Origin of the sequence: Roseibium sp. MMSF_3247 (assembly GCF_030733765.1) — a bacterium.
Taxonomy (GTDB): domain Bacteria; phylum Pseudomonadota; class Alphaproteobacteria; order Rhizobiales; family Stappiaceae; genus Roseibium.
Genome location: NZ_JASHII010000001.1, coordinates 632716 through 863401, shown reverse-complemented (window position 1 = coordinate 863401; position 230686 = coordinate 632716). Strand labels below are relative to the sequence as shown.

Below are 230686 nucleotides of genomic sequence, written 5' to 3'. Positions count from 1 at the left end.
GCCGCTGCCTGTGTGTCGCCGCAGCCTCCATCGTTGCCAAAGTTCTGCGAGATCGCATGATGGTCGCCTTAGAAACCGAGTTTCCCGGCTACGGCTTTGCCCAGCACAAGGGATACGGCGTTCCAGCACACCAAGCGGCCTTGGATACCCTGGGGCCAACGTCGCACCACCGGATGAGCTTCAAGCCCGTCCGGCTGGCCGCCAGAGTTCCCGGATAGGGTTTGTCAACCGTCCCAGAGATCTGTTTTAGGGTAAAACTGAGACCACGCGAACCAAAACGCCTCATGGCTGCCGAGATCCGCTCCGTCCTCGCCAACGGCCCGGATACCACCGGCATCCAGTTCCAGACGAACGTTCTCAACGCGGATCTCTGTCCCCTGCTTGAGTACGGCAAAGGCCTTGCTGCGCTGAAAGGCGACCGGCTGTCCAGACGCCGTGACTATCCCGATGATGTCCTCATGCACGGGCAGCCGGGGATCGACATCGCCGATCGGGAAGATAGGTCCATTCGCATCCCGGCCATTGCGGAAATCGAAGTCCCGGCCAAGCGCAAGCGCTTCCACCAATACGGTTGTTTCCGGATGCGCCTTCTTCCACGTACCCCAATCGGTCGTCACGACGCTGACCTGTTTTAGCTTCAGGTTCTTCTCCGCAAGCGGGCCAGTCACCGCGGTACCGAGGAACGTATCGAAGACCGAGTAGGTATTGACGTCATACATCACCTTGTTGGACCGAATGAGCAGCCCGGAGGTTCTCAGAACCGGCCGCTCAATTCCGTCTGGCAGCTCATCCGTCAGATAGGCCTGCGCAGCGCCACATAAAGTGCAGTAGGGAATTCCCAGCGTCCGGCCGCCAAGGGTATCATTCACCATCTCGCGCACTTCCATGATCCGTCTCGGATAGGCGCGGTAGTCACCGTTCACGCCGATCCCGAAAACGATATCGCTGTCCTTAAGCCAGGTTGCGTCTTCCGCACTGCTGACCTCCGGATTATCCACGGCCGGAATGCAGTTGCACTGATTGTCGGTCTGGTCATACGGGCGGTCATCGATCAGGACCCCGCCCCAGGACACCATCCGCCAATCAATATCGCCCTCGACAAAGATCCGGTCCCAGCCAGGTACGATCGTTGTGAAGATCTCACGCTTGGAGGCAAGGTAATCGGGAGGTGCCGGAATATCCCAGGCCATGAGATGATCGCTCACCACGCCCCAACTGTTGCGCAGCGGGATCTGTTTGCCCAACAGTTCGGACGCGGCTTCGCTCAAGGCCTGGTTCAGCTGAGGGCCGGTTGCAAACCGCATCAAATCACTGATGATCCAGACCAGGCGCGGATCTTTGGATGCAGCGACCTCGGCTAGCGCCAGGCTTTGGTCCCGTCCCCAACCCGCATGGGTCACCGGGTCTACAAGCGCCATTTTCACGGCCCGTTTCAGATCTTCGGACAGCGGGCCATCCGGTATCGCGGGAGGGGTGCCGAATTTTTCAATCACGTAGTCTGGAAGGGGCGCGCGCTCCTGGGCTTGGGCAAATCCGCTGCCAACAAGTGACAACAACGGTATAAGCGCTGCGATAAGGAGATGTGCGAAAACTCGATGAGACGACTTCATGGCGGCGCCTTTCTTGAAAACCTCAATGAACCCGGCCTTCTGGACCGCGGTGGCATTGCATGACCGGCGCCTTGCTTGGTATCACCATTAGTGAATTGCCCTAGGCGGCGTATCGTTCTGAGCATGGCTTGAGTGGCCAATCTTATCGAATCACGACGCATCAGAAATTTTTGAGATCACAATCCGGCGAGAGGGAAATGGACGTCGAAATCACAGTCGCAGACAAAAGCGATGCGCAACAAATCCTCGAACTTCAGAAAATCGCCTTTCACAAAGAAGCAGCGCTAAACGGTGATATGCAGATCGCCCCTATGGTTGAGGCCCTCGCCGACACAGAGTCGGCTTTCACCACGCACGTTTTTCTCATCGCCCGGCAGGGATCTGACATCATCGGGTCGGTCCGGGTTCGCGCTGAGGACGACACATGTCATATCGGCCGACTGTTTGTGGCACCCAAACATCAAGGACGGGGGATCGGCCGGCAGCTATTCATCGCAGCGGAAGAGAAGTTTCCCTCTGCACACTCCTACCGGCTGATTACCGGCAAGCTGAGCTCCGGCAACATCCGGCTATATGAAAGCCTTGGCTATCAGGTGACCGGCGAGATGATGGAAAACGGCCGGACACCGTTGGTGGTCATGGAGAAAGGCCGGTCCTAGCAACCTCTTTGCGATAGGTCAGCCAGCAAGCTCAAACACCCCTGCCGCCCCTGCGAAGGTAGGGGCTCAGAAGCCACATCTGCCCACAAGGGAAACAAACCGCACCGGCTCAGATTACCGGATCCCTGCCTTCGCAGGGATGGCGAACAAAAACGCGGATAGAGTTTCATTCGCAGGCGGTAGACAAAGAAAAAAGCGGCCCGGTGAGGCCGCTTTTCAGAACTGGTTCCGGATTGTGCTGAAGACTAGTTCAGCTGGTCCTTCACCTGAGTGATGCTCTTGGCGAGAATGTCGTCTGCCACTTTGTCCTTGACCTTGGCGGAGAGAATTTCCTCAGCGGCCGCGACAGCGATGTCAGCAGCCTTGGCACGGACTTCGGCGATTGCCTGGGTCTTGGCCTGAGCGATTTTCTCTTCCGCTGCCTTGGAACGGCGAGCGATCATCTCTTCCAGTGCCTGGTTCGTCTCAACGGTCAGGCGCTCGGCTTCTGCGTTGGCTTCCGCAACGATTGCTTCGGCTTCGCTTTCAGCTTCGTGACGCTTGCGCTGATATTCCGACAGAAGTTCCTGGGCTTCTTCACGCATCTTACGTGCTTCTTCCAGTTCCTTCTTGATGTCGTCAGCGCGCTTGTCCAGCGCCCCGCCGATCATGCCCGGCACCTTGAGGTAGGCAATCAGGACGAAGAAGAGAACGAGACCGACCAGGGCCCAAAATGATGCGTCCATGACGGTCTCCTCAGTTCATCGCCGACTTGAGCGCTTTGGTCAGATCGGTTTTTGTCGGAGCCTTGCCCATCAGCTGCTCAACGAGCGCAGACGTGGTGTCTCCGGCAATGTCACCAATCTGGGACAGCGCTTCGGTCTTGATACCGGCGATATGAGCTTCAGCTGCTTTCAGCTTCTCGGCAATATCCGCTTCGGCTTTTTCCCGGCGGGCTTCCTGATCCGCCTTCAACTTGGCGCGGGTATCGCTTGCGATCCCGTGTGCCTTGTTGCGCGCTTCAGCAAGTGCCTGTTCGTAAGCCGCGATCGCCGCGTCGGTTTCATCTTTGAGGCGGTTGGCCTCGCCGAGATCACCGGCAATGCGGTCCTTGCGGTCTTCCAGGATGCCTGCAATCCGAGGCACAGCGACGTTCTTCATGATCCAGTAGAAAAAGCCAAAAGTGATGGCCAGCCACAGGAGCTGCGAAGAATAGGTCGTTGCGTCGAACGGCGGGAAGCCGGCACCGTGCTCTTCAGCCGGAATTCCGAGTTCCGTATTATGTTCGGCGTTGCCTGCCATATCCTATCTCCAAAATCCGGTTGGGCGGCGCAGACGCCGCCCCCGGAGTCGCGTCAAAACTCTCTGAAACGAAAGAGAATTAGACAGCGAAGAGCAGGAGAAGAGCGATGAGCAGGGAGAAGATGCCCAGAGCTTCGGTAACGGCGAAGCCGAAAACCAGACGACCGAACTGGCCATCAGCTGCAGTCGGGTTGCGCAGAGCGCCGTTCAGGTAGTTACCGAAGATGGTGCCGAGTGCGATCGCTGCACCACCCATGCCGAGGCATGCGATACCAGCGCCGATGTATTTTGCTGCTTCTGCTTCCATGACACGTGCTCCTAAGTAGTGTTTTGCAGATTTCAGATTTCTTCAGGCAGCGGCCCGGGTTGGGCCGCCGCATGAGACGTTTCGCTTAGTGTGACGGATGAAGGGCGTCGTTGAGGTACATGCAGGTCAAGACCGTGAAGACGTAGGCCTGCAGGAACGAGACGAGGAACTCCAGCGCGGTGATCGCGACTGTCATACTCAGCGGAAGGATTGCGCCGACGATGCCCACGCCGCCAGCGGCGCTCATGGACACGATAAACCCGGCGAAAACTTTAAGGGTGATGTGACCGGCCAGCATGTTCGCGAACAGACGGACGGACAGACTGATCGGACGCGAGAGGAAGGAAACGACCTCGATCGGTGCAACGATCAAAAGCAACACCGGCGGAACGCCTGATGGTGCAAACAGGTGGAAGAACTTGGTTCCGTGCTTCATGATACCGTAGATCGTGACAGTAAGAAACACGAGCATCGCAAGCGCAAACGTCACGATGATGTGGCTGGTTACCGTGAAGAAGTACGGGAACATCCCGAAGAGGTTTGCCACAAGGACGAACATGAAGAGCGAGAACACAAGCGGGAAGAACCGCATTCCTTCCGTACCCGCCGAGCTTCGCAGCATGCCTGCAACAAACTCATAAGCCATTTCCGAGACCGACTGCACGCGGCTCGGCACAAGGCCGCGGCCGGACGTGGAGAAGATCAGGAAGGCAGAAGCTGCTGCTACGGTCGCAACCATAAACAGCGAAGAGTTGGTGAAAGAGAAATCCATTCCGCCGACTTCAATCGGAAACAGGGTCTGGATTTTGAACTGCGAGATCGGATCGTTCGCCACCGGTCAGCCTTCTTCGCTCAAATCATTTCTATTCGTGGGTGCGCGAGGCGCCCAGATGCACAACTTCAGTAGGACCCGCCGTCGTCAGAACTCTCGCGTTTGTACCGTTGACCTGGCTCGGCGATACGCCCTGCAGCCCTCATCACGTTCAAAACGCCCGCCGCGAAACCAATCAGCAGGAACACGATCAACCCAAAGGGCTTTGTCCCAAACCATTGGTCAACGAACCATCCCAAACCGCCTCCAACAACCACACCGGAAATGAACTCCGAAGAGAGTTTCATTGCCTGCGCGTAGCCGGAATTGTCGCTTTTCTTGGCCGCGCGCTCAGCTTCTTCAGCTTTGCGCTGGCCGTCCAGCTTCCGGTTCAGACGGTCCCGCCGTTCCGACAGATCCGCCTCGGAGGCACCCTTGTCCAGATCATCTGTATTGCCGTTTTGCGAAGAGCCACTCATGTCGTTCCCCGCCCCCGTCAAGCCGTGAGACCCAGCCTTTGGACACCCCCTCAAGCCGCGCGCACCATAGTCGGGGGCCATTGCCCTGTCAAGAACACTAAGATTTCCGCTATTTATCTGATTTATAACACAAATTCGCCCTTCTTCACATTTTCCATGACCTAAGTCTTATGGGAAACTTACGAAGGAGCGCGGTTCGGCTGAAAATTAGGCACTTTCGCGGAATCGTTCAGCAGTCTCCAAATCCACCGAAACAAGCTGCGAGACACCTCGTTCCGCCATCGTGACACCGAACAAACGGTTCATGCGGGCCATGGTGATCGGGTTGTGGGTAATCACCACAAAGCGGGTATCTGTGTTACGCGCCATCTCATCCAGAAGATCGCAATAGCGCTCCACATTGGCATCATCGAGCGGTGCGTCGACCTCATCAAGCACGCAAATCGGCGCTGGATTTGTCAAAAAAACTGCGAAAATCAATGACATGGCGGTGAGCGCCTGTTCACCGCCCGACAGCAAGGTCATGGTCTGCGGCTTCTTGCCAGGAGGCCGCGCAATGATCTCAAGCCCGGCATCCAGCGGGTCGTCCGAATCGACCAGCTGCAATTCTGCCGTGCCGCCGCCGAAGAGGTGGGTGAACAACCTTTGGAAGTGACCATTGACCACTTCGAAGGAAGCGAGCAAGCGCTCCCGCGCCTCGCGGTTCAGATTTGAGATCCCCGTCCGCAAGCGACGAATTGCCTCAATCAAATCGTCCCGCTCAGACGTCAGAGTGGTCTTTTGCTCATCCATTTCGCGCAATTCTTCTTCTGCGCGCAGGTTGACCCCGCCCAAACGTTCGCGTTCGGCCTTGAGCCGGTCCAGCTTCTTCTCCATCGCCTCCGGATCCGGCAATGGCGCGCCTTCCTTCAGGCCGGCGATTTCCGGTAGGGCGACCACCGGCACTTCAAGATCCTCATCGATCCGCCGCTCAAGGGTCTCTTTCCGCTCCCGTGCCGCGTCGAGACGCTCCTCAGCGCGAATCTTTTGCTCGCGCGCGCCAGCCAAGCCTTCCATGGCCAGCTTTGCGGCCCGGTCGACATCGGCCAGATCAAGCTCGGCCTGGCTGAGCTGGTCGTCCTTTTCCTTCTTGGCGTCTTCGGCTTTTGCGATCGCAGAAAACAGCTCCCGGCGTTTGATCTCGATGTCTTCGGGCGCCTCGATCAGCTCAGCCCGCTCTTCTTCCGCCTCATCGCGACGTTCGCTCAAAACCGTAATTTGCTGTGTCGCATTGGCCGCGCGGGACTTCCAGCTGTCATATTCCCGGGCGATCGCCTCCAGGCGCCGGTCGCGCACCTGTTGTTCCCGGGAGAGACCTTCCGAGACCGCCCGCGCTTCTGCAAGTGCTGTCCGCGCAGAGGAAACATCCGTTTGCAGATCCCGAATTTGGTCGGCGTAGCCGGTTGCCTCGGCAGCTGCTTCCAACTGCTCCTGCGCTTCTTCCAAGTAGGCCCGCGCTTCTTCTGCTTCTTCACCCAGACGCTGCGCCCGGTCTTCCGCAGCCGCCTTCTGGGAAGCCAGCTGCGCAATGGACCGCTCAGCAGCGGCCAAGGCTTCGCGCGCCGCGGTGACCTGCCGCTGTCCGTCGCGAACCTTGCCGCGAGCGGTTTGTTCCAATTCCACCGATTGCCGGACCCGGTTCGCAGCGGCTTCCTGATCCAGCTGGTGACGTTCGACGGCCTGACGCGCGGTCTCGATTTCGTCACCCAGTTCGGCCAGGCGATTCTTCTGCGCCAACCGTTGTGCTGCCGGTGTTGGCGCATTGGCAGCGACAACAAAACCATCCCAACGCCAGAGGTCCCCTTCCCGGCTCACCAAGCGCTGACCAGGTTTCAGATCAGATCGCAGGCGTGAACCGTCTTCCTGGGACACCAAACCGATCTGAGACAATCGGCGGTGGAGTTCTTTGGGTGCGGTAACCACATCCAGCAGCGGTTTGGCACCTCGAGGTAGAGCCGGATCGCCGTCCGTTCCGAGCGCACTGCCCCACCGGACCGCGGCGGCCTTATCAAGAGAGGCATCCAGATCTTCGCCGAGCGCTGCGCCCAGCGCTGTCTCGTACCCGGTCTCAACCGTGATCTGCTCAACAACCGGCGTGTGATCCTCCTCGCTGTGCACATTCAACACCTGCTCAAGCGTCCGGGCCTCTGTCTGAAGGCCTTGCAACAAAGCCTTGGCATCGCTCAACGGCGATCGGGCGGCCTGTTCCTGATCCCGTGCCGTTGCGGTGGCAGCTTCTGCTTCTTCGACGGCCGCTTCAGCCTCGGCGAGTTCTTCGCTCGCAAGTTCTAGCGTTTCCCGGTGCTCCGCCACACCATCTTGTTCATCCATGCGCGCGATGAGGGCACCAAGTGCGGTTTGAGCTTCCTGCGCCTGTGACATCAGCCGGTCCGCCCGCTGGCGGCTTTCGGCTACGGCGCGTTCCAGCTGCTGGCGTTCCGCCGTTGCCCGCGCTTCGGCGGCCGTCAGCTCGGAGAGCATTGCCTCCTTGCCGCGCACGATGTCTTCGGCCTCGGCCACCTTTTCCCGGGCCGCTTCGGTGCGGTCCTGCACCATCTCGTTTTCTTCCAGAAGTTCGGCGCGCTCTTCTGCCAAGCGTTCCAGAACTTCGTCGTTTTCCGAGACCATGGACTGTTCGCGGCGGATATCCTCGGCCAGCTGTACCAAGCGGCGCTCCAGATCCTGCAAGCGTTCCTTGATGCGCCGCTCTTCGGCATCCAAATCATTGCGGGCGATAACGAGCCGCTGAAGCGCGGCTCCGGCTTTGGCTGCGTCCTCCCGAAGCTCAGGCAACTTGTGCGCGGCGATTGCCTGAATGCGCGCACTTTCCGCCTGCAGGCCGGTCGCCTCGTTGACTTGGCTTTGCGCCTCAGTGAACTGTTTTTCTGCTGAGTTCAGGGCATCCCGGGCTTCTGTCCACCGGATATAAAGAATGGCAGCTTCGGCACCGCGGATCTCCGACGACAGATTGCGGTAGCGCGAAGCCTGACGCGATTGGCGTTTCAGATTGTCGAGCTGGCTGTCGATCTGCACCAGCACGTCTTCCAAGCGTTCAAGGTTCTGTTCGGCCCCGCGCAGGCGGATTTCCGCTTCATGGCGCCGTGAATGCAGACCGGAAATTCCAGCGGCTTCTTCCAGGATCTTGCGGCGCGATGTCGGTTTTGCGGCAATAAGCTCGCCAATCTGCCCCTGCCGGACCATTGCGGGTGAGCGCGCACCCGTGGAAGCGTCCGCAAACAGGAGCTGGACATCGCGGGCCCGCACATCCTTGGCGTTGATCTTGTAATTGGAGCCCTGTTCCCGCTCAATGCGGCGGCTGACTTCCAGAAGGTCGGCATCGTTAAAGGCGGTCGGAGCCGTGCGATCGTTGTTTTCCAAAAACAGCGTCACTTCCGCCGTGTTGCGGGCCGGACGATTGAGGCTTCCGGAAAAGATCACGTCATCCATGCCGGACGCGCGCATGTTCTTATAAGAGTTCTCGCCCATCACCCATCGGAGGGCTTCCACGAGATTGGACTTGCCACAGCCGTTGGGACCGACAACACCGGTCAAGCCGTTGCCGATGATGAATTCCATCGGCTCGACGAAGGATTTGAACCCGGCAATGCGGAGCTTTGAAAACCTCATCGGCGCCCGCACCTCTCCGGTCCGGACGCCGACAAAATCATATCAGATTGCAGGTGCAGGCGCGTGGCCCGCAGCTCTGCTGCAGGATCAGAGGTTTTCCTCGATGATCTTGCCCATCTCTTCAATCGAAAGCGCCCCCGAGTGCTTTTCGCCGTTGATGAAGAATGTTGGCGTCGAGTTCACCCCAAACTCGTTCGCCCCGCGCTCACGCACAGCGTTTACTGCGTCAAGCAAACCCTGGTTTGTCAAGCATTCCTCAAAGGACTCCTGTGTAAAGCCGATCTGTTTGGAAAAGTCGAGCAGGGATTGGTACGGGTTGTCGGTGAACGCCCAGGCGCGCTGTTCTTCGAACATGATGTCCACAATGTCGAAATATTTTTCCTGCGGCGCGCAGCGGGCCAGCATGAAGGCGGCCGAGGCAACCGGGTCGAGCGGAAACTCCCGGAAAATAAAGCGGACCTTGCCAGTCTCGATGTAGTCTTTCTTCAGATCCGGCCAAGTGCGCTTGTGGAAATTGGCGCAGTGTCCACAGGTCATGGACGCATATTCGATGATCGTGACCGGTGCGGCCTCATCGCCCAGGATTTTGTCCCCCAGCGGACCCGGCTTCAGGAGCTCGTCTTCGTCGACCGACTGAGCCCATGCGGGCGCAGCAGATGCGAGCCCGAGCGCGGCCGTGGTCAAAGCGGTGGTTTTGAGAAACTGTCTGCGGGTCTGTGTCACGAAGATCGTCCTGTCACAAATTGATGTCCTGCACCTTCCGGCGCCATTGCTGTTCCATGTGCCCTTTCAGGCCCTCAACGTCAACACAGCTTGGCAAATGTGGCACCAGCGTGGACATATTGGCAGGCAAAGTCACAGTGTTGTTATTGCTGCGTGAAGGCTAGAAGCGATTAGGCGGCCGTGCCGGCGTTCCGGGCGATGACTTGCGCGCCCAGCTTCTTCAAGGCTTCCCGGAGACGATCGTTTTCGACCGTCTCGAGTTTCGCATCGAGCTGCTGCTCTTCCGACCGGGTCAATGGCCGCAGCGCCTTGCGCGTGCTGGAGCGTTTCACGGCGACCGGCTTTTGCTGGATCTTGATGCGGCCAATGGCGGCCCAGCCATAAAAGGTGTTGATCCGCTCAATCACCTGCGGACTGTCGTGAGACAGCATCAGCGCAGTGGGGCCATCTGTATGGACCACGAGAGTTGCAGGTTGCGGCGGGCGTTCCGGGTCACTCAGCTCCGGTTGCCGCGGCCAAATAAGCCGGTCCGGCTGGACGCGGGTGCCATAGCGCTCGCCGACGATATCGGCCCACGACGCAATGATATCGATGGAGGCGAAGCCGCGTTTCTTGCAGGCAGGGGTCATCGCCTTGCCGACCAAATCGGCCAGCAGTTTTGCACCCTTTCGATTTGCCTTCGACGCGGTTATGGCCTACCTCCTGACGCCTGCCCGGACCTTTTTGCGCGGCGCGCAGACGCGCTTTTCGAAGTCTGTTGTGTTCCAGTAGAATAAGACAAAATGAAGACGATTACTTTAACACACGTTTTGGCGCTGGCTTATCACCGCAATTGTCCCCAAGCTATCCAGACGCAAATCACCGTTGATCCGCAGCATCTTGGCGCATACCGGCGTGCAGCAAACCATGGCTGAAACCCACCCATCACCAAGTCTTCTATCATCAAGTCTACTGGAGTGGTACGACCGGCATGCGCGCACTCTGCCCTGGCGGGTGAGCCCGGAAAACCGGCGTCTTGGCGAAGTGCCGGATCCCTACCGTATCTGGCTGTCGGAAGTCATGCTGCAGCAAACCACAGTTGCTGCCGTGAAGAGCTATTTCGAAACCTTCACCAGCACCTGGCCGACCGTCAAGGATCTGGCCGCAGCAGATGAAGAAGACGTCATGAAAGCCTGGGCGGGGCTGGGCTATTATTCCAGGGCGCGGAACTTGAAAAAATGCGCTGACCTCGTTGCCAGCGAGTATGACGGCCGATTTCCGGACACGGAAGACGATCTCTTGAAGCTGCCGGGCATCGGCCCTTATACGGCCGCGGCCATTGCCACGATTGCCTTCGACCGCCATGCAGCCGTTGTTGATGGCAACGTCGAACGTGTCCTGTCGCGCCTGAAACTGATCGAGACGCCCCTGCCCGAGGCCAAGCCGGAAATCAAAGCTGTCATGGCGGACCTGACACCGGACGCCCGGCCGGGAGACTTTGCGCAAGCTGTCATGGATCTCGGCGCGACCATCTGCACACCGAAAAAACCCGCCTGTGCCCTGTGTCCCTGGCGGGAAGAGTGCGAAGGCCACCGCGCGGGGCTTGCGGATACCCTGCCGCGGAAAGCCCCCAAGACGAAAAAACCGACCCGGCACGGTGCGGCCTTCGTCGCCGTTGACGCAACAAGCGGTGCCGTGTTCTTGCGCCGCCGTCCGCCGGAGGGGCTGCTTGGCGGGATGACCGAAGTGCCTGGTTCTGTCTGGTCGGAAGACTTCGACACCGACAACAGCCTCTCCCATGCGCCCTTTGCCGCGGACTGGCAGAAGCGCGTTGGCGAGGTCAAACACACGTTCACCCATTTTCATTTGAAGCTAACCGTCTTCAGGACAGCGGTGTCCGGCAAGGATCAGCTTGGCAAAGACTCCGGATGGTGGTCCGCTCCAGACACGCTTTCCGAGGAAGCCCTGCCGACAGTCATGCGGAAGGTTTTGTCAGCGGCGCTGGACTGAACCTGTCACGCGTCCCGGGCGCACGCGACGCTCCAATGCAGCGATCAGATCACGTCTTTTCTTGGAAAAGTCAGGAAAGACTTTTTCCTCATCCGTTTACTCACCCCTCCCGTAAGTGTTCACGTTGCAAGCAAAGACTGCATCCAAGTTTAAACCCTCGGAACATCATTTCCGGGAACGCTGATCTTTGGCTTGAACCTAAGCAAGGGAGTCATCTACATGAAATTGATCCAGAAACTCGCAGTTGCTCTACTTCTCGTTCTGCCGTTTTCCGCTGCGAAAGCTGCCGAGAAAGACATTGTTGACACTGCTGTCGGCGCAGGCACCTTCAACACACTGGTTGCCGCTGTTCAGGCCGCTGACCTGGTCGACACCTTGAAAGGCGATGGTCCCTTCACTGTTTTCGCTCCGACCGACGAAGCCTTCGCGAAACTGCCGGCTGGCACTGTAGAAGACCTGCTGAAGCCGGAAAACAAGGACAAGCTCGTCGCTGTTCTGACCTACCACGTGGTCCCGGGCAAAGTGATGTCTTCCGATATCGCAGGCAAGAAAGCTGATGTTGCCTCTGTTCAGGGCGACACAATTGCAGTTGACGCAACAGACGGCGTGAAAGTCGACGAAGCAAACGTTGTCACCGCCGACATTGAAACAAGCAACGGCGTCATCCACGTGATCGACAGCGTGATCCTGCCGGCCTCCTAATACCACCGGCGTCTTACCCCTCCTCTGGTAAGTCAACAGGCGCAGCTTTACCGGCTGCGCCTTTTGCTTTTTTGCGGCAGGCTGTTCCAGCGCCTTGCAATCAACCGATTTTGGGCAGTGCGTCAGATACTTCTCCCTACATTCAAAAGCTCGCAAATTTCTGAAAAAAAACATGATTTAGACACTGGACACCTAGTGTAGAATAATTCTAAAGTACAGAAAATTTCGGCTACAAGGAGTGACGGCCATGAAAGGGAATGAAAAGGTTATTGCCTGTTTGAACGAGGCTCTGTTCCTGGAGCTTGGCGCGATCAACCAGTACTGGCTGCATTACCGCATGCTGGCCGATTGGGGTTACGCGAAACTGGCGAAAAAGGAACGCGAGGAATCCATCGAAGAGATGGAACATGCGGACAAGCTGGTTGACCGGATCATCTTCCTGGAAGGCCTGCCGAACATGCAAAAGGTCGCGCCGCTGCGCATCGGCCAGGACATCAAAGAAGTTCTGGAAGCAGATCTTGCCGGTGAATACGACGCCCGGACCGCCTACTCCAAATCACGCGAAGTCTGCCGGGAAGAAGGCGATTACGTCTCCATGGCGATTTTCGAAGAACTTCTGAAGGACGAGGAAGGCCACATCGACTTCCTCGAAACCCAGCTTGAGCTTCTGGAGAAAATCGGCGTTGAGCGCTACGGCATGCTGAACGCAGCCTCTGCGGACGAAGCCGAGTAAGGATACCGTCAGCCCAAATTTTGGAACGCGGCTCTGTTCGGGGCCGCGTTTTTGTTGGCTCCACACGGTATAGCGAGCAATTCTTATTTACTAAATTATAAGTTGCATAACGTTACGGCATCGTGAGACACTCCCTCCACCGAGACTGCCTGGAGGTGAAGTCATGCATCAGCAATTCCGCAATATCGTCATATTGAAAAGTGCACTGGTCATCGGCGCATTGTTTTCGACCGCAGCGTCGGCGCAGAACTGCGATGCGATCTGCACAGATGGTGAAACCTGTATCTCCGCGGCGGTCTATCCATATGTCCCGGACATGGGCGCGTTCACGTCCGCCATCTGTTCGGCGTGGCAGTCAGCGGGGCAAACGGAGAAGCTCTATCTGATTGCAGATGAGAATGTCTGGGACGGCGGGTACGATTCCAATCCGGTCTATACCAATGGCAGCGGCAAACAGACGCCGATCGACGTCTTTGTCTATGACGCAATGTATCTGGAATACTGGAAGACCCAAACAACCCAGATCCCGGCGGCGCAAATTAGCAATCCGACAGACTTCGTGCCTTACGCCGACACAGCCTTGAAGCTTCCCAACAACGACATGTACGCCCTGCCCATGCTGGGCTGTACGAACATCATGTTCTACCGGAACGGCGATTCAGGCATGGCGGGTGTGACCACCTTTTCGGACTTTGAGACCGTCAATTCGGCCGGGATCTATATCAGCCCCGTCCCCTTCGGCATGTCGGGCGCCATGATGAACATGTCCGGCAAGACGACCATCGGCGTCAATTACATGGTCAAGGGGTATCTCGACACCGGCAACTGGCCATCCATGACCCAGTTGGATCCCTCGATTGTCCAATCTCTTGCAGGCATTGCGGAGACCGCTAGCTATTACAACGCCTTGACCGGAGCCGTACCACCGCTGCAGGGCGTTGAGGACCAGTATGTCCGGGCCGGATATTTCAGTGAAGGCTATGGGCGGACGTCCATCGGTTTTTCTGAAAGCATGTCACAGATGTCGAATGCCACCCGGCAGAACCTGAAACTCCGTGCGTTTCCCTGGACCGACAACACCAACTCCCCGAACATGTTTTACGCAGATGTTGCTGGCGTGAACAGCAACTCACCGTTACTCGCCAACAACGGAACGCTGCCGTTCGTGCTTGCGAACATCATGACCGAACAAGCGACAATGCAGAATGCCATCGCGCCTTCTGGCGGGCAGCTGTCCTATCTCTTCCCCGCACGGACCAGTGTGCTCAATGCCTTGAGCTCGGTTGATCCGCTTTACCAGCAAATGTCCGACATCCTGAATGCCAAGACAACGGAACTGGTCAGCATGCCGACGACTGACCGGACTGCTTTTCACAGTTTCGGCGGATCCGTTCAAACGGCTGTCCTAGGCGACTTCAGCGGCCATTGCGATCTGGAGAGCACCGATTTTCCGGGCGACAACTCGCAGGCTCCGTCCATCTGCACCCCGTTGTGTCAATCGGCAGGCGGCTGGATCGGCTCCTGGACCAACCAATCTCCTCCTGCCTGGCCAGGATATTCGGCCTGCGGCTGCAACACCTGCGTCCAGGCATCGCCCCTACCACAGAAGGTCCAGGGCGAAGAAGCAACAACCATGGTTCAGTCCGGACCTGCGTTGAAGCGCTACATGCGCAACTAATATCGCGGGCCCTGGTCGTCAGAATACCGGCAACAAATAGGCCCCGGACTTAATCCGGGGCCTTTGCTTGGTGACAAAGTCAAATTCTCCTCTGGCGTCATGTTCGGACTTGTTCCGAACATCCAAAACTAATTGAAGAAAAATGGATCCTCGGCACGAGGCCGAGGATGACTGCTGAGAGGAATGGGTCCGTTTAGCTTCCGGCTTTCGTAAACACCGGTTCAGTGGACAACCTACTGAAACGCGGTTTCCGCAAAGCTTCTGAGTTTCCGCGAATGCAGGCGGTCGGCAGGCATCTGACGCATCTTCTCCAGTGACCGAATGCCGATCTCCAGATGCTGAGCGACCTGGCGCTTGTAGAAGTCGGTCGCCATGCCCGGCAGCTTCAGTTCGCCATGAAGCGGTTTGTCGGAGATGCATAAAAGCGTTCCATAGGGCACGCGGAAGCGGAAGCCGTTGGCTGCGATCGTCGCCGATTCCATATCAAGCGCGATGGCCCGCGACTGCGAGAAGCGTTTGACCAGCTCCGGCTGATCCCAAAGTTCCCAATTCCGGTTGTCGAGCGACACGACCGTGCCGGTCCGCATCACCCGCTTCAGTTCATATCCGTCATATCCGGTGATTTCGGCAACCGCGTCTTCAAGTGCAACCTGCACTTCTGCAAGCGGCGGAATCGGCACCCAAATCGGCAGATCTTGATTGAGAACATTGTCATCGCGCACATAACCATGCGCAAGGACATAGTCCCCGAGGGTCTGGCTGTTGCGCAAGCCCGCGCAGTGCCCGAGCATGAGCCAGACATGCGGACGCAGGACTGCCACATGGTCGGTGATCGTCTTCGCGTTGGACGGCCCGACGCCGATATTGACCATTGTAATGCCGCTGCCGTCGGCTCGTTTCAGGTGATAGGCCGGCATTTGCGGAAGCTTTGCCGGTTCTGTACCGCTGCAAGGGGCCGTGTCGCCGGCCTTTGTCAGCAAATTGCCCGGCCCAACGAAGGCCTCATAACCGCTGTCCGGATCCGCCAGATAGTCCTGAGACATGCGGCAAAATTCATCGATGTAGAACTGATAGTTCGTGAAGAGCACGTAGTTCTGAAAATGCTCCGCCGCTGTGGCCGTATAGTGCTGCAAACGGTGGAGGGAATAATCGACCCTGGGTGCCGTGAAAGAGGCCAGCGGCATTTCGCCATCGGCCGGTTCATACGTTCCGTTGGCGATGGAATCATCCATCACGGTCAGGTCCGGCAGATCAAAGACATCTGCCAGCGGCCGCTCGAGGCTCGCCGCGGCGGCACCGCCTTCCACGTGCGTTCCGTCATAAAAAGCGAAATGCAAAGGGATCGGCATATCGCTATCGCCAACCAGAACCGGCACCTCGTGGTTCTTCATGAGAAGCGCCAGCTGTGTCTCCAGATAATGGCGGAACAGGTCCGGCCGGGTGATGGTCGCAACATGGCGCCCCGGCCCGGAGACAAAACCGTAGGACAAGCGGCTGTCATGGCGGATATGGCTGTCGGTGACGATCTGCACCTGCGGATAAAAGGCCCGCACCCGATGTTCCGGCTCTTCCCCGTCGAGAAGCGCCTGGAAGTGCTTCCTCAAGAAGGCCGTGTTCGCCTCAAAAATTTCAATCAACCGCGCGACGGCTTCCTTGGGATCGCTGAAAACCTGCAAAGGGTGCGAGGGCGCAAGGCGGGTTGGCCGGGCCGGTTGTTGAAAGGCTCTGTGGATCGAGTTGGTCATGTGATCATCCTTATTTTTGTTATCCTTGAACAGTCTCGCCAGATGCGCGCGCGGTCAATAGGTGCAGCTTCAGATAATGAATATTTTTGCACACGAAGAAATTATTTTCGCACACACCAGGGCATCCTTCCCTGTGATAGGGATATCCCCTTATCTGGTTGAATTTAGAAACTTGCCGGGACGGATTTATGAAATCCTTTGAAGACATCGAAGCGTTGGCAATCGAGAAAAAAGGCGGCGCAGCTCAGCTCTCCGCCCTGTTGGCCGAACACAATGGTCCGAAGACACCAGAAGAGCTGGAGACGATCGAGGATGACCGCTGGCTGTCCATGTTCACCAAAACGATCTTTCAGGCCGGATTTTCATGGAAAGTGATTGAGAAGAAGTGGCCGGGTTTCGAAGAAGCCTTCGAAGGTTTTGATACGGCCCGCCTCGCCTTCCTGCCGGATGAGGCTTTTGAGGCGCTTCTCAACAACAAGGCCATCGTGCGCAATGCCATGAAGATCAAGTCCGTCCAGGCTAATGCGATATTCCTCCGGGATCTGGCCGAAGCCCACGGCAGTGCTTCGAAGTTCTTTGCCCGGTATCCTGTCGAGGATCAAATCGGCCTGATGGATATTTTAAAGAAGCGCGGCAGCCGGCTTGGTGGCAACTCCGGTCAGTATGCGCTTCGCTTCATGGGAAAGGAGACATTCATCCTCTCCCGGGACGTGGTTAACGCTCTAATCCGTGAAAATGTCATTGGGAATGAGTCCATGTCGAAAAAAAATCTGATTGCAATTCAGGAAGCCTTTAACCATTGGCGATCAACTTCCGGTCGTTCTCTCAATGAAATCAGCAGAATTCTGGCGTTTTCGGTCGGCTGAGCCCATTAACTTCTCATTTAGGTTTTACCATTGTAAACAAAGCATTGATTCAACGGTAATTTTTGTTCTGACGGCTTAACGCCTGATTTACCAAAAGCGGTAACCATGACACTCGAAATTGCGTGAGGTATTGCGTCGCAATGAGAGTACTGCGTACCGGGGTGTCCCCTGTGGCACCCCATCCAACATCTTCTGAGGAAGCTGATGCTTCCTGGCTGAACACGATCCTGAAGGGCGACTGCGTGGCCGCCCTTGAGAAGCTGCCGTCCCGGTCTGTCGACCTGGTGTTTGCGGATCCGCCCTACAATCTTCAACTGGGCGGCGACCTGCACCGGCCGGATCAGTCCAAGGTGGACGCCTGCGACGATCACTGGGATCAGTTCGAGAGCTTTGAGGCCTACGACGCCTTCACCCGCGCCTGGCTGCTGGCCGCGCGCCGGGTGATGAAGCCGGACGGCTCGCTCTATGTGATCGGCTCCTATCACAACATCTTCCGGGTGGGTGCGATCCTTCAGGATCTCGGCTTCTGGATCATGAACGACATCGTCTGGCTGAAGTCGAACCCGATGCCGAACTTTCGCGGCAAGCGGTTCACCAATGCCCACGAGACCATGATCTGGGCGACCAAATCCAAGGACGCCAAACCGACCTTCAATTACGATGCGCTGAAGACCTTCAACGAAGATCTGCAGATGCGCTCCGACTGGCATTTGCCGCTGTGCACCGGTTCGGAACGGCTGAAGGGCAAGGATGGTCAGAAAGTGCATCCGACCCAGAAACCGGAAGCCCTGCTCTACCGGGTGCTGACCGCCTCGTCCAAACCGGGCGACCTTGTGCTCGATCCGTTCTTCGGCACAGGCACCACCGGTGCTGTCGCACGCAAACTTGGCCGCAACTATGTCGGTGTGGAGCGCGAGCAGGATTACATCGATGCGGCAACAGCCCGGATCGCGGCAATCCAGCCGGGTGACGAAAAAGCGCTTGAGATGCAGCAAGGCAAGCGTGCCCAAAAGCGCATCCCGTTCGGTACGCTTTTGGAAAACGGCATGCTGGAGCCGGGCGCCGAGTTGACCTGTTCCAAGGGCAAGCATCTGGCGATCGTCCGGGCAGACGGTTCCTTGAAATCCGGCGACCACACCGGTTCGATCCACAAGGTGGGCGCGTTGGTGCAGGGCCAGGAGGCCTGCAACGGCTGGACCTTCTGGCATACCAAAGAAGGTTCGAAGAAATCGCCAATCGACGAACTTCGCAAGGAAATCAGATCCCGGCTGCAGGCCAATTAGAGCTGTAGCCGGCATGAGCTAACAAGCAGGAAGAAAAGACCTTCGCGTTCCCCGCGAGATCTTCCCTTGGCCCCGCCTCCCGAAAGGGACGGCGGGGTTTTTCTTCTGCCTGGCAAACGCCTATACACATAGGCGGACACCGAGTGGGATGTTGCAATGTTTCAGAACTGGCAAATCAGAACACTGCATGCGATTGCCTGGATCTCGCTGGCCTCAGCCATCGTTGGGCTGTTTATCGGCTTGCTTCGCGCAGGTGAGCAAAGCCTGATCACGGATGTGAGTGTTGGCATGCTCACCGGTGTCCTGATCGGCTTCAGTTGTTCCTGCTCAGAGTTTTTTGTTTTTTCCAACTCCCGCCTGCGAATGGCCCGGCAGATGCCGCTTTGGCAGCTCCTGCTTCTTCGAACAATTGTTTGGTGCGTCTGCATTTTGGCCGGGATGAGCTTGCCCAATTGGCTCTTCGGCCAACCGTGGCAGCACCTCGATGCGCAATTCATTGAGAATTTTGCGATTTCCGCGGCAATCGCCTTTGCGTTTTCCAGCGGCATTGAAATCTCCCGCCTATTGGGGACGGAAGCCACCACTGCACTTATCACCGGCCGGTATGCCCGCCCAAGACTTGAAAACCGTGTGGTGCTGTTTGCCGATCTTGTTGGGTCAACCGCACTTGCAGAACGCCTTGGAGAACTTCAGTTCCATGCGTTTTTAAGCGATGTCGCGCAGGATTTTGCAGACCCGATTTACAAGACCGGCGGCGATGTTCATCGCTATATCGGCGATGCTGTGATTGTGACCTGGCCACTTGAAAAGGGTGTGAAGAATGGTGCCAGTCTCAACTGCGCGCTTGGCATGCATCGCATCCTGGATCGCCGGGCGTCGTTTTACAGGACGAGATACGATACGGAACCGCGCATTCGCATTGCCATCCATTGCGGCCAGGTGGCGGCCGGTGAAATCGGCGATTGGAAAAAAGAAATCGCCCTGCTCGGCGACACCATGAACACCACCGCCCGGATCGAAAGCGCTGCCCGCGATCTGGGCGAACAGATCGTTTTATCGGACGATCTCGTCAAAAGACTTCCAGATATCCTCAGGACGCCAATACGCGTTCTGCCTGCTTATGAAGCGGCCGGAAAACAGGACAAGCTGACGCTTTGGGCTGTGGATCCACACGGCTAGATGACAAGCTTCGGATAGTCGGGACCACTCATTTGCCGAGCTTCGGTTTAACCCCCGCAACCTCAAGCAGGAAGTCGGACGGCGAATAGACCCTGGGTCTTCACTCCCGTTCGCGCGGGGAGACAGTTTGCAGACTTGAATATTTTGCAGTGCCGGACCTGATCCGGGACCAAACCTCAATCGGTTGGTCCCGGCTCGGAGACCGGGACAGCAGAGATAGACTTAGATCACCAGCACAAAACCCGCCGCGAGGTCTCCCTCCGGCATTTTGGCGATCAGAATACCGTTCGAAACGAACGGGACGGCAGGCGCGCCGGACTTGCCGGGGCGAAGAGTAAAGAGTGGGTTAGATTGGCAAGGCATCACGCCTGCCCGAAGGCTGTTCCCGGCCAGCAATCTTGTCTTTCCCGGACAAACACCAGGCCCTGGCAGCGCCCGATGATCCTTATGAAAATCTTCCGGTCTGACCTGCCCCCGTCTGGAACCCGGCGGCAGTCCGATAACCAGCTGACTGCTGACGGCGCGTTTCTTGATCCGTTACCTCAAAAAAGCGCCCAACCTCCGGTTCCTGCCACCTCGAACGGACGGTCCGGCCTCGGCCCCGTGGGACAGGAACGGGAGGAAGTATACGGCTGGTTTGCAGAGCGTGGATAAGTTTTCTGCTTCGTGTGACGCTGCGGCTTCTTCGGTTTTCATGCAGGATCAAAGGTTCACGAGATCCAAACGACATCGGAAACTGGAGGCCCGTTAACCTCATTGTCAGGTTTAACTATCTGTAAACCTTATCTTACGCTACACCCGCATTGATTGCAGATGTGGAGTTTTTTCATGCAAACGTGGGCCGGCCTCACAAGACTGTTAATTTTTGTTTCTATTTCGCTTTTTGGCTTCGCAGCTTGGGGTTTGACCCTGTTGGAACCTGACAGGCAGGTTTACCTGGAAACGTTCGATACAACCGAGCTTGAGACCGTTCTGGAGGGCCAAATTATGAGCCCCGGCCGGCACAGTCCATGGTCAATATCGGTGGATGGCGCAAACCTTGTTTGGCGGAACACATCCAAGAAAACCAACTCCCAACACCAGAGCATCGATTGGGTCCGCTTCGAGGATAACAAAGAAATTACGCGTTTGAATGAAGCCTCCCTTTCGGTCACAGTCCTGCCGCGACGGTTCAACAGTGGCGGAGCAGGCATCGTTGCCGGAACCTATCGCCAACGTCAGAATTGGCGGTTCAACATCGACAATGAAGGCGGCTATCATGTGTTGAGGCTATCCGGCCGGGGTTTCGCCCGTGTTTATAAAGGCGAACACCCAGCGATTAAGCCAAACACGCCAAATGTGATTGCCTTTGAGCGGCAAGGAGAGGAATTTGTTTTCTTCGTCAACGAGCAGGAAATCATCCGCTTGCCGACCAACGCCCGCAGATCAGACCCGCATTGGATCGGACTGACCGCCTTTGGCATCGGAACTTACAAGTTCGCAGAGATGACCATCACGCAATAGGCCGATGCTCACGCAGGCTCCAGCGCACGCACCAGGTTTGCGTCCGCCTCCGCTTCTGACGGATAGTATCCGCTGCGGATTTTCAGTTTGTGCCCGACACGGACGATGCCTTCCAGGGCCGGGATCAGCTCCTGGCCAATCTCGGTCAACTCGTATTCAACGGATGGCGGCGATGTCGGGCGGACATGGCGGACAATCACGTCCCTGTCCTCCAGCTCCTTCAGCCGGGCCGACAGGACCTTCGCCGACACCGGCGGTATGTCGGCTCGAAGCTCGCTGAACCGCCGGGGCCCTGCCCTCAAACACCAAATGACGTTCGGGGCCCACGCCCCGGCGATCACCTGCATGCACTCCGTCAACAGGCATGGTGCAGGGGGTGTTGGGCTTTGATTCTTTCGCATTTTCAGTGCCATAGCGAGATCTCCAACCAGCGAACCGCGTGCAAAGAGGTTTCTGCGCGGTAACTTCATAATAGGAGTTACCATCAGTTACCATATTGTCAACAGAAACCAAGGTGAGCATCTTCCGGTCATCGGAACCAGAAGGAGCCACCCGATGAAACTCTTTTACAAATCAGGCGCCTGCTCCATGGCAGCGCACATTCTCCTCAACGAGGCAGACGTTCCCTACACGCTTGAAAAGGTGGATACAGATGCCGGCACGACGGAAAGCGGTGCGGCCTACGCGCAGATCAATCCAAGGGGCTACGTTCCAGCTTTAAAGCTGGAGGACGGAGCAATCCTGACCGAAAACGTCGCCATCCTAACCTGGCTGTCCGAACAGTTTCCTCAGCTTGGGCCCCAGGGTGCAACCTCCGCACTTCAGAAATACCGGATGCTGGAGGCCCTCAGTTTTTTGACATCGGAGTTGCACAAGGCGTTCAGCCCGTACTTCTCAGGCAAAACTTTCACGGCAGAGGAAAGTGCTCGCAATCTTGCGGTCTTGAAGAGGAAGATTTCCCAGTTCGAAGGCATGCTCTCGGATGACAGCGGGTATCTTCTCGGTGACACCTTCACTGTTGCCGATGCCTATGCCTTCGTCATCTTGAACTGGGCGAGCTTCATCGGAGTTGCGCTGACCGAATGGCCACGCACGACAGACTATGTGAACCGGATCAAGGCCCGGCCCGCCACGCAGCGAACGCTGCAGGAAGAAGGGCTGGCCTCATGAGCACCGTCCTCAATGAACTTCAGGCGGTGATCGCGGATTACTTCGAAGCGCTGTACCTCTGCGACACGGACCTTTTGGAGAAGGTGTTTCATCCCAAGGCGGTGTATGCGACCGCCGATGAAACGCCGCTGCTTCACCGGACCATGGATGCTTATGTTCCGGTGGTTGCCGCACGCCAATCCCCGGCCTCGCGCGGGGAAGTGCGCACAGACGCAATTGACGAAATCCAACTTGCTGGGGCCAACACAGCCTTTGCCCGTGTTCGCTGCTCAATCGGGGACAACGACTTCGTCGATTTTCTGACCTTCGTGCGTGATGGTGGGCGCTGGCAGATCATGGCGAAGATTTTTCAGATCATCCCACGACAATCCGGGAGCGTTTAAAGATGCCTTATGTCCATATTCAAGTGACGGATGAAGGCGTCAGCAAGCACCAAAAAGCCGAGCTGATCAAAGGCGCAACCGATCTGCTTGTCGATGTTCTGAACAAGGAGCCCGCCACGACGTTTGTCGTCATCGAGGAGGTCCCCCTCGAGAACTGGGGTAACGCTGGTGTGCCAGTAACCGAGTTCAGGGCCAAACGAACTGGATCCTAGCGCCATCCGAAACCACCCCTTGGGCTCCAGTAACAACTGGAGCCCAAGGTTTTTGTCTATCCAAATGATTCCTGCGGTCCGGCAATCGAGTTCAGAAAATCCCGCCGAAGTTCTTTATCTGTCGAGAACTCACCAAGCATCCTGCGGGTCATCATCGAAACGCCTGGTTTTTTGATCCCGCGGGTGGTCATACACATGTGGGCGGCTTCCATTACGACAGCAACGCCGCGTGGTTTCAGAGCCGTGTTGATGGCATCCGCGATCTGAGCCGTCAGCGTTTCCTGGATCTGCAGGCGCTTGGCAAAGACTTCCACGACGCGCGCCAACTTGCTGATGCCGACGACACGCCCGGCCGGAAGATAAGCGATATGCACCTTGCCGATGATCGGCACAATGTGGTGTTCGCAGTGGGATTCGAACCGCATGTTTTTCAGAACAATCAGGTCATCATAGCCGTCTGTTTCTTCAAAGGTGCGCTGAAGCATTTCGACTGGGTCAGTCTGATACCCTTCGAAAAACTCTTCATAGGCCCGCACAACCCGGGCTGGCGTATCGACCAGACCTTCCCGGTCCGGATCATCCCCTGCCCACTCGATCATCACACGGACCGCCGCTTCGGCATCCTCACGTTTTGGCCGGCGGTGCGCGCTGTTGCTTTTGTGGTGCGTGTTTGCCGACGATGCACCTTCAATGGCTTCAACCAATGACATTCTTTACTCCAGATCGAAAACCTCACATTGGTAATGTTATAACTTTACTTATTGTAATTGAAAGACACCTGATTGATCCGCACGTTCGTTATGTGCCTGAGATTTTCAGAAAATCGCAGCCGCTCGCCGTTTCTTCAGAAAATCAACGCGTTCAAAATGTTGTGCCGACAAGTTGACGGGGAAAAATTGTAATCTGCGGTGATGGCGGGTCACCCATCCTGCTGTGACCCGCCAAACTTAAGTTATTCAAACCCAATCAACGCTTTGCGGCGTTTGCCGACGGACAGCGACAGCCGGTCGTTGGCCCCAAGGTCGCCGGAGGAGATGCGGCGGCGGGCATCGTCGACCACACGGTTGTTAAGCCGCACACCGCCGCCTTCCACCAGGCGCCGCGCTTCGCCGTTGGAGGCGGCAAAGCCGCTTGCCACCACAAGCTCCAGAAGGCCGACCCCTTCAGCCAAGACGGACAGGGCCATTGTGTGGGTCGGCTCCGTCAACTCGGCATCTCCTGAGAACAAGGCATCGCCCTGCTCCAGAGCCACTCGTGCTTCTTCCGGGCCATGAACGATAGCGGTGACTTGCGTTGCAAGGATCTTCTTGGCCTCGTTCAACTCCGCACCCTGCAACTCCGACAAACGCTCCACTTCGCGCATCGGCAGTTCGGTGAAGAGACGCAGGAACTTGCCGACATCGGCGTCCGCCGTGTTGCGCCAGAATTGCCAGAAGCCGAACGGCGACAGATGCTCCGGATGCAGCCAGACAGCGCCCGATGCGGTCTTACCCATCTTGGATCCGTTAGCCGTCGTCAGAAGCGGGACGGTCAGCCCGTGCAGCTTGCGCCCGTCGCGGCGGCCAAGCTCGACACCGTTGACGATGTTGCCCCACTGATCTGAGCCGCCGACCTGGAGAACGCAGTCGTGGCGCTTGGCGAGTTCCAGGAAATCCACGGCCTGCAGCATCATGTAGCAAAACTCCAGGATCGTCAGCGGCATCTGGGCATCGAGCCGCGACTTGACGCTGTCGAAGGTCATCATCCGGTTGACGGTGAATTGAGAGCCATAATCGCGCAGGAACTCAAGGAAGCGGAACTCGTTCAGCCATTCCGCGTTGTCGACCAGCAGCGCCCCTTCCGGACCGTCCATATCGACGAGACGTTCCACCGAGCGGCGGATGGTCGCCATGTTGGCCGCGATCTGGCGTTCCTCCAGAAGCGGTCGTGCGTCCTTACGGAAACTCGGATCTCCGACCTGGCTGGTGCCCCCGCCCAGAACCACGATCGGGCGGTGCCCCAGTCTCTGCAGCCAGCGCAAGGTCATCAAGGGCATCAAGTGACCGACATGAAGGCTGGCCGCCGTTGCATCAAATCCGGCGTAAGCGGTGATTGGACCGTCGTTGAGGCGCTTGTCGAGAGCTTCCAGATCGGTGGACTGATGCACGAGCCCGCGCTCCAGAAGCACGGCAAGAGCTTCCGATTTGAGCTTTGTCGCCGGTTTTCCGGCTTCGATCATGTGTTTGGTCATTTTCGGCTTCCTGGGTCTTTTGGGGAGTTCCCGCCAGGGGCCGGTATCTTGAAAACCAAAAAGCCGCCTGACGCGGCGGCTTTTTTAGGTTTGATTTGTCAGAGCAAGATCCTACGCAGCCGCCGGTATGTCGGTGACGTAATAAAAATACACGAAGGATGCGCTCAACTTGATCATGGCAGTTTAGATGCGCGAGCTTTGAGGCAATGTCAAGCGGCTTGTTCGGCGTCTCTGATAACCTGCGCGCCAAGTGCTTCGAGTTCCTTCTTGAAAGTCCCCCACTTTTCCGGCGTGACGGTCATGGTGGCTGGTTCAATGATTTCAACGGAATAGCCGCGATTGAGCGCACCCTTGGCCGTGAATTGAACGCACTGGCAGGCATCAAGACCGGTCAGACGCAAATGGCCGACCTTCCGGTCCGCGAGATAGACATCCAGCTCCGGATTAGAGAACGCATCTCCGATCGGCTTTTCAAAAACCGGCGCACTGCCTGTCTTCAGATCCTCGTCGAATGCCAGCCCCTTGCGGCCCGGTGTGCCAATGCCGCCCATCAAAAGCTTCATGGCCAGAATGGCCGGCCAGTGGCGAAACACCTGTTTGATTAAGATGACCTCATGACCGGCTGCATGCGCTGCCTCGATTTCCCGGTTGATGCGGTCAATGCCGCGGGTCCGCGCGTCTTCCGAATAAGGTTTCGGACTAATGCGCGTGAAGTCTTCCTGAACATCAATCACCAGCAAGGCTGTGTTCGGGCGCGCCGCCCGGTCGATCGGTTTTCCCATGGTCGCCTTGCTTGAAATCCAGACAACCCAGAAAAAATAGCCCGCGGCCCATAGGACCAAGGCACCCAGACCACTCACGGCTAAAGTCAAAAAAGACATATCGAACTCCTAAATGCACTCACTCCAGGCCGCGTGGGCGGTCGGGGTCGTCTTCAAATTCTGCAAAGTGATCGAGCATGGCGCACAGAACCCGTTGGGCTGCCTGAACCTCTTCTTTGGAAAAATGCGCACTGACGGCATCGATCTCATCGTTTTCCTTTGAGCGGATCTCGCCGAAAACATCTTGGCCGCGCCCTGTCAGTGCAAAAAGAGGCGAACGCTTGTGGGCAGGGTTGGAGCGCCGTTCCAATAGCCCGAGCTGCTCCAGCTCGTTGACCATCAGCTGGATTTGCTGCCGGGCCAGAAACAAGGACCGGCCAATATCCGGAACAGACAACGCCCCTGCCTCTTCCAGCACCTCCATGACAGCCCGCATGCCGACCGATACGCCGGTGCCGTCCAGCTTTGACTCAACAGCCCGCGCCAATCGCCGGTACACCGGCCGGATCAACCGGATCACCTCATAGAGTTCATCAGAGTTCTGATGCCGTGCTTTTATCATGACAATATTTTTGTCATATTGACATATTTATTGTCAATATTTTCTTCGCTTGACTCAAAACGGGCGCCCGGATTTTTGTCCGGGCGCCCGCTAAAAAAGCTTTCTTTGTTTTCCCCTTAAAACCCGATGACCAGCTCCGCGAGGGTGATGAAGAGCGGGATGCTCAGGATTGCCACCGGTGTCCCAAGCCCGGTCGAAGTCCCGATGTAAGCCGACGGATTGGCTTCCGGCAGGGCCGCCCGCATGGTCGGCGGACCGGAGATGTCAGAGCTGGAGGCCGCCATGATCGAGAGCAGTACGACGCCGCCGGCAGAGAACCCTGTAAAATGGTGGGCAACAAGACCCATTCCGAAGCCCAGCAAGCCGTGCAGCAGAGGCGCTGTCAGACCGTAGATCAGATAGGCATGAGCAACCTTCTTGAGCTCCGACAACCGGGCCCATGCTTCCATACCCATGACAAGCATCAAGATGGACAGAAGCCCCCGGAAAAGCGGCTCATAAAAGCTTTCATAGACTGCCTCCGGCCGGGCCAGCAGGCCAATGCCAATGCCAAGCAGCAGGGCAGAGATGGCCGGGCTCTTGATCGTATCAACAATGATTCCCTTGGCGAGCTGGCCGTCAAAACCACCGCCAAACCCGAAGCCACCACCGCCGGAAGACATGGTTGCCGTGCCGTCAGACTGGACAGTGCCGGCGGCCCGCCGCTCGGCGCTCATCCGCGCCAGGAAAATTGCAGTCACCAGCGCCGCGACATCCATGAACGGGTAAAGGGCTCCGATGAAGCCTTCATAGTAGATGCCTTCGCTGTCGAGCATCGCCATGCCAGCGGCAAGCGTTGAGGCCGAGACCGCGCCGAACAAACCAGCCGTTGCCATAGCGTCGGCATTAGAAACGCCCCGCCACATTGCGAGGATCTTGCCGCCAAAGATAACAATCACGACGCCTAAGAGCGCGGCACAGATCGCCGGAACCGCGAGCGACATGGCATCCGCGGAGCGGACAGAAATCCCGGCACCCAGACCGACCTTCAACAACAGCAGCAAAACAACGAACTTGTAGACCGGCTCCGGCACTTCCAGCTTGCTGCCCATTGCGGCAATCAGCATGCCGCCCATCAAAAACGCCAGCGTCGGCTTTTGAAATTGCGCTGCAAGCGTCGTGATTACTTCAAAGAAAATGTCCATTCCGGCCTCGGTTGTCGTCAAAAAGCGTCGTCCGGGGGCTTATGACGCAGTTCAAAGAGAATAAAAAATATATGTTTTATTATTTTTCGTTCTATTTAATAGAACTATTGATGGTTTGAGCGAGCTGGAAACCGATGGACAACCTCAACTACCACCACTTGCGCTACTTCCGGGAAGTGGCGCATGAGGGCAACCTCACCCGGACTGCGGAGCGGGTGAACCTGTCGCAATCCGCGCTCTCCACTCAAATCCGTCAACTTGAGGCCCGGCTCGGCCATGATCTTTTCGAGCGGTCCGGGCGTCAGCTTGTCTTGACCGAAGTTGGACGGATTGTGCTCGATCATGCCGACCGGATCTTCGGGACTGGAGAAGAACTGATCGCAACCCTGCAGCGATCCAGTCAGTCGGCCCCGCCCTTGCGGGTCGGGGCCCAATCGACCCTTTCGCGGAACTTTCAGATCCGCTTTTTAAAGCCGCTGCTGTCCAGTGGAGAAGTTGACTTCACCCTGCGGTCCGGCAGCGCCTCAGTCCTGCTGGAGGCGCTGGAATCGCTCGCCCTGGACATCGTCCTGACCACAGATCCGCCGGACAGCTCCCTGTCTGGAGACTTTACGGCACACCGGCTGGCTGAACAGAAGGTCACCATTCACGGAACGCCGGAGCGGATTGCCGGAAAGACGCTGCATCAGCTCCTGAGCGACGAGCCCTTGATTGTTCCCGATGAAAGTTCGATCCGGACAGGTTTCGACAGCCTGGTGGCCCGGCTTGGCATCACCCCGCGCATCGTAGCGGATGTTGACGACATGGCCATGGTCCGGCTGCTCGCCCGGGCTGATGTCGGCATCGCCATTGCCCCGCCGGTCGTCATGGCCGACGAGATTGCTGCCGGTCTCCTGCAAAGTGCCCCTTTTGATTTGCAGATCTTTGAAGCGTTTTACGCGGTGACCGTAACACGGTCGTTTCCGCATCCAATCTTGCGGGAGTTGCTGACAGGTCAAATGGACTGAACCGGGGACCTGTCAGTGGCTCTTCAGATAACAGCCTCGATCAGGAACGGACCCTTGGTGTTTGATGCGGTTTTCAGCGCTTCAGCCAAGCCTTCCTCACTGTCGACCCGCACGCCTGGCACCCCATGGCCGGCGGCCAGTGCCACCCAGTCAAGCAACGGGTTTTCAATATCGAACATCGCACTGGCGTTGCGTCCGGGCTTCGGCGCGCCTTGCGCTTCCAGTTCGAAATGCAGGATCTGATAGCCCCGGTTGGCGACAATCACGACCGAGATGTCCAATTCTTCCCGGGCCGCGGTCCACAGGCTCTGGACCTGATACATGGCGGACCCGTCACCGGAGACCGCAAACACCGGACGGTCGGGGCAGGCGACTGCCGCACCCAGCGCATTTGGTAGACATTGACCAATCGACCCACCGGTGTTGTTGATCCGGTCATGGGCGGCAGCGGCGTTGACGAACGGCCAAATCCCGGCGCCGGCCGTCACGGCCTCATTGACCATAATGGCCCCTTCCGGGATGGCGTTGGCAAGACCGCGGCCAATCCCTTCGGCGGTCAGCGCACCCGGTTCAATGTCCGGGACGTGGCGTTCGATCCGCGCGATCGTCTCGCTGCCGTCAACACCCGCAGCTTCCGCCAACGTCTCAAGGGTCCAGAGCACATCCCAGTCGCCATAACAGAGCCGGTCCAGCGCGCACCCCGCCGGCTCCGGCGTGGACGGCTTGCCGGGATAGGCAAAGAAGTTCACAGGAGGATCTTCACCAACCAAAACAATCCGTGTCTGCCCGGCAAGGAACTCGGCGGTGAGATCGGCATTGTACGGCAAGCTCTCAAAGGCAACGGCGCCCTCGCCCAGTGCAATGCGCGGCGCAAAAAACGGCGCCAGCAACCGGCAGCCTGTTCTGGCAGCAATCTTGCCGGCCAGTTCCGCCCCCTCTCCGTAAAGTCCGGGGCCGCTCACCAAAAGAGCCGCGCCGGGTTCGCTCAAGGCTTTGGCCGCTGCCACAACGCGATCCTTGTCCGGCCGGTGTTTTTGAGCCGGAGGTTGGGCTTTGGCCGGGCCAGTTTGACTGTCTCCCCACGCACAATCCGCCTGCAGGATTACGGTCGCGATCTCGCCGCCGCGCGCAACCCGGATGGCCTCAGCTCCAGCGCTTGCCACCATGGTGCTGTCGGTCGCCCTGCGCACCCAATGGGAAACGGATCCGGCCACCCCGTCCAGATCGGCCTGCAGCGGCGCATCATGCTTGAGATGATAACCGGCGTGATCACCAACAATGTTGACGATGCCGGAGTGGCCTTTGCGGGCGTTGTGCAGATTGGCCCAGCCATTGCCGAAGCCAGGCCCAAGATGAAGCAGCGACCCGGCAACGTTGCCGCTCATCCGGGCATAACCGTCGGCAGCACCTGTAACCCCGCCTTCAAAAAGGCAGAGGATACAGCGCATGTCGGGATGGGTGTCGAGGGCTGCCACGAAGTGCATTTCGGACGTGCCCGGATTTGCAAAGCACACCGACACATCGGACGCCAGCATCGTCTTCACCAGCGCTTCTGCACCGTTCATGGAAAGCCCCCTCTTGAATTCTCAAAGTAATTTGAAAGACATGAATGTTCCTACCCATATCGGGCAATGCGTTCTCCGGGCAATCAAAAAATCCCCTTAGACGCATTCACTACGGAGCAAACTGTTTCATCACTCAGATTTCCAACACTGCACACGAGCTGCCGTGGTCTCAGACAGACAGTGCCGCGTGCGTTCGCGCGGTTTTTGTTTGACACAATTGAGGAAACGGTATCCATCGGAGCGCTCCATTCGGGACAGCGGATGCTCGTTCCCGATCGAACTGGAATTGGCAGAGGAACGTGGTGTGACATACAGCCTTGGGGTCGATACGGGCGGAACCTATACCGACGCGGTCATCCTGCGCGGCGAAGAAGAGGTCATTGCCACCGCCAAGGCGCTCACCACCCGGCACGACCTTGCTGTTGGTATTGGAGAGGCCGTCCGATCGGTGCTGGTGCAGGCGAAAATCGACCCTGCCGAGATTGAGCTCGCGTCCCTGTCCACCACCCTGGCCACCAATGCACTGGTCGAGGACCAGGGCGCGCGGGTGGCGCTCATCGCAATCGGATTTGACGCCAAGGATCTTGAGCAAGCCGGTTTGAGCGCGGCCTTGAAGGATGATTCAGTGCTGCTTTTGCGCGGCGGTCACAACCATGCAGGCTCCGAGGCGGCCCCTCTCGATGAAGAGGCGCTCGCGACATTTCTGAAAGATCTTGATCCAGGCGTGACGGCGCTTGCCGTTGCTGCGCGTTTTGCCACCCGAAACCCCGCGCATGAAAACGCGGCTGCCCAAAAAATAGCAGAGATCGCGGGCCGTCCTGTGACGATGTCGCACACGCTGTCCGCCAAGCTCAACGGACCAAAACGGGCGCTCACCGCGCTCCTCAATGCTCGCCTGATCGGCATGATCGACCGCCTGATTGGCCGGGCCCAGGATGCTCTTGTTCAGTTGGGCATCCATGCCCCACTGATGGTGGTGCGCGGCGATGGTGCCTTGATGTCGGCGGCCGACGCCCGAGCCCGGCCGATCGAAACGATCCTCAGCGGACCCGCAGCCTCGGTTGTCGGGGCCCATTGGCTGACCGGAGTTGATACGGCGCTGGTGTCCGACATCGGCGGAACCACGACGGACATTGCCCTGATCCGCAAAGGACGGCCGGCGATCGATCCTGATGGCGCCCAGGTGGGATCGTTCCGCACGATGGTTGAAGCCGTCGCCATGCGCACAATCGGCCTTGGCGGCGACAGCCAGGTCCATTTTCTCGACACGGGCCTGACCGGCGGCCTCCACCTTGGCCCGAAGCGCGTACTCCCCGTCTCCCTGATTGCTCATCTTGCTCCAGAGAAAGTGGTGCCGGTTCTGGAACAACAGGAACGTTCGGACTTCCCGGCCGAAGATGACGGCAGGTTTGTCCGGTGTGTCGGCGGTGTAATGGCCGAACAGGACCTGAACGCCCGTGAGAGCGAGCTGATGGAGCGTATTGGGGATGACATTCATCCTGTTTCTTCCATCGTTCGAAACCGCATGGAAAATGCCACGCTTGGACGCCTGATCGATCGCGGCATGGTACATGTGTCCGGGGTAACTCCCTCAGACGCTGCCCACGTTCTCGGTCTTCTCGATGTCTGGGATTCGAAGGCTGCGCGCCTTGCGCTTAAGAAGCTTGCGCGGCGGCGGCGCGGCGATGGCAAGGTGCTTGCGCCCAGCGCGAACGCCATGGCGCAGATGATCATTGATCAGCTGACGCAGCAAACCGTGGATGCGCTGCTCGAAGTGGCCTTTAGAGAGGAAGGCGGCCGGTTTCAGGACAACCCGCGCACCCTTGCACGCCATGAATTGTTGCAGGCTGGACTTTCCGGCCATGCCGGTTTCATCGATCTGCAAGCGCGGTTGAACGTGGAGGTGGTCGGCCTCGGCGCTTCGGCTCCGACTTACTATCCGGAAGTTGGCAGGCGCTTACGGTGCCCGATGCTCTTGTCCCAGCATGCCGGGGTGGCCAACGCCATCGGCGCCGTCGTTGGACGCATAACCCTGCGCCGCAGCGGCACTGTCACATCACCGGCCGACGGGCGCTACAGAGTGCATTTGGAGAGCGGACCGGAAGATTTTTCAGAAACCGGAGTCGCTCTTGACCGGCTGGAAACCGTTCTTCGCGCAGAGGCCGAAAAGGCTGCCAAGGACGCCGGTGCCGTCGGCATCCAGGTCTCAGCGAAGCGCGACGTGCGCTCGGTCGAGATCGAATCCCGGCCGATGTTCATTGAGGCTGAGATTGTCGTTGAAGCCAGCGGCCGGCCGCGCGTTGCCGTTTAACGCCTGGCAAAAAGAAAACGGGGCGGACCTGACGCCCGCCCCACTTATCATTTTTATTCCGCAGCTTCCGGCGTAACCTGTGCTGGTTCCGGCTCGGTCCATTTCAGGATCGGCTTGCGGGCGGCGCCCGTTTCGTCCAGGCGGCGGCGCGGGGCGAGATATGGCGCCCCGGAGAAGCGCTGTGTCTCTCCGCGTTTGGCGCTCATGACCAGATCCCGCATGGTGGCAACGAACAGGTCAAGCGAGGCGCGGCTTTCCGATTCCGTCGGCTCGATCAACATCGCGCCATGCACCACAAGCGGGAAGTACATGGTCATCGGGTGGTAGCCCTCATCGATCATCGCCTTGGCGAAATCAAGCGTGGTGACGCCTGTGTCCTTCAGGAAACTGTCGTCAAACAGAACCTCGTGCATGCACGGACGCTCGCCGAACGGCAGGCTCATCAGATCCTGCAAGCCGACCCGGACATAGTTGGCGTTGAGGACCGCATCTTCAGAGGCCTGGCGCAAGCCGTCCGAGCCGTGGCTCATCATGTAGCTTAGCGCGCGCACATACATGCCCATCTGGCCCTGGAACGCCGTCATGCGGCCAAAAGGCTGTTCGCCGTCTTTCGTGGCAGCTTCCGTTTCAACCAGCTCCAAGCCATCGTCCGTCTTGCGGATGAACGGCAACGGGGCAAACGGAGCCAGCTTGTCCGACAGGACCACCGGGCCGGAGCCCGGACCACCGCCACCATGCGGCGTCGAGAAGGTCTTGTGCAGGTTGATGTGCATGGCATCAACGCCAAGGTCTCCCGGACGAGCCTTGCCGACGATGGCGTTGAAGTTCGCGCCGTCACAATAGAAGAACCCGCCGGCCTCGTGGATACGGTCAGCGATTTCCTTAATGTCCCGCTCGAACAGCCCGCAGGTGTTCGGGTTGGTCAGCATGATGCCAGCGATGTTGCCGGTGTGCTCCGCGATCGTGGTCTTGAGAGCCTCCAGATCGACTGTCCCATCGTCCTTGGCATCAATGGAGACAACCTTGTAACCGAGCAAAGCGGCGGTTGCCGGATTGGTGCCGTGAGCACTTTCGGGAACCAATACGATTTCCGGGCTCCGGCCGGCCGCAGTGTGCGCCGCCTTGATCGCCATCATGCCGCAAAGCTCACCATGGGCCCCGGCTTTCGGGCTCATGGCAACCGCATGGGTGCCGGTGGAGACCATCAGCCAGTGGGCCAGCTCGTCAATCAGCTCAATCGCACCCGGGACGGATGACACCGGCTGCAGCGGGTGCACATCGGCAAAGCCCGGCAGGCGGGCCATTTTCTCGTTGAGGCGCGGGTTGTGCTTCATGGTGCACGAGCCAAGCGGATAAAGCCCGCTGTCGATCGCGTAGTTGTTGCGCGACAAGCGCACATAGTGGCGCATCGCCTCAGGTTCTGCGAGACCCGGCAGCCCGATCTCGGCTCGGCGGGCGTGACCGCCAAGCTCAAAATCAGGCCGATCGCCTTCGTCGAGATCAACACCGCAGTTTTCTAGAGAGCCCACCTCAAAGATCAACGGCTCTTCCATGTCGAGGCCGCGGTTGCCAGTAAATGTTTTCGGGCGGAAGCTCTCGCCCGCATCTCCTGCTGCCGTCGGGCGTCCTTGCGTGTTCATGCTCATGCCAGCACCTCCTTCAGCGCATCGGCAAAGGCCGCGCGGTCTTCATCCGTGTTGACTTCGGTGGAGGCCACCACCAGCAGATTTTCCAGATCCGCCTTGCCCGGCTCCAGGCGGGAGACCGGCAGGCCGGCGAGAATGCCTTTAGCTGCCAATGCCTCAACAACACCATCGGCTGCTTTCGGCAGGCGAAGGGTGAATTCGTTGAAGTAAGCCGAATTCAGCACGTCCACACCCGGTACGGCACCAAGCTGTTTCTTCAGCTTCACCGCGTTGCCGTGGTTGATCCGCGCCAACTGGGTCAGACCCTTTTGGCCGAGCAGCGACATGTGGATTGTGAAAGCCAGGCAGCAGAGACCGGAGTTGGTGCAGATGTTGGACGTCGCCTTGTCACGGCGAATGTGCTGTTCGCGGGTGGAGAGCGTCAGAACGAAACCGCGCTTGCCTTCCGCATCAACAGTTTCACCACAGAGGCGCCCCGGCATCTGCCGGACGTATTTCTGGCGGGTCGCAAAGAGACCGACATACGGGCCGCCGTAGTTCAGGCCATTGCCGATGGACTGGCCTTCGCCAACCACAATGTCCGCGCCCTGCGTCCCAGGAGGTTCAATGAGGCCGAGCGACACCACTTCGGTAAAGACGGCGATCAACAGCGCCTTGTGCTGGTGTGCCTTTTCCGCGATCGGTTTCAGGTCGATCAGCTGGCCATAGAAAGACGGTGACTGGACCACCACACAGGAGGTCTCGTCGTCGATCTGGGACAGAATGTCTTCCGTGCCCATTGGGTCGGCCGGCAGGCTGACGACCCGATCGCCCGCCATGTTCGACAGGCCCTCGACCACTTCCCGGTATTGCGGATGCAGACCGCCGGACAGGACCGCCTTGTTCTTCTTGGTGACCCGGTGGGCCATCAGAACAGCCTCGCCGGTGCCGGTGGAACCGTCATACATGGAGGCATTGGCAACATCCATGGCGGTCAGTTTGGCAACCTGGGTCTGAAATTCAAACAGGTACTGCAAGGTGCCTTGAGTGATTTCCGGCTGATACGGTGTGTAGGACGTTAGGAACTCCGAGCGCTGGATCAGATGATCCACGGTCGCCGGAACGTGGTGCTTGTAGGCGCCCGCACCAACAAAAAACGGCACGGATCCAGCCGAGGTGTTTTTCGCGGCCATCGCGGACAGCTTGCGCTCGACTTCCATTTCGCTGGCGCGTTTCGGCAGATCCAGAAGACTTTTGAACCGAACATCCTCTGGAATGTCGGTAAAGAGGTCATCAATCGAATTGACGCCGATGCGCGCGAGCATATCGCCGCGATCAGTGTCGGTAAGTGGTAAATAGCGCATTGTCTGCGGCTCCAGATTTACGGTGCGACCGTGCGGACCGGTTCCGGGTCCACCACGATCTCACATTTGACCGAGTTTGCGATGAAGCAGACGTCATGGGCCTTTTCGTGCAGATCCGTGATCCAGCTGGGATCCGGATCGCTGTCGGCGACCAACACGATTTCGGGCTTGAGGACCACCTTGGTAATGGCCATCTTGCCGCGGGCAATCCGGCTCATCTCGCCTTTTGCGCTGTCGCGGTAGCTGGCAACGACGTAACCGGCGCGCCGGGCAAGATCCAGAAACGACATCATGTGACACGACGAGATCGCTGCAACGAGCGCCTCTTCCGGGTCAACGGCTGCTTCAATCGAATAAGGCTGAGGCACAACGGTCGGCGAGGAGCTAGCCGGGATCTTCAGACCACCGTCAAACTGCCATATGTGGCCGCGCGAATATTTATTGGCCGCGTAATCCCCGTCACACGCCCATTCGACCACCGCCGTGTAGTAATGCCCCGCCATGGATCAAAGGGTCTCGATGTAGGCCTTGTAGGCCGTTTCATCCATCAGGTCGGAGAGCTGGCCTTCATTGCCAACGCTCATCTTGATGAACCAGGCTGCGCCTTCCGGATCTTCGTTGACCTTGGCGGGCTCATCAGCCAGCACGTCATTCGCTGCGGTGACCTCGCCGTCGATCGGCGCGTAGACTTCACTGGCAGCTTTCACAGATTCCACAACCGCGGCTTCATCGCCTTGGGACAGGGCCTTGCCGGTTTCCGGCAGTTCCACGTAGACAACATCGCCGAGCTGTTCCTGCGCATAGGCCGTGATGCCGATGGTGGCGGTGCCGCCCTCGACGGAGATCCACTCGTGATCTTTTGAGTAATAAGTCGTCATGTTTTGCGTCCGTTCTCTGGAAAAAAGTCAGGCTTTTGGTTTTCGGTAATAGCGGTTTGGCACGAAAGGCATGGCTGAGACCGTGGCCGGCAAACGGCGGTTGCGGACGATCAGCTCCAGCTGTGTTCCCTCGCTTGCGTGTTCGGCGGGGACATAGCCCATGGCAATCGGCGCGCCGACAGTCGGAGCAAAACCGCCGGAGGTCAGAATGCCTATGACATCCCCACCAGGCAGAGCGATTTCCGCGCCCTCACGTGCCGGGGCTTTACCGTCCAGCCGCAGGCCGACGCGAATGCGGTCTGTTCCCTCGGCCAATTCTTTTTGGATGCGGTCCGCAGCCGGGAACCCGCCTTCTTCGCGGCGCCGCTTTTGCATGCAAAAGGTGATGTTGCCTTCAACCGGCGACGTGGTTTCGTCGATGTCGTGGCCATAAAGGCAAAGTCCGGCTTCCAGACGGAGGCTGTCGCGGGCCCCAAGGCCGATCGCTTCGACCCGGTCATCCGCCAAAAGCGCGCGGGCAATAGCCTCGGCTGCTCCTGCAGGCACCGACATCTCAACACCGTCTTCGCCGGTGTATCCGGCGCGCGCGATGTGGCACGCAATGCCATCAAATTCCATGGGAGCTGCGGACATGAAACCGAGTTCGGCAGCAGCCGGTGCATGGGCTGCAACCGCCGCAACAGCTTCCGGGCCCTGCACTGCGATCAAAGCGCGGTCATCGACCACTTCGAGTTTGACCGTTTCCGGCAGCTTGGCCCGCAGGTGCGCGTAGTCGACATCCTTGCGCGCGGCATTGACCACCAGCAAGAGACGGCCATCATCGTTCGGATCGAGCGGACGGGTGACCATCAAATCGTCTATGATGCCGCCGTCTTCGTTCAACAGGACCGTGTAGCGCTGACGGCCATACCCAAGTTCAACGAAGTTGGACGGTGTCAGGGCTTCCAGTGCTTTGGCGGTGGTCTCGTGATCCGGGCCGATAAGCACCGCCTGGCCCATGTGGGACACATCAAACAAACCCGCTTTCGCGCGTGTGTGCTGGTGTTCACCCATGATGCCGAGCTTGTATTGAACGGGCATGGAGTAGCCGGCGAACGGCACCATTTTGCCGCCCAGCTCGATATGAAGGTCGTGAAGAGGCGTTTGTTTCAGATCTTCGTCTGCAACGGTTTCCGCCATGAACGGTCCTCGCGTTAGGGGTTGCGCAGTCCCGAACCTCGCCGCGAACGGTCTCGATTCGTCTGCACCCCCTCTGTCCGAGTACCTGAGAGATTTCCCAGCCAAACCAAACCGGCCTGGTGGTTACTCCTTCGGTGAGCAGTCCGCGCATGTGTTGGCGCAGATCACTGCTTTCCAGAGCGTTGAAGCCTCTGCGGTCCTTTTGCCTGAGAGTTTCCGGGGCGGTTGCTCCTTCGGCGCCAGGATCTTCTCACCTGGCCTCTCCCGCAGTGGCATTTCGTGCCAGAGACACGATCATCAGGGAACGACCCCAATTTCGCCGCGATTGTGAGTGGCCGACACCACCTTGTCAATATGCGGCAATCAAACTGTTCAATCGCGAAAGCCAGATGCCAATAGGGATGGCCCTAAGACCCCTGGCTTAGCGCCGACGCCCTTCGTCAAAACCAAACTGGATTTTGCTGCCCTGGTTCATCGGAATGACGAATTTCTCATCCACATAGGTCCATTGTTGCCCGCGGCCACCGGCTTCGATGGAAACCGGGATCTGGATCACTTCAGAAACCAGCGGTTTTTGATCCGCATCGGAAGACGCTGGGATCGTGACACGCAGCGGCAGAACAACATCGCCACCTCTCCACGCCGGTCCGGGTGTCACGTCACCTGTGAACCCGAGCTTCAAACGGCGCTGGCCGTCGGCTTCTTGGGAACAGCTGACCGCCGAATCTTCCACCAGAGCCTGGTAGATCAGGCCGTCGCGTTCCCCGTCCTTGCCCCTTACAAACTCACGGATCAGGTGGGAATTTGTTTTCATCTGCAGCGGCGGACACGGCACTGGCGGCGCAAATGTCTCGCGGGAGACTTGGACCGGTTCCGCACCGCCCGAAATCACGTTCTCCGCGATATCTCCGGTTGCGCCGCATCCTGTCAGAAAAGCGGCACATAATGCGACCGAAACCGCGGTCTTGCTGTTGACATGAGACAGTGCTTGGAACGCCTTGAACATCGTGGACCTGTTGAAAACTATGTATTTGGCGCAGCTTCATAGCAGTTGACCGGCCACTTGGCGAGATGGCGGTGGGTATTTGTTGACCCTGCCCCTATATCAGAAAGCACGCCAACCGGGTTGACAGAACAGCGTCACAAGCCCTTATTGCGCCAAAGCAGGCTTTTAAATGAGCACCATGACACAGACCGCGACAAACAAACCCTCTCTGGAGATCAAACTGTGCGCCCCGCGCGGGTTTTGCGCAGGTGTTGACCGGGCAATTCAGATTGTCGAACTGGCCCTTCAGAAATATGGCCAGCCCGTTTATGTTCGCCATGAGATCGTGCACAACAAATATGTCGTGGACGGGTTGAAAGCCAAAGGCGCGGTCTTTGTTGAAGAACTGGATGAGATCCCGGCGGAGCACGCCGAACGCCCCGTGATCTTTTCTGCTCACGGCGTGCCGAAATCCGTGCCTGCCGATGCCCAGCAACGCAACATGTTTTACCTGGACGCGACCTGTCCGCTGGTTTCCAAAGTGCACAAGGAAGCGGAGATCCATTTCCGGCGTGAGCGCGACATTCTCCTGATTGGCCACGCCGGGCACCCGGAAGTGATCGGCACGATGGGACAGCTCCCGGAAGGCACGGTCACCCTGATCGAGACCGAGGACGACGCACGGCGGTTTGAACGCGAAAGCAGCGACCGTCCCCTCGCCTACATCACGCAGACCACGTTGTCCGTTGATGATACCGCAGGGATTGTCTCCGTCCTTCAGGACCGGTTTCCGGACATCGTCGCCCCGCACAAGGAAGACATCTGCTACGCCACCACCAATCGCCAGGAAGCGGTGAAACATGTGGCCCCGGGCGTTGAGGCCATGATTGTGGTAGGCGCGCCCAATTCATCAAACTCGCAAAGACTGCGGGAAGTCGCCGAGCGGGAAGGCTGCCGGGTTGCGGTCCTTTTACAACGGGCTGATGAGATCAACTGGGCAGATTTTGAGGGCGTTACCAGCCTTGGCTTGACAGCCGGAGCCTCTGCGCCTGAAACACTGGTTGAAGAGATCATTAGCGCGTTTGACGCGCGTTTCGACGTCACGGTCGAGATCGTGCGGACGGCCGAAGAGACCATCGCCTTCAACCTGCCGCGCGAGTTGCGGGATATGCCCGCCCAAACTGAAAAAGCCACCGGATAACAAGAATGGCCGTTTATACGGAAGTCAGCGATGAAGAGCTGAACGCCTTCATCGCACAGTATGATGTCGGGCAGCTTCTGTCCTACAAGGGCATCGCTGAAGGCGTTGAAAACAGCAACTATCTCGTTCAGACTGACACGGCCTATTTCATCCTCACCCTCTATGAAAAGCGGGTGAACCCTGACGACCTGCCTTTCTTTTTGAAACTCAAGGAACACTTGGCCGGCAAGGGCCTCTCCTGCCCCACTCCGGTCGCCTCGCGAGACGGAGAGCTGCTCGGCACACTTGCTGGACGGCCCGCAGCCCTCGTCACATTTCTTCAAGGCATGTCGGTCAAGCGGCCGCGTCCGGAACATTGCGAGGAACTCGGCAAGGCCATGGCTGCCATGCACTTGGCAGGGGCCGATTATGAACTGACCCGCAAGAATGCACTGGACCTGAACGGTTGGCGGCCGCTGTTTGAACAAAGCCAAGACCGCTGTGACACCGTCCATCCGGGACTGGGCGCAGAGATCACCACCGAGCTGGACTTCCTTGAGAAGAACTGGCCGAAGGATCTCCCAGCCGGCGTTATCCATGCCGATCTGTTCACGGACAACGTGTTCTTCCTGAACGACCGCCTGTCCGGCCTTATCGACTTTTATTTCGCGTGCAATGACGCCCTCGCCTACGACATCGCCATCTGCCTCAACGCATGGTGTTTTGAGCAGGATCTGGCGTTCAATGTCACCAAGGCCAAAGCCATGCTCAAAGGATACACATCCGTGCGTCCGCTAACGGCTGCCGAGTTTGACGCATTGCCCGTGCTTTGCCGCGGAGCTGCGCTGCGCTTCCTGCTGACACGTCTTTATGATTGGCTGAGTGTTCCTGAAGGCGCGCTTGTCACCCCGAAGGACCCGATGGAATACCTGAAAAAACTGCGGTTCCACCAAACCGTCGACAGCGCCAACGCATACGGGCTTGAAGGATGAGCCAGGAAAATCGCGTGACGATCTACACGGATGGTGCCTGCTCCGGAAATCCCGGCCCAGGCGGCTGGGGTGTTATCATGCGCTTCGGCGAACATGAGCGTGAACTGAATGGTGGCGAGGCCGAGACCACCAACAACCGCATGGAACTGACAGCGGCGATCGAAGCGCTGAACGCCCTAAAACGCCCCTGTGCCGTCGATCTTTATACCGACAGCACATATGTGCGCAGCGGTATCAGCGAGTGGATGTACGGCTGGAAGCGGAAGAACTGGAAGACGGCCGCGAACAAGCCCGTCAAGAATGCGGATTTGTGGCAGGCTTTGGACGCAGCCCGCGAACGCCATGATGTCACCTGGCACTGGGTCAAAGGCCATGCGGGCCACCCGGACAACGAGCGCGCAGACGAATTGGCGCGCGGCGGTATGGAACCGTTCAAGAAAAACAGTTAAGCACTCAGCGTCGCTGCCAAAGAGCAAGGATTTCGGGTGATCGATTCGCTGCAGACCGCTCCGGTTTTATCCGGAGTTGAGGCCCCGGAGACGGCTGGCCTCGTGCTTATCATGGCCAACCCGACATCGGGCGGCTACAACAGCCAAAAATTGCAGGATGTCAAAGGCCTTCTCGAAGCTGGCGGCTGCCGGGTTGATCTGCGTTTGACAACCCATGCCGGTGAGATCGGCGAGGTGTGTGCCGCGCCGGGGTTGGCTGCGGAGACGCTGATCATTGCCGGTGGCGACGGATCGGTCAACGAAGCCCTCACGGGGCTGCAGCACAAAAAACGCGTCCCCAACCTGGCGATCATCCCCTTTGGGACCGCGAACGTTCTGGCACTCGAGCTTGGCCTGCCAAAAGGCGCTATAGAGATTGCCCGGATGATCCTGAACAAGCGCACCAAACCGCTGCACTATGGTCTGGCCAATGATCGTCCGTTTGTTCTGATGGCATCGGCCGGATTTGATGCCGAAGTCGTCCACGCGGTCCCGCTGGACCTGAAGCGGCGCTTGAAGAAATTTGCCTATGTGATCACCGCGATCCGGATCGGACTGACACGCAAGGCGACGCCGCTGACAATCTCCCTAGATGGCGCTGCGCCGGTTGACGGGCGCTTTGCCGTTGCCAGCAATGCCCGGCATTACGGCGGCCCGTTTGTCATCTGCCCAGGCGGTGCGACAGATCCTGGTTTGCATATCCTGATATTGGAACGCGACGACCCCTGGTCCTCGATCCGTTACAGCATCGCGTTGATGCTGGGCCGGATCTCCAAAGCCAAGGGCGCAACTGTTCAAGCCTTTCAGAAGGCGGTTATTTCCAGTCCGGGACCGGTCGCCGCGCAAGTGGATGGTGATCCGTTCGCGGTCACGCCACTGCACATTCAGGCCGCGGCAAATTCGGTTCCGATTCTTGTTCCCTAACGGCTGAGGCTGTTTATGCCGAAGCGGCTTCTGCCATCGGCATTTTCCGCAGCATCTTGGTCGCCTCCGCAGCTGATACGGCCTCGCCGAAATAGAACCCTTGTGCGTATTGGCAGCCAAGTTGGAACAGCTCCAGCGCGTCGTTTTCGCTCTCCGCGCCCTCGGCGACCACAGACATGCCGAGGTCGTGACCCATGGCGACGATCGTGCGCAACAGCACCGGACGCGCGGCAGACCCATCGGGTTTGACGAAGGCCTGATCAATCTTGATCGTGTCGAACGGGAACCGCTGCAGATAGGACAGCGATGAATGGCCCGTACCAAAATCGTCCAGGGACAAGCCGGCACCCAGGCTGCGCAACCGCTCCAGAACCTTTGCCGAATACTCCGGGTTGGACATGACGAGCGATTCCGTCAGCTCCAGCTTCAGCGTCCCGACCTCCAGCGAGTTCCGGGACAGGATCGCCTTCACATCATTGATCAGGTCCTGCTTCAAAAGCTGCCGGGATGACAGGTTCACGGACGCAAACAAAGGCCGCGGCATCGGAAATTCGCGCTGCCAGAACGCCAGCTGACTGGCGCCCTTGTCGAGCATGTACATGCCAAGATCGTTGATCAGACCCGATTGCTCGGCAATTGGAATAAACTCGGCTGGTGAAATCTTGCCGCGCTTCGGATGGTTCCAGCGCGCCAGCACCTCAAATCCGGCAATCGCCTGGTCTTCCAGTCGAATGATCGGTTGGAAGAAGACACCAAGCGTCTCCTTTTTAATGGCTTCGCGCAGGTCTGCTTCCAGGTCGACAATGTTCTTGCCGAGGGGACGCAGGATCGGCCGGTATACTTCCTGGCGGTCACCCCCAAGGCGCTTGGCGTGATTCAAAGCGATTTCGGCGTTGGTCAGCATGTCCTCAACCGCCTGCTTGCCGCCTTCAAAGAAGGAAATGCCAACAGAGCAGGTCAGGAAGATTTCGCGGTCGCTGAATGTGATGGGCGCGCGCACGGCCTTGCGCAACGCATCGGCCAAGGCAACGATCCGGTCCGGCTCATTCTCTGACAGGAGCACAAGTCCGTACTGGTCGCTGGACAAGCGTCCCAACGTGTCCTGCTGGCCGATGAGGCGGCCCAACCGCCGTGCGACGGTCAACAAAATGCTGTCGCCGGCGGACAGGCCAATGCTGTCATTGACCTGCTTGAAGCGGTCCAGATTGATGACAAGCACGGTCGGCTTGGTTGTCTCTTCCGCCTGAGCCCGCACCACGCTGGTGTGCAAACGGTCAACGAACAATTCCCGGTTTGGAAGGCCAGTCAGATTGTCGTGGACCGCATCGTGCAACAGGCGTTCTTCGGCGGTACGCTCTTCGGTGACATCGAGCATCGTGCCGACGCAGCGGATGACTTCGCCATCGGCGCCCACTATTGGCCGGGCGCGCAGGCGGAACCACCGGAAGTGACCGTCCTCAGAGCGCAGACGAAATGTCTGCTGGATCTTGCCGCGCCGCTGATCAATCACCGCGTCGAGCGTTGCCCGGAACCTGTCCCTGTCTTGCGGATGCAAGATCTCCAGCCAATCCCGCGCAGGCCCTTCCAAGGTGCCGTGCTTGAGATTCAAGAGATCTTCGACTTCGTTGCCCGTATAGATCTTGTCACGGTCGATGTCCCAATCCCAGATGATGTCTCCAGCACCGGTGAGTGCCAGCGCCTTGCGCTCCACATCAGAGATGAGCCCTTGGGCGATTGCGCCACCAGCAAAAGCATGCTGCATCACCGTGAAACCGATCAGCAGAACAATCAGAACCAGTCCACCACCCAGCGCCGGCTGGACGATGTCGTTCGACAGACGGCCTGTCACCGTCATGGCCGCACCAATCAGCCAGGCAATCAGCAAACACCAGGTCGGGATCAACAGGATCGCCCGATCATAGTGTTGATACGCCAGCACAGCGATTGTGACGAACCCCAGGATGCCGATGATACCCAGAGACAGACGGGCAATACCGGCTGCAATTGACGGGTCCCAAACCGCAACACCAAGCAGCCCCAATAGAAGGATCAGGGTCGTCAGTGCCAGATGGGAATAGTGAATGTTCCAGCGGTTCAGGTTCAAATAGGCATAGAGAAAGATGATCAGGCTGGCGGCCAGCATGACTTCCGCAGAGGCCCGGGCCAGCTGGCTACTACCGCCTTCCAGCTTGAAGACCATGCCCCAGAAGCCGAAATCAATACAGAGATAAGCGAGGACCGACCATGCCAAAGCCGCCGTCGCCGGGAACATGACTGTGCCCTTGACCACGAACAAGATCGTCAGGAAGAGGGCGAGCAGGCCCGAGATGCCAAGAATGATGCCGCGATACAACGAATAGGCGTTGACCGTTTCCTTGTAGACATCCGGTTCCCAAACCCGGATTTCCGGCAAATTCGGCGTTGTCAGTTCAGCCACGAAGGTGACGACAGAACCAGGGTCCAAAGTGACCAGGAAGACATCGGCTTCGAGGCTTTTCTGGCGAGACGGCGCGATCCCCTGGCTCGGGGTAATGCTGGCAATCCGTGAGGATCCGAGATCCGGCCAGAACAGATCGGACCCCACAAACTTGTAGTTCGGGGCAACGATCAGGCGGTCGACCTGTTCATCACTGGTGTTGGCAAGTGCGAAGACAGCCCAGTTGGTGTTTTCCCCGCTGCGCGATGGGACTTCGATCCGCCGAACAATTCCGTCCGCACCCGGCGCGGTTGACACCTGCAAACGGGTTCCGGCGTCCCTGTGCATGTCAATCGCGTTGGTGATGTCCAGCGCCTCAATATCCAAGGGCACCGAAATCGGCTCGAGCGCACGGGCGGCCTGCGGCGCAACGATAAGCATCATTGCGGCAGCCACTAAAATGGCGCTTCGGATCAGATTGAAAATATGGACCGGCACAGAAATCGACATGGGGCGAAGAACTACCGGTTTGGAGCACATGTCACAAGAAGTCTTTCAAAATTCCTTCGACGAGCGGCGACACCGCATCCGGACGCGCCGCGTGGTCTTCCGCTAAACAGGAGAGCAAAAGATGGTCCTGCCAAGTTCCGTTTATTAACAGATAGTTACGCGCATATCCTTCCCGGTTGAACCCCGCCTTTTCCAAAAGACGGATGGACGGTGTGTTGGTTGGAATGCAGGCAGCCTCAATACGATGAAGGTTCAGAACGTCGAAACAAAACGGCAAGAACATGGCGACAGCCGCCGACATGTGCCCTTTGCCCGCGTGACGCTCCCCCATCCAGTAGCCAAGCGTTGCCGACTGGCTGACCCCGCGCCGGATGTTGCTGAGCGTCAGTCCACCCAGCAAGTCGTCATTGCGCGCGTTGAAAAGGAGGAATGTCAGGCTGCGCCCTTCCTTGCGATCGCGCGCATAGCGGCGCAGGCGGCGCCGGAAACCGGATTTGGACAGATCATCAGACGGCCACAACGGTTCCCAAGGCGTCAAAAAGGCCCGGCTATCGCTGCGAAGCAAGCACCAGGCCTTGAAGTCGCTCATGATCGGGGGGCGCAGATAATGCGCGCCGGCTTCTATAAGAAGCTCGGCGTCGGGAGGTGGACCTGGGCGAAGGAGAGACATGCCGGTCCTCGCCCTATTACATTGATGCAGCCTGCCGGACCGGCGCCTGCTGAAGCCGCGCCGCCAGCTCATCGGCAGTCATGATGCCGTTGATCGGACCGATTGCCGTCAGTGTCGGCGTTGTGCCAACGAAGGTGTTGTAAGCTGCCTCGCGAATGTCTGCTGCGGTGACAGCCTCAATCTTGGCCGAGATCTCATCTGGCGCCAGAACCCGGCCATGCACCAGGATCTGGCGGGCTATCTGACCGGCCCGGGCCGCCGGGCTCTCCAGAGCCATCATCAAACCGGCACGGATCTGCGCCCGGGAGCGCGCGACTTCGTCCTCGGTGATCGTATGGGCGGCAGACACCAGCTCATCTGCAATCATCGGCATCAGGGCGCCGAGATCCTCGTGACTCGTTGCGGCGTGAATACCGAACAGCCCCGTGTCGGAAAACGCCCAGTGGAAGCTGTAAATCGCGTAGCACAGGCCATGCTTTTCACGAATTTCCTGGAACAAGCGCGACGACATGCCCCCGCCCAGCACGGACGCCAGAATCTGGATGGCGTAGTAGTCTTTGGCCTTGTACGGGCGGCCCTCAAAGCCGATCAGGACCTGCGCTTCCATCAGGTCCTTGTTGAGCAGCTTCTCACCACCTGAATAGCGGGCATCAGGATCCGGGGCGGCCGGTTCGCTGTTGATGGCGCCAAACTTTTGGCGCGCGAGTGAAACAAGCTCATCATGGTCCACCGCGCCGGCAGCCGACAGCACCATGTCCGGTGCCCGGTAGCGGCTTGTCAAATAGTCGTTGAGACTGTCGCGGCCGAAGCCTTGCACGGTTTCCGGTGTGCCCAGGATCGGACGGCCAATTGCCTGTTCCGGCCAAGCTGTCGCCTGGAACAAATCAAATGCCTGGTCTTCAGGAGCATCGTTGGATGCACCGATCTCCTGCAGGATCACGTGTTGCTCGCGCACGAGCTCTTCGGCCTCAAAGGTCGAGTTCTGCAGAATGTCCGCCAATATATCGACGGCAAGCGGAAGGTCTTCCGCCAGGATCCGCGCATAGTAGTTTGTGTGTTCAATGCTCGTAGACGCGTTCAGTTCGCCGCCAACAGCCTCGATTTCTTCCGCAATTCCGCGTGCCGACCGGCTCTTCGTTCCCTTGAACGCCATGTGTTCAAGAAGATGCGTAATGCCGTTTTGATCCGCGTTTTCCGCTCGTGATCCGGTGCGGACCCACACACCAAGTGCTGCCGTCTTCAGGTGCGGCATTTGGTCGGTGACGACGGTTAGGCCATTTTCGAGAACTGTTGTTTCTACTTTCATTCAGTTACACCCCTGCCCCCACGGCACGGGCGTGTTTTTCAATATATTGTTCGACCGCGCCCTGCTCGGCCGCCAGAACCTGCTGGCGCTCCTCGGCAAACATCATGTCTTTCAGATTTTCCGGAAGATCCGGACGGACACCGCTTGCTGCTTCGACAGCATCCGGGAACTTGGCCGGATGGGCGGTGCCCAAGACAACCATCGGCGTTTCACCGCTCGAGTGCGCTTTGGCAACATGCACGCCGATTGCCGTGTGTGGATCAAGCAGATAACCCGCCTCTTCCCAGAGTTCAGCAATGGTTGCCGAGGTTGCCTCTTCATCACACCGGCCGGCGGCGAAATGCTGACGCATCTCAGCGAGAGGCCCGTCTTCGATCGTAAAGCTGCCGGACTGGTTCAGCTGGTTCATCATCCGGCGTACTACATCACCATCTCGTCCGTGCACCTCTGAGAGCAGACGCTCAAAGTTGGACGACACCTGGATGTCCATCGACGGAGAAATCGTCGGGTGAACACCCTTTTTCTCATACCGGCCGGTTTCAAGCGTGCGGGCCAGGATGTCGTTGACGTTGGTTGCCACCACCAGCTTGTCGACCGGCAGGCCCATTTTCATGGCCGCATAACCGGCGAAGATGTCCCCGAAGTTGCCGGTCGGAACGGTGAAGGACACTTTACGATGCGGTGCGCCCAGTGCGGCACCAGCCACGAAGTAGTAGACGATCTGAGCCAAAATGCGCGCCCAGTTGATGGAGTTGACCCCGGACAGGGCCACGCGGTCGCGGAAATTGAAATGGTTGAACATGCCTTTGACGATCGCCTGGCAATCATCAAAGTTGCCGGTCAAGGCCAAGGCGTGCACGTTCGCTTCAGTCGGCGTTGTCATCTGACGGCGTTGAACATTTGAAACCCGGCCATCCGGGAAAAGGATGAAAATGTCCGTCCGATCCCGGCCGCGGAAGGCTTCGATGGCCGCCCCGCCGGTGTCACCCGAGGTTGCCCCGACGATGGTTGCGCGCAAGCCCCGCTGCGTCAGCACGTAATCCATCATCCGGCCAAGCAGCTGCATGGCGACATCCTTGAACGCCAAGGTCGGACCATGGAAAAGCTCAAGGATAAATGTGTTGGAGCCCGTCTGAACCAAGGGCGTGACCGCCGGGTGCCGGAACCCGGAATAGGATTCCGCGATCATCGACTTCAGGTCCGCATCCGGGATGGCCCCGTCAACAAACGGGCTAATCACCGCAAACGCGACATCCTCATAGGATTTTCCAGCGAAAGAAGCGATGGTCTCAGCATCGAACTGCGGCCATGTTTCTGGAAGATAAAGACCGCCATCGCGGGCAAGTCCCTGGAGCAAAACGTCCGAAAACTCCAATACAGGTGCATCACCGCGCGTACTGCTGTATTTCACCGCGTCACTTCCTCTAGTGTTTCCAGCCGGGTTAGAGGCATTAGAGCCCTTCACCGACCGTAAGCCTCAACCCTACCCGAATTTTGTCAACTTTGGAACAAAGCAAGCCAGTCTAGCGACTTACGCGCCATCCTAATCGGACGCAAGCCACAGGTCGGTAAAAAGTGTCCGATTTCCGGCAATCCTGCTGACCGGTGACGCCTCAGGCGTGTCCGGCGTCTGAAAACAACATGGCTGGATCAATCCCGAGACTGCCGAGGGCCCGGTGCCATTTTTGTTCCGAATTCGCATCAAACAGGATGTCCCGATCCGCCGGGGCAGTTAGCCACCCATTTGACTGGATTTCATTTTCCAGCTGACCGGGGGCCCAGCCAGCATAACCAAGCGCCAACATCGCCTGCCGCGGCCCGGTGCCTTCGGCCAAGGCTCTCAAAATCTCCAGCGTCGCTGTCAGGCAGATCCCGTTGTCGATCGCAAGGGTCGATTGATTGAGTTGAAAATCATCGCTGTGCAGGACGAAGCCTCGCTCAACCTCAACCGGTCCGCCCTTATGGACGCTCATGCCCCGCACCTGAGGTGGCAAGCGGATCGCATCGTCGTCATTCACGATGTCCAGTTGGATCAGCAACTCTTCAAGAGACAGATGTTTTGCCACTTGATTGACGATCAGGCCCATTGCGCCTTGTTCGGAGTGAGAGCACACATAGATGACCGAATGCTCGAAGCGGCTGTCCGCCATGCTGGGCATAGCGATCAGGAATTGACCCTCCAGGGTGTCTGCTGCTCCGATTTCGGACATACGCACCTCGTTACTGTTCAACGCCCACCGCCTTCATTCCTCAGCATAGCCCCAATAGGACTTCATGTTAATGACTGATTGAGTCGCATGCTCACAATCGCGTCACGAGGATATGACCATTCGAGCGTTGTGCGATGCTGACGCGCCTTCTGCTTTGGTGTAGCTGTAAGTCCATGAAATCAGCTTTCGCACTCATCCTTTTTCTGGCAATCACACTCCCAACCGCAGCTTTTGCTGCGGCCAGTGAATGGGTCACCGTCAAAGGTGGTGCTGTTCGACTGATCACGGCGGGACCACCTGAAAACGGCACTTACTGGGCGGGACTGGAGTTTCAACTGGAACCAGGCTGGCACACCTATTGGCGCTATCCGGGCGAAGCTGGCATACCGCCGCAAATCACCTGGACGAACACGTCCAACATACAGGACAAAGAAGTTCTCTACCCGGTTCCGGAGCGATACAGTGATGGGTTCTCAGACTCCATCGTCTACCACGACGGCATTATCCTGCCGCTAAAGATCTCGCCGGAAGATACCTCCAAGCCTGCGCAGATTTCGCTGGAGCTGTTTTTTGGCGTTTGCAAGGACATTTGCGTGCCGGGCGAAGCCACTTTGTCCCTTCAACTTGACCCGGATGCCCGCCCGGACAGCCTTTCAGCAAAACTGATCAAACGCGATTTACAGGCCGTCCCCGGCATCGCCCCAACTGGCGGACTGAATATTGTCTCTGTCACGCTTGTTGAAAGCGATGGAAAGCGTTTGAGAATTGAAGCTGAAACCGGATCAGTGGGCACTCTGGATCTGTTTGCGGCGGGGCCTGAAGGCTCTTACATCGCTCTGCCGAAACTGGCCGAAGGTGAAACAGGTAATCCCGTTTGGCACTTGTCGACAAAGGGCCTGAAAACAACCGCTTCCGATACGAGCCTGCGCTTGGTTTTGTCCGACGGCGAAAACGCGCTGGAACACCTCGCACCGATCCAACCGGATTGGTTGAACTAACTTCTTTCGCAAAGATTTCTCGGCTCTCCCTCGACGGTCTGCTCTGGAAGCCCTATCTCTCCAGCGGGCTGCGGAATAAATGGCAGCGGTTTTTTAACAAGGGGATTTAGACATGACACTCAAGGTGGGCGACAAGCTGCCGGATGCAACATTCAAGACCATGACTTCCGATGGTCCTGGTGAAATTTCAACAGCAGACCTGACGTCCGGCAAAACAGTTGTCCTGTTTGGTGTTCCAGGTGCCTTCACGCCGACGTGCCACATGAACCACCTGCCCGGCTTTGTCGAGCATGCCGATACACTGAAATCCAAAGGTGTCGACGCGATCGCTGTCGTTTCCGTCAACGACGTGTTTGTCATGGACGCGTGGCAGAAAGCCTCCAATGCCAATGCGATCACTTTTCTCGCTGACACCGGGGCAGAGTTTGTCGAAGCAGCCGGTCTCGGCCTTGGCCCGGCACCGATCTTTGGGCACCTGCGGTCTCAACGGTTTGCTCTGATTGCAAAAGACGGTGAAGTCAGCTTCATCGCCGTCGAAGACAGCCCGGGCGATGCGACCAAGACTGGCGCCGCAGCAATCCTGGAAGCGCTTTAATCCACGTTCGCTAAATGCTCCTGCTTACGCGGCCACAATACGGCGGCCGCGTAAGCCAGGAAAACCCCAATGAGGGTTGCTGCAAGACCAAACCATGTCAGCGCATATCCCAGATGATCGTTCTTGAAACGCACAAGGGTCTCACCGGCCTGAGGTAAACCACCGTCCGGCGTATGCACGGCTTCCAGGTCGATGCTGTAGGGCGCAAGGTTTCCGCTGACGTTCATTGCTTCCGCCATGGCATCTGTGTCGCGGGCAAACCAGAGTTTTGCATTCAGGTCCGGCGCCGGCGTGGTCCAGACAGGCGTCTCACTCAGTCGCAATAGTCCAACCAGCGTCAGGTCTCCTGGTGGCGGAGTGAGAGCTTCGCGCTTGATATCGTCCGGAACGCCATCGGGCAAAAAACCCCGGTTGATCAAGACCCTCCATCCCTCTGCCGTTTCGAATGGACTGTAGACGAGTTCGCCCGGCCCGCCATACGTGCCGACCGGATCGGTGAGCGAAATGTAATAGAAAACGTTTTGGTCCAGGAAACGGCCCGTGACCGAGACCCGGCGGTAATCGTCCTCATCACCGAGCCCCTCCCAATCGGCTATGCCGGGCGCGGCCACCGGGGCCGATTTCAAACCGGTTTCAACTTGTTCTATCAGCGTTTCTTTTTCCGCCAACCGCCGAACTTGCCAGAAACCAAGATTCAACAGGATCGCCAATCCAATCAAAGCAGCAACGGCAGGAATGATGAGTTTACGGGCGCGGCCCATTGGCAAGTTTCTTTCTTACAACTGGTCAGTTTGATCGCCGTCGTTGTCCAGACGGCCTTCTTCCGCCTTATGCCGGTATTGCACGGCAATCATCAAGCCTTTTAAGGGGCGCAAAATGCCACCCGCAAGAACTACGGTCAGGGGCAGCCAAAGGATCAGATGGAGCCAAACGGGAGGTTGGAATGACAATTCAACAAAGAGCACCAGGCCGACGACAATGAACCCGACAATCATGATGACAAAGACGGCTGGCCCGTCCCCGCTGTCGGCAAAACTGTAATCGAGCCCGCAGGTGGAGCACGACCCTTTCACGCTCAAGAACCCGTCGAACAATTTTCCCTGGCCGCAGCGCGGGCATGCGCCTGATAGTCCGGCGGTGACCGGGTTGACCGGTGGGAAATGTGCCTTGTCTTCCATCATTTGGCTCCGGGGCCGGATTTGAAAAACGCCCGGTCGGATGATCCGCCGGGCGCTTGTTTTTCTAGTGTTCGTTGAGAACGTCTTCCGGCTTATTCGCCCCAGATGTAGATGGCGACAAACAGGAACAGCCAGACAACGTCAACGAAATGCCAGTACCAGGCTGCTGCTTCGAAACCGAAGTGCTGCTCTTTAGTGAAGTGGCCAGCAAGGGCACGGAACAGGCAAACCGCGAGGAAGATAGTTCCTACGACGACGTGGAAGCCATGGAAGCCCGTCGCCATGTAGAACGTTGCGCCGTAGATGTTGCCGCTGAACCCAAAGGCTGCGTGGGTGTACTCGTAGATCTGGCAGATGGTGAAGAGAACACCGAGCAGAACGGTCAGCGTCAGACCCCACTTCAGGCCTTCACGGTCATCGTGCAGCAGCGCATGGTGTGCCCAGGTAACGGTGGTGCCGGACGCAAGCAGGATCAGCGTGTTGAGCAGCGGCAAGTGCCACGGATCAAAGGTTTCGATGCCTTCCGGTGGCCAGACACCGCCCGTTGCTTCAGCGCGCGCAAAGTTGATTGCTTCGCCAGCAAACAGGGCCGCATCGAAGTAGGCCCAGAACCAGGCAACAAAGAACATCACTTCAGACGCAATGAACAGTATCATGCCGTAACGCAAGTGCAGCGACACAACTCGCGTATGATGGCCTTCATGCGCTTCCTTGATGGTGTCACGCCACCATGCGAACATCACATAAAGAACAATCAGCAAGCCAACTGCGAACAACATCCACTTTGCAGCGGACAACTCCAGGCCAAAGAGTTCGAAGGAGTTGCCGGAGGCGTAGCGCATCCAGGCAATCGAGCCGAGTGCGAGAATGAAAGCGCCAACGGACGCCATAAACGGCCACGGACTGGGTTCGACCAGGTGGTAATCGTGGTTCTTGGTATGTGCACCAGCCATTGGCAAGCTCCCCAAACACATTCTGTACGGGCGCAAAGCGCCAGTTTCTTACAAGTTCGTTTCAGCCGCAGGCGAATCTGCCCGCGCCGCAACAGGTTGTTCCGGTTGTTCTACCGGGAAGAAGGTATAGGACAAAGTGATTTCCTTCACATGCTCAAGCATGGGATCCTTGTCCATCTCCGGGTCGACAAAAAAGACGACCGGCATTTCGACTGACTCGCCAGGGTCCAGCGCCTGCTCGGTGAAGCAGAAACAGTCCAGTTTATTGAAGTAGACGCCCGCCGACGTCGGTGTGACGTTAAACGTGGACGTGCCAACGGTCCGCCCATCGCTGACATTTGCCGCAATGTACGGCAACTGCGCGGTTTCGCCCATTTTCAGGGTAACTGAGCGTTGGGCAGGTTTGAAGTCCCAGGGAAGCGCGTGATTGACGTTGCCGTCAAATCGAACAGTGATCACGCGATCGATCACCATTTCGCTTTCCTGTTCCGCAACCTGTGTCGTGCCGCCGAAGCCGGTGACCCGGCAGAAAAGATCATAAAGCGGGACGGCTGCGTAGGCAGCAGCGATCATAAAACTGAACATACCCAGGCAAGCAAACGCGACCTTGCGATTGCTGCGGGACAGGTTGTTCTGATCGTTGACTTCGGTCATCTTACCTCTCGTTACAACGGACGGTTCATGATGTCAGGCCCCAGCTTAACAATCGTCACCAGGTAGAACAGCAAGACAAGAGCAGCCAGCACAACCGCGATCGCGATCGATCGGGAGCGGCGCTTCTTTTTCTGCTCGTCGGTGAGAACAATTCCCTGTTCGTTGTTGTCCATATCCGTCAAATCCCCGCTACCAGGCTTTCGCCGAGAAGAAGTGCAAACAGCATGAACAGATAAAAGATCGAGAACTTGAAGAGACGAAGGCAGGCTTTGCGCGCAACGTCGCCTTCCCGCTTGCGCCAGATGTCGGCAGCCATCGCAACGAAGGCCAATCCAAGAAGACCGGACGCAACACCGTAAAACAGGCTGGCATAACCCATGAAGTATGGTGCCACGCCAATCGGTGCGAGCAGGATGGAGTAAATCAGAATCTGGTGGCGGGTGTTGGTTTCACCGGCGACCACCGGCAGCATGGGAACACCGGCCGTTTCGTAGTCACCTTTTTTGAACAGCGCCAAAGCCCAAAAGTGCGGCGGGGTCCACATGAAGATGATCAGGAAGAGAACGAAGCTTTCCAAGCTGACGCCACCTGTCACGGATGCCCAACCCACCATCGGAGGGAATGCACCAGCCGCACCGCCGATAACAATGTTCTGCGGTGTCGAGCGCTTCAGCCACATCGTGTATATGACAACGTAGAATGCGATCGTGAATGCCAGGAATGCGCCGGCGAACCAATTCACCAGCAGTCCGAGCGTTAGGACGGAGCCGATCGACAGTGTGATGCCGAATGCGAACGCTTCTTCTGGTGTGATCTTTCCTGCCGGGATCGGCCGTTTTGCGGTGCGCGACATCACTTCGTCGATGTCCGCGTCATACCACATGTTCAAGGCACCGGATGCGCCTGCGCCAATGGCAATGCAGAGGATCGCCACGGCGCCGAGGACAGGATGAATGGAGCCTGGTGCCAGCATCATGCCGACAAAAGCGGTGAAGATCACCAAAGACATCACGCGCGGTTTCAGGAGCGCCACGTAGTCGCTCACTGACCCTTCGCCACCGTTCCAAACGGTGCTGCTTTGATCCATCAAATCCTGGCGCTCTGCGAGCGACATGGGCGCGTCCCTTAATTCTTTATCTTCTGCCGGATTGGGTGCCCAACTCAGGGCCCGGTTCCGGACAGGTTGTTTTCAAGAGCGCACCGCGCCGGTGTCCGGCGCGGTGCGTAAGTTCAGAGCGGAAGGGCAGACCTTCCGGCCGCGGAATTACTTGATCCGCGGCAGGGTCTCGAACTGGTGGAACGGTGGCGGAGAAGACAGGGTCCACTCCAGGGTCGTTGCACCTTCACCCCACGGGCTGTTGCCGGCAACGCGCTTCTTGGAGAAGGCTTCCACGATACCGTAAATGAACACCAGCACAGCAAAGGCCGAGATATACGATCCGATGGAGGATACGAAGTTCCAGCCAGCCAGCGCATCCGGGTAGTCGGCATAGCGGCGCGGCATGCCGTTCAAGCCCAGGAAGTGCTGCGGGAAGAAGATCAGGTTCACGCCAATGAAGGTGATCCAGAAGTGAGCCTTCCCGATCGTCTCGTTGTACATGTAACCGAACATCTTCGGGAACCAGTAGTACCAGGCCGCAAAGATCGCGAACACGGCGCCCAGCGACAGAACGTAGTGGAAGTGAGCCACAACGTAGTAGGTGTCGTGGAACGCACGGTCGAGACCAGCGTTCGCCAGCTGCACGCCTGTCACACCACCGACGGTGAACAGGAAGATGAAGCCGATTGCCCAGACCATCGGGGTTTTGAACTCGATGGAACCGCCCCACATTGTCGCAATCCAGGAGAAGATCTTAACCCCGGTCGGAACCGCGATCACCATGGTCGCTGCTACGAAGTACGCCTGCGTCTCAACGGACATGCCGACGGTGTACATGTGGTGGGCCCACACGATGAAGCCGACAACACCGATCGCAACCATGGCGTAGGCCATGCCCAGGTAACCGAAAATCGGCTTACGGGAGAACGTGGAAATGATGTGGCTGATGATGCCGAAGCCCGGCAAGATCAGGATGTACACTTCCGGGTGGCCGAAGAACCAGAACAAGTGCTGGAACAGAACCGGGTCACCGCCGCCTGCAGCATCGAAGAACGTGGTGCCGAAGTTACGGTCGGTCAGAAGCATGGTGATGGCACCCGCCAGAACCGGCAGGGACAGCAACAGCAAGAAGGCTGTGATCAGAACGGACCAAGCAAACAGCGGCATCTTGTGCAGGGTCATGCCCGGCGCGCGCATGTTGAAGATGGTCGTGATAAAGTTGATCGCACCCAGGATCGAAGAGGCACCTGCGATGTGCAGTGACAGGATCGCGAGATCCATTGCCGGGCCCGGCTGACCGGATGTGGACAGCGGCGGATAGATCGTCCAACCACCACCAACACCGTTGGCTCCCGGAGGACCTTCAACGAAGAGCGAGAGGATCAGCAGAAGGAAAGCCGGCGGAAGCAGCCAGAAGGAGATGTTGTTCATCCGCGGGAACGCCATGTCCGGTGCACCGATCATGATCGGCACGAAGTAGTTAGCATACCCACCAATCATGGCCGGCATGACCATGAAGAAGATCATGATCAGACCGTGAGACGTGGTGAACACGTTGAAGGTATGAGCATTTGCAAAGATCTGCATGCCCGGCTCTTGCAATTCCATCCGGATACCGACGGACAGAGCGCCGCCGATAATCCCAGCGAAAATCGCAAAGTACAAATACATCAGGCCGATGTCTTTGTGGTTGGTCGAATAGACCCAGCGGCGCCATCCGTAAGGATGGTCATGTGCCGCATGTGCTTCGGTCGCAGCCATTTTGGGCTCCCTCTTTAGTCGTTTTCAGCGGCGCTGCGTGTCAAATCGCGCGCAATCGCCAAATTGGCTCGCCGCCGCGTTATTTCGCGGCGACGGAAATTTCGTCCAGGTCGCCCTGTGCGGCGAGTTTCTTGGCTTCCGCGATGGAGGCCATAAGCTGCTCGTTGGCAACGTCCAGGTCGTCTTGCGCTGCAGACGCCCACTGCTGGAACTGATCCGCAGAGACCACACGGACTGCGATCGGCATGAAGGCATGGTCCTTGCCGCAAAGCTCGGAACACTGACCGTAGTAGACGCCTTCTTCGCGGGCATGGAACCAGGTCTCGTTCAAGCGGCCCGGGATCGCGTCGATTTTGACGCCCCATGTCGGCATTGCGAATGCGTGGATGACATCTTCAGAGGTGACCTGAAGGCGCACAGTCGTGTCAACAGGGATAACCAGATCGTAGTCGACTGCGAGCAAGCGCGGCACTTCGTCGATGGACACGCCGCGCGCATCTGCGACGGCCTGACGGTCTGCGTCCTGGACCATGATCGAGTCGAAATAGAGCTCGCCCATGTTTTCGTCGGTGTACTCGTATCCCCAGTACCACTGATAACCGATCGCCTTGACCGTCATGTCGTATTCCGGGATTTCCAGCTGCTTGTACAGCAGACGGAAAGATGGGATCGCGATGATGACGAGGATCAGGATCGGCACAACGGTCCAGACGATCTCGATCGTCGTGTTGTGCGACGTGCGCGACGGTACCGGATTGTTTTTGGCGCTGAACTTCACGACGCAGTAGATCAGCAGCGCCAGAACAAACAGCGTGATGACCGTGATGATGATGAGAGTGAAGTTGTTGAACCAGGTGATGTCGTCCATCACATCGCTGGTTGAAGCCTGAAACCCGAGCTGCCAGTTGTTGAACCCAGGCTCTGCTGCCAATGCCGTTGTTGAAACACCGGCGAATGCGGTCGCCATCGTGACCAAATTCATGAGACGCTTGAAGACTGCCTTCACGTCCGCGCTCCCTTCCCTCAGCCGCCCAGATGGCGGCGCATGCAAATTTCCGGACCCTGCCCGGTCGAATACCTAAGTGCCGCAGTAATAGGCTTGCCGGAACTCCGCAAGCTTAAACTGCCGGTTCCAGACCCGGCCGTCCTTCTAAAGGATTGCCGGATATAACCACATCCACGGTTAAAGAGCGATGCTACCAATCGGCTAGGGCGGCGATCTGCCGCATCTTTTCATCGGCCCCTTTTGGCCGCACAAAAACCACAAGACGCCGTGCGCTGCAACGAAATTTGCGCGATTTCACAAGTAGCTCGGATTTTTTTCCAATTGAGAGAGATCAAGGACAGGCGGATTTTCGACAAAAAAACCGGCTATCCAAGAGCTTTGCACCGGCGGTGACTGGAATCGTCCGCATTCATGCGGCAATGTCTGGCCGGAAAACACTCCTGATTCGCTGCGGTCAGCACATTTTAAAACGTGCGCTGTGCGGATCTGACCACGAACGACTGGAGGAATTCTTGTCGACCCAGTTGCCGCAGCAGCGCCGTAGCCGCTCGCTTCTCTCCACCCTGCCGAAACTGGCGGCCGCCGCCGCGATCGGCCTGACCGCATTTGCGCACAGCCTGCAACCGGCGAGCGCCCAAGGCGAAATCCGCGCCAATCATGGCGATTGGCAAATGCGCTGTGACACGCCCCCAGGCGCCGCCAGTGAGCAATGTGCGCTGATCCAGAACGTGACCGCTGCCGATCGTGAGAACGTTGGTTTGTCGGTCATCATTTTGCGGACGGCCGACAAGCAGGCCCGCATCTTGCGGGTTTTGGCACCGCTCGGCGTGTTGCTCCCCTCCGGCCTCGGCCTGAAGGTTGACGGCAACGACATCGGACGGGCGGGTTTCGTCCGCTGCTTGCCGAACGGCTGTATTGCGGAAGTGATTCTGGAAGACGAGCTGCTGAACCAACTAAAGTCCGGTTCCCAAGCAACCTTCATTATTTTCCAGACACCCGAAGAAGGGATCGGTATTCCGATCTCCTTGAACGGGTTCTCTGCAGGCTTTGACGCCCTGCCCTAATGCAGACTTGATCTGTGATCGAAAAGGCGCCCTCATCAGGCGCCTTTTTTATTCTGCAGCAGCGTCCGGGTTGGTCGCCTCGGCCGCCTTGCGCGGGGTCACCCGGTGCAGTTTGTCCGAACCGGCATACATGCCACCAGACAATTGCTCAGCCAGGCGCTGTTCATCGCGATACCGCACGTCTTCCTCAATCTGATCAATCCGATCGAGCGGCGTTCCCAGAGCCTCCAGTGCAGCCCTACCAAACACCACACTCGATTCGAACGTTTCACGGATCTGGAAGTCGACGCCCTGTTTGGTGAGGTCCATGGCATGCGCCCGATCCGTCGCGCGGCAGAAGATGAGCGCTTTGGGGAAATCCTCGCGGATCATCTCGATCGACTGCGCCATTACCTTGTCGTTTTCAATGCACATGGCGACAAGCGCCGCATCGCCAGCGCCTGCTGCCTCCAGGACATCTGCGCGCGTAGCATCGCCATAATAGACCCTGTAGCCTAGCTTCCGGGCGTAGGCGATCCGGTCCGGCCGGTTGTCGATCGCGGTGATCTCAAGGCCTTCCGAGGTAAGGATTTGCGCAACGACCATGCCGAACCGGCCGAAACCGACGACAAGTACCGTTGGCGTTGCCTCATCGAATGTTTCAATGGACGGGTTTTCAACACCGCGCGCTTTGGCGCGCGTGGCCAGAACATCCAACCCCAGACAGGCCACCGGGGTTAAAAGCATTGTCAGAATGACAATCGCATTCAACAGATTGGCGGTCTCATAGTCGAAGATCGAATTCACAACGGCCGCGGTGAAAAGGACAAACGCAAATTCACCGCCCTGCGGCAGGGTCACGGCGATCCGCATGGCATCGGAGTTGCCGGATCCGGTCCCCCGTGACAGCCCCCACAAGAAAAGCCCCTTAACCACCATGACCACGCACACTCCGCCCGCGATGTAGGCCCAATTTGCCATAACGAGTGAGAAGTCGAGCGACATACCGACGGCCACGAAGAAAAGGCCCATAAGGAGCGATCGGAAGGGTTCGATATCGGCTTCCAGTGTGTGACGGAAACTCGATTCAGCAAGAAGCACGCCGGCCAAAAACGCGCCCAGCGCCATCGACAGGCCGACTGTGTGCATGATCCCGGCGCTGCCGAGCGCGACCAACAGGGCCGCGGACAGCATGACCTCGCGGGCTCGCGTCGCGGCGAGCAGCAAGAAGACCGGTGAAATCAGGTATCGCCCGGTCAGAATCACCGCTGCCACCGCAGACAAAACGAGCAGCACTTCCTGTACAATTTCCACCGTCGTTGACGGGCCCTCTCCGGGTGCCAAAATAGCAACCATGGCCAAGAGCGGGACGATGGCAATGTCCTGCAACAGCAAGATGCCAAAAGCTCGCTGACCATATTCTGATGAAAGCTGCCCGCGCTCCTGCAAGATCTGCAGAGCAAAGGCCGTTGAGGACAGCGCCAAGCCGAAGCCCGCGACGAGGGCCGCTGATTGGCCCATGCCGGCGAGTTGCGCAAAGCCGAAGAGGCAGACGCCGGTCAACATCACCTGCGCCGTGCCGAGGCCGAAAATGTCACGCTTCATGCGCCAGAGTTTTTGGGGATCCAGTTCAAGGCCAATGACAAACAACAGCAGGACGACGCCAAGCTCGGCAACGTGCAGCACGTCCTCGCCAGAGCCCAAGAGCTGAAGACCATGCGGCCCGATTGCAGCGCCGGCCGCCAGATAGCCCACCACCGAACCGAGGCCGAGACGCTTCGCGATCGGCACCGCCACAACGGTCGCCGACAGAAATATTATCGCTTCAGCAAATAAGGGAGGCGCACTTTCTGCAGCCATGCTCTCTCCGGCCCCCGGCCTGGTGTTTCATCTTACCCAATTAAACGGCGGAAATCTCGAAAGATTCCTAAACATGTTAGCGATTTGTCAGAAAGAAACATTGAGATAGGCCAATGCAGACAGCGTCTAAAGCAATACCGTGCCGCCAAGAAATCATCCGACCATTTCCTGCTCGCAGACTAGCGGTCAGGTGAGCGGGCTCATGACACCCTTCTGGTAGGCCGGACGTTCGGTCAGTCGTTTGTACCAGGCCGCAAGATACGGCTGATCGGGGCGCTCAAAATCCATATTGAACCAGGCAAAAGCAAGGCTTCCAAGCGGGATATCGCCGACCCCGCACGCGTGACCGGACAAATAAGGCTGGTCTTTCAACAGTGTATCGACAACGGCGAACTGAGCGGAACAATGCTCGATACCATGCGTGATGGCTGCTTTGTCCCTGTCTTCCGGAGCCGTTCGGACCAGATTCCAGAAGAGATCTCTGAACGGCATCCCGAACGAAAACGTGGTCCAATCCATCCACTGATCCGCCAGCGCCCATTCCCTCGGATCTTCTGAGAGGAACGGCGCAGTGCCATAGGTTTTTGCCAGATAGCGGCAGATCGCGTTGGATTCAAAAATGGTGAACTCCCCGTCTTGCAGGCAGGGAATCCGGCCATTCGGATTCAGCGCGCGATAGTCAGGCGTATCGACAACGCCAAAGGCCCCACCGGCATCGATCTGCTCGTAGTCCAGGCCGAGTTCCTCCAGACACCACAGAACCTTGCGCACATTGGACGAGTTGATCCGTCCCCAGACGATTATGTCTGACGCCATTTCGCTATCACCCTAAATCGAAAACGGCCGGCAGAGCTGCCAGCACAGGAGAGGGTTTGTTGCTACTGCGATGCGCCGGCGATTGCAAAACAAAAAGGGCCTTCAGTGCTTTACTGAAGACCCGTCTTAAGTTGTTCAGATCGAAGTTATCGATGCTTAAACCGCAGTGCCACCCACTGTCATGGCATTGATGCGCATGGAGGGCTGGCCGACACCGACCGGAACGCCCTGCCCCTGCTTGCCACACGTGCCCATGCCAGGGTCAAGCTCCATGTCATTGCCAATCATCTCGACGCGTGTCAGGGCATCCGGACCGTTGCCGATCAGCATGGCACCCTTGACCGGCGCGCCAACCTTGCCGTTTTCGACCTTGTAGGCCTCCGTGCAGGAGAAAACGAACTTTCCGGACGTGATGTCGACCTGACCGCCGCCGAAGGCGACCGCGTATATTCCGTCCTTTACGGAAGCGAGAATTTCTTCCGGATCCTTGTCACCGTTCATCATGACCGTATTGGTCATACGCGGCATCGGGATGTGGGCGTAGGACTGTCTGCGGCCGTTGCCGGTCGGCTCCATTCCCATCAATCGGGCATTCTGGCGGTCCTGCATGTAACCGGTCAGGATACCGTCCTCGATGAGCGTCGTCCGGGCAGCTGGCGTGCCTTCATCATCGACCGACAGGGATCCGCGGCGATCCGGGATCGTTCCGTCATCGACAATCGTCACGCCAGGTGACGCCACCCGCTCACCCATCAGGCCCGCAAAGGCCGAGGTTTTCTTGCGGTTGAAGTCGCCTTCCAAGCCGTGACCTACGGCTTCGTGCAGTAAAATGCCCGGCCAGCCTGGTCCAAGGACAACATCCATCTCACCTGCAGGTGCCGGAATGGCGTCAAGGTTGACCAGCGCCTGGCGCAACGCTTCGTCGACACCGCCCTGCCAATTCTCTGTTGTGATGAACCGCTCGAACCCTTCCCGGCCGCCGCACCCGTAAGAGCCGCTTTCCTGGCGGTCATCATTGCCCGCAACGACGGAAATGCTGAGGCGCACCATCGGGCGGACATCCCGCACAAGATGCCCGTCAGCACGCAGGATCTCGACCACTTGCCATGACCCGGCAAGCGATGCGGAAACCTGACGCACACGCGGGTCCTTTGCCCGTGCATAGGCATCGATCTCCTGAAGAAGCTTGACCTTGTCTTCAAAGCTTGGGCCGCCCAATGGATTGGCGTCGGTGTAGAGCGACAGATTGGTGCGCGCCGGAGCAGCGGCGTAGGTCCCGGAGTAGCCTTTCGACACAGCACTCACCGCATCGGCCGCGCGTTTCAACGCCGCCTCAGAGATGTCCCCTGCATGGGCATACCCGGCCGCTTCTCCAGCCACCGCCCGCAAACCGAAGCCTTGCGCCGTGTCGTAGTTGGCGCCTTTCAGCCGGCCGTTGTCAAAAACGAGGCCTTCGGTCTGGCGGTATTCAACAAACAGCTCGCCATCATCGGCATTGGCAAGCGCTTCCTTGGTGATGCGTCTGGCTGTTTCCAAACCCAGGCCGGATGTTTCAATCAGATCAGAACTGGACAGAGCCATCAGAGTTTCCTTGTTGATCCAGTGCCGCTGCCAGATACCAGACAGAGCTGAAAACCGGGCGGCATGTATGTCTTCTTGACAACAACATAGGGATTTGGCGGGGCAAATCACCCCAAAAGCGCAGAAATCCACTTGGCATCATTTTAATATGAATATAACACTCATATTTAAGTGCGGACGATTTCCTCCCGCCGATCCAGCTGGGCATCTTCCGAAGACCCAAGCCAGACCTCCAAAATCCTGAAAAATCGACTGCGGCCTCCCCGCAGCAAAGAGGCTTGCGCCATGACTGATAAGACCGGACGGCGGCTGCCGTCCAGCTTAATTGCATTCAACTCCTTTGCCGCAGCCCGTGGAGATGGCTTGCATCCGCGGCTTGCCGAGGCCTTGGCCAAGACCGGGCCTGTCTCTGGTCCACCCCTTTCATCTGAAACTGCCGCTAACGTGGTCCGCGTCTGTTTATTAAAAATCCAAGCACCTGATCGGAAGACAGGATCTGAAAGGTCATGAACGGCGTTTTGATCGCCCTTCACCTGGTCGCGTGTCAGCCTAATCTGTTGATCTGCGAGGACCTGTCCGCCTCCCGAGAGTATTGGGAGGATATGGACGCCTGTCAGATGGCCCGTGAACCGGAAATGGACCGGGCCCGGGACGATCTTCCAGACGAGACCGTTGTCATGTCTAGGTGCCGTTACACGATCGCGCCGGATGCCCGCACAGCGCCAATTTTCTAGGTGACATCGCCTTTGCAAACCGGACCGGACTTGCCGAACCCGCCCAATGTGCCATAAAGAGGCCCATGAGGACGCTAAACGTCCGGAACAAAAGCATCAGGCCACCATGAACCGCTACGAAAATCCGCGCATCCCGAGCGAAGCCCGCATCCGGTATCTCGATGGAGATTATCAGGTTGAGACTCCGGGAACCTTCGTGCGCTGCGCCGTGACGGGCACCGCGATCCCACTGGATGAGCTGAAATACTGGTCGGTCGAACTGCAAGAGCCCTATGTCGATGCCCACGCGTCTATGAAACGCTACCTGGAAACGCAGGGTAAGAACTAAACCGTTTTGTCTGTTTAGGACCTGAAAGCGCGGTTTCTCAGGCAGTCCTTGATCAGGGACACCAGCCGGTCTTCCTCCGGGATCTCCATTTGCACATCAAGAACTTCCGCCTTGGCAGCGAGCCAATGGAAGATTTCGCCGCGCTGTGTGGTGATGCGCGCCATGTCCTTGGCCGTGGTAACGAGTTGCAGCCCGTTCCGATCGGACTCCGTCAACAGTTCCCGGGCATCTGCTTCGCTGAAATCATGGTGATCGGCAAACTCCCGTGTCCTTGCCAACTTGTGACCAAGATCGGTGAGGGTCTTAAAGAATTTCTGGGGCCGGCCGATGCCGGCAAAGGCCAGGAGATCTTGGCCTGAGAGAGCGTGGTTTTCTTCCGGAACGATATATGCATGCAGGAAAGGCAATCCGCGCCGGCCCGCCAAATGGACAGCGTCCGAAGCCCGCTCCCCCTCTCCGACAAGAATCAAACAGTCGGCCTTGACGATTTGTTTTTCCGCCGGCGCACGCAGCGGTCCGGCGGGAAAACACAGACCATTGCCAAAGCCGGTCGCGCAGTCCACCAGGACCAAGCTGAGATCCTTGTGCAAAGACGGGTTCTGGAAACCATCGTCCATTAGGATCATGTCGACCGGCTGCTTTTCCAGCAATTCAGCTCCGGCCGGACGGTCGGCAGAAATCACTGTTGGCCCGGCTTGAGCCAACATCAGCGCTTCGTCGCCAACGTCCGCCGCAGTGTGTTGTGCCGGGTCAACAAGCACAGGCCCTTTGAGACGCCCGCCATAGCCGCGCAACAAAAAGCCGGGCGTGTGCCCTTCCTTGAGCAATCGGTCTGCCAAGCGGAGCGCAAAAGGAGTCTTGCCGGTTCCACCGGTCACAAAATTACCGATGCAAATAACCGGCAACGCGCTTCTTGCTTTTGAATGCTGCACCATCCGGCGGCCAGCGATGAGGCCGTAGATCCAGCCAAAAGGGGCGAGCGCGAGCGCAGCCGCGCTGCGATTGGGTGTCCACCAGAAATCAGGCGCCTTGCCCATCGCCCCTCTCCATGGTGTCGGCCCGAGATGGTTCTGACAGCATGGGCTTCAGCAAGTCAGCTGTCCGTGTCAAGGCGCCGCGTCCCTTGATGACCAGGTTCATCGCCTGGTCGACCTGCTCCTTGCGGTTATCAGGGTGCTCCATGAGGCCGGCAACTTCCGAGGCAAGCTGAGCGGGCTCCTCAACCTTTAGAGCTGCGCCTTGTTCCCAGAGGTCCTTATAAACGGCTCTGGCATTGGCGACTTTCGGCCCTGTAACCAGAGCCGACCCCAAAAGCACGGCCTCGACGGGATTGTGTCCACCGGCGTCGTTGAACGACCCTCCGAGAAAAGTCACCGGGGCCAAGCGGTAGAACAACCCCATTTCGCCGAGCGTGTCACCTAAATAGACCACGGTTTCGGCGGTCACCGGATCGCCGCAGCTCCGCCGGGCCATCTCGTGGCCACGTTCACTGACAAGTGCTGCCACATCATCTGCGCGGGCCGGGTGGCGGGGAACAAGGAGCAAAAGCAGGTCCGGATGTTCTTCAAGAAGACGTGCATGCGCCTTCAGCGCTATTTCATCTTCGCCCGGATGCGTCAGGGCCGCCATCCAGACCGGGCGATCGCCGATTTGATCGGCAAGGCGACGGCGGTCTTCTTCATCAGCAGCTGGTTCTGCAGCATCGAACTTCAAATTGCCCGGCATTTCGACGTGCCGGCATCCGAGCTTCAAGAACCGATCCTTGTCTGCATCGCTTTGCGCCAAAACCAGATCGAGACACTTGAAGATGTAGCCAGAAGTTTTCGGGGCTTTCATCCAGTTGCGCGACGAGCTCTCCGACATCCGTCCATTCAGAAGTGCAAACGGGATACCGCGTTGATGCACCTCGTCGAACATGCAGGGCCAAATCTCGGATTCCACCACCATGGCCAGATCGGGCCGCCAATGATCCAAAAAGTTCGAAACGCATCCCGGAGTGTCATACGGCGTGAACTGATGAATACACGCTTCCGGCAACCGCTTTTCGGCGAGTTCAGCAGCCGTGACCGTAACACTGGTCAAAAGCACCGAGTGGCCGTCGCGTGCAAGCTCTTCAATCAGCGGCAAGACAGACATCGTTTCGCCGACGCTGGCAGCGTGGATCCAAACAAGAGATCCCTTTGGCCGCGGCACTCCAGGAACACCGAAGCGCTCCCCCTTACGGCTTTCGATTTCTTTGCCGTTTGCAGCGCGGCGGCGGAACAAAAGATGCAGAAGTGGTGTCAATGCCCGTCCAAGGGCCCGGTAAAGCGTCAGAGCGATGGGGCGACGCTCAGCCATTCGGCCTTCCGACAAGCTCGTAAACGCGGCGCGTTGCAGTGTTGAGGCCGTCTTCCACTTTCTGGCGGTAGGCTTCCAAACCTTCATCATCCGTGTCGGACGGCACCCAGATCAGGTCACCGCCAACGATTCCGCCGCGGCCAAAAGGCAAGTTGACACTCGCCTTGTCCCAGCTGTTCAGCTCGATGCTGCGGCTCGTGGCCACTGCGACCGGCAAGATCGGACGACCGGAGTGTTTCGCGAGCTGCACAATCCCGGCACCGGAGTGCCGTGCGGGCCCTTTCGGAACATCGGCGGTCATCGCGATGGAATATCCGTCCTTCAACGCCCTTACCGCCTCGATAAACCCGCGCATGCCACCACGCTTCTTGATTTGGTGCGCAGTCCGCCCGCCAGAGGCCCGGATCAATCCCATGCCCAGCTTCCGGGCGGCAATTGCATTGATCTCGCCGTCCGCGGATTTGGAGATCATCACCTTGGCCGGCCAATGCGATGGTTTGGCGAACGGCACCATGAAGTGCTGTCCGTGCCACATGGCCACTATCACGGGCAGGTCCTTGTCCGTGTCTTCATGGATTGTCACAGGTTCGATCGTAAACCGGTTCGTGTAATGAACCAGCTTCAAATATCCAGCGAGCAGGGAGCCGATTGCCGAAAGAACAAGCGGATGTCGGCCGATGCGTTTTAGCATTTTTCTTTTTGCCCAAGTATGGAGCGGCGCCGTCAGCTGGCCGTGTCGGGGTCCAGCAACCGGTGCATATGTACAATGAAGTAGCGCATGTGCGCATTGTCGACGGTGGCCTGCGCCTTGGCTTTCCAAGCCGTGTAAGCCTCCGCATAGTTCGGATAGATCCCGACGATGTCCAGTTCATCCAGATCGCGGAATGTCAGACCGTCGGGACTTTCCAGTTCGCCGCCGAAGACCAGATGCAGGAGTTGTTTCGGTGCTTCTGTATCGCTCATGAACAGTCCTTGTTTGCCTGTATCCTCGAAGCTTTAAGCAATCAACTTTCCCAGAACGTTGCGAACCGGCCCGCTCAGTTGCACAGGGGCTGCAACAAGTGCGGGATGGCGCGTCTTCGCGCGGTTGTAAAGCAGTTGCTCACCCGACAGATCGGTCAGAGTTCCGCCAGCTTCCTGCACCAAAAGATCGGCGGCTGCAAGATCCCAATCGCTTGGCCCACCACGCGCGGCCCCGACATCCACCCGGCCACACGCCACCATTGCGAGCCGGTAAGCCAGAGATCGCAACACATCCGTTGCCTCAAAACCGGCCGCCTGAACGTCTTTGTTGGCGGCAATCGAATAGGGCCCGGTTAACAGGGCTCCTGCTGTTTCGGTTCTGTTCGAGACCGTGATCTCATCCTTGTTCAAGGACGCCCCACCGCCTTTTGCCGCAAGAAACATTTCCTTTCGTCTTGGACAATAGACCGCGCCCGCTACAGGCCGCCCCTTGTCGACAACTGCAACGGATACAGTCCACTCGTCACCGCCCGCCAGGAAGGCGCGGGTTCCATCAATCGGATCCACGATGAACACGCGGTCATGTTGCAGCCGGATCGGATCGTCAGCGGTTTCTTCCGACAGCCAGCCGTAGTCCGGCCGGGCCGCGCGCAAGCTGTCGCCGAGAAAACGATCCACGGCAATGTCAGCCTCCGAGACAGGAGACTTGTTGCCCTTGAACCAGGTTTCCGGATCGCGGCCGAAAAAGGTCAGCGCCAGCTCACCGGCCTCAAGCGCCGCATCTTCCAAAAGCTTCAGGTCTGCGTCAAAGGCAGCAGCATCAATTCCCGGCAAGGGCCATTCCTTCAATCATGATTGAAGGGGCCGCAGCTGCATAGCGGTTGTCCAGATCACTGCCGGGCACCATCCGCTTGAACATGTCCCTCAAATTGCCTGCGATCGTGATTTCGCTGACGGGTCTGACGATCTTGCCGTTTTCGAACCAGAATCCGGCAGCTCCGCGTGAATAGTCTCCGGTTAGGCCGTTTACCCCGTGACCGATCAGATCCGTCACAAGAAGGCCGTCGCCAGCGTCTGCCATCAGCTCTTCCAGAGACTTTTCTCCCGGCATCAAGGTCACGTTCGTGGAGCCCGGAGACGTGCCACTGCCTGCGCGCCGGGCGCGGCCGTTCGGTGTCAACCCGAGCTCTCGTGCCGAGGCCCCATCCAAATACCAGTGTTGCAAGACACCATCTTCAACCATATTCAGAACGCTCGCCTCGGTTCCCTCACCGTCGAACGGGCGGGTTGCCGCGCCGCGGCGCTTGAACGGATCATCAACAACCGTCAGGCCGGGAGCCAAAACCGCCTCTCCCATCTGATCCATCAGAAAGCTGGTCTTCCGCGCAACCGATGCGCCATTTATCGCACCGACCAGGTGTCCAAGGATGCTGGGGGCCGCCCGCGCTTCATAAACCACGTTGGTGGTGCGCGTGGAAAGCTTGTCCGGGTTGAGCCTGCGCACAGCCCGCTCCCCGGCTCGGCGGCCGATATCCACGGGTGCGTCGAGATCTTCAAAGAATGTCCGGCTGTCAAAATCGTAGTCCCGCTCCATCGCGGTGCCATCACCGGCCACGGCCGTCATGGACATGCCGAAACGAGAAGAAAGATATGACCCCTGAAATCCATGGCTGGTGGCCATCACCACACCGGCAAGTCGCCAGGATGCCGATGCACCACCGGATTTGCTGACCCCCTCCACGCTGAGGCCCGCAGCTTCTGCTTCGAGCGCTATGTTGGTGAGTTCGTCGGCTGACAGTTGTTTGCTGTCCAAGAGTTCCAGCTCCGGCAGCTGCTTGACCAGCAAATCCGGATCAGCAAGGCCCGCAAACGGGTCTTCCGGCGCCACCTTGGCCATGGCGACAGCGCGTTCCGCAAGATCTGACGGATTGTCCAACTGATTGGCCGACACAGCTGCACTGCGTTTTCCAACAAAAACCCGCAGCGTGACGTCATCCCCCTCGGCACGTTCGGTCTCTTCGACCTTGCCGTCCCGGACTTCAACGCCCAGAGAGACACCAGTGACTGCAATGGCGTCGCAGGCATCTGCGCCTGCATTGCGGGCTGCAGCAACCAAACGTTCGGCTCGGGATTGGAGTTCAGTTTGATCAATCAATTCGGACATTCATACCGCCTTAGTGTTGGCATACCGCCTTATGTTGGGCTGTTGTTTACGCTCCGGACGATAGAGCCGCAACCGTTGGAGGATAACTAATGGTGTGCGGCGGAACGAAAACCGATTTGCATGGAAATTGGGGCTGCATGCTGCTCTTGCCAAGCCATTATGCTCAACAGAGTGTTAGCGGGCTCGTTACACTCCAGTAACCCTCTTTAAAATCACAGTTTTTTAACCGTGTCTCTTAAGCAGATCACGACTCTTCGGTGTGTAGAGTAACTTCATCAAGAGGCCAAAAGGCCCGGTGGAGAAGTCACAGTGAAGCGTCAAACAGAACAACAGATGACACAAGCGGCCGGGATCGGCACCGAGCAGGTGCTGCATCCCGGTTGCCTCCCAATCCAGTTCCAGCAACGCCTGGAAGCCCGGCCAGGAACAACCTCCCTTCCGGCCGATATCTTTCTTGATCGCGAAAAAGCAATCATCAAGCGCCGTGTTGGCGGTCTGCCAGTCACAATCGTTGTTCCGATGCATGGTTTTGACGGCGTGATGGTGCGCATTGTTCCAGGCGCTACGCCTGGAGAAATCCTCGCCAGTTTGATCCTGAAGCATCCCGACAGTGCGCTGTCGATTACACTGGTGGAAACACATTCATCCGACGAGCTGGCAACGCATTGGAGCCGCTGGGCACAAGTCTTGTCGTTGCCCATGCTGGTGTGTGATCTCGGTGGTGCCGTCAAACCGATTGAAGCTTTTCAGGCCAACCCGGCTGCTGCCCCAGCACCACGCCGGAAACTGCGTCTCCTGACCGGCCGCCGCCCGCGCTTCTTGAACCGGCGGCAAACAGGATCACTTGGCAAAGTGTCTGCGAGTTACGCTCACGAACGCGAGATCATCGCGCGGGACTGACTCTACGCCTTTCGATTTCCCGTCAGGCGAACATCCCTGAAATCAAAGCATCTGCCGTGAAGCCGATAAACAGGATCCAGCCGTAGATCTTGTTGGATCGGAACAGCTGGAGACACTGATCCCCGTCATCAATATCGATAATGACGATCTGCCAGCCAAGATGGATCGCGCCCAGAAGAATGCCAAGGAAAGCAGCCGGTCCGGCATCGGCCAAGGCTGCAGCAAGGGCAAACAGTAGGGACGCCAAAGCATAAAGCACGATCAGTGCAAGCCGGGTGCGATCGCCGAACAAACGAGCGGTCGACTTCACACCAACCAAGGCGTCATCTTCCTTATCCTGATGAGCATAGATCGTGTCGTAGCCGATGGTCCAGCATATCCCGCCGATGTAGAGCAGGATTGGCGCCAAGGACAGCTCTCCAAAAACCGCAGCCCACCCCATCAACGCGCCCCAGGAAAACGCGAACCCCAGGAACAGCTGCGGCCAGTTCGTGATCCGTTTCATGAACGGATAAATCGCGACCGGGATCAGCGATGCGATGCCCAGCGCAATCGAGAAGCTGTTGAATTGCACGAGGACCAGCAGACCGACCAGCGCCTGGACCACTAGAAATATCTTTGCCTGATGTTTGCTCACCTGCCCGGCAGGGATCGGCCGGGAGCGCGTCCGCTCCACCTGGGCATCAATATCAACGTCCACAATGTCATTGTAGGTGCATCCAGCACCGCGCATTGCAACGGCACCGATCAGGAACAAGAGCATGTGCCAGGGATTCGGCCAGCTGTTGCCCGCCGCGATTGCCGCAAGCGCTGCGGACCACCAGCAAGGCCAAAGCAACAGCCACCAGCCGATCGGTCTTTCCCAGCGGGCCAGACGGGCGTAAGGGCGCAAACCTGCAGGCAGGCGGGTATCGACCCAATGCTGCTTCACCGCATCTGCAACCGGGCCGGTATCCCGGGTGGAAAAGAACATGGTGTGGTCCCTGATTGACGTTTCGCGCGTTAAAAATCCCGCCGAGTCCGCGTTTGATTCCCCGCAGCTTTACCGGCTGCGCAAATGAAAATCACCCCCAAGCGGCAATTCACACAGTAAAGCTCTGGAGATCCATTCGCGAGAGGCATAACTGACGCAGTCCGCCCCGCAAGACCAATTTGGAGCGACCTTCAGCAAGTTTCGTCACTTTCCTGATCGGAATACCGAATGAGAGCGGTTCGGGAAAACCCTTCGATTTCGTACACGGCTGCGAGCGGATCATCTTCCTTTACATAGGCGACCACCACGTCCGGACCGAAGTTTTCCAAGTCGCCAATGATTGCCCGGAGAACCCGCTGGGCAAGCCCCTGCCCTTCATAGGCTTTCAGCAACTGGAGCTCCTCCAGTACCGCAAGCTGACCTCCCCACGAAACAGATTGCTGAAACGACACGCTGGCATATCCCGCTGGGACACCACGCATATCAATCAGGTAGATGCGACCGGCCGATGCATCGACAAGAAACCGGCTGATGGCATTTTCATACTGCTTGTTGAAAGTGCGGCCCGTCTCTTCCCGGCATGTCCGGACAATGCCGAGTATGTCCCGCCGGTTGACCGGAGACCCCAACACGACCTGCCATGCGCGGCTCATGTCCTCTCCTGTAGGCTGATGGTCGTCTTGTCGGGCAACGGTACACCTCCGGCCCAATTGCGGCACCGGCGCCGGCATGTTAGACCGCGCCTCACTTGCGGAAGCGGCCCTGCCGGCCCCGACATCCGCTCCCCTTCTTGTTGATGCATGTGAGATTGGCATTTCATGAAAGTTCTCCTGATCGGATCCGGTGGCCGCGAGCACTCCCTTGCCTGGGCCTTGGCGAAATCCCCGAAGCTCACAAAGCTTTATGCGGCCCCCGGGAATGCCGGTATTGCCGCACATGCAGAGCTCACCGATCTGGACGTTTCAGACCATGCAGCCGTGATCACCTTTTGCCGCGACAAGCAGATCGAGTTTGTTGTCGTCGGCCCGGAGGCGCCACTCGTCGCCGGGTTGGTGGATGATCTGGACGCGGCGGGCATTAAGGCTTTCGGTCCAAGCAAGGCCGCTGCGCAGCTCGAGGGCTCCAAGGCCTTTACAAAAGCTGTCTGCGATGAAGCGAATATCCCGACGGCCAGCTATGGCCGGTTTGACAACGCTGCGGATGCCCTGGATTACGTGCGCACAAAAGGCGCGCCCATCGTCATCAAGGCGGACGGCCTGGCAGCCGGCAAAGGTGTCGTGGTCGCCATGACACTTGCGGATGCGGAAGCAGCCGTCACAGATTGTTTTGAAGGTTCTTTCGGTGCGGCTGGTTCTGAGGTCGTGATAGAAGAGTTCCTGGAAGGCGAAGAGGCGAGCTTCTTTGTTCTGTCAGACGGCATCAACGCGCTGCCTCTCGCGACGGCACAGGATCACAAACGCGCCTTTGACGGCGACGAAGGTCCGAACACGGGTGGCATGGGCGCCTACTCTCCGGCTCCGGTTCTCACCGATGCTCTGGTTGCAGAGGTCATGCGTTCCATCATCGAACCGACAATCGAAACGTTGTCCAAACGTGGAACGCCGTTCAAGGGCGTTCTCTACGCGGGCCTGATGATCACATCGGACGGCCCCAAACTGATCGAATACAACACGCGCTTTGGCGATCCGGAGTGCCAGGTGCTGATGATGCGGCTGAAAAGCGATCTTCTAGACCTGATGATCGCGAGCGCGGACGGTACACTCGATCAATCCCAAGCCGACTGGCACGATGATGTTGCATTGACCGTTGTTATGGCTGCCAAGGGGTATCCGGGCGCTTATGAAAAGGGCACGGAGATCAAAGGACTGAATGCTATCTCGGCAGATGAAGCCGAAGTCTTTCACGCCGGAACAAAGTCCGATGGCGACAAGATCCTTGCAAATGGCGGCCGCGTTTTGAACGTCACGGCGCTTGGTATATCGGTGAAGGACGCACAGGAAGCTGCCTACAAGGCCGTGTCGAAAATCGATTGGCCAGAAGGTTTTTGCCGGTCCGATATCGGCTGGCGCGCTGTTGCGCGTGAGAACTGAATTAGCCCAATAGACCGATAGCCATAAACGTCTCAGATAAATAGGCTCCTCCCGACGACTCATGTTGGGAGGATACTGTGGGCGACACACTGCCAGACCTGTTTCCAGGTTTCGAAAGCCATTTCGTCGAAACTGCGCAAGGGCCGATTTTCTGCCGGAGGGGCGGCGATGGCCCGCCGCTCTTGCTGGTGCACGGCTATCCGCAGTCACATGTCATCTGGCACAAGATCGCTACGGACCTTGCCAAGTCCTTCACGCTCGTGATGCCGGATCTTCCAGGATACGGGCAGTCCGTCATCCCGCCCTTGAGTGACGATCATGCCGCCTACTCCAAGCGGACGATGGCGCAGACCATGGCCGAGGTTATGGCACATCTTGGCCACGACCAGTTTGGGGCGGTTGGGCATGATCGGGGTGGGCGTGTGGTGTATCGTATGGCGCTCGACATGCCCGATCGGCTTTCTGGCGCTGCGGTTCTCGATATCCTGCCGACCTTTGACTACTGGAACCATCTTGACCGCACCTTCGCACTGAAGATTTATCATTGGGCGTTTTTGGCTCAACCGGCGCCCTTTCCTGAAAACATGATTGCCGCCGACCCAATCCCGTTTCTGGAGCACAAGCTCGCAAGCTGGAGCGCGGCAAAGGACCTGTCGCCCTTCTCTGAGGGTGCGCTTCAGCACACACGCGCTTGGTTTTCAGATCCGGCGCGCATCGCGGCGAGCTGCGAGGACTACCGGGCCGGGGCGCATATCGATTACGATCATGATGCAGAGGACCGTCGTACAAATAAAAGCATCTCCCAACCGTTTCTTGCGTTGTGGGGCGAACAGGGGATTGCGGCCAGTATCGAAGATCCGCTGGCAACCTGGCAGACATGGTGTCCTCACGCCAAAGGTAGGGCAATTATAGGCGGACATTTCCTGCCGGAAGAGTCACCAAAAGAAATCGCACAGGAGATACTCGAATTCTTTTCCCTGTAGAAAATACCAAAGTATAAAAAATCAAATTCCAGCTTCAACCAAACTTGCTGAGCTCAAATGCGCATGGTGTTAAGCTGTTAAAATGCAGTGCTTTTCAGTGAAAGTCCTTAATTTTCTTAACACTCTTATTCAATGCAATTTAACGAATACCCGCTATCGATAATTATGGCAGGGACTCTTCCTATCTTATTGGCGCCATCTGGGCTGCCGGAATTTAAGGATAGTGCCTGACGAGGTGCGGGGGGCAACCGTACGCAACGGTTGAAGGTTTGGCGTGGTTGAGCGGAGTATGCGGGACACCGAAGTGAAACGGTCCGGATATCATTTTCTCGATACTGTGGAATCCCGGTTGGATCACATCGCCGCTCAATGGAGCGACGATGGCGCTCGGATTGAACGCCCGCTTAAAGCTGTCTTTATTGGATTTCTGGCGCTCATCGTTTGCATTCTAACGCTCCAGAACATCGTCACTGAAGTCTCGCGACTGCAAGTTCCATTCGATCGAGTGCAGTCAGCTTCCAAAAAGCTGGTCCATCAGGAACAGCAGCGCAATGCCCAGGCTCTTGCAACGCTCACAGACCGTTTGACGTCCGATGACAATCTGACCTCGGCGATGGTCAAGAATGATCCCGCATCTGTCGCGCTTTATGCAGAGCGTGCTTTTGAGACCTTCAACGGCAAAGAGGGGCCTTACCGGTTGGCAGTTTATGGACCTGATCATTCGGTTCTGTACCAAAAAGGTCCTACGGCAGCCGCTTTGAAGACCTCGCCTGACATGACCGGAGACGACAATCATGCAAGTGCGCCGCGTGTCTCCAACAGCCTCGAATACGATCAGGCTGGAACCATTGTGGTTCGCAGCACAGAACCTTTGGTGTATGAGGGTCGGCTGCTCGGCTATCTGGATTTAAGTTCCAGTATCGAAACACATCTGATGCATTTGAGTTCTGCCGTTAACGGCAAGATTCTCAAAACCGGCGGGCCGGTAACCGCTGCGTCCACAGCCGGTTCCAACGAGCAGAACCCACAAGCAGCATCAGCCGCTGTTCCACTGTTGTTCAAGGAAGATGACACGGTTCTCATGACCGAGGGTCTGTCTCTTCCATTGGTGAATGCTGCGCCGGGCTCGAAAATCATGCTGCAGCGGGACGTTACAGCTGCTGCAAACGCCTTTTTCAAAACCACCCTCGTCGTGCTGCTTGTCTCCTTGGGCTTCGCGATCCTTGCCTGGGTTGTCATGCAGCGCCTCTTGGCCCGGCTTCAACGCCGAATTGGCCGCACATGGTCCAGCCTGGAAGAAGCGGTCAGTTCCAACACCAAGGAACTGGAACGCAGCCGTGCCCAGCTTCTTGAGGCTCAAGCGATTGCCTCAATCGGCAGCTGGGAGTGCGATCTCAGCACAAAAGAGATCTCTGCCTCGGAAGAGTTTTTCCGGATTACCGGGATTTCGCCCACAACAGCGTCTGGCAATCTGCTGGAGCAATTGATCGAGCGCGTGCCTGCAACCGATTTGCCCCGGGTCAAGTCAGTCATTCATCACGCGCTCGCGCAATGCCAGCCTTTTGATCTGGAGCATTCGATCTTGAGAGCTGATGGTTCGCTTGCGCGGATCCACACCAAAGGGCGTGTCTTCAAAGGAGAAAATGGCCGGAGCGTCCGGGGTATCGGCACTGTCCACGACATTACGGAACGGTCCAACACGGAACGCCAGAACACGCTGATGGCAAAGATCCTCGAGACGTCGCTTAACGAGATCTATGTCCTCAACGCCGATACCTACCAAGTTGAATACGCAAACGCCTGCGCGATTACGAACCTCGGCTACACGCTGACCGAGCTGCAAAATCTGACGCTCTGGGACATCAATCAGGAGTTCAGCCGCTCTACCATTGCTGAAAAACTCGTTCCGTTGGCTGAAGGTACAGAGGCCAATATCACGGGCGAGGCCCAACAGCGCCGGAAAGATGGAACGGATTATCCGGTCGATTTCCAGATCCAGATGGTGCGCGACCAGGGCCGTAATCGCATCGTCGCCATGGCGAACGACATTTCGGAGCGGGTTCAGCGCGAATCTGAAACCCGGGACGCGAAGGAACGCGCTGAGCGGCTTGCCTATTTTGATCCTCTGACGAAACTCTCGAACCGCGCCGGTTGTCAGCGCGATGCCGGAAAGCGGTTCGCCAAAACCAAAAAGCCGGCATTCCTCATCCATGTGGATATGGACAATTTCAAACGGGTCAATGACACGCTTGGGCATCTGGCCGGTGATTATTGCCTTGCAGAAACCGGACGCCGCCTGCGCGAAGTCAGCCGCGGGCTCGGGACGCCCTACCGTTGGGGCGGCGATGAGTTTGTTATTCTGGCCAATTCCTCAGACTCCGATCCGAACGAATTGTGTGAGCGCGCACGCCGGCTGATGCGGGCCCCGATGGAGTTTAACGGCACAACCTTCTGGCCGACCGTCAGCATGGGGATTGCCCTGTGCCCGGACCATGGCACGAACTTTGAAACACTTCTGGTGAATGCGGACCTTGCGCTTTACCGCTCCAAACACAGCGGCAAGGACCGGTTTACGTTCTATTCATCCGACCTGCAGTCCGTGAACGACAAGGAAGCGGAACTTGAACGCGAGCTGCACATGGCAGCGCAACGCGACGAGTTCTTCCTGGTCTTCCAGCCACAGGTCAACATGCGCACTCACAAGGTCGTCGGCGTCGAAGCCCTTGTCCGCTGGCAGCATCCAGAGCGCGGCGTCGTTTCGCCAGGGGAATTCCTGCCCGTCGTTGAAAAGACGGGTTTTGCCGCCGTTCTTGGAGAAATTGTTCTCGACAAGGCGTTCGCGGCAGCCAAGTCCTGGCAGGATGCGGGACTGGATTTCGGCCGGATTTCGGTAAACGTTTCTCCGGCGCACCTATCCTCCGGCATGCTGTTCGATCAATTCAAAACCGCTATGGAGCGGCATGATCTGGCACCAGAACGGATCACAGCCGAAGTCTTGGAATCGGTGTTCCTAGACGACCACAAATCAGGTCACCTGTCGACACTCAAGGACCTTTACGAGATGGGCGTGCATGTGGAGCTGGATGATTTCGGCACAGGCTATGCCTCGCTTACCCATGTGGTCGATCTCCCGATCAACGGTTTGAAAATTGACCGCTCATTTACCCAGCAGCTGCTCGAAGATGACCGCAAGGAAATCCTGATCAACCAGCTGATCCATCTGGCCCGCTCGCTCAACATCTCGGTTGTTTGCGAAGGTGTTGAGACAGAAGAGCAATATGACCGCCTGCGCATGATGGGTGACTTTGCGGTCCAGGGCTTCCTCATTGCAAAGCCCCTGCGTTTTGAAGACGCCACTAACTGGATGTCGGAAACCGCGGAAGACCTCTATTTCGTGTTTTAGGACCTGCCCATCACACCGTCACACTGCTGACGTTATGATCAGGCAACGAGTGGCCAAAGGGCCGTTTGGCAACACGACGTTCCCGACACTCGCCGAATAATCAACAGAGGCATCGGGCCACATGCTGCAAAACGCGTCGTATCCCAAGATCGGCCTGGCCCTTGGCGGCGGCGGAGCAAGGGGCCTTGCCCACATTCCCGTTCTTGAGGCATTTGACGATTTGGGGATCAGACCCCACAAAATCGCCGGAACGTCTATCGGTGCGATCTTTGGGGCAGGCTATGCTGCCGGGCACAGCGGTGAGGACCTGCGCGCCATCGCTCTGGATTTGTTTGCCGACGGCAATAAAGTCCTATCGCGCTTTTGGAAACTTGGCCCCAAACGCATCCGGGACCTCTTCCGTGCCGGGCCGGTTCAATTCGACCCCGTCGGTGTGCTGGACGCCTTTGTCGCCGAGCATCTGCCACCCCGATTTGAAGACCTCGATGTCCCCTTACGAATCTTGGCAACCGATTATTTCGGCTGCACTGAGGTCGATTTCGAAACCGGCCCGCTGCTGCCCGCTATTGCAGCCTCTATTTCGATTCCAGCCGTTTTCCGTCCCGTCCGGCATCAGGGAAGATTTCTGATCGACGGGGGTGTTGTAAATCCGTTGCCCTTCGACGGCTTGCGGGAAGAGTGCGATTTTGTGGTCGCGGTTGACGTTGTCGGCGCCCCGGTTCCGCGTTCAAATCCGGCTGACATCAGTATGCTGGACTCGATTTTCGGATCTTCGCAAATCTTGATGCAGACAATCACGGCACAAAAACTCAAACTGGATCAACCGGATATCCTGATCCGCCCGCAGCATGACAATACCCGCGTACTCGATTTTCTGAAAGCAGGAGCAATTCTGGAAAAGTCCGAAACCTTACGTGGTGTGACACGGGCCAAGCTGACAGAACTGCTAAATACAACAAGCGATTCAATCAAATAATCTCAAATACTATTCAAGCAATTTCCCTCGCTTAATTTACCGACTGTGGATACTTAAGACTCAATTAACTGAATTTCGCGATCCTTCTCTATGAACCGAGGAGTAGAGCAATGCCGATGGCAAAGGGATCCGCAGATTTAGAGACATGCCCCGTCCCGGATGACATCCTGAAGAAACTTCTGGATTCTGCCCTGAACGCGACGGCTGAGATCACTGGCCAATGGCCAGCTGCACAACGCGCAGCAATGGCAGTTTACTGCTACCGGCGCGCCCATTTGCGCAGTCTGGGCCTTCAACTTGCCGCCCAATGCGAACAATCCGACTTGGTCCGCGAAGCCGGAACAGCCGGCGAAATGATCTATCTGCAATCCAAAACTGCCGGTGCGGCCACCGACGATCTGAAAACACGGCCCCGCGGGACGAGACCGCCGGTCAGCCTTCACATCGTTTGATTGAGTTCCCGGGGCGGGTCCTTCCTCCCACCTGCCCCCACCTGGCAACCGTCCAACAGGCCGGTTGCCTTTTCTTTGGGCAAATGATTGTCCAACCGATCAAATTCCTCGCGATCACCCATAATTCCTTGCCGGTCTTGCCTGAAAGCCTAGTATTATTTGGGTGACACTCGCGAGTGGGGATCGTTCAGCATGTGGCAGTCCATCCATTGCATCCGACCAGCTACCTGGTTTCGTCGACGCTTTGAAAGCAATGCGGCGTTCCTTCTCACCTTCTTTTCGGCAATTCTCTTTGCTGGCCCTGCTCTGGCGATCTGCCAGGTCGTCGCCGATGCTCCGTACAAACCGTTGCGGCCGGGCGAAGTCCGGGTGTGGAACGCCAATCTGGAGCCAGATCAAGTCAGCATTCGCTACATCGGGCATTCTACCTTCGAGCTGGAAACTCCCCAAGGGATCCGCATCGCAACCGACTACAACGACATTTACCGTCCGTTTCTTCCGCCGACGATCGCCACGATGAACGGAGCCCACAGCACCCACTATTCGCTGAACCCTGACCCGAACATCGAACATCTGCTCTATGGCTGGAACCGGAACGGCGGCCCGATGGATCATGATATCTTTGTTGGCGATGTTCGCGTTCGAAATATCCAAACCAACATTCGTGGCTGGGATGGGGAGAGCCGCCGGCTCGGCAACTCAATCTTTATCTTTGAAGCCGCCGATTTGTGCCTCGCCCACTTGGGGCATTTGCATCACCGGCTGACGGAAAACGATTTGCTGCGCCTTGGGCAGATTGATGTCGTTTTCGCCGCCATTGACAACTCTTCGACCCTTAGGCTCGACAGCCTTATGGACGTGCTGGCTGCCATCAGTCCATCGATGATCATTCCGATGCATTTTCATTTCGCTGGGGCCCTTCCGGCATTCATGGGCCGGGCAACGGAACAGGGCTACCGGATCGTCCGTGCGGAGACTTCAAGTGTGACCGTGAGCCGTAGCACCCTGCCAGCGGAAAAAACGGTCTACATCATGATGCCAGGCGGAGCATAGATCAGGACGCGATTACTCCTGGTCAAACCGCAAAAACAGAACCTGACTGTCACCGGCCTTGCGCCGGTCGAGTTCAGTGAACCCTTCCGGGACTTCAACATCCGCAGAGCTCCGCTCCTCAAGAATGCAGATCGCGCCTGGATTCAGCCATCCGCCTGTCGCAGCAGAAACGAGTGCCCGCTCTCCCAGTCCCTTGTCATAAGGCGGGTCAGCGAAAACCAAATCGAAGGGTTCAATCGTTCCCGGCTCGCCGAGCTTTGTCGCATCCCGCCGGAATATCTTGGCCGCGCCATTGAGCCCGAGGCTTTCCATGTTGCGGCGGATGACACCACGTGGTTCAGCAGCTTCTTCGATAAAGGTACAGTGCCGCGCACCGCGGCTTATGGCCTCAAAACCGAGCGCTCCGGTGCCGGCAAAAAGGTCGAGGACCCGGCATCCATCAATCTCAAACTCAAGCCCATGCACGAGGATATTGAAAACAGTTTCGCGTAACCGGTCGCTGGTCGGCCGCGTGGCATTTGACTTGGGCGCTGCCAATGCAGCGCCCTTGAACCGTCCGGCAACTATTCTCACGAACGGCCACCGCCGCGCGGCGGACGGCCACCGCGATCCGGACGGCCGCCACGGTCTGGGCGGCCATTGCGGCCTGACCGGTCGCCCCGATCCGGGCGGTCACCTCGGCCTGCGCGATCCCGCCCTTCTGACCGCCCACCTTGATCTGAGCGGTTGCCGCGCTCTGGCCGGTCGCCGCGGAACGGACGGTCTTCGCGAGGTCCGCCCTTCCGATCACCTTTGTCGCGGTTTGTGCGACGCTCCTGCTGTTTGTCCTCAACGAGACCTTCATCTCCCCAAATCCGGCGTTGCGGCAGGGTCGGACGCTCTTCGTTGTAATCCTTGCGGAACCGCGGTTCGGACGTCATGCGGAACTTTGACCGCGGTGAGACTTTCTCCCGGCGCGGCCCTTCGTTTCTTCGCTTGCCCTGTTTTGGGCCACCGTCGTCGCTCCGCGAGGCTTTCTTTCGATCTGTCGCCGACTTGCCTTCACGGGCCGTCAGCCATTTGCCCTGGCCTTTTTCCGAGGATCCATCCCGGCCACCGCCACGCGGACCGGACCTTTTCTTGTCCTCTTCCTGCTTCGGCATATGGAAAATGGGCGCATCGAAGTCGGCGCCTGCCTCTTCCGCCAAGGCATCTCCCAGCTGGTCGCGAAGAACACGGCCGCGAATTTCCCGCACATCGCCCTCGGCCAGATCCATGAGCTGGAATGGACCATAGGATAGGCGGATCAGCCGGTTGACCGACATCCCCAGATGTTCAAGGACACGTTTGACTTCGCGGTTCTTGCCCTCTCGCAGACCAACCGTCATCCAGACATTGCCGCCCTGTTCCTTGTCCAGTGTCGCCTCGATCGCGCCATAGAGCACGCCGTCAATCGGCACACCGTCATTCAAGGTATCGAGTTCGGCCTGTGTAATCTTGCCAAAGGCGCGCACGCGGTAGCGGCGCAGCCAACCGGTTGCCGGCAGTTCCAGGACCCGGGCAAGACCACCATCATTGGTCAGCAGCAACAAGCCTTCGGTATTGATGTCGAGACGCCCAACGGTCAAGACCCGCGGAAGATCATCCGGCAGGCGGTCGAACACGGTCGGCCGGCCTTCCGGATCTTTGTTGGTCGTCACCAGGCCGCGCGGCTTGTGGTAGAGCCACAGCCGTGTCCGTTCGCGCATCGGCAGAGGTTCGCCGTCCACCAGAACCTTGTCCTTGCCGGTGACCGTGACTGCTGGCGTGGTCAATACCTTGCCATTGACCTCGACCCGGCCGTTCATGACCCAGGTCTCCGCCTCCCGGCGGGAGCACAAGCCGGCACGGGCCATGACCTTGGCGATGCGTTCGCCGCTGTCGGTGTCAGGAATGGTCACGCGCGGTGCGTCACCCGCCTCGCCGGCTTTGGGAGCGGATTTGCGCGGCGCCGGCTTGCGCGGACCGCGGTTGTCTGCTGCGCGTTTGGGTCGGTTCCGGCCGTTGTCCGGGCCAGACCGTTTCGGAGGGAATTTCTTTGTCGTCATAGGCGCGTCATAGCAGAGCAGAACGCGTTCGGGAATCGCTTGTTTTCACCATTTCAAAGTAATCGTACCCGAAGACGGTATCCGGAACCCAAATTCTCCTACTTTTGCAGCTGACGGATGCCCCGTACCGCCTTAAAACGGCGGATATGGAAAAGACGGCATGACCTCTCAAGACAACAACTTTACCGAAAAGACCTTCATGGATATCGCCCTGGAGGAAGCTGCGGCGGCTGCGGAACGCGGTGAAGTCCCCGTGGGTGCCGTTCTGGTGCGCAACGGGGAGATCTTGGCCCGGGACGGCAACCGGACCCTGGAACTGAGCGATCCGACCGCACATGCCGAAGTCCTGGTTATCCGCGCGGCCTGCGCCGCGCTACATTCCCAGCGGCTTCCGGAGTGCGATCTCTATGTAACGCTGGAGCCATGCGCCATGTGCGCCGGCGCCATTTCCTTTGCCCGGATCCGCCGACTTTATTATGGTGCCGGAGACGAAAAGGGCGGCGCTGTCGACCACGGAACCCGCTTTTTCTGCCAGCCTATTTGCCACCATGCCCCTGAGACATATGCCGGGATAGGAGAACGCCAATCGGCAGCTCTCTTAAAGAGATTTTTCCAAGGCCGACGCTGACCAAACTCTGTTGCGCAATTGCAACGAAGCACAGGTGAATTCACGAACACCCTGACTACGCTGAAAACTGTCATGCAAGACACGCTATGGTAACGGCTCGCGAACCATTAAACTGTCGAGACATCGCGTCATGATCAGATCTGCCATCCTTGGAGCGAGCATGCTGATGCTCGCCGGCCCCGCATTTGCCGCCGACCTTCCCGTCGCACCAGAACCGATAGACTACCTGCGGATTTGTGATGCCTACGGCAACCAGTTCTTTTACCTGCCGGGCACGGAAACCTGCCTGCGTGTTGGAGGCCGCGTTCGTATTGAAGCCCGGCTGAACAATTATGGCAGCGGACCGAACAATTGGTCAGACAAGGCGGCAACAGGAACAACGTTCCGGGCCCGCGGCTACAGCTATCTGGATTCGCGCACCGCAACGGAATACGGGTTGCTGCGTACCTACAACGCCGTCTTCGTGACAAACGACAACGACAGCAGCTCCAATTCCTTGGAGCTGGAGTACAGCTTCATCCAGTTCGGCGGGTTCACCTTTGGCCGGGCTCAATCGTTCTGGGACTTCTGGACAGGTTATTCTTTCGGCGCCCGGGTCACCTCCTACTCCGATACCAAATCGAACGTTGCTGCCTATACCCGTGCATTCGGCAACGGAGTGTCCGCCAGCCTTTCAATTGAAAGTCCGGTATCCCGCCGGGTGGAACTGATTTCTCCGAACGCCAACGGGTATGGCGGCTTTAAGATCCCAGACGCTGTCGCCAATATCCGCATCGATCAGGCCTGGGGTTCCGCGCAAATCATGGGCGCATTACACCAAGTCTATTTCGTCGACACGGCATCAAAATCTGCTCTGGGCTGGGCTGTCGGAGCCGGCGCGGAGATCAAGGTTCCTTTCCTTGGTGACCGGGACAAAGTTGTTCTCCAAGTGGGCTATTCTGACGGCGCAAGCCGTTTCCCACTCGACAGCTGGAACGGCCGGATCACCGACGCCATCAATGTTGGCGGGTCCACCAAGACAACAAAAACATGGAACATAGCCGGTGGCTGGCGTCACGCCGTAACCGACACGGTCACGGCCAATCTGGAAGGTGGTTACCACACGGTCGATGCCGCCTTGGACAGTTACGATTTCAATCAATGGACAGTGACCGGAAATCTCGTGTGGTCACCGGTTTCCAGTCTGGATATTGGCGCTGAAATGCAATACCGGAACGTCGATTTCGATAGAGCGTCCGGGCTTTCCGATACGGATGAAATCTACACAACGCTTCGGGTTCAGAAGACGTTTTGAGCCGCGGGGAAGACCTCAAGCAGCACCGCGCACTGCGTGACGCACACGGATATTCCTGATCACGGTTCGATTTTGGTTTTCGCCCAAACTCAACAGGCGCGCGTTTCAACCTTTGCGGTGCAATAAGCGTCTTGGACCGCGTCCCAGAGACCGTTGCCCCAAAGACCGCTGTGGCTGACGCCTTCAACGATCTTGAGTGTCTTCGGTTCCGGAGCCAGCTCGTACAAGCGTTCTCCGTGCGCCACAGGGATCACCCGGTCATCCGTTCCATGCACGATTAGAACCGGGCTTTGAATGTTCTGGATCCGCTCCCGCGTCGGCATTGGATCCTTCATGAGCACGGACACGGGCAACCAGGGATATTGCTCGGACGCAATGTCAACGAGAGCTGTATAGGGCGCTTCCAGGACGAGCAACCCGGCGTCCGGGCGCTGTTCTGCGACGGCAGTGGCAACACCTGTCCCCAGGCTCTCACCGTGCAGGATAACCGGTCTGCCAGTTGCCGAGACCTTGTCAAAATGCTCCAGCGCATCCTGAATGAACGCTGCCTCGGACGGAGCGCCTTCACTTCCCGGATAGCCGCGATAACTCGGCGCATAGAGCCCGAAGCCACTGTCCAGAACCTGCGCAAAGCGCTTGTGGCGCGTGGACAAATTGCTGGAGTTGCCGTGGAAATAAAGAACGACTGGTGTGTTTTCATGCCCCTCAGACGTCCAGACGGTCACGTCGGTGCCGTCTTGCATTGTGACCGATTCAACGGTGACGTTCTCCAGCCCTTTTACTTCCGGGGATTCAAGTTCACCGGTTGGCACAAAAACGAAATTCCGCTGATTGAGGTACATGTAGCCGGCCACAATGCCATAGGCGATCGCGCCAGCGACCAGGCCTTTTCTGACAGTCCTGCCAACCTTCCGCGCGGTTCCCGTGCCGTCCGGTGCAGGCGGTGTGCTGTTGTTGCTGTCTTCTGCGGTCATTCCGGTCTCCAAACGGCTGCCGATCTCGCCGTATGGGACGGATTTCCCACTGGCTGTTACTTGCGGCCGAAAAGCTTTTCGATATCGCTGAGTTTCAGTTCAACCCAGGTCGGGCGCCCATGGTTGCACTGCCCAGAAAGTGGTGTTGCTTCCATGTCGCGCAAGAGGGCGTCCATTTCTTCCGGCCGCATGCGGCGTCCGGCTCGAACCGATCCATGGCAGGCCATCGTGGCGGCAACGTGGTCAAGTTTCTCCCGAAGACTGTCGGCGGTCTCCCACTCCGCCAGTTCATCGGCGAGCGTGCGCACCATGCCCTGAATGTCCATGTCGCCAAGGATTGCCGGTGTTTCGCGAACCGCGATGGCACCCGGCCCAAACGCCTCAAGCGACAGACCAACCTTTGCCAGATCCTCTGCGCGTTCCGCCAGCCGGGCGGCATCTTCTTCCGGCAAGTCGACAACCTCCGGGATTAAAAGGATCTGCCGGGCAACATCCTTTTTGGCAAAGGCCTCTTTCAGGCGCTCATAAACAAGCCGTTCGTGCGCAGCATGCTGATCGACGATAACAACGCCATCTTCTGTTTGCGCGATGATGTAGGTTTCATGGACCTGTGCCCGCGCGGCGCCAAGTGGCAGCTCGGTTTTCTCCGAGACCAGCGGAACATCATGTGCCCTTGCATCGGCTGACGGTGTGGCCAGAGCAGAAAAGCCATTCTGGACCTCTGAAACCCGATCTTCAGCAAATCCCGGCACAGGATTTGGTGCCGTCTCCAATGGCCGAAAAGCCTCCGGCGCCCAGCGCTCCGCCGTTGCCGTTGCTCCGAACCCGTGCGCATTTGCCGGTCCGCTCGCTGCAGAACCGTAAGCGTGAGAAGTGGCACCGGATGGCCCTCCCGGCTGTGGAGATTGTTTTCGAAGCGCGTCCAAGGCGACGGCTGCGTTGGACGTCGACGACCGGTGCCCCGCTTGGACCAGAGCATGCTTGATCGCCCCGACAAGCAGGCCGCGGACCAACTGCGCATCGCGAAAGCGCACATCGGATTTGGCCGGATGGACGTTCACGTCAACCAGCGCCGGGTCTAGATCAATGAAGAGAACCACCACCGGATGACGATCGCGCGCAAGAACGTCTGCATAAGCCCCGCGCAAACCGGACAAGAGCAGCTTGTCCTTCACAGGTCGGCCATTGACGAAAAAGAATTGATGCTGGGCATTGCCCCTGTGATGGGTGGGCAAACCAGCATACCCGTTGAGCCGGACCCCTTCCCGCGCCGCATCAATTTCCATGGCGTTGTCGACGAAATCGGGCCCCAAAATCTGAGCGATCCGGGCCAGATGCGGCTCGTCGCCGCGCGCTGCCGGCCAGGATTGCGGCTGACGGTCGGCACCGGACAGTGAAAACCCGATATGCGGATAGGCAAGCGCGATCCGCTTGACGATCTCGGTGATGGCGGCGGCTTCGGCGCGGTCGGACTTCAAGAATTTCAGACGGGCTGGTGTCGCGAAGAACAGATCACGGACTTCAACCTGGGTGCCCTTTGAGCGGGCGGCAGGCACAATCGGCTGTTCCTTGCCGCCTTCCACGGCGATCGCCCAGGCATGGTCTTCTTCGCCGTGGCGGGTCTGAATGACGAGACGGGCCACGGAGCCAATCGACGGCAACGCCTCCCCCCGGAACCCGAGCGTGCGGATATCAAACAGGTCATCATCGGAAATCTTGGAGGTGCAGTGACGGCGGATGGCCAGCTTGAGATCGTCCTGACGCATGCCGGCCCCGTCATCGGCGACCCGCATCAGCGTTTTGCCGCCCGCAGCGGTGACGATGTCGATTTGCGACGACCCGGCATCAACGGCGTTTTCAACCAGCTCCTTGATCACGCTGGCAGGCCGTTCAATGACCTCGCCGGCGGCAATCTGGTTGATCACCTGTTCGCCAAGTTGCCTGACCTGCATGAATTGCCCTTTGATTGGTTCCGTTTGACGCGCGCTTCGGATATGGTCCGCGCCGGATTTACTTCGATTCCGTGCAATCCTATCAGATAATTTCTCATCCGAGTGAGCCGCCATGACCGTTTCTGCACCGCTTCTTGTTGACGGGCTCCATGCCCTTGCCCCGCAGTACAAAGGGATCTTGTGCGATGTCTGGGGCGTGCTGCACAACGGTGTATCCGCCTTTGAAGATGCGCATATCGCATTGCGGCGCTTCCGGGAAGAAACCGGTGGCCATGTGGTTCTGATCACGAATGCCCCGCGGCCGGCAAAATATGTCGCTGAAATGCTGACGAACATGGGCGTGCCGGAAGAGGCTTACGACAGCATCGTCAGCTCAGGCGATGTCACCCGCGAAGTCTTGGAAGCGCAAGGTTCCAAGACGCTGCTTCACATCGGACCGGACCGGGACCAGCCGCTCTATCACAATCTGGAAGCAACCTTCACCAGCGTTGACGAGGATGCGGAAGCCATCAGCTGCACCGGTTTCCGCGATGACGAGACCGAAACGCCGGACGATTACCGGGAGCGCTTGCAAAAACTCGCGGCGCGCAAGCTGCTGATGATCTGCGCCAATCCGGATATTGTTGTGGAACGCGGCGACAAGCTGGTCTGGTGTGCCGGAGCGCTCGCGCGACTCTATGAAGACCTCGGCGGTGAAGTTGCCATTCTCGGCAAACCGCACGCACCGATCTATGAGGCGGGTCTGCGCCGTTTGGCCGAGCACGCCGGGACAACAATCGCAAAAGAAGACGTTCTGGCGATCGGCGATGGCCTGCCGACCGACATTCGCGGCGCGGTGTCCCAGGACATCGACGTTCTGTTCATCACTGCCGGCATTCATGCCTCGGATTTTGGACCGAGCGAAGCCCCGGAAGAACACCTGATCCGCAAGCGCCTCATCGAAGAAGGTCTTCGGGCCCGCGCCGCGATCCCGCGGCTGTCCTGGTGAGGGGTTGCACGGGGCGAGAAACGGACGTTTGCTTTGTTGCCAAGAACCTAACGATTGAGCGCCCTTAAGTGCTTGCTTGCTTGCATCGCCACTGGCCAGTTCCCAGTGGCTTCAGAGGAAACCCTCTCAAACACGTTCATACTATCGACCGATAACTCCCATGCACTGGCCATCTTAACAGGGCCGTCCACCACCCGTGCAGTTATGCTGTCAGGAGCAGATCTGAGGGTTCCAACGATTTCGACAGGTGTGAACAGTTTCTCCGGAAGCTCCATCTCCTCTGGCAACGCTAAACGGACAAGGTTGTTGGGCGCTGGCGGCGGCACATGCGCGCACATACCAATTTCCGGTACGAGATAGGTCAACAGCTTCTTTTCGGACAGGGAACCAGCTAACAAGAAATACCCCTTGATACTGATCGTTTGTCCGTCCAGGTACCCGTTGACTGACCAGGCAGCCTTCTTTCGCTTGTCAGCCACAATCCAGCGCTGGGAGATCAGCCAGTCGAAATCGGTACCTGCTTTTGAGAGCGACGTTTCTTTAAGCTCAAGTCGCGACAAAATCAGCGTCTTCTCGTCTTCCGTGAGCTCTTCCCGGTTCAGTCTTTGCCGCAAGCGCGCAACTGTCGCGACATCGCTAAGCTGGGACACTGTAAGGGCCTTAAACGGGTCCTCAAAAGTCCGAGCGTTCTGATCGATAAGTTGCGACCAATCTGCCCCAATCTGCGTTGCGGAAGCGGGCAGCACAAACAGGAGGAAACTGACAAGACAAGCCGTCATACGCATCCGTTTTCTCCCATTAGAGCTCGTTCTTATAGACAACGCCGTCTTTCATGATCAGATCGAAGGTTTCACCTGGGTTTGCGACCAACTCGAGATCCTCCAGCGGGTTACCATCGACAAGTATCAGATCCGCATAAGCACCCTCCTTGATCACGCCAAGCGGACCGTCCTGATAGGGATGGCGCGGGCCACTCAACTCAAGCAGCTTTGCGTTCTCGGAGGTTGCAATTTTGAGTGCTTGATAGGGTGTCATCCATGTTCCGAGGCGGGCAAGGTAGACACTCTGCTGGTAAGCTTTCGCCGGGTCCATTAACTGATCTGTCCCAAAGGCAAGGTTGACCCCAAGGTCCACGGCCATCGGGTAGAGTTGGTCTACCGCATCCGTGACCTGTTTCCATTTTGCAGCGCTAATCGGGCTATCCCAAACCATGTCGGGTTCGAACATGGCCTGCGGACTGAGCCAGGCCCCTTTCTCTTTCATGAGTTCAAGAGTTTCGCGCGATGCAAAGAACCCGTGCTCGATGCTCATCACGCCATTTTCTACAGAAGTGCGAATGCCCTCGTCTGTCATGACGTGTGCGAGTACATATGTGTTGAAGTTGGTTGCTTCTTCGACGACTGCCCGGATCTCATCAACGGAGTATTCGCTGACATCGAGCGGATCGAACTGAGAAGAAACCCCGCCACCGGTCGTGATCTTGACCTGTGTGGCCCCGTACTTGAGGATCTCACGTGTCCGTTTGCGTACCTCCGGTACACCGTCGGACACCATCGCCATCATATTCCGTTCCCAGTAACTGAGTTCGGCATTTGAACTTCTTGGGTTCTCCAAGAGACTGTGAAAATCCGCGTGACCGGACGTTTGGCTCATGAAGGGCCCGGACGGCAGGATGCGATGGCCGGGATAGTCCCCGCTGTCGATCAGTTTCTTGATGGCAAAGGGATTGCCGCCTGGGTCCCGCACGGTCGTGAACCCCCGCATAAGGGTTTCTTTTGCGCCCGTCATACTCCGGATTGCCACTTCGGACATGTCGCCCTGGTTAAAAATAAGCACTGTCGCGGGCGTGTAGGCATAGGTTGTATGCCAGTGCACATCGATCAGGCCGGGGATCATGGTGCGCCCCTCGCCATTAATGATCGTTGCTTCCGCGCCATCGATTTCGTCGGTAGAAATGGACGCGATGAGATTGCCTTCTATAAGAACGCTGGCATTTTCGATGCGCGCCTCGTTGACGCCATCAAAGATGTGCACGTTCTTGATCAGAATCTTCGGTTTCGCGTCTTGGGCGCTTGCTTGAACTCCAAGACAGCAGGCAACAACGACACCTATCCACAATCCGAGCCTCATGCGTAAACCTCCTGCCTCGGTGGCGGCAAGCATCGTATGACTTGCCAATTTCGTCCTACCGCAGCGAGACTAAGGGGCGTTTCTCCTCCCGCGCAACTGCGTAAATTCATCAATGCGCATTTCAAACATGCGGTGGCGGCGAGCGCAGCTGCCGAACCACATCGGTGCGCGCTCGCAAAAATGGATCATTGACAATCTCATGGCCGCAGACCGAACGTCTCGATAGACGACTTTCTGGGAGACTATGAAATGCTTGCCTTTTTCCTGAACGCCCTTCGGCTTTTCAAAGCGATCGTGCGATCCTGGGAAGACCCGCATTTCAAGGGTGGCTTTGTTCTATGCATTCTGATGCTGGTCTCGGGCACTGTTTTCTACAGCAGCGTGGAAGGTTGGCCGTGGATCGACGCGCTTTACTTTTGCGCCGCAACACTCTCGACGGTGGGGTATGGTGACCTGACGCCTCAAACCGAAGCTGGTAAGCTGTTCACGGTCGTTTATATCTTTGCAGGCGTTGGTGTTTTTGTTGCTCTCTTTGCACAATTCGGCAGAGCACTTCTACGCGACACCAAGTGAACCGCGAGCGTCTGCTTTGGGCCCGAATTCACCAAACCAGTCATTGAGTTTCTTCGTGGAGCCATTGCGCAGTTTTTGGCACTTCCAATTTCGCTCAACACACTCATCCAAGCAGCAGACTCGTTTTCGCTCCGGCAAATTCCTGATGGAAGAATAAAAAAGACCGCCCAAAGGAGCGGCCTTTTTCAATTCTGTGTCCGGCGATGATCAGTCGAACAGCTTGTCGATGTCTGCCTGGCTGTCGCCCAAGAGCGCGTCGATGTCATTTTGGGAAACGCCCTCGCCGGAGTGCTGCGGTCCGTGAAGGATTAGCTCCCGCTTGCGGCGCTCTTCATCGGTTTCCTCGATCTCGGTTTCAAAACTCGCCGGGATGCGCAGCTGTTCAATGAAGGAGGTCACCCGCTCATCAATGAAGCGCAGGGTTTCAACCACCTTTGAGATCCGCTGACCGGTGATGTCCTGGAAGGTACAGGCCTCGAAGATGCCGATCATCTTGTTGCTGACAAGATCCTGATAGGCCTCGGAATCACTCGGATCCGCGGCCATGATTTCTTCGGCGGCTTCCATGATGGTGTTGGTCGCGTTCTCGGTCGCTTCGACGATGGCGTCGAGTTCGCGGCCGGCATCCGGGATCTTGTTGCCGGTCATATCATTTGCACGAAGCGCGGAAATCTCCTGCTTCATACGCGTGATTTCTTTGGCAATCGCCGTCAGCTCTTCCGTAACAGCCGGCTGAACTGTCGACAAAAAGTCGTGCATGGACCCCGACATGACTTCGGCAAGATGCATGACATCGTTTAGGGAAACTTCCCCATCCCGGGTCTTGTTTTGTTCCAGGAAATCGATGATTTGCGCGACATTTTCTTGTTTTATTTTGGCCATGAGATCCAGCCTTTCAATGGTGTCCATTGCTTAACCGCCGCCTCCAAACAGCAGATGCCGAGCTCTTGAAAACCGGCAATAAAACATTTTTGGCGCAATTGTCCGGCTGCAGCCTGCCTGCCCAGCCCGGCTGCTTAACTTGAAAAAGAATGCCGGCAACGGCGGAGAAGGAGACGCACACCGGTCCCCGCCAAGCCAAAGTGTTTTAGTCGGAGAAGACAGCCTCAATTTTCCCTTTCAATGTCTGCGCATTGAACGGCTTCACGATGTAGTTGTTTACACCGGCTTTTTTTGCTGCAATCACGTTTTCGGTCTTGGATTCAGCTGTCACCATGATGAACGGTGTTTTGCTGAGGGAACCATCGGCGCGAACCTGCTTCAGCAGTTCGTAACCGGTCATCGGCTCCATGTTCCAGTCCGAGATCACAAGACCATAGCGGCGCTGCTTCATTTTTTCCAAGGCTTCGGTGCCGTCCGCAGCGTCGTCAATGTCTTCGAAACCGAGCTGTTTCAGAAGGTTGCGAATGATGCGAATCATCGTCTTGTAGTCATCGACCACGAGGACCGGCATCTGAAGATCAAGGGCCATTGTCTACTCCATACTGTCAAGGTGCGCGGCCCCTGGCCGTGGGCCGTTGGAAACGCGTTATGACTTCGAAGGAGAGCGACACATTCATTTGTGTCCTCACCTCCCCACACTCAACGCAAACTAACGGCAGCAACTGAAAAGACCGTTAATAACAGACACTTTTTTTCTTCACCGAAAGCATAATTGTCAGAATTCCCGGGCGCGCTTAGCGTCCAACGCACAAAAAAACGGGATACACAGGGCCGAAAACATCATGCTGGAATTGCAAAAACTCTGTTTCGAAGATCTCACCGTCGGCATGACGGAAGAACTCGTAAAACATGTCAGTTCCTCCGACGTGGTGGGCTTTGCCGAAGTGTCGGGCGACAGAAACCCGATCCACCTATCTGAGCACTTCGCAGCCAGAACGCCGTTCAAAACGCGGATCGCGCACGGCCTTTACACCGCAAGCCTGATTTCCGCTGTTCTTGGCACCCGCCTGCCCGGGCCTGGCGCGATCTACTTGTCGCAGACCTTGAATTTCAAGGCACCGGTAAAGATCGGCGATGATGTCACCGTGACCGTGCGCGTCGAAGAACTGATGGAGCGCGGCAACAGGGCCCGGCTGTCCTGCATTTGTAGTGTTGAAGACACCGTGGTGCTTGAAGGCGAAGCTTTGGTCAAGGTACCGAGCAAGACCGAAGACCGCTCCCGGCTTTGATCTGATCAAACCCAGTTCAATTTCATCATGAGAGCAGCTTGACCTTTTTTGGTGTTGGCGGCACGTTCCACGCGGCTTTAAACGGGCGAGTTTTCTTCGTCCGCTCCGGATTGCCAAAACGAACGCCACCTTGCGCATAGGTCAGCTGCATGAACCGCACCCCATCCTCTGAATTTCATATCGCCGAATCGCTGGAGAGTTTTCCTGCAAGTCTCAAGGGCGGTGTGGTTGCGATCGGCAATTTTGACGGCGTGCACCGTGGTCACCGGGCGGTTCTTGACGCTGCTCTCGGACTTGGCCGCGGAACGCATCACCCGGTCTTCGCAATGAGTTTCGAACCGCATCCGCGCACCGTGTTCAATCCGGCAAAGCCCGTGTTCCGGCTGACACCACCGCCGCTCAAGACCGAAATGTTGCGCGTCTGTGGGTTAGACGGTGCTTTGATCCTCCCTTTCACCAAAGACTTTGCAGCTGTTGAAGCCAACGCATTCGTTCAAGATATTCTGATCGACACGCTCGGCATTTCCCACGCCGTTACCGGCTACGACTTCCACTTCGGCCGCGCCCGCCAAGGCACCCCGGATTACTTGCGCGCTGCCGGGGCTGAGCACGGCTTTGGCGTCACAATCGTCCAGCGCGAAGAAGACGAGAATGCTGACGTGATTTCGTCCTCGCGCATCCGGGACAACCTTGCGACCGGCGACATGGCCGAAGCAAATGCCCTCCTTGGTTACCGGTGGTTTTTCGAATCGCAAGTGCAGCATGGCGACAAACGGGGCCGGGATCTCGGCTACCCGACCGCAAATCTTCGGATGCCCGAAGATTGCCCGCTGCTACAAGGCATCTATGCGGTCAAGGTGAGGGTTGGGGACGACTGGTATGGCGGCGTTGCCAGTTATGGAAGACGGCCGACATTCGACAACGGGGCTGCCTTATTTGAAGTCTACCTGTTCGACTTCAAGGGTGACCTTTACGGCAAGACCTTGCGGGTGCACGTGGTCTCTTATCTTCGAGGAGAAGCGAAGTTTGACAGCGCGGATGCGCTGGTCACCCAGATGGACCGGGACAGTGAAGAAGCACGCGCGGCCCTAGCATCATTGCAGCCTTTGTCCGAAATCGATCTGAAACTCTTGGACTTCGCCTCGTGAGACAACGGTCGCCTGCGATCGACGTCAGCGAAAATCCGTTACAGGCAATCCTTTTGATGTCCAGCGCGATGCTGATCGTGCCTGTGATGGACATCATCGCAAAATACCTTTCGTCCTCGATCCACCCGCTAGAAGTCACCTTTGGCCGGTTTGTCTTTCAGTTTCTGGTCAGCTTGGTGTTCGCGCTGATCTTGTTGCGCTTGCCACGCCCTGGCGGACAGCAACCCTTCGTGAATTTTCTGCGTGGGATTTTGCTGGCCTCCGCGTCGTTATGTTTCTTCATCGCTGTGAAATACATGTCGGTCGCCACAGCCATCTCGATCTTTTTCGTCGAGCCGATGATCCTGACGATCCTTGCAGCCCTTATCTTGAAAGAACCTGTTGGCCCCCGGCGGATCGGTGCGATTGCCGTCGGTCTTGCGGGCGCGCTCATTATCTTGCGTCCGAACCTTGCTGAAATCGGCCTCGTGAGCCTGTTGCCGGTCGCAACGGCCGTGCTGTTTTCGTTTTATCTGCTGCTCAACCGGCTCTATCCCGTTCGCGATGATTTGCTGACGATCCAACTGAGTGCAGGGCTGGCCGGAAGCCTTTATCTGGGCGCCATACTCATCGTGGCCACCACATTTGACGTGGGCGATGTCGTCTTCGTGTGGCCGAATGCCTGGCAAGCAGGGTTATTGGCCTTGATTGGCCTCATTTCCTTCTGCGCCCATGGACTGGTGGTGGCCGCGTTCCAACGTGGCAACGCAAGCCTGCTCGCACCTCTGCAGTACCTGGAAATCGTCAGCGCGACCTTGTTCGGGTTTCTGGTATTTGCCGATTTCCCGGATTTGCTTACATGGGTCGGCATCAGCCTGATTGTTGGCAGCGGTCTTTACATCACGCACCGGGAGCGGGTGAGGAAACAGGCGGCCGGATAGAACCCGCAACGTTTGTCCGTCTATGTTCCCATTGCTTGTAATAGCGATGCGTCAGGAACCTGGTCAATAGAACCGGAGCGCTGCCCAGCGGGATCCCCGAGTGCGCTGCAATTGTGCGGGACATGCACGAGCACTGTTGGAGATCGAAATCGGGCTTACCGATGACTTGCCGGATGAAATCGACAGCACAAAGGTTCGCGGCCGCGGTCAGGCAGATAGCGCATAGGGAGACGCATGAGGCGGTTCTTGGTCGATCACACGGCTTACAGCGAAAATTCACACCAGCGCAGCCGACCGAGGGCGCGCGCTCAGCCTTTTTCTGACAAGAAGCGAGATCTCAAGCTACTGTGCCGTTTCCGCCATTCTGGTAGTGTCTTGCCGCAAGCTCCGATCGTCCCCGGCTGATAAGGGATACTCTGGTGATGCCGTACGCCACAACCCACTGTTGCCAGGCGTCAGTTTTGTCATTCTACCCAGATCCTACCGAGGGAGCAGATACCTCACGGCTTCCAAGTCTACAGGAAGAGCAACCCGATCGAACGTATGCGCAACAGGTTAAAACAGTTTCGAAGGGTTTCTTTACGATACCATGAAACCATAAGACCCTTTGCTGACTGCCTCAATCACCCAGCCGCACGCATGTGATTACGGAACTCTGTCAACATCAGCCAGAGTGCGCCATCAATTGCATCTGACGCCCTCGATTTCTTCCTTTTCAGTTTTAGGTGCCATTCTTCACTTAAAGTATTTCATATGAATTATAGGCCTTGAAGCTGTGTTGCAGTTCTATTTGCAGTTACTTGGCTTGTGCCTTCGCCAAAGACTGCCAGCCTCAATCCTACTATCAAGACCAGCAGACCTGCGAGGGGCCCTAACTGGATCAAAAAAGTCTGCGCGATACCGAAACTAAATCCTGTAATGAGCAAAGCGGAAGCGCACAGCGTAGTTGTCCAAGGTGGCAATTTTTGATTTTCGCGCCCCCCCACTAAAAAAGCGATTGCGAGCGAGAGCAGCGTTAAATCGTAGACAAAAATGAACGGTGAAATCAAAGTGGAAGCTGATAGCAAGACTATTGCTTTTGCTTCGAAGTTTATCTGCTTCCGCCAAGTCCAGACAGTAATTACAACAAGAAATAGGCCGAACATAAACTGTAGCACCGAGGCTACGCCAACGCTCCCTCCAATGCCGACAATGAATCCAAAAACGGAGGCCAAATGATACACAGGGAGAAAGCCATCGGTCATGGCCAGTTGCGCCGCAGGAATTTGTTGCAAGAAAGCTAACCAAGTATCTGAACCGAAGACAATCCAACTTGCCCCTGCAAGCAGCAAAGTGGTTACAACTGCCGATAAAAAAGTAATCCAGAAACCTCCTGCCAAGAGAGCAAATGGTATCAAAACACCTAGCTGTGGCTTAGTCGTCAAAAGCCCAATGAATACTCCGGCCAGCACCAGACGTTGGTTCTTAAGACACAACAGGCCCGCTCCAAAGAGAAACGCAGTCAACAACCCATTCTGGCCGTTCATCATTGACATGTACGCTGCCGGTGATCCGAAAACCAAGAATACGGCAAGCCAATGCCGCGCGATCTTTTTCATCACTACCGATAGAGCAACAGCGTTAAACCCCTGAAAAACAATGTATGCCGTGGTTGAACTGAAAAAGCCGAGTGGTGTGATCATCATTAAGTACATTGGCGGATAAAAAAATGCGAAGAAGACGCCTGGGTCGTTGTAAAGCTCTTGAACACCTATGAACGCGTTAATGTCATATGGGACTTCTGGCATCCCCATCAGAACCTGTCTGGCAGCCATCCAGAAGCTCAAAAAATCGCTGACTAAAACAATCGTTCCATCTGGCATCGTCTTAGCGAAATCGACTTGCCACAGGACGTTAAAAACAAAAAAAGAAATTGAAGAAACCACACCTATCAGCAGTAGTCGGTCTGCTTTTGCCCAAGTCCCGTTCGCCAAACTCAACATCAAATTAACCTACTGGAAGATTTTGCAATTTTTGTCCTAAACTTGACCCATAAATATTTGGTTGATCACGTTCGACTTTCTCCATTCCTAATTGGGTAACTAGTCTCTGGAAGGCGTTTTAATTGCAAAACGAGAACGACTTAGCTGCCAAGTTAGGCTGTCCGGTGGGCAGATACGGTTCAATTGCCCCTCTTTATTCCTTGTCGAACTGCTGCTATGTCCCATGCCATGCAAAAACAGGTTGTCTTCCGCCCCTGGATGAAGGTGGCGTACATAAAGCGAATTACCGGCCCGGCCCTCGGCTGACGCAATTGCGGCGCCAGGGACCGGGATAAGCCTCGTTCGACTGCCGTCATCGCGCCGGCAGACATTTCATGAAAATTGACTGCGGGCCTCGTCCCGCTGACCGGATCGACCACCGATGACCGACGCACCAAAACGCGACTATTCTGAAACGCTGAATCTGCCGAAAACCGAATTCCCGATGCGGGCAGGCCTTCCCAAAAAAGAGCCGGAAATCCTGACGCGCTGGGATAAGCTGAACATCTACAAGACGCTGCGGGATCAATCCGCAGGACGCGACAAATTCATCCTGCATGACGGCCCTCCTTACGCTAACGGCAACATCCATATCGGACATGCGCTGAACAAGACCCTGAAAGACATCGTCACCCGGTCGATGCAAATGATGGGCTATGACAGCAACTATGTTCCGGGCTGGGACTGCCATGGTCTCCCGATCGAATGGAAGATCGAGGAGCAATACCGCGCCAAAGGCAAGAACAAGGACGAAGTGCCGATCAACGAGTTCCGCAAGGAATGCCGGGACTTTGCTGATCACTGGATCGGCGTACAGCGCGAAGAGTTCAAACGCCTTGGCATCGAAGGTGACTGGGACAATCCGTATCTCACCATGCGCTTTGAGAGCGAAGCGGTCATTGCCCAGGAACTCATGAAGTTCGCCATGTCCGGCCAGCTTTATCGCGGTTCCAAACCGGTGATGTGGTCCGTTGTCGAAAAGACTGCGCTGGCTGAAGCGGAAATCGAATACCACGACTATCAGTCCGACCAGATCTGGGTGAAATTCCCGATCGTTGAGGCCGGGGGCACCGATGAAGCAGCGGCGGAGCAGCTGCTCGACGCTTCGGTTGTTATCTGGACAACCACCCCGTGGACCATCCCTGGCAACCGCGCCGTGTGCTTCTCATCCCGGATCAATTACGGTCTTTATGAAGTGACCCAGGACGGCCTGCCGGACGACAACTGGGTGCAAAAAGGTGATCTCCTGATCCTCGCCGACGCACTTGCCGGCGACGTCTTCAAAAACGCTCGCATCGAGGACTTCAAACTGGTCCGCGCAGTGTCTCCGGATGAGATGGCCGCGCTCACGCTGGCGCACCCATACCGGGACATGGATCTCGGCGGCTATCAGTTCGATGTGCCGCTGCTTGACGGCGACCATGTCACAGATGACGCCGGTACCGGTTTCGTACACACGGCTCCAGGTCACGGTGCGGACGACTTTGAAATCTGGATGGCAAACGCCAAGGACCTTGATGATCGCGGCATCGACACCGCAATCCCCTTCACGGTTGCCGACGACGGCTTCTACACCAAGGATGCGCCAGGCCTGGAGGGCAATCAGGTCATCACGCACAAGGGTGAAAAGGGTAAGGCAAACAAAGCCAACATCGAGTATCTGAAGCAGGCAGGCGCTCTGATCGGGCTTGGCCGCATGAAGCACCAGTATCCGCATTCATGGCGCTCCAAGAAACCGATCATTTTCCGCAATACGCCGCAATGGTTTGTCTATATGGACAAGACCTTGTCCAGCGAAGGCGACACGTTGCGGACCCGGGCCCTCAACGCAATTGACGAAACACGGTTCGTGCCGGTTTCCGGTCAAAACCGCTTGCGTTCAATGATCGAAAACCGCCCGGATTGGGTTCTCTCTCGCCAGCGCGCTTGGGGAGTGCCGATCACGGTCTTCATCAACAAGGACACATCTGAAGTTCTCAAGGATGAAGCGGTCAATGCGCGGATCTATGAGGCGTTTGTTCAAGAAGGAGCGGATGCCTGGTTCGCAGAGGGCGCAAAGGAACGCTTCCTCGGCAACGATCACAAGGCTGATGAGTGGGACATGGTCATGGACATCCTGGATGTCTGGTTCGATTCCGGGTCCACCCATGCGTTCTGCCTGGAAAAGCGTGAAGACCTTAACCCACAGCGCAAGACCGCCGGCGGCAAGGACTACGTTCTATACTTGGAAGGCTCGGACCAGCATCGCGGCTGGTTCCACTCCTCGCTTCTGGAAAGCTGCGGCACCCGCGGTCATGCACCATATGATGCGGTCCTGACGCACGGCTTCACAATGGCCGAAGATGGACGCAAAATGTCCAAGTCGCTCGGCAACCAGGTGTTCCCTCAGGACATAATCAAGCAATACGGCGCGGACATCCTGCGTCTTTGGGCAGCGTCGTGCGACTATTCGGAAGATCAGCGGATCGGTCCGGAAATCATCAAGACCAGCGTCGACAGCTACCGCAAACTGCGGAACACACTGCGCTGGATGCTGGGCTCCCTGGCGCATGCGACCGGCGAAGAAGTTGCCCTCCGTGACATGCCGGAGCTGGAGCGCCTGATGCTGCACCGGCTTGCAGAGCTTGATGCCATGGTTCGCCAGGCCTACGCCGATTACGACTACAAGAAGATCTTCCACCAGCTGTTCACATTCATGACGGTGGAACTGTCGGCGTTCTATTTCGACATCCGCAAGGACGCGCTTTATTGCGACGCCGGGTCTTCCAATCGCCGCAAGGCATCTCTCTATGTCATCGACAAGCTGTTCAACAGCCTGGTCACATGGATGGCGCCGATGCTGCCGTTCACAATGGACGAAACCTGGGTCTCCCGCTACGGCGAGGAGACATCTGTACATTTGCAGCAATTCCCGGCGGTTCCGGCAGACTGGAAAGACGATGCGCTCGCGGAGAAGTGGGCCAAGATCAAAACGGTTCGCCGTGTGATCACCGGTGCTCTTGAGATCGAACGCCGCGAGAAGCGGATCGGCTCCTCATTAGAAGCACATCCCATTGTTCACGTGACCGATCCAGACCTCATGGCTGCGCTGGAAGGCCGGGATATGGCTGACATTGCCATCACCAGCCAACTCACCTTGAGTTCGGATCCAGCCCCGGAAGGCGCGTTTTCGCTGGACGATACAAGGGGCGTTGCGGTCGTACCCGCACTTGCGGAGGGCACCAAATGCGCCCGGTCCTGGAAGATCCTGCCAGAAGTCGGAACAGACCCGGATTATCCAGATGTGACACCAAGGGACGCCGACGCGCTGCGTGAATGGGACGCAGCCAACGTTGCCGCATAACGGATCAATGAGACCTTGATGACAAATGGCAGTGATAACTCAGATCACCCCGCAAAACCGACCTATGTCTGGGGCGGCTTAAGCTGGCTCGTTCTGTCTGTCGCTGCCATTTGCTTCCTTCTGGATCAAGCAACCAAGATCTGGTTCGTCCATGGCTTTGATCTTGCCGCAAACGGCCCGGTAAGGGTCTTACCGGTTCTGGATTTTGTTCTCGTATGGAACCGCGGCATCTCCTACGGCCTTTTCCAGCAAGACAGTGATTTGGGCCGCTGGTTGCTTGCCGGTTTCACCATTGCAGCGACGATCGCACTGTGGATTTGGTCGACCCGCGTCGATTTGAAGCTTCCGGCTCTTGCACTTGCCCTAATCATCGGCGGCGCAATCGGAAACGGTGTAGACCGGGTTATTTACGGAGCTGTAGTCGACTTTGTCCACTTCCACGTCGGCACGTTCTCCTGGTACGTGTTTAACCTAGCCGACGTGTGGATCGTTGCAGGTGTCATCGGTCTCCTGTATGACAGTTTCGCAAACGGTCCAAATTAAGCCGCAAATTAGCGGTTTATAGGCTGGATCTATTACTTTCTGTTTGGCGGTGGTCAGACAGTGTCCGATTTCTTGAAGGATACGTTGTGGTGCGCACGCTCGGCGATTTTATCTCCAAAGGCCTCCTGCTCGCAGCAGTGACAGGCCTCGCAGCTTGTCAGGCAGCCGACGGAACGACCGTTGCTCCCGATACGGCTTTGGTGAACAACATCATGTCGGGCCTTGGCGCCGTCGATCCGAACAAAAAAGAGATCGAATACAAACCACGCGCTCCGCTTGCCATGCCGGCCGACAACACAACATTGCCGTCACCTTCAACTGAAGTTGCTGGTGCAGGGTCCCAGAATTGGCCCGAGCAGCGCAACGAAGATGAGATGAACGCCCTGCGGGATCGCTACAAAGTCGCCACGGACCACCGCGGTGACCTCAAGCGGCTTACACCAGAACAGATGGCAGGAATTGAAATCGTCGGTGTTGAACGTCCTGCGTCGACACCGGAACTGCGGGCAGCATCCGATCCGGATACTGCGCTTGGCCCGGGCAAACGTCTGTCACCAGAACAAATGAAAATCGAGTCAGAGCGGTTTAATGCGCTGAAACAGCAACAAGCCGGCACACAGACGGCTGGCGCTGCACTTCAGCGGCAATACCTGATCGAGCCGCCTGCAGCGTATAGCACGCCGTCTGCCGACGCTCCGATGCCGTCGACAGAAATCGAAGTGAAAAAAGAATACGTGAAGGTACAGCGGGACCACGAAACGAACCGCCTCGATCCAAGATGTATGGCGGGCGAGTCCAAATACTGTAACTAACTCTTCACGCCAAATTACAGACATTTAATGAGGCCTCCGATCCATTCGACCCTATATGGGGTGTTTGGGCCGGAGGCCTTTTCGTTTGGGCATACAACAGGAGCTCCCCGTGATTGGATTGCGCCAACCAATACCGATACTCAGTTTTGACCGCGCATTGCGCGGCAGACTTTTGGCAAGCCTTTTCTCCGCCACGCTGTTTGCCGTTCCGCTATCCGGCGTAACCCTATCCAAGGCAAACGCTTTGGAAGTCACGCAAGACGAAATTGTCATCGCGCCGAACCTTGAGCGGTTCGTCCTCGACAATGGACTGGAAGTGGTTGTGATCCCTGATCGCCGGGCTCCCGTTGTCACGCACATGCTTTGGTACAAGGTCGGATCGGCCGATGAGCCCGAAGGTCAATCCGGTGTCGCTCACTTCTTAGAACACCTGATGTTCAAGGGAACCCAGGACCATCCGGACGGTGAGTTTTCAAAAATCATTGCTGACCGCGGCGGCCAGGAAAACGCCTTCACCAGCTACGATTACACCGCCTATTTTCAGCGTGTTGCAAAAGAACACTTGCCGCTGATGATGGAAATGGAAGCGGACCGGATGGAAAACCTCGTTCTCAGCGACGCAGTGGTCGCGCCCGAACGGGACGTTGTATTGGAAGAGCGGCGGGACCGGGTTGAGAGCGATCCCGGGTCACGCTTGCGGGAAGCGATGAACGCCATCACTTTCGTAAATCATCCCTACGGATCGCCTATTATCGGTTGGCAGAATGAGATCGAAGCTCTCAACAAGGATGCAGCAATCGCGTTCTATGACCGCTTCTACACCCCGAATAACGCCGTGCTTGTCGTCGCAGGTGACGTAGAACCAGCTACCGTTCTGGATCTCGCCCAAGATACATATGGCAAGGTCCCGCAGCGGGCAGAACCGGGCGAACGTCTTCGTCCTGCGGAACCGCCGCTTGCCGGAGAACGGCGGATCGCAGTCACAGATCCGCGGGTGAGGCAAGAAGCGATCTCCCACACATGGATCGTGCCGAGCCAGACAACTGGCGAAGGCCGGACACCGGAAGCGCTGGATATTCTGTCCTACGTCTTGGGTCAGGGCCCATCCAGCCGCCTCTATAAGGCCCTTGTGCTGGATGCCGGCCTCGCCACGAGTGCGGGCGCCTATTACCAGAGCACAGCCCTGAACAGCGGACGTTTTGTTGTCTACGCTTCACCGCGGCCCGGCCATACGCTGGAAGACGTTGAAGCGGCTGCAGCGCAAGAACTGAGCAAGTTGCTGGAAGAGGGTGTAACCGCAGAAGAAGTCGATCGGGCAAAACGCAGCATGATCGCGAGTTCGATTTACGCTCAAGACAGCCAGACCGGCCTTGCAAGGCTGTTCGGTGCGGCCCTCACAACCGGCATGGAAGTCGAAGATGTCCAGACTTGGCCAAGCCAAATCCAAGCTGTCACACCCGAAGACGTTGAAGCTGCTGCGAGAGAATTTCTGACCGCAACACCTGTGACCGGGGAACTCAGAAGCCCGCAATCAAACGCCGACACCGCCAATAAGTCCGGCAAGGAGTCCTGATCATGAGATTGCAACACGTATTCCCCACTACCCCGGCCCTGTTCGCATTCGTGTTTGCCGTTGTAGCGCTCGCAGTGCGTCCATCTTTTGCTGTGGAAGTGGAACGGGTCATAAGTCCGAAGGGCATCGAAGCATGGCTGGTTGAAGACCACACGGTGCCGATCATTGCCCTAAACTTCTCCTTTGAAGGCGGCTCGGCTCAAGATCCGGCAGACAAAGCCGGTCTGACACGCCTTCTGGCCGCAACAATGGATGAGGGCGCAGGTGACCTGACCTCTGAAGACTATCAGGCACGGCTTGAGGAGCTGGCCGTGAGCGTCAACTTCAGCACCGGCAAAGACAGGTTCTTCGGCAGCATGCGCACCCTGACCCAAACGCTTCCCGAAGCGACGGAAATGCTCGCACTCGCCCTGAACGCACCGCGGTTCGATGTTGAGCCAGTTGAGCGCATGAAAACTCAACTGATCACCCGCGCTAAGCGGAATGAGACCAACCAGGATGCCATTGCGGGCCTTGCACTGTCGAAGGCTGTGTTCGGCGATCATCCTTATGCGCAACCGACGCTTGGTACACCTGAGACACTGGGGGGCCTTCAACCGGAGGACTTGAAAGCGCACAAGCCCAAGCTCATCGCAAAGGACGGTCTCAAAATCGGAGTTGTTGGCGCAATTGATGCTGAAACCCTGAAGTCAGTCCTGGATACAGTCTTTGCAGGTTTACCGGAGAAAGCCGACCTGAAGCCAATCGAAGAGCTCACCCCGCGAACCGGAGACAATGTCGAAGAGTTCCTCGATGTACCGCAGACAACGATCCTATTATCGCTGCCAGGTTTGAAGCGGGACGATCCGGACTATCAAGCAGCGTTTGTCATGAACCACATTCTGGGTGGTGGAACCTTCACCTCCTGGATGTATCAGGAAGTACGGGAGAAGCGCGGCCTCTCTTATGGCACAGGCACGTCCCTTTCGCCTTACAAGCACACAGGCGTTCTCATTGGTTCTGCCTCAACAAAAGCAGAGCGTTCATCCGAGACCGTCGACGTCATGCTGGCTCAGCTGAAACGGATGGCCGAGGAAGGACCGACAGAAGCTGAACTTGCAAGTGCCAAACGGTTTCTGACCGGCTCCTACGCACTCCGGTTTGACAGCTCCGGGAAAATCGCCCGGCAACTGGTTGCGCTTCAAAATGCCGGTCTTGGCATTGATTACTTCGACCGGCGCAACAGTGAAATCGAGGCTGTCACTCTGGACGATGTCAACCGGGTCGCCCAGCGCCTCATAGCAGGTGTTGACCCTACAATTGTCCAGGTCGGCCCTAACAACCCGCCGGCAACCGACTGACCTGAAGGCCAGGATTTGGACTTCAAAACAAAAAGCGGCGGGACTTTTCCGCCGCTTTTTATTTGGGGCTCATCGTGAAGAAACATATTCGTGACGCTAAGCTCATGGCTCTGCAAGACCGCCTGCGTCACGCGGCTGGCGGATCACAGACGGCTTGATACCGGAGCTGGTTTAGCCTGCCGCTTTTTTGCGTGGTGCCGGTGTGCCTTGCAAGACTTCCGCCCGTACAGGCCGCGGCGGTGAGAAGAGGTTGCCCTGGGCCAGTTTTACGTCGAAGTCGAGAAGCTCAAGCACCTGGGACTCGGTTTCAACGTGATCAGTGATCAGTTCCATACCGTAGCGGTGAAGCAGATCCCCAAAATCGGACGGGTGAATGTGACCGTGATTGGTTTCCCGTCTACCGATCAGATAATCCGCATTCAATTTGCCATACTTGAAGCCACGGCCAGCCAAGCTGTTGAAGTCCATTCTCATGTCGTCAATTTGATCAACAGAGAAGCGGAAACCAGATTCATAAAGCGCTGCAAGGCTTTCCAGCTCAACCGCACCCATCTGAGCGATATCGGATTGCGAGAACTCAAAAATCAGGGCGTCTGAGAACTCACGGTTGGACCGGACAAATTCCAGGAAGCCGGGAAAGAAAGTATTGTCCGACAACGACAATGAAGAGATGTTGCAGAACAGGACAGCGTTGCGATTGCGCGACATCAGCCTGCGGATAACCTGAACCGACCGGAACAGAAGCAAGTTGTCGATGCGGGCGATGTGTCCGGAGCGAACGGCCTCGGGCATGAAGGCTTGCGCCTCAATGGAGTCGCCATTGGCGTTCCGCAGGCGGGTAAACGCTTCGTAGTGCTTCACCTGACGCTGAGGCAAACTCACAATCGGTTGCAGAAAAAGCTCAACACGGTTTGCATTCAGCGCCGATGTGATGAGCTCATTCATGGCCGGGTTGGGGCCAGGCTTGGTCAGGCGCTCCGCAGATGGTTCAGCCGGAAGATCGGCAAAACCTTCATCGATTTCGCGCGCACCAGCACCACCATCAGGCGCACGGCCATCGCGTGGCACGTGCACACCATAGCGACGGTCCAGCTCAGACATATCACGATGGGTCGGAACGACGCCGTCATTGTATGGGCCTGGCTGCGGCGCTTGCGGTGGCGCGTAAGGAGCATGGTGCGGGACAGGCGCTTGCTGCGGATACTGACCCGGATGAGATTGACCTTGGCCGTTGGTCTGCGGATATCCCAGGTTTGGCTGCTGAGGCTGCTGATATTGCGGCAAACTCTGCATGGGTGGCGGAGGTGCGATGGCCTGCTGATCCTCCACCTTGGTCTCCAGGTCGGACATGGCTTCTGCCATCTGCTTGACCAGCGTGCCGAGCACTTCGACCTCTGCAAACAATGGATCGATTTCTGCCCTGGTCCGGCGCGGCATCGTATGTTCCATGCCAGTGAGACGGCCTTCAAGATTGCCGACATCCTCGTCGAGATCCGTCATGCGTTCTTCGAGGCGCTCTACGGCGTCGCTCACTGCACTGCGGTCCCGCGACCGTCCAATCAGCAGATGAACGAGGATCATCGTGCACATCAGCGCTAGGGACAGCGACACGGCTTCTCCAAATGGACGGCCAAATTGGAAAACCATCACTGCCGCTGAAGACAGTGCAATGATCACCATGCATATCGCTACAAATATGGTCGCAGTTCGGCCCATTTGGTACTGAATCTACCCGATGCGAATCAAAAAAGACTGGTTAATCATGCCTTAAGACAGCGCAGCCTCCGAATCCGTAAGCTCCTGTAAAACCTGTTTTTGGCAACTTGTCCCCGACTATGCGCGCAATGCGGCTCCAAAATGACCCGCACACCAAATCAGTGCCCCGGTTTCTCCCGCGCTAGCCGCGTTAGAGGGTACCGCTTTGCCCGTTATCCGGCAATTAGGGATTGAAATCAAATACACATGTCGTAAGATTACCTTACGTAAGCTTTTGTTCTTCAGCCGTCTCACAGGAGCAGAAAGGCGTTCAAAATGCCCATGCCGGGGCGATCATTGCGGTCGGAACCATTCGAAGAAGGTTCAACCACAAACGACATATCCCCCTCATTCCAGGGTCCACTTTTGTCGGGCGGTCAGGGCATAACAAGCCCGGCAAAAGCTTCACGATCCAAGCCTGGACAAAATGACCTCGGGTCCCGAGCAGATGCCGTCCTAGGTTCTTTGAAACACATCCTCAACAGCCCAGAGTTCAAATCAGCGCCTCAGTTGCAGGCCTTCCTGCATTTCGTGGTCGATGCGGCCCTAAATGACCAGACCGAGAAACTTAAAGGGATCACAATCGCAATTGAGGCTCTTGGGCGCGATGCAAACTTCGATCCGGACAAAGATCCAATCGTCAGGGTCGAGGCGGCTCGGCTGAGATCACGGTTATCCAAATACTATGAGGGATCAGGGGCGTCAGATCCGGTGAGGATCTCCATCCCGAAGGGCGGTTATGCGCCAGCTTTTGAATTTGCGAACATGAAGGGCACATCCGGCGTCCCTGCATCAGCCACCCCACGACAGGACGATCCGTCGGCGGAACACCTTTCAGCAGCCCCCACAACCATTGACACCAGCAATGCCTCTTCGTCAGATTCGGGAATAGAAGAACCGCCAGGACCACGCGACCTGCCAAAAACTGCTCATTTAGGCTCACACAGTGGACGTGCACTGCTCAAAAACGCAATGTCCCGTCCGCGAATTCCCATTGGCTGGCTGCTTGTCACAAATGCCGTTTGCTTGGTGGCCGGATACTGGGCAGGCAGTGAATAACTTCCGCGTTTCAATGCCTTTCCGGGCAAAAACTGCATTTTGCGCTTTGTGACAACGCTTTGTTTACCCTGTTTGGCGAATTATCCCATTAGTCAATCTTTCGAGCCCCGAAGGATTATGACCAAAGCGATGGGAGTTACCCTGCGATGGGGAGTAAAGAGGGCAAGACCTTGCCTGTGATTGTACGTGTTTTGGACGCATCGGCGTCTGAAGCAGCCCGCACATCGGCAGTCTGTGCGAGACTATCGGCCGAGTGTTCTGAGCCAATCCTCTATACCGATACCGCTCCCTGTCTGCAGGACCTTGCTGATAAGACCACAGACATTCTCATCATTGATCTGGAGACGATTGGCGGCGACGAAGCACTTGAGGCTTATGCGGTCCGCTGCCCCAAGGCCGTTATTCTCGCGGTGTCCTCGATGGGGTCTGTTTCCCGCGCGGTCAGTGCAATGCGCGCCGGGGCTCATGATTTTCTGACAAAACCATTCTCTCTGGATGCGCTGGCATCAAAAATCAGCTTCCAACTGCAACAGCGTCGGCCTGTTACAAAGCCCTGCCAACAGACGCCAGATCGTACGGTCCAGATCGAGGCAGTAAGTCAAGATAACTTGCCAGCACCGCGCAGTCTTCCTGAACCCAAACAGGCTTTGGGGCTCGACAGACTGATCGGCACCTCCCCCGCAATGCTGGACATTCACGATCAAGTCCGACGCATGGCACCATCGCAGGCCCCTGTTTTCATTACCGGTGAATCTGGAACCGGAAAGGAACTATGTGCGGCCGCAGTGCATGAACTCTCAGATCGGAATTCTGGTCGATTTGTGACTTTGAATTGCGCGGCTATTCCCCGGGATCTGATTGAGAGTGAAATCTTCGGCTATGTCCGAGGTGCTTTCACTGGTGCTGCCGACAATCGTGCCGGCGCAGCAGAACAAGCTGACGGTGGCACGCTGTTCCTTGACGAAATCGGCGAGATGGATCTGCTGTTGCAAAGCAAGCTTTTACGTTTTTTGCAAACCGGCACGTTCCAAAGGCTTGGCGACACGGCAAGCCGGAAGGTAGATGCCCGGATCATATGCGCGACCAATCGGGACCCATTGACTGAAATCACGGCCGGCCGCTTCCGCGAAGACCTTTACTATCGTTTACATGTTCTGCCAGTGCATCTTCCTGCCTTGCGGGAGCGGCGGGAGGACATTCTACCGTTGGCCGAAGATTTCCTGAAACGGTATTCAGGTGAGGAACGCCGCAACTTCCGCGGTTTTGACGCAGATGCAGAAGCGCGGATCGTCTCTTACGGCTGGCCCGGAAATGTCCGCCAGCTTGAGAACACGATCCGTCAGATTGTCGTGATGAATGATGGCGCTGCCGTTACCCACGAGATGCTTCCTCTGGTCATTCGCGATGCGCAATCGCGCCCGAACGGCATTATAGACCTGTCGCGCGAACGATCTCGCGCAGCTCCGGCCAGTCGGCCATTCGGTGCGATTGAACCTCTCTGGGCTCAAGAGCGCCGCATTATCGAAGATGCACTCGATGCGTTTGATGGGAACATAGCCATGGCCGCTGCGGCACTGGAGATCAGCCCATCGACAATTTATCGCAAAAAACAATCCTGGTCCGCCCGCAGCCTTTAACCGGCTATGTTTACCGCAACGCACACATTTCCTTGTTTCTTGGCGACGCTCGGTCTATATCGGCAAAATCGCTAAGAAAAGACAAGATCTAAGGGCGGCGGGGATTTATATGACGAAGCAGGCAAGCCGGTTTAAGCTTGGGCGGAATTCCACTTCTCTTGCATTGGTGTTCGGGATATTCGTGGCGGCGGGCTCCGCTGTTGCTCAATCTCGTGACTACAAGTCTCCCTCCCCGGCATTCACGGAAGCGTTGACAGCTTTCGATGCCGCATGGACTGCAGACGGCCTTGCTTTTTCAACTGTGACGTTCACAGACGGTCCCGGCAGTGGATATGGGAAGTACACTGCTACAGAAAACAATGTGTTTTCAGCCGGTGAGACGATCGCGCTTTATGCTGAGCCTGTCGGATATGCATTCGATCAGTCGCAAGACGGTTACACATATAAACTAGCCGCCAGCTATCGCCTGATAAACACATCAGGTCAGGTCTTGAGCGAACAATCTGATTTTGCAGAGTTCACCGGCACGACCCGATCCAAGCAACGCCAACTTTCGGCCAGCTTGTCATTTCAGTTCGATGGTTTGCCCGAAGGCGACTATGCACTCGAAGCCACTTTTGCCGATCAAATCGGCAATCAGACAGCCGGTTTCAAGCTTCCATTTACAATCCAGGCCGCCAACTGATCCGCATCTAAAATAAGACTCGCAGCGTTGGAGCATCGACCACGCTCAGCCCGCGGCTGAACGCAGGGAAATCCAAGCGTTAACAGTGTCGTACCAATGTGCCGGATCTGGCCAGAAAATCTTCCTTCCGCCATTGACAAGCCCCTCCGCGATACATAAATCCTTGGGCGTTGTTAGCACTCGCCACTAGGGAGTGCTAATCGCGGATGGGAGGGGTAATTTCTCCTGTTCTCAGTAACCCAATAATCATGTCTCGCGCGCTGCCTATTGCGTGGGGCGCGCTCATGAGAGGAAACAGTCTTATGGCATTTCGTCCACTTCACGACCGTGTCGTAGTTCGCCGCGTCGACTCCGAAGAGAAGACCGCTGGTGGCATTATCATCCCGGATACCGCTAAGGAAAAGCCGCAGGAAGGCGAAATCGTTGCAGTTGGCAACGGTGCGCGTGACGACAGCGGCAACGTTGTTGCTCTTGATGTCAAAGCAGGCGACCGCGTTCTGTTCGGCAAATGGTCCGGCACTGAAGTCAAAATCGACGGTGAAGACCTCCTGATCATGAAGGAATCCGACATCATGGGCGTGATCGCTTAATTCAGCGAACCGCTTTTTGATCTCAATCGTAAATTCCAGAATAAGTGAGACGACTACATGTCTGCTAAAGAAGTAAAATTCTCGTCTGACGCACGTGAGAAAATGCTCCGTGGCGTCGACACCCTCGCAAATGCCGTTAAAGTAACGCTCGGCCCGAAAGGCCGTAATGTCGTTCTCGACAAGGCCTTCGGCGCACCGCGCATCACCAAAGACGGTGTTTCCGTTGCCAAGGAAATCGAACTCGAAGACAAGTTCGAAAACATGGGCGCACAGATGGTGCGTGAAGTGGCTTCCAAAACCAACGACATCGCTGGTGACGGCACAACCACTGCAACCGTTCTTGCTCAGGCTATTGTCAAAGAAGGCGCCAAGGCTGTTGCTGCCGGCATGAACCCGATGGACCTGAAGCGCGGTGTAGATCTGGCCGCTGCAGAAGCCGTCAAGGCTCTGATGGCTGCTTCCAAAGACATCACCACGTCTGAAGAAGTTGCTCAGGTTGGCACAATCTCCGCTAACGGCGACGAGCAGGTCGGCAAAGACATTGCTGAAGCCATGCAGAAGGTTGGCAACGAAGGTGTAATCACCGTCGAGGAAGCCAAGTCTCTGGAAACCGAGCTGGAAGTCGTTGAAGGCATGCAGTTCGACCGTGGTTACCTGTCTCCGTACTTCGTAACCAACGCCGACAAGATGCTGGCTGACCTTGAAAAGCCGTTCATCCTGCTGCACGAGAAAAAACTCTCCAACCTGCAGGCCATGCTGCCGATCCTGGAAGCTGTTGTTCAGTCTTCCCGTCCACTGCTCATCATTGCAGAAGACGTTGAAGGCGAAGCGCTGGCAACTCTCGTTGTCAACAAGCTCCGCGGCGGCCTGAAAATCGCAGCAGTCAAGGCACCGGGCTTCGGCGACCGCCGCAAGGCCATGCTGGAAGACATCGCGATCCTGACCGGCGGCACCGTGATCTCCGAAGATCTTGGCATCAAGCTGGAAAACGTGACCCTCGACATGCTCGGCACCGCTGAGAAAGTTGCGATCACCAAGGAAACCACCACCATCGTTGACGGTGCAGGTTCCAAGGACGACATCAACGGCCGCGTTGGTCAGATCAAAGCTCAGATCGAAGAAACCACTTCCGATTACGACCGTGAAAAGCTGCAAGAGCGTCTGGCGAAACTCGCTGGCGGTGTTGCTGTGATCCGTGTTGGCGGCGCGACCGAAATCGAAGTGAAAGAGAAAAAAGATCGCGTTGATGATGCTCTGAACGCAACCCGCGCTGCTGTTGAAGAAGGCATCGTCCCGGGTGGTGGTACAGCTCTGCTGCGTGCGAAGAAAGCTGTCGAAGGCCTGGCCAACGACAACGCTGACATCGCAGCTGGCATCAAGATCGTCCTGCGCGCTCTGGAAGCTCCGATCCGTCAGATCGCTGAAAACGCTGGTGTCGAAGGCTCCATCGTTGTCGGCAAGATCCAGGAAAACGACGACACCACCTTCGGCTTCAACGCGCAGACCGAAGAATTCGTCAACATGATCGAAGCTGGTATTATTGACCCGACCAAAGTTGTCCGTACTGCTCTGCAGGACGCAGCATCTGTTGCCGGTCTCCTGATCACCACCGAAGCCATGGTTGCTGAGCTGCCGAAGAAAGACGCAGCACCGGCAATGCCGGGCGGCGACATGGGCGGCATGGGCGGCATGGGCTTCTAAGCCAGCCACTCACAAGTCTTACGGAAAGGGCGGCCCTCGGGTCGCCCTTTTTGCTTTTTCCCGGCTGTATACTGCGCAACATACTGCTGCTCACATACCGATGGCTGAGACGTCCTTGTCTTAGAACCCGCATTTGGCGGGCTAACGACAATGGTGTGCAGGGCATTAGGTATGACAGTTCAAGACGACAACACTTTAAAACTGATCACCGCCAAGAACCGACTTTTCGGAACCATCGACCTCACGAAACAAGCCGTCGACAGCAACTACAAAAACAGTCTGACACTCAAGGTCGGCCAGATACCAAGCACTTATTTCTTCAGCTCGGCGTTGTTTGAAAACACCTCAACTCGCTACAGACCGTTTCACCCCCAAGGCTTTATCGCAACCTCCAGTGAAATGCGTATGTATTGGGTCCTTGCAGGATATTGGAACACGATCGGAAACCTAAGAAGCGCATTGTCGACAGATTTCGCGCCGATCAATCCGTCGCTTCCGGACACAAAAGCCTCGATACCGGCATTTTATCAAAGCCGGTATTTCGTCTATGCCCCAATTGGCGTCGACAAAACCGGTGTGGAGGCATCCATCCGGATGATGCAGAAACAAGCAACTCCTCTATCGACCGATGCGCTGGTCACCATGAACCGCGATGATAAAGGCGGAGACAAAACGGCTACCTATTACATCAACGAGGGAGCTCTACAGGGGATGTTCTGGGCATCGAAACAAGGCGGCTGGAATTCGGGATCAGGTCAAAACACCAACCGTTTGTTCCCTTTTGAGATTATCGATTACCCTATCCCGGACACAGCTTTCCCGGAAGCAGCCGCACGTGGGAGCGATTTTCCAGAGGCCTTGAAAGTTGTACCGGCAGATAACCGTGTCCATTTCGGGCACTCCCTGATGACGATCGACGCCATTGAGACCTATTACAAAGATCCAAACATGCAAGTCGGCTTGGAGAATGTCATAACCGGTGCCGACTTGTGGACACGCATGCTTCGATTGGGCGCCTATGCTCAAAGTCTCGGATATTCGGCCAACGCCAGGCCGTTTGGTGCCCAATACATACAATCGGGCACCAACTATCTGTCTTTGAAGGAAGCTGGAGACTTAAATCGGCAGAAACAGCTTGTGACAGAACTTATCGCTAATTTTGTAGATAATTAGAGTGTGTACCGATCGAAGCCGCGGGTGCTGCCAAATGCTTTCTGCACTTTCTTTTCAATTACGAGGTCATTGAAAGAGCTCGTGTTAGGCAGCCCGGACCTGACCAAGGAAGTCTTCAACCTGAGAGCGCAAGTTCCTAGCGTGATCCGAAAGGTCGACAGCAACTTCAAGAACTTCCTTGGCTGCATTGCCCGTGTCGGAAGCGGCTTGTGCAACATCATTGATGGTGTGACCGACCTCAGCAGTGCCAGAGGCTGCCTGCTGCGTACTGGCGGCGATTTCACGTGTCGCGATGCCTTGTTCACTCACAGCACCAGATATCGTATCAGAGATATCCTTGATCCGGCCAATCGTTTGACTGATCGACTGGATCGCTTCAACAGCCTCCCCAGTCGCTGACTGCATACCCGAGATCTGCGAACCGATTTCTTCGGTTGCTTTGGCTGTTTGAGTTGCGAGGTTTTTCACCTCAGAGGCCACAACTGCAAACCCTTTCCCAGCCTCGCCAGCACGCGCCGCCTCAATGGTTGCGTTCAGTGCCAGAAGGTTCGTTTGTTCTGCGATGCCGCTGATCAGTTCGATGACCTCTCCGATCTTGCTCGCTGCATCTGCCAATCCACGGACCGAGTCGTTGGAGCGCTCCGCTTCTGCATTGGCCTGGTTGGAGATTTCCGCTGATTCTGCGACCTGTCTGTTGATCTCCCCGATGGAAGCCGACATTTCTTCCGCGGCCGAGGCGGCTGTTTGTACATTCTGCGATGCGTTTTCCGCCGAAGAAGCAACGGTGTTTGCCTGTTGCTGGGTCTGTTCAGCAACGGACGACATGGACTGTGCCGTCGATTGCATGCGAGACGAGGAGTCCGTCACTGTGTCGACAATTCCCATCAGAGCAGTTTCGAACTGATCAGCAAGCGCATTCATCGCCGCCCGCTTCTCTTCCGCTGCCAGGCGCTCTCGTTCGACTTTTTCTAGCTCGAGTTGTTCGACTTCGAGAGCATTTTCGCGGAAGACGGCAAGCGCTCGCGACATCTGTCCGATCTCGTCGCGGCGGTCAGTTGCCGGCACATCCACGTCAGAGTTCCCACCTGCAAGCGCGGTCATAGACCCAATGATCTGGACAATTGGGCGCGAAATCATGCGTGAAATCAGCCAGTTCGCAACCAACCCGACCAGAGCCACCAGGGCCACGGTCAGTAGAAACAATTTCATAGCTTCTTGCGCGCCATTGAGTGTCGCTTCGGTTGCCTCAACCCTCAGACCGTCAACAACGGTTTTCAACTTGTCGACATCACCAACAAGACTGGCGTGAAGTTGCGTCGCATCATTCATGAAGATGCTTGCAGTTGCGACATCCAAGGTTGCCATATCGGCTGTACCAAGGGCGGATTCTGAGTACTCTTTGGCGTGCTTAATCGCCCCTTCTTGGAGCTCTGCCAGATCGGCGTTGTTGAGCTTGGACAAATCCAAAGCTTCAAAGTCTGCAACAATCGCCTTGAGCTGTGCTGTTGACTGTTCGAACTTGGAATTGATTTTGTCCATGTCCGATTCATTTTGCGCAGTTGTCATCAAGTCATAGAGGGACAACTGAGCGCTCGAGAGGTTTTCCTTAACGCGGTTCATGTCCGCAAAGGCTTTGATTTGAACATGGCTCAGATTTTCAACGGCAGCGCGTTGCTGATCGATCGCCATGAAGGAGATGACAGAAACAATTCCCAATCCCACCAACAGGATGACCGGTGTGACGAACATCTTTTTTGCTAAGGCAAGGTTGGCGAACCAGTTCATTTTTCCATCCAATATTGCATTTTAAATTGAAGGCCGATGGCCGAAGCGGCCATCGGTATCATTTGGTTGGCTAAGGCGTGCAGTGGCGGGCCTTACTTGTAGATTCCAACGCCGCAGATGTGATCGCCAGCGGACTTAACTACGGACGACTTTGGCTCGATTTTCTTCGAAACCGGGTTCGGCCAACGGTAGTCAACCCAGCCACCACCAGATTTGCCCGTGCTCACAAGTTCCATCACGAACTCTTTGCCATCAGCATCTTTTAGGCCAGACAGATCCCGGCCAATTAGTTTTGCGTTCGCCCCGTGAGCAACCGTTACACCCGCATCATCGAAGCAGAAAACGTAGAGATCTCGATCTTGCCAACCCTTATCGGTGGCGGAGAAGTCTGCGAGTGCCGTTTCCGCCCCAGCAGACTGGTAATGCGCCACGGCTTTGTCGAGCATTGCCGTTGCTTCATCTGCCGTGCCGCGATCTGCTGCAAATGCAGTGGCGGATCCAGCCATCGAAAGTCCGGTAATCAGGAGTACCGCGATTTTTGATTTGATCATTCCCTTATCTCCTCCTGAGACGTCATCAAAGATGCTCTCAACAGAAGAGAGAAAACCTAATATTCGGATAATGGAATTAATTGGAGTTGATACCGATCAAGTAATCAATTTCTATTTTTGATTTAATAAAAATATATATACAATCCAAATTGAGAGGCGTATTTTGCGCCGCACAATAAAATTCCTATTCCTGCCACCTCTATACTTAATACTACCAATATACAACCTATGAATGAAAATGCTTCTTTGTTCTGACCTGTCCCCACTCTTTTCGGCGACGTGTATTTTCTTCCAATTGCCATTGATTCTCTGAACGAAAAACCCCTCAAAATTACCTTACGACACTTTCAAATCCCATTTATTTCAAGGGCATCCCTTGCAGATACCCACCACGCGATACAACCAAAATCGAAGGTTCAAACACGACTCGGTCCGCTGATATGGCTCGCCAAGTTCGCGGCAAACCAACGCTCAAAATCCGCTAACGAACGCACACAAAATATCCAGGTCCGGGCCTATACTTTTTTTGTTTTTCTCAAAAAAATCAGTGCCACGTACCATGTTGCAACCTGGTTCCACCATCCAACAGATTCGTTTGCCGTAAAGCGGGAATGGCACTAGACAGTGACCGAAGATTGTTTGATGCGAAGAGACCCCTATGAGTGCCGAACTGAACAGTAGGCTCGAAAAACTGGAGATCGATCTTGCGCACGCCACGCACACAATCGATGAGCTGAATGGCGTTGTCGTTGAGCAAGGGAAACAGATTGACCGGCTGACCCGAAAACTCCTCAACATGACCGATCAGGTCGAAGAGTTGATTGAAAACGTGTTGCCTGGTCACCAGGTCGAGAAGCCGCCACACTATTGAGCCCCGACAGGGCGGCCGCGTGTTGACGAACCGACAGAACAACACGGGTTATCGATGACCGTTTGAGTGCCCATCTTGCCACTTGCGCTCAATGTGATAGTTCGCTTACGTATAATGCGGTGCATATACACATATAAATAACGCCAAGGACACTGAGATGCAGAACCTGCGCTTGACCCTGAAATCCCGTCCCGAAGGAAAACTCGGACCGGAGCACTTCGACCGTGTCGAAGAAGACATGGGACCTCTGGCAGATGGCAAGGCGCGCATTCGTGTCGTTTATGTCTCTCTGGATCCAGCCATGCGCGGTTGGGTGTCGCCGGACACAAAGAGCTATATTCCGCCAGTTCAATTGGGTGAGACGATGCGCTCGTTGGGTGTTGGCGTTGTTGAGGAGAGCAAGTCTGATGCATACAAGGTCGGCGATTGGGTCTCCGGCACACCAGGCTGGACGAAATATGTCGACGTGGCTCCAGGCGAGATCAGCGTTGTCCCGCAAATGGACCGGATCGAGCACTATATGGGCGTTCTTGGCCTGCCAGGGGTGACCGCCTATCAGGGCCTGGTCATTGAGGGTCAACCGAAGGAAGGCGAAACGCTCTGTGTGACTGGAGCCGCCGGGTCGGTTGGCTCTTTGGTCGGCCAGATCGGCAAGGCGCTCGGACTGCGTGTGATCGGTATTGCGGGGACTCAGGAAAAGTGTGACTGGCTGACCAAGGACCTCGGCTTTGACGCAGCTCTCAACTACAAGACCGACGATCTGAGCAAAGGGCTTGCCGAGTTCGCCCCGGACGGCATCAACCTGCATTTCGAGAATGTCGGTGGTGCGCCCTTCAAGGCAGCCTTCCGCAATATGGCCGCGCATGGCCGTATGATCTTCTGCGGGTTCATTTCCGCTTACAACGGCGATATCGATCCGGACCCGCTTGACATGACAACCATCATACGGCGGCGTTTGATGCTCAAGGGCTTTACCATGCCGGACCATTATGCATCTTACCCAATGCTATTTTCAGAACTCGGCAAACTCATGATGCAAGGCAAACTCAAATACCGGCTTCATGTTGAAGAAGGGCTAGAAAACGCACCTGTCGTCTTCAACAAGCTGTTCGATGGCAGCAATACAGGCAAGCTGGTGGTCAAGGTCTCGGACCTCTGATTATCATTGCCTTTTGAGAATATCGCCGGTGGAGCAATCCGCCGGTTTTTTCTGAGCAGAACTGAGAGTTTAGATTCCTTGTGAAATCTGTCGATTGATCCACCGCATGGCGGACCACGTCAAACGGACTAGTTTGGCCGGATACGAAACAGGTAGTGCCATGCGATACTTCCGCTATTTGCTCATTTTAGCCGCTCTCGGCGCGGCTTTTTCAGCATGGAGCTGGTGGTCTGCCAGACCTCCGAAGGTCACCGTCACTGAAGCGTTTATTGGATCGGCTGCGGACGTTGTTTATGCGACGGCCGTGGTCGAACCGGTCAACTGGGCAAAGGTCACGTCCATCTTACGGGAACGCATCGTGTCCTTGTGCGGCTGTGAGGGCATGGTCGTGCAAAAGGGCGATCAGCTGGCCGAGCTCGACAGCGGCGATGCGCGGGCGGCACTTGCGGAACTGGAAGCCCGCCAATCCCTAGCGAAATCTGAGAGTGAGCGGGCGCTGCAGCTGCTGGAGCGCCGGGTCATCAGCCAGCATCTTTATGACCGCGCGCAAAGCGAACTTGTCCAGGTCAATGCCGTTATAGCCGCACAAACAGAACGCCTGCGGGACTATAGGATCGTCGCGCCGATGGATGGCGTGGTTTTGCGGCAGGACGGGTCTGTCGGCGAGGTCGCTGAACCCGGTGACATCCTGTTCTGGATCGGCCAGCCCAAACCCTTGCAACTTGTCGCAGAAGTCAATGAGGAGGACATTCCAAAAGTCGCCGCGGGCCAAACAGCGTTGGTTCGCGCGGACGCCTTTCCGGGGCAAGACCTCACTGCGACCGTTGCCCGGATCACGCCCAAAGGGGATCCGGTGCTGAAGAATTACCGCGTCTATTTGGATCTTCCAAAGGACACGCCACTTCACATCGGCATGACAACTGAAATCAACATAGTCACTCTTGAAAAGCCGGAAACGGTGCTCGTACCGGTGGCCGCTCTCGATGGTCAGCGGCTTCAGACTGTTTCCAGCAGCAACACCGTTGAAACTATAGTGGTCGAAACAGGAATTACCGGAACCCGCGCTGTCGAAATTCTCGACGGTCTTGCTGACGGAGATGCTGTTCTCCTGCCGTTTCGCGACGATCTCTCTGATGGCCAGAAGGTGGAGCCGGTGGCTGAGGGCACACCAGAATGATCCTTCAGCTCCGCATCGCTGCGACCCATGTGCGCAACAGGCTCCGGCAAACGGTGGTCTCCACGCTTGGTGTTGCACTCGGTGTTGGGTTTTCCATTGCCATGGCCGCCCTCATGGAGGGTTCTCAACATGACTTCATGGCAACCTTAATCGACGCCATTCCGCATGTGGAGATCAAGGATGATAAGCGGACGCCAACAGCCCAACCGGCCAGCTCCGTTTATGATGCTGTTGCCTTTCGCGGTTTGCGGCCGTTGGAGGACTTGCGTGGGATCCGCAATCCTACGGAAGCGTTAGCGTCGCTGCGAGATTGGGTTGACGGCGACATCGCACAGCGCCTGACGGGTCAGGCTGTGCTGCGCTACAGCGGTCAGGACATCGGCATGACGCTGATTGGTGTCCGCCCAAAGCAGGAACTTCTTGTGTCCAACATTGGCGAGGACATCCGGGAGGGGGCCTTTGAGGACCTCGGTACAACCTCCAACGGATTGGTTCTAGGCGACAAGGCAGCCGAACGACTTGGCGCTGACCTTGGAGACACGGTCACGTTGACCTCAGCAAACGGGGTCGCGAAACGGTTCAAGATTGTTGGCCTGTTCCATACCGGGATCACCACCAGCGACGAAAGCCTCGCCTATGCGCCTCTCAAAGCCGTCCAGATCCTTTTGGAAAAACCCGACATCATCAACGCCATCACGATCCGGCTGAGAAACATCGATGAAGCCGTCGCAGTTGCTGCAAGGGCCGAGCGGCAATTGGGCTACAAGTCAATCTCCTGGGAAGAGGCCAATGAAGGGCTGATGGAGGCTTTCTTTGTCCGCAACGTGATCATGTTTACCGCTGTCGGCGGTATTCTTCTGGTCGCCGGTTTCGGGATCTACAACATCATTTCAACGATCGTGCATGAAAAGGCCCGGGACATTGCCATCCTGAAATCGCTGGGGTTTCCGGAACCCGACATCCAACAGATTTTCGTCCTGGAGGGTTTGGTGATCGGTGTGCTCGGAGCACTTGTCGGGTCTGCACTTGGATTTGGATTGTCGAGTTATCTTGCAACAATCAAATTCGAGGTCACCACCGACATCGAAATGACCCGTCTGCCGATATACTTTTCTCATGTGCATTACATGATCGCCAGTGGTCTGGCGCTTCTGTCTGCGGGCATTGCCGGTTTTGTGCCTGCCAGAAAGGCCGCCGCGCTCAATCCTGTCGACATCATCCGGGGCGCGACCTGACATGAACGTTGCCCCAACCCCAGCCACCCCTGCCCCACTTTTGGAAACGCGAGGCTTGACCCGCATTCTCCCGGCCGTAGTTCCGGTCACCCTTGTAGAGGACATCTCGTTTTCGATCGGCTCATCGGAGTTCGTCGCAATCACCGGCCCATCGGGCTCCGGAAAATCGTCTCTATTGTATCTGCTTGGACTTCTGGACCGGCCGACGGAGGGCGAAGTCTTGATTGGCGGCCGCAAGACGCACGATCTATCGAAGACCGAAATGGCTCACTTGCGGCTGGAAAAGATCGGCTTTGTCTTCCAGTTCCACTTTCTCTTGCCGGAATTCACCGCTCTGGAAAACGTTATGATTCCAATGCAAAAACTCGGCGCTCTGGCTGCAGCTGAGCAAAAAGACCGCGCGGCGGGTCTCTTGGAAGATCTCGGCCTGGAGGACTTTTTGCACCGGCAACCTGCCCAATTGTCCGGCGGGCAGCGTCAACGCGTCGCCGTTGCAAGAGCGCTTGCCAATGCGCCGGACCTGATCCTTGCAGACGAGCCGACCGGCAGTCTCGATTCTGTCGCGACAGAGCAGGTGTTTATGTCGCTTCAATCGATTGTCGATCAACAAAGAACCACAGTGATAGCCGTTACGCACGACATGGATATTGCCGGCCGTATGCAGCGTCGCATTCATCTGGTCGATGGAAAAATCGACTATGACCGCAATCAATAACCGTTGTTGTCCTTCGGTTCTTGGATGACTTGCCAAAAAACGGAACCCATGGCATAAGCCCGCCATCATCAAGAGAAGGGCTGGCGCCCTCGCCAACCTGCCGACCGGGCAAGGTGGTTTCCGCAACAGGGATGCGGCCGTCCAGACACTCAAAAGAGGCTGCGCGGCAACGAAGCGGTAGTTTTCATGCGCCAGTCCTCCTCGGGCAACCGATGGAGGATTTTTTGTTTCAAGACGCACTGGCCGGACAAGCTGCCGAGTTGATCAGATACCAGGACGCCGAAGAGGCCGATCAGACAGCGGCCGAGATCTGGCAATCTACCGCAGAAGATTGTGTGCTGGCCCGCATGAAGACCATTCGGGTGTATGGCGGACTGCCACGCCACAAACGCCGGTTGACCCGGCATGAGCGGGTCGACCGCTTACAGGCCTTGTTGCGCCTTTGGGCCAATGGCTGCATTTGCGCGGTCGATGAGGAGCTGTTTGCGGACCTGCTGGCGCGCAGATCCTTGCGCGCCTGATTACTGCGGAGCCGGAGTGTCCTTGGGGACTGGACGTGGCTTGCCTTGGTCATCAACGGCGACCATCGTGAAAATCGCTTCGGTGACTTTTTCCCGGCCGCCGAAACGGTGGCGCAAAGCCCAGGCTTCCAGTTTGATTTCCATGGAGCTTGTCCCGACGCGGCCGACGCTTGTGTAAACACACAAGACGTCTCCGACATGGACCGGGCGGATGAATTTCATCTTGTCGACTGCGATCGTGACAACGCGGCCCTGCGCTCTTTGCCCCGCGGCAATCCCACCGGCGAGATCCATCTGAGAAAGTACCCACCCGCCAAAGATATCACCAGATGCATTGGTGTCGGCCGGCATTGCCATTGTCCGGAGGGTCAGTTCCCCTTGCGGTGTTTCTTCACTCAAAGCGGTCGCTCCAGTTTCGTGTTTTAACGAGCCTAGCCCAACCGCTTCAAAACACAACGCTATCAATCAGATAATCAGCATCAGAATGGCCATGATCCAAAGCGGCATTGGTGCTGCAATCCAGATCAACAGGATGGGTAAGCCACGATGTGCCCATTTTGAACTGAACATGAGTGTCTCCTGCAAACTTAGAATACTGGGATTTCGTAGTAAGTCAGTGCCGCCAATGCGGTCATTCCGACCGCAAAGGCGAGTTTGGCGCTGCCAATCAGCGTTCGCCCCGCCAGATCGAGGCGTGGCAAAGGCATGGATCTGGAATCCAGGTACATGGACACCATCATTCCGATGAAGACCGCGAACCACAAAACAACCAGACCTTCGGCCACCAAGACGATTGCCGGTAACATGAGCCCCTCCTATCAGGCTTGTTCAGTAAAGAGTTCCGCCGGCGGTGTACTGCCGGCAAAACCGAACGTTGCGAGCCACAGGCTCTGAGCAATCCGTTCGGCAATGGCGATGATCTCTTCGGCAACGTCCGAAACAAAAATCTCGCGTGCTACCGGGCGGAATACGTCGAGCCAGTCGCCATAATCCGAGCTGACCACTTCCTTTAGTTTCAGGTGTTCCGGAACCGGCTTGCCTTTGTAGGTCCCGTTTTTCAGGAGAACGGACTGCCAAAACCGTTCCATCTTCTCAAGGTGCTCCGGCCAACGCCCTCCGAGACGCTTTTCAAAGATCTCACCGAGATGGGGTTGCTGGCGCAAGGTCCCATAGAATGAATGCACAAGGATCCGGATCGTCTCGGGAGTGACTTCGGCGTATTGCACCTCGCAGGCGCTGTCGGAGCGGACGACCGCGCCGCCTGTTTCCTGTGGTGTTTGTTTGATTTGCATCGCAGCCTCATAACATTCATTTAAAATGCATCTTTTAAATGACAGAAGCGCACGCTAAAATCAACATATAAAATGAATGTTTTGAAAGTTCTGGAAATGCGCCTCAGTCAAGCCAGTGATTTTGCCTTGAGACTTCTGATGGCAATCAGCCAATCAGATGCCCCGCAGACAGTTGACAAATTGACTGCGCAACTTGGCCTGGCGAAATCCCATGTCATGAAAATCGTGGCTCAGCTTGCCAAGGCGGGCTACCTGGAAACGACCCGGGGCCGTGGCGGCGGGATCCGCATTGCCAAAGAGGCCGATGACATCCGCATTGGCGATGTGGTGCGGTTGATTGAACCGGATCTCGGCGTGGTCGCGTGCCTCAAGAATGAACCGGCAAGCTGCCCGTTTTTACCGCGCTGCGCGCTTAAGGGCGCGATGGCGAGGGCGGCGGAGGCGTTCCTCGACAGCCTAAATGAACAAACGCTTGGTTCGATCCTGGCCGGCACGCAGAGGATATGAAGGTTTGGTGTCCTGACTAAAGTGTCGAAGCTTGTTCCAGGAAATCCACCTGTTCCAGGCAATAGTAGCCGGAGATCCGGCTGATCGTTCCAGAGCGTTTCCAATCGTTCAGGACCCGGCTGACATTCTCACGGGCAGCTCCGGCCATGTTGGCAATGTCAGCCTGACTGAGCTTGTAGTGGATGAGGACGCGGCCATCATCGAGAGGCTTGCCGAACGTTTCGGCCAGCTGCAGCAATGTCTGCGCGACACGTCCTGGAAGCGGCAGGAAAGAACGCGCTGCCAGGACGTCGTTGGCATGGCGCAAACGTTTGCCGACGATGGACAGCATGTGGCGGTAAACGGCGGGGTTTTCATCGGCGAACCGTTCAAAGGCGGACTTTTCAATGAATGCCAGCTGCGCTTCTTTCAAAACGCTGACCGTTGCAGACCGGGGACGGCCATCCAGCAAGGCAAGCTCACCAACCAGATCGCCTGGTCCGAGAACCGCAAGCAACTGCTCATCCCCATCAACTGACAGGATCGACACCTTCAAAGAGCCCTCCAGAACAGCATAACAGCCGTTTCCAGGATCCCCGTTTTCGAAAAGAGTGGCATTGGCAGCCATTTTTATCGGGCGGGCGAGTTTTGACAGCCCGAGCGCCAATTCCGAATCAAGCCCTTGTAAAGAAAAGCTGTTTTTCAGAAAATCATCGATCTTTGCCACACCTGCCCCCTGCAGACATTGCCGTTAAACCGGCCAATTTCGAAATACGCGCATTGTTGTGATGTGCATCACGTGCCCATGCGCAAACTACCCCTATATTGAAAAACATGGAAGCGGGGTTGCCCCTCCCCCTCTTCCGGACCTCCACGAAAAACGGCTCTGTTCCCCCCAGAGCCGTTTTTTCGTTTGGATTGCTGTCCAAGCCCTCAATTCAGGAAAACATCCTTTTTTTCCAGCGTGTGAAAGAAACGGTCACTCGCCAGGACATCATACTGACACTCCCGGATCGCGATCTTGGCTTTGGGTTCCTCCCGGCGTAACCGATCGTCGGCCCGGCCTGGGATGGCTGCCACAAAGCTCATGTCTGCCATCCCGTCAAAATGATTGTGCAGAAGACGGTGCAGTTCTTCCCTGTCACTGACCTCTGGCAGCGGATCTGCCTTGGGCAAGAACTTCAAATCGTAGGGCTTCGCCAAGCGCTGAAGCCGGAGTGTTTTCAGGCCCGACCGCACCGGAGAAATGATATGCGGCGGCGTATCAAATCCCGCGTGTCCGATTGCCTTGAAAACTGTTCGGGCCACACTGCTGCGCGCCAGCATCCCGTCTCGAACGGCAACGAAGTCCGGCTGCCGCTTCATCAAGACCGTGTAGCGGCCCAGTTGCGCCAGCGTTTCTTCCAACAGCAGCTCATCGGGGAGAAGCCGCAAAAGCGCCAGGCGGTTCATCTTAGAACGGGAAAACATGCGATCGCCGAAGGTTTGATGCATTCGGCTGCTGACGGGCGATACCCTGTCGCCGGTAAAGGCCAGCGTGATCCCAAAGAGTGTACGAGAACTTGAGGCCTTGACGGTTTCGATCAGTGGCCGGAATTCCCGCGGCCACAAGTCCGTCGCAACGAGCGCGCCAAGCGCACTGATACGCCCTTGCTCGGCGAGATCACGCAGTGCGCGGTCAACCCCGAATGCAAGACCGTAGTCCAAAGCTCCAAGCGTAATTCTTTTCATGCAGCGCGGTAAAGATACATAAGAAACGACACGCTCCTCCCTGCAAAACTTCGTAGAGTTTTGCAAGTCTTATCGTGACATCCGTCTCTAATTGAGTCGGCGTTACTTGGTCTCTAGTGGATCAAGAGCATCCGTTTTCCGGCCGGAGAGCCTATAGACGACCAGCTCTTCCAGAGGCACACCCTTCACCAATCGCTCCAGAACCGCGACCTGCTGTACGGTTTCAAACCGGGCCTTGAGAACATCTGCTTGGTCGCGGCGGCTTTCAGCGACATACAGCCCAGCGCCGTCAAAATCAGCCTCTTGCGGCTCTGGCGCCATGATGTAGCGGATCCGCTGGGTAAACTGGTGAACCGGCACCGTGTCTTTCATGAGGAAGTCGATTTGACCGTTGAGGCCATAGCCGGAGGTCAGAACAAAGGCCGCGTCCGTCTTATCGACCACGTCTTTCAGAGCCGAGCCGATTTCCGGCCATCCGCGCAGCTGATGGGTCGGGTCTTTTCGCGCGAACTGCCCTGTAAAGGCCGAGACAGCATGGAGCTGAACGGCAAATGCGATCACAAGGCCAAGGCAGACACCGGTTGTGGCAAGCTTGACCCAGTTTCTTGAGCGGCCTTGAAGATCGCCTACAAAGACCGCTGCCATCAATGCAATCACCGGAAACAACGGCGCTGGCCAGTTGGCCTGCACGCGCGAGTGCAGCGAGTGATAGGCAAGATAAATCAGGAACGGCAGCACGGTCAGGATGATCAAGGAGGCGACCACATCCTGTTTCAAAAAGCGGCCGAACAAACGGGCGGCGCCAAACGCTGCCAAAAGTGCGATCAACGGATTGAGCAGACCGACAAACGCGCCGATAAACTCAAAGATGTACTTGGCGGTATACCCATCACTGCCGGCCCGCCCGAACTGTTTGTAGAAGCTGACCCAGTCGTGCAGATGGTTCCAGTAGAGCACCGGCGCGAACGTCAGGACCGCAATCAATCCACCGGCCCAGAGCTGCCAGGTCAACAGCCAGCGGCGAGCGTCCGGAACCCACAAGAGCCACAGCACGATCCCCGCCCCGAGAAACAAAACCGAGTATTTCGACAAGAGCCCACACCCGGCCATCAATCCGATAACCAGCCACCAGTTTGCATTTTTGGAAGTGATAAGCTCGGCCAGCGCCCAAAAACTCAAGCCCCAAAACAGGACCGACGGGGCATCCGGTGTTGCAAGGATCCCGCCAATACCGACCAGCAAGCTGGTGTTCAAGAACAGGACTGCCCAACCGGCGACGCGGGCATCAAACAGGATGGAGGCCGTCCGCCAAAGTGCAAGCAATCCGATAAGGCCGGAAAAGATAACCAATGACCGTACCGCAAACACGGTGTCTCCAAAAACGGACTGTCCCGCTGCAATCCACCAGCCGATCATCGGTGGATGATCATAGTAGCTGAGCGCAGGATAAAGCCCCCAGATCCGGTAATAGGCTTCATCCTCGACAAAATGCGCGTGGCTTGCGGCTAAAATCTTGAGAGCCATCAGGGCCACAACAACCAGCACGAGTCCGGCTGGCCGAAGAAAAAAGGGCAAGTCTTCAGAGCTGTGTGCGTTGGTCACGAATGCCTCAGCTTTTCCGCCAGGTCAGTGCAGAACTTGCCGCATAATTCCAGACTGCACCCATGATCGCACCTGCAGCGCCCGCAAACCACCAGTACGCCGGATCGGCATATATAAGGTTGGCAACACCGACATTTGCCAGAACGCCAACAGAACAGACAGCGTAGAAGGTCAAGAGACCGATCAGCGCTCCAAGACCGCGCAGGCGCCGGTCCCGGTAGGTCAGCTGGTTGTTTAGGAAAAAGTTCGACGTCATCGCAACAAAAGACGCTGCGGTCTGTGACATGTTGAAACTCATGTCTGACAGCAGGAACATACGCAAGGCTGCCAAGTGAACAACAAGGCCGCTGGCACCAACAAGGCCGAACATCAGGAAGCGGACAGAGACGATGTCGCCGAAATACTTGGCGAGCAGCAGGCCGAAGTAATCCAGCGTAACCAGGGTGTCGAGCTTGCTTTCGCCGTGCTGGCGCTCTCTGAACGTGAACGGCAGTTCCTTGATCTTCAAGGTACCGGCAGCTGACGACACCAGATCAAGCAGGATTTTGAAGCCTTGCGGCGACAGTTTCGGGGCCAGCTCTTCGGCTTTCTCCCGGCGCACCATGAAAAATCCGCTCATGGGATCGCTGAGCGTTACATTCAAAAGCTTCTGTGCAAGCCCGTTGGCGATGTTGGAGCCCCAAGCCCGGACCTTGGACAGTCCTTCGCCGACGGTTCCGCCTTCCACTTTCCGGCTTGCCACCACAAGGTCGATGTCACCTGACTTGATCTCGGAAAGCATCTTGGGCAGCAACGTCTCGTCATGTTGCAGGTCAGCATCCATCACTGCGACATACGGTGCGGAAGAGGCGAGGATCCCCTCAATACAGGCTCCGGACAGTCCGCGCCGGCCGATACGCCGGATCACACGCACGCGCGGATCGGTCAATGCCAGCCTCCGCCCAACTTCTGTGGTACCGTCCGGGGAATTGTCGTCAACGACGATCGCCTCCCAGGCAGTCCCGGCAAGCGCCTTGTCCAACAGGCCAATGAGGATTGGAATGTTCTCGGCCTCGTTGAAGCTAGGCAAAATGATGCTCAGCTCAGCGGGCAACGCTTCGCGTTTCAAAGAACGCGGTGCGCTGATCTCTCCGCCCTGATCACCCACCAGGTTCACGACGCCGTCCATAGTTGTTCCAATTCCAGGCCTGACAGATCCAGCCGCCAACTTTCAGAGCGCCGGGTCTCACTCGCGCGGACCATAGCCCGGCGCAGATTAAATACAAGAAAGAACGCACCGATCGCCCTATGTCAAACAGCTGCAATCGGGACTGCGATCCGTTGCCGTCCTTTTAGCCCGGACTGTGATGCAAACAAGGCATGGCGCGGCCTTTTTTCATCTCGGTTAAGATGACTGTGTTTTGCCGGTCAGCACGATCCGCTCCCGCGCTTGCTCTCAGAACCGCTTTCGTCTAGGACAACCGGCAACATCACAAGACTTTTCCAGATGCGTTCGCCAAAGGGTGCATGCGCGGAAAACCCGCCAGGACACAAAGATCTCATGGCCAAAAAACCAAACAAACTGAAGGCGCGCTTGCCGCGTGGCTTCGTTGACCGCTCTGCCGCCGATATCCGTGCCACAGACGAGATGCTGTCCAAGATCCGTCAGGTTTACGAAAGCTACGGGTTTGACCCGGTTGAAACACCGGCCTTCGAATACACCGACTGCCTTGGCAAATTCTTGCCCGATACAGACCGGCCGAATGCCGGCGTCTTCTCCGTACAGGATGATGACGAGCAATGGATGAGCCTGCGGTATGATCTGACCGCGCCACTCGCCCGGCATGTCTCGGAAAACATTAACGAAATTCAGCTACCCTACCGCACCTATCGCAATGGTTGGGTGTTCCGGAACGAAAAGCCGGGGCCGGGCCGGTTCCGCCAATTCATGCAGTTCGACGCCGACACCGTTGGTGCACCAGGTGTCCAGGCCGACGCTGAAATGTGCATGATGATGGCGGACGCCATGGAAGCCCTCGGCATTCCACGCGGCCAGTACGTCATCCGCGTGAACAACCGCAAGGTTCTGGACGGTGTGTTGGAAGCCGTTGGTCTCGGCGGTGAAGACGATGCCGAACGCCGTCTGACTGTCCTGCGGGCCATGGACAAGTTCGACAAGTTTGGTACCGAGGGTGTCCGTCTCCTCTTGGGCGACGGACGCAAAGACGAAAGCGGCGACTATACAGACGGCGCTAAACTGTCAGCTCCGGCGATCGATGCCATTGTAGAAATTCTGGAAGCTTCTGCGATCGACGATCTGATCGACTACACAAACGATCTGACTTTCAAGACCGCCGCGCTGTCCAAGTTTGCGATCAACGAGAGTTTCGAGGCTGGCTTTCGCGAATTGAAACTGATCTCGGATCTTGTGACTTCCGCCGGGTACCAATCCGACCGGATCTCAGTCGATCCATCCGTGGTCCGTGGCCTGGAGTACTACACCGGGCCTGTCTATGAGGCCGAACTCCTGTTCGACGTTACCAACGAAAAAGGTGAAGTTGTTCAGTTTGGGTCTGTCGGCGGTGGTGGCCGTTATGACGGGCTGGTCAAGCGCTTTACTGGCCGCGACGTGCCTGCAACCGGCTTTTCCATTGGCGTCTCGCGCCTTATGACGGCGCTGAAAAACCTTGGCAAACTGCAAACAGCCAATGTCGTGGCACCGGTGCTGGTAACCGTTATGGACGGCGACACCGAAGCGCTCGGCCGCTATCAGAAAATGGTTCAGGACCTACGCCAAGCGGGTATCCGGGCCGAGATGTATCAGGGCAACTGGAAGAAATTCGGCAACCAACTGAAATATGCTGACCGCCGTGGTTGTCCGATCGCCATCATTCAAGGTTCGGACGAGCGTGAGGCTGGCGAAATCCAGATCAAGGACCTGATCGAAGGCGCCCGGCTGGCCTCAGAATCAACCGACGTCGACAATGTCACGTGGCGGGAAAGTCGTCCGGCTCAGGTCACGATAAAAGAAGCGGACCTAATCGAGACCGTTCGCGGAATTTTGGATGCGCAGGCCGAAGACCGCAGACAGGCAAACGGGGACTGATATGGCAACCGCGGGCGACACAAAGGATCTCGATCCAGCAAAAATTGATGCGGTCCTGGATCTGTTTCAGGCGGCCGGACACGCTTTGGTGTCGCCGCCCATGCTGCAGCCGGCAAATGTTTTGCTTGATCTCATCGGTGAGGACATTCGCCGCCGCCTTTACTTGACACAAGGGGCAGACGGCGCGGATTTGTGCCTCCGGCCGGATTTTACAATTCCTGTATGCCGTCACCACGTTGCGCATGGCGACAACACCCTGCCGACCGGCTACTGCTACCATGGCCCTGTGTTCCGCCAGCGCCCGGACGGACTTGGCGAGATCCCGCAAATGGGCGCAGAAAGCCTCGGCCGTACTGATATTGCCGAAGCAGACGCTGACTTGTTGGCCCTGGCGATTGAAGCCCTGAGCACCTTCGGTCTTGAAGATGTCTCCATCCGGATTGGCGATGAGACGATTTTCGCAGCTGTGCTAGCAGGGCTCGGTCTCCCAGCCGTATGGCAGCGCCGCCTGCGTGACCTTTTTGGCGAAACCGACAAATTGGCAGCAGCTGTCGAGCGGATGGCCGGTGGTACGACAAACGACGACGAGACCCGCGATGTACGCCTCGGTTTTCTGGCAGCGCTTGAGGGCGCTGATCCAAAAGCGGCACATGCGGTGGTAGAGGATCTTTTGTCGATTGCTGGAATTTCTGCCGTTGGCGGGCGTACACCTGCTGAAATCGCCGACCGCTTCCTGGAGCAAGCCGCTTTGACCCGCGGAACCTCAGGACACGGGAAGGCAGCGGATGCTCTCAAGAGTTATCTCGCGATTATGACTGATGGCGCCAACGCGGTGTCGGCACTCAACGCCTTTGCGGCGAAGTACGACCTGGACTTGAGGCAGCCGATTGCAGCGTTTGAGCAGCGTTTGGAAGCGTTGACGAATAAGGGCATTGAACCGGCCCGGCTGGCGTTCGCGGCCGACTTCGGACGGCGGCTCGACTACTACTCAGGTTTCGTTTTCGAAATCCATGGCGGAATAGAAACTCACGACGGCCCGCTCGTCGGCGGTGGCCGTTACGACAAGCTGGTCACGCTGCTGGGCGCAAAAACGGATGTTCCGGCGATTGGATTTTCCATGTGGCTGGACCGGATTGCAGCGCGGATCGGAGGCTAACCCATGAGCAAACTTGTGATCGCGGTTCCCTCCAAGGGCCGGCTTCAAGAGAACACACATGCCTTTTTCGGCCGTGCCGGTTTGAAGGTAACGCAACCGGGCGGGGCCAGGAATTATCGAGGTGCCATCAAAGGCCTGCCGTCGGTGGAGATCGCCTTCCTGTCCGCTTCTGAAATCGCCCGCGCACTGGCCGACGGTGCTGTCCATTTCGGCATCACCGGACTGGATCTGGTCGATGAAAACATTGCCGATCCGGCAAGTGCCGTCCACATCGTGACACCGCTCGGGTTCGGCCACGCCGATGTCGTGATTGCCGTCCCGAAATCCTGGATCGATGTGGAAAGCATGGCGGATCTCGGCGATGTTGCGTCCGACTTCCGCAACCGCCACGGCCGCCGCCTGCGGGTCGCCACAAAATACATCAACCTGACCCGGGCTTTCTTTGCAAAACATGGCATCGCCGATTACCGGATCGTGGAAAGCGCCGGTGCCACCGAAGGCGCTCCTGCGGCTGGCTCTGCAGAACTGATCGTCGACATCACGTCCACCGGCTCAACCCTTCAGGCCAATAACCTGAAGGTCTTGTCTGATGGTGTGATGTTGATGAGCCAGGCCAATCTGGTGGCCTCCCTCAATGCTGACTGGTCGGAAACGGCCCTCAGCGGGGCTCGGGAAATCCTCGACCGGGTCGCAGCTGAAGAAGCCGCGCGCAATGTGAAACTGGTCAAGGCTGTGGTCGATGACCGGACACAAGCGCTTCGGGCGGTTAGCAATGTCGGCGCGATCCAGCGGTTTTCCGAATCGGGATCGACCGGTTATGTGAGCGTGTTGTGCCCGAAGGACGCTGTCGCTGCCTGCGCCAAATTGCTGATCGCGGAGGGCGCAGACACCGTGACGGTGGAGACACTGGATTACGTCTTTTCAAAAGACAATCCGCTGTTTGCGCCGCTGAAGGAAAAGGTTGGCGGATAACAGCCAACCTCAATTCGCACTAGCTCGGCCGCTGGAATGCTCTGCGGGCCTCTTCAACGGGTTCCCGGCAGCAGCACCCTTCCAGGTGATCGTTGACCATGCCCATAGACTGCATGAAGGCATATACTGTGGTTGGGCCAACGAAGCTCCAGCCCCGTTTTTTGAGGTCCTTCGACAGCGCAGTGCTTTCTTCTGTTTTTCCAAGTGTCTTGGCGACCGCGAAGGTGATTTTTGATGGCCGGTTTTCCGACTTTGGCTCATAAGACCAGAAATAAGCCGCCAGAGATCCGTATTCCTTTTTCAACTCGATCGCGCGTTTGGCATTGTTGATCGTAGACTCGATTTTTTTGCGGTGACGGACAATCCCGGCGTCGCCAAGGCATCGTTCAACATCTGCTTCCGTGAAATTCGCAACTTCTTCAAATTCAAAGTTGGCAAAGGCGGCCCGAAACCCTTCGCGTTTTCTAAGGATCGTCAGCCAGGACAAGCCAGACTGAAATCCTTCCAGGCAGATTTTTTCAAAGAGACGCCGGTCATCATCCACCGGCCAGCCCCACTCCGTGTCATGGTAATGCAAATAGTCTGGCAAATTGCCATGCCACCAGCAGCGCTGCTTGCCATCGACCCCAAGGAGCAGACCGGTCTCCGGATCCCGCTCTGCCTTGATGGTTAGTCCTGCCTCGACCATTGCGCCTCTCAATTATTCACGTTTTGTTCCACCCCATTTGCTACACGAGATGACCGAGAGGTGCAATCTGAGACTTCGGCGTGCAGTCAACAAAAAACCCGGCTCAATGGCCGGGTCTTGTAGATCTTATGGACAGTATTTAAGCGAAGAGCGCGTCGATGTCGTCCTGGGTTGCAACATCGATATCGGATTCCAGTGCCGGGCCATTGAGCAGCGCAGCATCGCCTTCCGCGGCTTTGGCTTCTTCAACTTCAATGTCCTTGAAGCTCTCAATGCCGCCCCAGATGTCCATCATCTGGATGATGCGATCTTCAACGAAGCGCAGTGTACCGACCACTTTTGTAATCCGCTGACCGGTCAAATCCTGGAAGTTACAGGCCTCAAAGATCTTGATTACGCGGTCCTGGATGTCACCGGCAAGCTCTGAATCCTGCCCGTTCAGACGGGCGGACAGAGTGTTCGCGGTTTCATCAATGAACTCGGCGGCTGACAGAATGCTTTCTGTCGCGCCTTCAGTCCCTACCACGACCGCATCAAGCTCATTCGTTACGCGAGTCATATCCTCGCCTTCCGAACCGGTCTTCTGGTGCAGGGTTGCGATTTCCTTCTTGGTCTGGGCGATCGCTTCATAGATCGCGTCCAGTTCCACCTTGAGCTTTGCCGCTTCCGAAAGCTCCTTGCGGAACTCGGACATGAACTTCTGGCTCATGGCTTCCGGGTCAAGTGCAGCTTGTTGCTGCTGACCTTCGCCCGATTGGATCATCGCCTTTAAGGTCGAGAGTTCAGCTAAAACTTCCTGATGCCGACGCTCTTCGGCAAACGCAGGGTCCGTGTTCGATACGGATTCCATACGTATTAAGGTTTCCGCTCGGAAGGATCGTTTCACAGCGGTCATACCTACTCCCGTCCCTGGCCCCTGCAGGCTTGTTCTCATAACGCTTTGGTCCTTATACCGACGGAAGCTTAAGGAATTGTTTTTTCGATACTAACAACATCGGCCAATGGTTTCCCGCATTGGTTACAAGGCGGCGCACTCGCACCCTGCCAACACTGCCTAGAACAGAAACAAGCTGGTGCCGGTTGAAGATCACATTCCGGTATTGGACTGGACAAGTTTGCAGGGGCGTGATCTGAATTCGGCATAGATCGGAGTGAAGTCCATTGCAGCGAACATGATGCGCAAGATCCTGATTTTCATGACAATGTTGGCTTTGTCGGCAAGCATGCCAGCCCGGGCGTCGAGTGAAGCCTTTACCACCGAAGACATCATGTTCGGATTTGAACAGACTGTCTTCGGTCTTGAACACCGCAGTTGGGGATGGCGGCCTTACCTGGTCAAAAAATTCACGACACCGGTCCGCTTTTATATCCATAACCTTGCACGCCGGGACCGAACGGCCGCAGTCCGCCGCTTTGTAAAGGAGATCGATCGGCGGGTGAGCGGTTTGTCTGCTACGGTCGTCAGGCGGCCAGCAGACGCAAATTTCGAGATCTATGTTGTTGACCGCAAACAATACAAACCGGTGGTGCGGACCGACATTTACAAGAACCCGAAGGCAAAGGTTCCAGGGCGATGCCTGGTCCGTGTCATTTCAGGCCGGAACGGCATAAAGCGTTCAGCTGCGGTGATCGTTTCTGATGAAGGCGAATTCCTGTTTCAGCGCTGCCTTGTTGAAGAAGTGCTGCAGGGGCTTGGTCCCATGAATGACAATCACAAACTGGTGCATTCGGTCTTTAACGATTCCTCGCGTCACAACCGTTTTACGGTCTTCGACCAGATCATTTTGAACATGCTTTACGACCCGCGGATCAAGCCGGGCATGTCCGTGAAGCAAACACAAGACATTCTGCTTCAAATCGCGCGCGATGCCCGCAGACGCGTGCGTTAACCATCCTTTCATCAAAACCTTCATGTTCTCAATGGCAAGAAACCCGCTCTGAGCAGCACGTCTTTCATGTTAAGTTTCGATTCATATCGTTCTTCAACCAAGAACTAACCATAAATGCCGAATGTCGGCACCAGATGCCGTTGATTCATCTTTGGCACAGCCCGCACACCTATCATCGTTGCCAATCCGTTAACCGGCGGGGCGAAAGTTCCGCTGAACGTGGTTATCCATAAGTAACGAGTTGTGCCATGTTCTCATTATCCAAATCCGTGCCTGTCGCGGTGATTGCAGCTGGTCTCGCTTTTGTGGCCAGCGGGTTTGCGTCCGGTCCTGCCGCAGCTGGACAGGTGTCACCACCGCCGCTCGTCCTGAGCCCAAATCTCACCGAACCGTGGATGCTGCAGCTCCAGCCGCGTGTGCAGCGGCGCACCGCTGCCCCCACGCGGCGGCAAGTCCAGCAGCCTCGGGTTCAACGCCAGGTCCAACAGCCTCGTGTTCAGCGGGCCAATTGGTGGTCGCCGCGTCAACAGCCCGTTCGGCAGCAGCCACAACAGCGTACTCAGACCCGCCAGGTTGCTCCGCAGTTTTTGCCGACAATCGTCAGCTATGACAGCAAGTACAAGCCGGGCACGATCGTGATCGATACAAATGCCCGGTATCTCTACCTCATCCAGAATGATGGGACCGCCCGCAGGTATGGTGTTGGTGTTGGAAAGCCGGGCTTTGAATGGGCCGGGTCGCACAAGGTCACCCGCAAGGCCGAGTGGCCGGATTGGCGCCCACCGGCAGCCATGCGCAAACGCCGGCCGGAATTGCCGGTCTTCATGGCAGGCGGACCAGACAACCCGCTTGGCGCACGCGCCCTATATCTTGGCTCCACACTTTACCGGATCCACGGCTCCAACCAGCCTTGGACGATCGGGCACGCCGTCTCCTCCGGCTGCATCCGCATGCGCAATGAAGATGTCATTGATCTTTACGAGCGGGTCGGCGTTGGCACAACGGTGCACGTCATCTAAAGGCGGCCACCCGCAACAGCCATCCAAAACGCGCGGCTTCAGCTGCGCGTTTTTGCGTTTGAGCGGGTGCGGCCTGCGATCGACTTCTTGCTGCAATAGTGAAATCGGTGCGAAACTATGCTCATCGCTCCGCCACAGTTAAACTTCGGTCTCTCGCATACTCTTGGAAGCCCAAAATTTGCTGAAAACCTCAGACACTCCGTACTTTCTGAAGGCTGCTCTTGTTGGGATTCTTGTCGGCGGTCTGGCCACCGGTTTCCACTCCGGTGTGGAAATTCTCATCTCGACCTATGCCAACCTGCGCGCGAGCATCGGCTCGAGCATGCTAACTTATGTCGTCTCTGCGGTCGTCTCCGCGGTTTGCGTCACCGGAGCCTTTTTTCTCGTCGCCCGCTTTGCTCCAGAAGCCGCTGGCAGCGGCATCCAGGAAATTGAAGGGGCGATGGAAGACAAACGCCCGCTGCATTGGGCACGGGTTCTCGTGGTGAAATTTTTTGGCGGCCTGCTCGCACTCGGCTCCGGTTTGGTTCTCGGCCGCGAAGGGCCAACCATTCATATGGGCGCGATGACCGCAGAAGCGCTTTCCAGATCACAAGGATTGCAGTCGGCAGACCATAAGGGGCTGCTCGCGGCAGGTGCTGCCGCAGGGCTGGCGGCGGCGTTCAATGCACCGCTCGCAGCGATCCTCTTTATTGTCGAAGAAACCCGCCGGCAGTTTCCCTTTGGCTACCGGACCTACATGGCCGTCATCATCGCATCGATTCTGAGCGCGGCCATCACCGAACAATTGACGCATATCGGCCCGCCACTCCTCATTGAAGTCACTTACATCCCGGTCTGGAGTTTTCCCCTTCTTGGGCTCTTGGGCGTGTGCCTCGGGTTCCTGGGCGTCTTTTTCAATTGGGCGCTATTAAGGGTCATGGACCTCTTCCACGCCATTCCAAAGGGCGCGCGCTGGATCCCTGCCATGATGATTGGCGCTGCGACTGGCATATTGCTTGTCGCGTTTCCCGATGCAACGGGCGGCGGCGAGGATCTCGTCCGGGATCTCGTCACCAAGGATTACGGTATTCTCGCACTTTTGCTGCTGACCTTGTTCCGGTTCGGCGGCGTGCTTTTTTCATATGCCTCGGGCGTGCCGGGCGGGATTTTTGCCCCGATGTTGTCGATTGCGACCTGCGCAGGATTGGCGTTCGGAGCAATCACGACAGACATTATCCCGGTCGGTGATGCCGACTTCAAAGCCGCCTGTGCGATTGCGGCCATGGGTGGTTTTTTTGCAGCTTCCGTTCGCGCGCCACTGGTCGGAGTGGTCCTGGTCATGGAGCTCACCGGTGCATATGCGCTGATCCTGCCGGTCCTTGTAACCTGCACAGTTGCGGCATTGACCGCGCATCATCTGGGCGGACGGCCTATCTATGAGCAGTTGCTGGAACGGACCTTGAGACTTGCCGGACAGGCCCCCGATGCTGAGCCAGACAAGACCCCGGTCCAACTTGGCACACGAAAAAGCTAAGCCTTATTCAGCCGCCTGAAGGCCTTTTTGAAGTTCGGACAAGGGACAGGACAGCCGACATTAAGAGGTTTCCTTCCAGTTTGCGGCCCCTATCTGATCTGAATGAGCTGAAAACGCGTAACAACATGCGGCGGCCAAAGAAGTTTGAATACGGCCGATTTCGAGCGCGGCGAAACCGATACCAACACACAACTGTTGTGTTCTGAGAGTCTAAATATGAGCAACCTGACGGATATGGAGATTTTCGCAAGGGTCGTGAGTGCGGGCAGCATGTCGGCGGCGGGCCGCGAAATGAACCTGTCACCGGCCGTTGTTTCCAAACGCATTCGCCGACTTGAAGAAAAACTCGGCAGCCGCCTGCTTCAACGGACCACGCGCCAGATTGCAATGACAGAAGCCGGCCAAGGCTTTTATGAACGCGTGATCGCGATCCTTGCGTCAGTTGAAGAAGCTGAATCATTCGTGTCCCGCGGATCCGCAAAAGCGCGCGGTCACCTGAAAGTTGCTGTCCCCACTTCCTTTGGGCGACTGCACATTGCTCCACATGTCGGTAAGTTTTTGACCAACAATCCGGATCTTTCCATCAATCTGGACCTGTCGGACGAATTCGTTGACATCGTCGGCGAAGGCTATGACCTGGCAATTCGGATCGCAGAACTCAGCGATTCAAGCCTCGTTGCGCGGCGTCTTGCTCCTGTTCATCGCATTTTGTGTGCGAGTCCAGAGTATCTGGAAAGATACGGCACTCCTCAGTCCATCGACGACCTTCTTGCCAATCACGTGACCTTAGCAGCTGCCAATCAGGATCCATGGCGGCTGGCGGGTCCAAACGGCATTGAGACCGTGCGGACACAATCACCAGTTAAGACGAACTCCAGTGAAGTGGTCCGTGAATGCCTTTTGTCAGGCATTGGAATTGCGTTGAGATCGACTTGGGACATCGGACCGGAGTTGCGTGACGGAAAGCTTCAAATCCTTTTGCCTGAGTATAGGGCCTCCAAAGATGTGGGGCTTTATGCGGTATACCCAAGCCGGCAGTTCCTGCCTGCGAAAGTTCGGGTGTTTATAGACTTCCTTGCTGCCCTTTACGGCTCTTCGCCTTATTGGGATGCCGGTTTGGAGGATTGGCTACACCGGCCGAGAGCTGCGAAAGCGAGCTGAGGGAGAAGCTTTCGCGGGTCGAATTTGGTGCAACTGTGTCTTGGTGTCGCCTGCGACGGCGCGTCGCTTGCATCGACACGCAACATACTGTTGATTTGTGAAGGGGCAGTCATTGCCCAATTTGAGGGAGATACACATGAAGCGACTGCTGATGATCGCCGGCACTGCGCTAATTGCATTTACGGCACAAGCCAGCGCTGAGGGCGACCCGGCCAATGGCGAAAAAGTATTCAGAAAATGCGCGGCTTGCCATGCCGTAGGCGAAGACGCGAAAAACAAAGTTGGCCCGCAGCTCAATGGCGTCGTTGGGCGCGCTTGGGGCACAATTGAAGGCTACAAGTACTCACCCAGCCTGATGGAAGGCGCAGGTGAAGGCCGCGTGTGGGACGTAGAGACCCTTGACGCCTACCTCTTGAAGCCGCGTGACGTGATCCCGAAAGGCCGCATGGCTTTCGCCGGTCTTCGCAAAGACGAAGATCGTGCCGATGTGATCGCATATCTGGCACAATACAGCGAAGACGGAACAACGAACTAAGTTCGTTCCTCAAATTCAAGAAGGGCCGGGTTTCAGACCCGGCCTTTTATTTTGCGAGAATTAAAGGTCGTCTTTGTCCTGTTTGACGTGATGTGCCCGTATTCTGCGCACCGTCCACCAAATGAACAAGACAACAACCGGTACGGCGATTGCCGTTGTGACCGAAGGCTGCGGTAACGGAAGCCCCGATCCGCTCGCCCCCTTCGCCAAATAGGAAAACAGACCCACGATATAATAGCTGACAGCTGCGACCGACAGACCTTCAACCGTCTGCTGCAGACGCAACTGCAGCCGTGCCCGCCTGTTCATGGATTCCAGAAGTGAGCGGTTTTGCTGTTCCAGATCCACATCAACCCGCGTGCGCAGCAAATTGGTCGCTCTTGCTAACTTGCGCGACAGCATCGCCTGACGATCTTCAATAGCCTGACAGGTGCGCATCGCAGGCGACAACCTGCGGGATAAAAAAGACGACATCGTCAACTCGCCCGGCATGGCCTCTTCTTGAAGGGCAGACAATCGGATTTTCACGATCTCATAATAGGCGCGGCTCGCACCAAAGCGGAAGGTGCTCGCTGTTGCGCCGGCCTCCAGCGAAGCTGCTAGTTCCGTGAACTTGTTGAGCAGGTTTCGATTGCTGTCGAGGCCAGTTGCTGTTTTCATTTGTTCGGTCAAAGCGGCAAGCTCTATCTCAAACTTCCGGATATCGGGCGACAGGGTGTTCGCCTCGAACAGGCCCAGCATTGCCAGTGTTCGATAGGTCTCGAGTTCCAGAAGCCGTTGAACAATCGCCCCGGTCTGCACGTCGCTCATGGAGTGGTTCAACACCAGAAACCGGGACAAACCGTCTCCATCCTGACGGAAATCTGTTGCAACAGTCGCTTGTCCGCGCTCGAGCGATGAGACTGTCAGGCTGCCTTCTTCGAAGGTGGGCCGCCAGCGGCTTTCCTCAATTTCTTCCCTCAGCTCCAGACGCACAGCAACGAGCAACTCGCCCGGTGCCCGGAAAGCCGCCCCAAAAGGGTGGCCCGCCGGAGGCGCGCCAAACAAGTGGTCAAGATCAGCTGAGCCATCCCAGGTGTAGGTGGTGAATTCGGCGTGCTGCTCCCAGCTCAAGTGCCCCTCACCGAACTCCAGAGTGTGATACCGAGCTCCATCGGCCGGTCCGGCCACTCCTCTGGATGTACAGAACTCTTTCAGCCATTCCTTGTCAGCTGCCGCCTCATCACTGCTGGTCAAAAAGGCGTAGTGGAGAACCGTTCGCGGGGTTGCAAGTGGCCGGAAAGGTCGCGCGTGAACTTCACCGAGTACCCTTTGCCTCAGGGGTGACGTGCGGAATGTGGGCAGTGCCCCACCGGTATCCAGGTTTTTTTCCAACGACAGCCCCTCCTTGCGCTCAACAGCCGGTACAGCATGGCGGTTTCAATTGCTCAAGACCACAGGCATTTTGAATTTCTTGAAAGATGACATAAGCGCACGTGCGGCCTTTTTTGCTTGGTTGCATCAGCTGCGATCTAATAATTGGATAAATTATTTGACCAATTTTATCGGCTCGACTATTTTCGCACGGTAATCACAGCGTAAAAACCGATGTTTCAGCCGATAGACACTCATAAAACGGCCGACGCCGCCGTCGATCAAATTGAAGAACTGATCCTCAAGGGGGTCCTTCAATCCGGTGACCGGCTGCCGGCGGAACGCGTGTTGGCAGATCAGCTTCATGTATCCCGACCCGTGTTGCGGGATGCGCTTAAAACTCTGGAAGACCGGGACCTTATTGAAGCGCGCCAGGGCGGTGGAACATTCGTCTGTGATCTCATTGGGCCGATCTTTTCCGAAGCAATCGTGCAATTGATCTCCCGGCACCCATCTGCGGTGAGCGACTATTTTGATTTCCGCCGAGGCATTGAGGGTCAGGCCTCAGCTATGGCGGCTATGCGCGCAGCTCCTTCGGATATCCGCAGGCTAAGTGACATCGTTGAGCAGATGGACACTGCGTACGCAGCGGATGACCCTCTTGTTGAAAGTCGTCTGGACGTGGAGTTCCATCATGCTGTCGGGGAAGCCGCACACAACGTGGTGCTGCTGCACACGCTCCACTCCTGCTACCGGCTTTTCGAAAACGGGGTCTTTCTGAACAGAGGCCGTCTCTACCATCACACATCGGCACGGGCTGAAGTGCTGAAACAGCACAAGGCGGTGTTTGAGGCGATTGCCGCTGGAGATCCGAAGCTCGCGCTGCGCTGCGCGGAAGAACACATTGATTATGTCCGCGCCACACTCGCTGCCAAGGAACAGCTGGATCAGCGCGAGAAACTGGCCGATCTGCGCCGCACACAAGCTTCCGATCGAGCCGTAAAAAAATAGCTCAGGGGAAAACGATATGCCGATTGTAACCGACGTCGCCGACATGCAGGCTCTTGCCAAACGGCGGGTCCCGAAAATGTTTTATGACTATGCCGACACGGGGTCCTGGACCCAAAGCACCTATTGGGACAACGAGGCGGCATTTCAAAGGCAAAAGCTGCGCCAGCGCGTTGCGCGCAACATCGACAACCGATCGGTCAAAACAACCATGATCGGACAGGATGTCGCTATGCCTGTGGCACTCGCACCGGTCGGGTTGACCGGGATGCAGCATGCAGACGGTGAAATCCTGGCAGCACAAGCTGCCGAAGAATTCGGAGTGCCGTTCACACTTTCAACAATGAGCGTTTGCTCCATCGAGGATGTTGCCGAACACACCAAAAACCCGTTCTGGTTCCAACTCTATGTCATGCGTGATCGAGGCTTTTCTGAGAACCTGATGAAACGCGCTCACACGGCTGGCTGTTCGGCTCTTGTCCTGACGCTGGATCTTCAGGTTCTTGGTCAACGGCACCGCGATATCAAGAACGGTCTCAGTACACCGCCAAAACCGAAGCCGCATGTGCTCGTTGATCTTGCCTTCAAGCCACGCTGGTGCTGGAACATGCTGCAAACCAAGCGGCGCGAGTTCGGCAACATCGTCGGTCATGTTTCCGGTGTTGAAGATATGACTTCGCTTGCCGAATGGACGGCCAGCCAGTTCGACCCGACGCTAGACTGGTCGTCAGTCGAGTGGGTCAAAAAACACTGGGACCGTAAACTAATCCTGAAAGGCATTAACGACGTTGAAGATGCCAGAATTGCAGCGGATCTCGGTGCAGATGCGATCGTTGTGTCGAACCACGGCGGCCGGCAGCTGGATGGCGCCCTCGCCTCCTATGACATCTTGCGCGATATCGTCGACACCGTTGGCGACAAAGTTGAAGTTCACGTCGATGGCGGCATCCGCTCCGGCCAGGATGTCTTCAAGGCTGTCGCCATGGGGGCCCACAGCACCTACATCGGACGCGCTTTCATCTACGGTCTTGGCGCTATGGGCAAGCCTGGCGTTCGCCAAGTCCTTGAGATCATGCACAAGGAACTTGATGTCACCATGGGCCTCTGCGGCGAGACGGACGTCAAGAAGGTCGGTAGGCACAATCTCGTCCTTTAGGAAATCCGGGCGTTTCCTAACTGAAAAATCTGTGCCGCCTGAAGCCTTCGTGTCGTCAGGCGGCGCATCGCAGGACACCAGCTCCCATTCACAGAGCTGATCATCTCATCAAAAACTATCATTTGCGCTGAAGTATTCTGAAGCTCAAATTGTGCTTGTTCCTGCACAAACGAGTATTTCCCATGAGCATTGCCCAGCCAACGCTGAACCGGTCCGGTATGGACTCTACTGACCTTGGTCTCTATGCCGCCACGGTTTTTGCCTGGGGCTTCAGCTGGATTGCGATGAAAGGACAGATCTCTGGTGTCGCCCCGGAAGTGTCCGTCTTTTGGCGCTTCGTAGTTGCCGCAGCGATGATGATGGCCTGGGTTCGCATGCGAGGTTATCCCCTGACCTTTCCTCTGAAAGATCACATTCGCTTCGCCGGACTTGGCGCGCTCTTGTTTTCAACGAACTTCACCCTGTTCTACTATGGCGCCGCCTATCTACCCTCCGGGCTTTTGGCCGTAGTGTTTTCAACGGCGTCTGTCTTTAACGTCTTTCTGGGACTTGTTCTCTTCCGTCAACGCCCGAGCGCACTCACTCTGGCCGCTGGCTTTCTCGGCGTCGCAGGCATTGCGCTGATGTTTTTGCCGGAGATGGCCGGAACGCAGCTCGATACAAGTGTCGCGATCGGGTTGGGATTTTGTATCTGTGGGACCTTGTCGTTCTGCTTTGGCAACATGTTGTCCGCTGATACGCAGCGCCGCGGGATTGGGGTCATGCCCGCAACTGCCTGGGGAATGGTCTACGGGATGATATTCCTCGGACTGTTTTCTGCAATCCGTGGGCAAAGCTTTGCGGTTGACTGGACGCTGCCATACATCGGCAGCCTGATCTACCTGGCCTTGGTTGCCTCGGTCATTGCGTTTGCGTCCTACCTGACGCTCCTTGGACGGATCGGCTCCGCGCGAGCGGGATACGCCACAGTGCTGTTCCCGATTGTTGCGCTGGCGCTGTCAACGATCTTTGAAGGCTACCAGTGGACGCCGCTCGCAATCGGCGGCCTCGCCTGCGTCATTGGCGGCAACGTTATGATGTTGCGCGCTCGATAGGTCAGATTTCAACGAATGATCTGGGACCCGAAGAGTTACTCGGCCGCCTCACGGGAAGACACTGTCCCCACATTGCCAATGGCCGCGATGATGTGATTGCACAGCCGGTCATGCATCGGCAGGCGGGCGTTATCTGAACGCAGCATGGCGATGTCACAATGCGGTAGGGCCGGGAAGCCGTCTCTTTCGTCCAGGATCCGCATGCCATCCCGGATAGCGCTTTCGGGAAACACCGTTAGCGCCAGTCCAGCTTGCACAGCCCCGATCAGGGCCGAGCCGCTCGCGCTCGTATAGGACACGCGGTACTGGCGTCCGGCGCGGTCCAAAGCATCCATGGACAACCGGCGCCAACTGCAGCTGGACGGGCCAAGCGCAAGCCGCAAAACATCTTGTGTGTGCGCGCTGTGCTGTTCAGAAGTGACCCAGTAGAGGGGTTCACGCCGAATGATTTCACCGCGTAACTCACTGGTATCACCGGATGTCGTGATCGCAACATCGAGCTCATTGTCGCGGACGGCTTTTGTCAACTTTGCGCTGCTGGTGCATTCGACCTGAACCTCAATCGACGGATTGAGCCGATTAAACGCGGCAAGCACCTGCGGAAGCAGCCGATCAGCATAATCGTCAGGGACGCCAAGCTTGACGAAACCAACCTCCTTTTTGCCGTTGAAGGCCAGCAAGGTTTCATCATTCAGCTGAATCATACGACGGGCGTATTCCACCAGACGCAGCCCTTGTTCAGTCAAACGCGACTGCCGTCCGTCTTTGATGAAAATGGGCTGCCCAACCCGTTCTTCCAGGCGGCGCATTTGCATGGAAACGGCGGACTGGGTTTTGTGAACCGCTTCTCCGGCCTTTGTGAAACTACCGAGCTCGGCAATCGCGAGAAACGTCCGAAGCTGATCAATATCCAGCGCGTGGCTCATGGAGCTCTCCCAAATGGACACATAACGCAGTCACAAGACCATCATAAAATATGATTGATTGATCCTGCTTACATCAAATTTTATGGCAATTCAATTTGTGATCATTCCGCCGCTTGCGGAACCGAAAGATTGTCGAGGGACGACATGATGTGTTCCACCAAGGCATCTGTTACGCGTGAATTGTTGTGCCAGGATCGCATGATGCCAATCTCGCAGTCCGGAAGCCGAGGAAACCCATCCGCTTCTGTCAGAACCCGCATTCCTGAGCGCAACGCAGATTCAGGTAAAACGGAAATTGCCAAGCCAGCCAAAACTGCAGCCCCAACAGCGGTTGAGTTCCAACTGGAATACAAAAGACGGTACTCGCGCAGCTGGTCCTCCAGCGCACTCAATGCAGCCTTGCGCCAGTCACATGTTGCACGGCCCAAGGCCATTGGTAGAACCGCTTCGTTTTCCGTTGCATGACGAGCAGACGCGACCCAGAGCAATGGTTCCCGGCGCAGGATCTCCACGTTTTTGCGCCCTTTTTTCTGAACGTGGGTGATGATTGCCACATCAAGCTCGCCCTCGCCGATCATGTCCGCAAGGTTCGGCGTCGGCGCACATACAACACTCACTTCAGCCTTTGGATTGGATCTTGAAAACCTTGCGAGGATCTCTGGTAGAAACCGGTCAGCGTAATCATCCGGTGTGCCCAAACGAACCAGTCCAGCGAGTTCCGTGTCATCAAACGCCGCGAGTGTTTCATCGTTCAACTGCACAAGTCGTCTGGCATAGTGCAGGAGCCGTTCACCGTGTTCGGTCAGGCGGGACTGCCGCCCGACACGAACAAACAGCGGTTTTCCAATCCGCTCTTCAAGACGGCGCATCTGCATGGAGACCGCTGACTGAGTCTTGTGCACGTTGTCAGCAGCTTTGGTAAAGCTTCCGCTTTCTGCAATGGCAACAAATGTCCGCAGCTGATCCAAGTCTAACATGCCGCTTCACCAATAATTTCTGAAGATTCAAAATCGGAACCAAGCCATTCGAATTGGCTCGAATCCGCGAGTTTTTCCTAAGATACAGTCTTCATATCACAATATCTGATTATTCATATCAAAAACATTCGTTGGAATAATGGATTAATACATCGCATTTAGAGCGTGTTCCAAACAAAGGACTGCCCCAAGGGCGCGGAACAAGCAGCCGGAAATTCCTCCGGCGGCTCACAGGAGAATTACGCCATGTCACATATCGCACACCACCCCATTTTCGCTCTTTCCGGGCAGTTGGTTGCCCGTGCCCTGCGCGTGTTCAAGAACCGCCGCCAAATGGGCAAGCTCTCGGAGTTGAGCGACGCTGCATTGAAGGACATTGGACTGACCCGGAGCGATGTTCGACGAGCCATCGCGCTACCGGTCCACACCGACCCGGTACCTTTTTTGACGCAGATGGCCAACGGGCACAGCATCACCGCGCTGCAGCCTATGCCCCGTGCCGCCAACGAGGGTCCCAAAGCTCCGAGACTGACAGTTATTCCGGCACATCCCCGGTCGGAAATCGCAGCTTGATTGGAAATTGTTTAGCAGCCCCTGTCGGCAAGCCTTGCTGACGTCAACTGACCCGCCTTTTCGGCGGGTCTTTTTTTGTTCGTCTTATTTGCCGAGGTTTTTGGTAGCTGTCGCGAAGAAATCGTCAAACGCCTTGAACTGGCTGGACTGCAAGTCGCGCCCAGCCGACATCCAACCGGACACCATTTCATCGAATTCCGACGCCTCGTCTGTCTCGACCTCTTCATCGACCAGATCGTCTTCGAGCTCCGGCTCCAGCTCAGCTTCATCCTCGACATGGCGCGCCGCGGCAGGTTGCAGGAACGAGCCCCAGAAGGCATTCATTGCTTCCGTGTACCCTTGAAGGTAATCGATTGGAGCTGGCGCCCGTTTTGGCCGCCCGCGCGCAAAGCCGCGCAGGTAGGCATCCAACAGGACCTGAGCCTCCCCTTGCAAGAAAGGCCTCGCCACTTGTCCAAAGGCAAGTGTTGCCGCAACCGGCATCAACTCCTGCACAGCGTCTCGTTGAACCCCGGTCATTGTGGAAATCTGCGCAGCAACGGCCTGCTGAACGGCTTCCGGACCGAAGAATGGCGTCAGGGATTGTTGTGTGGGGGCTTGGAAAAATTTTGCATAATCAGCAAAGGGATTGCCGGAACCGGCTGACAGTTGAGATGCTTGAGCAAACCAGTCTGGCATGCTTTTGCTCGGCGTACCGAAGTGCTGAAACCCGGACAGCGCGGCAGGCATCAGATGTTCCATGACACGATTAAGGTCGTCATTGGACCAGCCAAAGCGCTCTTGCATATCTTTGCTCAAGGAGAAGATATCGAACGGCGGCGCCGCCTTGTCATGTGCTGTCATCACGCTGCCTCGACTGTCTTGCGCAAGGCCCTGAGAAACAAGGCTATCTCGCTCACAGTGACTGCTTCATGGCAGAACGTCAATTGATCCCGGCAAAGCTTTTGCCGGGATAAGAAAAACCACTTAGGCTCTTGAGAGGATCAGTAGGCGTAATCCCTGAAGATCTGTGACAGATCTCCGTTCCACGATCCGTTGTACCGCTGAAGAAGAATGTCGGCCGGGCACATGCCTGCTGCAAGACCTTCCTCAACGGGTGCCAGATGGACCCGTTCATCCAGGTCGCCATCACTCATGCGGGCGCGGCGTTTGAGGCCTTCTTGAGACAACGCCAAGACGTCCTTGGCAACATCCAGCACGGTTCCAGTGCGGAACGGTGTCTGCAATGCGGTTTCCGGCACACCAGCCCGCAAAGCTGCCCGCTCTTCTGCTGTCCAGTCTTTCACCAGTTCAAACGCCTGATCCAGAACACCGGTGTCGTAGAGCAGTCCGACCCACAAGGCGGGCAGCGCGCATATCCGGCGCCATGGGCCACCATCGGCACCCCGCATCTCGATGTATTTCTTCAGCCGCACATCCGGGAACAAGGTCGACAAGTGGTTATTCCAGTCACCAAGACTCGGACGAGCATCCGGGATCTTGCCGTCTAGGGCCCCATTCATGAAGGCCCGGAACGTGGTTCCGGTGACATCGTGATATTCAGTGCCCCGCTTGACGAAATACATCGGCACATCCAGAGCCCATTCGACATAGCGTTCAAAGCCGAAGCCGTCGTCAAAGGCAAAGGGCATGTCGCCCGTGCGGTCCATGTCCGTATCGGTCCAGATCTGGGCCCGGAAGGACTTGAAGCCATTCGGCTTGCCGTCGGTGAACGGAGAATTGGCAAAGATAGCCGTCGCGATTGGCTGGAGTGCTAAGCCGACACGCATCTTCTTGACCATGTCCGCTTCGGTTTCGAAATCCAGGTTCACTTGGATCGTCGACGTGCGGTACATCATGTCGAGGCCAAGGGATCCGACCTTCGGCATGTAATTTGTCATGATGTCGTAACGCGACTTCGGCATGCGCGGCATGTCTGCCCGGGCCCAGGTTGGCGCCATACCAATACCCAGGAAACCGACCCCCAGCGGCTCTGCAACCTGACGGACATGGGCTAGGTGCTGGTTGGCTTCGCGGCAGGTCTGGTGGAGATTGTCGAGCGGCGCGCCGGACAATTCGAACTGGCCACCTGGTTCGATGGAGATCGCACCGCCGCCTTGATCATCAGCGAGGCCAATGATCTTTCCAGCGTCCTCGATCCGCTCCCAACCGAGTAGGCGCTCCATGCCTTCCAGGACGGCTTCGACACCATTGGCGCCGCCGTAGGGGATTGGTGAATTGTCTTTTATATTGAAGCCGAACTTCTCGTGTTCGGTCCCGATCCTGAAATCGCTTGTCGGTTTGCAACCCGCTTCCAGTGTTGCCGCCAGATCAGCGACCGTTTCAATCGGTGTGGCATCGACCGTATCGCGGGCCATACAACCATCCTTCAGTGTTTGCGGTGCAAATCATAAGGAGCCCAGCCCCCTTAAAACCGCGATGATCCGATGCCTTTTCCGGCGTTTATGAGTTCCGGTGATTTAGGAGTCTTGAAAGTAGAATGCAAGCGCAGATGCGACACGCAGGTGCGCCTCACGCAATCCTGAAGACCGTCAAAGCCTCCTCACGGCCCCTGAGTTTTACAGGACCCAGGCTGGTTGCCTTCACTCCTTCAGGCAATTGCGCCATGGTGTCTCCGCTTGCAAGCGCGATTACCTTAGCACCTGGGTCAACGTGCTTGCCATACTCTTGCAGGCGGGCTGCAACGTTCACCGCATCACCGATGACCGTATAATTCATTCGCGAGGCAGAGCCGATGTCACCAACAACAACCTTGCCAGTATGAATGCCAATCCTGAGGCGCATGTTTAACGCGCTGTCCTTTTCAATCTGCTCGGCCAATGCCGTGACAGCCGCGATTGCCTTGGAGGCATGGTCCGGTTGGTCGGACGGAGCCCCCCAAAATGCCATGACACCGTCTCCAAGAAACTTGTCGATGGTCCCGTCCCTGTCGGCGATTACCTTTGAGACCGTTTCGAAATAGCCATTCAAATAGGCCGCCGTTTCTTCTGCGCTCAAATTGGAGGCCAAACTGGTGAAGCCTGCAAGGTCCGTGAACACAATCGTCATTTCCCGGAGCTCAATGTTCCGGCTGTCGGTCATGCCTTCTTCGATCAGCCGGGTTACGAGCTGACGCGGCACGTATTTGGCAAAGGCATTGAGAGCGCCGATCGACCCGTTGAAGGCTTGATTAACATCGTTGAGTTCTGCCAAAGGTGAGGACGGCAGACGATGTTCTTCATGAAATTCCAGCTTGCGGAGATCAGCGGCCGCTTCAGCCAACCGTCCCAGCGGACGCCCCAACTTGCGCCCAACTATGAAAGACAAGGCAGCTCCAGCGAGCAGCGCCGCCAATGCTGCGTAGAGCACCACCTGGGTCTGGTCCAATGCTTCTCCGAATTGGTCGGCTCGATAAAGCGTTCCGATGATCCAACCGTCGGCAGGTCCTGTGTCAAGCTCCGTGTAAATCGCGGTGTAGAAGCCGCCAAAAGCTGGAAACAAACGTCCGCTAATCTGTCCGTCAATCATGTGCGCCTGACGCCCTACATCCCAGATCAGGTGTAACGGTGTTTCCGTCATTTCTGTGAGCGATGGCAATGGCGTCTCCGGCGATGCCGAGTAATCCACTCCCTCCAAGCCGTGGACAACAATCACGTTGTTGCGGCCTGAGAGCAAAAACACTTGCTGTCGGCTATCCCAGGTCATGGCTCTGGCAACATCAAGAAACACGGCCCGCGGATAATGGACGAACAGGCTCTGACCGTTTCCAAGGTTCAATTCGGCAGTTTTCACGGCTTCCGCCTGCCCCTCGCGCCATTCAAATGCGGACCATGCAACGTCCGGCAATTCGTCGGCCGGCGCATCGTCCATGACCGATCGGCCAAGTTCAAACTCAGCATTTTCCGGAAGCAGCTTTTTATATGCCTCAAGATCGTCGCTGTTCAGGTGCCGCTGCATCGCCGCAGCATGAACTGCAATCGTGCGAAGCAGAACATCTTGTTCAGAGAAGAACTTCTCCAAAACAGCCTGATTGGCATTCAGGATGGCCGCCGCTTGCTGATCCAGCAAGCGGCCCGCAATCCGCCGGTCCGCAGCTGCCATGTAAGCAATGATCAATCCGCAAATTGCGACTAGCAGAAGCGAGAAAACCAACCCGAGCGCCACACCAACCGGTATTCTGAAAGGTTTCCGGCCACGTCGCGAATGCATTGGCCCGCCGTGCTGGGAAAGGGCTGGAGAAGCGTTGCCTGAGGCAGAGATATCTTTTGCTGGGCGCTTCTCCTCGTCCATGGCTACTTCCAGTCTCCGACGGTTGCTTGGACAACAGCAAGGGCTGCGACTGCTGCCGTGTCGGCCCTTAAGATCCTCGGGCCCAACGGGATTGAGGTCACGAAATCCAGGTCTTTCAAAAGTGCGCGCTCGTCTTCCGAAAACCCGCCTTCCGGCCCGATGAGAATGGCCAACGGCGGCGGTCCATTTTCTTTCAGCTGCACAAGGGTCAAAAGAGGATTGTTGGTCTCTTCGCCCTCATCGCAGAAAAGCAGTTTTCGCCCAGCGTGTGCCTCAGGCCATGCGGTTAGAACATCTTTGAGCGACACCGGAGACAAAACCGTAGGGACAGAAAGCACGCCGCATTGCTCGGCCGCTTCAATGACATTTGCCTCCATGCGCTCGACATTTACCCGGCTGGACTGTGTGTGCTGCGTCATGATCGGCATAAGACTGCCTGCCCCCATCTCGACCGCCTTTTGGACCATGTAATCCAAGCGTGCGTGCTTGAGCGGCGCAAACATGTAGATCAAGTCATTTGGCGCGGATTGTTCGCGCGTCCGTTCCATGAGTTGCAGCGAACAGGCACGCCGGCCGCTGCTCTGGATCTTCGCCAGCCACTCACCGTCGCTGCCATTGAAGACCAGAACGTAGTCCCCGTCCTTTAAACGCAAGACGTTCAGAAGGTAGTTCGCCTGCCCGCGATCCGCTTCGATACGGGCGCCATCAGCCAGGATGTGACGCAGAAAAAGACGTTGCATTTTAAACTCGTATTTCCCCATGCGTTTTAGGTAGGCGGTGGAATGTGCTCGATTCAAGGCGGATTTTTCAAAACGGCAGATGCTTCACAGCATTCCTGTTTCCAGGCAGTTTTCAATCCTCGGGACTGTTTTAAAAACTGCGGGCCTTGATTTTTGAGGCCCGTTCAGATGAGTAGGACATCAATTTACGATAACCGGGAAAGCAATTCACGTGGGACAGTTTGCCGACGATGTCTCCAAGATCCATGAGCTCCTGTCCGGAGTTCTGGAACCGACACCGCTCCAATACAGCCAATATCTGTCCGACCTCCATCAGGCCGACATCTGGCTCAAGCGGGAAGACCTTACCCCGGTGCGCAGCTACAAGGTGCGCGGCGCCTATGCCTTTATCCATCAAGCCTTGGACAAAGACCCAGACTGCGCTCTTTTCGTGTGCTCTTCCGCAGGCAATCATGCGCAGGGCTTTGCCTATGCCTGCCGGCATTTCGGCAAGCCGGGCATCGTTTTCATGCCGCTCACAACGCCTCAACAAAAAATCCAGAAGACCCGATCTTTTGGCGCACCGCTCGTAGACATCAAACTCATTGGTGACGGCTTTGACGCAGCCAACAAGGCCGCTCTGGAATACTGTGCTCAGAACAACGGCCTGATGGTGCCCCCGTTTGACCACGAAACAATCATTCTGGGGCAAGCCACCGTCGGCAAGGAAATCGTGGAACAGACCCCTGAAGGCACCAACTGGGACCGGCTCATCCTTCCGGTCGGCGGAGGCGGACTATCTGCGGGCGTAAGCCGCTATTTTTCCGAAAAAGGCCTCACCGCGAAATTCAGTTTGGTCGAGCCGGAAAACGCTCCCAGTCTTTACAACAGCCTCCAAGCAAATCAGCGGGTGCGGCTTGACTGGGTCGATAACTTCGTCGATGGCGCAGCGGTTGCCCAAATCGGCGCAGAAAACTTCAAACAGCTTTCCACCTTTGCACCAGAAGACGTAATCCTCGCCCCCACCGACGGTGTGTGCGCGACCATGATCGATATGCTCAACATTGAAGGGATTGTGCTGGAGCCCGCAGGAGCGCTCGCAATTGATGCGCTCAATCGGCTGCCAGCGGCGCAGGTAAAGGGGAAGAAGATCGTCTGTTTGGTTTCGGGCGGCAACTTCGATTTCGAGCGTCTGCCGGAGGTGAAAGAGCGGGCGCTAAAGTTCTCCGGCCTCAAAAAGTACTATGTCATCCAATTGCCACAGCGTCCGGGCGCATTGAAAGACTTCCTGTCTTTGCTGGGCCCGGACGATGACATTGCCCGGTTTGAGTACCTGAAAAAATCTGCCCGCAACTTTGGCTCGGTTCTTATAGGCATTGAGACAAAACAGCCGGAAAACTTCCAAACTTTGCACGACAGCTTCGACCGGTCTGACATTCGCTGGGAAGACATCACCGACAATGAGGCAATCGCGAACTTCGTGATCTGACTTAGTGACCTGCCCTTGACCGGCGTCATCCCAACCGCCAATTTCACGGGGCAAAAGGGAATCACGCAATTGGCCGATACTTCATCCAACGTCGCTGAGTTTTCCGTTTCGGAAATCTCGTTTTCCATCAAACGCACGATGGAAGACGCATTTGGCTATGTGCGGGTGCGCGGCGAGTTGGGACGGATTTCGCGACCGGGATCGGGCCACATTTACCTGGATCTCAAAGATGACCGTGCAGTTCTGTCCGGTGTTATCTGGCGCGGCGTTGCGTCCAAACTGAAGATCCAGCCAGAACAAGGTCTGGAGGTGATCGCGACGGGCAAGATCACAACGTTCCCGGGCCAATCCAAATACCAGATGGTCATCGACGCACTGGAACCGGCAGGCGCCGGCGCGCTGATGGCGTTGCTTGAAGAGCGCAAGAAGAAGCTTGCCGCCGAGGGCCTCTTTGCCGACGAACGCAAACGCCCACTGCCATCATTACCAAATGTAATCGGCGTTGTGACATCCCCCACCGGGGCGGTGATCCGCGATATCCTGCACCGCATCTCCGACCGGTTTCCGGTCCATGTCCTAGTCTGGCCCGTCCGCGTTCAGGGCGAAACAAGCGGTGCGGAAGTCGCCAACGGCATCCGGGGCTTTAACGCCTTGCAACCTGGCGGGATGTTTCCACGCCCGGACCTCGTCATTGTAGCCCGCGGTGGTGGCAGCATCGAGGACCTTTGGGGTTTTAATGAAGAAGCCGTTGTCAGGGCAGCAGCGGAAAGCCAGATCCCCCTGATTTCGGCCGTTGGCCACGAGACCGACTGGACATTGATCGATCTTGCTGCAGATCTCAGAGCCCCGACACCGACCGGGGCTGCCGAGATTGCGGTTCCGGTCAAGGCCGAGCTCATGTCCATGGTCGATGACCGGGCGCGACGACTGTCGACCGGCTTGCAGAGGTTTGTCGGGTCGCGGCGAACGGAGCTGCGCGCCGCAAGTGCTGCCCTCCCCGCCCCGCGAGATTTGCTGGCTTTGCCTAGGCAACGGTTCGACACGGCGGCCAACAGCTTGGAACGCGGCCTGATCGTCAACACCAAGCATCACCGCTCTACCTACCAGAACGCTTCGGCGCGCTTGTCCCCCTTCGTGCTCACGCGGCTCAGCACAAAGGCGCGGCAAGATCTTTCGGTTGCTGGGGATAGGCAGCAGCGGGCCCTATCTGTCGGGATTTCGCAAAAACGCCAGGCATTTGACGCCGTTGTTGCCCGATTGACACCGTCCCGACTGTCTCAGCAAACCGCCCTATCCAAGGAACGTGTGACCGGCCTCGGCGACCGGCTTGACCGGGCTTACCTGACCCGGCTTAAGGACAGTACAGCCAAGCTGGACGGGCTGCAGAAACTCTTAAAGTCTCTCTCCTACAAAGATGTGCTCGCACGCGGCTATGCCGTGGTGCGCGATGCAGACGGTCAACCGGTCCGATCCGCTTCCGCGGTTGAGACTGGTGCAGCGCTGTCTGTTGAACTGGCCGACGGTACACTTGATGCTGTTGCCATGAGCGGCGGCTCAGCGCCGAAAAAACCCAAAACCTCCGCGCCCAAAAAAGCAGCTTCACAAAAACCCGCCGCTGGCCAAGGCAATTTGTTTTAGGACTGTTTTACGCAGCCTGCTCTACCCTCTGATCATGCCGATTGCGAAACCGCTCAATTTGAAAACTATTTTATCCATTCCTTTTCTGAACACTTAATTCGCCGCCCCTAGACTGCCGCTTCAAGAAAAGAGCTCAATGAAAGGACCGCACCGGCGGAGACCACACCGGGGCGTCCTTACATGAAAGTCTCACCGGTTAAATGACGGGTTTTAGGCAATGCGCGTAACGTCTAACGACTTGCAAAAGCAGTTGGAACAGCAAAACAAGGCTCGGGGCCTGTCGCTGCCGCAGGTTGCCTCAACAACATTCACGGCTCCTGCTTACACTGCCGCGACACGAGAAACCAAACCCAGCAAAACGTCTGGCCTTCGGTCTGCAATGTGTTTCGTAGGTGGAACCTTGTTCGGCTTCCGCGGCCGGGTCTCCCGTCTCGACTACTGGATTATCGGATCGGCCTACACGGTCACATCCATCATTGGCTACATTGCTTTTGCCCAAGCCGCAGGCTCTTTCAATTGGGGAGACATTGCTTCTGCCAGCCATGACGTCGGTTTTGTGGTCCGGTTCCTGACGTTCTGTTTCGTCATGATGATGCTGCGCTTCTCTCTCGAAGCGCGCCGGTTTCAAGACCGTGGTGTGACAGGGTATTGGTACTTCGGTTATCTCGTTCCGTTTCTGAACATCTATTTGCTTTTGGCCAACAGCCTGATGCCGGGAACCAAGGGCGCAAACCGCTACGATCTTTAACGATATTTGCGCGCTGAATTAAGCAGGGCCAGCTCTTTGCCTACACCGGATACTCTTCGCAAAACTCGACACTAGCCAACTTATCCATTCAATTTGGCAGCAGCCTTAACACTACTTTTAAGGGTTTTTATTATTGTCTATACTTATAATTGATTGAAGGCAGTTTTATGAATAACAGAAAAGAGTTTGGTAGACGCGGTATTGATGAAACGCGAACGAAGCGAAACCCGGTCTACATTGGCGCACAGCACTACCCAGCGCCCGCAAAATCTGAACAGTCATCGAGTTTTCAGGACGATAATGACGTTTCCATCGGGACAATACTTCTGAACAGTGTTGCATTCATTTTTTCATTTGAAGGTCGGCTTGGCAGAGCAATGTATTGGTACTTGCATACCATTCACATATTAATACTAATTTTTTTCGTTGCTTTGATGTTCTCAAACGAACATCTCAAGGACTACACGTTTCTGGAGTTTTTCTCGGAATATTTTTGGCTGATGCCATTCGTATTTTTGAATTCACTCTTTAGCTGGTCCGTAACCGTACGTAGAATGCACGATCGTGGTGTGTCTGGATACTGGGTGTTCAGCTGGTTTATTCCTATTGCAGGTTCGATAATCCTGTTGGTGCAAACCTTTAAAAACATGTTTTTTGCCGGAACCCAGGGGCGCAACAAATACGGAATTTAAAAAACCGCCGGAAATCCGGCGGCTTTCTTTTTATGTGAAGTCAACCTCAGATCTACCCCATCAACGATGGCAGCCAGGTGATGATCGACGGGAAGGCGAGCAAGCCGGCAATCGTCAGAACGTCTGCGATGAAGAACGGGATACAGCCGCGGAAGACCTCCTGAACCGGGATGTCCGGGCGCACGCCTGACACCACGAAACAGTTGAGCCCAATGGGGGGCGTGATCAGACAGAGCTCCGCCATCTTCACCACCAAAATTCCGAACCAGATCGCACATGCTTCGCCCGACATGCCAAATGTACTGTCGGCTGCAGAAACACCCTCGCCGCCATTTAGCGCCATCACCGCAGGATAGACTACCGGCAGGGTCAGGATCAGCATGCCGATCGCATCCATGAACATGCCCAGCACGGCATAGGCCAGCAGAATGCAGATCATGATCAGCCACGGAGAGAACTCCAGGGCGACGATGAAATCCCGGAACGCTTCCGGCAAGCCGGCAAAGCCCAGAAAGCGGACATAGACCAGAACGCCCCAGATCAGGGTGAAGATCATGACCGTCAGCTTGGCTGTCTCATGAAGCGCCTGACCGAGTTGCTGGAACTTCATGCCCCTTGCAAATGCGACCATCAGAACCACGAAGGCGCCGAGTGAGCCGGCCTCTGTTGGCGTGGCCAGCCCGAAGAAGAACGAGCAGAAGATAATCCCGATGACCGCCACAATTGGCAGCGTGCCCGGGATGCTCTCAAACCGCTGTTTCCAGGTGAACCCCTTGATTGCCGGAGCATCGCCGCGCCAGGCGGACACCCCAACAATGATCGCCACATAGATCAGTGCGGAAAACACGCCCGGCAAAAAGCCTGCGATCAAGAGTTTGCCGACAGACTGCTCCACCAGGATCGCGTAGATGACCAGGATTGCTGATGGCGGGATCAGAGATGCCAGCGTACCGCCTGCTGCCACAACAGCGGCGGACAGTCTTGGCGAGTATCCCTCTTTGAGCATCTCCGGGATCGCAACGCGGGCAAAGACTGCAGCCGTTGCCACAGATGCACCGGATACGGCTGCAAAGCCTGCCGTAGAGAAGACCGTGCCAACGGCCATACCGCCCGGCATCCAGCCAAGCCAGCGCTTGGCAGCCTCAAACAGCTGTTTCGTAAAGCCTGCATAAAAGGCGAGGAAGCCGATTAGAATGAAGGTCGGCAAAACCGAGAGGGCATAGGTGACGGATTTGGAATGCGGGATCGTTCCCGCCATTTTGAGTGCAACAAAGAAGCCGCGCTCAAATCCCATCTTCAGCGAGAAATGTAGAATAAGGCCAACCAGCCCTACGAAGGCAGCGGCGAAAGCCACCCGGACACCCATGATGACCAGGACCAGCAAGACGCCGGTCATCAGGAGACCTACTTCAAACGGTGTCATTTGGTGTCTCCTGCAACAGCGTCGTCGCCAAAGGCTTCTTCGATTTCATGTTGGGCGACCTTTTCAACGTCCTCGATGACAGGGACGGCAACCGGCTCACGGTCCGGATTGCGGACCAGGCGGGCATATCCATAGATTTGCATGAGGAGGCGCAAGAACAGCAGGCTCAACGCAACGGGAATAACAAGTTTCGATGGCCAGGTTGGCAACCGGATGTCCATGGTGCTGTCACCAATCGACCAGGACCGGTCGAAGTGGAACCAGGACCCCCAGATTAACAGGGCGACCGTAAAGGCGATCACGATCACGCCGATCATTTCGCAGATGTAAAGTGTTCTGCCGCGCAGTTTTCCGAGTACGATTTCCATCCGGATGTGACCACCAACTCTTTGGCAATATGCCACACCGGCAAAGGCAAAAATCGCCATGGCCTGTTCGGTGATGTCGATAAAACCCGGAATCGGCGTGTTGAAGAACAACCGGCCCAAGACCTGGGCAACAGCCAAAAACATCAGTGACAAAATGGAGAAGGCAGCGATCATGTTGAATCCGTTTTCAACGTGACCAAGCCATCCATCGAACCGGATATATGTTGTGGGACGGTCGGTGTCTGAACCGCCCGATTGAGGAGAAGTGTTCATGAAATCAGCCCTGTGGAAAGTCTCTCCGGCAGTTGGTGCCGGAGAGACATCTTCGAGTTCAAGTTAGGCTGACGTTATTCAGCGATGGTCTTTTTGACCATGTCGAGCAACTCTTGAGCCGGCAAACCGTTGGCGGTTTGCTCTTCAATCCAAGCAGCGTGGATCGGACCGGCCTTTTCGGCAAATGCCGACAGTTCCTCATCTGAGAATTCAACCTGCTGAATGCCCAGTTTGTCCAGCTCCGGCCACCACTTGTCGTAAACCTTGGCGTAGGTAGCCAGGTAATGGTCGAGGGCCGGATCGACGGAAGAGTCGAGGGCGGCCTTGAAGTCATCCGGAAGCGCTGCGTAGGCGTCTGTATTGACAACGATCGGGCAATGAACGGTGCCCGGGTTCAGGTTCTTGGTCCACCAATCGGCCACTTCAACGACCCGGAAAGACAGGTGCGCATGTGGTGCAAAGCCAGCGGCCTGCACTGTGCCGGAGTCAATCGCCTGATAGGTTTCAGATGCGGTCACGGATGTAGGAACAGCGCCAGCTGCTTCCATCAATTTGCCAAGACCACCGAGAGCGCGCACACGCATGCCATCGAAATCGGAAACAGAAGCCGGTGCATCCCCTTTACCAGCAAAGTTGTACTGCGGCATTGGAGACGGCATCAGCAACTTGGCGTTCCAGCGGCCGAGATCCTGCTGGACTGCCGGATGCTCATAAAGCGCCTTGGAAACCTTTACTTCGGTCTCAAGATCAGAAACGCCCAAGAACGGCAGTTCCAAAACGGTCAATGTCGGGTTTTTGTCGGCGTGGTAGGATGCGCAGAACTGAGCCATCTCGAAAGCGCCGAAGGAGATACCATCGAGGTTCTCACGGGACTTGGACAGCGCGCCACCATAGTGCAAGACGATTTCAAACTTGCCGTCGGTCTTTTGAGCGACCTGCTCAGCAAGCTTCTCGACATGCTCGGTGAACGCCCGGCGCTTGCCCCAAAGGGACACGTTCCAAGTGACATCGGCAGCGAAAGTTTCAGTTGCGAAAATAAGGGCAAGGGCGCCCGCGGATACCGCGGTCGCGGCTTTGAGTGACGTGAGCATGAAATCCTCCCAGATTATTGGCTCAATCTCTTGACCACCCGGCCAGCAATGAGGGGCTGACCAAGTCAGAGCCTAATAAGCATGACCCGTGCCAGCTTCAATTGACAACCAAAAACTGGGCAAACTGGCGGCTTTTTCGGGCATAGCGCAAAACTACCGCAGTGCACCTAGGCGAGATCTTGCCGATGCTCATATTGCGTCGGCGATTTTTCGCCGATTGCCGAGTTTCAGGCGGCTCCCGTTTCCGGGTCGCTCGCTTGATCCCGGCTCAATCCGAGGCGTGCCATCTTCTCGTTGAGCGTCCGGCGAGGCACGTTCAGCTCGCGCATGACATCGGCAACCTTACCACCATGACGCCTCAAGGCTCCTTCGATCAAAGACCGTTCGTAAGCGTCCATAAGATCCTTCAATCCGCCTGCTTCCATCGGCGACACGTCATCGCGCCGGCCAGTGACGAGTGTTTCCAGCGGTTGCGGATTGACCTGCGCGTTCAAAACGAACCGCTCGGCCGCATTGCGCAGTTCACGGACGTTGCCCGGCCATCCGTAGGTTTGCAAAAACGCTTCATCAAGCGCGCTCGGTGTTGGCGCCTCCATGCCGTATTGAACTGCAAACCGGTTGAGAAACGTATCAAACAACAAGATGCTGTCCCGGCCGCGTTCCCGCAAAGGCGGAATGACGAGTTCGATTGCATTCAACCGGAATAATAGATCTTCTCGCAACCGGCCGGAAGCCACCGCTTCGCGCGGATCAACATTAGCCGCGCTCACCAGCCGGATATCGACGTCAACGGGCCGGTGGCCTCCAATCCGGTCAACTTTACGCTCTTGCAGCACCCGAAGCAGTTTTGCCTGGAGCGGCAGCGGCATGGATACAATTTCATCCAGAAACAATACACCGGAGTTCGCGGCCTCGATCCGGCCGATCCGTTGCCGGTCTGCACCTGTAAACGCCCCGGCTTCGTGGCCAAAGAGTTCGGCTTCGACCATGGTCTCCGGCAACGCGGCCGCGTTGATCGCCATGAACGGAGCGTCCTTGCGGGCGCTGTAATCATGCAGCGCCTGAGCGATCACTTCTTTTCCCGTCCCGGTTTCACCGGTGATCAGAACCGCAGCATCGGTTTGCGCAAAATGCAGGATCTGTTGCCGCAGCGCTTGCATGGCCGGGCTGTTACCGATCAGCCGGCTTTCTAGGCTTGAACTGTCCGCGATCTGGGTCTTCAGCGCCCGGTTCTCCAAAACAAGAGCGCGGCGGTTGCACGCCCTGCGAACCACTTCCGCGATCAGGTCCGGATCGAAAGGCTTTTCGACAAAGTCATACGCACCGGCGCGCATTGCTTCCACGGCCATTGGAACGTCGCCATGGCCGGTGATCAGGATAACCGGCAGATCACCGTCCAGTTCTCCAACTCTGCGCAGCAAGGTCATGCCGTCGTCACCATCCAGCATCACGTCCGTGACGATACAGCCACCAAAATCCGGGCTCAGAACCGCCATGGCCTGGTCAGCTGTTGCCACCTCGATCGTCTCAAAATCGGCAAGCCGGATCCATTGACGAAGCGCTGCGCGCATAGACGGATCGTCGTCAACAATCAGAACCGGGGTGTTCGTGGATTGAGAGGGTTTTGAATTAAGCGTTGTCATTCAGCAACTTCTGCTTCCAGACGGACAAAAGATGCATCCGTCATTTCTGCCGATTTGACAGCCGGCACCGTGAGTTCAAAGGCAGCACCGCGCGGCACGTTGGCGGAGACCGCCAAATCACCGCCGAGGTCTTCTGCAATTCGCATGGAGATGGCCAGACCCAGCCCCATCCCTTCCGCACTTGTTTTGGTTGAGAAAAACGGATCGAAAATACGTTCACGTAGATCCATGGGGATCCCTGGCCCGTTATCGAGCACCCGCACGACAACAGTGTCCCCAGTCTCAACGATATGCAGCCGGACTTCACCACTGTCTTCTGCGGCGGCCGCATCTGCGCCGTTGCGTAACAAGTTGACCAGGATTTGCTCGATCCGCAACGGGGCCGTCTCAACGATCAAGGGCTGGTCCGGTATATCGATTTTCAGAGTAACACCTGTTTCTTCAAACCTGGGACGGACAATTTTTTCCGCCGCCAAAATGCTGTCTCGAAGGTCGACGGTTTCGATCCGGCTCTCGCCCGGACGCGCAAACCTCTTGAGCTCTTGAGTCAGGCTCGCCATTCGCATCTGAAGGGATTCGATCTCCTGCAGGTTTTCTGCAGCCGTGTGGGTATCCCCTTTTTCAAGGAACTTGCGGGTGCCTGCCACAAACATTCTGAGCGCCGCCAGGGGCTGGCTCAGCTCATGAACGACAGCAGCCGACATTTCACCAACCGCTGCGAGACGGCTGGAGCGCGCAAGGCCCCGCTGCGCTTCCAAAAGCGCATGTTCCACACGCCGGCGCTCTTTGATTTCCCCAACCAGCCGCTGGTTCAGTTCCTTCAGATCTGCTGATTCCTGGCGAAGCGCGGCGGACGCCCGGCGCAGCCTTTGCCCGCGCAAGCCAAGCACAATCACCGCATAGAGAAGGCAAAGCGTCAGGGTGATCACCCAAATCGGCAGCAGGCTCTTGTGCGCTTCTGCCTGCGGCACGAGGAAATGCAATTTCCAGCCGAGTAGATCCACATCGGTCGAGTTGTGCCGATAGGCCTGCCCGTCAATGGTCAGCTGGTTTGGCCCGGTTACTGGCGCGTCACTGATCGGGGTCAGCGGTTCATTTGCGTATTTCTGACTGCTGGCAATGGCATCCCGCGTAGCCATTGGAAGCTCGGCCAAAGTCCGATAGCGCCACTCCGGCTGGCTGGATAGAAAAATCACACCGTCGGCATCGGTGGCAAAGACGAGCTCTCCACCTTCCGCCCAGGCGTTTTCAAGCTCGCTGGTATCTACTTTAACGACGGCAACCCCAACCGGATCTCCTTCGACCGGCGTCGGCCGCGCCAGGAACAAACCGGGACGGCCAGTGGTCAAACCAATGGCGAAAAACTGCCCCTCCTCACCTCGCATCGCCGCCGTAAAGTATGGCCGGAACCCATAGTTCCGGCCGACGAGGGAAAGCGGTTTTTGCCAGTTGCTGGCCGCCAACGTCGTCCCGGCAGCGTTCATAACATAAAGAAGGTCTGCACCTGAATTTTCCGCCATTTCTTCCAGAAAACGATTGGCGCTCTCTACCGGCTGACCAAGGCCAATTGCTGCCGTAGCGCGTGGATCCCGAGCAATCATGTAAGGAAGGTAGCGGTATTTCTGGTATTCGCCGATGATGGTTTGTCGGTAGAGCGTCAACCGTTCTGCAGCTATGCGGTCGACGTTATCATCATCCAGTTCCTGGAAGACGTAAGCGAGCACAGCCGCGGCTGCCACCATGAAAACAGGCGGCAGCAAGAGTATGAGCCAACGGGTCGACATGGCTTCTTATTACCGATTTTTTTCCTGGCCGCCAGCACACGCCTATTCCAAACCTGAATTGATAAGGGTCAAAGACGCCAAATTGCGGAGGCATATAGATTTTTCACAAGGCTGGGGCAAAACTGACTGCCAGCCATAGGAGGGTATTATGCCAATTAAAGATATTTTGACGGTCCTGGATTTGGCGGGCGATCAGCCGGCAGCAAAATATGCTTTGGAGTTCGGCCGTGTTCATGATGCACATGTAACTGGCCTCGCGGTTTCGTTTGAACCGGTTGTTCCGGCATTTGCCGCAGCTCCGATGCCCGTCGACTATCTTCAAGCAGCCCATGATCAGGCTATCGCAGCAGCGAAAGACGCCAAAGACCAATTCGACGAATTTGCCCGGCTGGCCGGCGTCAAAAGCGAAAGCCGTTTGGCAGAGATCCTCACAGGCGGACCGCTCGATAATGTTCTGGCGCATTGCCGGCCCACAGACCTTGTGGTGATTGGCCAGAGCAATCCGGACAAACCGGAGCCAATGCGCGAACTTCTGATCGAAACAATCCTTTTCGAAAGCGGCGTCCCGGTTCTGCTGGTGCCTTATATCGGCAGCAAAACTTTTGAGCCGAACAACGTGCTGATTGGCTGGGATGGCAGCTCGACGGCGACGCGGGCCATTCACGCTTCGATCCCGGTGCTTGAAAAGGCCGACAAGGTCACAGTCCTGGTCATCGAGAAGAAGGCAAACTCTGAGGCTGGTCAGCCCGGTGCGGAAGTTGCCAACTATCTCGCCCGCCACAACATGAATGTAACGATCGACGTCGTCTCCAACCCTCAGACAGGCGTTGCGGACACGGTCCTCAATTATGTGACAGACAACAACAACGACCTGGTCGTGATGGGTGGATACGGGCATAGCCGGATGCGTGAGTTCCTGTTCGGCGGCGCAACCCGCGAAATTCTGGAAGCCATGACAGTGCCTGTGCTTATGGCCCACTAACGGCCTGTCGATATGCCGCAATCCCGCACCCAACTTTTTTGGGTGCGGGTATTTTTTTGTCTTAAATCTCCGCTAGTGTTCGATTTGCCTGCTGTTGACCGGGAAAGGATCCCGACGTGACCATCCGCAATCTCGATGGTTTTTTTGCACCGACGTCCATCGCTGTCCTTGGTCCTTGCCGCCATCCCGGCGTTTTGACAGACAAGCTCATCGAATGCCTTCAGGCCATCGAAACCCAACACAAGGTTACACTGGTCGAGATTGATTATTCGGTGCCGTTCAACGGGACCAGCATCCCATCTCTGGCCGATTTGGACCATACGCCCGATCTGGTGATTTATCTCGCCAAGGCTGAACATCTACCCAAGATGATTGAAGAACTCGGAGACCGCGGAACGCGCGCCGTTCTAATCCCCTCACCCGGTTATGAAGACTGGCCGGAGCCAATCATGCAGGCCTGCCGGGAGGCTGCCCGCAAGACCACGCTCCGGTTGATCGGTCCCGGCAGTCTCGGCATTTCCGTCCCGGCAAAGGGACTGAATGCACTGTTGAGTGCCGAAGTGCCCGGCAAGGGCGACATCGCTTTTTTCTCCCGGTCCGGCGCTGTTTTGAACGCGACGTTGTCCTGGGCGAAGACCCACAACACCGGGTTTTCATCAATCGTCTCACTCGGCGCGCGCATCGACGTCGATGTCAGCGACTTGATTGATTATTTCGCACAAGACTATCGGACCCGTGCCATTGTCCTTCATCTGGAAGGCGTCGCAGTTCCGCATAAGTTCATGTCTGCCGCCCGGGCCGCAGCCCGCGGCAAACCAGTCATCGTGCTTCGCTCCGGACGCAGCCGTGATACAGGCGGGACGGGCAGGACGCACGCCGGTCGTCTCGCAAAGTCGGATCTTGTTTATGAAACCGCGTTCCGGAGAGCAGGGCTCCTTCGGGTTTACGACCTTGACGAGATGTTCGAGGCGCTTGAAACGCTGTCTCATGTCCGCGTTCCTCAATGCCGGAACCTTGCTGTCATTGCGAACGGCCGGAGCCTGGCAAACCTTGCGTATGACCGGCTAGACGCCCTCGGCGCTCAATTTGCATCGCTGAGCCCGGAGACGCTTGAACACCTGCAGCCGTTCCTTGGCCCGTCGAACGATCTGGACGATACGTCAGCCGCGCAAGCGTCCGTCATCTTGCGCGAAGCGACAGCCGCCGAAGATCTTACGGAAACGATCACGACCGTCTTGAAAGATAAGAATGTCGATGGTGCGGTCGTCCTGCAGGCTGCAAGTGCGTTCCAGCCCCTCCCCGTCCTGGCAACGGCCGTTGCAGAAGCCGCGACCTTGGACCGGAAACGGCCGGGACGGCGGAAAGCTCTGGTTGCCGGGCTGATCGGCGGCGACAGTGCAACCCGCGAAGTTCTGACAGAAGCCAAGGTCCCGAATTACGCAAGCCCTGCAGAAGCCGCTCGAAGCTTGATGCATCTGGCGCATGATGCCCAGGCTCGGGAATTCCTGATGGCGGCCCCACCGAGTTTGCCGGCCAATTTTACGCCGGATAGCGCACAGGCTCGGGCAATCGTCGAAGCAGCCCTCGCGGAAGACCGCATTTGGCTCACACCGAAGGAAGTCTGCGATATCTTGGCGGCCTATGACATTTCGATCATGGCGACCGATATGGCAGAAAAGCCTGAAGATGTGGGCGCTCTGTCGGAACCGTTTTTCAAAACAGCCAAACACTGCGTCGCGAAACTCATTTCCCCCGACTTACCCTTCAAATCAAAAATCGATGGCGTCCGGCTCGGCCTGGAAAACCCAGCGGCCGTTGAGGACGCGGCGCGCGAATTGATCGCCAAGACGCAGAAAGACTACCCGGACGCCCGCATATCGGGTGTTTCCGTGCACCCCATGCTTGAAGACCGGCACGGGCTCGAGCTTTATCTTGGTCTTGCTGAAACCCCTGAATTCGGCCCGGTGCTTGTGTTTGGTCAAGGGGGCACGGCTATTGAAGAAAGCGAGGACATCGCCTTTGAGCTGCCGCCGCTCGATCTCAAATTGGCCGAAGCGCAAATCGACCGGACCCGGATTTCACGCCTCTTGGACGGCGGCCCGTCCCGTCCCTCACTCGACAAACCAGCTCTGGCAGAAGCTTTGGTCAAACTTTCTCAAATTACGATCGACATTCCGGAAATTCAGGAACTGGACATCAATCCGATGGTGTTGCTGCCGAGCGGATTGATCGCCCTGGACGCTCGTATGACCCTGTGCCACCCGGAGAAAAAACCGGGCCGGACAGGCGGGTCCAGACTAGCGATCGCGCCGTACCCCAAGGAGTGGGAACAAACACTGACCGTGAAAGGCGGACGGCAGATTTTCGTCCGGCCTGTTCGGCCGGAAGATGAAGACATGTTCAAGGCATTCTTTGAGCAGATTTCACCGGAAGATCTTCGCCTGCGTTTCTTTGCTCCGGTTCGGGAATTCAGCCACCGGTTTCTCGCCCGTCTGACACAGCTTGATTACGCCAGGGCCATGGCATTCACCGCCCTTGATCCGGACGACGGATCGCTTCTGGGTGTCGTCCGCCTGCACGCAGATCCCGATCACCAGACCGGCGAATATGCCGTCATGGTCCGCTCAGACCTGAAGGGGTATGGTTTGGGCTGGGCCCTCATGAAACTGATCATCCGGTATGCCAAGGCCGATGGGATTCAGACCATCAAGGGTGAAGTCCTGAAGGAGAATACGTCGATGATCTCCATGTGCCAAGCGCTCGGCTTCAAGATCACGACATCCCTCGACGATCCCGGGATCTCCAACGTGGTGTTGCCCGTCAGCGATCTTCCAGAAGACGACAGCTGACCCCTGGGCGCGCCGGGCGATTCGATAAAATCGCCCGACGTTTTGTTTTTCCGTAAGTGATCTGAGATTACTTCTGCTGAGCTGCGGTCCGGATTTGTGAAAGGCTGGCCGCCGGCGTAATCGCTTCCGGATCCAGCTTCAGATGCAGGATCGCCGGTTTGCCTGAGGCACGCGCCCGCTCAAAGGCCGGACCGAATTCATCCGTAGTTTGCACCGTCTCGCCAAAAGCACCGTAGCAGTGGGCCATCGCAGCGAAATCAGGATTGACCAGCTTGGTGGCGGACGGGCGGCCTGGATAAGTCCGTTCCTGGTGCATGCGGATGGTGCCGTACATGCCGTTGTCGATCACCAACAGGATGATGTTGGCGCCGTCCTGACAGGCGGTTCCAAATTCCTGCATGGTCATCTGCAGGCAGCCGTCGCCGGCAAAACACACGACTTCGCGTTCCGGAAATGTCAGCTTGGCCGCAACGGCTGCAGGCAGGCCATAACCCATCGATCCGGATGTTGGTGCTGCTTGGGTTCCAAACCGGCGAAAGCGGTGAAAGCGATGCAGCCAAGTGGCGTAGTTGCCTGCCCCGTTGGTGCAAATGGCATCTTTGGGAAGATTGTTTTCCAGCCAGTCCATGACACCCGACATTTGCAGATCGCCCGGCGTTTGCGGACGGGCATCGGACCACTCCAGATAATCCTGGTGTGCCTTGGCGGCTGCGCCTGCCCCTTTGAGCTCGGCTGGCGGCTGGAGACCTTCGACCGCCTTGCAGAACCCGGTCGGGCTGGCATTGATGGAAAGATCAGCGCGGTACACCCGGCCAAGCTCTTCCGGATCAGCATGAACATGCACCAGCTGCTGGGTCGGCGACGGGATATCCAGCAAGGTGTAGGACTGGCTCGGCATTTCAGACAAGCGGCCGCCCACCAACAAAATCAGGTCCGAAGACTTCACACGATCCAGCAGTTTCGGATTGATCCCGATGCCAACATCGCCGGCATAGTTCGGGTGAAGATTGTCAAAGAGCATTTGCCGGCGGAAGGAACAGGCCACCGGTAGATCGAAGCGCTCGGCAAACCGGGTGAACGCGGCAACCGCATCTTCGGACCAGCGGCTTCCGCCGAGGATCGCAATCGGGCGTTCCGCTTCCCAGAGACGTTTTTGCAGGTCCGCCATCTGAGACAGTCCCGGGTGCGTTTCGACCTGTTGCCAGGCCGGTGGTTGAACCGCATCGGCGAGTTCAACGAGGGTGTCTTCTGGAAGCGCCAGAACGACAGGTCCCGGACGGCCGGAGGTCGCAACGTGATAAGCGCGGGAGATAAATTCAGGCACACGCGAAGCATGATCGATTTCGGCCACCCACTTGGCGATACCGCCAAACATTTGCCGATAGTCGACTTCCTGAAAAGCTTCTCGTTCGCGCATGCCGCGCTCGATCTGGCCGATGAACAGGATCATCGGTGTGGAGTCCTGGGCTGCCACATGCACACCTGCGGAGGCGTTGGTGGCGCCCGGGCCACGCGTCACCATGCAGATCCCCGGTTTGCCTGTCAGTTTGCCGTGTGCATCCGCCATCATCGCGGCGCCACCTTCCTGACGGCAGACCGTGACCGGGATCGACGCATCATGTAGAGCATCCAGAACGGCAAGGTAGCTTTCGCCGGGTACGCAATAGACCCGCTCCGCGCCGTGGCGCTCAAGAGCGTCCACCAACAATTGGCCACCGGTTTTCTGTGTCATGTTCGTTATCCCGAGCCTGAAAAACTGATGTTCATTCTATAGCGTAACAAAGACGTTCGGGTGAGAGGCAATTATCAGATTAATTGGCAATAAGATCATTCCAATTGGTAAGAAACTTATACCTCATTCGAAACAAAAAGAGCGCCGGAAATGGCGCTCTTTCGTGATTGTTCGCAACAAGTGTCGTGATCAGATGGATTGAACCGTCACGACTTGGAAGGTGTGCAAGTCCCCATCCTCATCCTTGATCGACACATATTCACCCGGTGTGAAAGCGTGTGTCCCAAACCGGTATCCCGCCTCGTCATCGTCGTCGCCGTCGATGTCATAGTGAAACGCCCAAGACCCGCCCGGGCGGTGGATCAAGTGACCGATTTCCTCTACTTCATCGCCCCAGAACCGCCGGACACGGCAATGATCGCGCTCCTTTTTCCAGAGCCCAGCATCGATATGCCCGGTCTCGTCCAAAGGTGCCGTGAATTCATACCCATGGCGCGCCGAGCCTTGCGGGAACTCTTTCGTCCGGGCCAGGTTCAGCCTGATCTTTTTCAAAGCTGGAAAGTCGCTCATGGTGCCCTCCTTGTGCTGACATTGAAGTCTATATGTGCCACATCGCTGTTGCCTGACATTGAGAAGAATCAAACCTGTGAACGCCCTTAAGCGGCAGACTACGCGTTGACAGATGAAGGACCCGATATGGATCATGCAGAGACACAGACCGAAGCGCTTGCCTTTCTTGACAGTCTTCCGTCTGACGATCCGGCGCGCCCGGATGTCGTTCGCATCGACACGCATGCGAACATCGTGTTTCTCTTGGGGTCCAAGGCCTACAAGGTCAAACGGGCTGTAAAGTTCCCTTTCCTGGACTATTCGACATTGGCGCTGCGCGAAGAGGCCTGCAAAGCGGAAATCACGGTCAATCAGGCGAATGCTCCGCAAGTGTACCGGCGCGCATTGGCTATAACACGCCATAGGGACGGGTCACTGGCCTTGGATGGCACCGGAGAGCCCGTCGAATGGGCTGTTGAAATGAACCGGTTCGAACGCCGGGACGAGCTGGATATCCTGGCCAAAACCACCGAGTTCTCCAACGATCTTTGCGACAAGCTCTCCAAGATGATGGTGGAAGCCCATGCAAATGCCCCGCTTCGCAAAGGCGGTGACTTCTTTGCAGAACTCACGTCCTACGTAGAGCAAAACGACGCGGCTTTCCGGGAACATCCGGACCTGTTCCCGCCGGACGACGTTCAACACCTGACGCTTGCTTCGCGTACCGCGCTCTCCTCAATTCACGATCTGATTCTAAAACGCGGGGATATTGGCTTTGTGCGGCGCTGTCATGGCGACGCGCACCTGCGAAACATCGTACTGATCGAGGATGCATTGGTATTGTTCGATGCCGTGGAGTTTTCCGACGCCATCGCGACAAATGACGTCTTGTACGATCTGGCGTTCTTGTTGATGGATCTCTGGGAGCGTGGTCAACAAACGGCCGCCAATCGGGTCTTCAACCGGTATTTGGACTTGAGCGATCTACCCGAACACCTTGAGGGTTTGGCCGCGCTGCCCTTCTACATGATGATGCGCGCTGCAATCCGATCCAAGATCGCAGCGGCTTCCGCGCTTAATCAAGCCGATCCCGTCACCAAAGAACATCAGCAAAACCAGGCGAAAGAATACTTCGGCTATGCCCTGGCTTTCCTGGAACCCACGCCGACAAAACTGATCGCTGTCGGCGGGTTGTCCGGCACCGGAAAAACCACACTTGCCTATGGGCTCGCTGCAGATGTCGGCCGCGCACCAGGTGCGCGGGTCCTGCGGACAGACGTCAAACGCAAACGTCTACTCGACCTTTCCGAAACAGAAAAGGCCCCGCAAAGCGCCTACACGCAGGAAGCGTCAGACAAGGTCTACCAAGCTATCGATAGCGATATTCAGACCGCGCTGGCTGCCGGACATTCTGCAATTTTTGATGCCGTCTTTGCATCCGAGGACGAACGTGCCGCGATCGAGACCATAGCCGCCCGGGTGGAATCCGAGTTTCACGGCATCTGGCTAGACGCTGATCCCGATACGCTCAAAAGCCGCGTTGCCGCCCGGTCCGGCGATGCATCGGATGCGACGACCAAAATTGTCGACCGTCAACTGACCTATGATCTTGGCACCCTGTCCTGGGAAACGATCGACGCCGGCGGACCGGCGCAGATAACGCTGGAGCGGGCCAAGTCTGTGATCTAGATCCCGGCGGCGCGCATGCCGGCAGCGGCTGCCGCGGCGCAGAAAACCGCAATGTATTCCTTGCGAAGCTTGATCTGTGCAGCTGCAGCAACAATCAGGCAGAGCCCCACCGCAAGTCCGCCCTGCAACACGATCGGCAAGATGGTCGACACGATGATCGCACCGGGCAGAGCTTCAAGTCCGCGGCGAACCCGTTGGGTCAAAGGAAGACGGCCCATGACCCAATACCCACCGGCACGCAACGTATATGTCGCAACGGTCATACCGAGCACGGCCAGCACAAACATTGCATCTGCGGAAAACATGGCATCAGTCATCGAGATAAGCCCCCGCCAGCGCTCCGGCTATTGCGCCAGTAAAAATACTCCAATACCCGCCGACCAGGGCCCATGTCGTGGTGGCAACTGCCCCTGCAACCAGCCAGCTGACGGTCTGGCGTTTTCCCTTCCAAAGTGGCACCAGAAGAGCGGCGAAGAAGGCAGGCAAAATGACGTCCAGGCCGAACGCTTTGGGATCAGAAATAAGGCTTCCTGCGAAATAGCCGGGGATGACAGACAGCGACCACACAGTCCAAGTGAACAAACCGCTGCCGAGATAGACGCCCCAGTCGCGGGTCCCCTTCTCGTATTCGGAAAGAGAAATGAGCCAGTTCAAATCGGTCAGGAAATAGAGGGCTGGGTAGGTCTTATAAGCCGGCACCCGTCCGAGCCACGGGCGCAGGCTGGCGCCGATGAGCAGCATTCGCATGTTCACGGCAGCGGTCACGCCGACCATTGCGATTAGCGAGCCCCAGGTCAGGGGATCACTATAAACTTCCATCGCTACGAATTGGCTGGCGCCGGCAAATACCAGCGAATTGATCATAATCGTTTCCAGAAAAGTCAGGCCTTTTTGCGCCGCGACGGTTCCAAAAACCATGCCCAGCGCGACCACACCGGGAAACCCCGGCATACACAGCAAAGCCCCCTGCACACAGCCCTTTAAGCTGAGCGTGACATTCCGTTCCAACATAAAATTCCTATTGCCAGCCAGCGCTGATCATTTGTGAACATCTGTCCATCATTGTCCCTGATCCGCTTAGAGAGAACCAATGAAAGTTGTTCATCAACTTGATCAAGAAATTTTCTGAATCCGCCGGATCACATCAAGACATCGTAGATCATGCGAAGACCGGTGAAACCGAGAAATAGGGCAAAGATCAGTTTGAGTTTGGAAGGATCAATCGCATGCGCAATTTTCGCCCCAAGCGGCGCGGCGAAGGTTGACGCCGGTATGATCAAAAAGAACCCGATCAGGTTTACATAGCCGAGCGACAAGGGCGGAAGACCTTCCGCACCCCAGCCAAAAAAGATCGACATCAGTGTACCAGGCACCGCGATGATGAGGCCAATGGCAGCCGCGGTCCCGACCGCCTTGCGGATCGGATAATTGAACAATGTCAATGTCGGAACGCCGAGGGTCCCGCCGCCAATCCCCATCATGACCGAGATACCGCCAATGAGAAAACCAAGCAGCTCCTTGATAGGAGATCCCGGCAGTTTGTCTGCAAGTGCAGAGCCTTCTTTGCGCAGCAACATGTTGGCGGAGACCAAAAGAGCGACCACGCCGAACACCAGGGTCAGCGCACCGCCGGACATGTTGCCGGCAATCATTGCACCTGAAATCACACCGATCGCGATCGCCCACCACCACCGCTTCAACAGGTCCATATCGACACTGCCGCGGTTGTAATGTGCCCGCGCGGACGAGGTACCAGTTGCCAAAATAGTTGCAAGAGAGGTGCCGACCGCCACATGCATCAGGATCGCGGGATCGATCTTCAGAGCGGTGAACATGTAATAGAGCACGGGGACGATCACGATGCCGCCGCCAACGCCAAGGAGGCCTGCGATAATCCCGGCGACAAGGCCTGTCGCAAGCAACGCGCCCGCCAGCAAGGCGAGCGAAACAAAACTGAGATCTTCCACGTAGGCTCCTTGTCGTATTCCTGAGCGGATATCGGTGATCGAAAATCCCGCCGAAAGTCAAACGGTCCGCAGCGCGCACAATAGTCAGCTTGGTCAGAAACAAAAGGCCACAACTGCGTTTCCGGTTCGGCATAGATATGCATTTGAACCCCGAGCCTGGTTCGCACGGTACGACGCAACAACACTGGCACTTCTGAATTGCGCGCCATATCTTTCCGGAACCAGCTTAAGTACCGGAGCTGAAATGCAGTCCAAAATCCTTGCCGTATACACTTTCAATGAATTGGCTGCGCCGTTTCTTGCGGACAGGAACAAGGCCTATCGCGACGTCGAGCCTGGAGCCTTCGCGGCTGTCGAACAATGCGAGGGGTTCATCGCGCGCTCCGGGTATCGCGGCGAAGACGGACCGGCGAGCTGGGGCTCAATGGTCATGCCAAAGTGCTGGGAGAATTTGAACGGCGACGGTTGGGCCCCAGTGACCCTCTCGCTTTGGACTTCAATCGAAGCACTGATTGCGGCTACGTATCACGGCTATCATGGCCATGCGTACCGGCTCGGTCACCAATGGCATATTCGGGCAAAAGACATCCCCTCCTACGTTTTGTGGTGGGTACCCGAAGACCACAGACCAGACTGGGCAGAGGCCGTTGGAAGGTATGAAGGCCTATTGGACAATGGCCCGAGCGCGTCCGCCTTTTCCTTCAAACAGGTTTTTGATCCGGCGGGACGGCGAACGAATCCGGATGCACAAAAAGTACAGCTGCTCGCAGGGAGAATTACGCCGGCTCCGACACAAGATTGAGCACGAACTCTTGATGCTGACAGGACACACCAGTCTAGAAACACCCAATTGACGCGCAATTTTCGATTGATGTTTTGCATAACGCCTCTTTTGATGATCGCGCAAAAATGGAGATTTCATGGAGGCGCATCACCTGGCCGTATACACATTCAATCAGTTCCTCGCTCCCTATCAATCGGATGCGATCAAAGGGTTTCGTGACGCCGAGCCCGGCGCGTTCGCGGAAATGGAGCGCGCGAGCGGATTCATCGCGCTCAGGATACGAGGGCGAGGAAGGGCCGATGAGCTGGTGACCGCAGGTGTTTCCCAAATGCTGGGAAAACAGCAATGGTGACGGCTGGGCACCCTCCACCCTGTCTTTATGGGAGACGATCGAGGCCCTCATGGCGGCGACTTACCACGGACACCATGGAGACGCCTATCGGCAGGGCAGCAAATGGCACCTCGCAAGACCCGGTGTCCCGGAATATGTCTTGTGGTGGATCCCGGCTGGTTACCAGCCGGACTGGACGGAAGCTGTTAGCCGATTTGAAGATTTGATGGACAACGGGCCAAACGTCAGGGCGTTTTCGTTCAAAAAAGCTTTTGCTCCGGATGGCCAAACCGTCAAACCGGATGCGGCGCGGGTGAAAGCCATCGCGAGAGAAAACCAGGCCATCGCTGATATTGCGTGATGCCATCAGCAATCCATTTGATTGTTCAAAAAACGATGACTAATCGTTAAACACTCGACTCATTGTATAAAACAGTACGCATGACGATCTTAGCCCCAGCAGCGCGGGACATCCCCGCCAAAGTTTGAAAAGGATCGTCACCATGTCCCAGATTTATCGCGCCTCTGACGCCCGCGGCGATGCCGACTTCGGTTGGCTGAAAAGCAAACACACTTTCTCGTTCGGCTCCTACTTCGACCCGAATTACATCGGTTTCGGAGCGCTACGCGTCATCAACGAAGACCGGGTCGCACCGTCTGCCGGCTTTCCAACGCATCCGCATGAGAACATGGAGATCATCTCCTATGTTGTCTCTGGTGGGTTGGAGCACAAAGACAGCATTGGCACCGGCTCCGTAATCCGCCCCGGCGAACTGCAACGCATGACAGCCGGAACAGGCGTCCGCCACAGCGAATACAACGCTTCCGACACGGATCCCGTCCACTTCCTCCAAATCTGGATCGTACCAGAGCAGGATGGTCTCGCGCCGAGCTATGACCAAAAGGCGTTCCCGATTGAAGAGCGACAGAATGCGCTGAGGCTGATCGGGTCCCGTGACGGCCGTGAGGGATCGCTCGTCATTCATCAGGACCTCGACCTTTATGGGTCGCTCCTTTCCGCCGATCGCAGTCTAGCATTTGATATCCGCCCGGGCAGAAAGATCTGGCTGCAGGTCGTCAAGGGTGCACTGAGTGTTAACGGACAACAACTCAACGCTGGCGACGGTCTCGGTCTCCTGGAGCAAGGAGCTGTCTCCTTGAGCGCTCAGCAAGATTCTGAGTTCCTGCTCTTCGATTTGGCGACTTAACCGCCCTACGTCCTGGAGCAAGTCGTGTTCAAACGGATTCAGGTTTCGCTGCCACTCGGCTAGTCTCGTACGCGAAACCTGAAGCAGTCTGCATTCAATTGAACACGACACGCTATAAAGTGCGCGCAGAGCTACTCTGCGCGCCAATCTTAAAGGAGTTCATGATGTCGCATTCCGCCGAAATCACAATCACGCTGACGAAAGACAGCGCAAAGGGGCGCTACGTTGCAGTGGTGGCCGGCATTGACGAGCCGGCGGAACTAACCTTTTCGATTGTCAGTGATCATATGATTATTGCTGATCATACGGGCGTTCCCGACAGTATGCGCGGCATGGGTGTTGGCAAAGCGCTCGTGGAGCGGCTCGTGGCAGATGCGCGTGAAAACAGCATCAAGATCGTTCCACTGTGTCCGTATGTGAATGCGCAAAGGCAAAAACATCCGGAATGGGCGGATGTCTTTCAAGGTTGACCTTAATTAGATGATCCTTGAACGGACATGTCAGCGTCTTCCTGGATAACCACATTGGTGGGGACGCCGCAGCCGCGTAAGGTGTAGAGCGAATCTGTCAAAAGATCGCCCGCCTGATCAAACGCGGCTGCGGTTATGTCCGGCCCAGCAGATCGGATGCCATCTGCGGCCTGACGCAAGCCGACCAAATTGGCATTCAATTCACTGAGCTGACGCCGGAGCGCTGCATCAGGTTCCTCTCCACGATTTTTCAGGCGCTCGGAGATCTCGCTCAGTCTGGTGTCCAGGCTTTCCAAATTGTCTTTGAATTCAGCCGGTGTCACTTGAAGCCGGGCCAGTGTTGCGCCGGTGACCGCCCCCGCAACGCGGGTTCCTGTTTCCTCAACTTTGTTCATTACGAGAAGAGCCAGCACACACGCCACAATGATCAGAAGGGCCGTTGCGTTAATCAAGGCCAGAAGCAAATTCCCCGGCAACCGGATCAATCTGCCCCACAATCCCAGCCGTTCCTTCGCCATAAACTCCCTCCCTGAAAATCTGTCGGGCGGACATGCATGTGACCGCCGCATCTCAAAAATCAGATGCACGCTAACACGCTTCCGTTAAGGGAGTTCTGCGTCCCATCAGGATATCGACGGCAAGAATATGTGTGTGGGAGAGAAGTGGTACAGACGAGTGGATTCGAACCACCGACCTTCGGAGCCACAATCCGACGCTCTAACCAACTGAGCTACGTCTGCACAAGGTCCTTAAATTGGCACGGTGTGAGGCTTCCGTCCACCAATTTCAAGGGCGTCTTCTAACGCCGTTTTGCCGGACCGGCAAGCGTCAATTTTCAGAAATTTTTGCTTGTTGAAAAGCAAATGCCCGGAGCTTTCAGCTCCGGGCACAATACGCTGTCCAGGCACCATGTGCCGATAGACTTAGTTTACCTTCATGTCTTTGAAGGTTTTTTCCATAGCTTCTTTAACCGGAGCGGAAACGTCGGTGCCCAGCTTGGTTGCCAGTTCCTGCATTTCCTTGCTCTGAGCGCTGAGGCTGTCGAACTGCTGACGTGCAAACGTGGACTGCAGCTCGATGGCTTCTGCCAGGGTCTTCACGGACATGATGTCCTTGATGAAGGTGAAAGCAGCGTCGGCGTTGACTTTGGCAGCATCAACGGCCTTGTGGTTGAATTCAACAACGCCCTGACGGGAAGTTTCAAAAGTGTCTTCCATCAGATCGGTTGCATCTTCAGCAGCAGTCTTGACCTTAGCGTAGGTCTCACGTGCGCTCTCGATGCTTTTTTCGGTTGCTTCACGGAATGCAGCCGGAACTTCCATTTTCGGCATTGCGAATGCTTCGAAATCCGGGAAAGCAGCAGCCGGTGCAGCCTTTGCTTTGGTTGCGCGGGTTTTAGAAGCTGTTTTGGTAGCAGTTGTCGTGTCAGTCATGATCTCATCTCCTAGAGTTCGGATGCGATCATTGGTGAATATGATTTCCGCCGGTCATCTCCCGACGGACCCTGTCGTCATCCGCATCCCCTACATAGGACATCTTTTGCTGCATTGCAATATTTTTTTGCAGTGCACAATAAAATTTCCGTTGCGTCTTCGGGAGTTTTTTGGCCGGGCGCAGGCATGACTGGCAATAAACGCGTCAACACATATCACCTGAACGAGTCACGCAGAAAAGGTCGCGGACAGAGCCAGCTCCGATACGATCACATATAGTCGGGTTCGAACCAACACTGACTGGCGCAGATAACCTGCGCCAGCGTCAATCACACACACATGAGAGACTTAATCTTTTTGAGCGGCCTTGGTGGCGTCAGAGACAGCCTTCGTCGCGGAGTTGGAGAATTCACGAGCTTGTTCGCCAAGAGATTCCATCTGGGTCCGAAGGTAGTCCTGCTGCAGCTTCATCATGTCTTCGACATTCGATGCCTTCACCAGGTCCTGTGCAAACTTGAAGGCCGCATTTACATGCTCTTCTGCATACCCAAGCGCCTTTTTGTTGACATCAGCTGCTCCGGCCTGAACAGCGTTGGCGCTCTCTTCAACATTGGTTACGGCCTTGTGAGTGGCACCCATGAAATCGTCAAAAGCCTTGCGCGCCTGGTCAACGCTCTTTTCGGCAAAGTCACGCATCTGTTCTGGCACTTCAAAGCCGGTTTTGTCAGCAGTCATTATTGCGCTCCTTGGATATCGAAAATGGATAGGACGTGATCTCGTGAGATATTTCCATGCCAAAAATTCGTAACACGCATATGGCAGTGCCGCAAATTCGCATGCGCCGATTAACCACGCCTTCATGTAACCCCTTTAGCAACCATGCTTATCGTGGACGGTGACGCTGTTTCCCGGTATTAACAGAGTGTTAACGCTGCTGAAAAATGCTGGGTTATTGCGTCGTGCGCCCGGTGCCACTTGATCCTTTGGAGCAGAGCATGGACCATCAGACCCGTACCTTTCTTGACCTGACAGGCATGACCGACCTGGTCGAGCTTGTGGCGGATCGGCGCGCTGCCTGGTTATGGTCCGCTGACGGAGGGCGCGTCTTGTGGGCGAATGCCGCTGGTGCAGCATTCTTCTCAGCAGACTCCGTTTCTGCATTGGCGAACCTGAATTCGCTCGAGCGCTCCCCGGCCCGCCCGCATATTGCGCGCATTGCAGCCTCCGGAGTTGAAGATAGGTTCAGCATCGACCGGCTGCGCTTCTATCGTGGCCTGCGCGTGATGCTCCTCACCTGTCAGTGTAAAAAGGTTGTTCTTGAGGACGGATCGGCTGCAGCCCTCATCATCTGCGCTGACAAAGGCTTCTCGACGACGAAAGACCCGGTCGTGACCTTCGCTCAGCTTGTGAGCAACAGCGACGTGACTATCTTCATCACGGACAGAGGCATTGTCTCCGCAAACTTTGGATCTTTGACCGGCACCCCAGAGGATATAGCTCCGCTGGACGGACATCGCGCGGTGTTTGGTCCGATTGAACTTGATGGCTCACTGCACGATGGCGCGGTTTTTCAACTCTCCGAGGACCAGAAACTGATCGCGTTGGACAATGAGCCGATCGAGGCGCCGGAGGTTGAAGAGCCAGAAGTTGATGCAGCGCCCTTCAACATGCCTTCAGATGAAGTTGATGTCCCGGCTGACCCAGCAGGATCTGTGTGGAATCGCGCCGATGTACTCGAGGAAGCTGCAGAAGCGCTGCCTTCCGTGGCCCTGGCAGATCCCGAAGACAGAACTGCGGAACCACGGGACAGCCTTGAGTTGGGCACGGAGGTCGCTGCTGAGGGCCCTGATGACCAAGCCGAGGCTGTCCAGTTACCCGCAGATGGGGACGACCAGGAACAGGAACCTGCAGATAATGCAGATGACACTGCCTTGATAGACAGCCCGCAGGCGTTGGAGGCTTCCGAAGATCTCGACGCCAGTGCCAATGATCCAGAGCGCGTCCCAGCCGCGGAAGAAAAATCTGATTTTGTGTTCCAGCCTGGCCGGCGCCCAGTCCGTTTTGCTTGGAAGATGGACATCAACCAGCGTTTCACGTTCCTCTCTGATGAATTTGCCAACGTGGTAGGACCAGCCAGCTCGGATATTGTTGGACTGACCTGGGCCGAAGTTGCCAACCGGTTTGATCTCGACCCACGTGGAAGCATCGCAAGAGCGCTTGACCGCCGTGACACATGGAGCGGCAAAACAGTAGACTGGCCAGTCACAGACGCTGCCCTGCGCGTCCCCGTTGATATGGCGGCGCTTCCGGCTTTTGATCGGAACCGGACTTTCGAAGGCTACCGCGGGTTCGGTGTTTGCCGAGCGGCTGATGCCAAACCCGGCGCACGGATCGCAGCGCTCAGCCCGGCAATGGCAGCGTTTGATGAGCAGTTGGAAGGCGGACACTCAGAGGCTGACGAAGAAGCTGAAGACACTCACGCATCAAATGAGTCTGAGCCGGTTGATGTTCATCATGATGTCAATGAAGGGCGTCCGGTCGAAGAAGCCGAGGGCTCAGAGACCGAAGTCTCACCGGTCCCCGCTGCAGAAGACCTGAAGCCCAAGCAACCGGACGCCTTGGCCGGAAAGATGGCAATTGGTGCGAGCGCGGCAGCGTTGGTTGGCTCTCTGTCACGTTTCTCGGACCACACACCGAAAAGCTCTTCCGAACAAAATACACCGGGAATGGCAGAAGAAGCAGTCGGCCAGTGTGCGAGCCCATCGGAAGAGCCATTGCCGGACGAACAAACGACCATTGATGATACTGCAGAGGAGCAGAACTCGCCTCTTGAGGCTGCCATGAAAATGGACGCAGCGCTCCAACAGGGTGTGTCCGGCAATGATCTCGACCTGGAAACGCTGGAAACGGACAGCGACATTGAGAAAGTAGCTGACGAGGCCGGTGCGAATAGCCTGTCAGAAGCGGTCAAATCAAGCAGTGCGGACGCGCAGGAACCAGAGATCGCAGATCTGCCGCAGAATGAAGAAGTAGAGACAGCTTGGGACGCGACGACCGCCAAAGCATCTAACGATGCGCCAGAACCTTCAGGTATTTCAGGGCCAGCCCCGCTCGACGCCTCAGAGATCGAAACAGCTGTCCGCTCGCTTCAAAAGTCATTCAAGAAAGAACGCAAACCCGCAGCGGAACAAGATCTCTTTGCGGAGGCTGAAACGGAAATCTCGGCGACAAACCCAGAAGATGAGGAAGATACGGCTGAAGAAACGGTCGCCGCCGACGGCAACAACCTCGAAGAGGCTGTCGATGATGTGGCAGATGTTGAGGCTGTTGCCGAAGTCGATGAAGCAGACGAAGCGACCTTCGATGCCGGCCTCTTGAGCACTGATCTGGAAGAAAACGAAGAGCGCGAATTTTTTGAAGAAACTGCCGCCTTTGAAGCTGAAGAACTCGCGGCCGAGTTTGAGGAAGATCTACAGGCGACCGATACCGCCGATATTCTCAAGCCAGAGCCTTCTTCCGACAATGTGATCCCGCTTGCAACGGTCAACCCGCGTGTTGTCCCGGTTGATACATCCGGCCTCTCGCGCCCGGAACGTCAGGCGTTCCGGAAGATCGCAGAAGCGCTTGGTGCCCGGCTGGAAGGGGACCTGGAAGGCTGGGATGAACCGGATGCGGATGAAGCTGATAATCGCGAAGATGATCTGCCCGACCTGCCGCCGGAGGTGCCTGAAGCTGGACCAATTGATCCGAGCCTTTTGGACCGGCTGCCAATCGGTATCGCCATCGCACATGACCGGGACGTCCTTTATGCGAACAAGGCACTCCTGAGCATCTTGGGATACCGATCGATCCGTGAATTGAGTGAAGCAGGCGGCCTGGAAGCGCTTTTCATTGACGAAGCTGAAGACCTCCCCGATGCCGACGGCATGGAAGGCGAGGTCGACGAGACCATGAAAGTCAGGCTCGCGGATGGCGGCGTACGCTCGGTAGATGCCCACATGCATTCCGTACCTTGGAACGGAAGCCGCGGACTCATGATTTCGATCACCGAACGGACCAACAAGCCTGCACCAGCGGCTTCAGAAGGAACAACGCCCAATTTCTTCAAAGAAGTCCGCAGCGAACTGGACGGTGCCCGGACGCAAATCTCCGAGATGGAAACCATCCTCGAAACGGCCACCGACGGCGTTCTTGTGCTGGATGAGCATGGTACAATCTTGAAGGTCAACGGATCCGCGGAAGCCCTATTTAGCGCGAGCCGCGGCGAGATGATTGGCTCTCCGTTCATTGAGTTCCTGGCACCGGAGAGCCACCGTTCTGCCGAGGATTATCTCGACGGTCTGGCGCGCAACGGCGTTGCCAGCATTTTAAATGACGGCCGGGAGGTCTTAGGCAAGGTACCGACCGGAGGTCTGATCCCGCTTTTCATGACAATGGGCCGGATCGGCGACAAGGACGACACAAAGTTCTGCGTGGTTCTGCGCGACATCACCCAATGGAAAACCGCCGAAGAAGAACTGACACAAGCCAAGCGCCAGGCCGAAAACGCCAGCTCCCAGAAATCCGACTTTCTAGCCAAGATCAGCCACGAAATCCGGACGCCACTCAACGCCATTATTGGCTTCTCCGAAGTCATGATGGAAGAACGGTTTGGTCCGATCGGCAACGACCGGTACAAGGATTACCTGAAGGACATTCGGACTTCGGGCTCACATATCATGAGCCTGATCAATGATCTTCTGGATCTTTCCAAGATCGAGGCCGGCAAACAGGATCTGAAATTCTCAGCCGTTTCCGCCAACGACATCATCAATGAGTGCGTGGCACTCATGCAGCCACAAGCGAACCGGGAACGGGTCATCATTCGGGCCAGCCTGCCGGATGCGGTGCCGAATATTGTGGCCGATCCGCGTTCCTTGCGTCAGATTGTGCTCAACCTGCTTTCCAACGGGATCAAGTACAACAAGTCCGGTGGACAAGTGATTTTGTCGACCACACTGGAACCAAATGGCGAAGTCTCCATCCGTGTCCGTGACACCGGCTCGGGGATGAATCCAAAGCAACTCGCCGCTGCGTTGGAACCGTTCCGCCAGGTCCATACGGCCCGCCGTGGCGGCGGCACCGGCTTGGGCTTGCCATTGACCAAGGCATTGGCGGAAGCCAACCGGGCTCAGTTCCATATTGATTCCACGCCGGATCAGGGGACGCTGGTCGAGATCACATTTCCGACCGAACGGGTGCTGTCAGAATGACACGCCCAAGGGGTCTAAGCATAACTTGACCTTTTGGCTCTTATTTGCCAGTTAACACCACGGTTATTGGCATCGTGAGAGGCTTCGGCTCCTAGAAACCAATGCTGCGGGAACCGGCAATCTCGAAAGGGTTAGCCAGTTTCTAGTAACGAAATAGCTTTCCGGCTGAGGTTAGATCCTGTCCAGTTCCACATTCAGCTTCAGTTTGTCGGCGACGAAGTGGTTCAGAACACGGTCTGCAATGGGTAGCCGAACGCTGATCATTTGCACAGTCGTCATCGGAGCAATGTGCCTGTTGCCGATGGTTGCGGTCGCAATCGCAGCGGCGCTCGGCTCCTTCGATACCCTGTCTCATCTGATCGACACCGTGCTGCTTCGGTACACGCTGACCACACTGGCCCTCATGGTGCTCGTGGCCATCTTTACCGCAATCATCGGGACGGGCACGGCCTGGCTCGTGACGATGACACGGTTTCCAGGGGTTCGCTTCTTTGAGATATCACTGGCCCTTCCCTTCGCCTTTCCGGCCTATGTCATGGGCTATGCCTATACCGACTTTCTAGATCATCCAGGCGCGGTCCAGACCTTTTTGCGCGATGTCACCGGATGGGGACCTCGGGACTACTGGTTCCCGGAAATTAGGAGCGTAGAAGGGGCGGCGCTGATGCTGACCCTGGTGCTCTATCCTTATGTCTATCTCTTGGCCCGCACGGCCTTCTTACAGGAATCCGCAACGGCAACGCTTGCCGCCCGGTCTCTCGGCCGCGGCCCGTGGGGCGCCTTCTGGACCGTCTCCCTGCCGATGGCCCGCCCGGCAATCGCCGGCGGCGTGCTTTTGGCGGTTATGGAGACCATCGCCGACTTCGGAACCGTCAGCTATTTCGGGATTCAGACGTTCGCGACCGGCATCTATACGAGTTGGTTTTCCCTTGCAGACCGCGGAGGCGCAGCGCAATTGGCGCTGTGTCTGCTGACATTCGCCTTGTTCATCGCGATCCTGGAACGAATGCAGCGCGGCGCTTCGAAACACCATAACGCCGGCAAACGGATCGAACGCGTGCCACCAACGCAGCTGACTGGCTGGGCAAAAATTGGAGCTATGACCGCTTGCGGTGCGCCAGTGTTTTTCGGTTTCATATTGCCATTGGTGCTCCTGTTCGAAATGAGCTTCGCCTCCGAGCAGGACCTGTTTTCCAGCAGATACATCGGTTTCATAACAAACTCGATCATTTTGGCCGGTGTTGCCTCTGTCGTTACAGTTCTTGCGGCCATGCTGGTGGCGTTCAACCTGCGCCTTAATCCCGGCAGGCTCTCGCTTTCAGCCGCGCATGTCAGCCGGATTGGCTATGCGGTTCCCGGGGGCGTCATTGCTGTCGGCCTGCTTGTTCCGTTTGCCGCATTGGACAATGGTATCGACGGTTTGATGCGCAACTGGTTCGACCTATCGACCGGACTCTTGTTCACTGGCACGATCACTGTGCTCGTCATGGCCTATATGGTCCGCTTCATGGCCGCGGCCCTCAACACGGTCGAAGCCGGACTGTCAACGATACACCCGACGACCGATGCCGTTGCCCGGACGCTTGGACGGTCTCCGATGACCATGCTCTGGAGCGTCCACTTCCCAATTCTGCGACCGACTGTCTTCACAGCAATGCTGATCGTTTTTGTGGATGTGATGAAGGAGCTGCCCGCGACCCTCATCATGCGGCCCTTCAACTTCGACACGCTTGCCGTTCAGGCCTATAGGCTGGCATCCGATGAGCGCTTGTCAGGTGCCGCGGTGCCGTCGCTGGTGATCGTTGCTGTCGGATTGCTCCCTGTCATTCTGCTTTGTAAAGCACTGGCTAGGCGCCCGGGCCGCCAATCAAGCCGGCCCACAGCGGTCTAGCCTTCTCAGTTTCCATGTTGGCCCGCACGCTTGTCTCGAGCGGCATAATTGGGATCCGCAAAGCTCTTCCATTTCTCCATTGCACCTAACAGAAAACCCCTCCGCGCAGCTGCGCGAAGGGGCTTGTTTCAACTCAACTGCCTTGTGCAGATGAACCTGTTATTTCCAGCCAGCTTCGTTGAGGAGCTTCTGAGCCGCGGGGACGTTTTCTGCGATTGCAGATGCATCTACATCATCCGGCTTGAAGAAACCAAGCTGAGCAACAGACGGGCTGATGCCAACGCCCGGGACAGCTGGATACTCGTCGTTACCGGCAGAGAAGTACTGCTGTGCCTGATCAGATGCCAGATACTCGAGGAACTTGATGGCGTTTTCCTTGTTCGGGGCGTGCTTGGCAACACCGCCACCGGACAAGTTCATGTGCGCACCGATCGTGTCTTGGTTCGGGAAGACCCAGCCGATTTTCGCAACATCGTCAGACAGACCCTTGACCGGCTTGCGAAGCGCACGGCCGAAGTAATAGGTGTTGGACATGGCGATCGCGCACTCACCGGACACAATACCGCGCAGCTGATCGGTGTCGCCGCCTTGCGGATCGCGGGCAAAGTTGCCGACCACGGCCGTTGCCCAGTCTTTCACGGCTTCTTCACCCAGGTGCTCAATCAGAGCGGCCGTGATGGTCTGCGTGTACACGTTGGACGATGAGCGGATACAGATCATGCCTTTGTATTTCGGATCTGCCAGATCCTGATAGGTCCGCGGCGGCTCGGCAACTTTCTCCTTGTCGTAGAAGATGATGCGCGCGCGCTGAGAAAAGCCGAACCACTGATTATCGTCGTCCTGCACATAACCTGGCAGACGCTGTTCCAGAACAGGGGACTCTACAGACTGGAGAAGGCCCATCCCCTTCGCACGCTCAAGGCGCGACGTGTCAACAGTCAAAAGAATGTCGGCCGGGCTGTTTTGGCCCTCAGCTTCCATGCGGGTCAGCAGTTCATCCGCTTTACCTTCGATGCGGTTGATCTTGATGCCGCTCTGTTCTTCGAAATCAGAATAAAGACGCTCGTCTGTATCGTAATGACGCGAAGAATAGAGGTTCAGCTCACCGGTCGCCAAGGCAAGCGGGGATGATGCGATCAACAACGCAGCAGCCAGGCCGGCGCGGGATACTGTTGAACGGAATGAAGGCATTTGGGCACTCCCTGTTATTTCGTTAGGACAAAACATGACCTGCGCTCTCAAGTATAGAAATCTGAGGCTGGGTCAAGTAAAATCGGAACCTAACATTCCAGTTTTTGAGTTCCGCATTGAAACCAGGTTTGAAGGATCTAACGGGGTCCCCTCTCCCTCGCTTCCGGTTTGCCAGCAGGAGCAAATGACTGGAAAGGCGCCTAGCGCATGTTTCCTGCACCTTACGCCCTACTATGCACAAAGCATGCACCGCACCTTGACAATTGTCCGCAAATGCACGGTTCCCGCACAACAAATCCTTTATGAGTAAGCTAATATTTCATGAGGAGTACGACCGGTGACGACAAAGCTGCACGTCTATCAATCCATTGCCAAAGCAATCAAAGATCATGGAGTTGAGACCATGTTCGGCCTGATGGGCGATGCCAATCTATTCATGGTCGACAGCTTTGTGCGGGATTGCAGTGGCCGTTTCGTTCCAGCTGCTCACGAAGGCAGTTCGGTTCTCATGGCACTCGCCTACACCCATGTGAGCGGAGCCGTTGGTGTTGCAACGGTAACGCACGGCCCCGCACTTACAAATTGTCTTACCGCGATCACGGAAGGTGTCCGCGGCCACTTACCAATCGTTTTGTTTGCCGGGGACACGCCTGCTGAGAATCCTCGGCACTTGCAAGGCATTGACCAGCGCGAACTAATCAAGGCAACGGGCGCAGGTTTTGAGCAGCAGCGCACACCGGAGACGGTCGTCATGGATGTCGCGCGGGCCTTCTACCGCGCTCAAGTGGAACGCCGTCCGATCGTATTGAACATGCCGGCAGATTTCATGTGGCAGGAAGCTGCTTATGAAAAGCACATCCTGGACGTCTTCACCGCTCCGGGCGGTGTTGCCGAAGGCGGCATTCTGGATGAGGCGATTGGTATGATCGCATCGGCACGCCGTCCAATGATCCTCGCCGGCGGTGGGGCCATTGATGCACGGGACCAATTGATCAAACTTGCCGACCGGCTGGAAGCCCCGCTTGCAACAACCCTTAAAGCGAAGGGCCTTTTCAAGGACCATCCCTACAACATCGATATCTTCGGAACACTCTCAACGCCGGCAGCCTATGATCTGATTGCGCAAACAGACTGTATTGTCTGTTTCGGCACCGGCCTCCACGACTTCACGACGGACCGCGGCAAGCTGATGAAAGACAAGCGGATTGTTCAGGTGGATGTCGAACCCACCGCCATCGGCGGCGCGCTTCACCCGGACGCTGCGCTTCTTGCAGATGCTGGTTTGACCGCCGAAACGATCTTGTATTGGCTTAACGAGGCAGAAATTCCGGCGAGCGGTTTCACCCGCGAACTCGACACCGCTTCGCTGACCGCCCATCCGGTGGATAAGAAAACAACGGCAGACGGCTTCGTCAATTATGTCGGCGCCCTGGAGCGGTTTGAAGCCGCGCTTCCGAAGGACCGCATACTTGTGACCGATGGCGGGCGTTTCATGACAGAAGTCTGGTGCCGCATCTCCGCCCCGGATCCGAAGAGTTTCGTGAACACGGCCAATTTCGGTTCCATTGGCCTCGGCCTTCAGGAAGCCATTGGCGCTGGGGTTGCAGCTCCCGACCGGCCGGTTGTGCTGTTTACCGGCGATGGCGGCTTCATGATGGGCGGCATCAACGAGTTCAACACGGCCGTGCGCCTCGGGCTGGACCTCATCATCATCGTGGCAAACGACTCTGCTTATGGCGCTGAACACATCCAGTTCCTCGATCGTCAAATGGACCCAAGCCTTACGACATTCCAGTGGCCGTCCTTCGCCGAGGTTGCGACTTCGCTTGGCGGAACGGGCGTTGAAGTCCGGTCGGATGACGAGCTTCAAACAGCGCTGAATGCATTGGAAAACCGCAAGGGACCAGTCCTGATCGAGTTGCGGCTTGACCCGCATGACGTGCCCCGTATGCGCATCTGATTGCACATCCATTTCAGGCAAAAGATACTTGGGCATCAAGCCGGTTGGCGGACAACAGGACGGCCAACCGGCTTGACACCTTTGTTCTGAAACCCACCAATGGGCATCGTCAAATTCAACGGTTAGAGGACTCCCTTCTCATGGAGAAGAAGCACCAGATCAATCTTTGGTATGCCTTCATCGCAATGATGCTGGTGCTGACCTTTCAGAGCTGGTGGACGGCCTATAAGACCATTGAAGAGATCCCCTATAGCCAGTTCGAACAGTACCTCAAGGACAAGAAAATCGAGGAGATTTCCGTTAAGGAAAACACCCTTCAAGGAAAATTCAAGGAGCCTTTGAAGGATGGCAAACAGTATTTTGTGACGACCCGCGTGGAACTGCCGCTCGCTGAAGAACTCACGAAATACGATGTAAAGTTCACCGGGGTGATCGAGAGCACGCTCATCCGGGACATTCTCTCCTGGGTGTTGCCGGTTTTGCTGCTCTTTGGCCTTTGGATGTTCTTCATCCGGAAGTTCGCCGAAAAGCAGGGCATTGGCGGGATGATGACTGTCGGCAAGTCCAAGGCGAAAGTCTATGTGGAGACCGACGTTGAGGTCAGCTTTGAAAATGTCGCCGGGGTTGATGAGGCCAAGCGGGAACTGAAGGAGATCGTGGATTTCCTGAAAGACCCGAAATCCTACGGCCGGCTTGGCGCGCATGTGCCAAAAGGCATTCTTCTGGTGGGGCCTCCGGGTACCGGCAAGACGTTGCTTGCCCGTGCAGTTGCCGGTGAAGCAGGTGTTCCGTTCTTCTCGATCTCGGGCTCCGAGTTTGTCGAGATGTTCGTTGGTGTTGGCGCGGCCCGTGTCCGGGATCTGTTTGAACAAGCGCGCAAGGCGGCCCCGGCCATCATTTTCATCGACGAACTCGATGCGCTGGGGCGTGCCCGGTCAAGCGGTGCCATGGGTACTAATGATGAAAAGGAACAGACCCTCAATCAGCTCCTGACCGAATTGGACGGGTTTGATCCCTCAAGCGGCATTATTCTGCTCGCCGCGACCAACCGGCCGGAGATACTGGATCAGGCACTCTTGCGTGCCGGTCGGTTCGACCGGCAGGTGCTGGTGGATCGCCCCGACAAAAGCGGGCGCCGGGCCATCCTCGATGTCCATATAAAGAAGATCCAACTCGCGCCGGACACGGACCTTGATCAGGTTGCTCAACTGACAGCCGGCTTCTCTGGTGCCGATCTTGCGACCTTGATCAATGAGGCCGCACTTCTTGCCACCCGCCGAAATGCAGATGCCGTTACCCTGAAAGACTTCAACGAGGCCATCGAACGCGTGATTGCAGGGCTTGAAAAACGGAGTCGGGTTCTGTCCGAAAAAGAACGCAAGACAGTCGCCTTCCATGAGATGGGCCATGCGCTTGTTGCCGCCAATCTTGAGGGCTGCGATCCGGTGCACAAGATCTCGATCATCCCGCGGGGCATCGGCGCGCTCGGCTACACCATGCAGCGGCCGACCGAAGACCGGTTCTTGCTGTCAACGCAGGACCTGGAAAACCGGATGGCTGTTTTGATGGGCGGGCGTGCGGCAGAAGAAATCATCTTCAACGAGATATCGACCGGGGCGTCGGACGACCTTCAAAAAGTCACCGAAGTCGCCCGCGATATGGTGATGCGTTACGGCATGGAAGGCGGACTCGGTAACCGGGTTTACGCAAGCCCGCAGCAGAATTTTCTTGGCCAGCCTGTGCCGGACAGGGCTGATGTTTCAGAAGAAACCCAGCGGGAGATTGATTTGGCAATCCGCGCCCGGGTGGAGGCGGCCTTCGCAAGAGCAAAAGCAATCCTGAACGATCACCGGTCCGAGCTAGATGCTGGTGCGGAGTTGCTATTGACCAAGGAAACCCTGACCGATCAGGACTTCCCGGCCATCCGCCCCATCGCCGAGCGCAACGCCGCCGCAGCGGCGGAGTGAACAAAGAAAAACGCCCGCAAACTGCGGGCGTTTTCCTGATCTTTGACTTTCACATCTGCCGGTCCGGACTTGATCCGGGGCCTCATCAATGCCTGAGGTCCCGGCTCGGAGGCCGGGACGGCAGAGTGAGGACAATCGTTCTCTGACTATCAGACGACGTTCGCTTCGGTCTTGGATTTGACTTCGTCCAAAGAAACATCCGGCGCCAGTTCGACAACGGTCAGGCCGTGCGGCGTGATGTCGAAGACGCCGAGGCCGGTGATGACCCGGTCAACGCAGCGCACACCGGTGAGCGGCAAGGTGCACTCTTTCAGAAGCTTCGGATCACCTGCCTTGGAAGTGTGGTCCATGATGACGACGACGCGCTTGACGCCAGCAACCAGATCCATTGCACCGCCCATGCCCTTGACCATCTTGCCCGGGATCATCCAGTTGGCGAGATCGCCGTTCTGGGAAACTTCCATCGCGCCGAGGATCGACAGATCAATGTGACCACCGCGGATCATGCCGAAGCTGTCGGCAGAGGAGAAATAGCTCGTCTGCGGCAATTCGGTGATTGTCTGCTTGCCGGCGTTGATCAAGTCGGCATCAACCTCATCATCGGTCGGGAACGGGCCCATGCCGAGCATGCCGTTTTCCGACTGCAGCGTGACATGCATGCCATCCGGAATGTAGTTTGAAACCAGCGTCGGAATGCCGATACCGAGATTGACGTAAAAGCCGTCGTGAAGTTCTTTTGCCGCGCGCGCGGCCATATCGTCACGTGTCCAGGCCATGTTTTTATCTCCTCAACTCGATCAGGCTTCGCGGGTGGTGCGCTTTTCGATGCGCTTCTCATGGCTGCCGACAATGATGCGGTCGACAAAGATACCGGCGGTGTGGATGTTGTCCGCGTCGAGTTCACCGACTTCAACCAGCTCCTCCACTTCCACGACAGTTGTCTTGCCGGCGGTCGCCATCATCGGATTGAAGTTCCGCGCGGTCTTCCGGTAGATCAGGTTGCCTTCCTTGTCGGCTTTCCAAGCTTTAACCAGGGACACGTCGGACACAAGACCGGTCTCCATGATGTAGGTCTCGCCGTTGAAGTCCTTGTGCTCCTTGCCGTCGGCAATCAGCGTCCCCACACCGGTCTTGGTGTAGAAACCCGGGATGCCGGCACCGCCAGCGCGGATGCGCTCGGCAAGTGTTCCTTGCGGGTTGAACTCGAGCTCCAGCTCGCCGTTGAGGTACTGCTTTTCGAAGGTTGCGTTCTCGCCCACATAGGACGACACCATTTTCTTGATCTGGCGGGTTTGCAGCAGCAAGCCCAGACCGAAATCATCCACGCCGGCATTGTTGGAGATCGCGGTGATGTTTTGGGCGCCGGATTCCCGCAGAGCCACAATAAGGTTCTCCGGAATCCCGCAAAGGCCGAAGCCACCGGCCATCACAGTCATTCCGTCAAAGGTCAGGCCCTCTAGGGCAGCCTTTGCGTCCGGGTAGACTTTGTTCATTTTTCACTCCCGTTTGGTGTCGTAACGCACGTCGGCGGCACATTCGCTGCAAGTTTTCCTTCGGTCAAGGGGCAATGATGCGTTGCAGCGAAAAACATGAACCTTCATTCAGATCGCAAGGTTTACCCTGTTTGCGGATTGTCGTATGCGAACAGCATCTTGACCCATGGATATGGTTTTGTGCCGATCCGGATATGGTATGTATTTCCTTAACGGTCAAACGAAGATTACCGACGAAAGACTCTGGAGCCTTGTACCAATTCCTGTCGACCCTTTTTAAGATTGCGGTGATTTCGCTGCTGGTCGGCGCTGGATTATCGTTCATCAACATCACAGCGGAAGATGTGCTCGGCTCCGTCGGTCTCAGCCCGATCCAATTGTGGATTTACATGCTGGAATTCCGGGACTGGGCGATCCCGAACATGATCCTCGGCGCGTTCATCGTGGTGCCGGTTTGGCTGGTGATTTACCTGTTCCGCCCGCCGCGCGCATAAAACCTCAACCGTCCGCGCCGAAGGCTGCCCGTTCATCCCGTTCTCGCTGCACCTGCTGCCGCTTGGTGGCAATGGACGCTGCAATCACACCGATCGACACAAGCACAACCAGGATCGTACAGACCGCATTGATTTCCGGCGTAACACCAAGGCGGACCTGGGAATAGATTTTCATCGGCAAGGTGGTTGCACCAGGCCCGGTGGTGAAGCTCGCAATGACGAGATCATCCAGGGACAGGGTGAATGCCAGCATCCAGCCTGCAATGACACCGGGCAGGATGATCGGCAGCGTGATTAGGAAGAACGTTTTGACCGGCGGGCACCCGAGATCTTCAGCTGCCTCTTCAACGGATTTGTCGAACCCGACCAACCGCGATTGCACGACCACAGCCACGTAGCACATGGCAAACGTGGTGTGCGCTATGATCACTGTCCAAAACCCGCGCGCCTGATCCATCGCCACAAACAGAAGCAGCAGCGACAACCCGAGGATCACCTCCGGCATAACAAGCGGGGCGAAGATCATGCCCGAAAACATGGAGCGCCCCATAAACCGCCCTGAACGCACCAAGACCAATGCGGCCATTGTGCCGAGCACCGTCGCGACAGATGCCGAAACAAAGGCAACACGCAGCGTCACCCACGCCGCATCCAGCAGCTGATCGTTCTGGAGGAGTTCCACATACCACTTGGTGGAAAAACCGCCCCAGACCGTCACCAGCCGGCTTTCGTTGAACGAATAGATGACCAGAAGCACAATTGGCAGATATAGGAACGAAAAGCCGAGGACGATCGACGTCACGTTGAACCAGGAAGGGCCGCGAGTCATTGGTTCTTCTCCGCCATTTTTTGTTGCTGGTTCTGGAAAAGAACGATCGGAATCACGAGGATCAGCAAGAGGATCACTGCGACTGCAGAAGATACCGGCCAATCGCGGTTGTTAAAGAACTCCACCCACAGCGTCTTGCCGATCATTAGGGTTTCCGATCCGCCGAGAAGGTCTGGGATGACGAACTCGCCAACCGCTGGAATGAACACAAGGAAACAGCCTGCGATTACACCTGGAAGCGATAAGGGAACGGTGATCTTCCAGAAGGCTTTCCATGGCGGGCAGCCGAGGTCTTCTGCGGCTTCGAGCAAACTACCATCCAGCTTTTCAAGGCTGGCGTAAAGCGGCAGCACCAGGAACGGCAGGTAGGAGTAAACGATGCCAACATAGACTGCGGCATTGGTGTTCAGGATCACCAGCGGTTCGTCAATCAGGCCCAGCATCATCAGGAACTGATTGAGAAGGCCCTCGTTTTTGAGAATGCCGATCCAGGCATAGACGCGAATGAGAAAGCTGGTCCAAAACGGCAGGATCACCAGCATCAAAAGGGTCGGCCGCCAAGCTTCCGGGCTCCGCGCCATACCGTAAGCAATCGGGTAGCCGATCAGGAGGGTTATGAGTGTGGAAACCGCGGCAATGTAGACCGAGGAGACGTAAGACTTCCAGTAAAGGGCGTCTTCCGTCAGCCAGACATAGTTTTCCAGAGAGAGCTCGCCAAGTCCTTCCCGGAAAGCCTGCCAACCTTCAGCCAAATCGAACGTTGGAAAATAAGGCGGGATCGCAACCGCGACCTGTGACAGGGAAATCTTGAAGACGATCAGAAACGGCGCGAGGAAGAAAATCAGCAGCCAGAGATAAGGAACTGCAATTAACCCCCAGCCGCCGAGACCCCGTTTGGATTTAGATGCCGCTTTGCTCATGCCGCCCTCCTCATCCAGTCAGGATTACACCGGCGTCCCGGTCAAATGTCAGGACAACATTTTCATCCCATGTGATCGGGTCTTCGACCATGCGCGAGATGTTGGCCTTGGTGGCACGTAAAATGTCGTGATCGTCTTCACCAACCTTCGTATGGAAGATGGAAACGTCGCCAAGATAGGCGATGTCCCAAACGATGCCACCAATCTGATTGGTCACCGAACCTTCTGGCTGCCCCTGCCCAATCCGAACCTTTTCCGGTCGAATGGCGTACCAGACTGTATCTCCGACAGAAGCAACCGTTGTCTGCTCCGTATCAATGGCAAAGTCACCAACAACCGCCTGCATACGCGTCCCGTTATCGGCCTTCTCCAGAACTTTCGCCTCGATCAAGTTCACGTCGCCGATAAAGTCGGCAACAAACTTGGAGTTCGGCGCTTCATAAATCTCCGAGGGTGTTGCCACCTGAACAAGTTCACCGCGATCCATGACAGCGATCCGGTCGGCGACCGTCATTGCTTCTTCCTGATCGTGCGTTACGATCAGGAAGGTCATTTTCAAATCTTCCTGCAGCGCCATGAGCTCAAACTGCGTTTCTTCGCGCAGCTTGCGATCCAGCGCGCCCAGTGGTTCATCGAGCAGCAAGACCTTAGGGCGTTTTGCTAGAGACCGAGCCAGCGCAACACGCTGCCGCTGACCGCCGGACAACTGGTGTGGCTTGCGTTTGGCGAATTGCTCAAGCTTGGTCAGCCGCAGCATTTCGACGACCCGATCATCAATTTCCGATTTCGGTAGATTGTCCTGCTCCAGACCGAACGCAATGTTCTTCTCAACGCTCATATGCGGGAAAAGCGCATAGGACTGGAACATCATATTGGACGGCCGCCGGAAAGGCGGAATGCCAGACAAATCCTGTCCATCCAGAAAGATCTCACCGGAGGTGGGCGTCTCGAACCCGGCGAGCATGCGCATCAACGTGGTTTTGCCGCAGCCGGACCCTCCAAGGAGCGCAAAAAACTCCCGCTTATAGATCTTGAGTGAGAGATTGTTGACCGCGATAAAGTCACCAAACTTCTTGGTAACATTGCGAAATTCGATAAACGGCTTTTGTTCTGGATCTTCCCAGGGAACAAATTCGCGGCGCACTGGTCCGATCGTCTTTTTAGCCAAGGTAGCCCCCACCCCACGAAGAACTAAGACACAAAAAGTCCACCGGACAGCAAATGCCGTCCGGTGGTTGTCTTCGGTTACTGTCCGCTTTTCACAGAGGTCCAGGACCGTGTCACAACGCGGTTTACCTTCGGCGGGTACGACGTCACGGTGTAGAGGTTTTCGACAGCCTCTGCCGGCGGATAAATCGCCGGATCGCCGATGACATCGTCATTCAGCATTTCTTGAGAGGCTTTGTTGCCGTTTGCGTAATAGACGTAGTTCGAGGCCTTCGCCATCACGTCAGGGCGCATGATGTAGTTCAAGAATTCATGCGCTTCCTCTTTGTTTTTTGCATCTGCCGGGATCGCCATCTGGTCGAACCACATCAGTGCGCCTTCTTTCGGAATGGCGTATTCCACGGTTACGCCATTGTCGGCCTCTGCTGCACGGTCACGGGCCTGCAGAACGTCGCCAGACCAACCGACGGCCAGGCAGATGTCACCATTTGCAAGCGCGTTGATGTACTCCGAGGAATGGAACTTTTGGACGTAGGGCCGGACCGATTTCAAAAGCTCGGTCGCTTTTTCAATTTCGCCGGTGTCCTTGCTGTCCGGGTCCAGTCCAAGATAGTTCAGTGCAGCCGGGAACAATTCGGTCGGCGCATCAAGAACATGGATACCGCATTCTTGGAGTTTTGCGGCATTTTCCGGCTTGAACAACAGGTCCCAGCTGTCAACCGGTGCGTCTTCGCCAAGTGCAGCCTTTACCTTCTCGACATTATATCCAAGGCCGGTTGTGCCCCACATGTAGTTGATAGAATAGGCGTTGTCCGGGTCGTATTTGGCAACCCGCGCTTCGATATCTGACCACATGTTTCCGATATTGCTCAACTTGGATTTGTCGAGTTTGTCGAAGACGCCTGCCTGGATTTGGCGCGACAGGAACGTGCCGGTCGGGACCACAACGTCATACCCGGTACCACCGGCCAGAAGCTTGGTCTCAAGCACTTCGTTGGAGTCAAACACGTCATAGACGACGTTGATGCCGGTTTCCTTGGTGAAGTCTTCCAGAATCGACTCATCAATATAGTCGGACCAGTTGTAGACATTGACCGTGCGATCTTGAGCCAATGCCGCCCCACCCAGCACACTGAGTGAAGTTACGGCGAGAAGCATAGTCTTGAGTTTCATATTCATGTTCCCCTGTTTTGTTTCGGAGGACGTTGACCGTCATCTTTTTGCAAACGGCAGTAACTGTTTGCGGTTCCCTTTGGTTTGACGCGAACTTTGCCACGCACGGTATTTTTGTCCAGAGTCGATTTTGGGCAAGCCTGCTTAGCTTATGTTCGTTTTCCGGTTTGCTTACAGATATGTCTGTCGTTCGAGTGAGGAAATTTCACGGCCGAACTCGTTCAATTCTTCCCGTTTGATTTCCGTCAGCACTTTGTGCATTTCAGGACCGACCGCCTTCTTCATCAATTTGGAAGCCTCAAACGCATCAATGGCTTCGTCCATCCAAGGCGTCAGGCGTTTTTTGCGCTTTTCATACGCATTGCCCGTTACTGCCGCTGGTGGATCTTTCTTCAGACGCAGCCCCTCCATCATGCCTGCAAGGATCCCGGTGAGAACCAGATATGGATTGGCATCCGCGCCTGCAATCCGGTGCTCCACGCGTGCGGCCTCTGGAGAAGAAGCGGGAACCCGTAGAGCCACAGAACGGTTGTCAAACCCCCAACAGATTGATGCCGGAGCGTAGGATCCCGGTTGCATGCGCCGGAACCCGTTGAATGTTGAAATGAAAAGCAACAGAGCTTCCGGCATAGTCTTCAACAAGCCATTGATCGCATATCCGAGCCTCTCGCGGCCATGTTCCGGATCTGCAAACAAGTTGCCGTTGTCATCTTCCATCGAGACATGAACATGCATGCCATTGCCGGGCCATTCCACAAACGGCTTGGCCATGAAGGACGCTTTAAGTTCATGTTTTCGAGCAACGCCAGCGACAAGGCGGCGAAGAAGCACAACATCATCGGCAGCCAAAAGTGGATTGTTCCGGTGATGCAAGTTCAATTCAAACTGTCCAGGTGCGGCCTCTGACACGGCAGCGTCTGCCGGGATACCTTGCGCTTCGCACGCCTTGCGCAGGTCATCAACAACAGGCAGCAACGCTTCCAGGTCGGACAGCGCATACATGTTTTGCCGCGCCGGACCGAGATGGGTCGAGAACAGGGGCTTCGGCTGCTCGGTCCAGTCCCCGTCACTTTCCTCGAAAAGGTAAAACTCCAGTTCAAAGGCACATGTGGCTGTGACGCCAAACTCTTCCTTCATCTGAGCCACGGTGTTTTCAAGCACATGACGCGGGTCAGCGAGGAAAGGTTCACCATCGCGGTCGTACATCGACAACAGCACCTGAGCGGTCTTCCGATCCGCCCATGGTACGAGCTTTAGAGATTCTGGAATGGGCCAGCAAACACCATCCTTGTCGCCAGTTTCCAGGTGCATACCTGTCGCCTCGACTTCCCGGCCCCACACGTCCAGCCCAAACAGAGAATAGGGAAACGCGACACCGCCTTCGAAGACTTTCGCCAGCGCTTTTCCGGGCAGCCATTTTCCGCGTAGAACCCCGTTCGTATCCGGCAGAACTACTTCGAGTGTATCCAAGTCTGGATGTTCTTCCAAAAAGGCTTCGAAAGCCGACTTCCAACCGGGCTCCGCCGGATGTTCCAGAATCTGGTGAGGAAGCTCGTTCATTTACGTCCTGTGTTTCTGCTGGCCTTGTTGGTTCTTTGGACCGCCAGCTTATGATTGCGATATCGAAAAAAATGTGATCACTTTCTAGATAGACTGTCAAGACAATCGCGATGAAATCGCAAATCCAACATAGAAGGATATCACTATTGCCAGTCCGGCGCTCCGCACTCAATGCAGGTCCTGAGAAGACCCAAACGACCGCTTCAGCGCGCAGCGCAACTCGGGATCAAGTGGATGTTGCTGTGCGGTCTGGCCTGCTGACCGGACGGTTTATTCCCGGAAAGGCGGTAACGCTGCGGGGTCTTGCAGCAGAGCTCGGGGTCAGCCCGATGCCGGTGCGCGAGGTCCTTCAACGGCTGGCTGCTGAAAACGCTCTGGAAGTCAAACCCAATGGGCGCATCCAGGTTCCGGACATGACGCCAGAACGGTTTGACGAGGTGTTGATGGCCCGTCTCCTGCTCGAGCCGGAACTGGCCGTCCGCGCCATGCCCCACCTAGGTTCCGACGACATTGAGGAACTGAGGCGCATTGATGACGACATTGACGTGCGGCTGAGTTCCGGCGATGCGGAAGCCTATATGCGGCTGAACCACGCCTTTCATTTCCATATCTACCGAGCGTCCGGCTCCCGTGTTTTGTTGCCGCTGATCGATAGTCTCTGGCTCCAGTTCGCCCCCTTCATGCGCACCGTCTACGGGCGGGTTGGCACGGTGAATTTGATCGACCAGCACAAGGCCGCCATTCATGCGATCGAGAGGCAAGACGCCCCAGCATTGAGAGAAGCGATCACGGCAGACATCGCTGATGGCATGGGCCTCCTTGGCCGGGAAATTCTCCAAGGCGAAGAGCCCAGTTGATCCCGGCTCAACCTTGTGTCATTTTGTGATCACAAAATAGTCGTGACGGCATTTGGATAGACATTGAACAGCAGCTATCTCGTGATTTTCACGGCTGTTCGGTTCCGCCGATCACGGACAAGAATCTCTGGAGCCTCGCGTGACTGATACCCCACCTGCCAATTCGACCCCGCCCAAGGATGAAAGTCTCCGCGGTGTTTCAAACGTTGATGCCGCGCGGGATTGGCTCAACCATCGGAACATTCAGGATATCGAGTGTATCGTTCCGGACCTGGCGGGCGTTGCCCGAGGCAAGATGATGCCGACGGAAAAATTCTTTTCCGGCCCTGTCATGACCATGCCTGCCTCGATCTTCGCGCAGACGATCTCCGGCGACTATCCGGAGGACGACGAGCGCTTCCAGCACAACCCGACTGACGGCGACCTCTATTTCCGGGCCGATTATTCGACTCTGACAACAGTCCCTTGGGAAAGCGATCCGACGGCACAGCTCATTCACGATGCCTACACGCGGGAAGGTGCGCCCGTGGAGACGGCGCCGCGAAATGTCCTCAAGCGCATTCTGAAACTTTATGCAGACAAAGGCTGGCAGCCGGTTGTCGCCCCCGAGATCGAATTCTATTTGGTTCGTCCCAACACCGATCCCGACTATCCGCTGGAACCGCCGACAGGCCGCTCCGGCCGTCCTGAGGTCGGCCGTCAGTCCTATTCGATTTCGGCCCTCAACGAATTCGACGACTTGATCGACGACATCTATGACCTGTCCGAACAGCAGGGGCTGGAAATCGACACGATGATCCATGAGGAGGGTGCGGCGCAGATGGAAATCAATCTGCGTCACGGCAATCCTCTGGAGCTTGCAGATCAGGTCTTCCTGTTTAAGCGCACCATCCGTGAAGCCGCGCTGCGGCATGAGATGTATGCGACCTTCATGTCGAAACCGATGTCGAACCAGCCCGGGTCCGCGATGCACATCCACCAATCGGTGATCGACAAGGAAACCGGCCAAAACATTTTCGCCGGCGAAAACGGCATGGAAACCGAAGCGTTCCTCTCGTTCATTGCCGGACACCAAGTGTATCTGCCGCAGGTGACACCAATCATGGCACCGTTCGTTAATTCCTACCGCCGGTTCTCAAAGACCTCGACCTCGCCGGTCAACGTGTATTGGGGCTATGACAACCGGACGGTCGGCCTACGCGTGCCTTATTCAAGCCCGGATGCGCGGCGCCTGGAAAATCGCATCCCCGGCTCTGACGCAAACCCTTACCTTGCAATCGCGGCATCTCTGGCCTGCGGCTATCTCGGGATTGTCAAAGGTCTGAAACCCGACGCTCCGCGCATGGATGATTGCACCGAGCTTACCAAGTCCCTGCCGCGCGGTTTGCCGGAAGCCCTTACCTTGTTCGAAAATTCTGAGGACATGATCGAGGTTTTCGGAGAGAAGTTCGTCGCGACTTACCGCGCCATCAAATACGAAGAATTCGAAACCTTCATGTCGGTAATCAGCCCGTGGGAGCGGGAATACCTGCTGCTGAACGTGTGATTGGCCTTCTTCCGGAGCATCCTTTAATGACTGCCCATTCCAACATCTATCCGACCAAGGCGCTTCAGGAACTGGACGCCGCACACCATTGGCACCCGTTTTCGGACATGAAATCGCTTAATGCCGAAGGCAGCCGGGTGATCACCAGCGCAGATGGTGTCTGGTTGACGGATTCCAACGGCAACAAGATCCTCGATGGCATGGCAGGTCTTTGGTGCGTGCAGGTCGGACACGGCCGCTCGGAAATTACCGAAGCTGTGACCAAACAGATGAACGAGCTGGCCTATTACAACACGTTCTTCAAAACGACCCACCCACCTGCAATCGCTTTGTCGGAAAAACTCGCCAAGCTTGCGCCCGATCACATCAACACCGTGTTCTATTGCTCGTCCGGCTCGGAAGCGAACGACACTGTGTTCCGCATGGTGCGCACCTATTGGGACAAGATGGGCAAGCCGGACAAAAAGGTGATCATCGGCCGATGGAACGGCTATCACGGTTCGACCCTCGCTGGCACAAGCCTTGGCGGTATGAAAGCAATGCACGCACAAGGGGACCTGCCCGTTTCAGGTGTTCATCACATCGACCAGCCCTACTGGTTCGGTGAAGGTCAGGACATGAGCCCCGAAGACTTCGGCGTTCATGTGGCCCGCAAACTTGAGGAAGCCATCGATCAAATTGGCGAGGACAGGGTCGCGGCCTTCATTGCAGAACCCATCCAGGGTGCGGGCGGCGTTATTATCCCGCCGGAAACCTACTGGCCTGAGATCAAGCGCATCCTTGAGGAACGCGACATTCTGTTTGTGTCGGATGAGGTCATTTGCGGCTTCGGCCGTTTGGGCGAATGGTTCGGATCCTCCTACTACGGCGTAAAGCCTGATCTGATGCCGATCGCCAAAGGTCTGACGTCAGGCTATTTGCCGATGGGTGGTGTTCTGGTTTCTGACCGCGTCGTCGAAGGGTTGATGCTGGCCGGTGATGACTTCAACCACGGCTACACCTATTCCGGACATCCGGTCTGCGCTGCAGCTGCGCTCGCAAATTTGGACATCATTGAACGCGAAGGACTGGTGGACCGGGTGAAGACTGATATTGGTCCGTACCTCAAGGAACGATGGCTGAAACTCGGCGAGCATGAACTTGTTGGTGAAGCCCGCATGACGGGTTTGGTTGGCGCTCTGGAATTGGTCCCGGACAAAAAGAACCCGACCAAGAAGTTCTCAGATGTCGGTGTGCCCGGCACGCTGTGCCGCGATGTTTCGTTTGAACATGGGATGGTGATGCGCGCCGTTCGCGACAGCATGATCATTTCACCGCCTTTGGTGCTGTCTCACGAAGAGGCAGATCATCTAGTCGCGACTGCGGAAAAAACACTGAACGATACCTATCGCATCTTAAAGCGCGATGGGTGGATAGGCTGACACCATCGGGCAGGCTTTAGGAAGCTGAAGCCTGCCCTTCGATCCAATCCCTGAACTGGCGCATCGCCAGTGTTTCATTGCGGGACTTCAACCAGGTCAGCCAATAGCGGCCAAGCGATACGGTTTGCGGGAATGGCTGTTTCAGCCGCTCCGTCTCCAACTCCTCCCGAAACATCGTCACAGGTACGAGCGCAACACCTGCGCCTTTCGCGGCTGCAGCAGCCATTGTGACTGATGAATCAAACATCCAACCTCTAATGCTCGGCGGTTCCACATTTACCGCCTCAAACCACCGGCTCCATTCATCCAACCTATACGACCGCAAGAGCGGAACAGCCTTTAGGTCAGCGGGTGCCTTCAGCGCTTCCGCCATTGAAGGTGCGCAAACCGGAGACAAAGGCGAATTGATCAACTGAACTGCATTGGTGCTGTGCCAGGCCCCATCTCCAAACCGGATAAAGTAGTCGAGGCCATCTTCAAGAAAATCGGCCCGGTTGTTGTTGGTCTTCAGCCGCACATCGACATCGGGATAAGCCAGCGAAAATTTAGTAAGCCGATCAATCAGCCAGCCATAAGCGAAAGTAGAAACGGCACCGATCGTGAGCACCTCTTGAAAATTGCCATGTTCAAAGCGGCTAAGCGTTGCACTCATTCGGCCAAAGGTATCGCTCAGAACTGGTAGAAGTGTCTGGCCTTCATCTGTCAGCACGACGCCACGTGGCAATCTGTCAAACAGCGAAACACCCAGAATTGCCTCAAGCGACTTTACCTGATGGCTGACGGCGGTCTGGGATACCCGCAGTTCCATGCCCGCCTTTGTGAAACTTCCAAGGCGAGCAGACGCTTCAAACGCCCGAAGAGCGTTCAACGGCAATTGCGAAATATTCATGAAGGCCTATCCAAGGCTAAGTTTTTCTCATGCCTAACCAGAGAAACCATCATTTGTCGATCCCTTGAGCTGCAATCATATTCCTCTTCACCGATCGGCATCGCTTCAGAACCGCGGCTGGAGCGCCCATCATTGAAAACGAATGGACACTTCTCATGACGTTTCCCAAAGCGCTCACGTTGGGCGCAGCCGCTTTGTTTCTGGCTCTTCAAGGATCAGCGTATTCCGGTGGACCAGAGTTCGATCCGGCGCCACTTTCCAAAGCCGCCAAGGCGATCGAAAGCCGTTTGAACACACGCATTGGCGTTGCCGTCTTCGATCCGGCCAGCGGGCTGAACTGGAACTATAATGGCGACGATCGGTTCCCGATGAACAGCACCATGAAGGCCTTTGCCTGCGCGGCACTGCTGGACCGGGTCGACAAAAAGCAGAGCAGTCTCGATCAACGCACCATAATCACCAGTGATATGATCGTCTCTTATTCGCCGGTCACCGAAAAACATATCAACACAGCGGATATGACTCTCGCCGATCACTGCGAGGCCACCATCACGATCAGCGACAACACATCTGCGAATATCATTCTGGAGGAACTTGGCGGTCCAATCGGGGTGACGACCTACATGCGCTCCATCGGCGATGACGTCACCCGCCTGGACCGCTATGAGCCGAGCTTGAACGAAGGAACTCCGGGAGATCCACGCGATACCACCACACCAGTGGCTGCAGCGCAGTCTCTCTACAAGGTTCTGTTTTCGGATGAGTTGAGTGCATCGTCCCGCAAACACCTGATGCAATGGTTAGAGGCGAACAAGGTCGGTGATGCAACGCTTCGTGCAGGCCTGCCGCATGACTGGCGCATCGGAGACAAGACAGGTGCCGGAGCCTATGGTTCCCGCGGCAACATTGCGATCATCTGGCCGCCCAACCACACGCCCGTCGCTCTTGCCGTTTATGTCACCGAAAATGAGGCAGAGTTCCAAGCCCGGAACAAGGCCATAGCCGAGATTGGCGCGGCCTTTAAGACGAGCTTTGAATAAATAAAAAGACCGGGGCAGCAGCGCTGACCCGGTCTTTTTTTATCAGTGCTCAATGTTTGCGCCGCTATTCTGCTGCGATGGCTACATCCCGGTGCGAGCGGCGGGCCCAGGGCCGGGTGCCTTCCGGGATTTCTTCGATCGAGCCGAAAGCCGGTTGCAGGTACTTGGTAACTTCCGGCCACTCTCCAGCTTTCAGAGCTTTCAGAACTTCCGGCTTGGAAATCTCAAAGCTTGAGACACCACAGCGACGCGCGAGCGGCACCTGATCCAGAATGTAGCTGCCAACTGCACGGATATCGCCCTGATAGTTCAGGTGCTCCCGCAGGTCGCGGGCCGTCGAGAATCCACGGCCATCGGCGAAACTCGGAAAAGCCACAGCGACATACGCAAATTTGCGCAAATGTTCCGCAGCAAGTCCGACTTTTTCCCCGGCCTCGACCAGCAACGCCGTTTTCCCGGCGCGACTCAGGTACGCTTCCGGCGCTTCAAGGAACAGCGACACCGGGACCAGCAAATCCCCGTCCGCAGCCGGACCGGTTTCACTGTCTGCCCTGACCCAGGTTTCCTCGACGAATTCACCGTCTTTGTAGATCGTTGCCATTTCTAAGCGTCCTCAAACTCTCTCAGCGATGCAGCTCAAATGCCGCTGCCGTCAATTTCCTTGCCATGGGTCGGCCAATGAATGCCGCACTCAGTCTTGTCTTGTCCGCGCCAACGGCCCGCGCGCGGATCTTCGCCCGGCGCCACCTTGCTTGTGCAGGGCAAGCAACCGATGGACGGATAGCCTTCGGCGACAAGCGGGTGCGGCGGCAGGTCGTGCCTCTTTGCATAGTCCAGGATGTCAGCCGCAGACCAGTCGGCGAGCGGATTGATCTTGACCCGCCCGGCGTCGATTTCGAAAAAATCCAACTCAGACCGTGTCGAGCTCTGATGGCGTTTCCGGCCCGAAATCCAGGCTTCAAAACCATGCAATGCGCGCTCGAGCGGCACGACCTTGCGAATGTGACAACACGCATCTGTATCGCTCATCCAGAGCATGCCGGCTGGGTCTTTTTCGGCAAGGTCATCCTTGGATGGCTTGAACGTGCGCACATCGGTGAGGCCAAGCTTGGCAATCAACTCATCCCGGTAAAGGATTGTCGCCGGAAACAGCTTCACCGTATCGACGAACAATACCGGCGTGGATGGATCCACCTGCGAAACCATGTGCAAGAGCACCGCAGAATCTGCCCCAAAGCTGGACACCATGGCGATTTCCCCGGCGAATTGGTGCCGTATGGAAGCCTGAAGGATGTCCTGCGCAACGGCATCCTCGAACTGGGCGTTCAGCGCGGCAATTTCCGCCTGAAGCCCGAGTTCCGGATCAACACCGAGGCTGAACGTCTCATGCAGCGCCATAAAGGGCCTCCTTAAACGGCGCCTCCCCGACCCGGCGGTACGCATCCAGGAAGGTTTCGTCCTTGCCGGACCGAAGTCCAAGATAGGTGTCGACCAGTGTCTCAATCGCGTCGACGACTTCTTCAGAGGAGAACCCGCGCCCGACGATTTCGCCGATCGATGCGTTTTCGTTGGCCGAACCGCCCAGCGTCACCTGGTAGAACTCTTCGCCTTTTTTCTCCAGGCCAAGAATTCCGATGTGACCGACGTGGTGGTGCCCACAGGCGTTGATGCAGCCGGAGATCTTGATCTTCAGCTCACCGATTTCGGCTTGGCGCTCAGCTGTGCCGAAGCGTTCGGATATCCGTTGAGCCACAGGGATTGAGCGTGCCGTTGCAAGCGCGCAGTAATCCATGCCCGGGCAGGCAATGATGTCGGTAATCAGCCCGGCGTTGCCTTCGGCAATGTCCGCTGCGACCAACTGGTCGAACAGAGCCGGAAGGTCATCCAGTTTCACATGCGGCAGGATTACGTTCTGCTCATGGGAAATCCGGATTTCATCCTGTCCATACCGTTCGGCAAGATCCGCAATCACATCCATCTGCGCATCGGATGCATCGCCCGGGATACCGCCGATCGGCTTCATAGACAGGGTCACGGATGTGTAGCCCGGTACGCGGTGCGGATTGAGATTGTGGGCAAGAAACTGTGCAAAAGCGGCGTCCGTCTCACGGCGCACTTCAACCTTGGCCGAGATGTCTGACCCGACCTCGAGCGGAGGAGGCGCAAAGTAAGCTTCTATCCGCCGCACTTCTTCGTCCGGCAGACGAAGAACACCGTAGCGGATCTTCTCAAATTCGCCTTCGATATCCGCCTTCAGGTCTTCCAGGCCGGTTTCATGCACAAGGATCTTGATCCGCGCCTTGTACTTGTTGTCCCGGCGGCCGTAGCGGTTGTAAACGCGCAGGATTGCCTCGGAATAGGCAAGCAGGTCTTCTTCCGGAAGGAAGTCGCGGACCTTGCGGCCGATCATCGGTGTCCGGCCGAGACCACCGCCAACAAACACCTCAAAGCCGATCTCACCAGCCTCATTGCGGGTCAACTGCAGACCGATGTCATGCACCTGCACGGCCGCGCGGTCATTCGGTGCGCCGGTAATCGCGATCTTGAACTTGCGCGGCAGGAACGAAAACTCCGGATGGAGCGAGGACCACTGACGCAAGATCTCCGCATAGGGACGTGGATCCGCAATTTCGTCGGCTGCAGCGCCGGCAAAATGGTCAGCGGTCACGTTGCGGATGCAGTTCCCGGAGGTTTGGATGGCGTGCATCTCCACTTCCGCCAGCTCTTCGAGGATCTTCGGAGTGTCCTCGAGCTTCGGCCAGTTGAACTGGATGTTTTGCCGCGTCGTGAAGTGGCCATAGCCCTTGTCATAGGTCCGAGCAATATGCGCCAGCTTGCGCATCTGCCGACCGTTCAGCGTGCCATATGGAATGGCAACACGCAGCATGTAGGCATGAAGCTGCAGGTAAAGGCCGTTCATCAGGCGCAGCGGCTTGAACTCGTCCTCGGACAATTCACCGGCCATGCGGCGGCGGACCTGGTCCTTGAACTGTTCGGTGCGCTGGTTGACGAAACTCGCGTCAAATTCATCGTAACGGTACATGTGTCTCTCCTGCCGGGCGCTGCTCGATCTGGCGCTGCCCGCCGCGTGTGCTCATGTCAGGCGGAAACGGCCTGAGCCTGTTTTCCAAAATGGGGATGGGTGGTCGGACCTTTCGCTCGGATGCGTTCGCGCAGCCGTACGGGAACAATGACGTCGTCCTCGACGGTCACATCCATCTCGTAAACGCCGACGACCTTCTGGTCTTTTTCTGCGGCCGCACCGATGGAAAGGCCTTCGGCGACCGCATCCTTGCCGTCGAAGATCCGGGCCAGGGTCACGCGCTCAACCCAAGCGTCGTTTTCTCCGAGCCAAACGACATCGCCATTCAAAAGGCGATTGGCTGTGATGACTTTCATAAACTTCTCTCCTCAAGCCGCGGCAACAGCGCGCACGAGCTGCGGCGCCAGCGGTTCGGCCTGTTCAAGGGCGGCATGGCCGACGGCCTCGCCAATAACGATCAAAACCGGGCCATCGATCTCAGGGCGGTTTGACAGGACCGCAAGCTCTGACAGATCACCGGCAAACTGACGTTCATCGGGATGCGCCGCATTCTCGATGACCGCGACGGGGGTGGATGGGGTCATGCCGGCGCCGATGAGGCGGTCCGCGACGGACGCGGCAACGGTCCGCCCCATGTAGACAGCAACGGTTGCGCCCTTCAGTGCCAGACCTGCCCAATCAGGCAGTGTCTCCGACTTCGCATTATGGCCTGTGGCAAAAACCAGGTTGGAGGCCACACCGCGCAACGTCAGCGGGATCTGCGCCGAGGCTGCGGCGGCAAAGGCTGCTGTCACACCGGGAACGATTTCAAAGCGGATCCCGCCGGCACGGAGCGCCTCCATTTCTTCTGCCGCCCGGCCAAAGATCATCGGATCCCCGGCTTTCAGACGGACAACCTTGAGGCCTTCCGATCCGAGCTTTACCAGCAAATCGCAGATTTCGGATTGCGGAACGGAGTGAGCGCCCTTGCGCTTGCCGACGGAAATGCGTTCCGCATCCCGGCGCCCCATGGCCACCACATCGGCCGGGACCAAGGCATCATGGACAATGACGTCGGCTTCCTGCAGGAGGCGTTGAGCCCGAAGCGTGAGAAGATCCTCAGCTCCAGGCCCGGCACCCACCAGCCACACAAACCCCGGCTCATCGGCCATGCTGTTCAACAAGCGCTGCGCTTCGGCACGCGCAACATCTGCCTTACCCGCATAAAGATTGGTTGCGACTGAGCCGGAGAAAAACCGGGCCCAAAAATTCCGTCGCAGGTTGCCGTCGGAGATGACTTTTGACGCCGCATCACGGAAACTCTCGGCGAGCCTTGCAAGCGCGCCGGTTGATCGCGGCAGCATGCCTTCGATCCGCGCGCGGATATGGCGCGCCAGAACCGGTCCGACGCCGGTAGATGTGATCGCCACGGCAATCGGCGCCCGGTTGACGAGTGCGCCAGTGTAAAAATCGCAAATCTCAGGCTTATCGACCGCGTTCGCCGGTACGCCCATGATCCGGGCCGCCTCAATGACCGCCTTGTCCAGATCCCAGTCTTCGCTTGCGGAGAAAACCATGGCGGCATCAGTCAGATGTCTTGGCTTGAAGTCTTCGGCGATATGGGTCGCGGAGAACAAATCGACGGCGGATTGCAGTTCGTGATCTATGTCCTGTCCGACCACAACGATTTCCGCATTGGTTTCGCCCAGAAGGCGCACCTTGGCAGCAGCTTCACCGCCATGTCCGACAACGACAACACGCCTACCCGCGACCTTCATGAATGCCGGGAAGACATCCAGCCGGTCTTCCGGCTTCTTGCGTGCTTTTTCAGTCTGTGATCTGCGGCTTGCCATCAGCAAGGGTCTCCAATCCCAATTTGATGACCTGAATGTAAGCGGTGGCGGAGAGAAGTGCCGGGTACGGGATTTCAAAGCCGGAAGAGATAGCGGAAAAGATTTTCCTGATTTGCCGCTTCGGCGATGCATGCGTTCATTTGCTGGTCCCTACACGCCGATCGCGGCGAGGGCCTCTCCTAACCACAGAAAGCTCGACTGCCTTTCAAATCCAACGGACACCCGATCCAATGTGACAAACGGAAATTCCAAAGTCAGGGCTAGGAATTGACACCCGTTTCGGGCTAACAAATGAGTCGAAAAAACGAGTCATAGGGTCAAGTGAGGCTGCCAGTTTCAGCCCGCCGCACTTGCCGGTTTTCTTCTCCCAAGACCAACCAATCGCCAATCTGTGAGTCAAATCATGCGCTTTTCGCTTTCGCTTACCGCGGCCTTCACCGTCATGTTTCTTCAAGGAACCCCAGTCCATGCCCAGCAGGCTGAACAGGGTGAACTTTGGCAAACAAGATGTGCCGGTGCCTCGCGGTCCGCAGAGGCGTTGACGTGCGAGGCCAGCCAGAGCCTTCGCGTGAAGGAAAGCGGTCAGCTTCTGTTCAAGGTAGATATCATCTATCCGGGGAACAACGCCGCGCCAGTCTTCCAGATGCAGGCTCCGCTCGGGTTTTACCTACCTGGAAAGGTGAAACTAACCGTTGATGGCACACAGATTGGCGACATGACCATCAGCACATGCGATCAACGTGGCTGCTATATCAGCGCCCCGGCAACCGATGCCATGATTGAAGCGATGAAGGCCGGAGCGCAGCTGCAAATCGACTTTGCCGCTTCAGCCAACCAGCGCCAGAAGATCGACGTTCCGCTGACCGGCTTCAGCCGCGCCATGGCGGCCATTCAGTAACGGCGACGGATTGCGCCCGAGCGCCGGATTTTTCCGGCTCTTGGGCGGTTGGACAGCCACTCAGTCCACTATGACTGCAGAGCCTTCCCGGCGGCGATCACCAATGCCTTCAAACTCACCGTTTGCAGTTTTTTGAACCGCATGCACGCCGCCGAAGAACATGTTTGGTTCCGCCCAAATGCGGTGATCTGAAAACGCGTCGATCAGGTCTTCCAGTTGACGCTGTTCCAATCCAGCTTCGACATCCAGGTGACCGTTCTCAACATGAAGACGTGGCATTTGGACAGCTTGCGGCAGGGTCGCGCCACCAAAACTCAGCCGTGCCACGGCCTGGAAAACTGCCGATCTGATGCGGCTGGAGCCGCCAGAGCCCAGCGCAATCAATCGCCCATCCGGCGTCTCCACAAGAGTCGGGCACATCATGGAAGCTGGGCGGGTATTCACCGGCCACCCAACGGACCCTCCAGGGTTCACATCCTCCTCGCCCAGGATGTTGTTCAGCATGAAACCGAACCCGTTGACGACCTCGCCACATCCGGTCCCGTTGGAAACCGTGACTGAACACGCATTGCCGTCAGCATCGACAGCCGAAATATGTGTGGTTCCGTTCTGACGCAAAGGGTGCTTCAAGAGTGCGCTGAGATCACCCCGCGCTGAGACGCGCGCTTCATCTGCAGCGTTCAACGCAGTTGCCAGGGACACCGGCGTACAGTCTTCAAGATGTTGAAATGCATATTGGATCAAAGTGCCGCTGGCAGCTGGAAGCGGGTTTAAAAACACGCGTGCTTCGCCCACGTCCAAAGCGAGCGGTTCCCGCTCTTCAACCTTGTAAGCCGATAGATCTGCCTCGGAAAGATGTCCGTTGGCCGCCTGCTCTTCCAGCAGCGCTTCAGCTATTTTGCTGTCGCGCCAGCTGGCTCGGCCTAGAACACGGAACGTCTCTGCAAGCCCGGGATTGACGAAGGTTTCGCCTACACTTTGAAGCTGACCTACCGGCGCGAACAAGGCGCGGGAGGCTTCTGTTGCCATAAGGATAGGCGCAACAACGGTGAACAGATACGATTGATATCCGGTGAGTTTGAAGCCGGAAGAGGCCGCCTCAATAGCCGGTGCAAAATGCTCTTTATGCGTGAGGCGCGCGCCTCGTTTTGAAAGAGCATCCAGCCCATCCAAAAATCCGGGCGTGGCCACGGAGGCCGGACCAATATGGAAGATCTGTTTGGTCGGTCCGAAATCAGCCTCGATCGTCTGAAATCCATCCTCAGCGTTACCGCGCTTTTCAAGCGGCGTTTGCGTGAAGAAATCGAGGAGCTGTGTTTTTCCCGTGTTCCCGTCCCGGATCATGGCAAAACCGCCGCCACCAGGAGACGCAAGAACCGGTTCGCAAACACAGGCCATGGCCAAAGCGGCTATGGCGGCATCAACGGCACTTCCGCCTTCGCGCAGCATCTCTGCGCCAGCTTCCGCTGTGAGGGTATGACCCGCGGCAACCGCGCCTTTTAGTGGTTTTCTCATGTGTTGGTCAAATCATGCGTTCAAGGGCGACGCAAGGGGGCCTTCGGCTAAAGCATGGCGGGGTATGCGCCTAGTAGAAACAAAACAAGCCGGCGCTTGGCCGGCTTGTTCGGTCCAACAAAAATGTCCGGCTTATTTCATAAACTGAAGGATCGAGACATAGTTGGCGACAGCTGCGCCGCCCATGTTGAAGATACCGCCGAGTTCCGCGTTTTTCACTTGGATATCGCCAGCCGTCCCGGTCAGCTGCATGGCCGTCAGAACATGCATGGAAACGCCCGTAGCGCCAATCGGGTGGCCTTTGGCCTTCAGACCGCCGGACGGGTTGACCGGCAATTTGCCGTCCATTTCGGTCCAGCCCTCAAGAACAGCGCGTGAGCCTTCGCCCTCTTTGGTCAGGCCCATCGCCTCGTATTCGATCAACTCGGCAATGGTGAAGCAGTCGTGGGTCTCGACAAATGAAAGATCGTCAATCGCAAGGTTTGCGTCTCCGAGTGCTTGCCCCCAGGCCTTTGAACAACCTTCGAATTTCAGGATGTCGCGCTTCGACATCGGCAGGAAGTCCTGCACATGGGCGAGACCGCGGAAGGCAACGGCCTTTTTCATGCCGAGCGCTGTTGCCGGATCTGTCAGGACCATGGCTGCAGCGCCATCTGAGACGAGCGAACAATCGGTCCGCTTTAGCGGGCCTGCCACAAACGGGTTTTTCTCGCTCTCATCCCGGCAGAACTCATAGCCCAAATCCTTGCGCATCTGCGCATAAGGATTACCCACACCGTTCTTGTGGTTCTTGGAAGCAATCTTTGCCAAAGCATCGGACTGATCGCCGTATTTCTGAAAGTAGGAATCCGCGATCTTGCCAAAAACTCCCGCAAATCCTGCCGGTGTGTCGCCATCCTCTTTCAAGTATGACGCCTTCAGAAGGTTTTTGCCGATTTCCGGCCCCGGCGTAGTCGTCATTTGCTCCACACCGACAATGAGCACAAATCGCGCGGCACCGGACGACACCGCGCGGACGCCCTGATGGACAGCGGCAGAACCGGTTGCGCAGGCGTTTTCAACCCGTGTTGCCGGGGTGAAACGGAGCGCGGGATTGGCCTGCAAGACAAGAGCAGCGGTGAAATCCTGCGCCGAAAACCCGGCATTGAAGTGACCAAGAACAATCTCGTCGACATCCTCAGGAGAAATGCCCGCATCGTGAATGGCGTCCGTCGCCGCTTTCACGATCATGCTTTCAACTGTTTCGTCAGAGTGTTTCCCGAAAGGCAGATGCGCCCATCCAACCATTGCAGCAGTCATGACATTTCCTCCAAACCCGAAAGCTCTGCGCGGTCATGCTGCACAATTCGTGTTCCGAACTGCACTAACAAGGTGACCGAGCCTTTCAATTTGGCCATACACTCCCAGCTTCGATGTTGCTTTGCAAGAAGAAATTGACCTAAACGTCATTCAGATTATTTTTCATTATTTATTTCATATATTTATTTTAAATCAAAATCCCGATACGGAGCGTTTGAGTTTACTTTGCCTGTAGGATGCGAAAGCCGCATCTGTCGGGTCATTTGTTTGTCACAGAAGTTGGGTACCTAGTGCCTTGTTCAGAACAAATGACTGTTTTGGTCCTTTTTTGATTTGATTTTTGGCCCCGCCTTGCGGGGCTATTTTTTTTGCGGCCACGAATGTGTTGCCCTTACACTTCCAGTTTTCAGATGCAACGTTTTGAAAGAACAGGCCTTGTTGCCTCTTCAAAATCCATTCGGGCACAGCTAAAACAGCGCGCCGGATGTGTTCCGGATAGCAGGCGCAACGACCCCGGATATCCAATGACCCAACGCCTTCCATTGTCCGCATTCATCATCGCGAAAAATGAGGCGGACCGGATCCCGGCTACAATCAAAAGCGTTGTCGACTGGGTCGATGAAGTCATCGTTATTGACAGCGGCTCGGAAGATGAGACGGTACCGGTTGCCGAAGCCCTTGGTGCAAGGGTCGTGTTTAATGAGTGGCCGGGCTATGGCATGCAAAAACGCTTCGGCGAAGACCAGTGCCGGAACGATTGGCTGCTTAACCTGGACGCGGATGAGGAAATCACGCCAGCGCTTGCAGCCGAGATCCGAGCAAAATTCGATGATCAGAGCTATCTGAATTCAGATGCTTGGCGGATCATGATCCGGGATACGTTTCCCCATGAAACGGAACCGGCGCCTTGGGCCTACGGCTACAACCAAATCCGGCTGTATGACCGCCGCAAGGGTCGCTTCTCGGACTCTACCGTTCACGACACTGTCCGACCGCAGGAAGGTGCGACCTTGGGTAACCTTAAAGGTATCATGGCGCACCGGTCTGACAGATCTCTTGAATTCAGCGTCGGCAAATACAACCGCTATTCGGATATGCAGGTTCAGGACATGCTTGACCGGGGCCGGAAAATACCGAGATACCGGCTCTTAACCGAATTTCCGGTCAGCTTCTTCAAAGGTTATTTTGTCCGGAAATACCGCAATTACGGCTGGTGGGGCTTCATTCTGGCAATGAACTATGCGCACGGCCGTTTTCTGCGTGTCGCCAAGGCCTATGAGGCCGAGCTGTTGAAAAAGACCAACCGAAAATAGCTTCAAGCGGTTTCGTTGAGGACCGGTTCGGCTGCTTTGGATCGCCTCACACGGATCGGCTGCCGCACACCGGAGGTTTTGTTAAAGTGTTCCAACCGCCGGATCATCGTCGGGGTGAGCAGATGCCCGCGGGCCAGAACCAACTCAAAAGATGTTTCAGTCCGCACATCATCGACAAGGATATCCCCGGGCCGGAGTGAACGGATGTAGCAATGCTGAAAGAGAGTTTTCTGTTCCGCAGGCTTTTCTTTCAAAAGAATCTCTTTGGCCAATTCCAGAAGCCGCGGATCATATTGCCGCCAGTTGATCATCAACGCGTCAAAAGCTGCAGCATCCGGTCCCCCTTCTGGGGATGCGTACCACAGGTCGGTGAGCAGCTTCAGGATCCTGGACACCAGCGGGATCTTGTCGCCCTCTGGGCCGTTTTCCGGGAACCCGGAGCCGTCATAACCGCAGGCTGATAAATAGAGATAATCGGCCACACGCTCGAGCTGCGGGATGTTTTGCAGCAGATCGCGCGTCTGTTCCGGGGCCTTTGCCAATATTGACCGCTCCTCATCGCTGAGGTTACGGGCTGCCCGGTACCGGGACAGGATCTCCTTTGGCAACATGGCTTCGCCAAGCGGCGACAGCATCACGGCCATTTCCAGTTCCCATGTCTTTTTAAGCCCGATCTCCTTAGCAAGCCGGACCGCTTGCTGGCGAATGATCGGGGTCCGTCGAAACGCTTCCGGGTGGAACACGGACAGCATTTCGATCAGCATTTTGACTGACCCCGATAAGGTCCGCTCGAGCAGAGCCCGCTCTTTTGCCAATTGCCGATGATGAGAGAGGCCGGCCTCAAGAGCGGATATGATTTCCGCTCTTTGGCAGGGCTTCTCAAGATACATGAACGCGTGGCCCTCATTGAGAGCCTTCTTGATAACGTCCTTCGATCCCTCACGTGTGAGCATGATCCGGGCCGCTTGCGGTGCGACGACTGCACATTCACTTAAGAAAGCTACGCCATCGTATTCAGGGAAATTATAACAAGAAAAGACAACCGCTGTAGCAGGATGCTTTTTAAGAAACCCTATCGCAGCTTCGGCGTCTGAAAAACAAGAAAGCGCGTGATGCTCTGAGAATAGTTTTGTCATGGCCGATTGCACGGAGACATCGGGATCCACGACGACAATTATCTCTTCTCGTTTCATCACCAAGTGCGCTCTCCAAGTACCTAAACAAATACCTCGACCCACAAAAATAACCTGTTCGCTCCCAAAAGCATTTCACAAGACAAATAATAAATTCTTGAGATTGAACACCGAATTCAACTTTTACGACTTGAGCCTTTATCAATCGGTTCTGGTTTTTGGAAATACATTCGGATTATAAGGCCCGCATGATAGATGCATTGATCATCGGAGCTGGTCCAGCTGGCCTGTTTGCAGCCGAACACCTGTCTGCCAAGGGGTATGACGTCGTTGTGGTGGACCGGATGCCATCGCCGGCCCGGAAATTTCTCATAGCTGGACGCGGCGGACTGAATTTGACCCACAGCGAGGCACTGGAACCGTTTGTCAGCCGGTATCGCGAGGCCGAAAACTTTATCAAACCTCTCATCTCCGATTTTCCGCCCGAATCCCTGATCGATTGGTGCGAAGGGCTCGGTCAAGAGACCTTTGTTGGGACGAGTGGCCGTGTCTTTCCTAAGTCCATGAAAGCGTCCCCGCTTCTGCGTGCGTGGCTTCGGCGTTTGGACGACAGCGGTGTCCGCCTCCTCACCCGCTCTGCGTTTCGCGGGTTCTCCCAAGATGGCAATGCGTTGATTTCAAGAGACAACGAGGCACCATCACCAATGCCGGCCCGCGCAGTCTTGCTAGCCCTTGGCGGGGCGAGCTGGCCGAAACTTGGGTCTGATGCTGCCTGGGTTCCCGTTTTGCGCGACGCCGGGGTTGAGGTGGTTGACTTTCAACCTGCCAATTGCGGATTTGAAGTGTCGTGGAGCGCATTCATCCAACAACGGTTTGCCGGGCACCCGCTAAAACGGATTAAAGTTACCTGCGGACCGCATTCGGTTCTGGGTGAATCTATCCTTTCCGAAAAAGGCCTTGAAGGCGGGGCAATCTACGCCTTGTCTGCCGAGATCAGGACGCAGCTCAATCAATCTGGGACCGCGCCTATTTCGATCGATCTGCGTCCCCAACTCACTCATCAGGCGTTGCACGAAAAACTCGGGCGCCCGCGGGGCAAGCAGTCCATGTCGACATTTCTTAGAAAGACGGTCGGCTTGCAACCGGTAGAACAGGCGCTCATCCGGGAAAGTGGCCCCCTACCAGAAGTCTTGGGAGAATTGGCAACTCGGATCAAGAACGTTCCGGTGACCTGCACCGCCACTTACGATATCGACCGCGCCATTTCCTCCGCAGGCGGTGTGGCCTTGCAGGAAGTCGATCCACATCTCATGCTGCGCAAAATGCCAGGGGTGTTTGTCTCCGGCGAAATGCTTGACTGGGAAGCCCCCACCGGCGGCTATCTTCTGCAGGCTTGTTTCGCATCAGGATTGGCAGCCGCCAACGGGATAACCACCTATCTCACCTCAAAGTCACCGGAGGCCCCTGGAACATGACTGTCCTTTATGTCGACGCGGATGCCTGCCCAGTTAAAGACGAGACAATCCGGGTCGGAGAGCGCCACAAAGTCAGGATCGTATTCGTATCGAACAGTTGGATGCGGCTGCCTGATGGAGATCTCATTGAAAGGGTCGTGGTTCCCGAAGGACCGGACGAAGCCGACAACTGGATCGCGGACCACTCTGGTCCCGGAGACGTCGTCATCACCGCAGATGTTCCGCTGGCAGCTCGCTGCGTGAAGACCGGGGCGCAGGTCTTATCGCCGAACGGCAAACCATTTCGCGAGGATGCCATCGGGATGCGGCTTGCCATGCGGGATCTCAACACGCACCTCAGAGAAATCGGCGAGATCCGTGAAGGCGGTCCCAGCTTTACCAAGCAAGACCGGTCCCGGTTTCTCAATCAGCTTGAAACCGTCATGCGGGCAGCGAAGAGGCAATCTGGCGCCTGAATTTGCGCATATTATAAGCCCCGCAGATTGGCGAACCAGTCTACGGGGCTGCTGGTGATTGCGCCCAGCTTATAACTGTTAACGGCAGAACCGGTAGTTGCCGGAATATGCGAGGTAGTAACCGGTTCGCGGATTGAAAGACCGGTATTTGCTGCTGCAGTAATTGTACCAGGCATTGGTCCACGGGGCCGGACGATAGGTCACGACCGGGGCCGGGCGATACACGCGGCGCGGTGCATAATAATAGGTTGGAGGGCCAGCATACCGGGGCTGCGAGAGCGCGGACCCTACAAGGGCGCCAGCTGCGAAGCCGCCGGCAACCCCGGCGGCGACGCCCCAACCGTTACCGGCCTGAGCGGTGTTTGAACCAGCGAAGATCATAGCACCAGCGGCGATCGTCACTGCGGCGGAAGTCGTAACAATAGTCTTGAACATGGTCTTGCTCCTTCAAGCTCCTGAGGCCTTACGCTTCCACCTCAGTTGATGAAGTTACCTTAGACCGGGCCGATTTCTGGCGATGTGACCACAATCACAGCCCAGCGGTTTCCGTTTTGCTGATCCAATCAGCCTCCAAACTCGCTCACAGTCCGAACATGTTGCTGCACCCAAAAGTTCGTTTGAGAATAACTGGCTTCTTTCCCTTGTCGGCAGCTACCGACGCCCTTACATTTGAAATATCAGCGCAAGTTGCGTTGTACGGGACATGATACTAGACCCGGTGAGACTGCCTTCGGCAGCATCCTTTTGGGTGCTGCTCTGAACTGCCAAGCTTTCCGTTTCTTTTTTGACTTCTCGTTTATCGGCTCGGTTCCCCAGGAACGGCTGCCTGCACAAACTACGGAAAGGCTTCTCCATGCGCGAGAACGGCACCATTAAATTCTTCAATCACGACCGTGGCTTCGGCTTCATTACCCCGGAAAGCGGTGGCAAGGACGTTTTCGTCCATGTTACGGCGTTTGAACAGGCAGGTCTTGGAACACCGGTTGAAGGCGCAAAGATTTCTTTCGTTGCCGAAGATGACCGTCGCGGCCGCGGCAAACAGGCAGCTCAGCTGGAGCTCCTCTGAGGTTTTTTTAGGTTTCAGGCAGCGATATCGCGCCGAAGCTCAAACATGAAAACGGGGCCAACAGGCCCCGTTTTTAGTTCTAGAGCATACACTCAAGCAGCTCGTTTTCACCGATCACACCGACTACGGCACCGTCACGCTGGACGACGACCGGCTCCGTGCTGTCTTTCTTCAGCCGAGCTACCTCGCGGATGGTCGTGTCGGCCTTGCAGGTCGGTGCATTGGCCATAGATCCGGGAATGCTTCCCGGCGGCACCATAATATCGCGCGCCCGGAGTACATTGAGTGGGTTCATGTGGCTTACGAAATCGGCCACATAGGGCGTTGCCGGCTTCTTCACGATCTCTTGCGACGTGCCGAGCTGGATGACCCGTCCCCCCTCCATGATTGCGATACGAGATCCGATCTTCGCCGCCTCGTCCAGATCGTGGCTAACGAATATGATGGTCCGGTTGAGTTCCTTCTGAAGATCCAGAAGTTCATCCTGCAACTTGTCGCGGATGAGCGGGTCAAGAGCCGAGAACGGTTCATCCATCAGAAGAAGGGGGGCATCGGTTGCAAACGCCCGGGCCAAACCGACGCGTTGCTGCATGCCGCCCGACAGTTCATGGACGTATTTTTCACCCCACCCGGCAAGACCCACGAGCTTGAGCTGCTCTTTCACCTTCGCGTCGCGGTCTTTTTGCGCAACACCGGCAAGCTCCAAACCAAATCCGACGTTCTCAGAGACGGTACGCCAAGGCAGCAAACCGAACTGCTGAAAGACCATGCCGATCCGGCTGCGGCGCAGCTGACGCAATTCAGCTTCCGAACATGTCTCAGGGTTGATGTAGCGCTCACCATCATGGACCTGCACTTCCCCCCGGATGACGGGGTTCAATCCGTTCACGCCGCGCAGGAGAGTCGACTTCCCAGACCCGGACAAACCCATCAGAACGATGACTTCGCCCTCAAAAATGTCAAAGGTTGCTCCGGCAACACCCAGGATCTGACCCGTTTCGTTCTGGATCTCCTGCCGTGTCTTGCCAGCATCGATCAAAGGCAAGGCCGATTGCGGATTGTTGCCAAAAACGATGTCGACGTCCTTGAAGGAAACAACCGGTGTGTTCTCCGATGCACTCATGATTTGCCTCCTTCTTCCTTACGGAAAAACCGGTCCAGAACAATCGCGATCAGGACGATACAAACCCCGACTTCAAAGCCTTGCGCGATGTTCACCGTATTGAGTGCACGAAGTGTCGGCACCCCGAGACCGTCAGCGCCCACAAGAGCAGCAATCACGACCATCGACAGGGACAGCATGATGGTCTGCGTCAGGCCGGCCATAATCTGCGGCAGCGCATATGGCAGCTCGATTTTCCAGAGCAGCTGCGACTTCGTCGCCCCAAACGCTTCCCCAGCTTCAAGAAGGGCTGTTGGTGTCGAGGAAACACCCAACTGCGTCAGCCGGATCGGGGCTGGAATGGCGAAAATCACCGTTGCGATCAAACCTGGCACCATGCCAAGCCCAAACAGGATCAGGGCCGGGATCAGATACACGAATGTCGGGATCGTCTGCATGAGGTCGAGGACCGGCCGCAGGGCTGCAAAAAACCGCGGATTATGCGCACCATACACGCCAATGGGTATGCCGACAGCCATACAGACCACGGAGGCGGCAATCACCAGGGCGAGTGTTTCTGTGGTTTCTTCCCAATAGCCCTGATTGATGATCAGCATCAGGGAAACCGCAATGAACGCCGCCAATGAGATCTTCCGGTGCACCGCATATCCCGCACCTGCAGCAAGTGCCACGATGACCAGCGGGTGCGGGGTTTGCAACAGCCACAAGATGCCGTCGATCAGCGTCTCCAAAAACACAGAGATGCCGTCGAACACCCAATAGGCGTTGTCGGTGAGCCAATCGACCATGGTCCGCGCCCATGGCCCAATCGGCAATTTGTAATCTGTCAGCCAGTTCAACCTGACGCTCCACTTTCAAGTGTCAGACAAAGAAAAGGCGCCGGGTCTGAGAGACACGGCGCCTGTTTGTCAGGTGTCAAAGACCAAGGTCGCCTTTGACAGCAGCGATGGATTCTCCGCCGTCGAATGTGGTGACACCGTCGAGCCACGCTTCGAACGTTGCAGGGTGCGCTTTCAGCCATGCCTTGGCTGCTTTTTGCGGATCTTCACCATCGTTCAGGATTGCGCCCATGATCTCGTTCTCCATCGCAAGAGAGAACTCGAGATTGTTGAGCAGCTTGCCGACATTGGCGCACTCGCTGGTGTAGCCGGCCCGCACGTTGGTATAGACCGTTGCACCACCGTAGTTCGGGCCAAAGATTTCATCGCCACCTTCGAGGTAAGCCATGTCAAAATTTGCATTCATCGGATGCGGTTCCCAGCCCAGGAAGACGATGTCCTTGTCACGCTTTTCAGCGCGGGACACCTGCGCCAGCATGCCTTGTTCAGAAGACTCGACGACTTCAAAACCTTCCAGGCCAAACAGGTTCTCGTCGATCATGCCAATGATCAGACGGTTGCCATCATTGCCCGGCTCGATGCCGTAGATCTTGCCATCCAGATCGTCCTTGAACTTCGCAATATCCTGGAAGCTCTTCAGGCCCTTGTCGTAGGTGTATTGCGGAACGGCGAGCGTGTACTTGGCGCCTTCAAGGTTGGCACGGACGGTCTCAACAGAGCCGTCTTCGCGGTATGCCTTGATGTCACCTTCCATGGTCGGCATCCAGTTGCCGAGGAAAATGTCGATGTCCTTGTTCTTCAGAGACGCGTAGGTCACCGGAACCGACAGGATCTTGACCTCAGTGTCATAGCCCAACGCATCGAGAACAACGGTCGTGGCCGCAGTGGTTGCGGTGATATCGGTCCAACCAACATCGGAGAAGCGAACGGTCTTGCAGCTCTCCGGCTCGGCGGCCAGGGAAGTTCCGGTCATCATCAATCCGAGAGCCAGACCGCTTACAAGTTTGGTTGTGAGTTTCATATTTGAAGTTCCCCTTTTTAGTTCAGTCTCTGGTCTCAGCCGCTTGAATTTTTCTTCACGGCTCCGCATTTCTGCCGAGCCATCTCTCTCTTAGCAGCCGGTATGTCCGAAATGGAAACACTCTAGAGAGAATTTTGCAAGTTTTCATTGATTGATTGATCAATTAAAAATAGGAATTAGGAAAATCTGGAGAGCACAATGCCCAAAGTCGGGATGGAAGAAGAGCGGCGCCGGAGCCTTATAAATGCAACCGTTGATGCTATTCATGAGCGCGGTTACAGCGACGTCACGATGGCGCAAATCGCCAAGCGCGCCGGCGTTTCGGGCGGTCTTGTCCATCATTACTTTGGCTCGAAAGATCAATTACTTGCGGCCACAATGCGGCACCTGCTTACCGAGTTGGGTCGTGAAATTCAGGAAGGCCTGAGCAAGGCGTCAACGCCAAGGGAACGCATATCGGCGATCATCGCGGGCAACTTTGCCGTGGACCAGTTTCAACCTGCGGTCATTGCTGCATGGCTGGCTTTTTATGTTCAATCACGCACCACAACGAGCAACCGGCGCCTGTTAAAAATCTACGCGGCGCGGCTTGCATCCAACCTGACGCACAACTTCAAGGCGTTTGTTCCGCGCGAAGATGCTCTTCGCCTTGCGGAAGGAACCGCCTCCATGATTGACGGCGTCTGGATCCGCCAGGCGCTCAGTGACAGCAAAACCGACCGCCAGGCGGCCATCGCCCTGGTCGAAGACTACGTTGAAACACAGATTGCGGCCGCGACCGCACAGCGCCCGTCTCAGTGACGCGGCCCGGAGACTTGTCATGACGAACCAGTTCGACTTCATCATCGTTGGTGCCGGATCGGCCGGGTGCGCCCTCGCCAGCCGCCTGTCCGAAGATCCGCAGAACCGTGTTCTCGTTCTGGAATTTGGTGGAACCGACGCGGGCCCCTTCATTCAGATGCCCGCAGCCCTCTCCTATCCGATGAACATGTCCCTTTATGATTGGGGTTTTGAGAGCGAGCCGGAGCCGCATCTGGATGGCAGGCGCCTCGCAACACCGCGCGGCAAAGTGATCGGCGGTTCCTCCTCGATCAATGGAATGGTCTACGTGCGTGGCCATGCCTGCGACTTTGATACATGGGAGGAAATGGGTGCCGCAGGTTGGGGCTATCGTCATGTCCTTCCCTACTACAAGCGGATGGAAACCAGCCACGGCGGCCAAGACGGCTGGCGCGGCACTGATGGCCCGATGCACATCCAGCGTGGCAGCAAATGGAACCCGCTTTTCCGGGCGTTCAAAGATGCTGGCGAACAGGCCGGGTATGGCGTGACCGAAGACTACAATGGCGAACGCCAAGAAGGTTTCGCCGATATGGAAATGACGGTCCACAAAGGCCGGCGTTGGTCTGCCGCAAATGCCTACCTAAAGCCCGCTCTGAACCGCGGCAATCTTGATCTGATCAAAGGCGCTTTGGTCCGGAAGGTCATAATCGAAAGCGGCCGGGCGACGGGCGTAGAGTTTGAAGTCGGGGGCGAAATCCAAATCGCCCGTGCGGCTCGCGAGGTTGTGCTGTCGGCCTCGGCGATTAACTCCCCAAAGATCCTCATGCAATCCGGCATTGGCCCCGCGGATCACCTGTCTGAACTTGGGATCGATGTGGTTGCAGACCGTCCAGGCGTCGGTGCCAATCTGCAAGACCATTTGGAGCTTTACCTCCAACAGGCGTGTACCCAACCAATCACGCTTTACAAGCACTGGAACCTGATTTCCAAGGCTGTGATCGGCGCGCAGTGGTTGTTCTTCAAAAATGGCCTTGGTGCGTCCAACCAGTTCGAAAGCTGTGCCTTCATCCGGTCCAAAGCGGGTGTAAAGTACCCGGACATCCAGTACCATTTCCTGCCGTTTGCCGTCCGCTATGACGGCAAAGCTGCAGCAGAAGGGCACGGTTTCCAGGCACATGTCGGGCCAATGCGATCCAAGTCACGTGGCCGGATCCGTCTGACCTCGAATGATCCGCGCTCGAAACCGTCAATTCTCTTCAACTACATGTCTCATGAAGAGGACTGGGAGGACTTCCGCACCTGCATCCGCCTGACCCGCGAAATCTTCGGCCAGGAGGCCTTTGCCCCTTACCGCGGCAAGGAAATCCAGCCTGGCGATCATGTTCAGACCGACGAAGACCTGAACGCCTTCATCAAGGAACACGTCGAAAGCGCCTACCATCCGAGCTGTACCTGTAAGATGGGAGCCAAAGATGACCCAATGGCCGTGGTGGACCCGGAATGCCGGGTGATCGGCGTGGATGGTTTACGGGTTGCGGACAGCTCCATCTTCCCACAGATCACCAATGGAAATCTGAACGGGCCATCCCTGATGGTCGGCGAGAAAGCATCTGACCATATCCTTGGCAAGACGCCGCTTCCTGCGTCCAATCAGGAACCCTGGATCAACCCGGCTTGGGAAACCAGCCAGCGCTAACACATTCTCCGGTACAAACCGGACCCAAGACACGACAAGCAGGAGCCCCTTCATGCGCGCCCAACCGAATGCGTCCCACTACATCGGCGGAGCCTATACGGAAAGCCAGAGCGGAACGCCCTTTGACTCCCTTTACCCGGCAACAGGTGAGGTCATTGCACAGATCCATCCTGCAGATGACGCCATCATTGCAGCAGCCATTTCCGCAGCCAAGGAAGGCCAGAAAGTATGGGCCGCAACGCCTCCAGCAGAACGTGGCCGCGTTCTGCGCAAGGCAGCCGAGATCCTTCGGGAAAAGAACCATGAGCTTTCAGTTCTGGAGACGCTGGATACTGGCAAACCGCTTCAGGAAACCCTGATCGCGGACGCAGCCTCAGGTGCTGACTGCCTCGAATATTATGGCGGACTCGCGGCAACGCTCACCGGTGAACATATCGATCTCGGCGGCTCTTTTGCCTACACAAAGCGCGAACCGCTTGGCATTTGCTTCGGGATCGGCGCGTGGAACTATCCGATCCAGATCGCTTGCTGGAAAGCTGCCCCCGCACTCGTCTGCGGCAACGCGATGATCTTCAAGCCATCCGAAGTCACACCGCTCAGCGCTCTTAAGCTCGCGGAAGCGTTGACGGAAGCCGGTCTTCCGGCCGGCGTTTTCAACGTCATTCAGGGTTTTGGCGATGTTGGCGCCAAGATGGTGGCCCATCCGGATATTGCAAAAGTCTCGCTGACCGGCTCTGTTCCGACAGGTGCAAAGGTGGCAGCTCTCGCCGGTGAGCACCTTAAGAAGACAACGCTCGAGCTCGGTGGCAAGTCACCGCTGATCATCTTTGATGACGCGGATATCGAAAACGCGATTTCAGCTGCGATCAACGCGAATTTCTATTCAACCGGCCAGATCTGCTCAAACGGTACGCGCGTTTTTGTGCATACCGCTATCAAGGAACAATTCCTGAAACGTCTTGCCGAGCGAACCGGCGATGCAGTCCTCGGTGATCCGCTGGATGAAGCGACCAGCATTGGCCCGCTCGTCTCCAAGGCGCAGCTCGACAAAGTGCTGTCCTACATGCAAATCGGTCAGGATGAAGGAGCCCGCCTTGTCTGCGGTGGCGGCGCGGCCAAAGTCGACAGCCTGCCGGACGGATATTTCGTCCAACCCACCGTCTTTGCCGACGTCAAGGACGACATGCGGATTGCACAAGAAGAAATCTTCGGGCCGGTGCTCAGCGTTCTCGATTTTGACAATGAAAACGATGTCATCGCCCGCGCCAACGATACCGAATTCGGTCTGGCCGCAGGGGTTTTCACAAAAGACATCCAACGGGCGCATCGGGTGATTGATCAACTGCAGGCGGGCACATGCTGGATCAATACCTACAATCTGACACCGATCGAGATGCCGTTTGGCGGCTATAAAAAATCCGGTATGGGCCGTGAAAACGGGCATGCAGCGATCGAGTATTACAGCCAGATCAAAAGCGTTTATGTTGAAATGGGTGGTGTCGAAGCCGCTTTCTAATCAGACGTCCCTTTATCCAATCAGTGTGCTCCCCGTTCTTAATGAACGGGGAGTTTTTGTTTCGACCGCCAGCAGGCGCGTCTGTTGCCAATTGAATTTCCAGCAAAACCGTCCAGATAATAGACACCGCCTTTGAACCAACCGGATATTCATGACCCGTCACGCCCTCGATCCCTCTCCTAGAACGTATGCTGCGAGTGTACAGCTTTTGGCCCGCTCCAGCCGGGGGGCCTCCTGCGCACCGTCTGACCAGACGCTCGAAGATGTTAAAAGCTGGCTTTTGAATGACGCGACCAGCATCAAGGACGTGATGTTGATGTACGAGGAGTTCATGTGGCGTTGCCATGCAGCCAATCTCGGCATTGACCGGGCCACTCTCCACGTTGGCACCCTGCACCCGCGTGTGATCGGGTTTTCCTGGTTCTGGAGCGCGCTTGACGGATTTTGCGATGAAATCGCTGCAGATGCCAATGCCATCCAGCATGAAGCCTTTACGCGCAACCCACTGTACAAGGTAATGGCAGAGGGAGAGTTCGTAAAAGTGGATCTTGAGACCGATGAGGGTCTCAACGCTTTTCCAATTATGACGGAACTTGCTGAACAGGGCTACACGAATTACGTCGCCATACCCCTCAGCGCAGCCGGGGCCATGAACAACGCCATGACCCTCGCGACCACGCGCAAGGGCGGTTTTCAAGATGGCGATAAAGAGCGGATCCGGTCCGTCATCGAACTGTTCGCGCTGCATGTTGAACGGCATATTGTTCAGCGCATCGCCCGGAACGTAGCCGATACCTATCTTGGGCCGATTGCCGGTCAACGAGTCCTGGATGGAGAGATCAAACGCGGTGATGGCGAGGCCATCGATGCTGTTGTCTTCATGAGCGACATGCGCGGTTTTACCCAACTCGCCGATAGGATGAGCGGACCTGAAGTGACCGCCATTCTCAATGCCTATTTTGACCGGGTATCAACCTCCGTACTGGCGTTCGGGGGGGAAATTCTAAAGTTCATGGGTGACGGCGTTCTCGCGGTTTTCGATCAAAAGGCCCTGGGCCGGGAAGCGGCGGCAGACGCTGCGGTCAAGGCGGCCCGGGCAGTCCTGTCAGAAATTGATTATTTCAACGAAACGCCTCCGGAAGGCCTCCCCGATCCAGCCGTATGGCATCCGCTCAAGATCGGGATTGGCCTTCACATGGGTGAGGTGTTTTTCGGAAATGTTGGCGGCGAGGAGCGGCTCGACTTTACCGTGATTGGCCGCGCCGTAAATGAAACAAGCCGTGTGGAATCACTTTGCAAACCGCTTGGAAAAACGCTTCTCCTGACCGACCCAGTCCGGTCGACCGGACTACAATCTGCCCTGGATCCGATGGGAGATCATGAGTTACGCGGCGTCGGCAGCCCCGTCGCGATCTACTCAGCCCCGACACACGATATGGCGGTGAACTAAGATCATTTCGTCAGTATCAATTTGCCCTGTTTCGTAATGGTCAACCGATAGGTGTCGTCATTGTGGAGGATGTTTATCTCCCGGGTGCCACTAAACAGGTCATCGGATTTGAGCTGCGGTTTTCCCTTCGATACCGGAACCTTCGTATATGCAGGCCGGGCGCCTGGCATGGAAAGGGACAAACGTTGTTTGCGGCTGTTTGTCGAAGGCGTCATGGCTATCATCCATCTCTTGGTGAGTGATCAGTTGCGCTGTTTTTCGCCAAAATCAGCGCTGTCTAGAAATGATTCTTATAAGCTGAGTTTTTAACTCCACTTTATACTTGACACTCATACTCAAGTTTTCCTATGAAGGCAATGCCTGATCGGAAAGGAACTGGAAATCGCGTCCTCTGGTTCTTCGAAGACAGGTCCCCTGTCTCGACAGGGTGCCAAATGCCGGCAAGCCAACCGCCCTCTCCTCTCCCTCAGCGGTCAGCCAGCTAGGCTTTGTTCAAAAGGGAAACCGACAGAACAGACAAATAAAGCCGCCCTTTGGGCGGCTTTATTTGTTTGAAGCAGGTCGAAAACGATCAGGCGTTCGCTGCGACCGGACGTTCAGTAGCTTCGATGTTCAGAAGCGTCCGCATGCCAAACCGGTCTTCAGAGAGATCCGCAATGGACTTTGCATCGAGCACTTCCATGAAGGCCTCGAGCGCCTCATGCAGCAGTCCATTGAAGCCGCAAGACATGATCAAAGGACAGTCCTTTCGGCCCGAATCGAAGCATTCGGCAAGGAGAAAACTCTCTTCTGCCGCCCGAACAACTTCGCCAACGGAGATATCTTCCGCAGGGCGGGCCAGCATAACGCCGCCGTTCCGGCCACGAATGGTCCGGATCAAATTGGCATCCACCAGCACCTTCATGATCTTGAACAGGTGCGTCTCGGACATCTCAAAGCTGGCTGCAATATCTGCAACCCGGCTTGGCTTGTCCGGATTTACCGCGCAATACATAAGTGCGCGGACGGCATAGTTTGTCTGTTGTGTCAAACGCATGGGTTAGATATGCGGCTGCGGACTGAAAAGGTCAATCCTAAATTTGGAGTGTAATGGCCAAGTTTTGCGGTTTCTATGGCAAATTTCCCGCAATCACGGACATCTCAGGTACTCGACTGCTCAGCCGTGCAGCCAGTTAAACGTCTTCCGGCAAATTTTCCTTGAGAAAAACATCAATACCAATGCGCTCCTGATCTTCGATGATCGGCACCCCATCGCAAAGTGCCTTGAGCACCCGGATCGCGCTTCTGATTTCGTGACCGGGATCCTGAGCAATGACAGCATCCATTATTCCATCCCGGAGCGCCTGGCGGGTGTAAGGCGTGAGTTCATGACCGACAAAGACAATATCGTCCGCACGGCCGTTGTCCCGAATTGCCGCAATCACGCCCCTGTTGCCTGCACCGATGTTGTAGACCGCAGAAAGGTCCGGATGTTCGGAGAGCAGTTTGCGCACCACATCTTCATTTCTCCGATTGTCGTCCCGGCCTTCGCGCACCTTTAAGAGCTCTAGATGCGGATACTCAGTGTCAATCACTTCCCGGCAGCCAGTGTATCGATCAGCGTGGTCCCTCAGCCCAAGAGAGCCGGCAATCAACGCGATCTTTCCAGGCTCCTTCGGCAAAAACCGCCCCATCAACCGGCCAGCCGTCCGGCCAGCAGCAACATTGTTGATGCCGACGAAGTGCTGCCGGGCGGAGGCCGGATGATCGGACACCAGTGTCACGACAGGGACGCCGCGGTCCTGCAAACGATCAATAGCCGCGCGCACCTCTGGAAACGCGGGCGCGACCACGGCGACACCATCACAAACGGATTTGTCGAGAACGGCGAGTGTTCCGGTCACCCGGTGACCATCAAAGGCATCAATCGGCTCGACATGCACCTGCATACGCGCGCCACTCATGGACTGTGCATGCGCCTTGGCTTCCCGTGTCAGATCTTCCATGAAGGCATTCGGCCCGTTCGGGATCAAGAAATGCAGCCGGTAGGCGCTTTTCTTGGCGAGGCCCGCTGCAAAGACATCCGGCTGGTAGTTCAGTCTCTCAACAGCCTGGCGAACCTTTTCAATTGTCGCCTTGCGCACACCGGGCCGCGTGTTCAAAACCCGATCGACCGTAGCCAGGCTAACACCCGCCGCTTCAGCCACATCATGGATCGTCACACGCTTCAAGAGCCCCTCCCTTTCAGGCGACTATAGCAAGAAATGAGGCACGGTCATCAAAAAATGGTGCAATGCGAAATATTGCGCTGGTTAAGCACTTTGAGATCTAGACGAATTGACCGGCCGCGTGCCCGGACGACCAGGCCCACTGAAAGTTAAAGCCACCAAGATGCCCGGTCACATCAACCACTTCGCCAATAAAATAAAGCCCGGGAACTTTAGTGCTTTCCATGGTTTTGGAAGAGAGTTCTTTTGTGTTCACACCGCCCAGCGTCACCTCGGCGGTCCGGTAACCTTCCGTGCCAACGGGTGCCAGCTGCCAGCGATTGAGTTGCTCTGAACAGCGGCGCAGAACCTTGTCGGACAAATCCGCCATACGGCCTTTCAACTGAAAAGCCTGCGACAGCTCGTCGACCAGACGCGATGGCAGCAACTGGGTCAACCCGGTTTTGAGATCCTGTTTCGGTGTCGCTGATCGCGCTGATCGCAGTACGTCAAACACATCCGTCGCGGGGAGAAGGTTCACAGAGATCGGACTGCCTTCTTCCCAATAAGATGATATTTGCAAGATGGACGGACCGGACAAACCACGATGGGTAAACAGCAGCCCTTCGCGGAACGTGGTCTTTTTGAAACTAACTTCCGCATCAACCGAGACGCCTGACAGACGAGCGCACAAATCCTTGTTGGCGTCAGAAAATGTCAACGGTACCAGCGCTGCGCGCGGCGCAATGACATCATGACTGAATTGCCGGGCGAGATCATATCCAAATCCGGTCGCGCCCATCTTCGGGATCGACGGCCCTCCTGTTGCAACAACAAGAGACTTGGCCCGCACCGGCCCTTTCGACGTTGCAACGGAAAAGCGGTCATCCGGTTTGCTAACGGCCGAGATCGAGGTTTCCAGCTGCAAAACACCACCAGCTGCCTCCAACTCGGACAAAAGCATCTGGATGATGTCTTTGGAGGAGTTGTCGCAAAAAAGCTGACCCAGCGTTTTTTCGTGCCAGGAGATCCGGTGTTTTTCGACAAGACCCACGAAATCCTGTTGGGTGTAGCGTTTCAGGGCCGAGACGCAGAACCTCGGGTTTTGGGAAAGGAAATTGGCCGGTGAGCAATGCAGGTTGGTGAAATTGCAGCGGCCGCCGCCGGAGATCCTGATCTTGTCTGCCGGTCGCTTGGCATGGTCCAGGACCAATACTTGACGGCCCCGCTTGGCCGCCTCAATCGCACACATCAATCCGGCGGCACCGCCGCCGAGCACAAGAACATCCAGATCACGCATAGCGGCGGTTATACAGCGTTTACTCCCGCTTACCAGAGTCCAAACGAAACCGGCGGCCCTTTCGGACCACCGGCTTACAAAACTCGCGTCTCAGAAAGAAAAAGCTTAGTTCATTTCGGACACAACTTCGAAACCGTCAGCGCCAACTTCAAAGAGCGCAAAGGTGCCCGGAACGTCGCCTTTTGCGTCGAAGTTATGGTCACCAGCAGCGCCTTTGTAGTCGATCGCGGTACCAGCAGCGATCAGCTCTTTTGCTTTCTGCCACTCACCTGGACGGATCGCTTCGCCTTCACCGTTGGAGACTTCTCTCAGAGCAGCACCAACGCCTTCTTTTTTGCCACCGGTTTTTTCCAATGCCAGTGCCAGCAAGAAAGCTGCGTCATAGGAGGTGTTTGCAAAAATCGCGTCCGGATCACCGCCAACGCCTTTGAAGGCTTCGTTGAAGATGTCCAGAGAGTCAGACTTTTCACCGACCGGCGAAGAAGAAACAAAGTTTGCGAGGTTCTCTGCACCAAGCTCATTGATGACTGCGTCGGACTTCATGCCGTCGCCGCCAACGAACTTTTCAAAGAAACCGTTTTCCAGAGCCTGACGCAGGATGGTGAGGCCTGTGCCGTCACCGTAGTCGAAGATGACCAGCGTGTCGGCGCCGCCCTTGGCAAGCTCAGCCAGGTTTGAACGGTAGGACGCTTTGCCTTCTTCGTGCGCTGCGAACTGTGTGATCTCACCGCCGAGCGCATCGACGTACTCGGTCTTGAATGCGTTTGCGAGACCCGTGCCGTAATCGTTGTTGAGATAAGCAACCGCAACCTTGCCATAGCCCATGTCTTTCAGAGTACGCGCCAGTGCACGGCCCTGGTAGTCATCAGACGGAACGGTCCGGAAAACCGAGTCGTTGTCTTCAAGGTTTGTGATTTCCGGGGACGTACCGGACGGTGTGACCAAGGTTACGCCAGCCGGAATGGTGACGGAACCGGCTGCTGCCAGAACGGCGCCGGAGCAATGCGGACCAACGATACCAGCAACGCCTTCGATGTTGACAGCTTTGGTCGCAGCGTCCGTGCCGCCTTGCGGGTTACACGCGCTATCGCCGACAACACCGACGAGCTTTTCGCCGTCGCCGATGCCGCCTTGCTCGTTGACCTGCTGAACAGCCAGCTGCGCTGCGTCGATCATGGCCGGAGCCATCGCTGCGATCGGGCCGGAGACACCGCCGATCAGGCCGATCTTCACATCAGCGTTTGCCGGAACGGTGGCCAGTGCTGTTGCCGTCATCAGGCCAGCAGCAAGCGTCAGAAGCTTGGTTTTCATGAAAGTACCTCCTCATTAACCGGTCTTTGCCGGATCTTTTGAACGTCTTGGGTAGCACAACTCGTTAGGGTTGCGCCACCCTGGCGCGGGCCTAGTGGTCCGCACCGCCTTTTGCACTCCGCTGGTCGCCCCTGAGCGGCTCTGGAAGCAGCCCCTCCGGTCGGAACCGCAGCACCAGCTGCAGCATCAAGCCAATGAGGAACAAGCGGATATATTTGGCCTGGATCGCATATTCATGCGGCAGGCGATCTGTTGCAATCTCGGACACCGACCAGATGATCCAAACCACCGCTGCACCCAGGATGGCGCCGCGGTTGTTGCCGGACCCGCCCAGGATCAACATGATCCAGACCAGGAAGGTTGCGACCATCGGATCAATGGCCTCAGGTGTGATAGAGCGGTTGAAGTGCGCAAACAGCGCTCCACCCAGCCCCATAAGCGCTGCGCCGAAGATAAAGGCTTCCAGGCGGCGGAATTCCACATCCTTACCCATCGCCTTGGCGGCATCTTCATTGTCCCGGATCGCGCGCATCATCCGGCCCCATGGCGCGTTGAACTGACGCTCGACCAGCACATACGCGGCAATCAAGACTGCCAGAACGATGATGAGATAAGCGACCTGAGATTCCATATAACCAATGTCACTCATCGGCCGCGGGATACCCGGAATGCCGCGCGCGCCGTTTGTCAGCGCCGGTTCCGACTTGATTACCAGACGGATGATTTCAGCAATCCCGATTGAAGCAATCGCGAGATAATCAGAACGGAAGCGCAGACAGATTTTCCCAATCGGCCAAGCCACCAGCGCCGCAGCGATCATGGCTCCGATCCAACCGATGACAAAGTGAAGATCGAACCCGCCGATCCGGCCGTCTACGGCTTCTGTTGTCAGGATCGCCGAGGTGTAGGCCCCGACGGCAAAGAAGCCAGCAATACCGGCATTGAACAGACCGGCAAAACCCCACTGGATGTTCAAGCCGAGTGCCAGAAGCGCGTAGATGGCAATGAAAATCGCCATGAAGAGAGCGTAATTTACAAGACCCAGAAATTCCATCTTGTGCCCTCCCCCTAAAGAACCTTGCCCTTGAGCAACCCGGTCGGGCGCACAAGCAGCATGAACAACAAGATCGCAAAGGCCATCGCAGCCTTGTACTCACTCGGGATGACAAGCACGGACAGCTCTTCGGCAATGCCGACGATTAGTCCCCCAAGAACAGCCCCTTCAACCCGTCCGACACCGCCAAGAATGGCCGCTGCGAACATGGGCAGAAGCATGTGCCAACCCATCATGGACTTCAGCTCAGTGTTCAGTCCGAGGAAGAAGCCCGAGGCAGCGCACAAACCACCGGCAATCACCCATGTCAGGATGATGACCTTGCGGTTGTCGATCCCTGACAGCAGCGCAAGGTTCGGGTTGTCGGACATGGCCCGCATGGCCTTGCCCCATTTAGACTGGGTCAGGAACACATGGAGGACGCCGACAAGCGCCAGCATTGCGATCACTGTGTAGATCTCGCGATCCCGGATCCGCAGACCGAAGTAGTTTTCCGGCCGGACAATGCCGCGCGAATAGGTTTCCGTATCCACACCCCAGACGACCTGGACAACCGCCCGGATCATGAGCGCAATGCCGAGCGATGCCATCACCGTGACGATCTTCGGGCGCTCTCTCAGGTGGTCATAAAACACCTTGTCGATGCCAACGGCTACGGCAGCAGTTGCGATGATCGCGACAGGCAATGCTGCGAGCGGCGACACGCCAAGAGTGGTGACCACTGCCAAAGCTATGAAAGCACCAAGTGTTGCCAAATCGCCGTGCGCCAGGTGCGCATAGCGCAGGATCGCGAAGATCAACGTGATACCGACCGCGCCCAGCGCATAGATTGATCCGAGCACGATGCCTGGAATGACGTAAAAGTTTAGAAGTTCAAACAAATCCATACCGCTCAGCCCCCCAGGAACATCTCGGCGACCTCGCGGTCAGCCAGCAAATCGGCCCCTGAGCCTTCATGACGGTTTTTACCAGCTGCCAGCACATAGCCGCGGTCGGCAA

General features: G+C 56.6%; 218 protein-coding genes, 1 tRNA gene and 2 riboswitches (2 of these 221 running past the window's edge). Of the genes, 99 read left to right on the top strand and 120 right to left on the bottom strand.

Annotated features, from left to right (window positions below):
- A protein-coding gene (locus tag RBB44_RS03885) for a ribonuclease HII (RefSeq protein ID WP_371932324.1) crosses the window boundary here: on the top strand, positions 1-218 show its final stretch. It extends 460 nt beyond the left edge of the window; only the last 218 of its 678 coding nucleotides appear in the window; its start codon lies off the left edge, out of view; it ends in the stop codon at positions 216-218.
- Between the two features lie 6 nt (positions 219-224).
- Here RBB44_RS03885 and RBB44_RS03880 read toward each other — a convergent pair whose 3' ends face one another.
- On the bottom strand, positions 225-1610 hold the full coding sequence (locus RBB44_RS03880; protein WP_306149944.1) for a DUF3179 domain-containing (seleno)protein: 1386 nt from the start codon (positions 1608-1610) through the stop codon (positions 225-227).
- Between the two features lie 197 nt (positions 1611-1807).
- On the opposite strand from RBB44_RS03880, the gene RBB44_RS03875 reads away from it, so the two are divergent.
- Positions 1808-2269: a GNAT family N-acetyltransferase gene (locus tag RBB44_RS03875; protein WP_306149943.1), complete on the top strand. Its 462-nt coding sequence runs from the start codon at positions 1808-1810 to the stop codon at positions 2267-2269.
- 245 nt (positions 2270-2514) lie between these two features.
- Here RBB44_RS03875 and RBB44_RS03870 read toward each other — a convergent pair whose 3' ends face one another.
- The 8 genes from RBB44_RS03870 to RBB44_RS03835 all read right to left on the bottom strand — a co-directional run bounded on the left by RBB44_RS03870 (position 2515) and on the right by RBB44_RS03835 (position 10180).
- Positions 2515-2994: an ATP F0F1 synthase subunit B gene (locus RBB44_RS03870; RefSeq protein ID WP_306149942.1), complete on the bottom strand. Its 480-nt coding sequence runs from the start codon at positions 2992-2994 to the stop codon at positions 2515-2517.
- A 10-nt stretch (positions 2995-3004) separates the two neighbouring features.
- Positions 3005-3550 (bottom strand): F0F1 ATP synthase subunit B, encoded by a 546-nt coding sequence (locus tag RBB44_RS03865; RefSeq protein WP_133948272.1) that lies wholly within the window; start codon positions 3548-3550, stop codon positions 3005-3007.
- A 79-nt stretch (positions 3551-3629) separates the two neighbouring features.
- Positions 3630-3857 carry a F0F1 ATP synthase subunit C gene (locus tag RBB44_RS03860; protein ID WP_008191441.1) on the bottom strand — a complete coding sequence of 76 codons (228 nt, stop codon included), beginning with the start codon at positions 3855-3857 and terminating at the stop codon, positions 3630-3632.
- A gap of 85 nt (positions 3858-3942) precedes the next feature.
- Positions 3943-4692 (bottom strand): F0F1 ATP synthase subunit A, encoded by a 750-nt coding sequence (locus tag RBB44_RS03855; RefSeq protein ID WP_133948274.1) that lies wholly within the window; start codon positions 4690-4692, stop codon positions 3943-3945.
- 65 nt (positions 4693-4757) lie between these two features.
- Positions 4758-5147 (bottom strand): AtpZ/AtpI family protein, encoded by a 390-nt coding sequence (locus tag RBB44_RS03850; protein ID WP_306149941.1) that lies wholly within the window; start codon positions 5145-5147, stop codon positions 4758-4760.
- 207 nt (positions 5148-5354) lie between these two features.
- The gene (smc, locus tag RBB44_RS03845) at positions 5355-8813 is read right to left on the bottom strand and encodes a chromosome segregation protein SMC (protein WP_306149940.1); all 3459 of its coding nucleotides are present in this window, start codon (positions 8811-8813) and stop codon (positions 5355-5357) included.
- An 87-nt stretch (positions 8814-8900) separates the two neighbouring features.
- Complete coding sequence (locus tag RBB44_RS03840) at positions 8901-9536, bottom strand: thioredoxin domain-containing protein (RefSeq protein ID WP_209179416.1); 636 nt, start codon at positions 9534-9536, stop codon at positions 8901-8903.
- 170 nt (positions 9537-9706) lie between these two features.
- A complete protein-coding gene (locus tag RBB44_RS03835; protein ID WP_286182844.1) occupies positions 9707-10180 on the bottom strand; it encodes a DUF721 domain-containing protein in 474 nt (157 codons plus the stop codon).
- Positions 10181-10442: 262 nt separating this feature from the next.
- On the opposite strand from RBB44_RS03835, the gene mutY reads away from it, so the two are divergent.
- The 4 genes from mutY to bcmE all read left to right on the top strand — a co-directional run bounded on the left by mutY (position 10443) and on the right by bcmE (position 14638).
- Positions 10443-11525 carry an A/G-specific adenine glycosylase gene (gene mutY, locus RBB44_RS03830; RefSeq protein ID WP_306149939.1) on the top strand — a complete coding sequence of 361 codons (1083 nt, stop codon included), beginning with the start codon at positions 10443-10445 and terminating at the stop codon, positions 11523-11525.
- A 219-nt stretch (positions 11526-11744) separates the two neighbouring features.
- Positions 11745-12227, top strand: coding sequence for a fasciclin domain-containing protein (locus RBB44_RS03825; protein WP_133948286.1), 483 nt, complete (start codon positions 11745-11747; stop codon positions 12225-12227).
- A gap of 247 nt (positions 12228-12474) precedes the next feature.
- Positions 12475-12960 carry a bacterioferritin gene (gene bfr / locus RBB44_RS03820; protein WP_040451567.1) on the top strand — a complete coding sequence of 162 codons (486 nt, stop codon included), beginning with the start codon at positions 12475-12477 and terminating at the stop codon, positions 12958-12960.
- A gap of 163 nt (positions 12961-13123) precedes the next feature.
- Positions 13124-14638 carry a thiamine pyridinylase gene (bcmE, locus tag RBB44_RS03815; protein ID WP_306149938.1) on the top strand — a complete coding sequence of 505 codons (1515 nt, stop codon included), beginning with the start codon at positions 13124-13126 and terminating at the stop codon, positions 14636-14638.
- A 233-nt stretch (positions 14639-14871) separates the two neighbouring features.
- Here bcmE and RBB44_RS03810 read toward each other — a convergent pair whose 3' ends face one another.
- Positions 14872-16383 (bottom strand): AMP nucleosidase, encoded by a 1512-nt coding sequence (locus RBB44_RS03810; protein WP_306149937.1) that lies wholly within the window; start codon positions 16381-16383, stop codon positions 14872-14874.
- Positions 16384-16571: 188 nt separating this feature from the next.
- Here RBB44_RS03810 and RBB44_RS03805 point away from each other — a divergent pair, with 188 nt between their 5' ends.
- From RBB44_RS03805 to RBB44_RS03795, 3 genes are all read left to right on the top strand, one after another.
- Positions 16572-17249, top strand: coding sequence for a DNA-3-methyladenine glycosylase I (locus RBB44_RS03805; RefSeq protein ID WP_306149936.1), 678 nt, complete (start codon positions 16572-16574; stop codon positions 17247-17249).
- Positions 17250-17389: 140 nt separating this feature from the next.
- Positions 17390-18532: a site-specific DNA-methyltransferase gene (locus RBB44_RS03800; protein WP_306149935.1), complete on the top strand. Its 1143-nt coding sequence runs from the start codon at positions 17390-17392 to the stop codon at positions 18530-18532.
- A gap of 156 nt (positions 18533-18688) precedes the next feature.
- Positions 18689-19711, top strand: coding sequence for an adenylate/guanylate cyclase domain-containing protein (locus RBB44_RS03795; RefSeq protein WP_306149934.1), 1023 nt, complete (start codon positions 18689-18691; stop codon positions 19709-19711).
- A gap of 222 nt (positions 19712-19933) precedes the next feature.
- Here RBB44_RS03795 and RBB44_RS03790 read toward each other — a convergent pair whose 3' ends face one another.
- Positions 19934-20074, bottom strand: coding sequence for a hypothetical protein (locus tag RBB44_RS03790; protein ID WP_306149933.1), 141 nt, complete (start codon positions 20072-20074; stop codon positions 19934-19936).
- A 75-nt stretch (positions 20075-20149) separates the two neighbouring features.
- Between RBB44_RS03790 and RBB44_RS03785 the strand changes: the two genes are divergently transcribed.
- Both RBB44_RS03785 and RBB44_RS03780 read left to right on the top strand, forming a co-directional pair.
- Positions 20150-20365, top strand: a complete 216-nt coding sequence (locus RBB44_RS03785) for a hypothetical protein (RefSeq protein WP_306149932.1) — start codon at positions 20150-20152, stop codon at positions 20363-20365.
- Positions 20366-20539: 174 nt separating this feature from the next.
- A complete protein-coding gene (locus tag RBB44_RS03780; RefSeq protein WP_306149931.1) occupies positions 20540-21214 on the top strand; it encodes a hypothetical protein in 675 nt (224 codons plus the stop codon).
- A gap of 8 nt (positions 21215-21222) precedes the next feature.
- Here the strand turns inward: RBB44_RS03780 and RBB44_RS03775 are convergent, their stop codons facing one another.
- Entirely contained in the window at positions 21223-21561 is a 339-nt protein-coding gene (locus RBB44_RS03775) for a helix-turn-helix domain-containing protein (RefSeq protein WP_306149930.1), read from the bottom strand.
- A gap of 208 nt (positions 21562-21769) precedes the next feature.
- Here RBB44_RS03775 and RBB44_RS03770 point away from each other — a divergent pair, with 208 nt between their 5' ends.
- From RBB44_RS03770 to RBB44_RS03760, 3 genes are read left to right on the top strand one after another with little or no spacing between them, the layout of a single operon-like run.
- A complete protein-coding gene (locus tag RBB44_RS03770) occupies positions 21770-22384 on the top strand; it encodes a glutathione binding-like protein (protein ID WP_306149929.1) in 615 nt (204 codons plus the stop codon).
- Positions 22381-22767 carry a nuclear transport factor 2 family protein gene (locus tag RBB44_RS03765; protein WP_306149928.1) on the top strand — a complete coding sequence of 129 codons (387 nt, stop codon included), beginning with the start codon at positions 22381-22383 and terminating at the stop codon, positions 22765-22767. Before RBB44_RS03770 ends, RBB44_RS03765 begins: the two co-directional genes overlap by 4 nt.
- A 2-nt stretch (positions 22768-22769) precedes the next feature.
- Positions 22770-22979 carry a 4-oxalocrotonate tautomerase family protein gene (locus RBB44_RS03760; protein ID WP_306149927.1) on the top strand — a complete coding sequence of 70 codons (210 nt, stop codon included), beginning with the start codon at positions 22770-22772 and terminating at the stop codon, positions 22977-22979.
- Between the two features lie 56 nt (positions 22980-23035).
- Here RBB44_RS03760 and folE read toward each other — a convergent pair whose 3' ends face one another.
- The 5 genes from folE to RBB44_RS03735 all read right to left on the bottom strand — a co-directional run bounded on the left by folE (position 23036) and on the right by RBB44_RS03735 (position 27776).
- A complete protein-coding gene (folE, locus tag RBB44_RS03755; RefSeq protein WP_306149926.1) occupies positions 23036-23689 on the bottom strand; it encodes a GTP cyclohydrolase I FolE in 654 nt (217 codons plus the stop codon).
- Positions 23690-23931: 242 nt separating this feature from the next.
- Positions 23932-25209 (bottom strand): tyrosine--tRNA ligase, encoded by a 1278-nt coding sequence (gene tyrS, locus RBB44_RS03750; RefSeq protein WP_306149925.1) that lies wholly within the window; start codon positions 25207-25209, stop codon positions 23932-23934.
- Between the two features lie 209 nt (positions 25210-25418).
- Positions 25419-26090, bottom strand: a complete 672-nt coding sequence (locus RBB44_RS03745; protein ID WP_306149924.1) for a cysteine hydrolase family protein — start codon at positions 26088-26090, stop codon at positions 25419-25421.
- A 19-nt stretch (positions 26091-26109) separates the two neighbouring features.
- The gene (locus tag RBB44_RS03740; RefSeq protein WP_306149923.1) at positions 26110-26592 is read right to left on the bottom strand and encodes a MarR family winged helix-turn-helix transcriptional regulator; all 483 of its coding nucleotides are present in this window, start codon (positions 26590-26592) and stop codon (positions 26110-26112) included.
- A 116-nt stretch (positions 26593-26708) separates the two neighbouring features.
- Positions 26709-27776 carry a sodium-dependent bicarbonate transport family permease gene (locus RBB44_RS03735; RefSeq protein WP_306149922.1) on the bottom strand — a complete coding sequence of 356 codons (1068 nt, stop codon included), beginning with the start codon at positions 27774-27776 and terminating at the stop codon, positions 26709-26711.
- A gap of 134 nt (positions 27777-27910) precedes the next feature.
- Between RBB44_RS03735 and RBB44_RS03730 the strand changes: the two genes are divergently transcribed.
- Positions 27911-28783 carry a LysR family transcriptional regulator gene (locus RBB44_RS03730; RefSeq protein WP_306149921.1) on the top strand — a complete coding sequence of 291 codons (873 nt, stop codon included), beginning with the start codon at positions 27911-27913 and terminating at the stop codon, positions 28781-28783.
- 23 nt (positions 28784-28806) lie between these two features.
- Here RBB44_RS03730 and RBB44_RS03725 read toward each other — a convergent pair whose 3' ends face one another.
- Positions 28807-30348 carry an acetolactate synthase large subunit gene (locus RBB44_RS03725; protein WP_306149920.1) on the bottom strand — a complete coding sequence of 514 codons (1542 nt, stop codon included), beginning with the start codon at positions 30346-30348 and terminating at the stop codon, positions 28807-28809.
- A gap of 208 nt (positions 30349-30556) precedes the next feature.
- Here RBB44_RS03725 and RBB44_RS03720 point away from each other — a divergent pair, with 208 nt between their 5' ends.
- The gene (locus RBB44_RS03720; RefSeq protein ID WP_371932321.1) at positions 30557-32659 is read left to right on the top strand and encodes a hydantoinase/oxoprolinase N-terminal domain-containing protein; all 2103 of its coding nucleotides are present in this window, start codon (positions 30557-30559) and stop codon (positions 32657-32659) included.
- A gap of 53 nt (positions 32660-32712) precedes the next feature.
- Here the strand turns inward: RBB44_RS03720 and gcvPB are convergent, their stop codons facing one another.
- From gcvPB to RBB44_RS03690, 6 genes are all read right to left on the bottom strand, one after another.
- Positions 32713-34305, bottom strand: coding sequence for an aminomethyl-transferring glycine dehydrogenase subunit GcvPB (gcvPB, locus tag RBB44_RS03715; protein ID WP_306149919.1), 1593 nt, complete (start codon positions 34303-34305; stop codon positions 32713-32715).
- Positions 34302-35648: an aminomethyl-transferring glycine dehydrogenase subunit GcvPA gene (gcvPA, locus tag RBB44_RS03710; protein WP_306149918.1), complete on the bottom strand. Its 1347-nt coding sequence runs from the start codon at positions 35646-35648 to the stop codon at positions 34302-34304. The genes gcvPB and gcvPA overlap by 4 nt, the downstream gene beginning before the upstream one ends.
- Before the next feature lie 17 nt (positions 35649-35665).
- On the bottom strand, positions 35666-36151 hold the full coding sequence (locus RBB44_RS03705) for an OsmC family protein (RefSeq protein ID WP_306149917.1): 486 nt from the start codon (positions 36149-36151) through the stop codon (positions 35666-35668).
- A 3-nt stretch (positions 36152-36154) separates the two neighbouring features.
- On the bottom strand, positions 36155-36526 hold the full coding sequence (gene gcvH, locus RBB44_RS03700; protein WP_306149916.1) for a glycine cleavage system protein GcvH: 372 nt from the start codon (positions 36524-36526) through the stop codon (positions 36155-36157).
- A 27-nt stretch (positions 36527-36553) separates the two neighbouring features.
- Entirely contained in the window at positions 36554-37705 is a 1152-nt protein-coding gene (gcvT, locus tag RBB44_RS03695) for a glycine cleavage system aminomethyltransferase GcvT (protein WP_306149915.1), read from the bottom strand.
- Between the two features lie 184 nt (positions 37706-37889).
- Positions 37890-37982: riboswitch (glycine riboswitch) on the bottom strand.
- Positions 37983-38126: 144 nt separating this feature from the next.
- A complete protein-coding gene (locus RBB44_RS03690; RefSeq protein WP_306149914.1) occupies positions 38127-38711 on the bottom strand; it encodes a hypothetical protein in 585 nt (194 codons plus the stop codon).
- 178 nt (positions 38712-38889) lie between these two features.
- Here RBB44_RS03690 and ispH point away from each other — a divergent pair, with 178 nt between their 5' ends.
- Genes ispH through RBB44_RS03670 form a run of 4 tightly spaced genes read left to right on the top strand, consistent with a single transcriptional unit; the run spans position 38890 to position 42274 of the window.
- A complete protein-coding gene (ispH, locus tag RBB44_RS03685; protein WP_306149977.1) occupies positions 38890-39891 on the top strand; it encodes a 4-hydroxy-3-methylbut-2-enyl diphosphate reductase in 1002 nt (333 codons plus the stop codon).
- 5 nt (positions 39892-39896) lie between these two features.
- Positions 39897-40862, top strand: coding sequence for a homoserine kinase (thrB, locus tag RBB44_RS03680; RefSeq protein WP_209172717.1), 966 nt, complete (start codon positions 39897-39899; stop codon positions 40860-40862).
- Positions 40859-41311 (top strand): ribonuclease HI, encoded by a 453-nt coding sequence (gene rnhA, locus RBB44_RS03675; RefSeq protein WP_306149913.1) that lies wholly within the window; start codon positions 40859-40861, stop codon positions 41309-41311. The genes thrB and rnhA overlap by 4 nt, the downstream gene beginning before the upstream one ends.
- Before the next feature lie 36 nt (positions 41312-41347).
- Entirely contained in the window at positions 41348-42274 is a 927-nt protein-coding gene (locus tag RBB44_RS03670) for a diacylglycerol kinase family protein (protein ID WP_306149912.1), read from the top strand.
- Positions 42275-42287: 13 nt separating this feature from the next.
- On the opposite strand, the gene RBB44_RS03665 is transcribed toward RBB44_RS03670, so the two are convergent.
- The 5 genes from RBB44_RS03665 to RBB44_RS03645 form a co-directional block, all read right to left on the bottom strand.
- Positions 42288-45134, bottom strand: a complete 2847-nt coding sequence (locus tag RBB44_RS03665; RefSeq protein WP_371932319.1) for an EAL domain-containing protein — start codon at positions 45132-45134, stop codon at positions 42288-42290.
- A gap of 97 nt (positions 45135-45231) precedes the next feature.
- Positions 45232-45870 carry a GNAT family N-acetyltransferase gene (locus RBB44_RS03660; protein WP_133948333.1) on the bottom strand — a complete coding sequence of 213 codons (639 nt, stop codon included), beginning with the start codon at positions 45868-45870 and terminating at the stop codon, positions 45232-45234.
- 16 nt (positions 45871-45886) lie between these two features.
- Positions 45887-47176 (bottom strand): pitrilysin family protein, encoded by a 1290-nt coding sequence (locus tag RBB44_RS03655; protein ID WP_306149910.1) that lies wholly within the window; start codon positions 47174-47176, stop codon positions 45887-45889.
- A 4-nt stretch (positions 47177-47180) separates the two neighbouring features.
- The gene (gene thrC, locus RBB44_RS03650; RefSeq protein WP_306149909.1) at positions 47181-48587 is read right to left on the bottom strand and encodes a threonine synthase; all 1407 of its coding nucleotides are present in this window, start codon (positions 48585-48587) and stop codon (positions 47181-47183) included.
- Between the two features lie 202 nt (positions 48588-48789).
- A complete protein-coding gene (locus RBB44_RS03645; RefSeq protein ID WP_209172690.1) occupies positions 48790-49386 on the bottom strand; it encodes a YqgE/AlgH family protein in 597 nt (198 codons plus the stop codon).
- Positions 49387-49559: 173 nt separating this feature from the next.
- On the opposite strand from RBB44_RS03645, the gene RBB44_RS03640 reads away from it, so the two are divergent.
- Together RBB44_RS03640 and RBB44_RS03635 are read left to right on the top strand one after the other, a co-directional pair.
- Positions 49560-50384, top strand: a complete 825-nt coding sequence (locus tag RBB44_RS03640) for a protein-disulfide reductase DsbD domain-containing protein (protein ID WP_306149908.1) — start codon at positions 49560-49562, stop codon at positions 50382-50384.
- A gap of 112 nt (positions 50385-50496) precedes the next feature.
- The gene (locus tag RBB44_RS03635; RefSeq protein ID WP_209172686.1) at positions 50497-50979 is read left to right on the top strand and encodes a peroxiredoxin; all 483 of its coding nucleotides are present in this window, start codon (positions 50497-50499) and stop codon (positions 50977-50979) included.
- On the opposite strand, the gene RBB44_RS03630 is transcribed toward RBB44_RS03635, so the two are convergent.
- The 8 genes from RBB44_RS03630 to coxB all read right to left on the bottom strand — a co-directional run bounded on the left by RBB44_RS03630 (position 50976) and on the right by coxB (position 57606).
- Complete coding sequence (locus RBB44_RS03630) at positions 50976-51740, bottom strand: SURF1 family protein (protein ID WP_306149907.1); 765 nt, start codon at positions 51738-51740, stop codon at positions 50976-50978. The two genes, RBB44_RS03635 and RBB44_RS03630, sit on opposite strands and share 4 nt — an antisense overlap.
- A 15-nt stretch (positions 51741-51755) precedes the next feature.
- A complete protein-coding gene (locus RBB44_RS03625; RefSeq protein ID WP_306149906.1) occupies positions 51756-52160 on the bottom strand; it encodes a DUF983 domain-containing protein in 405 nt (134 codons plus the stop codon).
- An 89-nt stretch (positions 52161-52249) separates the two neighbouring features.
- Positions 52250-53110: a cytochrome c oxidase subunit 3 gene (locus RBB44_RS03620; RefSeq protein WP_133948349.1), complete on the bottom strand. Its 861-nt coding sequence runs from the start codon at positions 53108-53110 to the stop codon at positions 52250-52252.
- Between the two features lie 48 nt (positions 53111-53158).
- Positions 53159-53764, bottom strand: a complete 606-nt coding sequence (locus RBB44_RS03615) for a cytochrome c oxidase assembly protein (RefSeq protein WP_306149905.1) — start codon at positions 53762-53764, stop codon at positions 53159-53161.
- Between the two features lie 11 nt (positions 53765-53775).
- Positions 53776-53937 (bottom strand): hypothetical protein, encoded by a 162-nt coding sequence (locus RBB44_RS03610; protein ID WP_166672681.1) that lies wholly within the window; start codon positions 53935-53937, stop codon positions 53776-53778.
- A gap of 5 nt (positions 53938-53942) precedes the next feature.
- A complete protein-coding gene (locus RBB44_RS03605) occupies positions 53943-54878 on the bottom strand; it encodes a heme o synthase (protein ID WP_133948355.1) in 936 nt (311 codons plus the stop codon).
- Positions 54879-55028: 150 nt separating this feature from the next.
- The gene (gene ctaD, locus RBB44_RS03600) at positions 55029-56624 is read right to left on the bottom strand and encodes a cytochrome c oxidase subunit I (RefSeq protein ID WP_133948357.1); all 1596 of its coding nucleotides are present in this window, start codon (positions 56622-56624) and stop codon (positions 55029-55031) included.
- Positions 56625-56703: 79 nt separating this feature from the next.
- Positions 56704-57606 (bottom strand): cytochrome c oxidase subunit II, encoded by a 903-nt coding sequence (gene coxB, locus RBB44_RS03595; RefSeq protein ID WP_306149976.1) that lies wholly within the window; start codon positions 57604-57606, stop codon positions 56704-56706.
- A 443-nt stretch (positions 57607-58049) separates the two neighbouring features.
- On the opposite strand from coxB, the gene RBB44_RS03590 reads away from it, so the two are divergent.
- Positions 58050-58694, top strand: a complete 645-nt coding sequence (locus tag RBB44_RS03590) for an invasion associated locus B family protein (protein ID WP_306149975.1) — start codon at positions 58050-58052, stop codon at positions 58692-58694.
- Between the two features lie 48 nt (positions 58695-58742).
- Here the strand turns inward: RBB44_RS03590 and RBB44_RS03585 are convergent, their stop codons facing one another.
- The 3 genes from RBB44_RS03585 to tldD form a co-directional block, all read right to left on the bottom strand.
- Positions 58743-60533, bottom strand: a complete 1791-nt coding sequence (locus tag RBB44_RS03585; RefSeq protein WP_306149904.1) for a monovalent cation:proton antiporter-2 (CPA2) family protein — start codon at positions 60531-60533, stop codon at positions 58743-58745.
- 186 nt (positions 60534-60719) lie between these two features.
- On the bottom strand, positions 60720-61349 hold the full coding sequence (locus RBB44_RS03580) for a glutathione S-transferase family protein (RefSeq protein WP_306149903.1): 630 nt from the start codon (positions 61347-61349) through the stop codon (positions 60720-60722).
- 156 nt (positions 61350-61505) lie between these two features.
- Positions 61506-62930 (bottom strand): metalloprotease TldD, encoded by a 1425-nt coding sequence (gene tldD, locus RBB44_RS03575; protein WP_133948363.1) that lies wholly within the window; start codon positions 62928-62930, stop codon positions 61506-61508.
- Between the two features lie 506 nt (positions 62931-63436).
- Here tldD and RBB44_RS03570 point away from each other — a divergent pair.
- Both RBB44_RS03570 and RBB44_RS03565 read left to right on the top strand, forming a co-directional pair.
- Positions 63437-63664, top strand: a complete 228-nt coding sequence (locus RBB44_RS03570) for a hypothetical protein (protein WP_306149902.1) — start codon at positions 63437-63439, stop codon at positions 63662-63664.
- A gap of 106 nt (positions 63665-63770) precedes the next feature.
- Complete coding sequence (locus tag RBB44_RS03565) at positions 63771-63992, top strand: DUF2093 domain-containing protein (protein WP_040452894.1); 222 nt, start codon at positions 63771-63773, stop codon at positions 63990-63992.
- A 14-nt stretch (positions 63993-64006) separates the two neighbouring features.
- Here RBB44_RS03565 and lpxK read toward each other — a convergent pair whose 3' ends face one another.
- The 6 genes from lpxK to RBB44_RS03535 are packed head-to-tail and all read right to left on the bottom strand — an operon-like array spanning position 64007 to position 69459.
- A complete protein-coding gene (lpxK, locus tag RBB44_RS03560; protein ID WP_306149901.1) occupies positions 64007-65029 on the bottom strand; it encodes a tetraacyldisaccharide 4'-kinase in 1023 nt (340 codons plus the stop codon).
- Complete coding sequence (locus tag RBB44_RS03555) at positions 65013-66332, bottom strand: 3-deoxy-D-manno-octulosonic acid transferase (protein ID WP_306149900.1); 1320 nt, start codon at positions 66330-66332, stop codon at positions 65013-65015. The genes lpxK and RBB44_RS03555 overlap by 17 nt, the downstream gene beginning before the upstream one ends.
- The gene (locus tag RBB44_RS03550) at positions 66325-67023 is read right to left on the bottom strand and encodes a lysophospholipid acyltransferase family protein (RefSeq protein ID WP_306149899.1); all 699 of its coding nucleotides are present in this window, start codon (positions 67021-67023) and stop codon (positions 66325-66327) included. Before RBB44_RS03550 ends, RBB44_RS03555 begins: the two co-directional genes overlap by 8 nt.
- Positions 67024-67055: 32 nt before the next feature.
- Positions 67056-67295, bottom strand: coding sequence for a DUF4170 domain-containing protein (locus RBB44_RS03545; protein ID WP_008191070.1), 240 nt, complete (start codon positions 67293-67295; stop codon positions 67056-67058).
- 33 nt (positions 67296-67328) lie between these two features.
- Positions 67329-68129 carry a 3'(2'),5'-bisphosphate nucleotidase CysQ gene (locus tag RBB44_RS03540; protein ID WP_306149898.1) on the bottom strand — a complete coding sequence of 267 codons (801 nt, stop codon included), beginning with the start codon at positions 68127-68129 and terminating at the stop codon, positions 67329-67331.
- Entirely contained in the window at positions 68116-69459 is a 1344-nt protein-coding gene (locus tag RBB44_RS03535; protein WP_306149897.1) for a TldD/PmbA family protein, read from the bottom strand. Before RBB44_RS03535 ends, RBB44_RS03540 begins: the two co-directional genes overlap by 14 nt.
- A 309-nt stretch (positions 69460-69768) precedes the next feature.
- Here RBB44_RS03535 and RBB44_RS03530 point away from each other — a divergent pair, with 309 nt between their 5' ends.
- Entirely contained in the window at positions 69769-70359 is a 591-nt protein-coding gene (locus tag RBB44_RS03530; RefSeq protein ID WP_306149896.1) for a DUF6101 family protein, read from the top strand.
- Between the two features lie 22 nt (positions 70360-70381).
- Here RBB44_RS03530 and ubiA read toward each other — a convergent pair whose 3' ends face one another.
- Both ubiA and RBB44_RS03520 read right to left on the bottom strand, forming a co-directional pair.
- A complete protein-coding gene (ubiA, locus tag RBB44_RS03525; protein WP_306149895.1) occupies positions 70382-71332 on the bottom strand; it encodes a 4-hydroxybenzoate octaprenyltransferase in 951 nt (316 codons plus the stop codon).
- A gap of 191 nt (positions 71333-71523) precedes the next feature.
- Entirely contained in the window at positions 71524-71985 is a 462-nt protein-coding gene (locus RBB44_RS03520; RefSeq protein ID WP_306149894.1) for a GNAT family N-acetyltransferase, read from the bottom strand.
- Between the two features lie 165 nt (positions 71986-72150).
- Here RBB44_RS03520 and purD point away from each other — a divergent pair, with 165 nt between their 5' ends.
- The 6 genes from purD to RBB44_RS03490 all read left to right on the top strand — a co-directional run bounded on the left by purD (position 72151) and on the right by RBB44_RS03490 (position 80289).
- Positions 72151-73422, top strand: a complete 1272-nt coding sequence (gene purD, locus RBB44_RS03515; protein ID WP_306149893.1) for a phosphoribosylamine--glycine ligase — start codon at positions 72151-72153, stop codon at positions 73420-73422.
- Between the two features lie 77 nt (positions 73423-73499).
- Positions 73500-74405, top strand: coding sequence for an alpha/beta fold hydrolase (locus tag RBB44_RS03510; RefSeq protein ID WP_306149892.1), 906 nt, complete (start codon positions 73500-73502; stop codon positions 74403-74405).
- Between the two features lie 289 nt (positions 74406-74694).
- Complete coding sequence (locus RBB44_RS03505; protein WP_306149891.1) at positions 74695-77808, top strand: bifunctional diguanylate cyclase/phosphodiesterase; 3114 nt, start codon at positions 74695-74697, stop codon at positions 77806-77808.
- A 121-nt stretch (positions 77809-77929) separates the two neighbouring features.
- A complete protein-coding gene (locus RBB44_RS03500) occupies positions 77930-78784 on the top strand; it encodes a patatin-like phospholipase family protein (protein ID WP_306149890.1) in 855 nt (284 codons plus the stop codon).
- 110 nt (positions 78785-78894) lie between these two features.
- A complete protein-coding gene (locus RBB44_RS03495) occupies positions 78895-79236 on the top strand; it encodes a hypothetical protein (protein WP_306149889.1) in 342 nt (113 codons plus the stop codon).
- Positions 79237-79428: 192 nt separating this feature from the next.
- Complete coding sequence (locus tag RBB44_RS03490) at positions 79429-80289, top strand: MBL fold metallo-hydrolase (protein ID WP_209179371.1); 861 nt, start codon at positions 79429-79431, stop codon at positions 80287-80289.
- 12 nt (positions 80290-80301) lie between these two features.
- Here the strand turns inward: RBB44_RS03490 and rsmD are convergent, their stop codons facing one another.
- Positions 80302-80862, bottom strand: a complete 561-nt coding sequence (rsmD, locus tag RBB44_RS03485) for a 16S rRNA (guanine(966)-N(2))-methyltransferase RsmD (protein ID WP_306149888.1) — start codon at positions 80860-80862, stop codon at positions 80302-80304.
- Entirely contained in the window at positions 80859-82355 is a 1497-nt protein-coding gene (locus RBB44_RS03480; RefSeq protein ID WP_306149887.1) for a pseudouridine synthase, read from the bottom strand. The genes rsmD and RBB44_RS03480 overlap by 4 nt, the downstream gene beginning before the upstream one ends.
- 160 nt (positions 82356-82515) lie before the next feature.
- Here RBB44_RS03480 and RBB44_RS03475 point away from each other — a divergent pair, with 160 nt between their 5' ends.
- Together RBB44_RS03475 and RBB44_RS03470 are read left to right on the top strand one after the other, a co-directional pair.
- A complete protein-coding gene (locus tag RBB44_RS03475; protein WP_306149886.1) occupies positions 82516-82983 on the top strand; it encodes a nucleoside deaminase in 468 nt (155 codons plus the stop codon).
- Between the two features lie 130 nt (positions 82984-83113).
- Positions 83114-84277, top strand: coding sequence for a porin (locus tag RBB44_RS03470; RefSeq protein WP_306149885.1), 1164 nt, complete (start codon positions 83114-83116; stop codon positions 84275-84277).
- Between the two features lie 89 nt (positions 84278-84366).
- Here the strand turns inward: RBB44_RS03470 and RBB44_RS03465 are convergent, their stop codons facing one another.
- On the bottom strand, positions 84367-85251 hold the full coding sequence (locus RBB44_RS03465; protein WP_306149884.1) for an alpha/beta hydrolase: 885 nt from the start codon (positions 85249-85251) through the stop codon (positions 84367-84369).
- Between the two features lie 56 nt (positions 85252-85307).
- A complete protein-coding gene (gene mutL, locus RBB44_RS03460) occupies positions 85308-87203 on the bottom strand; it encodes a DNA mismatch repair endonuclease MutL (protein ID WP_306149883.1) in 1896 nt (631 codons plus the stop codon).
- Between the two features lie 112 nt (positions 87204-87315).
- On the opposite strand from mutL, the gene RBB44_RS03455 reads away from it, so the two are divergent.
- A complete protein-coding gene (locus RBB44_RS03455) occupies positions 87316-88191 on the top strand; it encodes a TIGR01459 family HAD-type hydrolase (RefSeq protein WP_306149882.1) in 876 nt (291 codons plus the stop codon).
- Between the two features lie 47 nt (positions 88192-88238).
- Here the strand turns inward: RBB44_RS03455 and RBB44_RS03450 are convergent, their stop codons facing one another.
- Together RBB44_RS03450 and RBB44_RS03445 are read right to left on the bottom strand one after the other, a co-directional pair.
- Positions 88239-88976 (bottom strand): DUF3299 domain-containing protein, encoded by a 738-nt coding sequence (locus RBB44_RS03450; protein WP_306149881.1) that lies wholly within the window; start codon positions 88974-88976, stop codon positions 88239-88241.
- Between the two features lie 13 nt (positions 88977-88989).
- Entirely contained in the window at positions 88990-90321 is a 1332-nt protein-coding gene (locus RBB44_RS03445) for an amidohydrolase family protein (RefSeq protein ID WP_306149880.1), read from the bottom strand.
- Positions 90322-90570: 249 nt separating this feature from the next.
- Here RBB44_RS03445 and RBB44_RS03440 point away from each other — a divergent pair, with 249 nt between their 5' ends.
- Positions 90571-90894, top strand: a complete 324-nt coding sequence (locus RBB44_RS03440) for a potassium channel family protein (protein WP_306149879.1) — start codon at positions 90571-90573, stop codon at positions 90892-90894.
- Between the two features lie 207 nt (positions 90895-91101).
- On the opposite strand, the gene RBB44_RS03435 is transcribed toward RBB44_RS03440, so the two are convergent.
- A complete protein-coding gene (locus RBB44_RS03435; RefSeq protein WP_306149878.1) occupies positions 91102-91803 on the bottom strand; it encodes a protein phosphatase CheZ in 702 nt (233 codons plus the stop codon).
- 178 nt (positions 91804-91981) lie between these two features.
- Positions 91982-92365, bottom strand: coding sequence for a response regulator (locus RBB44_RS03430; RefSeq protein WP_006935666.1), 384 nt, complete (start codon positions 92363-92365; stop codon positions 91982-91984).
- A 253-nt stretch (positions 92366-92618) separates the two neighbouring features.
- Here RBB44_RS03430 and RBB44_RS03425 point away from each other — a divergent pair, with 253 nt between their 5' ends.
- A complete protein-coding gene (locus RBB44_RS03425) occupies positions 92619-93065 on the top strand; it encodes a MaoC family dehydratase (protein ID WP_286182821.1) in 447 nt (148 codons plus the stop codon).
- 25 nt (positions 93066-93090) lie between these two features.
- Here the strand turns inward: RBB44_RS03425 and RBB44_RS03420 are convergent, their stop codons facing one another.
- The gene (locus tag RBB44_RS03420) at positions 93091-93216 is read right to left on the bottom strand and encodes a hypothetical protein (RefSeq protein WP_286190016.1); all 126 of its coding nucleotides are present in this window, start codon (positions 93214-93216) and stop codon (positions 93091-93093) included.
- On the opposite strand from RBB44_RS03420, the gene RBB44_RS03415 reads away from it, so the two are divergent.
- Both RBB44_RS03415 and RBB44_RS03410 read left to right on the top strand, forming a co-directional pair.
- Entirely contained in the window at positions 93215-94213 is a 999-nt protein-coding gene (locus RBB44_RS03415; protein ID WP_306149877.1) for a bifunctional riboflavin kinase/FAD synthetase, read from the top strand. The two genes, RBB44_RS03420 and RBB44_RS03415, sit on opposite strands and share 2 nt — an antisense overlap.
- Entirely contained in the window at positions 94210-95133 is a 924-nt protein-coding gene (locus tag RBB44_RS03410; protein WP_306149876.1) for a DMT family transporter, read from the top strand. The genes RBB44_RS03415 and RBB44_RS03410 overlap by 4 nt, the downstream gene beginning before the upstream one ends.
- Before the next feature lie 758 nt (positions 95134-95891).
- Here the strand turns inward: RBB44_RS03410 and RBB44_RS03405 are convergent.
- A complete protein-coding gene (locus RBB44_RS03405) occupies positions 95892-97115 on the bottom strand; it encodes a glycosyltransferase family 87 protein (RefSeq protein ID WP_306149875.1) in 1224 nt (407 codons plus the stop codon).
- 421 nt (positions 97116-97536) lie between these two features.
- Here RBB44_RS03405 and ileS point away from each other — a divergent pair, with 421 nt between their 5' ends.
- From ileS to RBB44_RS03380, 5 genes are all read left to right on the top strand, one after another.
- Positions 97537-100497 carry an isoleucine--tRNA ligase gene (gene ileS, locus RBB44_RS03400; RefSeq protein ID WP_306149874.1) on the top strand — a complete coding sequence of 987 codons (2961 nt, stop codon included), beginning with the start codon at positions 97537-97539 and terminating at the stop codon, positions 100495-100497.
- An 18-nt stretch (positions 100498-100515) separates the two neighbouring features.
- The gene (lspA, locus tag RBB44_RS03395) at positions 100516-101040 is read left to right on the top strand and encodes a signal peptidase II (RefSeq protein ID WP_306149873.1); all 525 of its coding nucleotides are present in this window, start codon (positions 100516-100518) and stop codon (positions 101038-101040) included.
- A gap of 89 nt (positions 101041-101129) precedes the next feature.
- Positions 101130-101852 (top strand): hypothetical protein, encoded by a 723-nt coding sequence (locus RBB44_RS03390; protein WP_133948426.1) that lies wholly within the window; start codon positions 101130-101132, stop codon positions 101850-101852.
- A 55-nt stretch (positions 101853-101907) separates the two neighbouring features.
- A complete protein-coding gene (locus tag RBB44_RS03385) occupies positions 101908-103425 on the top strand; it encodes a pitrilysin family protein (RefSeq protein WP_306149872.1) in 1518 nt (505 codons plus the stop codon).
- Between the two features lie 2 nt (positions 103426-103427).
- Positions 103428-104765 carry a pitrilysin family protein gene (locus RBB44_RS03380; protein WP_306149871.1) on the top strand — a complete coding sequence of 446 codons (1338 nt, stop codon included), beginning with the start codon at positions 103428-103430 and terminating at the stop codon, positions 104763-104765.
- 171 nt (positions 104766-104936) lie between these two features.
- On the opposite strand, the gene RBB44_RS03375 is transcribed toward RBB44_RS03380, so the two are convergent.
- Positions 104937-106376 (bottom strand): EAL domain-containing protein, encoded by a 1440-nt coding sequence (locus RBB44_RS03375; protein ID WP_371932317.1) that lies wholly within the window; start codon positions 106374-106376, stop codon positions 104937-104939.
- A gap of 609 nt (positions 106377-106985) precedes the next feature.
- On the opposite strand from RBB44_RS03375, the gene RBB44_RS03370 reads away from it, so the two are divergent.
- From RBB44_RS03370 to RBB44_RS03345, 6 genes are all read left to right on the top strand, one after another.
- On the top strand, positions 106986-107579 hold the full coding sequence (locus tag RBB44_RS03370) for a hypothetical protein (RefSeq protein ID WP_306149869.1): 594 nt from the start codon (positions 106986-106988) through the stop codon (positions 107577-107579).
- Positions 107580-107725: 146 nt separating this feature from the next.
- Positions 107726-109216 carry a sigma-54 dependent transcriptional regulator gene (locus RBB44_RS03365; RefSeq protein ID WP_306149868.1) on the top strand — a complete coding sequence of 497 codons (1491 nt, stop codon included), beginning with the start codon at positions 107726-107728 and terminating at the stop codon, positions 109214-109216.
- 109 nt (positions 109217-109325) lie between these two features.
- Positions 109326-109901, top strand: coding sequence for a hypothetical protein (locus RBB44_RS03360; RefSeq protein WP_306149867.1), 576 nt, complete (start codon positions 109326-109328; stop codon positions 109899-109901).
- A 302-nt stretch (positions 109902-110203) separates the two neighbouring features.
- Positions 110204-110491 carry a co-chaperone GroES gene (gene groES, locus RBB44_RS03355; RefSeq protein WP_008195263.1) on the top strand — a complete coding sequence of 96 codons (288 nt, stop codon included), beginning with the start codon at positions 110204-110206 and terminating at the stop codon, positions 110489-110491.
- A gap of 57 nt (positions 110492-110548) precedes the next feature.
- Entirely contained in the window at positions 110549-112192 is a 1644-nt protein-coding gene (gene groL, locus RBB44_RS03350) for a chaperonin GroEL (protein ID WP_133948437.1), read from the top strand.
- 171 nt (positions 112193-112363) lie between these two features.
- A complete protein-coding gene (locus RBB44_RS03345) occupies positions 112364-113365 on the top strand; it encodes a hypothetical protein (RefSeq protein WP_306149866.1) in 1002 nt (333 codons plus the stop codon).
- 84 nt (positions 113366-113449) lie between these two features.
- Here RBB44_RS03345 and RBB44_RS03340 read toward each other — a convergent pair whose 3' ends face one another.
- The gene (locus tag RBB44_RS03340; RefSeq protein WP_306149865.1) at positions 113450-115150 is read right to left on the bottom strand and encodes a methyl-accepting chemotaxis protein; all 1701 of its coding nucleotides are present in this window, start codon (positions 115148-115150) and stop codon (positions 113450-113452) included.
- Between the two features lie 92 nt (positions 115151-115242).
- Complete coding sequence (locus RBB44_RS03335) at positions 115243-115701, bottom strand: cache domain-containing protein (protein WP_306149864.1); 459 nt, start codon at positions 115699-115701, stop codon at positions 115243-115245.
- A gap of 658 nt (positions 115702-116359) precedes the next feature.
- Between RBB44_RS03335 and RBB44_RS03330 the strand changes: the two genes are divergently transcribed.
- The 6 genes from RBB44_RS03330 to RBB44_RS03305 all read left to right on the top strand — a co-directional run bounded on the left by RBB44_RS03330 (position 116360) and on the right by RBB44_RS03305 (position 121379).
- Positions 116360-116572, top strand: coding sequence for a SlyX family protein (locus RBB44_RS03330; protein WP_306149863.1), 213 nt, complete (start codon positions 116360-116362; stop codon positions 116570-116572).
- 157 nt (positions 116573-116729) lie between these two features.
- Entirely contained in the window at positions 116730-117731 is a 1002-nt protein-coding gene (locus RBB44_RS03325; RefSeq protein ID WP_306149862.1) for an NADP-dependent oxidoreductase, read from the top strand.
- Positions 117732-117837: 106 nt separating this feature from the next.
- Entirely contained in the window at positions 117838-118908 is a 1071-nt protein-coding gene (locus RBB44_RS03320) for an efflux RND transporter periplasmic adaptor subunit (protein ID WP_306149861.1), read from the top strand.
- Positions 118905-120143, top strand: coding sequence for an ABC transporter permease (locus tag RBB44_RS03315; protein WP_306149860.1), 1239 nt, complete (start codon positions 118905-118907; stop codon positions 120141-120143). Before RBB44_RS03320 ends, RBB44_RS03315 begins: the two co-directional genes overlap by 4 nt.
- Before the next feature lies 1 nt (position 120144).
- Positions 120145-120858 carry an ABC transporter ATP-binding protein gene (locus tag RBB44_RS03310; protein ID WP_306149859.1) on the top strand — a complete coding sequence of 238 codons (714 nt, stop codon included), beginning with the start codon at positions 120145-120147 and terminating at the stop codon, positions 120856-120858.
- Between the two features lie 60 nt (positions 120859-120918).
- Positions 120919-121042: riboswitch (SAM-I-IV-variant riboswitch) on the top strand.
- Between the two features lie 40 nt (positions 121043-121082).
- The gene (locus tag RBB44_RS03305; RefSeq protein ID WP_306149858.1) at positions 121083-121379 is read left to right on the top strand and encodes a hypothetical protein; all 297 of its coding nucleotides are present in this window, start codon (positions 121083-121085) and stop codon (positions 121377-121379) included.
- Here the strand turns inward: RBB44_RS03305 and RBB44_RS03300 are convergent, their stop codons facing one another.
- The 3 genes from RBB44_RS03300 to RBB44_RS03290 all read right to left on the bottom strand — a co-directional run bounded on the left by RBB44_RS03300 (position 121380) and on the right by RBB44_RS03290 (position 122671).
- Positions 121380-121736, bottom strand: coding sequence for an acyl-CoA thioesterase (locus RBB44_RS03300; RefSeq protein WP_133949632.1), 357 nt, complete (start codon positions 121734-121736; stop codon positions 121380-121382).
- A gap of 230 nt (positions 121737-121966) precedes the next feature.
- Positions 121967-122185, bottom strand: coding sequence for a hypothetical protein (locus tag RBB44_RS03295; protein WP_306149857.1), 219 nt, complete (start codon positions 122183-122185; stop codon positions 121967-121969).
- 12 nt (positions 122186-122197) lie between these two features.
- On the bottom strand, positions 122198-122671 hold the full coding sequence (locus RBB44_RS03290) for a group III truncated hemoglobin (RefSeq protein ID WP_306149856.1): 474 nt from the start codon (positions 122669-122671) through the stop codon (positions 122198-122200).
- Positions 122672-122743: 72 nt separating this feature from the next.
- On the opposite strand from RBB44_RS03290, the gene RBB44_RS03285 reads away from it, so the two are divergent.
- A complete protein-coding gene (locus RBB44_RS03285; protein ID WP_306149855.1) occupies positions 122744-123178 on the top strand; it encodes an Rrf2 family transcriptional regulator in 435 nt (144 codons plus the stop codon).
- Between the two features lie 16 nt (positions 123179-123194).
- Here RBB44_RS03285 and RBB44_RS03280 read toward each other — a convergent pair whose 3' ends face one another.
- The 4 genes from RBB44_RS03280 to RBB44_RS03265 all read right to left on the bottom strand — a co-directional run bounded on the left by RBB44_RS03280 (position 123195) and on the right by RBB44_RS03265 (position 127658).
- On the bottom strand, positions 123195-123884 hold the full coding sequence (locus RBB44_RS03280; protein ID WP_008195708.1) for a Crp/Fnr family transcriptional regulator: 690 nt from the start codon (positions 123882-123884) through the stop codon (positions 123195-123197).
- Between the two features lie 206 nt (positions 123885-124090).
- Positions 124091-124888: a ChbG/HpnK family deacetylase gene (locus tag RBB44_RS03275; protein ID WP_306149854.1), complete on the bottom strand. Its 798-nt coding sequence runs from the start codon at positions 124886-124888 to the stop codon at positions 124091-124093.
- Between the two features lie 102 nt (positions 124889-124990).
- Entirely contained in the window at positions 124991-126490 is a 1500-nt protein-coding gene (locus tag RBB44_RS03270; protein WP_306149853.1) for a glycosyltransferase family 39 protein, read from the bottom strand.
- Positions 126491-126497: 7 nt separating this feature from the next.
- Positions 126498-127658: a glycosyltransferase family 2 protein gene (locus tag RBB44_RS03265; RefSeq protein ID WP_306149852.1), complete on the bottom strand. Its 1161-nt coding sequence runs from the start codon at positions 127656-127658 to the stop codon at positions 126498-126500.
- Between the two features lie 372 nt (positions 127659-128030).
- Here RBB44_RS03265 and hisS point away from each other — a divergent pair, with 372 nt between their 5' ends.
- Genes hisS through hisG form a run of 3 tightly spaced genes read left to right on the top strand, consistent with a single transcriptional unit; the run spans position 128031 to position 131703 of the window.
- Positions 128031-129575 (top strand): histidine--tRNA ligase, encoded by a 1545-nt coding sequence (gene hisS / locus RBB44_RS03260; RefSeq protein ID WP_306149851.1) that lies wholly within the window; start codon positions 128031-128033, stop codon positions 129573-129575.
- A 1-nt stretch (position 129576) separates the two neighbouring features.
- Positions 129577-130731 (top strand): ATP phosphoribosyltransferase regulatory subunit, encoded by a 1155-nt coding sequence (locus tag RBB44_RS03255; protein WP_306149850.1) that lies wholly within the window; start codon positions 129577-129579, stop codon positions 130729-130731.
- A gap of 3 nt (positions 130732-130734) precedes the next feature.
- Positions 130735-131703: an ATP phosphoribosyltransferase gene (gene hisG, locus RBB44_RS03250; RefSeq protein ID WP_306149849.1), complete on the top strand. Its 969-nt coding sequence runs from the start codon at positions 130735-130737 to the stop codon at positions 131701-131703.
- Between the two features lie 19 nt (positions 131704-131722).
- On the opposite strand, the gene RBB44_RS03245 is transcribed toward hisG, so the two are convergent.
- Together RBB44_RS03245 and RBB44_RS03240 are read right to left on the bottom strand one after the other, a co-directional pair.
- The gene (locus RBB44_RS03245; RefSeq protein ID WP_306149848.1) at positions 131723-132391 is read right to left on the bottom strand and encodes a DNA-3-methyladenine glycosylase I; all 669 of its coding nucleotides are present in this window, start codon (positions 132389-132391) and stop codon (positions 131723-131725) included.
- Positions 132392-132530: 139 nt separating this feature from the next.
- Positions 132531-133286 carry a protein phosphatase CheZ gene (locus RBB44_RS03240; RefSeq protein ID WP_133948473.1) on the bottom strand — a complete coding sequence of 252 codons (756 nt, stop codon included), beginning with the start codon at positions 133284-133286 and terminating at the stop codon, positions 132531-132533.
- A gap of 256 nt (positions 133287-133542) precedes the next feature.
- On the opposite strand from RBB44_RS03240, the gene RBB44_RS03235 reads away from it, so the two are divergent.
- The 5 genes from RBB44_RS03235 to RBB44_RS03215 all read left to right on the top strand — a co-directional run bounded on the left by RBB44_RS03235 (position 133543) and on the right by RBB44_RS03215 (position 138511).
- On the top strand, positions 133543-134280 hold the full coding sequence (locus RBB44_RS03235) for a DUF2927 domain-containing protein (RefSeq protein ID WP_306149847.1): 738 nt from the start codon (positions 133543-133545) through the stop codon (positions 134278-134280).
- 248 nt (positions 134281-134528) lie between these two features.
- On the top strand, positions 134529-135299 hold the full coding sequence (locus RBB44_RS03230) for a L,D-transpeptidase (RefSeq protein ID WP_306149846.1): 771 nt from the start codon (positions 134529-134531) through the stop codon (positions 135297-135299).
- Between the two features lie 178 nt (positions 135300-135477).
- On the top strand, positions 135478-136815 hold the full coding sequence (gene clcA / locus RBB44_RS03225) for a H(+)/Cl(-) exchange transporter ClcA (RefSeq protein ID WP_306149845.1): 1338 nt from the start codon (positions 135478-135480) through the stop codon (positions 136813-136815).
- Between the two features lie 216 nt (positions 136816-137031).
- On the top strand, positions 137032-137976 hold the full coding sequence (locus tag RBB44_RS03220; protein WP_306149844.1) for a LysR family transcriptional regulator: 945 nt from the start codon (positions 137032-137034) through the stop codon (positions 137974-137976).
- A 136-nt stretch (positions 137977-138112) separates the two neighbouring features.
- Positions 138113-138511: a cytochrome c family protein gene (locus RBB44_RS03215; RefSeq protein ID WP_133948481.1), complete on the top strand. Its 399-nt coding sequence runs from the start codon at positions 138113-138115 to the stop codon at positions 138509-138511.
- Between the two features lie 60 nt (positions 138512-138571).
- On the opposite strand, the gene RBB44_RS03210 is transcribed toward RBB44_RS03215, so the two are convergent.
- Positions 138572-139885: a DUF3422 family protein gene (locus RBB44_RS03210; RefSeq protein WP_306149843.1), complete on the bottom strand. Its 1314-nt coding sequence runs from the start codon at positions 139883-139885 to the stop codon at positions 138572-138574.
- A gap of 213 nt (positions 139886-140098) precedes the next feature.
- Between RBB44_RS03210 and RBB44_RS03205 the strand changes: the two genes are divergently transcribed.
- The 3 genes from RBB44_RS03205 (at position 140099) to RBB44_RS03195 (ending at position 143122) form a co-directional block, all read left to right on the top strand.
- Positions 140099-140875 (top strand): FadR/GntR family transcriptional regulator, encoded by a 777-nt coding sequence (locus RBB44_RS03205; RefSeq protein WP_306149842.1) that lies wholly within the window; start codon positions 140099-140101, stop codon positions 140873-140875.
- A gap of 16 nt (positions 140876-140891) precedes the next feature.
- Complete coding sequence (locus tag RBB44_RS03200) at positions 140892-142028, top strand: alpha-hydroxy acid oxidase (protein ID WP_306149841.1); 1137 nt, start codon at positions 140892-140894, stop codon at positions 142026-142028.
- A gap of 182 nt (positions 142029-142210) precedes the next feature.
- Positions 142211-143122: a DMT family transporter gene (locus RBB44_RS03195; RefSeq protein ID WP_306149840.1), complete on the top strand. Its 912-nt coding sequence runs from the start codon at positions 142211-142213 to the stop codon at positions 143120-143122.
- A 35-nt stretch (positions 143123-143157) separates the two neighbouring features.
- On the opposite strand, the gene RBB44_RS03190 is transcribed toward RBB44_RS03195, so the two are convergent.
- Positions 143158-144048: a LysR substrate-binding domain-containing protein gene (locus RBB44_RS03190; RefSeq protein ID WP_133948490.1), complete on the bottom strand. Its 891-nt coding sequence runs from the start codon at positions 144046-144048 to the stop codon at positions 143158-143160.
- A gap of 101 nt (positions 144049-144149) precedes the next feature.
- The gene (locus RBB44_RS03185; RefSeq protein WP_133948492.1) at positions 144150-145025 is read right to left on the bottom strand and encodes a LysR substrate-binding domain-containing protein; all 876 of its coding nucleotides are present in this window, start codon (positions 145023-145025) and stop codon (positions 144150-144152) included.
- Positions 145026-145271: 246 nt separating this feature from the next.
- Between RBB44_RS03185 and RBB44_RS03180 the strand changes: the two genes are divergently transcribed.
- On the top strand, positions 145272-145598 hold the full coding sequence (locus RBB44_RS03180) for a DUF1127 domain-containing protein (RefSeq protein WP_306149839.1): 327 nt from the start codon (positions 145272-145274) through the stop codon (positions 145596-145598).
- 84 nt (positions 145599-145682) lie between these two features.
- Here the strand turns inward: RBB44_RS03180 and RBB44_RS03175 are convergent, their stop codons facing one another.
- The 4 genes from RBB44_RS03175 to RBB44_RS03160 form a co-directional block, all read right to left on the bottom strand.
- Positions 145683-146441: a DUF937 domain-containing protein gene (locus RBB44_RS03175; RefSeq protein WP_306149838.1), complete on the bottom strand. Its 759-nt coding sequence runs from the start codon at positions 146439-146441 to the stop codon at positions 145683-145685.
- Positions 146442-146581: 140 nt separating this feature from the next.
- Positions 146582-147955 carry a glutamate--cysteine ligase gene (locus tag RBB44_RS03170; protein ID WP_306149837.1) on the bottom strand — a complete coding sequence of 458 codons (1374 nt, stop codon included), beginning with the start codon at positions 147953-147955 and terminating at the stop codon, positions 146582-146584.
- A 154-nt stretch (positions 147956-148109) separates the two neighbouring features.
- Entirely contained in the window at positions 148110-149867 is a 1758-nt protein-coding gene (locus RBB44_RS03165) for an adenylate/guanylate cyclase domain-containing protein (protein ID WP_306149836.1), read from the bottom strand.
- Between the two features lie 2 nt (positions 149868-149869).
- The gene (locus RBB44_RS03160; protein WP_306149974.1) at positions 149870-150628 is read right to left on the bottom strand and encodes a 16S rRNA (uracil(1498)-N(3))-methyltransferase; all 759 of its coding nucleotides are present in this window, start codon (positions 150626-150628) and stop codon (positions 149870-149872) included.
- A 190-nt stretch (positions 150629-150818) separates the two neighbouring features.
- On the opposite strand from RBB44_RS03160, the gene ilvA reads away from it, so the two are divergent.
- The 4 genes from ilvA to RBB44_RS03140 all read left to right on the top strand — a co-directional run bounded on the left by ilvA (position 150819) and on the right by RBB44_RS03140 (position 155153).
- A complete protein-coding gene (gene ilvA, locus RBB44_RS03155; RefSeq protein WP_306149835.1) occupies positions 150819-152075 on the top strand; it encodes a threonine ammonia-lyase IlvA in 1257 nt (418 codons plus the stop codon).
- 69 nt (positions 152076-152144) lie between these two features.
- A complete protein-coding gene (gene xseA, locus RBB44_RS03150) occupies positions 152145-153713 on the top strand; it encodes an exodeoxyribonuclease VII large subunit (RefSeq protein ID WP_306149834.1) in 1569 nt (522 codons plus the stop codon).
- A 217-nt stretch (positions 153714-153930) separates the two neighbouring features.
- Positions 153931-154461: a DUF805 domain-containing protein gene (locus tag RBB44_RS03145; protein ID WP_306149833.1), complete on the top strand. Its 531-nt coding sequence runs from the start codon at positions 153931-153933 to the stop codon at positions 154459-154461.
- A 167-nt stretch (positions 154462-154628) separates the two neighbouring features.
- Positions 154629-155153: a DUF805 domain-containing protein gene (locus RBB44_RS03140; RefSeq protein WP_306149832.1), complete on the top strand. Its 525-nt coding sequence runs from the start codon at positions 154629-154631 to the stop codon at positions 155151-155153.
- Positions 155154-155205: 52 nt separating this feature from the next.
- Here the strand turns inward: RBB44_RS03140 and RBB44_RS03135 are convergent, their stop codons facing one another.
- From RBB44_RS03135 to RBB44_RS03115, 5 genes are all read right to left on the bottom strand, one after another.
- Positions 155206-156576: a TRAP transporter large permease gene (locus tag RBB44_RS03135; protein WP_306149831.1), complete on the bottom strand. Its 1371-nt coding sequence runs from the start codon at positions 156574-156576 to the stop codon at positions 155206-155208.
- Positions 156573-157217 (bottom strand): TRAP transporter small permease subunit, encoded by a 645-nt coding sequence (locus tag RBB44_RS03130; RefSeq protein ID WP_306149830.1) that lies wholly within the window; start codon positions 157215-157217, stop codon positions 156573-156575. Before RBB44_RS03130 ends, RBB44_RS03135 begins: the two co-directional genes overlap by 4 nt.
- 74 nt (positions 157218-157291) lie before the next feature.
- Positions 157292-158308 carry a C4-dicarboxylate TRAP transporter substrate-binding protein gene (locus tag RBB44_RS03125; RefSeq protein ID WP_133948512.1) on the bottom strand — a complete coding sequence of 339 codons (1017 nt, stop codon included), beginning with the start codon at positions 158306-158308 and terminating at the stop codon, positions 157292-157294.
- A 227-nt stretch (positions 158309-158535) separates the two neighbouring features.
- The gene (locus RBB44_RS03120) at positions 158536-159951 is read right to left on the bottom strand and encodes a sigma-54 dependent transcriptional regulator (protein ID WP_306149829.1); all 1416 of its coding nucleotides are present in this window, start codon (positions 159949-159951) and stop codon (positions 158536-158538) included.
- The gene (locus tag RBB44_RS03115) at positions 159948-161735 is read right to left on the bottom strand and encodes an ATP-binding protein (RefSeq protein ID WP_306149828.1); all 1788 of its coding nucleotides are present in this window, start codon (positions 161733-161735) and stop codon (positions 159948-159950) included. The genes RBB44_RS03120 and RBB44_RS03115 overlap by 4 nt, the downstream gene beginning before the upstream one ends.
- Positions 161736-161883: 148 nt before the next feature.
- Between RBB44_RS03115 and RBB44_RS03110 the strand changes: the two genes are divergently transcribed.
- Both RBB44_RS03110 and RBB44_RS03105 read left to right on the top strand, forming a co-directional pair.
- A complete protein-coding gene (locus RBB44_RS03110) occupies positions 161884-162717 on the top strand; it encodes a universal stress protein (protein ID WP_306149827.1) in 834 nt (277 codons plus the stop codon).
- Positions 162718-162833: 116 nt separating this feature from the next.
- Positions 162834-165566, top strand: coding sequence for a bifunctional acetate--CoA ligase family protein/GNAT family N-acetyltransferase (locus RBB44_RS03105; protein WP_306149826.1), 2733 nt, complete (start codon positions 162834-162836; stop codon positions 165564-165566).
- A gap of 67 nt (positions 165567-165633) precedes the next feature.
- On the opposite strand, the gene RBB44_RS03100 is transcribed toward RBB44_RS03105, so the two are convergent.
- Positions 165634-167298, bottom strand: coding sequence for a thiamine pyrophosphate-binding protein (locus RBB44_RS03100; protein ID WP_306149825.1), 1665 nt, complete (start codon positions 167296-167298; stop codon positions 165634-165636).
- A 189-nt stretch (positions 167299-167487) separates the two neighbouring features.
- Positions 167488-167868 carry a hypothetical protein gene (locus RBB44_RS03095; protein WP_008193842.1) on the bottom strand — a complete coding sequence of 127 codons (381 nt, stop codon included), beginning with the start codon at positions 167866-167868 and terminating at the stop codon, positions 167488-167490.
- 126 nt (positions 167869-167994) lie between these two features.
- On the opposite strand from RBB44_RS03095, the gene RBB44_RS03090 reads away from it, so the two are divergent.
- A complete protein-coding gene (locus RBB44_RS03090) occupies positions 167995-169536 on the top strand; it encodes a bifunctional aminoglycoside phosphotransferase/ATP-binding protein (RefSeq protein ID WP_306149824.1) in 1542 nt (513 codons plus the stop codon).
- Here RBB44_RS03090 and RBB44_RS03085 read toward each other — a convergent pair.
- From RBB44_RS03085 to RBB44_RS03075, 3 genes are all read right to left on the bottom strand, one after another.
- Positions 169533-169853, bottom strand: coding sequence for an AzlD family protein (locus RBB44_RS03085; RefSeq protein ID WP_306149823.1), 321 nt, complete (start codon positions 169851-169853; stop codon positions 169533-169535). The two genes, RBB44_RS03090 and RBB44_RS03085, sit on opposite strands and share 4 nt — an antisense overlap.
- Entirely contained in the window at positions 169846-170547 is a 702-nt protein-coding gene (locus RBB44_RS03080; RefSeq protein WP_306149822.1) for an AzlC family ABC transporter permease, read from the bottom strand. The genes RBB44_RS03085 and RBB44_RS03080 overlap by 8 nt, the downstream gene beginning before the upstream one ends.
- Positions 170548-170675: 128 nt before the next feature.
- Positions 170676-171503 carry a sulfite exporter TauE/SafE family protein gene (locus RBB44_RS03075; RefSeq protein WP_209179316.1) on the bottom strand — a complete coding sequence of 276 codons (828 nt, stop codon included), beginning with the start codon at positions 171501-171503 and terminating at the stop codon, positions 170676-170678.
- A gap of 244 nt (positions 171504-171747) precedes the next feature.
- Between RBB44_RS03075 and RBB44_RS03070 the strand changes: the two genes are divergently transcribed.
- The 5 genes from RBB44_RS03070 (at position 171748) to RBB44_RS03050 (ending at position 174296) form a co-directional block, all read left to right on the top strand.
- Positions 171748-172305, top strand: coding sequence for a DUF3291 domain-containing protein (locus RBB44_RS03070; RefSeq protein ID WP_306149821.1), 558 nt, complete (start codon positions 171748-171750; stop codon positions 172303-172305).
- 118 nt (positions 172306-172423) lie between these two features.
- Complete coding sequence (locus RBB44_RS03065) at positions 172424-172639, top strand: hypothetical protein (RefSeq protein WP_306149820.1); 216 nt, start codon at positions 172424-172426, stop codon at positions 172637-172639.
- Between the two features lie 49 nt (positions 172640-172688).
- Positions 172689-172979, top strand: a complete 291-nt coding sequence (locus RBB44_RS03060) for a DUF3291 domain-containing protein (RefSeq protein ID WP_306149819.1) — start codon at positions 172689-172691, stop codon at positions 172977-172979.
- 142 nt (positions 172980-173121) lie between these two features.
- Entirely contained in the window at positions 173122-173826 is a 705-nt protein-coding gene (locus RBB44_RS03055) for a pirin family protein (protein WP_306149818.1), read from the top strand.
- A 164-nt stretch (positions 173827-173990) separates the two neighbouring features.
- Positions 173991-174296, top strand: a complete 306-nt coding sequence (locus RBB44_RS03050) for a GNAT family N-acetyltransferase (protein ID WP_371932314.1) — start codon at positions 173991-173993, stop codon at positions 174294-174296.
- A gap of 2 nt (positions 174297-174298) precedes the next feature.
- Here the strand turns inward: RBB44_RS03050 and RBB44_RS03045 are convergent, their stop codons facing one another.
- From RBB44_RS03045 to RBB44_RS03030, 4 genes are all read right to left on the bottom strand, one after another.
- Entirely contained in the window at positions 174299-174814 is a 516-nt protein-coding gene (locus tag RBB44_RS03045; RefSeq protein WP_306149816.1) for a hypothetical protein, read from the bottom strand.
- 145 nt (positions 174815-174959) lie between these two features.
- Positions 174960-175036: transfer RNA gene (locus tag RBB44_RS03040), tRNA-His, on the bottom strand.
- Between the two features lie 183 nt (positions 175037-175219).
- A complete protein-coding gene (locus tag RBB44_RS03035; protein ID WP_133948534.1) occupies positions 175220-175729 on the bottom strand; it encodes a TIGR01841 family phasin in 510 nt (169 codons plus the stop codon).
- 348 nt (positions 175730-176077) lie between these two features.
- Positions 176078-176464, bottom strand: a complete 387-nt coding sequence (locus RBB44_RS03030; RefSeq protein WP_306149815.1) for a phasin — start codon at positions 176462-176464, stop codon at positions 176078-176080.
- A 260-nt stretch (positions 176465-176724) separates the two neighbouring features.
- Here RBB44_RS03030 and RBB44_RS03025 point away from each other — a divergent pair, with 260 nt between their 5' ends.
- Positions 176725-180981, top strand: coding sequence for an ATP-binding protein (locus RBB44_RS03025; RefSeq protein WP_306149814.1), 4257 nt, complete (start codon positions 176725-176727; stop codon positions 180979-180981).
- A gap of 241 nt (positions 180982-181222) precedes the next feature.
- A complete protein-coding gene (locus RBB44_RS03020) occupies positions 181223-182872 on the top strand; it encodes an iron ABC transporter permease (protein WP_306149813.1) in 1650 nt (549 codons plus the stop codon).
- Between the two features lie 159 nt (positions 182873-183031).
- Here RBB44_RS03020 and RBB44_RS03015 read toward each other — a convergent pair whose 3' ends face one another.
- The gene (locus tag RBB44_RS03015) at positions 183032-184063 is read right to left on the bottom strand and encodes a Fe(3+) ABC transporter substrate-binding protein (RefSeq protein WP_208326700.1); all 1032 of its coding nucleotides are present in this window, start codon (positions 184061-184063) and stop codon (positions 183032-183034) included.
- Between the two features lie 337 nt (positions 184064-184400).
- On the opposite strand from RBB44_RS03015, the gene RBB44_RS03010 reads away from it, so the two are divergent.
- Entirely contained in the window at positions 184401-186023 is a 1623-nt protein-coding gene (locus RBB44_RS03010; RefSeq protein ID WP_306149812.1) for a thiamine pyrophosphate-binding protein, read from the top strand.
- A gap of 140 nt (positions 186024-186163) precedes the next feature.
- On the top strand, positions 186164-187990 hold the full coding sequence (ftsH, locus tag RBB44_RS03005) for an ATP-dependent zinc metalloprotease FtsH (protein ID WP_306149811.1): 1827 nt from the start codon (positions 186164-186166) through the stop codon (positions 187988-187990).
- Positions 187991-188139: 149 nt separating this feature from the next.
- On the opposite strand, the gene RBB44_RS03000 is transcribed toward ftsH, so the two are convergent.
- The gene (locus RBB44_RS03000) at positions 188140-188766 is read right to left on the bottom strand and encodes a CoA transferase subunit B (protein ID WP_133948546.1); all 627 of its coding nucleotides are present in this window, start codon (positions 188764-188766) and stop codon (positions 188140-188142) included.
- Positions 188767-188787: 21 nt separating this feature from the next.
- Complete coding sequence (locus RBB44_RS02995; RefSeq protein WP_008190021.1) at positions 188788-189483, bottom strand: CoA transferase subunit A; 696 nt, start codon at positions 189481-189483, stop codon at positions 188788-188790.
- A gap of 251 nt (positions 189484-189734) precedes the next feature.
- On the opposite strand from RBB44_RS02995, the gene RBB44_RS02990 reads away from it, so the two are divergent.
- The gene (locus RBB44_RS02990; protein WP_055670357.1) at positions 189735-189977 is read left to right on the top strand and encodes a DUF6460 domain-containing protein; all 243 of its coding nucleotides are present in this window, start codon (positions 189735-189737) and stop codon (positions 189975-189977) included.
- 4 nt (positions 189978-189981) lie between these two features.
- Here RBB44_RS02990 and RBB44_RS02985 read toward each other — a convergent pair whose 3' ends face one another.
- The 5 genes from RBB44_RS02985 to RBB44_RS02965 all read right to left on the bottom strand — a co-directional run bounded on the left by RBB44_RS02985 (position 189982) and on the right by RBB44_RS02965 (position 195626).
- On the bottom strand, positions 189982-190806 hold the full coding sequence (locus tag RBB44_RS02985; RefSeq protein ID WP_133948550.1) for an ABC transporter permease: 825 nt from the start codon (positions 190804-190806) through the stop codon (positions 189982-189984).
- Entirely contained in the window at positions 190803-191726 is a 924-nt protein-coding gene (locus RBB44_RS02980) for an ABC transporter permease subunit (protein WP_306149810.1), read from the bottom strand. Before RBB44_RS02980 ends, RBB44_RS02985 begins: the two co-directional genes overlap by 4 nt.
- Before the next feature lie 10 nt (positions 191727-191736).
- Complete coding sequence (locus RBB44_RS02975; RefSeq protein ID WP_306149809.1) at positions 191737-192894, bottom strand: ABC transporter ATP-binding protein; 1158 nt, start codon at positions 192892-192894, stop codon at positions 191737-191739.
- Positions 192895-192971: 77 nt separating this feature from the next.
- Positions 192972-194051, bottom strand: a complete 1080-nt coding sequence (locus RBB44_RS02970; protein ID WP_371932323.1) for a polyamine ABC transporter substrate-binding protein — start codon at positions 194049-194051, stop codon at positions 192972-192974.
- A gap of 186 nt (positions 194052-194237) precedes the next feature.
- Positions 194238-195626 carry a glutamine synthetase family protein gene (locus RBB44_RS02965; RefSeq protein WP_133948556.1) on the bottom strand — a complete coding sequence of 463 codons (1389 nt, stop codon included), beginning with the start codon at positions 195624-195626 and terminating at the stop codon, positions 194238-194240.
- 146 nt (positions 195627-195772) lie between these two features.
- On the opposite strand from RBB44_RS02965, the gene RBB44_RS02960 reads away from it, so the two are divergent.
- The 3 genes from RBB44_RS02960 (at position 195773) to RBB44_RS02950 (ending at position 199450) form a co-directional block, all read left to right on the top strand.
- The gene (locus RBB44_RS02960; protein ID WP_371932313.1) at positions 195773-196483 is read left to right on the top strand and encodes a GntR family transcriptional regulator; all 711 of its coding nucleotides are present in this window, start codon (positions 195773-195775) and stop codon (positions 196481-196483) included.
- A 139-nt stretch (positions 196484-196622) separates the two neighbouring features.
- Entirely contained in the window at positions 196623-198029 is a 1407-nt protein-coding gene (locus RBB44_RS02955) for a glutamine synthetase family protein (RefSeq protein WP_306149807.1), read from the top strand.
- 26 nt (positions 198030-198055) lie between these two features.
- Positions 198056-199450 (top strand): aspartate aminotransferase family protein, encoded by a 1395-nt coding sequence (locus RBB44_RS02950; protein ID WP_306149806.1) that lies wholly within the window; start codon positions 198056-198058, stop codon positions 199448-199450.
- A 16-nt stretch (positions 199451-199466) separates the two neighbouring features.
- On the opposite strand, the gene RBB44_RS02945 is transcribed toward RBB44_RS02950, so the two are convergent.
- A complete protein-coding gene (locus tag RBB44_RS02945) occupies positions 199467-200339 on the bottom strand; it encodes a LysR family transcriptional regulator (protein WP_306149805.1) in 873 nt (290 codons plus the stop codon).
- Between the two features lie 155 nt (positions 200340-200494).
- Here RBB44_RS02945 and bla point away from each other — a divergent pair, with 155 nt between their 5' ends.
- Positions 200495-201379: a class A beta-lactamase gene (gene bla, locus RBB44_RS02940; protein WP_306149804.1), complete on the top strand. Its 885-nt coding sequence runs from the start codon at positions 200495-200497 to the stop codon at positions 201377-201379.
- Positions 201380-201443: 64 nt separating this feature from the next.
- On the opposite strand, the gene RBB44_RS02935 is transcribed toward bla, so the two are convergent.
- The 5 genes from RBB44_RS02935 to cysG are packed head-to-tail and all read right to left on the bottom strand — an operon-like array spanning position 201444 to position 206254.
- Positions 201444-201980: a DUF934 domain-containing protein gene (locus tag RBB44_RS02935; RefSeq protein WP_306149803.1), complete on the bottom strand. Its 537-nt coding sequence runs from the start codon at positions 201978-201980 to the stop codon at positions 201444-201446.
- Between the two features lie 35 nt (positions 201981-202015).
- Positions 202016-202777, bottom strand: coding sequence for a phosphoadenylyl-sulfate reductase (locus tag RBB44_RS02930; protein WP_306149802.1), 762 nt, complete (start codon positions 202775-202777; stop codon positions 202016-202018).
- Positions 202764-204422: a nitrite/sulfite reductase gene (locus RBB44_RS02925; protein WP_133948574.1), complete on the bottom strand. Its 1659-nt coding sequence runs from the start codon at positions 204420-204422 to the stop codon at positions 202764-202766. The genes RBB44_RS02930 and RBB44_RS02925 overlap by 14 nt, the downstream gene beginning before the upstream one ends.
- 56 nt (positions 204423-204478) lie before the next feature.
- Positions 204479-204778, bottom strand: coding sequence for a DUF2849 domain-containing protein (locus RBB44_RS02920; protein WP_306149801.1), 300 nt, complete (start codon positions 204776-204778; stop codon positions 204479-204481).
- Positions 204779-204790: 12 nt separating this feature from the next.
- Positions 204791-206254, bottom strand: a complete 1464-nt coding sequence (gene cysG, locus RBB44_RS02915; protein ID WP_306149800.1) for a siroheme synthase CysG — start codon at positions 206252-206254, stop codon at positions 204791-204793.
- Between the two features lie 403 nt (positions 206255-206657).
- Here cysG and RBB44_RS02910 point away from each other — a divergent pair, with 403 nt between their 5' ends.
- Positions 206658-207152, top strand: coding sequence for an invasion associated locus B family protein (locus RBB44_RS02910; protein WP_306149799.1), 495 nt, complete (start codon positions 206658-206660; stop codon positions 207150-207152).
- 60 nt (positions 207153-207212) lie between these two features.
- Here the strand turns inward: RBB44_RS02910 and RBB44_RS02905 are convergent, their stop codons facing one another.
- Positions 207213-208667 carry a gamma-glutamyltransferase gene (locus tag RBB44_RS02905; protein WP_306149798.1) on the bottom strand — a complete coding sequence of 485 codons (1455 nt, stop codon included), beginning with the start codon at positions 208665-208667 and terminating at the stop codon, positions 207213-207215.
- Between the two features lie 132 nt (positions 208668-208799).
- Positions 208800-209966: an acetyl-CoA acetyltransferase gene (locus RBB44_RS02900; RefSeq protein ID WP_306149797.1), complete on the bottom strand. Its 1167-nt coding sequence runs from the start codon at positions 209964-209966 to the stop codon at positions 208800-208802.
- A gap of 524 nt (positions 209967-210490) precedes the next feature.
- Between RBB44_RS02900 and RBB44_RS02895 the strand changes: the two genes are divergently transcribed.
- On the top strand, positions 210491-211279 hold the full coding sequence (locus tag RBB44_RS02895; protein WP_306149796.1) for a glycosyltransferase family 2 protein: 789 nt from the start codon (positions 210491-210493) through the stop codon (positions 211277-211279).
- 2 nt (positions 211280-211281) lie between these two features.
- On the opposite strand, the gene RBB44_RS02890 is transcribed toward RBB44_RS02895, so the two are convergent.
- On the bottom strand, positions 211282-212472 hold the full coding sequence (locus RBB44_RS02890; RefSeq protein WP_306149973.1) for an HD domain-containing phosphohydrolase: 1191 nt from the start codon (positions 212470-212472) through the stop codon (positions 211282-211284).
- Between the two features lie 188 nt (positions 212473-212660).
- Here RBB44_RS02890 and RBB44_RS02885 point away from each other — a divergent pair, with 188 nt between their 5' ends.
- Positions 212661-213887: a TIGR03862 family flavoprotein gene (locus RBB44_RS02885; protein ID WP_306149795.1), complete on the top strand. Its 1227-nt coding sequence runs from the start codon at positions 212661-212663 to the stop codon at positions 213885-213887.
- Positions 213884-214342 (top strand): YaiI/YqxD family protein, encoded by a 459-nt coding sequence (locus tag RBB44_RS02880; protein WP_209179288.1) that lies wholly within the window; start codon positions 213884-213886, stop codon positions 214340-214342. Before RBB44_RS02885 ends, RBB44_RS02880 begins: the two co-directional genes overlap by 4 nt.
- A gap of 78 nt (positions 214343-214420) precedes the next feature.
- On the opposite strand, the gene RBB44_RS02875 is transcribed toward RBB44_RS02880, so the two are convergent.
- Entirely contained in the window at positions 214421-214777 is a 357-nt protein-coding gene (locus tag RBB44_RS02875) for a BA14K family protein (RefSeq protein ID WP_209179287.1), read from the bottom strand.
- Between the two features lie 418 nt (positions 214778-215195).
- On the opposite strand from RBB44_RS02875, the gene RBB44_RS02870 reads away from it, so the two are divergent.
- Positions 215196-215408 carry a cold-shock protein gene (locus tag RBB44_RS02870; protein WP_133948591.1) on the top strand — a complete coding sequence of 71 codons (213 nt, stop codon included), beginning with the start codon at positions 215196-215198 and terminating at the stop codon, positions 215406-215408.
- A gap of 79 nt (positions 215409-215487) precedes the next feature.
- Here the strand turns inward: RBB44_RS02870 and choV are convergent, their stop codons facing one another.
- From choV to RBB44_RS02855, 3 genes are all read right to left on the bottom strand, one after another.
- On the bottom strand, positions 215488-216531 hold the full coding sequence (gene choV / locus RBB44_RS02865) for a choline ABC transporter ATP-binding protein (protein ID WP_306149794.1): 1044 nt from the start codon (positions 216529-216531) through the stop codon (positions 215488-215490).
- Positions 216528-217370 carry a choline ABC transporter permease subunit gene (gene choW / locus RBB44_RS02860; protein WP_133948595.1) on the bottom strand — a complete coding sequence of 281 codons (843 nt, stop codon included), beginning with the start codon at positions 217368-217370 and terminating at the stop codon, positions 216528-216530. Before choW ends, choV begins: the two co-directional genes overlap by 4 nt.
- A 76-nt stretch (positions 217371-217446) precedes the next feature.
- A complete protein-coding gene (locus RBB44_RS02855; RefSeq protein ID WP_306149793.1) occupies positions 217447-218391 on the bottom strand; it encodes a choline ABC transporter substrate-binding protein in 945 nt (314 codons plus the stop codon).
- 198 nt (positions 218392-218589) lie between these two features.
- Between RBB44_RS02855 and betI the strand changes: the two genes are divergently transcribed.
- The 4 genes from betI to RBB44_RS02835 all read left to right on the top strand — a co-directional run bounded on the left by betI (position 218590) and on the right by RBB44_RS02835 (position 223836).
- Positions 218590-219192: a transcriptional regulator BetI gene (betI, locus tag RBB44_RS02850; RefSeq protein WP_306149792.1), complete on the top strand. Its 603-nt coding sequence runs from the start codon at positions 218590-218592 to the stop codon at positions 219190-219192.
- 19 nt (positions 219193-219211) lie between these two features.
- Positions 219212-220870 (top strand): choline dehydrogenase, encoded by a 1659-nt coding sequence (gene betA, locus RBB44_RS02845; RefSeq protein WP_306149791.1) that lies wholly within the window; start codon positions 219212-219214, stop codon positions 220868-220870.
- Positions 220871-220922: 52 nt separating this feature from the next.
- Positions 220923-222386 carry a betaine-aldehyde dehydrogenase gene (gene betB, locus RBB44_RS02840; RefSeq protein WP_306149790.1) on the top strand — a complete coding sequence of 488 codons (1464 nt, stop codon included), beginning with the start codon at positions 220923-220925 and terminating at the stop codon, positions 222384-222386.
- Between the two features lie 151 nt (positions 222387-222537).
- Positions 222538-223836, top strand: coding sequence for an adenylate/guanylate cyclase domain-containing protein (locus RBB44_RS02835; RefSeq protein ID WP_306156094.1), 1299 nt, complete (start codon positions 222538-222540; stop codon positions 223834-223836).
- 2 nt (positions 223837-223838) lie between these two features.
- Here the strand turns inward: RBB44_RS02835 and hemP are convergent, their stop codons facing one another.
- From hemP to RBB44_RS02795, 8 genes are all read right to left on the bottom strand, one after another.
- The gene (gene hemP / locus RBB44_RS02830; protein ID WP_040451480.1) at positions 223839-224051 is read right to left on the bottom strand and encodes a hemin uptake protein HemP; all 213 of its coding nucleotides are present in this window, start codon (positions 224049-224051) and stop codon (positions 223839-223841) included.
- A 356-nt stretch (positions 224052-224407) separates the two neighbouring features.
- Positions 224408-224872 carry an iron-responsive transcriptional regulator RirA gene (gene rirA / locus RBB44_RS02825; RefSeq protein ID WP_306148331.1) on the bottom strand — a complete coding sequence of 155 codons (465 nt, stop codon included), beginning with the start codon at positions 224870-224872 and terminating at the stop codon, positions 224408-224410.
- A gap of 136 nt (positions 224873-225008) precedes the next feature.
- Positions 225009-226046 (bottom strand): LacI family DNA-binding transcriptional regulator, encoded by a 1038-nt coding sequence (locus RBB44_RS02820; protein WP_306148330.1) that lies wholly within the window; start codon positions 226044-226046, stop codon positions 225009-225011.
- Between the two features lie 97 nt (positions 226047-226143).
- Positions 226144-227322, bottom strand: coding sequence for an NAD(P)/FAD-dependent oxidoreductase (locus RBB44_RS02815; RefSeq protein WP_306148329.1), 1179 nt, complete (start codon positions 227320-227322; stop codon positions 226144-226146).
- Between the two features lie 105 nt (positions 227323-227427).
- A complete protein-coding gene (locus RBB44_RS02810; protein ID WP_306148328.1) occupies positions 227428-228633 on the bottom strand; it encodes an ABC transporter substrate-binding protein in 1206 nt (401 codons plus the stop codon).
- 91 nt (positions 228634-228724) lie between these two features.
- Complete coding sequence (locus RBB44_RS02805; protein WP_209172554.1) at positions 228725-229687, bottom strand: branched-chain amino acid ABC transporter permease; 963 nt, start codon at positions 229685-229687, stop codon at positions 228725-228727.
- A 14-nt stretch (positions 229688-229701) separates the two neighbouring features.
- Positions 229702-230574 carry a branched-chain amino acid ABC transporter permease gene (locus RBB44_RS02800; protein WP_133948610.1) on the bottom strand — a complete coding sequence of 291 codons (873 nt, stop codon included), beginning with the start codon at positions 230572-230574 and terminating at the stop codon, positions 229702-229704.
- Positions 230575-230579: 5 nt separating this feature from the next.
- Positions 230580-230686, bottom strand: partial view of an ABC transporter ATP-binding protein gene (locus RBB44_RS02795; protein ID WP_209172553.1) — the 3' end only. Its footprint extends 601 nt past the window's final position; only the last 107 of its 708 coding nucleotides appear in the window; its start codon lies off the right edge, out of view; its stop codon occupies positions 230580-230582.

Excerpts from the sequence above, each read along its gene's own strand:
- RBB44_RS03825 (WP_133948286.1), top strand. The coding sequence starts at position 11,745 with ATGAAATTGATCCAGAAACTCGCAGTTGCTCTACTTCTCGTTCTGCCG.
- hisS (WP_306149851.1), top strand. The coding sequence starts at position 128,031 with ATGGCCAAAAAACCAAACAAACTGAAGGCGCGCTTGCCGCGTGGCTTC.
- RBB44_RS03570 (WP_306149902.1), top strand. The coding sequence starts at position 63,437 with ATGAACGGCGTTTTGATCGCCCTTCACCTGGTCGCGTGTCAGCCTAAT.
- RBB44_RS03435 (WP_306149878.1), bottom strand. The coding sequence starts at position 91,803 with ATGGACACCATTGAAAGGCTGGATCTCATGGCCAAAATAAAACAAGAA.
- RBB44_RS03630 (WP_306149907.1), bottom strand. The coding sequence starts at position 51,740 with ATGGGCCGCGCCCGTAAACTCATCATTCCTGCCGTTGCTGCTTTGATT.
- RBB44_RS03090 (WP_306149824.1), top strand. The coding sequence starts at position 167,995 with ATGGATCATGCAGAGACACAGACCGAAGCGCTTGCCTTTCTTGACAGT.
- RBB44_RS03660 (WP_133948333.1), bottom strand. The coding sequence starts at position 45,870 with ATGTCTCTCCTTCGCCCAGGTCCACCTCCCGACGCCGAGCTTCTTATA.
- RBB44_RS03500 (WP_306149890.1), top strand. The coding sequence starts at position 77,930 with ATGCTGCAAAACGCGTCGTATCCCAAGATCGGCCTGGCCCTTGGCGGC.
- RBB44_RS02895 (WP_306149796.1), top strand. The coding sequence starts at position 210,491 with ATGACCCAACGCCTTCCATTGTCCGCATTCATCATCGCGAAAAATGAG.
- RBB44_RS03655 (WP_306149910.1), bottom strand. The coding sequence starts at position 47,176 with ATGAAAGTAGAAACAACAGTTCTCGAAAATGGCCTAACCGTCGTCACC.
- RBB44_RS03205 (WP_306149842.1), top strand. The coding sequence starts at position 140,099 with ATGTTTCAGCCGATAGACACTCATAAAACGGCCGACGCCGCCGTCGAT.
- RBB44_RS03805 (WP_306149936.1), top strand. The coding sequence starts at position 16,572 with ATGAAATCCTTTGAAGACATCGAAGCGTTGGCAATCGAGAAAAAAGGC.
- ispH (WP_306149977.1), top strand. The coding sequence starts at position 38,890 with ATGACACAGACCGCGACAAACAAACCCTCTCTGGAGATCAAACTGTGC.
- RBB44_RS03240 (WP_133948473.1), bottom strand. The coding sequence starts at position 133,286 with ATGACCGCTGTGAAACGATCCTTCCGAGCGGAAACCTTAATACGTATG.
- RBB44_RS03300 (WP_133949632.1), bottom strand. The coding sequence starts at position 121,736 with ATGGCAATGCCGGCCGACACCAATGCATCTGGTGATATCTTTGGCGGG.
- RBB44_RS03635 (WP_209172686.1), top strand. The coding sequence starts at position 50,497 with ATGACACTCAAGGTGGGCGACAAGCTGCCGGATGCAACATTCAAGACC.
- RBB44_RS03705 (WP_306149917.1), bottom strand. The coding sequence starts at position 36,151 with ATGGCGGGGCATTACTACACGGCGGTGGTCGAATGGGCGTGTGACGGG.
- RBB44_RS02835 (WP_306156094.1), top strand. The coding sequence starts at position 222,538 with ATGACCCGTCACGCCCTCGATCCCTCTCCTAGAACGTATGCTGCGAGT.
- RBB44_RS02905 (WP_306149798.1), bottom strand. The coding sequence starts at position 208,667 with ATGAGAAAACCACTAAAAGGCGCGGTTGCCGCGGGTCATACCCTCACA.
- RBB44_RS03130 (WP_306149830.1), bottom strand. The coding sequence starts at position 157,217 with ATGAACACTTCTCCTCAATCGGGCGGTTCAGACACCGACCGTCCCACA.
- RBB44_RS03275 (WP_306149854.1), bottom strand. The coding sequence starts at position 124,888 with ATGAAAAGAATTACGCTTGGAGCTTTGGACTACGGTCTTGCATTCGGG.
- RBB44_RS03860 (WP_008191441.1), bottom strand. The coding sequence starts at position 3,857 with ATGGAAGCAGAAGCAGCAAAATACATCGGCGCTGGTATCGCATGCCTC.
- RBB44_RS03030 (WP_306149815.1), bottom strand. The coding sequence starts at position 176,464 with ATGACTGCTGACAAAACCGGCTTTGAAGTGCCAGAACAGATGCGTGAC.
- RBB44_RS03330 (WP_306149863.1), top strand. The coding sequence starts at position 116,360 with ATGAGTGCCGAACTGAACAGTAGGCTCGAAAAACTGGAGATCGATCTT.
- folE (WP_306149926.1), bottom strand. The coding sequence starts at position 23,689 with ATGTCATTGGTTGAAGCCATTGAAGGTGCATCGTCGGCAAACACGCAC.
- RBB44_RS03380 (WP_306149871.1), top strand. The coding sequence starts at position 103,428 with ATGAGATTGCAACACGTATTCCCCACTACCCCGGCCCTGTTCGCATTC.
- RBB44_RS03875 (WP_306149943.1), top strand. The coding sequence starts at position 1,808 with ATGGACGTCGAAATCACAGTCGCAGACAAAAGCGATGCGCAACAAATC.
- RBB44_RS03780 (WP_306149931.1), top strand. The coding sequence starts at position 20,540 with ATGCAAACGTGGGCCGGCCTCACAAGACTGTTAATTTTTGTTTCTATT.
- coxB (WP_306149976.1), bottom strand. The coding sequence starts at position 57,606 with ATGAATTTGGTCACGATGGCGACCGCATTCGCCGGTGTTTCAACAACG.
- RBB44_RS03420 (WP_286190016.1), bottom strand. The coding sequence starts at position 93,216 with ATGCAGCTGACCTATGCGCAAGGTGGCGTTCGTTTTGGCAATCCGGAG.
- RBB44_RS03790 (WP_306149933.1), bottom strand. The coding sequence starts at position 20,074 with ATGCCTTGCCAATCTAACCCACTCTTTACTCTTCGCCCCGGCAAGTCC.
- groES (WP_008195263.1), top strand. The coding sequence starts at position 110,204 with ATGGCATTTCGTCCACTTCACGACCGTGTCGTAGTTCGCCGCGTCGAC.
- RBB44_RS03550 (WP_306149899.1), bottom strand. The coding sequence starts at position 67,023 with ATGCTAAAACGCATCGGCCGACATCCGCTTGTTCTTTCGGCAATCGGC.
- RBB44_RS03810 (WP_306149937.1), bottom strand. The coding sequence starts at position 16,383 with ATGACCAACTCGATCCACAGAGCCTTTCAACAACCGGCCCGGCCAACC.
- RBB44_RS03290 (WP_306149856.1), bottom strand. The coding sequence starts at position 122,671 with ATGCAAATCAAACAAACACCACAGGAAACAGGCGGCGCGGTCGTCCGC.
- RBB44_RS03565 (WP_040452894.1), top strand. The coding sequence starts at position 63,771 with ATGAACCGCTACGAAAATCCGCGCATCCCGAGCGAAGCCCGCATCCGG.
- RBB44_RS03450 (WP_306149881.1), bottom strand. The coding sequence starts at position 88,976 with ATGCGTATGACGGCTTGTCTTGTCAGTTTCCTCCTGTTTGTGCTGCCC.
- RBB44_RS03160 (WP_306149974.1), bottom strand. The coding sequence starts at position 150,628 with ATGGGGAAATACGAGTTTAAAATGCAACGTCTTTTTCTGCGTCACATC.
- RBB44_RS03080 (WP_306149822.1), bottom strand. The coding sequence starts at position 170,547 with ATGTTGGAACGGAATGTCACGCTCAGCTTAAAGGGCTGTGTGCAGGGG.
- RBB44_RS03200 (WP_306149841.1), top strand. The coding sequence starts at position 140,892 with ATGCCGATTGTAACCGACGTCGCCGACATGCAGGCTCTTGCCAAACGG.
- RBB44_RS03440 (WP_306149879.1), top strand. The coding sequence starts at position 90,571 with ATGCTTGCCTTTTTCCTGAACGCCCTTCGGCTTTTCAAAGCGATCGTG.
- RBB44_RS02805 (WP_209172554.1), bottom strand. The coding sequence starts at position 229,687 with ATGGAATTTCTGGGTCTTGTAAATTACGCTCTCTTCATGGCGATTTTC.
- RBB44_RS03360 (WP_306149867.1), top strand. The coding sequence starts at position 109,326 with ATGACGAAGCAGGCAAGCCGGTTTAAGCTTGGGCGGAATTCCACTTCT.
- RBB44_RS03490 (WP_209179371.1), top strand. The coding sequence starts at position 79,429 with ATGTGGCAGTCCATCCATTGCATCCGACCAGCTACCTGGTTTCGTCGA.
- RBB44_RS03585 (WP_306149904.1), bottom strand. The coding sequence starts at position 60,533 with ATGGCTGCAGAAAGTGCGCCTCCCTTATTTGCTGAAGCGATAATATTT.
- betB (WP_306149790.1), top strand. The coding sequence starts at position 220,923 with ATGCGCGCCCAACCGAATGCGTCCCACTACATCGGCGGAGCCTATACG.
- RBB44_RS03085 (WP_306149823.1), bottom strand. The coding sequence starts at position 169,853 with ATGACTGATGCCATGTTTTCCGCAGATGCAATGTTTGTGCTGGCCGTG.
- RBB44_RS03135 (WP_306149831.1), bottom strand. The coding sequence starts at position 156,576 with ATGACACCGTTTGAAGTAGGTCTCCTGATGACCGGCGTCTTGCTGGTC.
- RBB44_RS03520 (WP_306149894.1), bottom strand. The coding sequence starts at position 71,985 with ATGAGCCGCGCATGGCAGGTCGTGTTGGGGTCTCCGGTCAACCGGCGG.
- mutY (WP_306149939.1), top strand. The coding sequence starts at position 10,443 with ATGGCTGAAACCCACCCATCACCAAGTCTTCTATCATCAAGTCTACTG.
- RBB44_RS03100 (WP_306149825.1), bottom strand. The coding sequence starts at position 167,298 with ATGACACAGAAAACCGGTGGCCAATTGTTGGTGGACGCTCTTGAGCGC.
- RBB44_RS03480 (WP_306149887.1), bottom strand. The coding sequence starts at position 82,355 with ATGACGACAAAGAAATTCCCTCCGAAACGGTCTGGCCCGGACAACGGC.
- hisG (WP_306149849.1), top strand. The coding sequence starts at position 130,735 with ATGAGCAAACTTGTGATCGCGGTTCCCTCCAAGGGCCGGCTTCAAGAG.
- tyrS (WP_306149925.1), bottom strand. The coding sequence starts at position 25,209 with ATGACCAAACACATGATCGAAGCCGGAAAACCGGCGACAAAGCTCAAA.
- RBB44_RS03000 (WP_133948546.1), bottom strand. The coding sequence starts at position 188,766 with ATGGCCTGGACACGTGACGATATGGCCGCGCGCGCGGCAAAAGAACTT.
- RBB44_RS03110 (WP_306149827.1), top strand. The coding sequence starts at position 161,884 with ATGCCAATTAAAGATATTTTGACGGTCCTGGATTTGGCGGGCGATCAG.
- lpxK (WP_306149901.1), bottom strand. The coding sequence starts at position 65,029 with ATGGGCAAGGCGCCTGATTTCTGGTGGACACCCAATCGCAGCGCGGCT.
- RBB44_RS03465 (WP_306149884.1), bottom strand. The coding sequence starts at position 85,251 with ATGACCGCAGAAGACAGCAACAACAGCACACCGCCTGCACCGGACGGC.
- RBB44_RS03180 (WP_306149839.1), top strand. The coding sequence starts at position 145,272 with ATGTCACATATCGCACACCACCCCATTTTCGCTCTTTCCGGGCAGTTG.
- RBB44_RS03735 (WP_306149922.1), bottom strand. The coding sequence starts at position 27,776 with ATGGACATTTTCTTTGAAGTAATCACGACGCTTGCAGCGCAATTTCAA.
- RBB44_RS03580 (WP_306149903.1), bottom strand. The coding sequence starts at position 61,349 with ATGGCGTCAGACATAATCGTCTGGGGACGGATCAACTCGTCCAATGTG.
- RBB44_RS02855 (WP_306149793.1), bottom strand. The coding sequence starts at position 218,391 with ATGAAACTCACAACCAAACTTGTAAGCGGTCTGGCTCTCGGATTGATG.
- RBB44_RS03050 (WP_371932314.1), top strand. The coding sequence starts at position 173,991 with ATGTCGCATTCCGCCGAAATCACAATCACGCTGACGAAAGACAGCGCA.
- RBB44_RS02815 (WP_306148329.1), bottom strand. The coding sequence starts at position 227,322 with ATGCGTGATCTGGATGTTCTTGTGCTCGGCGGCGGTGCCGCCGGATTG.
- smc (WP_306149940.1), bottom strand. The coding sequence starts at position 8,813 with ATGAGGTTTTCAAAGCTCCGCATTGCCGGGTTCAAATCCTTCGTCGAG.
- betI (WP_306149792.1), top strand. The coding sequence starts at position 218,590 with ATGCCCAAAGTCGGGATGGAAGAAGAGCGGCGCCGGAGCCTTATAAAT.
- RBB44_RS03190 (WP_133948490.1), bottom strand. The coding sequence starts at position 144,048 with ATGAGCCACGCGCTGGATATTGATCAGCTTCGGACGTTTCTCGCGATT.
- RBB44_RS03475 (WP_306149886.1), top strand. The coding sequence starts at position 82,516 with ATGACCTCTCAAGACAACAACTTTACCGAAAAGACCTTCATGGATATC.
- RBB44_RS03185 (WP_133948492.1), bottom strand. The coding sequence starts at position 145,025 with ATGTTAGACTTGGATCAGCTGCGGACATTTGTTGCCATTGCAGAAAGC.
- betA (WP_306149791.1), top strand. The coding sequence starts at position 219,212 with ATGACGAACCAGTTCGACTTCATCATCGTTGGTGCCGGATCGGCCGGG.
- RBB44_RS03025 (WP_306149814.1), top strand. The coding sequence starts at position 176,725 with ATGGACCATCAGACCCGTACCTTTCTTGACCTGACAGGCATGACCGAC.
- RBB44_RS03765 (WP_306149928.1), top strand. The coding sequence starts at position 22,381 with ATGAGCACCGTCCTCAATGAACTTCAGGCGGTGATCGCGGATTACTTC.
- RBB44_RS03365 (WP_306149868.1), top strand. The coding sequence starts at position 107,726 with ATGGGGAGTAAAGAGGGCAAGACCTTGCCTGTGATTGTACGTGTTTTG.
- RBB44_RS03445 (WP_306149880.1), bottom strand. The coding sequence starts at position 90,321 with ATGAGGCTCGGATTGTGGATAGGTGTCGTTGTTGCCTGCTGTCTTGGA.
- ileS (WP_306149874.1), top strand. The coding sequence starts at position 97,537 with ATGACCGACGCACCAAAACGCGACTATTCTGAAACGCTGAATCTGCCG.
- RBB44_RS02885 (WP_306149795.1), top strand. The coding sequence starts at position 212,661 with ATGATAGATGCATTGATCATCGGAGCTGGTCCAGCTGGCCTGTTTGCA.
- RBB44_RS03170 (WP_306149837.1), bottom strand. The coding sequence starts at position 147,955 with ATGGCCCGCGATACGGTCGATGCCACACCGATTGAAACGGTCGCTGAT.
- RBB44_RS03285 (WP_306149855.1), top strand. The coding sequence starts at position 122,744 with ATGAATGTTTTGAAAGTTCTGGAAATGCGCCTCAGTCAAGCCAGTGAT.
- RBB44_RS03800 (WP_306149935.1), top strand. The coding sequence starts at position 17,390 with ATGAGAGTACTGCGTACCGGGGTGTCCCCTGTGGCACCCCATCCAACA.
- RBB44_RS02910 (WP_306149799.1), top strand. The coding sequence starts at position 206,658 with ATGCGCTTTTCGCTTTCGCTTACCGCGGCCTTCACCGTCATGTTTCTT.
- RBB44_RS02945 (WP_306149805.1), bottom strand. The coding sequence starts at position 200,339 with ATGAATATTTCGCAATTGCCGTTGAACGCTCTTCGGGCGTTTGAAGCG.
- RBB44_RS03760 (WP_306149927.1), top strand. The coding sequence starts at position 22,770 with ATGCCTTATGTCCATATTCAAGTGACGGATGAAGGCGTCAGCAAGCAC.
- RBB44_RS03255 (WP_306149850.1), top strand. The coding sequence starts at position 129,577 with ATGGCAACCGCGGGCGACACAAAGGATCTCGATCCAGCAAAAATTGAT.
- RBB44_RS03850 (WP_306149941.1), bottom strand. The coding sequence starts at position 5,147 with ATGAGTGGCTCTTCGCAAAACGGCAATACAGATGATCTGGACAAGGGT.
- RBB44_RS03555 (WP_306149900.1), bottom strand. The coding sequence starts at position 66,332 with ATGGCTGAGCGTCGCCCCATCGCTCTGACGCTTTACCGGGCCCTTGGA.
- ubiA (WP_306149895.1), bottom strand. The coding sequence starts at position 71,332 with ATGTTCTTTTCCACCCGGGATACCGGCCCGGTTGCAGATGCGGTGAAG.
- RBB44_RS03195 (WP_306149840.1), top strand. The coding sequence starts at position 142,211 with ATGAGCATTGCCCAGCCAACGCTGAACCGGTCCGGTATGGACTCTACT.
- RBB44_RS03320 (WP_306149861.1), top strand. The coding sequence starts at position 117,838 with ATGGCGGACCACGTCAAACGGACTAGTTTGGCCGGATACGAAACAGGT.
- RBB44_RS03295 (WP_306149857.1), bottom strand. The coding sequence starts at position 122,185 with ATGTTACCGGCAATCGTCTTGGTGGCCGAAGGTCTGGTTGTTTTGTGG.
- RBB44_RS03640 (WP_306149908.1), top strand. The coding sequence starts at position 49,560 with ATGAAATCAGCTTTCGCACTCATCCTTTTTCTGGCAATCACACTCCCA.
- RBB44_RS03125 (WP_133948512.1), bottom strand. The coding sequence starts at position 158,308 with ATGCTCACGTCACTCAAAGCCGCGACCGCGGTATCCGCGGGCGCCCTT.
- gcvPB (WP_306149919.1), bottom strand. The coding sequence starts at position 34,305 with ATGAGCATGAACACGCAAGGACGCCCGACGGCAGCAGGAGATGCGGGC.
- RBB44_RS02925 (WP_133948574.1), bottom strand. The coding sequence starts at position 204,422 with ATGTACCGTTACGATGAATTTGACGCGAGTTTCGTCAACCAGCGCACC.
- RBB44_RS03405 (WP_306149875.1), bottom strand. The coding sequence starts at position 97,115 with ATGTTGAGTTTGGCGAACGGGACTTGGGCAAAAGCAGACCGACTACTG.
- RBB44_RS03865 (WP_133948272.1), bottom strand. The coding sequence starts at position 3,550 with ATGGCAGGCAACGCCGAACATAATACGGAACTCGGAATTCCGGCTGAA.
- RBB44_RS02875 (WP_209179287.1), bottom strand. The coding sequence starts at position 214,777 with ATGTTCAAGACTATTGTTACGACTTCCGCCGCAGTGACGATCGCCGCT.
- RBB44_RS03310 (WP_306149859.1), top strand. The coding sequence starts at position 120,145 with ATGAACGTTGCCCCAACCCCAGCCACCCCTGCCCCACTTTTGGAAACG.
- RBB44_RS03690 (WP_306149914.1), bottom strand. The coding sequence starts at position 38,711 with ATGTTCAAGGCGTTCCAAGCACTGTCTCATGTCAACAGCAAGACCGCG.
- RBB44_RS03740 (WP_306149923.1), bottom strand. The coding sequence starts at position 26,592 with ATGATAAAAGCACGGCATCAGAACTCTGATGAACTCTATGAGGTGATC.
- RBB44_RS02935 (WP_306149803.1), bottom strand. The coding sequence starts at position 201,980 with ATGGCAACGATCTACAAAGACGGTGAATTCGTCGAGGAAACCTGGGTC.
- RBB44_RS02810 (WP_306148328.1), bottom strand. The coding sequence starts at position 228,633 with ATGAAAACCAAGCTTCTGACGCTTGCTGCTGGCCTGATGACGGCAACA.
- gcvPA (WP_306149918.1), bottom strand. The coding sequence starts at position 35,648 with ATGCGCTATTTACCACTTACCGACACTGATCGCGGCGATATGCTCGCG.
- choV (WP_306149794.1), bottom strand. The coding sequence starts at position 216,531 with ATGAGTGCATCGGAGAACACACCGGTTGTTTCCTTCAAGGACGTCGAC.
- RBB44_RS03665 (WP_371932319.1), bottom strand. The coding sequence starts at position 45,134 with ATGATGCTTATCGTTGCGCCGCAGGCCGCCCGTGCGCTCGAGCCGATT.
- RBB44_RS03315 (WP_306149860.1), top strand. The coding sequence starts at position 118,905 with ATGATCCTTCAGCTCCGCATCGCTGCGACCCATGTGCGCAACAGGCTC.
- RBB44_RS03015 (WP_208326700.1), bottom strand. The coding sequence starts at position 184,063 with ATGCCTTCATTCCGTTCAACAGTATCCCGCGCCGGCCTGGCTGCTGCG.
- RBB44_RS03020 (WP_306149813.1), top strand. The coding sequence starts at position 181,223 with ATGGGTAGCCGAACGCTGATCATTTGCACAGTCGTCATCGGAGCAATG.
- RBB44_RS03775 (WP_306149930.1), bottom strand. The coding sequence starts at position 21,561 with ATGCAGGTGATCGCCGGGGCGTGGGCCCCGAACGTCATTTGGTGTTTG.
- thrB (WP_209172717.1), top strand. The coding sequence starts at position 39,897 with ATGGCCGTTTATACGGAAGTCAGCGATGAAGAGCTGAACGCCTTCATC.
- RBB44_RS03230 (WP_306149846.1), top strand. The coding sequence starts at position 134,529 with ATGTTCTCATTATCCAAATCCGTGCCTGTCGCGGTGATTGCAGCTGGT.
- RBB44_RS03220 (WP_306149844.1), top strand. The coding sequence starts at position 137,032 with ATGAGCAACCTGACGGATATGGAGATTTTCGCAAGGGTCGTGAGTGCG.
- RBB44_RS03620 (WP_133948349.1), bottom strand. The coding sequence starts at position 53,110 with ATGGCTGGTGCACATACCAAGAACCACGATTACCACCTGGTCGAACCC.
- RBB44_RS03140 (WP_306149832.1), top strand. The coding sequence starts at position 154,629 with ATGAATAACAGAAAAGAGTTTGGTAGACGCGGTATTGATGAAACGCGA.
- RBB44_RS02970 (WP_371932323.1), bottom strand. The coding sequence starts at position 194,051 with ATGCTTCTCGCCGTAACTTCACTCAGTGTGCTGGGTGGGGCGGCATTG.
- RBB44_RS02870 (WP_133948591.1), top strand. The coding sequence starts at position 215,196 with ATGCGCGAGAACGGCACCATTAAATTCTTCAATCACGACCGTGGCTTC.
- groL (WP_133948437.1), top strand. The coding sequence starts at position 110,549 with ATGTCTGCTAAAGAAGTAAAATTCTCGTCTGACGCACGTGAGAAAATG.
- hemP (WP_040451480.1), bottom strand. The coding sequence starts at position 224,051 with ATGACGCCTTCGACAAACAGCCGCAAACAACGTTTGTCCCTTTCCATG.
- RBB44_RS03545 (WP_008191070.1), bottom strand. The coding sequence starts at position 67,295 with ATGAGCGATACAGAAGCACCGAAACAACTCCTGCATCTGGTCTTCGGC.
- RBB44_RS03325 (WP_306149862.1), top strand. The coding sequence starts at position 116,730 with ATGCAGAACCTGCGCTTGACCCTGAAATCCCGTCCCGAAGGAAAACTC.
- cysG (WP_306149800.1), bottom strand. The coding sequence starts at position 206,254 with ATGGCAAGCCGCAGATCACAGACTGAAAAAGCACGCAAGAAGCCGGAA.
- RBB44_RS02920 (WP_306149801.1), bottom strand. The coding sequence starts at position 204,778 with ATGAAAGTCATCACAGCCAATCGCCTTTTGAATGGCGATGTCGTTTGG.
- RBB44_RS03425 (WP_286182821.1), top strand. The coding sequence starts at position 92,619 with ATGCTGGAATTGCAAAAACTCTGTTTCGAAGATCTCACCGTCGGCATG.
- tldD (WP_133948363.1), bottom strand. The coding sequence starts at position 62,930 with ATGGCTCTGTCCAGTTCTGATCTGATTGAAACATCCGGCCTGGGTTTG.
- RBB44_RS03070 (WP_306149821.1), top strand. The coding sequence starts at position 171,748 with ATGCAGTCCAAAATCCTTGCCGTATACACTTTCAATGAATTGGCTGCG.
- RBB44_RS03165 (WP_306149836.1), bottom strand. The coding sequence starts at position 149,867 with ATGGACGAGGAGAAGCGCCCAGCAAAAGATATCTCTGCCTCAGGCAAC.
- RBB44_RS03045 (WP_306149816.1), bottom strand. The coding sequence starts at position 174,814 with ATGGCGAAGGAACGGCTGGGATTGTGGGGCAGATTGATCCGGTTGCCG.
- RBB44_RS02995 (WP_008190021.1), bottom strand. The coding sequence starts at position 189,483 with ATGAACAAAGTCTACCCGGACGCAAAGGCTGCCCTAGAGGGCCTGACC.
- lspA (WP_306149873.1), top strand. The coding sequence starts at position 100,516 with ATGACAAATGGCAGTGATAACTCAGATCACCCCGCAAAACCGACCTAT.
- RBB44_RS02950 (WP_306149806.1), top strand. The coding sequence starts at position 198,056 with ATGACTGCCCATTCCAACATCTATCCGACCAAGGCGCTTCAGGAACTG.
- RBB44_RS03060 (WP_306149819.1), top strand. The coding sequence starts at position 172,689 with ATGGCGGCGACTTACCACGGACACCATGGAGACGCCTATCGGCAGGGC.
- RBB44_RS03870 (WP_306149942.1), bottom strand. The coding sequence starts at position 2,994 with ATGGACGCATCATTTTGGGCCCTGGTCGGTCTCGTTCTCTTCTTCGTC.
- RBB44_RS02930 (WP_306149802.1), bottom strand. The coding sequence starts at position 202,777 with ATGGCGCTGCATGAGACGTTCAGCCTCGGTGTTGATCCGGAACTCGGG.
- RBB44_RS02890 (WP_306149973.1), bottom strand. The coding sequence starts at position 212,472 with ATGAAACGAGAAGAGATAATTGTCGTCGTGGATCCCGATGTCTCCGTG.
- RBB44_RS02800 (WP_133948610.1), bottom strand. The coding sequence starts at position 230,574 with ATGGATTTGTTTGAACTTCTAAACTTTTACGTCATTCCAGGCATCGTG.
- RBB44_RS03340 (WP_306149865.1), bottom strand. The coding sequence starts at position 115,150 with ATGAACTGGTTCGCCAACCTTGCCTTAGCAAAAAAGATGTTCGTCACA.
- RBB44_RS03795 (WP_306149934.1), top strand. The coding sequence starts at position 18,689 with ATGTTTCAGAACTGGCAAATCAGAACACTGCATGCGATTGCCTGGATC.
- RBB44_RS03215 (WP_133948481.1), top strand. The coding sequence starts at position 138,113 with ATGAAGCGACTGCTGATGATCGCCGGCACTGCGCTAATTGCATTTACG.
- RBB44_RS03880 (WP_306149944.1), bottom strand. The coding sequence starts at position 1,610 with ATGAAGTCGTCTCATCGAGTTTTCGCACATCTCCTTATCGCAGCGCTT.
- RBB44_RS03470 (WP_306149885.1), top strand. The coding sequence starts at position 83,114 with ATGATCAGATCTGCCATCCTTGGAGCGAGCATGCTGATGCTCGCCGGC.
- RBB44_RS03055 (WP_306149818.1), top strand. The coding sequence starts at position 173,122 with ATGTCCCAGATTTATCGCGCCTCTGACGCCCGCGGCGATGCCGACTTC.
- rirA (WP_306148331.1), bottom strand. The coding sequence starts at position 224,872 with ATGCGTTTGACACAACAGACAAACTATGCCGTCCGCGCACTTATGTAT.
- RBB44_RS03725 (WP_306149920.1), bottom strand. The coding sequence starts at position 30,348 with ATGAACGGTGCAGAAGCGCTGGTGAAGACGATGCTGGCGTCCGATGTG.
- RBB44_RS03430 (WP_006935666.1), bottom strand. The coding sequence starts at position 92,365 with ATGGCCCTTGATCTTCAGATGCCGGTCCTCGTGGTCGATGACTACAAG.
- ctaD (WP_133948357.1), bottom strand. The coding sequence starts at position 56,624 with ATGGCTGCGACCGAAGCACATGCGGCACATGACCATCCTTACGGATGG.
- RBB44_RS03505 (WP_306149891.1), top strand. The coding sequence starts at position 74,695 with ATGCGGGACACCGAAGTGAAACGGTCCGGATATCATTTTCTCGATACT.
- RBB44_RS03730 (WP_306149921.1), top strand. The coding sequence starts at position 27,911 with ATGGACAACCTCAACTACCACCACTTGCGCTACTTCCGGGAAGTGGCG.
- RBB44_RS03245 (WP_306149848.1), bottom strand. The coding sequence starts at position 132,391 with ATGGTCGAGGCAGGACTAACCATCAAGGCAGAGCGGGATCCGGAGACC.
- RBB44_RS03610 (WP_166672681.1), bottom strand. The coding sequence starts at position 53,937 with ATGGACAACAACGAACAGGGAATTGTTCTCACCGACGAGCAGAAAAAG.
- bcmE (WP_306149938.1), top strand. The coding sequence starts at position 13,124 with ATGCATCAGCAATTCCGCAATATCGTCATATTGAAAAGTGCACTGGTC.
- gcvT (WP_306149915.1), bottom strand. The coding sequence starts at position 37,705 with ATGGCGGAAACCGTTGCAGACGAAGATCTGAAACAAACGCCTCTTCAC.
- RBB44_RS02985 (WP_133948550.1), bottom strand. The coding sequence starts at position 190,806 with ATGACTCGCGGCCCTTCCTGGTTCAACGTGACGTCGATCGTCCTCGGC.
- RBB44_RS03605 (WP_133948355.1), bottom strand. The coding sequence starts at position 54,878 with ATGTCGCTCGCAGAGCGCCAGGATTTGATGGATCAAAGCAGCACCGTT.
- RBB44_RS03335 (WP_306149864.1), bottom strand. The coding sequence starts at position 115,701 with ATGATCAAATCAAAAATCGCGGTACTCCTGATTACCGGACTTTCGATG.
- purD (WP_306149893.1), top strand. The coding sequence starts at position 72,151 with ATGAAAGTTCTCCTGATCGGATCCGGTGGCCGCGAGCACTCCCTTGCC.
- RBB44_RS03625 (WP_306149906.1), bottom strand. The coding sequence starts at position 52,160 with ATGATGGAAGACAAGGCACATTTCCCACCGGTCAACCCGGTCACCGCC.
- gcvH (WP_306149916.1), bottom strand. The coding sequence starts at position 36,526 with ATGACGACTTATTACTCAAAAGATCACGAGTGGATCTCCGTCGAGGGC.
- RBB44_RS03345 (WP_306149866.1), top strand. The coding sequence starts at position 112,364 with ATGACAGTTCAAGACGACAACACTTTAAAACTGATCACCGCCAAGAAC.
- RBB44_RS03590 (WP_306149975.1), top strand. The coding sequence starts at position 58,050 with ATGTCTGGCCGGAAAACACTCCTGATTCGCTGCGGTCAGCACATTTTA.
- RBB44_RS03455 (WP_306149882.1), top strand. The coding sequence starts at position 87,316 with ATGACCGTTTCTGCACCGCTTCTTGTTGACGGGCTCCATGCCCTTGCC.
- RBB44_RS03120 (WP_306149829.1), bottom strand. The coding sequence starts at position 159,951 with ATGACAACGCTTAATTCAAAACCCTCTCAATCCACGAACACCCCGGTT.
- RBB44_RS02900 (WP_306149797.1), bottom strand. The coding sequence starts at position 209,966 with ATGACTGCTGCAATGGTTGGATGGGCGCATCTGCCTTTCGGGAAACAC.
- RBB44_RS03035 (WP_133948534.1), bottom strand. The coding sequence starts at position 175,729 with ATGACTGACACGACAACTGCTACCAAAACAGCTTCTAAAACCCGCGCA.
- RBB44_RS03065 (WP_306149820.1), top strand. The coding sequence starts at position 172,424 with ATGGAGGCGCATCACCTGGCCGTATACACATTCAATCAGTTCCTCGCT.
- mutL (WP_306149883.1), bottom strand. The coding sequence starts at position 87,203 with ATGCAGGTCAGGCAACTTGGCGAACAGGTGATCAACCAGATTGCCGCC.
- RBB44_RS03415 (WP_306149877.1), top strand. The coding sequence starts at position 93,215 with ATGAACCGCACCCCATCCTCTGAATTTCATATCGCCGAATCGCTGGAG.
- RBB44_RS03745 (WP_306149924.1), bottom strand. The coding sequence starts at position 26,090 with ATGTCTTTTTTGACTTTAGCCGTGAGTGGTCTGGGTGCCTTGGTCCTA.
- bla (WP_306149804.1), top strand. The coding sequence starts at position 200,495 with ATGACGTTTCCCAAAGCGCTCACGTTGGGCGCAGCCGCTTTGTTTCTG.
- RBB44_RS03265 (WP_306149852.1), bottom strand. The coding sequence starts at position 127,658 with ATGGACGGCGTCGTGAACCTGGTGGGTGATCAGGGCGGAGAGATCAGC.
- RBB44_RS03645 (WP_209172690.1), bottom strand. The coding sequence starts at position 49,386 with ATGTCCGAAATCGGAGCAGCAGACACCCTGGAGGGTCAATTCCTGATC.
- RBB44_RS03385 (WP_306149872.1), top strand. The coding sequence starts at position 101,908 with ATGGGGTGTTTGGGCCGGAGGCCTTTTCGTTTGGGCATACAACAGGAG.
- rnhA (WP_306149913.1), top strand. The coding sequence starts at position 40,859 with ATGAGCCAGGAAAATCGCGTGACGATCTACACGGATGGTGCCTGCTCC.
- RBB44_RS03145 (WP_306149833.1), top strand. The coding sequence starts at position 153,931 with ATGCGCGTAACGTCTAACGACTTGCAAAAGCAGTTGGAACAGCAAAAC.
- RBB44_RS03535 (WP_306149897.1), bottom strand. The coding sequence starts at position 69,459 with ATGTCCGAATTGATTGATCAAACTGAACTCCAATCCCGAGCCGAACGT.
- RBB44_RS02965 (WP_133948556.1), bottom strand. The coding sequence starts at position 195,626 with ATGAACGAGCTTCCTCACCAGATTCTGGAACATCCGGCGGAGCCCGGT.
- RBB44_RS02880 (WP_209179288.1), top strand. The coding sequence starts at position 213,884 with ATGACTGTCCTTTATGTCGACGCGGATGCCTGCCCAGTTAAAGACGAG.
- bfr (WP_040451567.1), top strand. The coding sequence starts at position 12,475 with ATGAAAGGGAATGAAAAGGTTATTGCCTGTTTGAACGAGGCTCTGTTC.
- RBB44_RS03095 (WP_008193842.1), bottom strand. The coding sequence starts at position 167,868 with ATGAGCGACTTTCCAGCTTTGAAAAAGATCAGGCTGAACCTGGCCCGG.
- RBB44_RS03175 (WP_306149838.1), bottom strand. The coding sequence starts at position 146,441 with ATGACAGCACATGACAAGGCGGCGCCGCCGTTCGATATCTTCTCCTTG.
- RBB44_RS02980 (WP_306149810.1), bottom strand. The coding sequence starts at position 191,726 with ATGAGCAAAGCGGCATCTAAATCCAAACGGGGTCTCGGCGGCTGGGGG.
- ftsH (WP_306149811.1), top strand. The coding sequence starts at position 186,164 with ATGGAGAAGAAGCACCAGATCAATCTTTGGTATGCCTTCATCGCAATG.
- RBB44_RS03115 (WP_306149828.1), bottom strand. The coding sequence starts at position 161,735 with ATGTCGACCCGTTGGCTCATACTCTTGCTGCCGCCTGTTTTCATGGTG.
- RBB44_RS03495 (WP_306149889.1), top strand. The coding sequence starts at position 78,895 with ATGCCGATGGCAAAGGGATCCGCAGATTTAGAGACATGCCCCGTCCCG.
- RBB44_RS03785 (WP_306149932.1), top strand. The coding sequence starts at position 20,150 with ATGATCCTTATGAAAATCTTCCGGTCTGACCTGCCCCCGTCTGGAACC.
- RBB44_RS03615 (WP_306149905.1), bottom strand. The coding sequence starts at position 53,764 with ATGACCGAAGTCAACGATCAGAACAACCTGTCCCGCAGCAATCGCAAG.
- RBB44_RS03770 (WP_306149929.1), top strand. The coding sequence starts at position 21,770 with ATGAAACTCTTTTACAAATCAGGCGCCTGCTCCATGGCAGCGCACATT.